220 protein-coding genes, 1 tRNA gene, 6 pseudogenes and 2 riboswitches (2 of these 229 cut by a window edge) are annotated in these 222401 nt (G+C 61.2%); of the genes and pseudogenes, 114 read left to right on the top strand and 113 right to left on the bottom strand.

Annotated elements, in window-relative coordinates; translation table 11 throughout:
- Positions 1 to 34, bottom strand: partial view of an RluA family pseudouridine synthase gene (locus ACR9ZQ_RS15555; RefSeq protein ID WP_481428238.1) — the beginning only. It extends 959 nt beyond the left edge of the window; 34 of the gene's 993 nt are visible here — the first part of the coding sequence; the start codon lies at positions 32 to 34; its stop codon lies off the left edge, out of view.
- A gap of 96 nt (positions 35 to 130) precedes the next feature.
- The gene (gene crcB, locus ACR9ZQ_RS15550) at positions 131 to 508 is read right to left on the bottom strand and encodes a fluoride efflux transporter CrcB (RefSeq protein ID WP_113325595.1); all 378 of its coding nucleotides are present in this window, start codon (positions 506 to 508) and stop codon (positions 131 to 133) included.
- Positions 509 to 629: 121 nt separating this feature from the next.
- Here crcB and ACR9ZQ_RS15545 point away from each other — a divergent pair, with 121 nt between their 5' ends.
- Positions 630 to 893, top strand: a complete 264-nt coding sequence (locus ACR9ZQ_RS15545) for a hypothetical protein (RefSeq protein WP_310388172.1) — start codon at positions 630 to 632, stop codon at positions 891 to 893.
- 64 nt (positions 894 to 957) lie between these two features.
- On the opposite strand, the pseudogene ACR9ZQ_RS15540 reads toward ACR9ZQ_RS15545, so the two are convergent.
- Positions 958 to 1434: pseudogene (locus tag ACR9ZQ_RS15540) on the bottom strand (copper chaperone PCu(A)C); the annotation flags it as partial.
- A gap of 259 nt (positions 1435 to 1693) precedes the next feature.
- A riboswitch (glycine riboswitch) is annotated at positions 1694 to 1785 on the top strand.
- A gap of 155 nt (positions 1786 to 1940) precedes the next feature.
- Here ACR9ZQ_RS15540 and gcvT point away from each other — a divergent pair.
- The 5 genes from gcvT (at position 1941) to ACR9ZQ_RS15515 (ending at position 7076) form a co-directional block, all read left to right on the top strand.
- Positions 1941 to 3077, top strand: coding sequence for a glycine cleavage system aminomethyltransferase GcvT (gene gcvT, locus ACR9ZQ_RS15535; protein WP_481428237.1), 1137 nt, complete (start codon positions 1941 to 1943; stop codon positions 3075 to 3077).
- 24 nt (positions 3078 to 3101) lie between these two features.
- Positions 3102 to 3464 (top strand): glycine cleavage system protein GcvH, encoded by a 363-nt coding sequence (gcvH, locus tag ACR9ZQ_RS15530; RefSeq protein WP_113325599.1) that lies wholly within the window; start codon positions 3102 to 3104, stop codon positions 3462 to 3464.
- Positions 3464 to 6328 carry an aminomethyl-transferring glycine dehydrogenase gene (gene gcvP / locus ACR9ZQ_RS15525; RefSeq protein WP_481428236.1) on the top strand — a complete coding sequence of 955 codons (2865 nt, stop codon included), beginning with the start codon at positions 3464 to 3466 and terminating at the stop codon, positions 6326 to 6328. Before gcvH ends, gcvP begins: the two co-directional genes overlap by 1 nt.
- A 129-nt stretch (positions 6329 to 6457) precedes the next feature.
- The gene (locus ACR9ZQ_RS15520; protein WP_442205922.1) at positions 6458 to 6703 is read left to right on the top strand and encodes a DUF982 domain-containing protein; all 246 of its coding nucleotides are present in this window, start codon (positions 6458 to 6460) and stop codon (positions 6701 to 6703) included.
- 297 nt (positions 6704 to 7000) lie between these two features.
- Positions 7001 to 7076 (top strand) — tRNA-Thr (locus tag ACR9ZQ_RS15515).
- A 52-nt stretch (positions 7077 to 7128) separates the two neighbouring features.
- Here the strand turns inward: ACR9ZQ_RS15515 and ACR9ZQ_RS15510 are convergent.
- On the bottom strand, positions 7129 to 8097 hold the full coding sequence (locus ACR9ZQ_RS15510) for an SDR family NAD(P)-dependent oxidoreductase (protein WP_481428235.1): 969 nt from the start codon (positions 8095 to 8097) through the stop codon (positions 7129 to 7131).
- A 134-nt stretch (positions 8098 to 8231) separates the two neighbouring features.
- Between ACR9ZQ_RS15510 and ACR9ZQ_RS15505 the strand changes: the two genes are divergently transcribed.
- Together ACR9ZQ_RS15505 and ACR9ZQ_RS15500 are read left to right on the top strand one after the other, a co-directional pair.
- Complete coding sequence (locus tag ACR9ZQ_RS15505; RefSeq protein ID WP_481428234.1) at positions 8232 to 8816, top strand: TetR/AcrR family transcriptional regulator; 585 nt, start codon at positions 8232 to 8234, stop codon at positions 8814 to 8816.
- Positions 8817 to 8940: 124 nt separating this feature from the next.
- Positions 8941 to 9246: a flagellar basal body protein gene (locus ACR9ZQ_RS15500; protein WP_113325603.1), complete on the top strand. Its 306-nt coding sequence runs from the start codon at positions 8941 to 8943 to the stop codon at positions 9244 to 9246.
- An 11-nt stretch (positions 9247 to 9257) separates the two neighbouring features.
- Here the strand turns inward: ACR9ZQ_RS15500 and ACR9ZQ_RS15495 are convergent, their stop codons facing one another.
- From ACR9ZQ_RS15495 to ACR9ZQ_RS15455, 9 genes are all read right to left on the bottom strand, one after another.
- Positions 9258 to 9878 carry a LysE family translocator gene (locus tag ACR9ZQ_RS15495; protein WP_113325604.1) on the bottom strand — a complete coding sequence of 207 codons (621 nt, stop codon included), beginning with the start codon at positions 9876 to 9878 and terminating at the stop codon, positions 9258 to 9260.
- A 206-nt stretch (positions 9879 to 10084) separates the two neighbouring features.
- Positions 10085 to 10480, bottom strand: coding sequence for a Fe-S cluster assembly scaffold SufA (sufA, locus tag ACR9ZQ_RS15490; RefSeq protein WP_025668889.1), 396 nt, complete (start codon positions 10478 to 10480; stop codon positions 10085 to 10087).
- Between the two features lie 90 nt (positions 10481 to 10570).
- Complete coding sequence (locus ACR9ZQ_RS15485) at positions 10571 to 10945, bottom strand: SUF system Fe-S cluster assembly protein (RefSeq protein WP_113325606.1); 375 nt, start codon at positions 10943 to 10945, stop codon at positions 10571 to 10573.
- Positions 10946 to 10955: 10 nt separating this feature from the next.
- Complete coding sequence (locus ACR9ZQ_RS15480; RefSeq protein ID WP_112968179.1) at positions 10956 to 12197, bottom strand: cysteine desulfurase; 1242 nt, start codon at positions 12195 to 12197, stop codon at positions 10956 to 10958.
- Between the two features lie 12 nt (positions 12198 to 12209).
- On the bottom strand, positions 12210 to 13484 hold the full coding sequence (gene sufD / locus ACR9ZQ_RS15475) for a Fe-S cluster assembly protein SufD (RefSeq protein ID WP_481428233.1): 1275 nt from the start codon (positions 13482 to 13484) through the stop codon (positions 12210 to 12212).
- A 23-nt stretch (positions 13485 to 13507) separates the two neighbouring features.
- Positions 13508 to 14263 carry a Fe-S cluster assembly ATPase SufC gene (gene sufC / locus ACR9ZQ_RS15470; RefSeq protein ID WP_439015074.1) on the bottom strand — a complete coding sequence of 252 codons (756 nt, stop codon included), beginning with the start codon at positions 14261 to 14263 and terminating at the stop codon, positions 13508 to 13510.
- Positions 14264 to 14342: 79 nt separating this feature from the next.
- On the bottom strand, positions 14343 to 14588 hold the full coding sequence (locus tag ACR9ZQ_RS15465) for a hypothetical protein (RefSeq protein ID WP_439015075.1): 246 nt from the start codon (positions 14586 to 14588) through the stop codon (positions 14343 to 14345).
- A gap of 1 nt (position 14589) precedes the next feature.
- Complete coding sequence (gene sufB, locus ACR9ZQ_RS15460) at positions 14590 to 16059, bottom strand: Fe-S cluster assembly protein SufB (protein WP_310388190.1); 1470 nt, start codon at positions 16057 to 16059, stop codon at positions 14590 to 14592.
- A gap of 141 nt (positions 16060 to 16200) precedes the next feature.
- Entirely contained in the window at positions 16201 to 17367 is a 1167-nt protein-coding gene (locus ACR9ZQ_RS15455) for a cysteine desulfurase family protein (RefSeq protein ID WP_310388192.1), read from the bottom strand.
- A gap of 217 nt (positions 17368 to 17584) precedes the next feature.
- On the opposite strand from ACR9ZQ_RS15455, the gene ACR9ZQ_RS15450 reads away from it, so the two are divergent.
- On the top strand, positions 17585 to 18262 hold the full coding sequence (locus tag ACR9ZQ_RS15450; protein ID WP_113325620.1) for an alpha/beta hydrolase: 678 nt from the start codon (positions 17585 to 17587) through the stop codon (positions 18260 to 18262).
- Here ACR9ZQ_RS15450 and ACR9ZQ_RS15445 read toward each other — a convergent pair.
- Positions 18255 to 18782: a GNAT family N-acetyltransferase gene (locus ACR9ZQ_RS15445; RefSeq protein ID WP_481428232.1), complete on the bottom strand. Its 528-nt coding sequence runs from the start codon at positions 18780 to 18782 to the stop codon at positions 18255 to 18257. The two genes, ACR9ZQ_RS15450 and ACR9ZQ_RS15445, sit on opposite strands and share 8 nt — an antisense overlap.
- A complete protein-coding gene (locus ACR9ZQ_RS15440) occupies positions 18779 to 19903 on the bottom strand; it encodes an anhydro-N-acetylmuramic acid kinase (RefSeq protein ID WP_481428231.1) in 1125 nt (374 codons plus the stop codon). The genes ACR9ZQ_RS15445 and ACR9ZQ_RS15440 overlap by 4 nt, the downstream gene beginning before the upstream one ends.
- Positions 19904 to 20024: 121 nt before the next feature.
- Here ACR9ZQ_RS15440 and tyrS (ACR9ZQ_RS15435) point away from each other — a divergent pair, with 121 nt between their 5' ends.
- A complete protein-coding gene (gene tyrS / locus ACR9ZQ_RS15435; RefSeq protein WP_481428230.1) occupies positions 20025 to 21281 on the top strand; it encodes a tyrosine--tRNA ligase in 1257 nt (418 codons plus the stop codon).
- 60 nt (positions 21282 to 21341) lie between these two features.
- On the opposite strand, the gene ACR9ZQ_RS15430 is transcribed toward tyrS (ACR9ZQ_RS15435), so the two are convergent.
- Entirely contained in the window at positions 21342 to 21824 is a 483-nt protein-coding gene (locus ACR9ZQ_RS15430; RefSeq protein ID WP_310388200.1) for a GNAT family N-acetyltransferase, read from the bottom strand.
- Between the two features lie 34 nt (positions 21825 to 21858).
- Positions 21859 to 25251 (bottom strand): DUF3971 domain-containing protein, encoded by a 3393-nt coding sequence (locus ACR9ZQ_RS15425; protein ID WP_310388202.1) that lies wholly within the window; start codon positions 25249 to 25251, stop codon positions 21859 to 21861.
- Between the two features lie 118 nt (positions 25252 to 25369).
- Here ACR9ZQ_RS15425 and ACR9ZQ_RS15420 point away from each other — a divergent pair, with 118 nt between their 5' ends.
- From ACR9ZQ_RS15420 to ACR9ZQ_RS15400, 5 genes are all read left to right on the top strand, one after another.
- A complete protein-coding gene (locus ACR9ZQ_RS15420) occupies positions 25370 to 25843 on the top strand; it encodes a peroxiredoxin (RefSeq protein WP_310388204.1) in 474 nt (157 codons plus the stop codon).
- Complete coding sequence (locus tag ACR9ZQ_RS15415; RefSeq protein ID WP_310388206.1) at positions 25840 to 26658, top strand: ferritin-like domain-containing protein; 819 nt, start codon at positions 25840 to 25842, stop codon at positions 26656 to 26658. Before ACR9ZQ_RS15420 ends, ACR9ZQ_RS15415 begins: the two co-directional genes overlap by 4 nt.
- A gap of 106 nt (positions 26659 to 26764) precedes the next feature.
- The gene (locus tag ACR9ZQ_RS15410) at positions 26765 to 28087 is read left to right on the top strand and encodes a peptidoglycan DD-metalloendopeptidase family protein (protein ID WP_310388208.1); all 1323 of its coding nucleotides are present in this window, start codon (positions 26765 to 26767) and stop codon (positions 28085 to 28087) included.
- A 98-nt stretch (positions 28088 to 28185) separates the two neighbouring features.
- Entirely contained in the window at positions 28186 to 29745 is a 1560-nt protein-coding gene (locus ACR9ZQ_RS15405; protein WP_310388210.1) for a DEAD/DEAH box helicase, read from the top strand.
- A gap of 7 nt (positions 29746 to 29752) precedes the next feature.
- Positions 29753 to 30175: an NUDIX domain-containing protein gene (locus ACR9ZQ_RS15400; RefSeq protein ID WP_113321787.1), complete on the top strand. Its 423-nt coding sequence runs from the start codon at positions 29753 to 29755 to the stop codon at positions 30173 to 30175.
- Here ACR9ZQ_RS15400 and ACR9ZQ_RS15395 read toward each other — a convergent pair whose 3' ends face one another.
- On the bottom strand, positions 30176 to 30493 hold the full coding sequence (locus ACR9ZQ_RS15395) for a TfoX/Sxy family protein (RefSeq protein WP_025668870.1): 318 nt from the start codon (positions 30491 to 30493) through the stop codon (positions 30176 to 30178).
- 29 nt (positions 30494 to 30522) lie between these two features.
- Positions 30523 to 31017, bottom strand: coding sequence for a flavin reductase family protein (locus ACR9ZQ_RS15390; protein ID WP_310388215.1), 495 nt, complete (start codon positions 31015 to 31017; stop codon positions 30523 to 30525).
- Between the two features lie 172 nt (positions 31018 to 31189).
- Here ACR9ZQ_RS15390 and ACR9ZQ_RS15385 point away from each other — a divergent pair, with 172 nt between their 5' ends.
- The 5 genes from ACR9ZQ_RS15385 (at position 31190) to purB (ending at position 35593) form a co-directional block, all read left to right on the top strand.
- Positions 31190 to 32272, top strand: coding sequence for an ABC transporter substrate-binding protein (locus ACR9ZQ_RS15385; protein WP_310388218.1), 1083 nt, complete (start codon positions 31190 to 31192; stop codon positions 32270 to 32272).
- A gap of 57 nt (positions 32273 to 32329) precedes the next feature.
- Positions 32330 to 33007 (top strand): ribulose-phosphate 3-epimerase, encoded by a 678-nt coding sequence (gene rpe, locus ACR9ZQ_RS15380; protein ID WP_113321791.1) that lies wholly within the window; start codon positions 32330 to 32332, stop codon positions 33005 to 33007.
- Entirely contained in the window at positions 33007 to 33735 is a 729-nt protein-coding gene (locus tag ACR9ZQ_RS15375; RefSeq protein WP_310388221.1) for a DUF2259 domain-containing protein, read from the top strand. Before rpe ends, ACR9ZQ_RS15375 begins: the two co-directional genes overlap by 1 nt.
- Before the next feature lie 2 nt (positions 33736 to 33737).
- Complete coding sequence (locus ACR9ZQ_RS15370) at positions 33738 to 34223, top strand: hypothetical protein (RefSeq protein WP_310388224.1); 486 nt, start codon at positions 33738 to 33740, stop codon at positions 34221 to 34223.
- Positions 34224 to 34285: 62 nt separating this feature from the next.
- Entirely contained in the window at positions 34286 to 35593 is a 1308-nt protein-coding gene (gene purB, locus ACR9ZQ_RS15365; RefSeq protein WP_025668863.1) for an adenylosuccinate lyase, read from the top strand.
- A gap of 45 nt (positions 35594 to 35638) precedes the next feature.
- On the opposite strand, the gene ACR9ZQ_RS15360 is transcribed toward purB, so the two are convergent.
- Both ACR9ZQ_RS15360 and ACR9ZQ_RS15355 read right to left on the bottom strand, forming a co-directional pair.
- A complete protein-coding gene (locus ACR9ZQ_RS15360; protein ID WP_113321803.1) occupies positions 35639 to 36100 on the bottom strand; it encodes a low affinity iron permease family protein in 462 nt (153 codons plus the stop codon).
- A gap of 123 nt (positions 36101 to 36223) precedes the next feature.
- Positions 36224 to 37027 (bottom strand): DUF2189 domain-containing protein, encoded by an 804-nt coding sequence (locus ACR9ZQ_RS15355; protein WP_310388226.1) that lies wholly within the window; start codon positions 37025 to 37027, stop codon positions 36224 to 36226.
- Positions 37028 to 37188: 161 nt separating this feature from the next.
- On the opposite strand from ACR9ZQ_RS15355, the gene ACR9ZQ_RS15350 reads away from it, so the two are divergent.
- The 7 genes from ACR9ZQ_RS15350 to ACR9ZQ_RS15320 all read left to right on the top strand — a co-directional run bounded on the left by ACR9ZQ_RS15350 (position 37189) and on the right by ACR9ZQ_RS15320 (position 43097).
- On the top strand, positions 37189 to 37743 hold the full coding sequence (locus tag ACR9ZQ_RS15350; RefSeq protein ID WP_007826223.1) for an RBBP9/YdeN family alpha/beta hydrolase: 555 nt from the start codon (positions 37189 to 37191) through the stop codon (positions 37741 to 37743).
- A gap of 107 nt (positions 37744 to 37850) precedes the next feature.
- The gene (locus ACR9ZQ_RS15345) at positions 37851 to 40151 is read left to right on the top strand and encodes a putative bifunctional diguanylate cyclase/phosphodiesterase (protein ID WP_481428229.1); all 2301 of its coding nucleotides are present in this window, start codon (positions 37851 to 37853) and stop codon (positions 40149 to 40151) included.
- A gap of 231 nt (positions 40152 to 40382) precedes the next feature.
- On the top strand, positions 40383 to 41147 hold the full coding sequence (purC, locus tag ACR9ZQ_RS15340; protein WP_007826228.1) for a phosphoribosylaminoimidazolesuccinocarboxamide synthase: 765 nt from the start codon (positions 40383 to 40385) through the stop codon (positions 41145 to 41147).
- Positions 41148 to 41162: 15 nt separating this feature from the next.
- Positions 41163 to 41405 (top strand): phosphoribosylformylglycinamidine synthase subunit PurS, encoded by a 243-nt coding sequence (gene purS / locus ACR9ZQ_RS15335; protein ID WP_007826230.1) that lies wholly within the window; start codon positions 41163 to 41165, stop codon positions 41403 to 41405.
- A gap of 44 nt (positions 41406 to 41449) precedes the next feature.
- Positions 41450 to 42001 carry an RNA 2'-phosphotransferase gene (locus ACR9ZQ_RS15330; protein WP_481428228.1) on the top strand — a complete coding sequence of 184 codons (552 nt, stop codon included), beginning with the start codon at positions 41450 to 41452 and terminating at the stop codon, positions 41999 to 42001.
- Positions 41998 to 42669, top strand: a complete 672-nt coding sequence (gene purQ / locus ACR9ZQ_RS15325; protein WP_310388235.1) for a phosphoribosylformylglycinamidine synthase subunit PurQ — start codon at positions 41998 to 42000, stop codon at positions 42667 to 42669. The genes ACR9ZQ_RS15330 and purQ overlap by 4 nt, the downstream gene beginning before the upstream one ends.
- Before the next feature lie 23 nt (positions 42670 to 42692).
- Positions 42693 to 43097 carry a hypothetical protein gene (locus ACR9ZQ_RS15320; protein ID WP_481428227.1) on the top strand — a complete coding sequence of 135 codons (405 nt, stop codon included), beginning with the start codon at positions 42693 to 42695 and terminating at the stop codon, positions 43095 to 43097.
- A gap of 8 nt (positions 43098 to 43105) precedes the next feature.
- Here ACR9ZQ_RS15320 and ACR9ZQ_RS15315 read toward each other — a convergent pair whose 3' ends face one another.
- Positions 43106 to 43360: a DUF1127 domain-containing protein gene (locus tag ACR9ZQ_RS15315; protein WP_439015091.1), complete on the bottom strand. Its 255-nt coding sequence runs from the start codon at positions 43358 to 43360 to the stop codon at positions 43106 to 43108.
- An 80-nt stretch (positions 43361 to 43440) separates the two neighbouring features.
- Here ACR9ZQ_RS15315 and ACR9ZQ_RS15310 point away from each other — a divergent pair, with 80 nt between their 5' ends.
- From ACR9ZQ_RS15310 to ACR9ZQ_RS15295, 4 genes are all read left to right on the top strand, one after another.
- Entirely contained in the window at positions 43441 to 44859 is a 1419-nt protein-coding gene (locus ACR9ZQ_RS15310) for an aminotransferase-like domain-containing protein (protein ID WP_481428226.1), read from the top strand.
- Positions 44860 to 44984: 125 nt separating this feature from the next.
- Entirely contained in the window at positions 44985 to 45557 is a 573-nt protein-coding gene (locus ACR9ZQ_RS15305) for an acyloxyacyl hydrolase (RefSeq protein WP_113321801.1), read from the top strand.
- A gap of 241 nt (positions 45558 to 45798) precedes the next feature.
- Positions 45799 to 48033, top strand: a complete 2235-nt coding sequence (gene purL, locus ACR9ZQ_RS15300) for a phosphoribosylformylglycinamidine synthase subunit PurL (protein WP_481428225.1) — start codon at positions 45799 to 45801, stop codon at positions 48031 to 48033.
- Between the two features lie 19 nt (positions 48034 to 48052).
- A complete protein-coding gene (locus ACR9ZQ_RS15295; protein WP_007826248.1) occupies positions 48053 to 48286 on the top strand; it encodes a BolA/IbaG family iron-sulfur metabolism protein in 234 nt (77 codons plus the stop codon).
- Between the two features lie 137 nt (positions 48287 to 48423).
- Here ACR9ZQ_RS15295 and ACR9ZQ_RS15290 read toward each other — a convergent pair whose 3' ends face one another.
- A complete protein-coding gene (locus ACR9ZQ_RS15290) occupies positions 48424 to 49569 on the bottom strand; it encodes a hypothetical protein (RefSeq protein WP_481428224.1) in 1146 nt (381 codons plus the stop codon).
- 165 nt (positions 49570 to 49734) lie between these two features.
- Between ACR9ZQ_RS15290 and ACR9ZQ_RS15285 the strand changes: the two genes are divergently transcribed.
- From ACR9ZQ_RS15285 to hisC, 6 genes and pseudogenes are all read left to right on the top strand, one after another.
- A complete protein-coding gene (locus tag ACR9ZQ_RS15285) occupies positions 49735 to 49965 on the top strand; it encodes a hypothetical protein (protein ID WP_310388248.1) in 231 nt (76 codons plus the stop codon).
- A 55-nt stretch (positions 49966 to 50020) separates the two neighbouring features.
- Positions 50021 to 50125 (top strand): annotated as a pseudogene (locus ACR9ZQ_RS15280) (c-type cytochrome); the annotation flags it as partial.
- Between the two features lie 146 nt (positions 50126 to 50271).
- Positions 50272 to 50610, top strand: coding sequence for a Grx4 family monothiol glutaredoxin (gene grxD, locus ACR9ZQ_RS15275; RefSeq protein WP_481428223.1), 339 nt, complete (start codon positions 50272 to 50274; stop codon positions 50608 to 50610).
- 137 nt (positions 50611 to 50747) lie between these two features.
- The gene (locus tag ACR9ZQ_RS15270) at positions 50748 to 51995 is read left to right on the top strand and encodes a multidrug effflux MFS transporter (protein WP_310388324.1); all 1248 of its coding nucleotides are present in this window, start codon (positions 50748 to 50750) and stop codon (positions 51993 to 51995) included.
- A 120-nt stretch (positions 51996 to 52115) separates the two neighbouring features.
- Entirely contained in the window at positions 52116 to 53396 is a 1281-nt protein-coding gene (locus ACR9ZQ_RS15265; protein WP_310388251.1) for a multidrug effflux MFS transporter, read from the top strand.
- Positions 53397 to 53428: 32 nt separating this feature from the next.
- On the top strand, positions 53429 to 54487 hold the full coding sequence (gene hisC, locus ACR9ZQ_RS15260; protein WP_310388253.1) for a histidinol-phosphate transaminase: 1059 nt from the start codon (positions 53429 to 53431) through the stop codon (positions 54485 to 54487).
- Between the two features lie 8 nt (positions 54488 to 54495).
- Here the strand turns inward: hisC and ACR9ZQ_RS15255 are convergent, their stop codons facing one another.
- The 6 genes from ACR9ZQ_RS15255 to ACR9ZQ_RS15230 all read right to left on the bottom strand — a co-directional run bounded on the left by ACR9ZQ_RS15255 (position 54496) and on the right by ACR9ZQ_RS15230 (position 59484).
- On the bottom strand, positions 54496 to 55320 hold the full coding sequence (locus ACR9ZQ_RS15255; RefSeq protein ID WP_310388255.1) for an inositol monophosphatase family protein: 825 nt from the start codon (positions 55318 to 55320) through the stop codon (positions 54496 to 54498).
- Positions 55321 to 55337: 17 nt separating this feature from the next.
- Complete coding sequence (locus ACR9ZQ_RS15250; protein ID WP_481428222.1) at positions 55338 to 56168, bottom strand: inositol monophosphatase family protein; 831 nt, start codon at positions 56166 to 56168, stop codon at positions 55338 to 55340.
- 44 nt (positions 56169 to 56212) lie between these two features.
- Positions 56213 to 57079: a tRNA 2-thiocytidine(32) synthetase TtcA gene (gene ttcA, locus ACR9ZQ_RS15245; protein ID WP_481428221.1), complete on the bottom strand. Its 867-nt coding sequence runs from the start codon at positions 57077 to 57079 to the stop codon at positions 56213 to 56215.
- Between the two features lie 59 nt (positions 57080 to 57138).
- Positions 57139 to 58068 (bottom strand): glutaminase, encoded by a 930-nt coding sequence (locus ACR9ZQ_RS15240; RefSeq protein ID WP_481429328.1) that lies wholly within the window; start codon positions 58066 to 58068, stop codon positions 57139 to 57141.
- A gap of 70 nt (positions 58069 to 58138) precedes the next feature.
- A complete protein-coding gene (rpsD, locus tag ACR9ZQ_RS15235) occupies positions 58139 to 58756 on the bottom strand; it encodes a 30S ribosomal protein S4 (RefSeq protein ID WP_113324725.1) in 618 nt (205 codons plus the stop codon).
- Positions 58757 to 58953: 197 nt separating this feature from the next.
- A complete protein-coding gene (locus ACR9ZQ_RS15230) occupies positions 58954 to 59484 on the bottom strand; it encodes a MarR family winged helix-turn-helix transcriptional regulator (RefSeq protein WP_481428220.1) in 531 nt (176 codons plus the stop codon).
- A gap of 100 nt (positions 59485 to 59584) precedes the next feature.
- Here ACR9ZQ_RS15230 and ACR9ZQ_RS15225 point away from each other — a divergent pair, with 100 nt between their 5' ends.
- Positions 59585 to 59920, top strand: a complete 336-nt coding sequence (locus tag ACR9ZQ_RS15225; protein WP_481428219.1) for a cupin domain-containing protein — start codon at positions 59585 to 59587, stop codon at positions 59918 to 59920.
- 6 nt (positions 59921 to 59926) lie between these two features.
- Here the strand turns inward: ACR9ZQ_RS15225 and ACR9ZQ_RS15220 are convergent, their stop codons facing one another.
- The 6 genes from ACR9ZQ_RS15220 to ACR9ZQ_RS15195 form a co-directional block, all read right to left on the bottom strand.
- Positions 59927 to 61441 carry an ATP-binding protein gene (locus tag ACR9ZQ_RS15220; RefSeq protein WP_310388263.1) on the bottom strand — a complete coding sequence of 505 codons (1515 nt, stop codon included), beginning with the start codon at positions 61439 to 61441 and terminating at the stop codon, positions 59927 to 59929.
- Positions 61442 to 61550: 109 nt separating this feature from the next.
- Positions 61551 to 62726: an MFS transporter gene (locus ACR9ZQ_RS15215; protein ID WP_481428218.1), complete on the bottom strand. Its 1176-nt coding sequence runs from the start codon at positions 62724 to 62726 to the stop codon at positions 61551 to 61553.
- 97 nt (positions 62727 to 62823) lie between these two features.
- The gene (gene murI, locus ACR9ZQ_RS15210; protein ID WP_113325723.1) at positions 62824 to 63624 is read right to left on the bottom strand and encodes a glutamate racemase; all 801 of its coding nucleotides are present in this window, start codon (positions 63622 to 63624) and stop codon (positions 62824 to 62826) included.
- Positions 63605 to 64435, bottom strand: a complete 831-nt coding sequence (locus ACR9ZQ_RS15205; protein WP_481428217.1) for an RNA methyltransferase — start codon at positions 64433 to 64435, stop codon at positions 63605 to 63607. Before ACR9ZQ_RS15205 ends, murI begins: the two co-directional genes overlap by 20 nt.
- Before the next feature lie 16 nt (positions 64436 to 64451).
- Complete coding sequence (locus tag ACR9ZQ_RS15200) at positions 64452 to 66488, bottom strand: FUSC family protein (protein WP_310388273.1); 2037 nt, start codon at positions 66486 to 66488, stop codon at positions 64452 to 64454.
- A 153-nt stretch (positions 66489 to 66641) separates the two neighbouring features.
- Positions 66642 to 67172: a hypothetical protein gene (locus ACR9ZQ_RS15195; RefSeq protein ID WP_481428216.1), complete on the bottom strand. Its 531-nt coding sequence runs from the start codon at positions 67170 to 67172 to the stop codon at positions 66642 to 66644.
- A gap of 189 nt (positions 67173 to 67361) precedes the next feature.
- Between ACR9ZQ_RS15195 and ACR9ZQ_RS15190 the strand changes: the two genes are divergently transcribed.
- Together ACR9ZQ_RS15190 and ACR9ZQ_RS15185 are read left to right on the top strand one after the other, a co-directional pair.
- Positions 67362 to 68573, top strand: a complete 1212-nt coding sequence (locus tag ACR9ZQ_RS15190) for an NADP-dependent isocitrate dehydrogenase (RefSeq protein WP_310388278.1) — start codon at positions 67362 to 67364, stop codon at positions 68571 to 68573.
- Between the two features lie 547 nt (positions 68574 to 69120).
- On the top strand, positions 69121 to 69750 hold the full coding sequence (locus ACR9ZQ_RS15185) for a glutathione S-transferase family protein (RefSeq protein WP_113322769.1): 630 nt from the start codon (positions 69121 to 69123) through the stop codon (positions 69748 to 69750).
- Between the two features lie 63 nt (positions 69751 to 69813).
- On the opposite strand, the gene ACR9ZQ_RS15180 is transcribed toward ACR9ZQ_RS15185, so the two are convergent.
- The 3 genes from ACR9ZQ_RS15180 to recA form a co-directional block, all read right to left on the bottom strand.
- Positions 69814 to 70665: an AraC family transcriptional regulator gene (locus ACR9ZQ_RS15180; protein WP_310388281.1), complete on the bottom strand. Its 852-nt coding sequence runs from the start codon at positions 70663 to 70665 to the stop codon at positions 69814 to 69816.
- 244 nt (positions 70666 to 70909) lie between these two features.
- The gene (gene alaS, locus ACR9ZQ_RS15175) at positions 70910 to 73564 is read right to left on the bottom strand and encodes an alanine--tRNA ligase (protein ID WP_310388283.1); all 2655 of its coding nucleotides are present in this window, start codon (positions 73562 to 73564) and stop codon (positions 70910 to 70912) included.
- A 153-nt stretch (positions 73565 to 73717) separates the two neighbouring features.
- Positions 73718 to 74809, bottom strand: coding sequence for a recombinase RecA (gene recA / locus ACR9ZQ_RS15170; RefSeq protein ID WP_007826290.1), 1092 nt, complete (start codon positions 74807 to 74809; stop codon positions 73718 to 73720).
- Positions 74810 to 75038: 229 nt separating this feature from the next.
- On the opposite strand from recA, the gene ACR9ZQ_RS15165 reads away from it, so the two are divergent.
- Complete coding sequence (locus ACR9ZQ_RS15165; RefSeq protein WP_481428215.1) at positions 75039 to 75983, top strand: carbohydrate kinase family protein; 945 nt, start codon at positions 75039 to 75041, stop codon at positions 75981 to 75983.
- Between the two features lie 30 nt (positions 75984 to 76013).
- A complete protein-coding gene (locus tag ACR9ZQ_RS15160; protein WP_481428214.1) occupies positions 76014 to 76940 on the top strand; it encodes a pseudouridine-5'-phosphate glycosidase in 927 nt (308 codons plus the stop codon).
- Between the two features lie 78 nt (positions 76941 to 77018).
- Here ACR9ZQ_RS15160 and cckA read toward each other — a convergent pair whose 3' ends face one another.
- Positions 77019 to 79622: a cell cycle histidine kinase CckA gene (gene cckA / locus ACR9ZQ_RS15155; RefSeq protein ID WP_481428213.1), complete on the bottom strand. Its 2604-nt coding sequence runs from the start codon at positions 79620 to 79622 to the stop codon at positions 77019 to 77021.
- 303 nt (positions 79623 to 79925) lie between these two features.
- On the opposite strand from cckA, the gene ACR9ZQ_RS15150 reads away from it, so the two are divergent.
- Positions 79926 to 81044, top strand: a complete 1119-nt coding sequence (locus ACR9ZQ_RS15150; protein ID WP_481428212.1) for a flagellar biosynthetic protein FliO — start codon at positions 79926 to 79928, stop codon at positions 81042 to 81044.
- 94 nt (positions 81045 to 81138) lie between these two features.
- Here ACR9ZQ_RS15150 and dksA read toward each other — a convergent pair whose 3' ends face one another.
- Positions 81139 to 81558, bottom strand: a complete 420-nt coding sequence (gene dksA, locus ACR9ZQ_RS15145) for an RNA polymerase-binding protein DksA (protein ID WP_007826301.1) — start codon at positions 81556 to 81558, stop codon at positions 81139 to 81141.
- Between the two features lie 277 nt (positions 81559 to 81835).
- Here dksA and ACR9ZQ_RS15140 point away from each other — a divergent pair, with 277 nt between their 5' ends.
- The 6 genes and pseudogenes from ACR9ZQ_RS15140 (at position 81836) to ACR9ZQ_RS15115 (ending at position 86913) form a co-directional block, all read left to right on the top strand.
- The gene (locus ACR9ZQ_RS15140) at positions 81836 to 82330 is read left to right on the top strand and encodes a SixA phosphatase family protein (RefSeq protein WP_481428211.1); all 495 of its coding nucleotides are present in this window, start codon (positions 81836 to 81838) and stop codon (positions 82328 to 82330) included.
- Between the two features lie 72 nt (positions 82331 to 82402).
- Positions 82403 to 83878 (top strand): YcjX family GTP-binding protein, encoded by a 1476-nt coding sequence (locus tag ACR9ZQ_RS15135; protein WP_481428210.1) that lies wholly within the window; start codon positions 82403 to 82405, stop codon positions 83876 to 83878.
- On the top strand, positions 83875 to 84954 hold the full coding sequence (locus ACR9ZQ_RS15130) for a YcjF family protein (protein ID WP_481428209.1): 1080 nt from the start codon (positions 83875 to 83877) through the stop codon (positions 84952 to 84954). The genes ACR9ZQ_RS15135 and ACR9ZQ_RS15130 overlap by 4 nt, the downstream gene beginning before the upstream one ends.
- Positions 84955 to 85164: 210 nt before the next feature.
- Complete coding sequence (locus ACR9ZQ_RS15125) at positions 85165 to 85716, top strand: hypothetical protein (protein WP_007826317.1); 552 nt, start codon at positions 85165 to 85167, stop codon at positions 85714 to 85716.
- A gap of 384 nt (positions 85717 to 86100) precedes the next feature.
- Positions 86101 to 86316 (top strand): annotated as a pseudogene (locus ACR9ZQ_RS15120) (hypothetical protein); the annotation flags it as partial.
- A 21-nt stretch (positions 86317 to 86337) separates the two neighbouring features.
- Positions 86338 to 86913, top strand: a complete 576-nt coding sequence (locus tag ACR9ZQ_RS15115; protein WP_481428208.1) for a cysteine hydrolase family protein — start codon at positions 86338 to 86340, stop codon at positions 86911 to 86913.
- Positions 86914 to 86929: 16 nt separating this feature from the next.
- On the opposite strand, the gene ACR9ZQ_RS15110 is transcribed toward ACR9ZQ_RS15115, so the two are convergent.
- The 5 genes from ACR9ZQ_RS15110 to folP form a co-directional block, all read right to left on the bottom strand.
- Positions 86930 to 87373, bottom strand: coding sequence for a DUF421 domain-containing protein (locus tag ACR9ZQ_RS15110; protein WP_481428207.1), 444 nt, complete (start codon positions 87371 to 87373; stop codon positions 86930 to 86932).
- Between the two features lie 7 nt (positions 87374 to 87380).
- Entirely contained in the window at positions 87381 to 87875 is a 495-nt protein-coding gene (locus ACR9ZQ_RS15105; RefSeq protein ID WP_481428206.1) for a hypothetical protein, read from the bottom strand.
- Positions 87876 to 88055: 180 nt separating this feature from the next.
- The gene (gene folK, locus ACR9ZQ_RS15100) at positions 88056 to 88583 is read right to left on the bottom strand and encodes a 2-amino-4-hydroxy-6-hydroxymethyldihydropteridine diphosphokinase (protein ID WP_481428205.1); all 528 of its coding nucleotides are present in this window, start codon (positions 88581 to 88583) and stop codon (positions 88056 to 88058) included.
- Positions 88564 to 88932, bottom strand: a complete 369-nt coding sequence (folB, locus tag ACR9ZQ_RS15095; RefSeq protein ID WP_113325672.1) for a dihydroneopterin aldolase — start codon at positions 88930 to 88932, stop codon at positions 88564 to 88566. Before folB ends, folK begins: the two co-directional genes overlap by 20 nt.
- A 138-nt stretch (positions 88933 to 89070) precedes the next feature.
- Positions 89071 to 89964, bottom strand: coding sequence for a dihydropteroate synthase (folP, locus tag ACR9ZQ_RS15090; protein WP_481428204.1), 894 nt, complete (start codon positions 89962 to 89964; stop codon positions 89071 to 89073).
- A gap of 102 nt (positions 89965 to 90066) precedes the next feature.
- Between folP and ACR9ZQ_RS15085 the strand changes: the two genes are divergently transcribed.
- The gene (locus tag ACR9ZQ_RS15085) at positions 90067 to 90696 is read left to right on the top strand and encodes a DUF922 domain-containing Zn-dependent protease (protein ID WP_481428203.1); all 630 of its coding nucleotides are present in this window, start codon (positions 90067 to 90069) and stop codon (positions 90694 to 90696) included.
- A gap of 298 nt (positions 90697 to 90994) precedes the next feature.
- Here ACR9ZQ_RS15085 and ACR9ZQ_RS15080 read toward each other — a convergent pair whose 3' ends face one another.
- Both ACR9ZQ_RS15080 and ACR9ZQ_RS15075 read right to left on the bottom strand, forming a co-directional pair.
- Positions 90995 to 91315, bottom strand: a complete 321-nt coding sequence (locus tag ACR9ZQ_RS15080) for a 2Fe-2S iron-sulfur cluster-binding protein (RefSeq protein ID WP_310388306.1) — start codon at positions 91313 to 91315, stop codon at positions 90995 to 90997.
- Between the two features lie 310 nt (positions 91316 to 91625).
- Entirely contained in the window at positions 91626 to 91997 is a 372-nt protein-coding gene (locus ACR9ZQ_RS15075) for an Hpt domain-containing protein (protein ID WP_007826831.1), read from the bottom strand.
- A gap of 463 nt (positions 91998 to 92460) precedes the next feature.
- On the opposite strand from ACR9ZQ_RS15075, the gene ACR9ZQ_RS15070 reads away from it, so the two are divergent.
- On the top strand, positions 92461 to 99558 hold the full coding sequence (locus ACR9ZQ_RS15070) for an apolipoprotein A-IV repeat region-like domain-containing protein (RefSeq protein ID WP_481428202.1): 7098 nt from the start codon (positions 92461 to 92463) through the stop codon (positions 99556 to 99558).
- 181 nt (positions 99559 to 99739) lie between these two features.
- Entirely contained in the window at positions 99740 to 100606 is an 867-nt protein-coding gene (locus ACR9ZQ_RS15065; RefSeq protein WP_310387600.1) for a D-alanyl-D-alanine carboxypeptidase family protein, read from the top strand.
- Positions 100607 to 100684: 78 nt separating this feature from the next.
- On the opposite strand, the gene ACR9ZQ_RS15060 is transcribed toward ACR9ZQ_RS15065, so the two are convergent.
- Genes ACR9ZQ_RS15060 through ACR9ZQ_RS15045 form a run of 4 tightly spaced genes read right to left on the bottom strand, consistent with a single transcriptional unit; the run spans position 100685 to position 104743 of the window.
- Complete coding sequence (locus ACR9ZQ_RS15060) at positions 100685 to 101299, bottom strand: ABC-type transport auxiliary lipoprotein family protein (protein WP_007826825.1); 615 nt, start codon at positions 101297 to 101299, stop codon at positions 100685 to 100687.
- Positions 101300 to 101322: 23 nt separating this feature from the next.
- Complete coding sequence (locus ACR9ZQ_RS15055; protein WP_481428201.1) at positions 101323 to 102693, bottom strand: MlaD family protein; 1371 nt, start codon at positions 102691 to 102693, stop codon at positions 101323 to 101325.
- 9 nt (positions 102694 to 102702) lie between these two features.
- Positions 102703 to 103572, bottom strand: coding sequence for an ABC transporter ATP-binding protein (locus tag ACR9ZQ_RS15050; protein ID WP_481428200.1), 870 nt, complete (start codon positions 103570 to 103572; stop codon positions 102703 to 102705).
- Between the two features lies 1 nt (position 103573).
- The gene (locus tag ACR9ZQ_RS15045; RefSeq protein ID WP_310387609.1) at positions 103574 to 104743 is read right to left on the bottom strand and encodes an ABC transporter permease; all 1170 of its coding nucleotides are present in this window, start codon (positions 104741 to 104743) and stop codon (positions 103574 to 103576) included.
- A 100-nt stretch (positions 104744 to 104843) separates the two neighbouring features.
- Between ACR9ZQ_RS15045 and dgcA the strand changes: the two genes are divergently transcribed.
- Positions 104844 to 105827, top strand: a complete 984-nt coding sequence (gene dgcA / locus ACR9ZQ_RS15040) for an N-acetyl-D-Glu racemase DgcA (protein WP_310387611.1) — start codon at positions 104844 to 104846, stop codon at positions 105825 to 105827.
- Here dgcA and ACR9ZQ_RS15035 read toward each other — a convergent pair.
- Complete coding sequence (locus tag ACR9ZQ_RS15035) at positions 105779 to 106999, bottom strand: MFS transporter (RefSeq protein ID WP_310387613.1); 1221 nt, start codon at positions 106997 to 106999, stop codon at positions 105779 to 105781. The two genes, dgcA and ACR9ZQ_RS15035, sit on opposite strands and share 49 nt — an antisense overlap.
- A gap of 194 nt (positions 107000 to 107193) precedes the next feature.
- A complete protein-coding gene (locus ACR9ZQ_RS15030) occupies positions 107194 to 108006 on the bottom strand; it encodes a UDP-2,3-diacylglucosamine diphosphatase (RefSeq protein ID WP_481429327.1) in 813 nt (270 codons plus the stop codon).
- 247 nt (positions 108007 to 108253) lie between these two features.
- Between ACR9ZQ_RS15030 and ACR9ZQ_RS15025 the strand changes: the two genes are divergently transcribed.
- Positions 108254 to 110566, top strand: a complete 2313-nt coding sequence (locus ACR9ZQ_RS15025) for an NADP-dependent malic enzyme (RefSeq protein WP_481428199.1) — start codon at positions 108254 to 108256, stop codon at positions 110564 to 110566.
- Positions 110567 to 110614: 48 nt separating this feature from the next.
- Here the strand turns inward: ACR9ZQ_RS15025 and ACR9ZQ_RS15020 are convergent, their stop codons facing one another.
- The gene (locus tag ACR9ZQ_RS15020; RefSeq protein ID WP_481429326.1) at positions 110615 to 111148 is read right to left on the bottom strand and encodes a ribonuclease H family protein; all 534 of its coding nucleotides are present in this window, start codon (positions 111146 to 111148) and stop codon (positions 110615 to 110617) included.
- A 197-nt stretch (positions 111149 to 111345) separates the two neighbouring features.
- Between ACR9ZQ_RS15020 and ACR9ZQ_RS15015 the strand changes: the two genes are divergently transcribed.
- Entirely contained in the window at positions 111346 to 112428 is a 1083-nt protein-coding gene (locus ACR9ZQ_RS15015) for a DUF2865 domain-containing protein (protein ID WP_481428198.1), read from the top strand.
- Positions 112429 to 112457: 29 nt separating this feature from the next.
- Here the strand turns inward: ACR9ZQ_RS15015 and ACR9ZQ_RS15010 are convergent, their stop codons facing one another.
- Positions 112458 to 113312 (bottom strand): LysR family transcriptional regulator, encoded by an 855-nt coding sequence (locus tag ACR9ZQ_RS15010; protein ID WP_113324485.1) that lies wholly within the window; start codon positions 113310 to 113312, stop codon positions 112458 to 112460.
- A gap of 134 nt (positions 113313 to 113446) precedes the next feature.
- Between ACR9ZQ_RS15010 and ACR9ZQ_RS15005 the strand changes: the two genes are divergently transcribed.
- Positions 113447 to 114991: an MFS transporter gene (locus tag ACR9ZQ_RS15005; protein WP_481428197.1), complete on the top strand. Its 1545-nt coding sequence runs from the start codon at positions 113447 to 113449 to the stop codon at positions 114989 to 114991.
- 17 nt (positions 114992 to 115008) lie between these two features.
- On the opposite strand, the gene bluB is transcribed toward ACR9ZQ_RS15005, so the two are convergent.
- Positions 115009 to 115710 (bottom strand): 5,6-dimethylbenzimidazole synthase, encoded by a 702-nt coding sequence (gene bluB, locus ACR9ZQ_RS15000; protein WP_310387624.1) that lies wholly within the window; start codon positions 115708 to 115710, stop codon positions 115009 to 115011.
- Positions 115711 to 115752: 42 nt separating this feature from the next.
- Positions 115753 to 115942, bottom strand: a riboswitch (cobalamin riboswitch).
- Positions 115943 to 116084: 142 nt separating this feature from the next.
- Here bluB and ACR9ZQ_RS14995 point away from each other — a divergent pair.
- Positions 116085 to 117521 (top strand): MFS transporter, encoded by a 1437-nt coding sequence (locus ACR9ZQ_RS14995; RefSeq protein ID WP_405049771.1) that lies wholly within the window; start codon positions 116085 to 116087, stop codon positions 117519 to 117521.
- 240 nt (positions 117522 to 117761) lie between these two features.
- Positions 117762 to 118829, top strand: coding sequence for a 3-deoxy-7-phosphoheptulonate synthase (locus tag ACR9ZQ_RS14990; protein ID WP_310387626.1), 1068 nt, complete (start codon positions 117762 to 117764; stop codon positions 118827 to 118829).
- Between the two features lie 57 nt (positions 118830 to 118886).
- Here ACR9ZQ_RS14990 and ACR9ZQ_RS14985 read toward each other — a convergent pair whose 3' ends face one another.
- From ACR9ZQ_RS14985 to ACR9ZQ_RS14975, 3 genes are read right to left on the bottom strand one after another with little or no spacing between them, the layout of a single operon-like run.
- The gene (locus ACR9ZQ_RS14985; RefSeq protein ID WP_310387628.1) at positions 118887 to 119720 is read right to left on the bottom strand and encodes a TolB family protein; all 834 of its coding nucleotides are present in this window, start codon (positions 119718 to 119720) and stop codon (positions 118887 to 118889) included.
- A gap of 24 nt (positions 119721 to 119744) precedes the next feature.
- Positions 119745 to 121424: an NAD+ synthase gene (locus ACR9ZQ_RS14980; RefSeq protein ID WP_481429325.1), complete on the bottom strand. Its 1680-nt coding sequence runs from the start codon at positions 121422 to 121424 to the stop codon at positions 119745 to 119747.
- 44 nt (positions 121425 to 121468) lie between these two features.
- A complete protein-coding gene (locus ACR9ZQ_RS14975) occupies positions 121469 to 121627 on the bottom strand; it encodes a hypothetical protein (protein WP_162748097.1) in 159 nt (52 codons plus the stop codon).
- Between ACR9ZQ_RS14975 and ACR9ZQ_RS14970 the strand changes: the two genes are divergently transcribed.
- The 9 genes from ACR9ZQ_RS14970 (at position 121626) to ACR9ZQ_RS14930 (ending at position 130856) form a co-directional block, all read left to right on the top strand.
- On the top strand, positions 121626 to 122162 hold the full coding sequence (locus ACR9ZQ_RS14970) for a DUF1003 domain-containing protein (RefSeq protein WP_481428196.1): 537 nt from the start codon (positions 121626 to 121628) through the stop codon (positions 122160 to 122162). The genes ACR9ZQ_RS14975 and ACR9ZQ_RS14970 overlap by 2 nt on opposite strands.
- Positions 122163 to 122286: 124 nt before the next feature.
- Complete coding sequence (locus ACR9ZQ_RS14965) at positions 122287 to 122703, top strand: winged helix-turn-helix domain-containing protein (protein ID WP_481428195.1); 417 nt, start codon at positions 122287 to 122289, stop codon at positions 122701 to 122703.
- Complete coding sequence (locus ACR9ZQ_RS14960) at positions 122700 to 125018, top strand: ATP-binding protein (RefSeq protein WP_481428194.1); 2319 nt, start codon at positions 122700 to 122702, stop codon at positions 125016 to 125018. The genes ACR9ZQ_RS14965 and ACR9ZQ_RS14960 overlap by 4 nt, the downstream gene beginning before the upstream one ends.
- Positions 125019 to 125100: 82 nt before the next feature.
- Positions 125101 to 125634, top strand: coding sequence for a type 1 glutamine amidotransferase family protein (locus tag ACR9ZQ_RS14955; RefSeq protein ID WP_310387635.1), 534 nt, complete (start codon positions 125101 to 125103; stop codon positions 125632 to 125634).
- A 65-nt stretch (positions 125635 to 125699) separates the two neighbouring features.
- Entirely contained in the window at positions 125700 to 126338 is a 639-nt protein-coding gene (locus ACR9ZQ_RS14950) for an ArsR/SmtB family transcription factor (protein ID WP_310387637.1), read from the top strand.
- Positions 126335 to 127573 carry an MFS transporter gene (locus ACR9ZQ_RS14945; RefSeq protein WP_310387639.1) on the top strand — a complete coding sequence of 413 codons (1239 nt, stop codon included), beginning with the start codon at positions 126335 to 126337 and terminating at the stop codon, positions 127571 to 127573. The genes ACR9ZQ_RS14950 and ACR9ZQ_RS14945 overlap by 4 nt, the downstream gene beginning before the upstream one ends.
- Before the next feature lie 84 nt (positions 127574 to 127657).
- A complete protein-coding gene (locus ACR9ZQ_RS14940; protein ID WP_310387641.1) occupies positions 127658 to 128449 on the top strand; it encodes an aminoglycoside phosphotransferase family protein in 792 nt (263 codons plus the stop codon).
- Positions 128450 to 128853: 404 nt separating this feature from the next.
- Positions 128854 to 129684: an alpha/beta fold hydrolase gene (locus ACR9ZQ_RS14935; protein ID WP_310388006.1), complete on the top strand. Its 831-nt coding sequence runs from the start codon at positions 128854 to 128856 to the stop codon at positions 129682 to 129684.
- 230 nt (positions 129685 to 129914) lie between these two features.
- The gene (locus ACR9ZQ_RS14930) at positions 129915 to 130856 is read left to right on the top strand and encodes an MBL fold metallo-hydrolase (RefSeq protein ID WP_310387643.1); all 942 of its coding nucleotides are present in this window, start codon (positions 129915 to 129917) and stop codon (positions 130854 to 130856) included.
- On the opposite strand, the gene ACR9ZQ_RS14925 is transcribed toward ACR9ZQ_RS14930, so the two are convergent.
- On the bottom strand, positions 130853 to 131248 hold the full coding sequence (locus ACR9ZQ_RS14925) for a GFA family protein (RefSeq protein WP_310387644.1): 396 nt from the start codon (positions 131246 to 131248) through the stop codon (positions 130853 to 130855). The two genes, ACR9ZQ_RS14930 and ACR9ZQ_RS14925, sit on opposite strands and share 4 nt — an antisense overlap.
- Positions 131249 to 131372: 124 nt before the next feature.
- The gene (locus ACR9ZQ_RS14920; RefSeq protein WP_310387646.1) at positions 131373 to 131747 is read right to left on the bottom strand and encodes a nuclear transport factor 2 family protein; all 375 of its coding nucleotides are present in this window, start codon (positions 131745 to 131747) and stop codon (positions 131373 to 131375) included.
- 270 nt (positions 131748 to 132017) lie between these two features.
- On the opposite strand from ACR9ZQ_RS14920, the gene ACR9ZQ_RS14915 reads away from it, so the two are divergent.
- Positions 132018 to 132767, top strand: a complete 750-nt coding sequence (locus ACR9ZQ_RS14915) for an aminoacyl--tRNA ligase-related protein (protein ID WP_310387648.1) — start codon at positions 132018 to 132020, stop codon at positions 132765 to 132767.
- 92 nt (positions 132768 to 132859) lie between these two features.
- Here ACR9ZQ_RS14915 and ACR9ZQ_RS14910 read toward each other — a convergent pair whose 3' ends face one another.
- A complete protein-coding gene (locus tag ACR9ZQ_RS14910) occupies positions 132860 to 133276 on the bottom strand; it encodes an NUDIX hydrolase (protein ID WP_310387650.1) in 417 nt (138 codons plus the stop codon).
- A gap of 128 nt (positions 133277 to 133404) precedes the next feature.
- Between ACR9ZQ_RS14910 and ACR9ZQ_RS14905 the strand changes: the two genes are divergently transcribed.
- Both ACR9ZQ_RS14905 and ACR9ZQ_RS14900 read left to right on the top strand, forming a co-directional pair.
- The gene (locus ACR9ZQ_RS14905; protein ID WP_310387652.1) at positions 133405 to 133887 is read left to right on the top strand and encodes an HIT family protein; all 483 of its coding nucleotides are present in this window, start codon (positions 133405 to 133407) and stop codon (positions 133885 to 133887) included.
- A complete protein-coding gene (locus ACR9ZQ_RS14900) occupies positions 133884 to 134642 on the top strand; it encodes an NUDIX hydrolase (RefSeq protein ID WP_310387654.1) in 759 nt (252 codons plus the stop codon). Before ACR9ZQ_RS14905 ends, ACR9ZQ_RS14900 begins: the two co-directional genes overlap by 4 nt.
- A 49-nt stretch (positions 134643 to 134691) precedes the next feature.
- Here ACR9ZQ_RS14900 and tyrS (ACR9ZQ_RS14895) read toward each other — a convergent pair whose 3' ends face one another.
- Positions 134692 to 135966 (bottom strand): tyrosine--tRNA ligase, encoded by a 1275-nt coding sequence (gene tyrS, locus ACR9ZQ_RS14895; RefSeq protein ID WP_310387656.1) that lies wholly within the window; start codon positions 135964 to 135966, stop codon positions 134692 to 134694.
- A 194-nt stretch (positions 135967 to 136160) separates the two neighbouring features.
- Positions 136161 to 136637 carry an NUDIX hydrolase gene (locus tag ACR9ZQ_RS14890; RefSeq protein WP_481428193.1) on the bottom strand — a complete coding sequence of 159 codons (477 nt, stop codon included), beginning with the start codon at positions 136635 to 136637 and terminating at the stop codon, positions 136161 to 136163.
- A 79-nt stretch (positions 136638 to 136716) separates the two neighbouring features.
- On the opposite strand from ACR9ZQ_RS14890, the gene ACR9ZQ_RS14885 reads away from it, so the two are divergent.
- Positions 136717 to 137529 carry a hypothetical protein gene (locus tag ACR9ZQ_RS14885; RefSeq protein WP_481428192.1) on the top strand — a complete coding sequence of 271 codons (813 nt, stop codon included), beginning with the start codon at positions 136717 to 136719 and terminating at the stop codon, positions 137527 to 137529.
- Between the two features lie 115 nt (positions 137530 to 137644).
- Here ACR9ZQ_RS14885 and ACR9ZQ_RS14880 read toward each other — a convergent pair whose 3' ends face one another.
- Positions 137645 to 139018: a class II 3-deoxy-7-phosphoheptulonate synthase gene (locus ACR9ZQ_RS14880; protein WP_481429324.1), complete on the bottom strand. Its 1374-nt coding sequence runs from the start codon at positions 139016 to 139018 to the stop codon at positions 137645 to 137647.
- A 255-nt stretch (positions 139019 to 139273) separates the two neighbouring features.
- On the opposite strand from ACR9ZQ_RS14880, the gene ACR9ZQ_RS14875 reads away from it, so the two are divergent.
- Positions 139274 to 140557: a TadE/TadG family type IV pilus assembly protein gene (locus tag ACR9ZQ_RS14875; protein ID WP_310387663.1), complete on the top strand. Its 1284-nt coding sequence runs from the start codon at positions 139274 to 139276 to the stop codon at positions 140555 to 140557.
- A 62-nt stretch (positions 140558 to 140619) separates the two neighbouring features.
- Here ACR9ZQ_RS14875 and gor read toward each other — a convergent pair whose 3' ends face one another.
- The 3 genes from gor to rpiA form a co-directional block, all read right to left on the bottom strand.
- A complete protein-coding gene (gor, locus tag ACR9ZQ_RS14870) occupies positions 140620 to 142005 on the bottom strand; it encodes a glutathione-disulfide reductase (RefSeq protein ID WP_310387665.1) in 1386 nt (461 codons plus the stop codon).
- Positions 142006 to 142113: 108 nt separating this feature from the next.
- On the bottom strand, positions 142114 to 142686 hold the full coding sequence (locus ACR9ZQ_RS14865) for a DUF2059 domain-containing protein (protein ID WP_481428191.1): 573 nt from the start codon (positions 142684 to 142686) through the stop codon (positions 142114 to 142116).
- A gap of 17 nt (positions 142687 to 142703) precedes the next feature.
- Positions 142704 to 143402, bottom strand: a complete 699-nt coding sequence (rpiA, locus tag ACR9ZQ_RS14860) for a ribose-5-phosphate isomerase RpiA (protein ID WP_310387669.1) — start codon at positions 143400 to 143402, stop codon at positions 142704 to 142706.
- Here rpiA and ACR9ZQ_RS14855 point away from each other — a divergent pair.
- Both ACR9ZQ_RS14855 and ACR9ZQ_RS14850 read left to right on the top strand, forming a co-directional pair.
- Entirely contained in the window at positions 143352 to 143600 is a 249-nt protein-coding gene (locus ACR9ZQ_RS14855; RefSeq protein WP_310388032.1) for a hypothetical protein, read from the top strand. The two genes, rpiA and ACR9ZQ_RS14855, sit on opposite strands and share 51 nt — an antisense overlap.
- Positions 143597 to 144334, top strand: a complete 738-nt coding sequence (locus tag ACR9ZQ_RS14850) for an HAD family hydrolase (RefSeq protein ID WP_481428190.1) — start codon at positions 143597 to 143599, stop codon at positions 144332 to 144334. The genes ACR9ZQ_RS14855 and ACR9ZQ_RS14850 overlap by 4 nt, the downstream gene beginning before the upstream one ends.
- A 129-nt stretch (positions 144335 to 144463) precedes the next feature.
- Here the strand turns inward: ACR9ZQ_RS14850 and ACR9ZQ_RS14845 are convergent, their stop codons facing one another.
- Entirely contained in the window at positions 144464 to 146353 is a 1890-nt protein-coding gene (locus ACR9ZQ_RS14845; protein WP_481428189.1) for a L,D-transpeptidase family protein, read from the bottom strand.
- 90 nt (positions 146354 to 146443) lie between these two features.
- Positions 146444 to 146722: a hypothetical protein gene (locus ACR9ZQ_RS14840; protein WP_481428188.1), complete on the bottom strand. Its 279-nt coding sequence runs from the start codon at positions 146720 to 146722 to the stop codon at positions 146444 to 146446.
- A gap of 62 nt (positions 146723 to 146784) precedes the next feature.
- Between ACR9ZQ_RS14840 and fumC the strand changes: the two genes are divergently transcribed.
- Together fumC and ACR9ZQ_RS14830 are read left to right on the top strand one after the other, a co-directional pair.
- Complete coding sequence (gene fumC / locus ACR9ZQ_RS14835) at positions 146785 to 148176, top strand: class II fumarate hydratase (RefSeq protein ID WP_310387677.1); 1392 nt, start codon at positions 146785 to 146787, stop codon at positions 148174 to 148176.
- Between the two features lie 425 nt (positions 148177 to 148601).
- Positions 148602 to 150209: a fumarate hydratase gene (locus tag ACR9ZQ_RS14830; protein ID WP_481428187.1), complete on the top strand. Its 1608-nt coding sequence runs from the start codon at positions 148602 to 148604 to the stop codon at positions 150207 to 150209.
- A gap of 15 nt (positions 150210 to 150224) precedes the next feature.
- Here ACR9ZQ_RS14830 and ACR9ZQ_RS14825 read toward each other — a convergent pair whose 3' ends face one another.
- Positions 150225 to 150503 (bottom strand): hypothetical protein, encoded by a 279-nt coding sequence (locus ACR9ZQ_RS14825; RefSeq protein ID WP_481428186.1) that lies wholly within the window; start codon positions 150501 to 150503, stop codon positions 150225 to 150227.
- A 323-nt stretch (positions 150504 to 150826) separates the two neighbouring features.
- Between ACR9ZQ_RS14825 and ACR9ZQ_RS14820 the strand changes: the two genes are divergently transcribed.
- The gene (locus tag ACR9ZQ_RS14820) at positions 150827 to 151897 is read left to right on the top strand and encodes a diguanylate cyclase domain-containing protein (RefSeq protein ID WP_481428185.1); all 1071 of its coding nucleotides are present in this window, start codon (positions 150827 to 150829) and stop codon (positions 151895 to 151897) included.
- A gap of 166 nt (positions 151898 to 152063) precedes the next feature.
- Here the strand turns inward: ACR9ZQ_RS14820 and ACR9ZQ_RS14815 are convergent, their stop codons facing one another.
- A complete protein-coding gene (locus ACR9ZQ_RS14815) occupies positions 152064 to 154487 on the bottom strand; it encodes a glucan 1,4-alpha-glucosidase (RefSeq protein ID WP_481428184.1) in 2424 nt (807 codons plus the stop codon).
- Between the two features lie 174 nt (positions 154488 to 154661).
- Between ACR9ZQ_RS14815 and ACR9ZQ_RS14810 the strand changes: the two genes are divergently transcribed.
- Both ACR9ZQ_RS14810 and ACR9ZQ_RS14805 read left to right on the top strand, forming a co-directional pair.
- Positions 154662 to 155393 carry an ROK family protein gene (locus ACR9ZQ_RS14810; protein ID WP_481428183.1) on the top strand — a complete coding sequence of 244 codons (732 nt, stop codon included), beginning with the start codon at positions 154662 to 154664 and terminating at the stop codon, positions 155391 to 155393.
- Between the two features lie 55 nt (positions 155394 to 155448).
- Positions 155449 to 156261 (top strand): class I SAM-dependent methyltransferase, encoded by an 813-nt coding sequence (locus ACR9ZQ_RS14805; protein ID WP_481428182.1) that lies wholly within the window; start codon positions 155449 to 155451, stop codon positions 156259 to 156261.
- Positions 156262 to 156309: 48 nt separating this feature from the next.
- On the opposite strand, the gene ACR9ZQ_RS14800 is transcribed toward ACR9ZQ_RS14805, so the two are convergent.
- Positions 156310 to 157089 (bottom strand): class I SAM-dependent methyltransferase, encoded by a 780-nt coding sequence (locus tag ACR9ZQ_RS14800; protein WP_481428181.1) that lies wholly within the window; start codon positions 157087 to 157089, stop codon positions 156310 to 156312.
- Positions 157090 to 157163: 74 nt separating this feature from the next.
- Here ACR9ZQ_RS14800 and ACR9ZQ_RS14795 point away from each other — a divergent pair, with 74 nt between their 5' ends.
- A complete protein-coding gene (locus ACR9ZQ_RS14795; RefSeq protein WP_481429323.1) occupies positions 157164 to 158018 on the top strand; it encodes an acyl-CoA thioester hydrolase/BAAT C-terminal domain-containing protein in 855 nt (284 codons plus the stop codon).
- A 15-nt stretch (positions 158019 to 158033) separates the two neighbouring features.
- Here the strand turns inward: ACR9ZQ_RS14795 and chrA are convergent, their stop codons facing one another.
- The 3 genes and pseudogenes from chrA to ACR9ZQ_RS14780 all read right to left on the bottom strand — a co-directional run bounded on the left by chrA (position 158034) and on the right by ACR9ZQ_RS14780 (position 161896).
- Positions 158034 to 159245, bottom strand: a complete 1212-nt coding sequence (chrA, locus tag ACR9ZQ_RS14790; protein ID WP_310387689.1) for a chromate efflux transporter — start codon at positions 159243 to 159245, stop codon at positions 158034 to 158036.
- A gap of 114 nt (positions 159246 to 159359) precedes the next feature.
- Positions 159360 to 160247 carry a DMT family transporter gene (locus ACR9ZQ_RS14785; protein ID WP_481428180.1) on the bottom strand — a complete coding sequence of 296 codons (888 nt, stop codon included), beginning with the start codon at positions 160245 to 160247 and terminating at the stop codon, positions 159360 to 159362.
- A 166-nt stretch (positions 160248 to 160413) separates the two neighbouring features.
- A pseudogene (locus ACR9ZQ_RS14780) lies at positions 160414 to 161896 on the bottom strand (DUF1254 domain-containing protein).
- Positions 161897 to 162191: 295 nt separating this feature from the next.
- Between ACR9ZQ_RS14780 and ACR9ZQ_RS14775 the strand changes: the two are divergent.
- From ACR9ZQ_RS14775 to ACR9ZQ_RS14760, 4 genes are all read left to right on the top strand, one after another.
- On the top strand, positions 162192 to 162827 hold the full coding sequence (locus ACR9ZQ_RS14775) for a LysE family translocator (protein WP_113323475.1): 636 nt from the start codon (positions 162192 to 162194) through the stop codon (positions 162825 to 162827).
- A 117-nt stretch (positions 162828 to 162944) separates the two neighbouring features.
- Positions 162945 to 163364, top strand: a complete 420-nt coding sequence (locus ACR9ZQ_RS14770; RefSeq protein WP_481428179.1) for a hypothetical protein — start codon at positions 162945 to 162947, stop codon at positions 163362 to 163364.
- Between the two features lie 10 nt (positions 163365 to 163374).
- Complete coding sequence (locus ACR9ZQ_RS14765) at positions 163375 to 163947, top strand: OmpA family protein (RefSeq protein WP_310388011.1); 573 nt, start codon at positions 163375 to 163377, stop codon at positions 163945 to 163947.
- 165 nt (positions 163948 to 164112) lie between these two features.
- A complete protein-coding gene (locus ACR9ZQ_RS14760) occupies positions 164113 to 164487 on the top strand; it encodes an HIT family protein (protein ID WP_310387699.1) in 375 nt (124 codons plus the stop codon).
- An 18-nt stretch (positions 164488 to 164505) separates the two neighbouring features.
- Here ACR9ZQ_RS14760 and ACR9ZQ_RS14755 read toward each other — a convergent pair whose 3' ends face one another.
- Together ACR9ZQ_RS14755 and ACR9ZQ_RS14750 are read right to left on the bottom strand one after the other, a co-directional pair.
- Positions 164506 to 164880: a MarR family winged helix-turn-helix transcriptional regulator gene (locus tag ACR9ZQ_RS14755; RefSeq protein ID WP_439017215.1), complete on the bottom strand. Its 375-nt coding sequence runs from the start codon at positions 164878 to 164880 to the stop codon at positions 164506 to 164508.
- Between the two features lie 94 nt (positions 164881 to 164974).
- Positions 164975 to 165421, bottom strand: coding sequence for a MarR family transcriptional regulator (locus tag ACR9ZQ_RS14750; RefSeq protein WP_481428178.1), 447 nt, complete (start codon positions 165419 to 165421; stop codon positions 164975 to 164977).
- Positions 165422 to 165506: 85 nt separating this feature from the next.
- On the opposite strand from ACR9ZQ_RS14750, the gene ACR9ZQ_RS14745 reads away from it, so the two are divergent.
- Entirely contained in the window at positions 165507 to 167339 is a 1833-nt protein-coding gene (locus ACR9ZQ_RS14745) for a chloride channel protein (protein WP_481428177.1), read from the top strand.
- A 63-nt stretch (positions 167340 to 167402) separates the two neighbouring features.
- Here the strand turns inward: ACR9ZQ_RS14745 and ACR9ZQ_RS14740 are convergent, their stop codons facing one another.
- On the bottom strand, positions 167403 to 167663 hold the full coding sequence (locus ACR9ZQ_RS14740) for a hypothetical protein (RefSeq protein ID WP_481428176.1): 261 nt from the start codon (positions 167661 to 167663) through the stop codon (positions 167403 to 167405).
- 7 nt (positions 167664 to 167670) lie between these two features.
- Positions 167671 to 167871 carry a hypothetical protein gene (locus ACR9ZQ_RS14735; protein WP_310387709.1) on the bottom strand — a complete coding sequence of 67 codons (201 nt, stop codon included), beginning with the start codon at positions 167869 to 167871 and terminating at the stop codon, positions 167671 to 167673.
- Between the two features lie 255 nt (positions 167872 to 168126).
- On the opposite strand from ACR9ZQ_RS14735, the gene ACR9ZQ_RS14730 reads away from it, so the two are divergent.
- Positions 168127 to 168291 carry a hypothetical protein gene (locus ACR9ZQ_RS14730; protein WP_310387710.1) on the top strand — a complete coding sequence of 55 codons (165 nt, stop codon included), beginning with the start codon at positions 168127 to 168129 and terminating at the stop codon, positions 168289 to 168291.
- 56 nt (positions 168292 to 168347) lie between these two features.
- On the opposite strand, the gene ACR9ZQ_RS14725 is transcribed toward ACR9ZQ_RS14730, so the two are convergent.
- Positions 168348 to 168659 (bottom strand): hypothetical protein, encoded by a 312-nt coding sequence (locus ACR9ZQ_RS14725; RefSeq protein ID WP_192733019.1) that lies wholly within the window; start codon positions 168657 to 168659, stop codon positions 168348 to 168350.
- 233 nt (positions 168660 to 168892) lie between these two features.
- Between ACR9ZQ_RS14725 and ACR9ZQ_RS14720 the strand changes: the two genes are divergently transcribed.
- The gene (locus ACR9ZQ_RS14720; RefSeq protein WP_405049773.1) at positions 168893 to 169279 is read left to right on the top strand and encodes a VOC family protein; all 387 of its coding nucleotides are present in this window, start codon (positions 168893 to 168895) and stop codon (positions 169277 to 169279) included.
- 7 nt (positions 169280 to 169286) lie between these two features.
- On the opposite strand, the gene ACR9ZQ_RS14715 is transcribed toward ACR9ZQ_RS14720, so the two are convergent.
- The gene (locus ACR9ZQ_RS14715; protein ID WP_481428175.1) at positions 169287 to 170033 is read right to left on the bottom strand and encodes a sulfite exporter TauE/SafE family protein; all 747 of its coding nucleotides are present in this window, start codon (positions 170031 to 170033) and stop codon (positions 169287 to 169289) included.
- A gap of 97 nt (positions 170034 to 170130) precedes the next feature.
- Here ACR9ZQ_RS14715 and ACR9ZQ_RS14710 point away from each other — a divergent pair, with 97 nt between their 5' ends.
- On the top strand, positions 170131 to 171060 hold the full coding sequence (locus ACR9ZQ_RS14710; protein ID WP_481429322.1) for a LysR family transcriptional regulator: 930 nt from the start codon (positions 170131 to 170133) through the stop codon (positions 171058 to 171060).
- Here ACR9ZQ_RS14710 and ACR9ZQ_RS14705 read toward each other — a convergent pair.
- Positions 170998 to 172221 (bottom strand): alpha/beta hydrolase family protein, encoded by a 1224-nt coding sequence (locus ACR9ZQ_RS14705; protein WP_481428174.1) that lies wholly within the window; start codon positions 172219 to 172221, stop codon positions 170998 to 171000. The two genes, ACR9ZQ_RS14710 and ACR9ZQ_RS14705, sit on opposite strands and share 63 nt — an antisense overlap.
- 150 nt (positions 172222 to 172371) lie before the next feature.
- Between ACR9ZQ_RS14705 and ACR9ZQ_RS14700 the strand changes: the two genes are divergently transcribed.
- The 4 genes from ACR9ZQ_RS14700 (at position 172372) to ACR9ZQ_RS14685 (ending at position 176081) form a co-directional block, all read left to right on the top strand.
- The gene (locus ACR9ZQ_RS14700; RefSeq protein WP_310387720.1) at positions 172372 to 173925 is read left to right on the top strand and encodes an acetolactate synthase large subunit; all 1554 of its coding nucleotides are present in this window, start codon (positions 172372 to 172374) and stop codon (positions 173923 to 173925) included.
- 91 nt (positions 173926 to 174016) lie between these two features.
- On the top strand, positions 174017 to 174913 hold the full coding sequence (locus ACR9ZQ_RS14695) for a helix-turn-helix domain-containing protein (protein WP_310387722.1): 897 nt from the start codon (positions 174017 to 174019) through the stop codon (positions 174911 to 174913).
- 62 nt (positions 174914 to 174975) lie between these two features.
- Complete coding sequence (locus ACR9ZQ_RS14690) at positions 174976 to 175854, top strand: NmrA family NAD(P)-binding protein (protein WP_481428173.1); 879 nt, start codon at positions 174976 to 174978, stop codon at positions 175852 to 175854.
- 77 nt (positions 175855 to 175931) lie between these two features.
- Positions 175932 to 176081 carry a hypothetical protein gene (locus tag ACR9ZQ_RS14685; RefSeq protein ID WP_113308362.1) on the top strand — a complete coding sequence of 50 codons (150 nt, stop codon included), beginning with the start codon at positions 175932 to 175934 and terminating at the stop codon, positions 176079 to 176081.
- A gap of 87 nt (positions 176082 to 176168) precedes the next feature.
- Here the strand turns inward: ACR9ZQ_RS14685 and ACR9ZQ_RS14680 are convergent, their stop codons facing one another.
- Positions 176169 to 176465: a hypothetical protein gene (locus ACR9ZQ_RS14680; RefSeq protein WP_481428172.1), complete on the bottom strand. Its 297-nt coding sequence runs from the start codon at positions 176463 to 176465 to the stop codon at positions 176169 to 176171.
- 147 nt (positions 176466 to 176612) lie between these two features.
- Between ACR9ZQ_RS14680 and ACR9ZQ_RS14675 the strand changes: the two genes are divergently transcribed.
- Positions 176613 to 177029: a YkvA family protein gene (locus ACR9ZQ_RS14675; RefSeq protein WP_405049768.1), complete on the top strand. Its 417-nt coding sequence runs from the start codon at positions 176613 to 176615 to the stop codon at positions 177027 to 177029.
- Between the two features lie 23 nt (positions 177030 to 177052).
- Here ACR9ZQ_RS14675 and ACR9ZQ_RS14670 read toward each other — a convergent pair whose 3' ends face one another.
- Entirely contained in the window at positions 177053 to 177943 is an 891-nt protein-coding gene (locus ACR9ZQ_RS14670; RefSeq protein WP_007819098.1) for a LysR substrate-binding domain-containing protein, read from the bottom strand.
- A 168-nt stretch (positions 177944 to 178111) separates the two neighbouring features.
- Here ACR9ZQ_RS14670 and ACR9ZQ_RS14665 point away from each other — a divergent pair, with 168 nt between their 5' ends.
- A complete protein-coding gene (locus tag ACR9ZQ_RS14665) occupies positions 178112 to 178273 on the top strand; it encodes a YjiS-like domain-containing protein (protein ID WP_481428171.1) in 162 nt (53 codons plus the stop codon).
- A 14-nt stretch (positions 178274 to 178287) separates the two neighbouring features.
- Here ACR9ZQ_RS14665 and ACR9ZQ_RS14660 read toward each other — a convergent pair whose 3' ends face one another.
- From ACR9ZQ_RS14660 to ACR9ZQ_RS14640, 5 genes and pseudogenes are all read right to left on the bottom strand, one after another.
- Positions 178288 to 178824 carry a 2'-5' RNA ligase family protein gene (locus ACR9ZQ_RS14660; RefSeq protein WP_481428170.1) on the bottom strand — a complete coding sequence of 179 codons (537 nt, stop codon included), beginning with the start codon at positions 178822 to 178824 and terminating at the stop codon, positions 178288 to 178290.
- A 98-nt stretch (positions 178825 to 178922) separates the two neighbouring features.
- Entirely contained in the window at positions 178923 to 179336 is a 414-nt protein-coding gene (locus ACR9ZQ_RS14655) for a GFA family protein (protein WP_481428169.1), read from the bottom strand.
- Between the two features lie 17 nt (positions 179337 to 179353).
- Entirely contained in the window at positions 179354 to 179851 is a 498-nt protein-coding gene (locus ACR9ZQ_RS14650) for an SRPBCC family protein (protein ID WP_481428168.1), read from the bottom strand.
- Positions 179848 to 180177, bottom strand: coding sequence for an ArsR/SmtB family transcription factor (locus tag ACR9ZQ_RS14645; RefSeq protein ID WP_442205772.1), 330 nt, complete (start codon positions 180175 to 180177; stop codon positions 179848 to 179850). The genes ACR9ZQ_RS14650 and ACR9ZQ_RS14645 overlap by 4 nt, the downstream gene beginning before the upstream one ends.
- A 150-nt stretch (positions 180178 to 180327) precedes the next feature.
- Positions 180328 to 180536, bottom strand: a pseudogene (locus tag ACR9ZQ_RS14640) (calcium/proton exchanger); the annotation flags it as partial.
- A gap of 143 nt (positions 180537 to 180679) precedes the next feature.
- On the opposite strand from ACR9ZQ_RS14640, the gene ACR9ZQ_RS14635 reads away from it, so the two are divergent.
- Complete coding sequence (locus ACR9ZQ_RS14635) at positions 180680 to 181600, top strand: NmrA family NAD(P)-binding protein (RefSeq protein WP_481428167.1); 921 nt, start codon at positions 180680 to 180682, stop codon at positions 181598 to 181600.
- Between the two features lie 129 nt (positions 181601 to 181729).
- Positions 181730 to 181879: pseudogene (locus ACR9ZQ_RS14630) on the top strand (cupin domain-containing protein); the annotation flags it as partial.
- Between the two features lie 41 nt (positions 181880 to 181920).
- Here the strand turns inward: ACR9ZQ_RS14630 and ACR9ZQ_RS14625 are convergent.
- The 6 genes from ACR9ZQ_RS14625 to ACR9ZQ_RS14600 all read right to left on the bottom strand — a co-directional run bounded on the left by ACR9ZQ_RS14625 (position 181921) and on the right by ACR9ZQ_RS14600 (position 187928).
- Positions 181921 to 182781: a glycerophosphodiester phosphodiesterase family protein gene (locus tag ACR9ZQ_RS14625; RefSeq protein WP_481428166.1), complete on the bottom strand. Its 861-nt coding sequence runs from the start codon at positions 182779 to 182781 to the stop codon at positions 181921 to 181923.
- A gap of 16 nt (positions 182782 to 182797) precedes the next feature.
- Entirely contained in the window at positions 182798 to 183628 is an 831-nt protein-coding gene (locus ACR9ZQ_RS14620) for a glycerophosphodiester phosphodiesterase family protein (RefSeq protein WP_481428165.1), read from the bottom strand.
- Positions 183629 to 183639: 11 nt separating this feature from the next.
- Positions 183640 to 184737 carry an ABC transporter ATP-binding protein gene (locus tag ACR9ZQ_RS14615; RefSeq protein WP_481428164.1) on the bottom strand — a complete coding sequence of 366 codons (1098 nt, stop codon included), beginning with the start codon at positions 184735 to 184737 and terminating at the stop codon, positions 183640 to 183642.
- A 1-nt stretch (position 184738) separates the two neighbouring features.
- Complete coding sequence (locus ACR9ZQ_RS14610; protein WP_439015176.1) at positions 184739 to 185656, bottom strand: carbohydrate ABC transporter permease; 918 nt, start codon at positions 185654 to 185656, stop codon at positions 184739 to 184741.
- Between the two features lie 9 nt (positions 185657 to 185665).
- Positions 185666 to 186556, bottom strand: a complete 891-nt coding sequence (locus ACR9ZQ_RS14605) for a carbohydrate ABC transporter permease (protein ID WP_439015177.1) — start codon at positions 186554 to 186556, stop codon at positions 185666 to 185668.
- Between the two features lie 61 nt (positions 186557 to 186617).
- Complete coding sequence (locus ACR9ZQ_RS14600) at positions 186618 to 187928, bottom strand: extracellular solute-binding protein (RefSeq protein ID WP_481428163.1); 1311 nt, start codon at positions 187926 to 187928, stop codon at positions 186618 to 186620.
- Positions 187929 to 188118: 190 nt separating this feature from the next.
- Between ACR9ZQ_RS14600 and ACR9ZQ_RS14595 the strand changes: the two genes are divergently transcribed.
- Positions 188119 to 189273, top strand: coding sequence for an ROK family transcriptional regulator (locus ACR9ZQ_RS14595; RefSeq protein WP_481428162.1), 1155 nt, complete (start codon positions 188119 to 188121; stop codon positions 189271 to 189273).
- Positions 189274 to 189294: 21 nt separating this feature from the next.
- Here ACR9ZQ_RS14595 and ACR9ZQ_RS14590 read toward each other — a convergent pair whose 3' ends face one another.
- A complete protein-coding gene (locus tag ACR9ZQ_RS14590; RefSeq protein ID WP_310387750.1) occupies positions 189295 to 189684 on the bottom strand; it encodes a GFA family protein in 390 nt (129 codons plus the stop codon).
- Positions 189685 to 189944: 260 nt separating this feature from the next.
- On the opposite strand from ACR9ZQ_RS14590, the gene metG reads away from it, so the two are divergent.
- Positions 189945 to 191492, top strand: a complete 1548-nt coding sequence (gene metG, locus ACR9ZQ_RS14585; protein ID WP_481428161.1) for a methionine--tRNA ligase — start codon at positions 189945 to 189947, stop codon at positions 191490 to 191492.
- A 68-nt stretch (positions 191493 to 191560) separates the two neighbouring features.
- On the opposite strand, the gene ACR9ZQ_RS14580 is transcribed toward metG, so the two are convergent.
- Complete coding sequence (locus tag ACR9ZQ_RS14580; RefSeq protein WP_481428160.1) at positions 191561 to 192172, bottom strand: pyridoxamine 5'-phosphate oxidase family protein; 612 nt, start codon at positions 192170 to 192172, stop codon at positions 191561 to 191563.
- Positions 192173 to 192220: 48 nt separating this feature from the next.
- Positions 192221 to 193171 (bottom strand): alpha/beta hydrolase, encoded by a 951-nt coding sequence (locus ACR9ZQ_RS14575; protein WP_481428159.1) that lies wholly within the window; start codon positions 193169 to 193171, stop codon positions 192221 to 192223.
- Positions 193172 to 193216: 45 nt separating this feature from the next.
- On the opposite strand from ACR9ZQ_RS14575, the gene ACR9ZQ_RS14570 reads away from it, so the two are divergent.
- Positions 193217 to 193684 (top strand): MarR family winged helix-turn-helix transcriptional regulator, encoded by a 468-nt coding sequence (locus ACR9ZQ_RS14570; protein WP_481428158.1) that lies wholly within the window; start codon positions 193217 to 193219, stop codon positions 193682 to 193684.
- A 49-nt stretch (positions 193685 to 193733) separates the two neighbouring features.
- A complete protein-coding gene (locus ACR9ZQ_RS14565) occupies positions 193734 to 194357 on the top strand; it encodes a nuclear transport factor 2 family protein (RefSeq protein ID WP_113321608.1) in 624 nt (207 codons plus the stop codon).
- Between the two features lie 21 nt (positions 194358 to 194378).
- On the opposite strand, the gene ACR9ZQ_RS14560 is transcribed toward ACR9ZQ_RS14565, so the two are convergent.
- Complete coding sequence (locus ACR9ZQ_RS14560; protein WP_310387758.1) at positions 194379 to 195566, bottom strand: low temperature requirement protein A; 1188 nt, start codon at positions 195564 to 195566, stop codon at positions 194379 to 194381.
- Positions 195567 to 195602: 36 nt separating this feature from the next.
- A complete protein-coding gene (locus tag ACR9ZQ_RS14555) occupies positions 195603 to 195977 on the bottom strand; it encodes a gamma-butyrobetaine hydroxylase family protein (protein ID WP_113321606.1) in 375 nt (124 codons plus the stop codon).
- 136 nt (positions 195978 to 196113) lie between these two features.
- Here ACR9ZQ_RS14555 and moaA point away from each other — a divergent pair, with 136 nt between their 5' ends.
- The 3 genes from moaA (at position 196114) to ACR9ZQ_RS14540 (ending at position 198725) form a co-directional block, all read left to right on the top strand.
- On the top strand, positions 196114 to 197160 hold the full coding sequence (gene moaA, locus ACR9ZQ_RS14550) for a GTP 3',8-cyclase MoaA (protein ID WP_481428157.1): 1047 nt from the start codon (positions 196114 to 196116) through the stop codon (positions 197158 to 197160).
- A gap of 152 nt (positions 197161 to 197312) precedes the next feature.
- Positions 197313 to 198095: an SDR family NAD(P)-dependent oxidoreductase gene (locus tag ACR9ZQ_RS14545; RefSeq protein WP_481428156.1), complete on the top strand. Its 783-nt coding sequence runs from the start codon at positions 197313 to 197315 to the stop codon at positions 198093 to 198095.
- Positions 198096 to 198203: 108 nt separating this feature from the next.
- A complete protein-coding gene (locus tag ACR9ZQ_RS14540) occupies positions 198204 to 198725 on the top strand; it encodes a GNAT family N-acetyltransferase (RefSeq protein WP_481428155.1) in 522 nt (173 codons plus the stop codon).
- A 30-nt stretch (positions 198726 to 198755) separates the two neighbouring features.
- On the opposite strand, the gene ACR9ZQ_RS14535 is transcribed toward ACR9ZQ_RS14540, so the two are convergent.
- The 3 genes from ACR9ZQ_RS14535 to ACR9ZQ_RS14525 all read right to left on the bottom strand — a co-directional run bounded on the left by ACR9ZQ_RS14535 (position 198756) and on the right by ACR9ZQ_RS14525 (position 202427).
- A complete protein-coding gene (locus ACR9ZQ_RS14535; protein WP_481428154.1) occupies positions 198756 to 199385 on the bottom strand; it encodes a GNAT family N-acetyltransferase in 630 nt (209 codons plus the stop codon).
- Positions 199386 to 199547: 162 nt separating this feature from the next.
- Positions 199548 to 199754, bottom strand: coding sequence for a CsbD family protein (locus tag ACR9ZQ_RS14530; protein ID WP_113321602.1), 207 nt, complete (start codon positions 199752 to 199754; stop codon positions 199548 to 199550).
- Between the two features lie 117 nt (positions 199755 to 199871).
- Entirely contained in the window at positions 199872 to 202427 is a 2556-nt protein-coding gene (locus ACR9ZQ_RS14525; protein ID WP_481428153.1) for a methyl-accepting chemotaxis protein, read from the bottom strand.
- A gap of 311 nt (positions 202428 to 202738) precedes the next feature.
- Here ACR9ZQ_RS14525 and ACR9ZQ_RS14520 point away from each other — a divergent pair, with 311 nt between their 5' ends.
- From ACR9ZQ_RS14520 to mobB, 3 genes are read left to right on the top strand one after another with little or no spacing between them, the layout of a single operon-like run.
- Positions 202739 to 203647: a DMT family transporter gene (locus ACR9ZQ_RS14520; protein ID WP_481428152.1), complete on the top strand. Its 909-nt coding sequence runs from the start codon at positions 202739 to 202741 to the stop codon at positions 203645 to 203647.
- A gap of 17 nt (positions 203648 to 203664) precedes the next feature.
- Positions 203665 to 204294 (top strand): molybdenum cofactor guanylyltransferase MobA, encoded by a 630-nt coding sequence (gene mobA / locus ACR9ZQ_RS14515; RefSeq protein WP_310387771.1) that lies wholly within the window; start codon positions 203665 to 203667, stop codon positions 204292 to 204294.
- A gap of 31 nt (positions 204295 to 204325) precedes the next feature.
- Positions 204326 to 204859 (top strand): molybdopterin-guanine dinucleotide biosynthesis protein B, encoded by a 534-nt coding sequence (gene mobB / locus ACR9ZQ_RS14510; RefSeq protein WP_310387773.1) that lies wholly within the window; start codon positions 204326 to 204328, stop codon positions 204857 to 204859.
- A 155-nt stretch (positions 204860 to 205014) separates the two neighbouring features.
- Here mobB and ACR9ZQ_RS14505 read toward each other — a convergent pair whose 3' ends face one another.
- On the bottom strand, positions 205015 to 207285 hold the full coding sequence (locus ACR9ZQ_RS14505) for an OmpA family protein (RefSeq protein ID WP_481428151.1): 2271 nt from the start codon (positions 207283 to 207285) through the stop codon (positions 205015 to 205017).
- 338 nt (positions 207286 to 207623) lie between these two features.
- On the opposite strand from ACR9ZQ_RS14505, the gene ACR9ZQ_RS14500 reads away from it, so the two are divergent.
- The 6 genes from ACR9ZQ_RS14500 to ACR9ZQ_RS14475 all read left to right on the top strand — a co-directional run bounded on the left by ACR9ZQ_RS14500 (position 207624) and on the right by ACR9ZQ_RS14475 (position 212192).
- Positions 207624 to 208397 carry a transporter substrate-binding domain-containing protein gene (locus ACR9ZQ_RS14500; protein WP_007819184.1) on the top strand — a complete coding sequence of 258 codons (774 nt, stop codon included), beginning with the start codon at positions 207624 to 207626 and terminating at the stop codon, positions 208395 to 208397.
- A gap of 113 nt (positions 208398 to 208510) precedes the next feature.
- A complete protein-coding gene (locus tag ACR9ZQ_RS14495; protein ID WP_481428150.1) occupies positions 208511 to 209317 on the top strand; it encodes an ABC transporter permease in 807 nt (268 codons plus the stop codon).
- Entirely contained in the window at positions 209314 to 210144 is an 831-nt protein-coding gene (locus ACR9ZQ_RS14490; protein WP_113321598.1) for an ABC transporter permease, read from the top strand. The genes ACR9ZQ_RS14495 and ACR9ZQ_RS14490 overlap by 4 nt, the downstream gene beginning before the upstream one ends.
- A gap of 162 nt (positions 210145 to 210306) precedes the next feature.
- Complete coding sequence (locus ACR9ZQ_RS14485) at positions 210307 to 210573, top strand: usg protein (RefSeq protein WP_007816277.1); 267 nt, start codon at positions 210307 to 210309, stop codon at positions 210571 to 210573.
- A 43-nt stretch (positions 210574 to 210616) separates the two neighbouring features.
- A complete protein-coding gene (locus ACR9ZQ_RS14480; protein WP_481428149.1) occupies positions 210617 to 211438 on the top strand; it encodes a class I SAM-dependent methyltransferase in 822 nt (273 codons plus the stop codon).
- Between the two features lie 70 nt (positions 211439 to 211508).
- Positions 211509 to 212192 (top strand): glutathione S-transferase family protein, encoded by a 684-nt coding sequence (locus ACR9ZQ_RS14475; protein WP_310387784.1) that lies wholly within the window; start codon positions 211509 to 211511, stop codon positions 212190 to 212192.
- Positions 212193 to 212207: 15 nt separating this feature from the next.
- On the opposite strand, the gene maiA is transcribed toward ACR9ZQ_RS14475, so the two are convergent.
- The 6 genes from maiA to ACR9ZQ_RS14445 all read right to left on the bottom strand — a co-directional run bounded on the left by maiA (position 212208) and on the right by ACR9ZQ_RS14445 (position 218281).
- Entirely contained in the window at positions 212208 to 212858 is a 651-nt protein-coding gene (gene maiA / locus ACR9ZQ_RS14470) for a maleylacetoacetate isomerase (RefSeq protein WP_310387786.1), read from the bottom strand.
- Positions 212859 to 213022: 164 nt separating this feature from the next.
- Entirely contained in the window at positions 213023 to 213844 is an 822-nt protein-coding gene (locus ACR9ZQ_RS14465) for an ABC transporter ATP-binding protein (RefSeq protein ID WP_310387788.1), read from the bottom strand.
- 11 nt (positions 213845 to 213855) lie between these two features.
- Entirely contained in the window at positions 213856 to 214692 is an 837-nt protein-coding gene (gene ssuC / locus ACR9ZQ_RS14460) for an aliphatic sulfonate ABC transporter permease SsuC (RefSeq protein WP_310387790.1), read from the bottom strand.
- 91 nt (positions 214693 to 214783) lie between these two features.
- The gene (gene ssuD, locus ACR9ZQ_RS14455) at positions 214784 to 215959 is read right to left on the bottom strand and encodes an FMNH2-dependent alkanesulfonate monooxygenase (protein ID WP_310387792.1); all 1176 of its coding nucleotides are present in this window, start codon (positions 215957 to 215959) and stop codon (positions 214784 to 214786) included.
- A 65-nt stretch (positions 215960 to 216024) separates the two neighbouring features.
- Positions 216025 to 216990 carry an aliphatic sulfonate ABC transporter substrate-binding protein gene (locus ACR9ZQ_RS14450; RefSeq protein ID WP_481428148.1) on the bottom strand — a complete coding sequence of 322 codons (966 nt, stop codon included), beginning with the start codon at positions 216988 to 216990 and terminating at the stop codon, positions 216025 to 216027.
- A 325-nt stretch (positions 216991 to 217315) separates the two neighbouring features.
- Positions 217316 to 218281 carry an aliphatic sulfonate ABC transporter substrate-binding protein gene (locus ACR9ZQ_RS14445; protein ID WP_481428147.1) on the bottom strand — a complete coding sequence of 322 codons (966 nt, stop codon included), beginning with the start codon at positions 218279 to 218281 and terminating at the stop codon, positions 217316 to 217318.
- Between the two features lie 266 nt (positions 218282 to 218547).
- On the opposite strand from ACR9ZQ_RS14445, the gene ACR9ZQ_RS14440 reads away from it, so the two are divergent.
- Positions 218548 to 219417, top strand: coding sequence for an NAD(P)-dependent oxidoreductase (locus tag ACR9ZQ_RS14440; RefSeq protein WP_481428146.1), 870 nt, complete (start codon positions 218548 to 218550; stop codon positions 219415 to 219417).
- A gap of 13 nt (positions 219418 to 219430) precedes the next feature.
- Positions 219431 to 220114 (top strand): DNA alkylation repair protein, encoded by a 684-nt coding sequence (locus ACR9ZQ_RS14435; RefSeq protein ID WP_310387801.1) that lies wholly within the window; start codon positions 219431 to 219433, stop codon positions 220112 to 220114.
- An 86-nt stretch (positions 220115 to 220200) separates the two neighbouring features.
- Here the strand turns inward: ACR9ZQ_RS14435 and ACR9ZQ_RS14430 are convergent, their stop codons facing one another.
- Both ACR9ZQ_RS14430 and ACR9ZQ_RS14425 read right to left on the bottom strand, forming a co-directional pair.
- A complete protein-coding gene (locus tag ACR9ZQ_RS14430) occupies positions 220201 to 221133 on the bottom strand; it encodes a LysR substrate-binding domain-containing protein (RefSeq protein WP_481428145.1) in 933 nt (310 codons plus the stop codon).
- 440 nt (positions 221134 to 221573) lie between these two features.
- A protein-coding gene (locus tag ACR9ZQ_RS14425) for a porin (RefSeq protein ID WP_310387805.1) crosses the window boundary here: on the bottom strand, positions 221574 to 222401 show its 3' portion. The gene runs 213 nt beyond the window's last position; only the last 828 of its 1041 coding nucleotides appear in the window; the start codon falls outside the window, past its right edge; its stop codon occupies positions 221574 to 221576.

Raw genomic sequence — 222401 nt, 5'->3', positions numbered from 1 at the left:
CGGGCTCCACCTTGATGTGTTCTATACCTGCCATGGAATTCTTTCGGAAAATATGGGCGCGGTCGGAGCCGGCGCCTCTCTTGCCGCTGCCTTTAGAGCATTTTTCACAAAACGGAAATCGGAATCGAAATCAGAGCAACACGCGCATCAGGCCGAGGCCAGCCATGACGGCAACCATCGAAAGCCCGACGCTTGCTGCGATATAGATGCCGCCGGCAAATACATCTCCGCGCTCGAACAATGTGATCGCATCCAGAGAGAAGGCGGAGAAGGTGGTGAAGCCGCCGAGGAAGCCAGTGATCAGCAGCAGTCGCAGCTCCACCGATGCATTGAAACGGCGCATGATCATCTCGGCAAAGACACCGATGATGAAGCAGCCGACGACATTGACGATAAGCGTGCCCCAGGGAAAGCCAGGCCCCATGAGCCGCAACGAACCCAGGCCGACATAATATCTCAGAAGCGAACCGATTGCGCCGCCGACCGCGACGAGCAGAGCCTGGAACATGCCTCCGGTTTATTGCGATTCCATGCTGATTCCAATCGCATCTGCGGAATTCTTACCATCCGGTAAAATGCGAATGATTTTCTTAAGCCGGACGCGAAGATCGTACCGGTATGACAGGCGCATGACACAGCTTGTTTCCATATCGGCAAGTACAGCTGCCCTCGCCTTCGAATCCCTGCGCATTCCTCAGCGCGTGGCGACGGGCACGGCCGCGCGGGAGGCCCGAAAGATTGCGGAACGCCAGCTCAATCAAAGCGCCGAAGATCCGGAAGAATCGACCAATATCATCCAGAATACCGAAGTTGCGCTTGATCTCATGACCAAGGGTTATCGGCAGCCACAGGCCGGCTTGCAGCAGGCCTTGCAGTCCTATGAGGATGTCTGAGATTAAACATTGCTGGGAGGAGCAAGGCCCGCGACTTTAGTCGCGGGCTTTTGTTTTTCAGCGCTTATTTGCCCTGCGCCGACAACACGTTCAGCACCAGATCGACCTTGCCGGCCTTTTCGAAAGTCAGTGTGACCGGTACTTTGTCGCCCTGTTTGAAGGGCGTCTTCACCTTCTGGAACATCAGATGCAGGTTGCCGGGCGAAAGCTCCACTGTCTGGCCTGCGGGAACCGCAATGCCATCCTTCAGTTCGCGCATCTTCATGACATTGTCCTTCATGGCCATCTCGTGAAGCTGCACCGCGCCGGCATTGGCCGAAGTGACCGACACCAGACGGTCATCGGTCGAGCCATTGTTCTTCACTGTGAAGAAGCCGCCGCCGACGGGTTGGCCGGGCAGCATCGCCTTGGCAAAACCGCCGGAGACTTCGAGATCGCCGACTTTCACCACGTCGCCGTCAGCGGCCATGCTCATGGAGCCCATGTTGCCCATGTCCATGCCCTGCATGTGCTGATGGTCCTGGCCGACAGCGGATCCGGCAAAGCCGCTAGCGCAAAGCAACACCGCAAAAGCTGATGTCCTGACAATCCTCATCGAATATCTCCTCGCTCTCAGAGCCTTTCCTGATCAGAATGTTTCAATCTGACCAGGAAAGGCTCTCGGCTGCCGATAGCCAATTTCGCCTGCGAATGCAAAAGCCCATTTGCCGCGGACCGCAACCGGCTTTTTAAAGCCGCGACAAAAATTTGTGCAGGCGCGACATTTTGCTTGCCAAGCCCTGCCACCCCCGGATAATTGCCGCAACCTTGTTGGGAGAATCCGGCACGCAATGCCGGTGCCGAAGGAGCAACCGCCCCGGAAACTCTCAGGCAAAAGGACCACAAGGGGCAGACGGAACTCTGGAGAGAGGCGTTCTCGAAACGTCCGCCGAAGGGATAACAATCTCAGGCACAGGGACAGAGGGGGCTCAAGGAGACAAGGCGTAACCGCGTCTTCAGTTTTGAGCCCGCGCCCGGAATTTCCGGCGCAAACCCCGGAGGCGTCGTTTGGACGATACTGCTGCCCTCAAGAAAACCCCGCTACACGCGTTGCACCTGTCGCTCGGTGCCCGCATGGTGCCTTTCGCAGGCTATGACATGCCGGTGCAATATCCGGCCGGTGTCATGAAGGAACACCTGCAGACCCGTACCGCCGCCGGTCTTTTCGATGTCTCCCATATGGGCCAGGTCATCATCAAGGCGAAGTCCGGCAAGTATGAGGATGCAGCGCTTGCGCTCGAAAGCCTCGTGCCCGTCGATATTCTCGGTCTTGCCGAAGGACGCCAGCGCTACGGTTTTTTCACGGATGAGAATGGCGGTATCCTCGACGACCTGATGATCGCCCATCTCGACGACCACCTCTTCGTCGTCGTCAACGCTGCCTGCAAGGAGCAAGACATCGCGCACCTGCAGAAGCATCTTTCCGACACCTGCGAGATCACCGTCCTCGACCGCGCCCTGATCGCACTGCAGGGCCCGCGCGCCGTTGAAGCGCTGGCTGAACTCTGGGCAGATGTCGCCGCCATGAAGTTCATGGACGTGCGCCACTGCCGCCTGCACGACGTTTCCTGTCTCGTCTCGCGTTCGGGCTATTCCGGCGAGGACGGCTTTGAAATCTCCATTCCCGCCGACAAGGCCGTGGATGTCACCAACCGGTTGCTCGAGCATCCAGATGTCGAGCCGATCGGCCTTGGCGCCCGCGACTCGCTGCGCCTCGAAGCCGGCCTCTGCCTCTATGGCAACGACATCGACACGACCACCTCGCCGGTCGAGGCGGCCATCGAATGGGGCATGCAGAAGGCCCGCCGCACCGGCGGTGCGCGCGCCGGCGGTTTCCCGGGTGCAGATCGCATTCTCGGCGAGCTGGAGAAGGGGGTGGCCCGCAAGCGCGTCGGCCTGAAGCCTGAGGGCAAGGCGCCGGTGCGTAGCCATGCCAAGCTCTATGCCGATGCCGCGGGCAAGACCGAGATCGGCGAAGTCACCTCGGGTGGTTTCGGCCCCTCCGTCGAAGGCCCTGTCGCCATGGGCTATGTTCCGGTCTCCCATGCCGCAGCCGGCACGCAAGTCTATGCCGAAGTGCGTGGCAAGTATCTGCCTGTCACCGTTTCCGCCCTTCCCTTCATCACGCCGACCTACAAACGCTGACTCCTATTGCGAGAGGATTTTTCCATGCTGAAATTTACTGCTGAACATGAATGGCTGAAGCTCGAAGGCGATGTCGCGACCGTCGGCATCACCACCTACGCTGTCGAGCAGCTCGGCGACCTCGTTTTCGTGGAATTGCCTGAAGTCGGCGCTACCTTCTCCAAGGATGGCAATGCTGCGACAGTCGAATCCGTCAAGGCGGCTTCGGATGTCTACTGCCCGCTCGATGGCGAGATCGTCGAGGTTAATCCGGCCATCGTTGCCGACCCGTCGCTCGTCAATTCCGATCCGCAGGGTGCTGGCTGGTTCTTCAAGCTCAAGCTCACGAACCTTGCCGATGCCGATGGCCTGCTCGATGAAGCGGCCTATAAGGAGCTGACTGCGTAATGACGACGCCTACCGAATTCCAGTTCACCGACTATCAGCCCTATGACTTCGCCAACCGTCGTCATATCGGCCCCTCGCCGTCTGAAATGTCGGATATGCTCGGCACCATCGGCTACAAGAGCCTCGATGCGCTGATCGACGCCACCGTGCCGCCATCGATCCGCCAGAAGGTGCCGCTCGTCTGGGGCGCGCCGATGACGGAGCGTGAAGCGCTCGACAAGCTGCGCGAAACCGCCAACAAGAACAAGGTTCTGACCTCGCTGATTGGTCAGGGCTATTACGGCACGATCACGCCGCCGGTCATCCAGCGCAACATCCTGGAAAACCCGGCCTGGTACACCGCCTATACGCCTTACCAGCCGGAAATCTCGCAAGGGCGCCTCGAAGCGCTCCTGAACTACCAGACGATGATCTGCGACCTGACCGGCCTCGACGTCGCCAATGCCTCGCTGCTGGATGAAGCAACGGCTGCTGCCGAAGGCATGGCCATGGCCGAGCGCGTCTCCAAGTCCAAGGCCAAGTCCTTCTTCGTCGATGCCGACTGCCATCCACAGACGATCGAACTGATCAAGACCCGTGCCGAACCGCTCGGCTGGTCTGTTATCGTCGGCAACCCCTTCACCGATCTCGACCCGGTCGATGTCTTCGGCGCGATCTTCCAGTATCCGGGCACGCACGGCCATGTGCGCGATTTCACCGGCCTGATCTCCCGCCTGCACCAGACGGGCGCCATCGCCGTCGTTGCCGCTGATATCCTGTCGCTGACGCTTCTGAAGTCGCCGGGCGAAATGGGTGCCGATATCGCGATCGGTTCCTCGCAACGCTTCGGCGTTCCCGTCGGTTACGGTGGCCCGCATGCGGCCTATATGTCGGTCAAGGATGCCATCAAGCGCTCCATGCCCGGCCGTCTCGTCGGCGTGTCCGTCGATGCCCGTGGCAACCGCGCCTATCGCCTGTCGCTGCAGACACGCGAACAGCATATCCGCCGCGAAAAGGCGACGTCGAACATCTGCACCGCGCAGGTCCTGCTCGCCGTCATGGCCTCCATGTATGCCGTCTTCCATGGTCCCAAGGGTATCAAGGCGATTGCCCAGCAGGTCCACCAAAAGGCCGTGCTGATGGCCAAGGGCCTGGAAAAGCTCGGCTACAAGGTCGAGCCGGATACCTTCTTCGACACGATCACCGTCGATGTCGGCCACATGCAGGGCCTCATCCTGCGCGCAGCCGTCGCCGAAGGCGTCAACCTTCGCAAGGTCGGCCAGACGAAGATCGGCATGTCGCTCGACGAACGCACCCGCCCGGCAACGCTGGAAGCCGTCTGGCGCGCCTTCGGCGGCAATTTCCAGATTGCCGATTTCGAGCCGTCCTATCGCCTGCCGAAGGATTTGCTGCGCACCAGCGAATACCTGACACACCCGATCTTCCACATGAACCGCGCCGAAAGCGAAATGACCCGCTACATCCGCCGGCTCTCGGACCGCGATCTGGCGCTCGACCGCTCGATGATCCCGCTCGGTTCCTGCACGATGAAGCTGAACGCCACGGCCGAAATGCTGCCGATCACCTGGCCGGAATTTTCCGACATCCATCCTTTCGTGCCGGCCGACCAGGCGCTCGGCTATCGCGAAATGATCGATGACCTGACGGAAAAGCTCTGCGCCGTCACCGGCTACGACGCCTTCTCCATGCAGCCGAATTCCGGCGCGCAGGGCGAATATGCGGGTCTTCTGACTATTCGCAATTACCACATTGCGAACGGCCAAGGTCACCGCGACGTCTGCCTGATCCCGACCTCGGCGCATGGCACCAACCCGGCTTCGGCCCAGATGGTCGGCATGAAGGTCGTGGTCGTCAAGGTCCGTGAAAACGGCGATATCGACCTCGACGATTTCCGCGCCAAGGCGGAGCAGTATGCGGATAATCTCTCCTGCTGCATGATCACCTATCCGTCGACGCATGGCGTGTTCGAGGAAACCGTCAAGGAAATCTGCGACCTCGTGCATCAGCACGGCGGTCAGGTCTATCTCGACGGCGCTAACATGAACGCCATGGTCGGTCTGTCTCGCCCTGGTGACATCGGCTCCGACGTCTCGCACCTCAACCTGCACAAGACGTTCTGCATCCCACATGGCGGCGGCGGTCCGGGCATGGGCCCAATCGGCGTCAAGTCGCATCTGGCGCCTCATCTGCCCGGCCATCCGGAAACGGACGGCCGTTCGGGTGCGGTCTCCGCAGCAGCTTTCGGCTCGGCCTCCATCCTGCCGATCTCCTGGAGCTACTGCCTGATGATGGGCGGCGAAGGCCTGACGCAGGCGACGAAGGTTGCGATCCTCAACGCCAACTATATCGCGGCTCGTCTGAAGGGCGCTTACGACGTGCTCTACAAGTCGGCTGCGGGCCGTGTGGCGCATGAATGCATCATCGACACCCGCCCGCTGGTCGACAGCTGCGGCGTGACCGTCGATGACGTCGCCAAGCGCCTGATCGACTGCGGCTTCCATGCACCGACCATGAGCTGGCCGGTTGCCGGCACGCTGATGATCGAGCCGACGGAATCCGAGACCAAGGCCGAACTCGACCGCTTCTGCGAAGCGATGCTGGCGATCCGTCAGGAAGCCCGCGACATCGAAGAGGGACGTTCGGACAAGCTGAACAACCCGTTGAAGAACGCTCCGCATACGGTCGAAGACCTTGTCGGCGAATGGGATCGCCCCTATTCGCGCGAACAGGCCTGCTTCCCGCCCGGTGCCTTCCGCGTGGACAAGTACTGGTCGCCGGTCAACCGCGTCGACAACGTCTATGGCGACCGCAACCTGATCTGCACCTGCCCGCCGGTTGAGGCCTACGCAGAGGCAGCTGAATAGCAGTCAGGCCAGACGCCCAGCGTTGAGCAATCCAAGCCCCTTCCATCATGGGAGGGGCTTTCCTAATTCTGATAGAGAATGCGCGAAGAAAGGCCACAACAAATGCCCCAGGATCAAAGCGAAGCCAGAATGCAGGCGCCATGGTCGAAGCCTGTACTCCTCGCCCTCGAAGAGCCCGACCAATACGTGACCATCGATAATACCCAGGCTGCCTCCTGGGCGATGATCGAGGACTGGCCGACGGAAGATGGCGCCGCACTCGACCAGGCGCTGCTGATCTGCGCCGACGTCATCAAGGGCAAGCGCACTGGCGAGGATGCACGCAAAGCATTCATCGCCGCCGCAGTCGAAGCGGGCCTCGATATCAAGGCCTGAACGGCGGCGATTGGCAAGGAGCTGCGGGGACGGATGATGCGCAGCTATGCATTCCTGACGATGAAGGACAGCCGCCAGACTTTTTCGGGACTTTCATCCGCACTAGTGAACCATTTTCGGTTCTCTGCGTAACTATCGTTGCTGGACGCTGTAAAACCAGCAGGGAGAAGGGTCGCCTGCCCCTGTACCGGGCACCCTTCTCCTGTATCGCCTTACGCGCCGGGTTAACCTTACTCTCTAACCGTCGATCGAAACTCCGTTCGCCTGCGAACGTAATTTCTGGCACAAAGACACTACGCCCCTCGTAGCTCAACGTAAGAGCAGCTGTCTGGTTTGCAGCCGATCCAGGTTCAATTCCTCGGCAGGGGCACCAGTTTCCCAGTCCCCCTGCTTTCTATCTGCGTCGAAGCGGGACGATTTGCGGCTTAGAAGCGCTCGCCAACCAGCTCTTCGCTCTTGGCCCACAATGCCTTGGCCGTCTCGGGATTTAGCGCGTAGGAACGCACCCCCTCGGAAATCGGGCTGATCTCGGCATCCGTCACTTCGGAGACGTGGCAATTCTCGCAATATCTGCCGCCGACCGCATCTGCCGGGGCGACGAAACCTGCCCAGACGGAGGTAGCCGCACCTTGGGGAATCGTCTTCCACTGGAAGGGCGGCTTGCCCTCTGCGGCGAGTGCTGCGTTGATCTGCGCTAACATGCCTTCGATCATGCCAGGGTCGAGGTCGCGCCCGAGCTCGGTGTTGATGCCGCCGGGATGCAGTGCCGTTGCGCGGATGCCGCGCTCCCTCAGGCGCCGGTCGAGTTCCACCGCGAACAGGATATTTGCGGTCTTCGACTGGGCATAGGCCGCCCAGGGCTCATAGGTCTTGCTCTCGAAATTCAGATCGTCGAGGCTGAAAGGTGCCATGCGATGGCCCGAGGATGCGACGATCACCACGCGGCCGCCCGATTTGACGAGTGACGCGATGCGGTTGACCAGCACGAAATGACCGAGATGGTTGGTGCCGAACTGCGTTTCGAAACCATCGGCGGTGCGTCCGAAGGGAGCGGCCATCACTCCGGCATTGGCAATGACGACATCGAAGGGGCGGCCATCCGCAATGAGCGCATCGGCGCATGCGCGCACGCTTGTCAGAGAGGCAAGATCGAGCTCGACGATATCAAGGCTGCCGCCATTGGTAGCACCGGCGCGCACGACTTCCGTTGCCGCCTTCGCCTTTGCAAGGTCACGTGCCGTGCCCACCACCTGCGCTCCGTGGGCCGCCAGTACGCGCGCGGTTTCCACGCCGAGGCCGGCCGAAACACCCGTCACCAGCACGCGCTTGCCCTTGAGATCGACGCCGGCGAGCACTTCTTCGGTGGTCGATGTCGCGCCAAAAAGTCCACTCATGATTATCTCCTTGATCATGGACGCACCTCTCCGGACTGGTGAACCATTGCCCACCGGCCTCAAATGGAATAAAAGGAGGATGCCTCCAGATAAATACGGAGGGCGCCTCCGCTTATCAACGGAACTTCTCGTAAATGGCCGAAAAAAGTGACGGGTCCACCGTCCGAAAGCCGCGTGCGGATGCCGAACGCAACCGCCTTGTGTTGATGGAAACGGCAAAGACCGTATTTGCCGAAAAGGGTTCCAGCGCCAGCCTGGAGGAAATCGCCCGCATTGCCGGCGTCGGCATCGGTACGCTCTATCGTCATTTCCCGACGCGCGATGCACTGATTTCCGCCATCTACCGCAATGAGACGGCGCAGCTTGCCGCTGCCGCCAAGAGCCTCGCTGAAACGCATCCGCCTGTCGAAGCGCTCCGCCTGTGGCTGGTCCAGTTCGTCGACTATGTGGTGACGAAACATGGCATGTCCGAAGTGCTGGATTCGCTTGTTGGCGGCACCTCCGAGCTTTATGCGGATTCTGCCGATTTGATTATCGGTGCCGTCAATCTGCTGGTGGATCGCGCAGTCGCCACCGGAGAAATCCGTCTGGCGATGGACCCTCTCGACATTTTGCGCGCGCTGGCGGGCGGCGCGAGCATCAGCTGCGGCCCGGCCTGGCGGAATGCAGCAAGGCAACTCATCGACATCCTGATTGCGGGTATGAGAGCCGGTCGCTGAGGCTGTCGTGCCATTCCGGCACAGCCGTCCCAGATCCCCTCGCCTTTCGCTAACCGAAGCCGTTCAACATTCCCTAAATCCTTGTCGGTAAAACGCTGGATGTCCGGAAATAGGGAAACGGTCGATGAGCATTTCTGCAATTACGCATACGGCTCTCTCGGGAATGCTGGCACAGTCGACGCGTGCAAGTGCGATCGCCAACAATGTCGCCAATGCGAGTACGCCGGGTTATGGCCGCCTGAACACCAGCTTCCAGTCCGTCGAACCTTCAGGCGTGCAGGCAAGCGTCACCGAGACGGATCAGGGCGTGGATTTCGCGACCGAGTTGACCGACCTCGTCGAGACCGAACAGAGCTACAAGGCAAACGCATCAGTCTTTGAGACCGGGGCCGATCTCTGGGATGTGCTGATGAGCATCAAGCGCGATTAAAGCGCCCTTCGCTATACGATCGAATAAGCCACCGAACCGAGCGCCACCGCGCCGAAGGCGATCAGCATATAGCTCGTCGCTCGGCCGACTTTCGCCGTGAAATCGGCCGAGAGCCGGTCTCTTGCAAGGCTGACCGCGCCACTGAGGCAAAACCACCAGAGGAGCGACCCCAGGAAGACGCCCGAGACGATCATCGCCGAGCTGAAGCGGCGCGTCTCTTCGGTCAGGCCGAGGCCGGCAAACAGCGCTCCGAAGGAGAGGATCGTCGCCGGATTGGAGATGGTCAGCAGGAAGGTCGAGATAGTCGTGTGCAGGAAGTCGGCCGCATCGATCTTCGCAGCCTTTATCTTTCCTTTGTTCTTCAGTCCCCGCCAGCCGAGCCAGAGCAGCATCAGCCCGCCGCCGAGTGCCAGCGGAATAGTGGCTGTCGACATGGCCTCGGAGAAAACAGCAATCCCGGTCACCGCGACCAGCGCGTAGCTCGCGTCACCCAGCGCCGTCCCCAGCCCGCCGGAAAAACCGTACCAGAACCCCTTCTCGAGGCTTCTGTTGATGCAGAGCGTTCCGATCGGCCCGAGCGGCGCGGTGATGATGACGCCCAGCAGGGCGCCCTTCAGGAACAGAAAGAGCATTGTCCGCTTCGTTTCTTCTTGGTCGCTTGTCGGTCTCGGACAGGCTCATAAAAATCAAAAGGCCGCCAATTATGGCGGCCTTCAGGCAATTTCAATGAAAAATTGCTTAGCATGTCGCGCAAAAGTGTGCAGCGGTTTCGCGATAACGATATGCGCAAAACAAAGACTTAAAGCGCGTCAAGCGATCTGAAAGATCGCGACACGCTTTAATGCTGAGCCGGAACCACGGCATCGCCGCGTGCGGCAAGCGCTGCCAGGTCGGCGGGCTTCAGCTCGACGGACTCACCGCAGCCGCAGGCCGATGTCTGGTTCGGATTGGTGAAGATGAAGCCGGAACGTAGCGTCGTCGTCTCGAAGCCGAGTTCGGTGCCGAGCAGATAAAGAACGGCCGACGGCTCGATCCAGACCTTGGCGCCGTCGCGCTCGATCAGGTCGTCCTTGGCATTGGGTTCCGTCACCAGGTTGATGGTATATTCCATCCCGGCGCAGCCACCCTTCTTGATGCCGACGCGAATGCCCTTGGCATCCGGCCCGCCATTGCCAACGATCGCCTTCACGCGCTCTGCGGCGGCTTCCGTCATGCTCATTACTGCAAAGCCCATGGGCTCAATCTCCTTCCGCAACCGGGGTCAAGATCCGGTGCTTGGTGATTCAATGTAGTCGCCGCGAGTAAACGGATCAATACCGGCCGGTCAATACCAGCCGACAGCGACCTGCGCCTCTTCGGACATGCGCTCCGGCGTCCACGGCGGATCGAAGGTCATGGCGACCTCGACGCCCGACACGCCCTCGACGGCGCCGACGGCATTTTCCACCCAGCCCGGCATTTCACCGGCAACCGGGCAACCGGGTGCGGTCAGCGTCATCATGATCTTCACCATGCGGTCGTCTTCGATGTCGATCTTGTAGATGAGGCCGAGCTCGAAGATGTCTGCTGGAATTTCCGGGTCGTAGACGGTCTTGAGAGCGCCGATCACGTCGTCGCTGAGACGCGCCAGCTCCGCTTCGGGAATGCTGGAATGCACGATGCCTTCGCGCACGTCGATCTTCTCTTCATTCAGGCTCATGGCTTCTTCCTCAAGCAAAGAACTTGCGCGCATAGTCGAGCGCATCTGCAAGCGCATCCACCTCGGCGCGGGTATTATACATGCCGAAGGATGCACGGCATGTGGAGGTCACGCCGAAGCGTTTCAAGAGCGGCATGGCACAATGCGTGCCAGCGCGAACGGCAACACCCTGGCGGTCGATCACCATCGAGACGTCATGGGCATGAATGCCCGCCAACTCGAAGGAGAAGATGGCGCCCTTGCCGGGCGCATTGCCGAAGACGCGCAGCGAATTGACCGCCTTGAGCCGCTCCTCGGCATAGGCAGTCAGATCCGCCTCGTGGGCCGCGATATTCTCGCGGCCGATCTTGTCCATATAGTCGAGCGCATAACCAAGCCCGATCGCCTGCACGATCGGCGGCGTGCCAGCCTCGAAACGGTGCGGCGGATCATTATAGGTGACGATATCCTCGCTCACCTCGAAGATCATCTCACCACCGCCCTGGAAGGGCCGCATCTCCTTCAGCCGGTCCTTCTTGCCGTAGAGCACGCCGATGCCCGACGGGCCATAGAGCTTGTGACCGGTCATGACGTACCAGTCGCAATCGATATCCTGCACGTCGACAGGCAGATGCACGGCACCCTGCGAACCGTCGATCAGCACCGGAATGCCGCGCTCATGGGCAATGCGGCAGACTTCCTTGACCGGAACGATGGTGCCGAGCGCATTCGACATATGGGTGATTGCGACGAGCTTAGTCTTGTCGGTCAAGCTCTTCTCGAAATCCTCGATATGGAAGGCGCCCTCGTCATCGACAGGCACCCAGACGAGCTTCGCGCCCTGCCGTTCGCGGATGAAATGCCAGGGCACGATGTTGGAGTGGTGCTCCATGATCGTCAGCACGATCTCATCGCCCTCGCCGATCTTGGGCATGCCCCAACCGTAGGCGACGGTGTTGATCGCCTCGGTCGAGTTCTTGGTGAAGACGATGTCATCAACCGAAGGCGCGTTCAGGAAGCGGCGAACCTTTTCGCGCGCCGCTTCATAGGCTTCAGTTGCGGCATTCGACAGGTAGTGAAGGCCGCGATGCACATTGGCGTATTCGTGGCTATAGGCATGCGAGATCGCATCGATCACCGCCTGCGGCTTCTGTGCGGAGGCGCCGTTGTCCAGATAGACCAGCGGCTTGCCATGCACCTTCTCCGCAAGGATCGGGAAATCCCTGCGGATGGCTTCGACATCATAGGCGGTTGCCGGCACGATCTTGTCCATGGCGATATCCGATCAGGCGTGCTTTTCCAGCCAGGCCGAAATGACGCCTTCCAGCGCCTCGACCAGGGCTTCGTCTTCCAATTCCTCGACGATCTCAGCAACGAAGGCGTTGACGAGCATGGCGCGCGCCTTGTTCTCCGGAATGCCGCGGGCCATCAGGTAGTAGAGATGGTTGTGGTCGATATCGGCAACCGTCGCACCATGGCCGCACTGCACGTCGTCGGCGAAGATTTCGAGCTCGGGCTTGACTGAGAATTCGGCATCGTCGGACATCAGCAGCGTGTTGCAGGCCATCTTGGCATCGGTCTTCTGGGCATCTGGCGCGACCCGGATCATGCCCTGGAAGACGCCCTTGGCGCGATCGAAGACGACGTTGCGGATCACTTCCGTCGAGCCGGTGTGCGGCACGTCGTGGCCAAGCACCATCGTTACGTCGGTGTGCGTCTCGGCGCCGAGCAGATTGATGCCGCGCAGCGTCAGATCGGCGCCCTCACCCGTCACCTTAATATTCAGCTCCTGGCGCACCAGCTTGCCGCCGGCATTGATAACGAAGAGCTTCAACTTGGCGTCAGCGCCGAGATCGACGCGGATCTGGCCGAGATGCGTATCCTCAGCCCCCTGCTGCTGGAGGATGATCCAGGTCAGTTCAGTGCCCTGCCCGACCGTGATGTCACTGACATGCGACACCAGTGCGGCATTGTCGGTCACCGATTGGTGACGCTCGATGACGACACCCTTCACATTGGCGCCGAAGGCAACCGGTAGGCGGGTATGAATGTCGCCGCCGGCATGCACGAACTGGATTTCCAGCGGCTCTTCGAACTCGGTGCCATCGGGCACGTCGATCACATAGCCATCCTTGACGAAGCTGCCGTTGATGCGGCCGACCGCATCGTCGCGGCCGAGCGCGTCGAGATTGGCGGCGGCCGAACCGTCGGTCAGCTTTTCGGAATAGACCGAAACCGAGAGATCGCCGGCAGAAGCCTTGTGATCAGGCTTGCCCTGGATCACGGCAAGAACCGGCGAACCGTCGACTAGCGGCTCCAGCGCTTCCGAGCCGGCGTCACCCGCCTGGGCCGGAATGTTGCGCAGCAGGTTCTTCAGGTCCGTATAGTGCCAGGCCTCGACGCGGCGTGTCGGCAGGCCTTCCCTCTTCAGGTCGTCGAGCAGCCGGTCGCGCAGCGCAGTGACCGCGCCATTGCCCGGCAGTTCGCCGATCTGCTGGTTGAACGCTTCGATCAGCGCCGCTTCGGCCGCGGTCAGGCGGCTCGTCGTTTGCATGTTCATGGACGTCGTCCTTTCCGCCACGCTCAGGCTGCGGCGCCGATGATGTCGGCGTAACCGTTGGCTTCCAGCTCATGGGCCAGCGTCTTGTCGCCGGATTTGATGACCTGGCCCTTGTAGAGAACGTGCACGGTATCCGGCACGATATAGTCGAGCAGGCGCTGGTAGTGGGTAATGACGATAACGGCGCGATCTGGCGAACGCAGCGCGTTGACCCCATCGGCCACGACCTTCAGGGCGTCGATGTCGAGGCCGGAGTCGGTTTCGTCGAGCACGCAAAGCTTCGGCTCAAGCAGCGCCATCTGCAGGATTTCGGCGCGCTTCTTTTCGCCGCCGGAGAAGCCGACGTTCAGCGGGCGCTTCAGCATCTCGGTGTTGATCTGCAGCTTGGCCGCAGCGTCCTTGACACGGCGCATGAAGTCCGGCGTCGTCAGCTCGTCTTCGCCGCGCGCCTTGCGCTGCTCGTTCATCGCCACCTTCAGGAACTGCATGGTGGCGACACCAGGAATTTCGACAGGATACTGGAAGGCCAGGAAGATGCCCTTGGAGGCGCGCTCGGACGGATCGAGCTCGAGGATGCTCTCGCCATTATAGAGAATGTCGCCCTCGGTGACTTCGTAATCGCTGCGGCCGGACAGCACATAGGAGAGCGTCGACTTGCCGGAGCCGTTCGGGCCCATGATGGCGGCAACTTCGCCGGCCTTCACCGTGAGGTTCAGGCCACGGATGATCTCGGTGCCATCTTCGGCGATGCGGGCATGAAGGTTCTTGATTTCAAGCATCTTTGGTTCCTGCGTTTGGTCTGCGTAGCTCATCGGAGCCTCGCGCAATTTCTAAGACATCTGCATATTGTGCTCGGCGCTACCGCCAAAAGAAACGAATGACACGGAGAAACGCGACCGTTATGAGCCAAGGCCCTTCGAGAAATTCCGGGATATCCGGAAACATCTTTGCCGATTTTTCCATGCGCTGCCGGAGAAACATATAAGGCTGCTCCGGCGGCACTGCTGTCTCGTATCTTTGCTCGCGGGGGCCTATCTTCGACAGGATCTCTCCGCGCATATTCGTCAGGCGTTCAAGAATTCGCTTCTTGTCCGCCTCGCTCATGTCAGCCGACGCTGCCTTCGAGCGAGATGCTGATCAGCTTCTGCGCCTCGACGGCGAATTCCATCGGCAGTTCCTGCAGAACTTCCTTGACGAAGCCGTTGACGATCAGCGCGATCGCAGCCTCGGTCGGAATGCCGCGCTGCAGGCAGTAGAACAGCTGGTCTTCGGAGATCTTCGAGGTGGTCGCCTCGTGCTCGAACTGCGCCGTCGAATTTTTCGCCTCGATATAGGGCACCGTATGGGCACCGCACTTGTCGCCGATCAGCAGCGAGTCGCACTGGGTGAAGTTGCGTGCGTTCGAGGCCTTGCGGTGGGCGGAGACCTGGCCGCGATAGGTGTTCTGCGAAACGCCGGCGGCGATGCCCTTGGAGACGATGCGGCTCGACGTGTTCTTGCCGAGATGGATCATCTTGGTACCGCTGTCGATCTGCTGATGGCCGTTGGACACGGCGATCGAGTAGAACTCGCCTCTGGAGTCATCGCCGCGCAGGATGCAGGACGGATACTTCCAGGTGATGGCGGAACCGGTCTCGACCTGCGTCCAGGAGATCTTCGAACGGTCGCCGCGGCAATCGCCACGCTTGGTGACGAAGTTGTAGATGCCGCCCTTGCCGTTCTTGTCGCCCGGATACCAGTTCTGGACGGTGGAATACTTGATCTCGGCATCGTCGAGCGCGATGAGCTCGACCACGGCGGCATGCAACTGGTTTTCATCGCGCTGCGGCGCGGTGCAGCCTTCGAGGTAGGAGACGTAAGCGCCTTCCTCGGCGATGATCAGCGTGCGCTCGAACTGGCCGGTGTTCTTCTCGTTGATGCGGAAGTAGGTGGAAAGCTCCATTGGGCAACGCACGCCCTTCGGCACGAAGACGAAGGAACCGTCGGTGAAGACGGCCGAGTTCAGCGTCGCATAGTAGTTATCGGTCGTCGGGACGACGGAGCCGAGGTACTTGCGCACGAGATCCGGCTGCTCGCGGATGGCTTCCGAGATCGACATGAAGATCACGCCGGCCTTCTTCAGCTCCTCCTTGAAGGTCGTTACGACCGACACGGAATCGAACACTGCATCGACTGCGATCTTCGGCTTCTGCACGCCGGCCAGGATTTCCTGTTCCTTCAGTGGAATGCCGAGCTTCTCGTAGACCTTGAGGATTTCAGGATCGACGTCTTCGATCGACTTCGGACCCGGCGTGCTCTTCGGCGCCGCGTAATAGTGGATCTCGTTGAAATCGATCTTCGGGTAGTCGACGCGCGCCCAGGTGGGCTCGTCCATCGTCAGCCAGCGCTTGTAGGCTTCAAGGCGCCATTCGAGCATCCATTCCGGCTCCTGCTTCTTGGTGGAAATCAGGCGGATGATGTCTTCGGAAAGGCCCTTGGGTGCCTTGTCCATTTCGATGACGGTTTCGAAGCCGTATTTATACTGGTCCACGTCGATTTCGCGGACGCGATCGACTGTTTCCTGGACAGCAGGCATGTCACTCTCCAATCTCGCCGGATAAAAGGTCCGGCAGCTTGTCAGTGGGGCAATTACTTACCCCTGATGTAAGTGGCCAAAAGGGACTTTTCAGCCCTGTTGGCAAGTAGAAATTTGCGTTTCCGCAAGTTTGTGAGGCGTTCAGGCCGCCTCGCCCGCCAGCTTTCGCCGGGAGGCAATCTTGGCGAAGGCTGCAATCGCCCTGTCCACGTCTTCTTTCGTCGTCGAAAAGCCGAGCGACATGCGCAGAGCCCCGAGCTTCGGATCACGGCCCATCGCCGTCAGCACATGGCTTTCGCCTACCCTGCCGGAGGAGCAGGCCGAACCCGCTGAAAGTGCCACGCCTTCAAGATCGAAGGCGATCTGACCGGTCTCCGCCTTCATGCAGGGAAGCGTGAAGAAAATGGTGTTGGCGACGCGCGGGCCGCCGGCGCCGTAAATGATGACGTCGGGTGCTGCCGCGCGCATGCCGGCTTCCAGCCGGTCGCGCAGCACGGCAATCGCAGCATTGCGCTCCTCAAGGTTCTGCAGCACGGCTTCCGCCGCAGCCCCGAAACCGATCAGCGCCAGAGAATTCTGTGTCCCTGACCGGTGACCCTTCTCCTGCCCGCCGCCGCGGATCAGCGCCTTCGGCATCAGCGCTTCGCCGCGGGTGACGAGTGCGCCGGCGCCCTTCGGGCCGCCGATCTTGTGGGAGGAAATGATCATGAAATCCGCGCCGATCTGCCCGATCTCGATCGGCAGACGGCCGGCCGCCTGCACCGCATCGACCACGAAGAGCCCGCCATGCGCGCGCACGATGCTGCCTGCCTCTTCAACCGGCTGGACGATGCCAGTCTCGTTGTTGACGAACATGATCGCCACCATGGGCAGACCCGTCGTCTTGTCGTGAGCATCGAGCAGGTCGGAAAGCGCTTTCAGATCGACGACGCCGGCATCCGTCACCGGAATCTCGGTCGTCCTGTCCTTCGGGAAACGGCCACCTTCGCGGACTGCCAAATGCTCGACGGCGGAATGATAGAGACGACCGAGCTTCAGTGGCGTGCGGCCCATGCTGAATTCTGGTGTCAGCACCATGTTGGCCGCTTCGGTCGCACCACTGGTGAAGATCACATTGGCGGGGTCGGACCCCGTCAGCAGCGCAATCTTGCGGCGCGCGCTCTCGATGGCGGCGCGGGCGGCACGGCCCTCGCCATGCACGGAATTTGGATTGCCGAACACGTCTATGGCGCGCATGATCGCGTCACGCGCTGCAGGGTGCATCGGCGATGTTGCGTTCCAATCGAGATAAAGGCGTGGCGGCGCCATTGTCTTCGGTCCTGCGCTTGACGAGCTTGCTTCGGGCGCGGCGGTGCATTTTTCTTGAAATTTCCGCCGGGCTTGCCTTATGACACGTTCCACGCTGCGTGGATCGCCATGCAAGTTTCGAATTGTTCTAAACTGCGTTTTAGAAAAGCTGACAACTGTCGTCAAGTCATGTTGTCGCCAAACGTGGCGTGAACGCGAAATAAAACCCGGAGTACCGATGCCCGAAGTTATTTTCAACGGCCCAGCCGGCCGTCTCGAAGGCCGCTACCAGCCCTCCAAGGAAAAAAGCGCACCGATCGCCGTCATTCTGCACCCGCATCCGCAGTTTGGTGGCACGATGAACAACCAGATCGTCTACCAGCTCTTCTACATGTTCCAGAAGCGCGGTTTTACGACATTGCGCTTCAATTTCCGGGGCATCGGCCGCAGCCAGGGCGAATTCGACCATGGTGCGGGCGAGCTTTCGGATGCCGCCTCCGCGCTCGACTGGGTGCAGAGCCTGCATCCCGATTCGAAGACCTGTTGGGTCGCCGGCTACTCCTTCGGCTCCTGGATCGGCATGCAGCTTCTGATGCGCCGTCCGGAAATCGAAGGTTTCATGTCGATTGCCCCGCAGCCGAATACCTATGACTTCTCGTTCCTGGCGCCCTGCCCGTCCTCCGGCCTGATCATCAATGGCGAATCGGACAAGGTAGCCCCCGAAAAGGACGTCAACGGCCTCGTCGAGAAGCTCAAGACGCAGAAGGGCATTCTCATCACCCACCGCACCGTGCCTGGCGCCAACCACTTCTTCAACGGCCAGGTCGACACGCTGATGGCCGAGTGCGAGGATTATCTTGACCGCCGCCTGAACGGCGAACTGGTGCCGGAACCGGCAGCCAAGCGCATCAGGTAACGGCCTGCCGCATGGCGGCCGTCATCGCGAATTCCACGCCCTCAACACCTTCGATAAAGATCGGCCCGCGCTCTCGCATGCCGATCTTTTTTAATACGCGCTGCGAGGTGAGATTGTCGGGGTGCGTAAAAGCGATGAAATGCGGCGCAAGATCTCTCGCGAAGAACCAGTCGGCAAGGCTTGCTGCGATTTCCGTCGCATAGCCTTTGCCCCATTCTCGGGCGTAGAAAGCATAACCCATCTCATACTCGCCGGTGTGGTAGATCGAGATCCCGGCACGTCCGATGAAGTGGCCGTCCTGTCGGCTGACGATCTTGTATTTCGTCGTGCCGTCGCGCGCCTGCTCGGCAAGATATGTTCGCAGCCGCTCCTCGCACTTTTCGCGTGACCAGGGCGCTCCGCCAGACATGTAGCGTGTCGTCTCGATTGTCGAATGCAGGTCGTGGATCAGGTCGGCATCGCCGTCTTCCCACATCCGAGCGACAAGGCGCGGCGTTTCGAAAATGACTTCCCCGCTCATCTGGCCGGCTCCGCCAGGACACCACCGCTTGCCGGCTGGTTGACGCCCGTCGTGCCGGGATAGGTGAGCGGCAGTCCCTCCAGCGAGCGCACGGCCAGATAGGCCCAGGCTTCCGCCTCCATCGCATCTCCGTCGAAACCGGCCTCTTCTGCACTGATGACACGAGAACCGGTCTTCCCGGCCATATCGGCAAACTCCGCCATGATTGTCCCATTCAGCCGTCCGCCGCCGCAGACGATGTAGACCGAAGGGCTCTCGGGCAGATAGGAGGCGCATTTGACGATCGAGGCGGCAGCTACATGCGCAAGCGTGCGTGCGCCATCCTCCAGGCTCGCCTCGCCATCTGCCAGCGGATTGAAATCGCCACGGTCGAGCGAGCGCCGGATATTGCCCAGGAAGAACGGGCTACCGAGATAACGGGCGGCAATATCGGGCACCACCTGTCCGCGCCCGGCGATCTCGCCGCCGGGATCGTAGGTCTTCCCGGTCTGCATCTCCACCCACTGGTCGATCAGCGTATTGCCGGGGCCACTGTCGAAGGCGGCGATGCGGCCTTCTGCGCCGATATAGGTGAGGTTCGAAATGCCACCGATATTGACGAAGCAGACGGTCTGCCCTTCCTTCTGAAACCTGCCGGCAAGGGCGGCGTGATAGGCCGGCACCAGCGGTGCGCCCTGCCCGCCATGCACCATGTCGTTGGCGCGCATGTCATAGACGACGGGAATGCCTGACCGTTCGGCCAGAAGCTGCCCGTCGCCGATCTGGATTGTCAGCGCATCGTCCGGCCGGTGCAGCACGGTCTGGCCGTGAAAGCCGAGCACATCGATATCACCTCTACCGAGGCCAAATTTACCGAGAAATGCCGTAACGGCATCTGCATGACGTCCGGTCAGTTCGATCTCGATTTCACGCAGTTCGTGCGGCCGCGCAGTGCGATCGGTCAGCGGCCGGGCCAAATCCAGCGCGCGCTTCAACCTTTCGCGAAAACCGCCGTCATAGGCCACCCCCAGGAACGGTCCGCGCTCGATGAAGCCTCGCCCGTCCGTCCTGAGCAACGCCACATCAATGCCATCCATCGAGGTGCCGCTCATCAAGCCGATCGCAGTCCTGACGATATCCATTGCGCCGCGAGCCTTTCATGCGATTCCCGGATGCACTTTTGGAAAAACAGTGCTAAACGCGCCGCGACGGTTCAACAAGCGTCAATCCCAAATCCCGTTCGACGTTCAAGAGACGAAGCCCATGTCCGAGTTCAAGTCCGATTTCCTCCGCACGCTGCAAGTGCGCGGCTTCATTCATCAGATTTCCGATGAAAGCGGCCTCGACGATCTCTTCGCCAAGGAAACCGTGACGGCCTATATCGGCTTCGATCCGACCGCACCCAGCCTGCACGCCGGATCGCTGATCCAGATCATGATGCTGCACTGGATGCAGAAGACCGGCCATCGCGCCATCTCGCTGATGGGCGGCGGCACCGGCATGGTCGGCGACCCCTCCTTCAAGGAGGAAGCCCGCCAGCTGATGACCGTCGATACGATCGAAGGCAACATCGCCTCCATCAAGCGCGTCTTCTCGAACTACCTGAACTACGGCGACGGTCCGAAGGACGCGCTGATGATCAACAATGCCGAATGGCTGCGCTCGCTGAACTATCTTGAGTTCCTGCGCGATGTCGGCAAGCATTTTTCGGTCAACCGCATGCTGTCCTTCGACAGCGTCAAGACGCGCCTCGACCGTGAACAGTCGCTGTCCTTCCTGGAATTCAACTACATGATCCTCCAGGCCTATGACTTCGTCGAGCTTGCCAAGCGCTACGACTGCCGCCTGCAGATGGGCGGCTCGGACCAGTGGGGCAACATCGTCAACGGCATCGACCTCGGTCACCGCATGGGGACGAAGCAGCTCTACGCGCTGACCTCGCCGCTGCTGACCACTTCCTCCGGCGCCAAGATGGGCAAGTCGGCCACGGGCGCCATCTGGCTGAATGCCGACATGCTCTCGGCCTATGATTTTTGGCAGTACTGGCGCAACACCGAGGATGCCGACGTTTCTCGCTTCCTGAAGCTCTACACCACCTTGCCGATGGACGAGATCGCCCGCCTCTCGGCACTTGGCGGTTCCGAAATCAACGAGGTCAAGAAGATCCTGGCGACCGAGGTCGCCGCGATCTTGCATGGCCGCGAAGCCGCGGAACAGGCAGCCGAGACGGCCCGCAAGACGTTTGAAGAAGGCGGTCTCTCCGACAACCTACCGTCTGTCGAGGTTCCGGCCTCCGAGCTCGACGCCGGCATCGGCCTCCTGTCGCTGATTGTCCGCGCCGGTCTTGCCGCCTCGAACGGCGAAGCCCGCCGTCACGTCCAGGGCGGCGCCGTGCGCATCAACGACCAGGCTGTCAGCGACGAGCGCAAGATGATCGGCAGCGGCGAAATCACCGCCGATGGCGTCATCAAGCTGTCGCTCGGCAAGAAGAAGCACATCCTTATCCGCCGCGCAGCGTAAACCGCGCCAGCGATGCCAAGAGAAAAGCCGGCCTTCCCGCCGGCTTTTTCTTTGCCTGTTTCAGGATAATGGCGGGGAAAACTTCTCCATCACGAAATTGTCGAGCTTCTGCCCGCGCTTTTCGACGGTCTGTCGCGTGACCACAACGAACCCCTTGCGCTCGAAGAATGGTCGCGCCGTCAGGCTCGCATGTGTGTAGATCCGCTCCATGCCTGATGCCAGCGCCTCCTGCTCGACGCGCGCCAGCAGCCGGCTCGCCACACCGAGCCTCTGAAATTCGGGATGCACGAACATCATGTCCAGGCAGCCATCGGCGACGAGATCGGAGAAGCCGACCGGCTTGCCGTCAATGTCAGCGATCCAGGCCGGGCGGCTTATCCGGCGCTCGGCCCACTTGGCGGGATCTTCCACCTGCGCCCAGGCATTAATCTGCGCAGTCGAATAATCGCGCGACGAGACTTCGCGGATGGCGCGCAGGAAGATCTCGATCGTCGCGTCGCTATCCCCGGGCGTATAAGGCCGGATCAGTATGGAGTTCTGCACCGATAACCCCCAGCGATTTACTGGAACTAGCGATTTACTGGAATTCGAAGATCTGGCGGAACACGCCGGGCGCGATCACCGAGAGCGGGTTGATCTGCAGGTTCGGCTGGTCGAACTTGCCTGTCAGCTTGAAGGTGATGCCGATTAGGCCTCGGTCTGAACCATTGCCGAGGATGACGCCGATCAGCGGCAGCTCGGCAAACAGCCGGTTGAGGCCATAGGCCGGCATGAAGGTGCCGGTCATGTCCATGTTGCCCTTCGCATTGCGCACCACACCCTGGAAAGTGGCGCCGATCTGGTCGCCGCGCAGCACGCCGTTTTCGATGGAGATTGCCCCACCGCGCGAAACGACACGGGCAAAGCCGCGCTGGAAGCGCTGCGAGGAGGTATCGATATCGCGTTTGACGGCTTCGTTCAGCGTGCGCTGGTCTGAACCGACAGGTGTGGAAACGATCGAGCGCAGGCGCTGCTCGTTGACGATCGAGAAGCGGCGCACGTCGAGCGAGCCATCCCAGCCGCCGCCCGCATTGAGACGGATAGCCAGATTGAGAAGGCCGCCCTGCATATGCTGGTAAAGATCGGCAAAGCGCGAGACGGAGCCGGCATCGCCGCTGGTAATGTTGATGACACCGCCGCCCTGCATCTGGCTGACGACCGCCTCACCGCTATCCGTGATGCCGGAGAAATTCAGCGATTGCAGCCGGCTGCCACTCATGGCGATCTGCGCCTGGAAATTACCGATCTTCTCGTCATTGAAGCCGATAATGTTCTGCAGCTTCGCCCGCACGCTCACGCTGCTGCTGTCGCTGCCGTCGCCATCGCTGTCCGAATCCGATTTCAGCCGGGCGATGATCGGTCGCGCATCGGCGCTGGCGCCGGATACGGAAATATCGAAGCCGCCCTTGCTGCGCTTCAGCGACAACCCGAAATCATCGACGGAAGACAGCTTCACGCTATCGAAATCCGCCGATATCAGGCCGCTCTTGCCGATCACGAGCGCCCCGGTCGCTCCGAAGCCATCCCCCTTCAGACGGAAATTCTTGACCTGCGTATTGTCAGGCGGGCCGGAAACCTCGAATTCGGCATTGGCGGGAATACCGCTGCCCTTCGACCAGCCGATCCAGGGGAGATCGAGCGATGCCTTACCGAGATCGAGCAGCACGTCCTGCCGGTCTTCATCGAGGCGCGTCAGTACCAGCTTGACGCTGCCGCCGAGGATGCCGGACAGGCCGGGCAGCAGCCTGTCGCGCTGATCGCCGTTTAGCGTTGCCGTGATCACGCGCTGCGGCTCGATGCCGGAAGATTTGTCGACGGGCTCCAACATATCGATATCGGCGGAGACGCCATCAATGTCGGCCTTGCCCTTGACCTTCACCTGCTGCGGATCGGCATCGAGCGTGCCGTCGAGATTGGTGATGACGCGCCCCGAGAACGGCTTGGCAAGCGCGACATCCGTGAGCTTCATCTGCGCCTCCCATTCGGGCGGCGGCGGGTTCTGCGAGGACAGAAGTCCGAAATGCGCCTGCACATGCGCGTCGATAGTGCCCTTAAGGTCGTCAGGCACAAAGCCTGCGCGCTGCAACACCTTGATCGGCTTGTAGGTCAGAAGCTCGCCCACCGCATCCGCCGAGCCTGAAACGGAAATGTCGGCATCGGCCATCAGCGGCTTGTCGTAGACTGACGGCATCACGAAGGTGCCCGGCTGCACCGCTACAGAACGCCCGGATGGGAAATAGGAGGTGCCGCTCTTGAGCGAGATCGTCGCCTTTCCGCCCGTCAGGTCGAAATGCGCCGCGGTGTCGCGGACAGGCGGGATCTCGCCGGCAACATTCAAGCGCGTTCCGTCGATGTCGAAGGCAATGCGGAGCTGGTTTTCGTCGAGCCGCAGGCCGCGTCCTCCTGCCGCCTCATCCAGACGCCCTGGCGGAATGTAGACGGAAATGGAAGCATCGGTCACCACGCCGCCAAACAGGTTTGCCAGCACCCAGACCCGCGCTTTGGACGCCATCCAGAAAGGCCAGAGCTGCTTGACCGCCGTCGTCTGCATCTGCTGCGACTGGCCGGCAAAACTGATCTCCGGTGATTTCTCGTTCAGCCGGATGTGCAGCGCCCCATAGAGGGAGCCGAGCGGCGAGGAAGCCACCATATTCGTGAACTGGAATTCGCGGCCGGCGACGAGATAGCGTCCGGTCGCCTGCAGATCGAAGGACAGCGGCTGCTCGCCGGAATTGGGTGCGGCCGTGCCGCCGCTGATCAGCGCATCGATGCCGAACCCCTTGCCCGCATTCGGATCGAGCTTGTCGAGGTCGATCAGCGCGCCGCTGATCGGCAGAATGGTCGCGCCGAGATGCAGCTGCGATTTGGCGATCTCCAGCGTCTGCTTGTCGAAGTCATAGGCCAGATTGAGTTGCCCGTCCGTCAGCTCCTGAGAATCGCCGTCGACATAGATAAGGCCTGGATCGAGTTTGAGAGCCGCATTGAGCGATGGCTTAACGCCGTCGGCAGCTCTGACCGCGGAAATGGTGAGATCGCCGAAGGTGTTGACGCCCTGGCGGATCTCGCCCTGTTCGTTGCGCTTCAGTGTAAAGGGCGTCAGGTCGGCATGTGACAATGTGGCGACGAGCCGGGATGCGTGCCCGCCCGCCTGTTCGGTGATCACATTGAGATCGGCTGCCTCGCCGTTGATGGAAATCTGGCCGCTCAGCTGCAGCGAGTTCGGCCCGGCATGTTCGAAGGCGAGACTGTCGACGACGAGCGAAACCGGCCCATTTGCCGTATCCGCGAGCTTGATATCGATGCCGGAGATGCGCACGGAGTCGGTAGCGCCGCGTTCGACGAAGCTTTCGAACAGGTCGAGATGCGAGAAGATCATCTCCATCGCCGCTGGAATGGCATCGACGCGCAGGTCGTCAAGCTTGATGGGAGCGCTTGATGGAAGCAGCGACGTGTCGAGGGCAATGTCGTCAGCTTCGACCGATGATACGGCGATGCGGCCGCGGAAGAGCTGCAGCGGATTGAGCGCCATGCGCATGGAGGATGCGGTGGAAAGATGCTGGCCGCTCTGCTGGTCGATCATGTTGACGTCGCGCGCTTCGAGCGCCAGCCGCAGGCCGGAGGTGAAGCGGATGACGGTAGAGCCGACCTCGGATCGGTAGCGCGGCCCCAGCGCGCTGTTCAGCGCCGACTGCGCCTGCTGCGACAGCGGCGCGTCGATAACCCCGCTTTCGATCGTGAAGACGATCGCCGCCAGGATGAACAGGATGACCGCGCAGAATCCGCCCGTGGCCTTCGCCGTGCCGCGCATGCGGGAACGCGGTGGCGGGCAATGCACGATAAGAGGGTCCTCCACCTGCGCTGAAGGCAGGCTGTGCAAGGCGACGATGTCCTTCTTGCGGAACGTGACCTTTTCGCCGCGGATGGCTGACATGCGCCTTGGGAAACTCCTGAATCTGATTTGAATGGCTCTGGGCGGGACGCCGTTTCATCCACTATATAACCCGTCTGATATAGTATCTCTCCTAAACCCGGCAAAAGAAAGTTTTGAGATGTCCGCACCCGGTATTGGCTCCCGTGCTCCTGATTTCAGCCTCCCGCGCGACGGTGGCGGGCGCATTTCGCTCTCTGATTATCACGGCAAGCCGGTGGTCCTGTTCTTCTATCCCAAGGATGACACGACGGGCTGCACGACCGAATCGCTGGATTTCACGGCACTTGCCGGTGAGTTTGCAGCCGCCGGTGCCGCCGTCGTCGGAATGTCGCCCGATTCGGCCACCTGCCACGACCGCTTCATCAAGAAACACAAGCTGACGGTGGCACTCGCCTCGGACGAGGAGAAGACCGTGCTGCAGGCCTATGGTGTCTGGAAGGAAAAGAAGATGTACGGCCGCACCTTCATGGGCGTCGAGCGCACCACCTTCCTGATCCGCAGGGACGGCACGATTGCCACCATCTGGCAGAAGGTGAAGGTTGCCGGCCATGCCGAAACGGTGCTGGCAGCCGTCAGGAACCTCGCTGCGTGACGACTATCACCTCGCTGCGTGGCGGCGCGATCGATGCGATCTGCTCCGCCGATCTCGACCGCAAGACGGAGCTCGCGCAGGAAAGCGCTACCAGATGGTTCGCCCGGCGCATCTCGCTGCGCTCGCCGCTGGATGCGCCCCTGCCCGAGCGTCCCGGCCGGCCGGAAAAGCCACTGCTGGTGCCGCCGACGCAGGTCGGAAAACGCTCGCTCCATACAGTGCATGGCCGCATCGCCCTGCTCCACGCGATTGCCCATATCGAGCTCAATGCCGTCGATCTGGCGCTCGACATCGTGGCGCGTTTCGCCTCGGCGCATGTACCGAATTCCTTCTTCGACGGCTGGATGCAGGTGGCTTATGAAGAGGCCAAGCACTTCCGCATGGTGCGCAAGCGGCTCAATGATCTCGGCGCCGATTATGGCGATCTGCCCGCCCATGACGGCCTCTGGCAGGCAGCGCATTCGACCCGCAACGACCTGACGGCCCGGCTTGCCGTCGTACCGCTCATTCTCGAAGCGCGCGGCCTCGATGTTACGCCTGCGCTACAGGCCAAGATGCGCGAGACCGGCGACCTCGAAAGTGCTGCCGTTCTCGACGTCATCTACAACGACGAGAAGGGCCATGTCGCCGTCGGCGCCAAGTGGTTTCGTTTCCTCTGCGCCCGCGAAAAGCGCGATCCTGCAAGGACATTCCAGGAACTGGTGCGGGCCAATTTCCGTGGTCCGCTGAAGGCGCCTTTCAACGATGTGGCCCGCGCCGAAGCCGGCCTGACCCCCTCCTTCTACCGCGCGCTCACCTCGACCAGCCAGAGTTGAGCGGCAAGCTCCAATAGGCCTGCGTAAACCGACTGTTAACCATAAAAGTATGTAATCATTTCCCAATGAGGCTGGGCGCTAAAAGCGAATCTTTGGGAGACCCTTCGTGACGAACGGACATCACAGTCGGGTCTTCGGCAAGAAGGCACAGGAACACGTCCTCATTCTTGCCAGTGGCGACAAGGTGCGTCACATGACGGTGAAGCCATGGATGGCGGCGCTGGCCTTCTGCTTCGTCGGCGTCTTTTCCATCGGCTATCTGCTCGCCACTTCCTACCTCGTGCTGCGCGACGATCTGATCGGCGCGACCATGGCCCGCCAGGCCCGCATGCAGCATGATTATGAGGATCGCATCGCCGCGCTGCGCGCCCAGGTCGACCGCATCACTTCTCGCCAGCTTCTCGATCAGCAGGTGGTCGAGGACAAGGTCGACAAGCTGATGGAACAGCAGATGGCGCTGACCTCGCGCCACGGCAAGCTCGATAACCTGCTCGATCGCGCCGAAAGCTCTGGGCTGACCGGCAAGAATGCGTCTGCCGCGGATGTGCCGGCGCAATCCTATGCGCCCGAGATCAAGGACAAACGCGCTTCGCTGACCGGCGGCGCACAGGCGATCGAAAGGATGCTGGCGGGCGACAGCAAGCCGGCCGACGCCGAGACCCCCGACAATTCCACCCTTGCCTATGTTCCATCAGAAGAAACCGTCGGCGATCGCGCCGACCGCATCTTTTCGAAGGTCACGCTCTCGCTGAAGACCGTCGAGCAGGACCAGAAGAACCGTATCGACCAGCTGACAAGCGACGCCGGCAACGCCGCCAATACGATCGAAGGCGTGCTCGACCGCTTTCATATAGCCGTTCCGGCTGAGACTATCGCCGCCAAGGAAGAAGAAGACAGTGCCGTTGGTGGTCCTTACGTCGAGCCCGAAAGCAATGACGATTTCAACAATTCTCTGGTGCAGCTCGATGGCGCGCTGACCCGTCTGGAAGCGGTGCGCAGCACCGCCGAATCCCTGCCCTTCCGCAATCCGGCCATCGGCAAGGAAGTCACTAGCCCTTTCGGCAACCGGCGCGATCCCTTCCTCGGCCGGCTTGCTCTGCATTCCGGCATCGACTTCCGTTTCTCGCCGGGTGAAAGGATCCGCGCTACCGCGCCCGGTAAGGTGATTGCAGCCGGCTGGACCGGAGGCTACGGCAACATGGTCGAGGTCGATCACGGCAACGGCATTTCGACGCGCTACGGCCATATGTCGGAAATACTGGTCAAGGTCGGCGACACGGTCGATCGCAACAATGTCATTGGCCTAGCCGGCAGCACGGGCCGCTCCACCGGTACGCACCTGCATTATGAGGTGCGTCAGGATGGACATGCCGTCGATCCGATCTATTTCATGAATGCCGGCCTTAAACTTGCCACTTATATAAAATAGCCGGATCGCAGTAACGAACGCTTCACCTCGCTCCTGGGGTGGAGCCGCTATTCCTTGACTTGCCGGCCGTTTAGGACTATGTCGCCAACCATTGCGGCATGCAATCCTGCCGACTCGCCAGAGACCGGCCGAACGGAACGGAAACAGTTTTCCCTTTGACGACATTTGCTGAACTTGGTTTGAGCCCCAAAGTGCTCTCCGCTGTTACTGATGCGGGCTACACCATCCCCACTCCCATTCAGGCCGGGGCAATTCCCTTCGCGCTTGAGCGCCGAGATATCTGCGGCATCGCACAGACCGGCACCGGCAAGACGGCATCCTTCGTTCTTCCTATGCTGTCGCTTCTGGAAAAGGGCCGCGCCCGCGCCCGCATGCCCCGCACGCTGATCCTGGAACCGACCCGCGAACTGGCCGCCCAGGTTGCCGAGAATTTTGAAAAATACGGCAAGAACCACCGCCTCAACGTCGCCCTCCTCATCGGCGGCGTTTCCTTTGAAGATCAGGATCGCAAGCTCGAGCGCGGCGCAGATGTTCTGATCTGCACCCCCGGCCGCCTTCTCGACCATTTCGAGCGCGGCAAGCTGCTGATGAGCGGCGTCGAAATCCTCGTCATCGACGAAGCCGACCGCATGCTCGACATGGGCTTCATTCCCGATATCGAGCGCATTGCCAAGCTGATCCCCTTCACCCGCCAGACGCTGTTCTTCTCGGCCACCATGCCGCCGGAAATCCAGAAGCTCGCGGATCGCTTCCTGCAGAACCCGGAGCGGATCGAAGTCTCCAAGCCGGCCTCGGCGTCGGTCACCATCACGCAGCGTTTCGTCGCCTCTCACGACAAGGATTACGAGAAGCGCGCCACATTGCGTGACCTCATCCGCGCTCAGACCGATCTGAAGAACGCGATCATCTTCTGCAACCGCAAGAAGGATGTTGCTGATCTCTTCCGTTCGCTGGAGCGTCACGGCTTCTCGGTCGGCGCCCTGCACGGCGACATGGACCAGCGCTCGCGCATGGCCATGCTTGCCAACTTCAAGGACGGCAACATCCAGTTGCTCGTCGCCTCCGACGTCGCAGCCCGCGGCCTCGATATTCCCGATGTCAGTCACGTCTTCAATTTCGACGTGCCGATCCATTCGGAAGACTACGTTCACCGTATCGGCCGCACCGGCCGCGCCGGTCGCTCCGGTGCTTCCTTCACCATCGTCACCCGCCGCGACCAGAAACATGCCGACGCGATCGAAAAGCTGATCGGCGAAAAGGTCGAATGGCAGAGCGGCGATCTCTCCTCTCTGCCCCCGGCCGAAGAAAGCCGCGACAGCGATCGCTCTCCCCGCCGCGCAAAGACTCGCGAGCGGGATAAGGATCGTGGCCGTGACCGCCGGTCTGCGAGTCATAAATCTGATATCAACGCCGAAGATAATAGCGTTGAAGTCGTGGAAGCAGCACCAGCAAGACCAGCAAGGGCCGAAACCGTGAAGAACGAGCGCAAAGCAGAACCGAAGCCACAGAATAACGCGCGCAACGGTCGGCAATATCCGGCGAATGATGACAATCGCGAGCGCCGCCGCCATCGCGACCATGACGACGGCCCGACGCCGGTCGGATTCGGTGACGATATCCCCGCTTTCATGCTGATCGCTGGCAACGCCAAGGTCTGATTGCCCGATGGGCAAGCCCGGCATCGATTTCCCAGGCTTCGGTGTAGGCCTGGTGATTTTGCGCGACGGCAAAATCCTCCTCTACAAACGCGTGCGTCCGCCTGAAGCCGGCTACTGGAATATCGTCGGCGGTAAGGTCGACCATATGGAGCCGGCTGAGGAAGCCGCGCGTCGCGAGGCGGAAGAAGAAACGGGACTGACTATCGGCCGCGTCGAGCGGATCGGCTTGACCGAACAGATCATCGAGGCCGACCGTCAGCACTGGATTTCCCTTCTCTATATCGCCCGCGACGTGGCAGGCGAGCCGCAGCTCACTGAACCCGACAAGCTCTCGGATTTCGGCTGGTTCGGCCTTGCCGACCTGCCCGAGCCGCTGTCGGCCTTCACCAGGGTCGCGATATCAGCTCTTCCAGCCGGCGAATTGCGCTGATCATTCAGCCCGCAATGCGGCTTCATAGGCAAGCCGCACCCAGCGCGCCATGATGTCGGGGTCGTCATAGGCCTCGTCGGGGATGCTCCAATAGGGCATCTTCACCGGAGTTCCCTTCTTGCCCTCGTAGAACCATTGGCTGGCGCCCGCCGCGGCAAATTCCGGTGCGCTCTCTTCATCGGCCTTCAGCAGGATTTCGTCGCGTACTTCGAGCGCCAGGATGCGGCCGAGATGGTAGATGCCCTTGCCGCCGAACATGCGCTTGATGGTGACAGGCCCGAGCGACTGAAACATTTCATCGATGCCGGCATTGTCCATGGCCTGTCCTCTTTCCTGCGCAGCCGAGCCTATATCGTGTGATAACCGCGGTTCAAATAAAGAAGCGCCGGGTGGATCTCGGTGAAGCGAACGGCAGCGACCTCGCCGAAGATGACGTTATGGGTCGGCATTTCCTTGATGTCGGTCACCCGGCAGTCGAAGACGGCAAGCGCATCGGCAAGCACGGGCGCGCCCGTTGCCAGCGTTTCGAAGCGGGCGCTCAAGAAACGATCCCCGTTTTCCAGATGCGTGCGGCCTGAAAAAGCATCGGCAACACCCTGATGGTGGGCGCCGAGCGAGTTCAGCGCGAAGATGCCGCTGCGCCAGAAGATCTCGTTCTTCGCATTGGTGTTGCTGAGGCAGACGAGAACGGAAGCCGGATTGTCGGACACCGAGCAGGCAGCCGTGATGGTGACGCCACGGCGGGCTTCACCGAGCACCGTCGTCACGAGCTGCACATGGCCGGCATAGCGGCTCATGGCATCGCGATAGAGGCCGGGATCGATATGCTGCCTGTTCAACACATGCTTCTCCACAATCAGTGTCTTGTTTTTATTATTTCACCAATATGGCGGGCATCGGTTACCTTTTCTACAATGGCACCCTCTAAAAGCTGCAGAACACGCTTGTTTTTCTTTGACGATTGCCGCCGTGCGGATAAAAGGGCATGGACAAGACGAGAGACCTGCACCTTTCATGATGACCCTGCGTGTCATAGCCGCCCTTCTGTCGCTCATGGCGTTGACGGCCGAAGGCCGCGCGGCCGGCGTGACGATCGGCGTCGTGGCGCCGCAAGAGGGCACTTTCGCCTCGCTCGGCGCACAGATTTCCGCCGGCGCGAATTTTGAGATCCAGCGGGCGGGCAATACGGTCGTTCCTGTCAATGAGACCTGCCAGGACAATAGCGGCCAGGCGATCGCCGATGCGCTGATCGCTGCAAAGGTTCAGATCGCCATCGGCTTCCTCTGCAGCGAGACGCTGGAAGGCGCCCTGCCGAAGCTGAAGGACGCCAATATTCCCGTCATCACCGTGTCGGTACGCTCGCGCATCCTGATGGAGGATTCGCTGAAGAACGGCTGGCCCCTCTTCCGCCTCGGTCCGCAGGATAGCGATGAAGCCGCCAGGATCATTCAGATCATCCTGCAGCAATGGACGGCGTCTCCGATCGCCCTCATCGAGGACGGCACGATCCATGGCCGCGAACTGACGGAAGCCGTGCGCAACGCACTGGAAGAAAATGGCCTGAAGCCTGTTTTCACCGACACCTACCGGCCGGGACAGGAACAACAGATCGGCCTCGTGCGCCGCCTGAAGCGGGCCGGCGCCACCAAGGTCTTCATCGGCGGCGACAGGAACGATGTCGCCATCATCGCCCGGGACGCCAAGGCTGAAAACATCCCGCTCGATATTCTGAGCGGCGACGCGATGCGCGCTGCAAACCAGCCGCTGGCGCTGGCTGATGGCGTACGCGCCGTTGCCATTCCCGAATATGCGCTTCTGCCTGATGCGGCTGCGACCGTCGAGGCCTTGCGCGCAGCCGGAACCGAACCGGAAGGTTATGTCCTGCCGGCAGCCGCAGCCGCGCTGATCGCCGATCAGGCCGTGCAGGCAGCGGTGGCCGAAGGCAAGCCGGTGGTCGAAAAACTGATCGGAACGCAGTTCAATACGCCGATCGGCCCGGTCATCTTCACGCCGGCCCATGAAGTGTCGCAAAATCCCTATCGTCTTCTCGAATGGCGCGGCGACACTTTCGTCCCGCCGGCCGATGGGACAGATTGACCTATTGAAATTTGCCGTGAGGCGCTCGCCGCTTCCGGTTGAGAGGAGACCGAGATCATGACGACACTGCCCATCCGCATCGCCCCATCGATCCTGGCGGCAGATTTTGCAAAACTCGGCGAGGAAGTACGCAACGTCACTGCGGCCGGCGCCGACTGGATCCATCTCGACGTCATGGACGGCCATTTCGTGCCGAACATCTCCTTCGGCCCCGATGTCATCAAGTCGTTGCGCTCCTATACGGATGCGACCTTCGATTGCCATCTGATGATCTCGCCGGCCGATCCCTATCTGGAGGCTTTCGCAAAGGCCGGCTGTGATCGCATAACCGTGCATGCAGAGGCCGGACCGCACCTGCACCGCTCGCTGCAGACGATCCGCCATCTCGGCAAGAAGGTCGGCGTCACCCTCAATCCGGCAACGCCGCTTTCGGTGGTCGAGAACGTGCTTGACGATGTCGACCTCATTCTCATTATGTCCGTCAACCCCGGTTTCGGCGGCCAGAAATTCATTCCGGCAATGGCAGACAAGATCGCAGCGGCGAAGTCACTCATCGGTGATCGCCCGATCGAGCTTGAGGTGGACGGCGGTGTGACGGTCGATACCGCGCCTGCCGTGGCAAAGGCCGGCGGCAATGTGCTCGTCGCCGGATCGGCAATTTTCAAGGGCGGCTCGGTCGAGACCTATCGCCAGGCCATTACCGCCCTTCGCAACGCGGCTGAGGGAGCTCGCTGATGACGAAGCGCATGTTCATGGGCGGGTTTTTCGCCGTCTTGCTGACCGGCATGGCGGCCACGGCCTCTGCTGGCGATATCGCCAATATGCAGCCTGTTGGCTTCTCCGCCGACGGCAAGGTCTTTGCCTTCCAGGAATTCGGTATGAAGGATGGCAAGATCCCCTATTCGGAGACCTATTTCATCAATACCGAAACGGGTGCTGATCTCGAGGGCACGCCCTTTCATCTGGAATTGACCGACAAGGATGCCGATCTGTCCAAGGCACGCCGCCAGAATCTGACGGCAGCCCGCCAGCAGATGGACAAGTACAACCTTCTGACCAATCCCGGCCTGATCGCCGCCTTCAACCCGCCGACCGAACTCGGCTCGCCGATGAAGACGATCCGTTACACGACAATCGCAAGTGACGGCCCGCCGCGGGGCGCCTATTCGCTGCTGCTCGGCGACGCCGAAGTCGCCAAGCCGGAAAGCTGCAAGGACGTCAACCGCGTCATCGGCTTCACCCTGCAGCTCATCGAGAAGGACGGTGCGCCGAACCGCCAGCTAGTGCATGAGGACAAGTCGCTGCCGGCAGATCGCGGCTGTACTGTGGAATATCGCATGGGCGGCGCCCTCGTCTATCAGCCGGAATCGGGCAAGCCTGTCCATATCGCCCTAATCCTGGCGCTGAGCGCCTCTCCTGACGGCCGCAACGGCCGCTGGATCGCCGTTCCGGTTCACCCCTGAGAATGAACCGTCTGCGGGCGGCATGGCCGTCCTTATCAGAACTTTTCATCGGCGCCCCGCTCTGGGGCGTCCAGATGCTGATCTCCGCCATGGCGGGTCTCTATCTGCGCAATGGTATGGAGACGAGCCACGTGCTCGATCTCTCCATCCTCTATTTCGGCGGCGGGCTGCTCTCCTGGCCCTTTAACTTGCTTGCCGGGCGTTATCTTGCGCTCGGCCATCAGGCGGAGGCGCGTTTTGCCGCATTCTTCCTGGTGCTGACGATGGGCACGGTCCTGATGACGGCCTTTCTCTTCGCCATGGACTACCGGATTTTCTATTCCCGCTGGCATTCGCCGTTCGGCTCGGTCATCTGGATGTTCCAGTTTGTCTTTACCGGCGCCAGCGCCGTTTATCAGTTCCTTGTCCTTGGCCTGGGGCTGTTTTTGCCCCTCGGACTGGTCTGTCTTTTTGTCACTAGCCTGGCTCTTGCCAAACGCATGCGTTGAGATTGCCGGCCGTCTTTGCTACAGGGGCCGCAGCTACTGTCACGAAATGAAGGCGCTCGTCCATGATCCCTCGTTATTCCCGGCCCGATATGGTCGCCATCTGGTCTCCCGAAACCAAGTTCCGCATCTGGTTCGAGATCGAGGCCCATGCCTGCGACGCGCTGGCAGACCTCGGAGTGATCCCGAAGTCGGCAGCCGCCACCATCTGGGAAAAGGGCGGCAAGGCGACTTTCGACGTTGCCCGCATCGATGAGATCGAGGCCGTCACCAAACATGACGTCATCGCCTTCCTGACGCATCTTGCAGAAATCGTCGGCCCCGACGCCCGCTTCGTCCATCAGGGCATGACCTCCTCCGACGTGCTCGACACCACGTTCAACATCCAGCTCGTGCGCGCTGCCGATATCCTGCTCGCCGACATGGACCGTGTTCTGACAGCGCTGAAGACGCGCGCCTTCGAACACAAGGATACGATCCGCATCGGCCGCAGCCACGGCATCCATGCCGAGCCGACGACGATGGGCCTGACCTTCGCCCGCTTCTACGCCGAGATGAGCCGCAACCGCGCCCGCCTCGTTGCCGCCCGCGCTGAAATCGCGACGGGCGCCATCTCCGGCGCTGTCGGCACCTTCGCCAATATCGACCCTGTTGTCGAAGAGCATGTCTGCGCAGCACTCGGCCTCGTTCCGGAACCCGTTTCCACGCAGGTCATCCCGCGTGACCGCCATGCCATGTTCTTCGCCACCCTCGGTGTCATCGGCTCGTCGATCGAAAACGTCGCGATCGAAATACGCCACATGCAGCGCACCGAAGTGCTGGAGGCGGAAGAATTCTTCTCGCCGGGCCAGAAGGGCTCTTCGGCCATGCCGCACAAGCGCAACCCGGTCTTGACTGAAAACCTGACCGGCCTTGCGCGTCTCGTGCGTATGTCGGTCGTACCCGCGATGGAAAACGTGGCGCTCTGGCATGAGCGCGACATCAGCCATTCGAGCGTCGAGCGCGCCATCGGCCCGGATACCACTGTTACCCTCGATTTCGCGCTGAACCGTCTCGCCGGCGTCATCGAAAAGCTCGTGGTCTATCCCGAGAACATGATGAAGAACCTCGACAAGTTCCGCGGCCTAGTCCATTCGCAGCGCGTTCTCTTGGCGCTGACGCAGGCCGGCACCTCCCGCGAGGATGCCTATCGCCTCGTGCAGCGCAACGCCATGAAGGTCTGGGAACAGGGCAAGGATTTCCTCGAAGAACTGCTGGCCGATGCCGAGGTGCGCGCTGCACTCTCCGAGGCGGATCTCCGCGAGAAATTCGATCTCGGTTATCACACCAAGCATGTCGACACGATCTTCCGCCGCGTCTTCGGCGAAGCTTGATCGGCACAAGACAGGTCATGAGACGGCGCCCGTGAGGCGCCGTTTTCATTTTCGCTTCCGGGACGTAGTCGCCGGCGCAGCGCGCTTCTTTTTCTCTGGCTTGCCGATCGATGTATCGCCCGGCTCATCCGATATCTCACAAACCTCTGTCTCACCCCGGCCCTTAGCCGCCTTGGCCACCAGCAAGTCGAGGTGCTTGAGGTCTTCTTCGTCGAGATTTTCGATGCCGATGAAGCGGTTCTCGGCATGGCTCGTCAGGATGATTTCGTTGAGCTTTGCCTGGATGGCCCGCGTATCGCGTGTCTGCGCATTCTGCAGCACGAAGACCATCAGGAAGGTGATGATCGTCGTACCGGTGTTGATCACCAGCTGCCAGGTTTCCGAGTAGTCGAAGACGGGGCCGAGAGCAGCCCAGATAATGACGGCGATAAGCGCCAGAATGAAGGTCACCGGCTTGCCCGCCCACTCCGATATCTTGGTTGCGAAGTGGGCAAACACATGGCGTATGGTCACCTTGAAATCCTCCTTCGAAGTCGGCACAAGACAAACTCCAAGCAAGGTTCCGAGGTTCCGGGCTCTGTTGAAATTCCGGGGCATCGCGCAAATTCGCGACACCCCGGGATGTTGCCATTACATGGCTTCGCGGGCGATCAGCTTCCGGTAAAGATGCCAGGTCGCATGGCCGAGGATCGGGATGACGAGTGCGAGGCCGACGAAGAGCGGGATTGTGCCGATGACGAGCGACGCGGCAACGATCAGGCCCCAGAGCAATACCGGTATCGGATTGACGAAGGTTGCCCGGATCGAGGCGACCATCGCGGCCACCGCCCCGCAGTCCCTGTCGAGCAGCATCGGGAAGGTCACGACGGTGATCGCCAGTACGACGAACGCAAAGCCGAGGCCGACTAGATTACCCCACAGGATGAGCTGCATGCCTTCCGGCGTACCGAACACTTGCTGCAGGAAGAGCGACATGGAGCGCGGGAAGACCTCGCCAAGAAGGCCTGTATAGATGGTTTGCGCCGTGACCAGCCAGACGGTGAAGATCCCGAACAGCAGGAGGCCGACGGCGATGATCGACGGCAAAGCCGGCGAATGGCGGACATCGAGTGCATGTTTCCAAGAGGAATCGAGTCCGGCCTCGCGCCGGCGGCTGATTTCGTAGAGGCCGATCGCGGCTATCGGGCCGATCAGCACAAAGCCCGACATCAGCGGAAAGATCATCGGTGCGAGATTGGCGCCCGAGCTCAGCATCGTCAGGAAGATACCGGCGATCGGATACATGAGACACAGGAAAACGTAATGCGAAGGCTTCTCGCGGAAATCCTCGAAACCCAGCCTGAGCGCGTCGAAGACGTCGGCTACGCTGATCCTGTTGACCACGGGCCGTGCGAAGCTCTCGCCAGCACCCGTCATGACATGAAATGTCGTCATGGCTTTCTCCTCCTCAGCCAAGATGAACCGGAGGCGAATGTGTCGGCAACAAGGGGCCGACACGAGAACGCAACCGGCATAAAGCCACGTTAGCAAATTTTTTGAGCTAAGTCGCTCTTTCCCTTGACATCGCGGTTAAGCTTTCTCACATCGGCGGCACCATGAAAGCTTCAGACGCAGATATCCTCATCATTCCCGGCTATACCAATTCCGGCCCCGACCATTGGCAGAGCCGCTGGGAAGCAAAACTCAGCACCGCGCGCCGAGTTGAGCAGGCGGAATGGTCCAAGCCCGTGCGCGAGGACTGGACTGCCCGCATCGCCGAAGCGGTGAATGCCTCGACACGCCCCGTGGTGCTCATCGCTCATTCCCTCGGGGTGCCATCGGTGATCCACGCAATTCCGCTGTTTCAAAAGCGCGTAGCCGGCGCCTTCTTCGTCGCGCCGCCCGATGTTGCCAATCCGGATATCCGCCCGAAGCATCTCATGACCTTCGGCCCCTACCCGCGCGATCCGTTACCTTTCCCCTCGATTACGGTCGCCAGCCGCAACGATCCCTTCGGCACCTATGAGCATGCTGACGACATCGCCAACAGCTGGGGTTCCTTCCTGGTGGATGCGGGCGAGTCCGGTCACATTAACTCGGAATCCGGCCACGGCCCCTGGCCGGAAGGTACGATGGTCTTTGCCCAGTTTCTCAGCCGCTTGCCCGGCTGAGAAAGCCAAAAAATCCGGCATTTCCAGTGAATTAAGCGATCGCTTTCTAAGCATTTCTTAATGGAAAGACCGCAGACTGCGCTGACGCCAGAAAAGCGAGAGCGCCCGTGAAGCAAACCCACCCGCCAAAAGCCGCCAATGTCAGTTGCGACGAGCCGGCGGCCGATGGGTTCGCAAGCTACACCGACGATTCCGACATTGCGGAGCGCGAAAGCCGATGGAATTATGCGCTCGTTGGCTCCGGGCTCGGTGTCTGGGACCACAATTACCGCCTCGACAAGAAATATTACTCGCAGACCTGGAAGAGCATACGCGGCATGGCGCCGGATGAGGAGGCCGACGGCGACTACGAGGCCTGGCTGCAGCTCGTTCATCCCGATGATCGCGATTTCGTCATCAACGCCATCGAGCGCCAGAATGCTGGCGACCCCGACTATCATGTCTTCCAGTATCGAGAGCGCCACAAGGACGGCCACTGGGTTTGGATCGAATGCCGCGGCGCACCCGTCGAGTGGGATGAGAACGGCGCTGCTCAGCGCGTCGTCGGCACGGACACGGACATCACCGCGCGCAAGGAAACCGAGGAGATGCTCGCGCAGCTCTCCCGCCGCCTCGACCTCGCTTTGCAGATCAGCGATATCGGCGTTTTCGAAGCCGATATCGATCACGGGACCGTCGAATGGGACGACCGCCTTATTGCCATCTACGGACTGAAGGATGCCGATCGTTTCTCCGCAGCCAATGCCTGGCTCAGCACTGTTCATCCTGATGATCGCGATCGCGTTAACGAAACCGTCGAAAGCAACGTCAACAACGAGACCGGCTTTCATCAGGAATTTCGTATCATCAGAGGCGATGGCGCCGAGCGCATCATCCGTGCCCGCTCGGCCTTCTTCGTCGACGGCAATGGCTGCCGCAAGCTGATCGGCGCCAATTGGGACGTGACGGAGGAAGTGGCGCTGCGCAACGAGTTGCGGCGCGCCAAGGATCTTGCAGAAGCACGCAACCGCGAACTCGAAGCCGCCAAGGAAAGCATCGAGCATCTGGCGTTCCATGATTATCTGACCGGCCTGCCGAACCGTCGCTATCTCGACAAGATGCTGGAGGAACTCTCCGCCCATTGTCGCGAGGAAGGTCTGGCGCTTGCCATCCTTCATATCGATCTCGACCGCTTCAAGCAGATCAACGATACGCTCGGCCACCGCGCCGGCGATTATATGCTCAAACATGCTGCCCGGGTGCTGCGCGATTCCATTCGCGGCACCGATTTCGTCGCGCGCATCGGCGGCGATGAATTCGTCGTTCTCTGCATCGTCGACACTCCCTCGAAGAAGATTGCCACCGTCGCCGAGCGCATCATCCGCGAGCTGCGCAAACCCATCAAATACGAGGGGCATGATTGCCGCTTCGGCGCCAGCATCGGCATCGCCATCGATAGCGGCCCCAAGCTCGACGAAAAGCAGCTCCTGCTCAATGCTGATATCGCGCTCTACCGGGCCAAGGGCTCCGGCCGCAACCGCCACGAATTCTTCTCCAATGCTGCACGCCGTACGATCCTGACGGCCAAGCGCCTTGCCGATGAAATCCTGATCGGCCTGGAGCGCAACGAATTCGTGCCCTTCTATCAGCCGCAGTTCGATGCCCGCACGCTCGATATCGCCGGCATCGAGACGCTGGCCCGCTGGCAGCATCCGGAACACGGACTGCTGGCGCCGGATCGCTTCCTCGACATTGCCGAGGATCTCGACGTCGTCTCGACCATCGATGCGCTGATCCTCGAACAGGCGATCGCCGACCGGAAAGCCTGGATCCGCGAAGGCTTCACCATTCCCCGCATCTCCGTCAATGTCTCCGGCCGGAGACTCTCCGATCCGCAGCTTGGCAAGAAGCTGCGCTCGCTGAAGATCGAGCCCGGCACGGTCTCATTCGAACTGCTAGAATCGATCTCGCTTGACGATTGCGACGAGGCGGTCACCGCCAATCTCAAAAAGCTGAAGAAGCTCGGCATCGACATTGAGGTCGATGATTTCGGCACCGGTCATGCCTCGATCGTCAGCTTGCTGCGGCTGAGCCCGAAAACACTGAAGATCGATCGCGAGCTGATCAGGCACCTGCCGCAATCGGCCGAGCAGCGCAAGCTCGTGCGTTCCATCATCGAGATCGGCCGCTCGCTGAATATTCTCGTCACCGCAGAAGGTGTCGAGACCGCCGATCACGTCCGCATCCTGCAGGAGCTCGGCTGCGACATGCTGCAGGGCTATGCGCTCGCCCGGCCGATGTCCGGCCTACAGTTCCCGGCTTTCATCCGTGGCGAAAGCTGGCGGCAACCGGAGGGTGAGGCTCGCGCACTGCAGAAGGATCTCCGCCATTCCGTGGGCCGGCCCACCTCCAAAACAGCCTCCGGATAAAGACCTGTATAACCCCTCCGAGATTTTGCCTTCATTCCACCGTAAAGAAAAAGGCGGTAGTCTTTCCTTGGCAAGATTTCGATTCTCATTGCGGTTTTCCCGCCCAAGGCCGGAAACCGGGGAAGGAGTGATAGGCGGATTGTGAAACTCTCTCTTTTCCTTTAAGGGGACGCCACGAGATCGATCCACGCGCGCTATCCCAAGAGCGCCAACAGCTAGAGAATAACCACAATGAACCGTCGCCGCCGTATCTACGAGGGCAAGGCAAAGATTCTGTATGAAGGGCCTGAACCGGGCACGCTGATCCAGTTCTTCAAGGACGATGCCACTGCTTTCAACAAGAAGAAACACGAAGTCATTGATGGCAAAGGCGTCCTCAACAACCGTATTTCTGAATATATCTTCAGCCATCTGAACAAGATTGGTATTCCCACCCACTTCATCCGCCGGCTCAACATGCGCGAGCAGCTGATCAAGGAAGTGGAGATGATCCCGCTTGAGATCGTCGTGCGCAACGTCGCCGCCGGCTCGCTCGCCAAGCGCCTCGGCATCGAGGAAGGCGTGGTCCTGCCGCGCTCGATCATCGAATTCTACTACAAGTCCGATGCGCTCGAAGATCCGATGGTCTCCGAAGAGCACATCACCGCCTTCGGCTGGGCCAATCCGGCTGAGCTCGACGACATCATGGCGCTTGCCATTCGCGTCAACGACTTCATGACCGGCCTCTTCCTCGGCGTCGGCATCCAGCTCGTCGATTTCAAGATCGAATGCGGCCGCCTTTTCGAAGGCGACATGATGCGCATCATTCTGGCTGACGAAATCTCGCCGGACAGCTGCCGCCTCTGGGATATCGAGACACACAAGAAGATGGACAAGGACCTCTTCCGCCGCGATATGGGCGGTCTGCTGGAAGCCTATTCCGAAGTCGCGCGCCGTCTCGGTATCATCAATGAAAACGAGCCCGTGCGCGGCACTGGCCCCGTTCTGGTCAAGTAAAAGCAGGGAAAACAAGTGATCAAGGCTCGCGTCACTGTCACGCTGAAAAACGGCGTTCTCGATCCTCAGGGCAAAGCCATCGAAGGCGCGCTCGGCGCCCTCGGCTTCGGCGGCGTCGGTCATGTCCGCCAGGGCAAGGTCTTCGACCTGGAGCTCGAAGGCACCGACAAGGCCAAGGCCGAAGCCGACCTCAAGGCCATGTGCGAGAAACTCCTCGCAAACACGGTCATCGAGAACTACGCGATCGCGATCGACTGACGATCATAGGCCCGCCACGCGGCGGGCCTTCAGGATGAAGCGTCATGGAAGCAAAGCTGGAGACGGAAGTCTCGAAATTCACGAGCTATGTTTTGCGCCATGCGCCGGAAGCCGCAGGCCTGACGCTTGATGCCGAGGGTTGGGTACCTTTCGATACATTCGAAAAGGCGGTGACGTCGAAATACGACGTCACTCGCGCCGATATTATCGGGATCATCGAGAACAGTCCGAAGAAGCGTTTTGCACTCGTCGAGAGCAGAATTCGCGCCAACCAGGGCCACAGCGTCGAAATCGATCTTGCGTTGAAGGCGGTCCAGCCGCCCGCAATTCTTTTTCACGGTACGTCACTCGTGAACTGGCCCCTGATCGAGCGCGAAGGCCTGAAAAAGATGAAACGGCACCACGTTCATCTCTCGGCGGATGTCGATACGGCCAAGATCGTCGCAACACGTCGCAAGGGTGAGTATATTATCCTGCGTGTAGACGCAGCCCGCATGTTTTCAGAGGGCCATTCTTTCTTTGTCTCGGACAATGGAGTATGGCTCGCCGAAAGCGTTCCAGTTCAATATCTTTCGCCAAACGCGGGGACCTTATGAAATCAGCCGTCGTTCAACTTCCGGGCCTCAACCGCGATCGCGACATGATCGCCGCTCTCACCAAGATCTCCGGTCACCAGCCGGTGACGATCTGGCAGACGGAAACGGAAATCCCCGATGTCGATCTGATCGTCATTCCCGGCGGTTTCTCCTATGGCGATTATCTGCGCTGTGGAGCGATCGCTGCTCGCATGCCGGTCATGCAGGCGATCATCGAGAAGGCGAACAAGGGCGTGAAGGTGCTCGGCGTCTGCAACGGCTTCCAGATCCTCGTCGAGGCTGGCCTTCTGCCGGGCGCGCTGATGCGCAACGCCTCGCTGAAATTCGTCTGCCGCGAGATCAAGCTCGAAGTCGTCAACGCCGAGACGGATTTCTCCCGCGCCTATGAAAAGGGCCAGATCATCCGCTGCCCGGTCGCCCATCATGACGGCAACTATTTTGCCGACACGGAAACGCTGGCTGCCATCGAAGGCAACGGCCAGGTCGTTTTCCGCTATGCCGAAGGCACCAACCCGAATGGTTCGGTCAACGACATTGCCGGCGTCATGAACGCCAAGGGCAATGTGCTCGGCATGATGCCGCATCCGGAAAATCTCATCGAGGCCGCTCACGGCGGTTCGGATGGCCGCGGCCTCTTCGCTTCGGCACTCGACGTCATCGCCGCCTGAATTCTGGCCGAAGAGCAAGATAGATGCACCCTCGCCTTTTCGCAGCCTTCGCTAAGGCCTCTGCCTTTGCCGGCCTTGCCGCACTCGTTGCTGCCTGCCAGTCCTCGACGCCCGTAAAAGGACCGGACCGCAGTGCGTTGTCGACGATGGAGCGTGTGGCGCTCGGCGCCAATGGCTGCTGGTTCAAGTCGGGCGATCCGGCTTTTGCCGCTTACAAGCTCGCACCGGAACTCAATTCCTTCTCCGGTCGTCCGCGCATTCTCGTCGTGCACAAGGGCAGCCCTGAAAGCCGGCCGCTGCTCGTAGTGCAGGCCGAAGGCAATCCGGCCAAGATGCAGGCGTTCGGCCCCATGATGTCCGAGCCGGTCGCCGGCCGCATCGCTGCCGATGTCACCCGCTGGTCGGGCGGCAATCGCGCCTGCAGCTAAGCTTTGGCTTAATCCCAGAAAAACGATTTGCTGACTTCGCGTGCGGCATCGGACCGCGACAGGCCGATATCCTTGAGTTGATCCGCTGTCAGTCCGCGCAACGCCAGGCGCCCCTCCCGCTTCTGTTGCCACAGAACGAAGACTGCCCACAGGCGGCCGAGCCGAGTCGTGGCTGGCGCCTGCCTCGGGAGGACAATTTCGTGTGGGCTATCGATAGAGACAATCGATACAATCTGGTTCTTCATTTGAGGTACAACGGACATCCTTGGCTCCTGTTGTTTCCGCTCTAGTGATTGTCACATAGTATTGACAGCAAGAGGGTGACAATCTATTCATTGTCACCATGACAAATTGGCTCCCAGATCTCTCGCAGGGCTCCGGCCCAGTCTATATGCGGCTTGCGGACAATATCGAATCCGCCATTGCTTCCGGCGCTTTGCCGGCGGGAGCCAAGCTGCCGCCGCAGCGAAATCTCGCTTATGACATCGGGGTGACAATCGGAACAATCGGCCGCGCCTATGCGCTGGTTCATGAGCGTGGCCTCGTCGCCGGTGAAGTCGGCCGCGGCACCTATGTACTCGATCGTGCCGATACGCCCCCGAGCGAACAGACGGATCCCCTTACCCTTTCGCTGAGCGGCACCCGCATTGCAGACGCCCCGGCAAACAAGCTCCGCTTCGACACGACCGCCGCCCCCGATCTTGGTCAGGGCAAGGTGATCGCCGGCATCATGGCCGAGATCGGCGAGCAGCATCTGGCGGAAATCTCCTCCTATTCACGCAGCTTCCCGCGGAACTGGTTCGAGGCAGGTCGTCTCTGGCTGGCGCGCAACGACTGGTCGCCGGAGGTCGAAAATGTCGTTCCGACGCTCGGCGCGCATGCGGCCGCAATTGCCGTCATCGCCGCCGTATCTGCACCCGGTGACAAGATCGTTTTCGAAAACCTCACCTATACGCAGGTCAGCCGCAGCGTCCGCCTGCTCGGGCGGCGCACGCTGACGGTCGAGTTGGATGAGAACGGCGTCATTCCCGAGGATTTCGAGCGGCTCTGCCAGCAGCAGCATCCGAAGCTGATCTTCCTGATGCCGACGGTCCACAATCCGACCCTTGCCATCATGCCCTATGAGCGGCGCGTCGCCATTGCGGATATCGCCAGACGGCATGGCGTGTGGATCATCGAGGACGATCTCTATGGCGGCATGGCGAATGACGCTACGCCGCTGCTTGCCGCAATCGCGCCCGATCGCACCTTCCTGGTCAACGGCCTGTCGAAATCGGTTGCTGCCGGCGTGCGTGGCGGCTGGGTCGCCTGCCCGCCGCATTTCGCCCAGCGCATCAAGGTCACGCACAAGATGGTCACGGGCGGACTGCCCTTCATTCTGGCCGAAACCTGTGCGCGGCTCGTCCAGAGCGGCAAGGCGCACGAGATCCGCAATGCAAGTGTCGCGGAGCTGTCGGCCCGCGTGAGCCTCGCCCGTGAGGTCATGCAGGGATTCGATTTCGAATCCCACCCGCATGCGCCTTTCCTGTGGCTGAAACTGCCGGAACCCTGGCTGTCCGGCACCTTCAAGAATGCCGCCTTCCGCGATGGCGTGCTTGTTGATGACGAGGACGAGTTCAAGGCCGCGCGTGGCGAGAAGGTCTATCACCGCGTGCGCATCGGATTCTCCTCGCCGAAGGATAGAAACGAGCTTGTGTCGGGTCTTATGATATTGAAACGCCTATTGGAAAATGGCGGGTCCGCCTATGACGGAGAGATCTGAACTGTTGCAGATTAGTGTCAGGATTGTGGAAAAAGCCACGATCCGGATGCGAGCGCTTTACCGTCGATACCTGCATGTTACCTCTTTCCCATTCCGCTGGTCGGGCGGGAATCAAGGGACAGCAGATGAAATCCGATTTCCGTTTAAGCCTGTCGAGTATCGCGTCGGTCGCAGTAATCGCCAGCAGCTTGGGAATGTCATCAGCGGCGCAAGCCGGAGACAAGATTTTCGACGAATTGCGCTTTGGCGCTTCCGCTTCCGTACAGGGCGGACATTCGCATGAAGACGGCGTTTTCCCCGAAATAACGGCCCTTTTCGATCCCTTCGGTTTTGAGCAGGCAACCGGCTGGAAGCAGCAACTCATGCATCCGCGCGTCCATGTCGGCACCTCGATCGGCACGGCGGGTGAAGCCACGCAGTTCTTCGCCGGTTTCACCTGGACGGTTGACCTCAGCGACAAGATCTTCGCTGAAGCTGGCTTCGGCGGCGTCATCCACACTGGCGAGCTTCGGGACGACGACGATCACCCCGACCTCGGCTGTCGTGTGCTGTTCCACGAATATCTCGGCGCCGGCTATCGCTTCAACAGCAACTGGAATGTCATGGCGCAACTCGCTCATTCCTCGAATGCCAATCTCTGCGACGGCCCGAACGACGGCATGACCCGCGCCGGACTGATGGTCGGCTACAAATTCTGACGAGCCTCGCCCGTTAAAGACAGCATTGTGAAGCTTTTGATGCCTACCCTCTGTTGACGGCAGGCATTTTCCTATCGCGCGCAATTCCTACTTAAGCTAAAGACACGGCAAACGCGCTAGGGCATGTCCGTTGTTCTTCGAATCTCGGTCGTGCTCTATCTCTTTGTTTCACGCAATTCCGGACGCAAAACCGCTGCGCACTTTTGCTGGATTGCTCTAAGGCAGGGACTTTCGAGAGCTCATGACCATCCCAAACACTATCAAGATCACGCCGGAACTCATCGCCTCACACGGCCTCAAGCCGGATGAATACCAGCGCATTCTGGATCTGATCGGCCGCGAACCGAGCTTCACGGAGCTCGGCATCTTTTCGGCCATGTGGAACGAGCACTGCTCCTACAAATCCTCCAAGAAGTGGCTGCGCACCTTGCCGACCAAGGGACCGCGCGTCATCCAGGGACCTGGCGAAAATGCCGGTGTGGTCGATATCGATGACGGCGACTGCGTCGTCTTCAAGATGGAGAGCCACAACCATCCGTCCTATATCGAGCCCTATCAGGGTGCGGCGACCGGTGTCGGCGGCATCCTGCGCGATGTCTTCACCATGGGAGCGCGTCCGATCGCGGCAATGAACGCGCTGCGTTTCGGCGAGCCGGATCATCCGAAGACACGCCATCTCGTTGCCGGCGTCGTGGCAGGTGTGGGCGGCTACGGCAATTCCTTCGGCGTGCCGACGGTCGGCGGCGAAGTGGAGTTCGATGCCCGCTACAACGGCAACATCCTCGTCAATGCCTTTGCAGCCGGCCTTGCCAAGTCGAACGCCATCTTCCTCTCGGAAGCCAAGGGTGTCGGCCTGCCGGTCGTTTATCTCGGCGCCAAGACCGGCCGTGACGGCGTCGGCGGTGCAACCATGGCATCGGCAGAATTCGATGAATCGATCGAAGAGAAGCGTCCGACCGTTCAGGTCGGCGACCCCTTCACCGAAAAGTGCCTGCTCGAAGCCTGCCTCGAGCTGATGAAGACCGGCGCCGTCATCGCCATCCAGGATATGGGTGCAGCCGGCCTCACCTGCTCGGCCGTCGAAATGGGCGCCAAGGGCGACCTCGGTATCCTGCTCGAACTCGACAAGGTACCGGTGCGCGAAGAGCGCATGACCGCCTACGAGATGATGCTGTCGGAAAGCCAGGAGCGCATGCTCATGGTGCTGCAGCCGGAAAAGGAAGAGGAAGCCAAGGCGATCTTCGTCAAGTGGGGCCTCGATTTCGCCATCGTCGGCAAGACCACGGACGATCTTCGCTTCCGCGTCATGCATCAGGGTGAGGAAGTCGCCAACCTGCCGATCAAGGATCTCGGCGACCAGGCTCCGGAATACGACCGCCCCTGGCGCGAATCCGGCAAGCGTGCGCCCCTGCCCGCCAACCTCGTCGCAGCACCGGAAGATTACAACGAAGCGCTGCTGAAGCTCGTCGGCTCCGCCAATCAGTCCAGCCGCCGCTGGGTCTACGAACAATATGACACGCTGATCCAGGGCAACTCCCTGCAGCTTCCGGGCGGCGACGCCGGTGTCGTGCGCGTCGAAGGCCATCCGCTGAAGGCGCTGGCCTTCTCCTCTGACGTCACCCCGCGTTATGTCGAGGCCGATCCCTTCGAGGGCGGCAAGCAGGCGGTTGCCGAATGCTGGCGCAACATCACCGCGACCGGCGCCGAGCCGCTGGCGGCCACTGACAACCTGAACTTCGGCAATCCGGAAAAGCCCGAGATCATGGGCCAGTTCGTCGAGGCCGTGAAGGGCATCGGCGAAGCCTGCCGCGCACTGGACTTCCCGATCGTCTCCGGCAACGTCTCGCTCTATAACGAAACCAATGGTGTCGCGATCCTGCCGACGCCCACCATTGCCGGCGTCGGCCTGATGCCCGACTGGCGCAAGATGGCCCGAATCGGCAGCGCTGCCGAAGGCGACAAAGTTCTGCTGATCGGCACCGACGGCAGCCATCTCGGCCAGTCTGTCTATCTGCGCGATGTCGTCGGCAGCACCGAAGGCCCGGCACCCGAGGTCGATCTCTTTGCCGAACGCCGCAACGGCGATTTCGTCCGCTCGGTTATCCGTAACGGTCAGGCGACCGCCTGCCACGACATTTCCTCCGGCGGCCTCGTTCTGGCGCTCGCTGAAATGGCGATGGCCTCAGGCAAGGGTCTCGACGTCAGCCTCAGCGAAGGCAAGGGTGCTGCCCATGCCCAGCTCTTCGGCGAGGATCAGGCGCGCTACGTTCTGACCGTTCCGAAGGATGTTGCCGATTTCATCTGCGCCAACGCAGAAGGTTCGGGCATCCCCTTCCGCCGCCTCGGTACTATCAAGGGCGATGCCCTCGTCGTCGACGATCTGATTGCGCTGCCGATTCAGCAATTGCGCGATGCCCATGAATCGTGGTTCCCTGATTTCATGGACGGCCGCGGCGAGCTTGTCGCCGCGGAATGATGCGCAAGGAGTAACGATCATGGCCATGAAACCCGGCGATATCGAAGACATGATCAAGGCCGGGATTCCCGGTGCCAAGGTAACGATCCGCGATCTGGCAGGCGACGGCGATCACTACGCCGCCGAAGTCGTCGCGGAAGCCTTCCGCGGCAAGAGCCGCGTGCAGCAGCACCAGATGGTCTATGAGGCGCTGAAGGGCAATATGGGCGGCATCCTGCACGCTCTTGCCCTGCAGACCTCGGCACCGGATTGAAATGCTGGCTTCGGCCGACTGAAGATCTGAAACGAACAGGCCCGGCTGGAAGGCTTCTTCCGCCGGGTTTTTGTTTTGAAACGGAAGCGATGGCTCGAAAGTGATCGACGCCTCCTCACCTTTTCATTGCTGAGCTCTCAGGCCGGCAGCTTGTCCTGCTCGGGATAGGCAAAGACCGAGGCCGGCATCGGGCCTGCGGTCAGCAGCGTGAAATCGAAGGCGGATTTCTTGTCCGGCCCCAGCACATATTGGCGGTGCACGCGCAGCTGATCCTTACGGATCTTCTTGTAATGTTCAGGCGTCAGCATCTGCCGCACGCGGATATGGATCATGCTCGCCTGCGGCGCATCCGGATGGCCGGAAACGCTGACGACAGGCACCTTGTAGAAGTTGATCGAGTCCGTCAGGCACTGCACATCGAGCCAGAAAATATCCGGGCAACGCGCAATCAGGCCGACGCGCGAGCGCAAGAGCGTCGCCGACGACATCAGCGCGCATTGCAGGATCGCGCAGCCGAGCGTCGCAAACACCACGCGCTTGCCCTTGAAAACGTCAGGCTCCCGCTCCAACAGAATCCCGACGACATGCGCCGCGACGCTGGAGCCCATACTGTGCGAGGAGATGACATATTCATCGGCCTCCTCGTTGAGTGCCGCGCGCATCGATGTCGCGCATTGTTCCAGCCAGTCGTTGAAAACAGGCCTGTCCATGCGTGCCAGCGCCACGGCCATTTCCCAATCCGCGAAGAGATGCAGCGTGTGGAAGCGCTCAGAGAACGGCAGGAAACCGAAGGTGAAGAAGATGGCCGCCAGCGGCGCGCTCCAGCCGACGTGCCAGCCGGGAAGTCCCAGCCAGTAATGCAGCGTCAGGATCTGCAGCGTGATGACGATTGCGAGCGCCGTCAGCAGGAAGGGAAAGAGGAAGAACAGGCCAAAGCGCCAGGCATGGCGGAAATAGCCGGCCATGCCGCCCTCGCGAACAACCTGCCAGAAGCTTGCAAAGCCCGCCGCGATCCGGCTTGCCGTATTGCCGGTGCGCAACCGCTGCACCAGCTCGTTATGGTCGAAGACATGGACGCGCGTCTGCGTCTGCCAGCTATCGGCCCCAGTGCCGACATCGAAGGAAACATAGTGCCCCTCGGCCGCGGCACCTGTCGCGACATTATAGCCCCAGACGGATGCGCTTTGCCTTGCGGTGCGCTCATACCGCGCCCGGTGCGCTGCGCCATCAAGCGGTTCGAATCCGGGGAAATGCAGTACAACCCGCTTATCGACGAGTTTCATAGTCTTTTTCTTCTTTCCGGCGGGTTGAGTGCGCCGTTACCAGGAGGACGGGTTCGCCTGAAAATACGGCGAAAAACCGGATAAAACCTTCGAGCCGTCTTGCTAAGCGAACTCTTCCGGAATTCAATAGGTAAGGTGCGTTTCGATAGGATTGAGGGGGATTTTGTGGCCAATCTCGTGAATGAACTGGTGTCAGGCGTCATCAATAGCGTGCTGAAGGAAATCCTGAAGAAGACGACGGGCCGCACCACGACCAAGCGCAAGCGCCGTAAGGCAGCGTCTGCAACGACGAGCCGCACCACCCGCAAGGCAACGCCGACGAGCCGCAAGCCCGCTCGCAAGCAGGTCAGCAAGCGCCGTACGGCGGCAGGCCGCAGCCGGCAGCGCCGCGCCTAAACCTTCTCCATCGTAAGCCGCAATGCCCGCAATTCTCCGAGGCAGGTCCATGAGCGGGCACGATCTCGGTGTCATGACCGAAGTCTCGCAGTGGAATTTCAGGCACTTCACCGATACTGAGATAGAACAGATCCAGGCTCACCTCAGCAAGGAGCCGTAACACAGCGGCAACAATGCATGCCACAGAGTGTCGCGGATTGGTCTTTTTTTGGTTTTGGCGGCTGGAATTCCAGCTTCCACATGCTATCTAAAGAAAACGATTGAAACGGCGGGCCTTTAACCCGCCTGTTGAAAGGATTAGGTCCCATGAGCGGTATCAACGAATTCATCGAAAACGAGATCAAGAGCAACGACGTCGTCCTCTTCATGAAGGGCACGCCGCAGTTTCCGCAGTGCGGTTTCTCCGGCCAGGTCGTCCAGATCCTCGATTACATCGGTGTGGACTATAAGGGCATCAACGTGCTCGCCAATTCGGAAATCCGCCAGGGCATCAAGGATTACTCCAACTGGCCGACGATCCCCCAGCTCTACGTCAAGGGCGAGTTCATCGGCGGCTGCGACATCGTCCGGGAAATGTTCCAGGCCGGTGAGCTCCAGCAGCACCTCCAGGAAAACGGCGTCACCATTAAGACCGCCGTCGCCTGATCGGTCACCGGGCGTCCGTCCGGTTTCCAAATCTGTATCTTGAGTTCGAGGCGCTGCGCCAAGCAGCGCCTTGACCTGTTTATGGGAATTTCATTGTGACAGATTCATCACAGGCCATGTCCGCGGGTCGGCTGCCCATGGGCAAGCTGGAATTTATCGCGCTTGCGGCTTTCTTGATGGCCGTCAATTCGCTGGCGATCGACATCATGCTGCCCGCACTGCAGCAGATAGGCTCCAGCCTCGGTGTCGAGAATGAAAATCATCGCCAATACGTCGTTTCCGCCTATCTTTTCGGCTTCGGCCTCGCGCAGCTTTTCTACGGTCCGCTTTCCGATCGCTTTGGTCGCCGCATTCCGCTCCTGATCGGCCTCTGCATTTACATTGTTGCCGCCTTCGGTATCGCCGTCGTCCCGACCTTTGCCGGTCTTCTGGCGCTGCGCTTCATCCAGGGTCTTGGTTCCGCCGCGACCCGCGTCATTACTATTTCCATCGTCCGCGATGTCTACGGTGGTCGGCAGATGGCGGAAGTCATGTCGCTGATCATGATGGTCTTCATGGTCGTGCCTGTTATTGCGCCCGGCAGCGGCCAGATCATCATGCTCGTCAGCACCTGGCACATGATCTTCGTCTTCATCGGCACCATGGCGACGGCCGTTGGTATCTGGATGTATCTGCGCCTGCCGGAGACGTTGGATCCGGCTAATGTTCGCCCGTTCACGGCGCGCTCGATCCTGCAGGGCTTTGCGATCTTCCTGTCGAACCGTGTCGCCCTCTGTTACACCATTGCCAGCACGATCCTGTTCGGCGCGCTGTTCGGCTTCATCAATTCCGCCCAGCAGGTCTATGTCGGCATTTACGGGCTCGGCGTTTACGCTCCGGTCGCCTTTGCCGGCGTGGCGCTGTTCATGGCCTTCTCGTCCTTCATCAATTCGCAGCTCGTCGGCCGGTTCGGCATGCGCCGCCTGTCGCATGCCTCGCTCTTAGGCTTCAGCGCGTTGAGCTTCATCTGGATGCTCGTGCAGGTCTTCGGGCCGCAGCCGATGCCGTTTCCGATCTTCATCACCTTCTTCGCGCTGGTCATGTTCCAGTTCGGCTGGATCGGCTCGAACTTCAACTCGCTCGCCATGGAGCCGCTCGGCCATCTCGCCGGCACGGCTTCTTCGGTGATCGGCTTCATGAGCACGGTCGGTGGCGCATCCATCGGCGCCATGATCGGCCAGTCCTTCAACGGGACGGCGACACCGATGATCGTGGGCTACTTCGTCGTCTCGTTGATCGGCATCGTTTTCGTGCTGATCGCCGAAAAGGGCCGGCTGTTCAGAGCGCAGCATGCGCCGCTGTCGAAGGACGCATCGCTTTCCAGCTTCACTGATATTGGACACTGATATCGGGCAACTGAAGCTTTCAGACACGTCTGGCGACGGGGCATCCTGGTAGGAACCCGTCGCATCCCGCATTCATGCGGTCGCGTTTCGGCCGTTCTTACGTCATTCAGGGGGATTCGAATGACTCCGACACATAAACCGCACACGGAAAACCAGGGCTCAGCCCGCATCGGCATGGGCTTTGTCGAGTTCGTGGTGACCATCGCCATCATGACCGCCAGCATTGCCATGGCGATCGACAGCATGCTGGCGGCGCTGCCCAGCATCGGCCATTCGCTTGGTGTGATCAACAACAATGACACGCAGCTCGTCATCGGCGTGTTCTTCTTAGGCTTCGGCGCTTCGCAGATCATCTTCGGCAGCCTGTCGGATGCTTTCGGCCGCCGCAACATCCTGCTCGGCGGTCTGGCCTGCTATATCCTCGGCATGTTTGCGGCAGCCGCCACAGGCAGCTTCGAAATGCTGCTGATCATGCGCTTCGTTCAGGGCATCGGCGGCGCGGCCGTGCGCATCACCACGATGGCAATCGTGCGTGACTGCTTCGGCGGCCGCGAGATGGCCCGCGTCATGTCCTATGTCATGATCGTCTTCATGATCGTGCCGATCGTTGCGCCCTCCGTCGGCCAGCTGATCATTACCTATGCCGAATGGCACTGGATCTTCATCCTGCTCGGCATCGTCGCCTCGATCCTCTTCGTCTGGGCGCTGCTGCGCCTCAAAGAATCCTTGCCGCCCGATGAACGCATTCCGCTGTCCTTCGCCGCTGTCGGCGACGGCTTCAAGACGGTTCTGACCAACCGTATCACCTGCGGCTACATGATCGGCTTGACCATGTTCACCGGCGTCATTAGCGCCTATGTGATCTCGGTGCAGCAGGTCTTCGGCGAGGTCTACGGCCTTGGCGACTGGCTGCCGATCGCCTTTGCGGCAACGGCGGGCGGCATTGCCGTTGCCAACTTCCTGAACGGCATGCTGGTGCGCAGCTTTGGCATGCGCCGTATCTCGCATGCCGCCATGCTGCTTTTCACCATCATCTCGGCAATCGGCTTCGTCGCGGCGCTTGGCGGCACGCCGGCCTTCTCCTTCTCCTATGCGCTCTTTTCGATCCTCCTGATGATGTTTGCCGTGATCGCTACCAATTTCACGGCCATCAGCCTGGAGCCGATGGGCAATCTCGCCGGCACGGCAACGGCCGTGACGGGCTTCGTGTCGACGACCTTCGGCGCCCTTCTCGGCGGCGGAGTCGGCCAGCTCTTCAACGGCACCGTCCAGCCGCTTTTCGGCGGCTTCGCGGTCTTCGGCGCCGTTACCGTCGTCATGGTGCTCTGGGCCGAAAAGGGCAAGCTTTTCACCCATCCCGGCGACAGCCCACAGATCGAACCCGGCGCCGTTCACATGTAATGCTGCTTGAGAGCTAAGACTGGAAGATCCCGATGAGCCGTTTCTGGAGCCCCATTGTTCAATCCCTGACGCCTTACGTGGCGGGCGAACAGCCCGTCATCGACGGCCTGGTCAAGCTGAACACCAATGAGAATCCCTACGGCCCATCGCCGCGTGCGCTGGCGGCGATCTCGGAAGCGGTCAACGACACGCTGCGCCTCTATCCCGAGCCAACCGGTTTGAAGCTGCGCCAGGCGATCGCCGCAAGCCATGATCTCGATCCCGGCGAGGTCTTCGTCGGCAACGGCTCGGATGAGGTTCTGGCGCATACCTTCCAGGCGCTGCTGAACCACGATCTGCCCCTGCTCTTCCCCGACGTCACCTACAGCTTCTACCCGACCTATTGCGGCCTCTACGGCATCGATTTCCGCGAGATCCCGCTCGACGAAAAGATGATGGTACGAACCGAGGATTACCGCCAGCCCTGCGGCGCTATCATCCTGCCGAATCCGAACGCGCCGACCGGCACCGCGCTGCCGCTCGCAGCGATCGAGGCGATGGTTGCGGAGCATCCGGATCAGGTCCTCGTCATCGATGAAGCCTATGTGGATTTCGGCGGCGAGAGCGCCATCCCGCTCGTCCGGAAATATCCGAACCTGCTCGTCATACAGACCTTCTCGAAATCACGTGGCCTTGCCGGCCTGCGCGTCGGCTTCGCCGTCGGCCAGCGGCCGTTGATCGACGCGCTGGAGAGGGTCAAGGACAGCTTCAATTCCTATCCGCTGGACAGGCTGACGCAGGCTGGTGCGGTTGCCGCCTGGGAAGATCAGGATTGGTTCAGGAAACATTGCGACCTGATTGTCGCAAGCCGCGAGCGGGTGACCGTGGGCCTTGGCGAACTCGGCTTCGAGGTCCTGCCCTCATCTGCCAATTTCGTCTTCGCCCACCACGCCGAACGCGGCGGTGCGGAGCTCGCTGCAGAATTGCGCAAGCACGCGATCCTTGTCAGGCATTTCCGCAAGGAGCGCATCCAGGATTTCCTGCGCATCACCACCGGCACCGATGCCGAATGCGACAAGCTTCTGAATGCACTGAAGCAGATCCTTGCCTGATTTCAGGCTCAGACCGTGAAGACCTCACGGCGCAGGATGTCCCAGCTTTCCCTGTCCGGCGTGATCAGCAGGCCGCCGGTGACATGGTGCGGCTGATAGGCCGAGCCGTCGAAGCGGGCGGCATAGGCACCGGCTTCCTGACTGATCAAAGTGCCAGCCAGATGATCCCAGGGCATCAGCTTATTGTACATCAGGTAATGCACATGCCCGCCGGCAAAGGTGCGGTATTCATGGGCCGCACAGCGGTAGTTGGTGAGGAAGCGCACCTTCGCGAGATTGCCGAGGATCTCTGCGCGTTTCTCCTGCGGCAGGTAGCCGGTGGAGGCCATGCCGACCATCTGGTCGAGCGCGACAGGCTCTGCGACCGTCAGCCGCTGCGCTTCGCCGTCTGGACGGCGCAGCCAGGCGCCGCCACCCTTCTCGGCCATGACCCAGTCGTCGCCCATCGGATCATAGATGATCCCGGCAACAGTCTCGCCCTTGGATACGACCGAGGCCATGACGCCGAAGGCCGGAATGCCTGACGCGAAGTTGAACGTGCCGTCGACGGGATCGACGACGATGGCGAGATCGGCACCTTCGAGTTTGTCGAGAAGTGCTGCATCGGCGGCAACCGATTCTTCGCCGATGAAGAGCGCTTCCGGCCAGAGGCGCGCGGCCTCGACCTTCATCATTCTTTCGGCCTGCTCATCGGCCTCGGTGACTAGGTCGGTCGCTTCCGTCTTGGCGCGCACGTCACTGCTGCCCAGCCGGCGAAAGCGCGGGAGGATCTCGGCTTTCGCTGCCTGCCGCAGGAGATCGGCAAGCTTCATCGTGTCTACGGCAGTCGTCATGGCACTTTCCCCTCGGTTTATCGGTGGCCGATGATATCGCTGCGGATCATCTCCCAGCTTTCCCTGTCGGGAGCCGAAATGATGCCGCCGGAAATCTCGCCCGGTCTATAAGGCGTTCCGTCGAATTTGGCCGTATGGCCGCCGGCTTCCTGATGCGTCAGCACGCCGGCAAGATGATCCCACGGCATCAGCTTCGGATGGCCGATGAAATGCAGCTTGCCGGACGAGACCATCCAATATTCATAGGCGGAGCAGTTGAAGGCGAAGGTCATGCGGATCTTCGCCATGTTGCCGGCAACGCGCGAACGGTCCGGTTCCTCCATATGGCTGCAGGCCATGGCACCGATCATGCGGTTAAGCTCGATCGGCTCCGCCACCTTCAGGCGGACAGGCTCGCAATGACGCTTCTGCTGGAAGGCGCCGGCGCCCTTGAGGGAAACGACTGTATCGCCAAGGGCCGGATCGTGAATGATGCCGGCAACCGTCTCGCCCTTGACGGTCACGGCCAGAATGGTGCCAAAGACCGGCAGGCCGGCCGCAAAATTGAAGGTGCCGTCGACCGGGTCAATCACGAAGGCAAGATCGGCATCGGCAAGCGCTGGCACGACGGAACGATCCGCCTCATAAGCTTCTTCGCCGACGATGAGGGCGCCGGGAAAGCGCTCGCGGATCGCTGCCGTCAGATAGGCCTCGGAGCGCAGGTCGGCCTGCGTGACGAGATCGACGGAAGATGTCTTTTCGGAAACATTGGCCGCAGCCGCATTGCGGAAGCGCGGCATGATCTCTTCTTCGGCGACATGCCGGAGGCAATCGCCGAGAAACTCTATATCATTGTCTGAGAAAATCATTTTGGACTCGTTGCATGGATCTGCAGAGGCTCATAGCAAGTCCATTATGACGTTTGGGTGACGGTCAGCGCAGAAAAGTCGAAAAGTTTCGGATCAAGCAGATGCGATGGGTTCACATGCGCGAGCGCGCGCAGCATCGTGTCCTTGCGGCCGGGCATGCGCCGCTCGATATCGGCAAGCATGTCCTTCATCGCATTGCGCTGCAAACCGTCCTGCGAGCCGCAGAGATCGCAGGGAATGATCGGAAACTGCATGGCAGTCGCGAATTTCGCCATATCGTCCTCGGCGCAATAGGCGAGCGGCCGCAGCACCATCAGGTTGCCTTCGTCGTTGAGCAGCTTCGCCGGCATGGCGGCAAGACGACCGCCATGGAAGAAGTTCATGAAAAAGGTTTCGAGAATGTCCTCGCGGTGATGGCCGAGCACCAGTGCATCGCAGCCTTCCTCTTTGGCAATGCGGTAGAGATTGCCGCGGCGCAGGCGCGAGCAGAGCGAACAGTAGGTAGCCCCCTCCGGCACCTTCTCCTTCACGATCGAATAGGTGTCGCGATATTCGATGCGGTGTTTGACGCCGATCTTGGAGAGGTATTCCGGTAGCACATGCTTCGGGAAGTTCGGCTGACCCTGGTCGAGATTGCAGGCGATCAGTTCCACCGGCAGCAGCCCGCGCCATTGCAGGTCGAGCAGCAGCGCCAGCAGCCCGTAGGAATCCTTGCCGCCGGAAATGCCGATCAGCCAGCGCTTCTGGTCCTTCAGCATGTCGAAGTCTTCGAAGGCCTGACGCACCTGCCGCAGCAGGCGCTTGCGCAGCTTGTTGAAGGAGACCGAAGGCGGCGCGTCGGCAAACAGCGTATGGCCGATGCCGGCTTCAGCCGTTTCCAGATCGTCGGCAATATTGGCTGCGATATTCATCTTCTTACCCGTCTGATGTGCGCGTCCTGCTTAGCAGAAAGCCGCAGGCCAACCCAGTCTCAATCGCCGAAAACCGACCAGCCGGTGCGGGCTGCCAGCATTTCCAGCGCCACGGCACCAAGCTGCGAATTGCCGACCTTGTTCAGCCCCGGCGACCACACTGCAATCGAGGCGATGCCCGGCGCCACGGCAAAGATGCCGCCGCCGACACCGCTCTTGCCCGGCAGGCCGACATGATAGGCGAAATCTCCTGAGCCATCATAGTGGCCGCAGGTCAGCATCAGCGCATTGATGCGTCGCGCCCGCTTCGGCGACACCACCGAATGGCCGGTCAGCGGATTGCTGCCGCGCGCAGCCAGGAACAGACCGGCACGGGCCAGTTGCTCGCAGGTCATCGAAAGCGCGCACTGGTGGAAATAGACGCCGAGCACATGATCGACCGGATGGTCGAGATTGCGGTAGGAGCGCATGAAGTTGGCGAGCGCGAAATTGCGATAGCCGGTCGCCGTTTCCGAACGCGCCACCTTATCGTCAATGGTGATGGATTCGTCGTCGGCGAGGTAACGTACGAAGCGCAGCAACTCGCCGATCGCCTCGCGCGGCGCATGGCCGGCCATGACGACATCACTGACGGCGATCGCGCCGGCATTGATGAAGGGATTGCGCGGGATGCCGTGCTCATGCTCAAGCTGGACGATGGAATTGAAGGCCGAGCCCGAAGGTTCGCGCCCGACCCGCTTCCACAGCCCCTCGCCCACCTTGCCGAGCGCCAGCGTCAGCATGAAGACCTTGGAAATGCTCTGGATGGAGAAGGTGACATCGGCATGGCCGACGCTGTAGACCTTGCCGTCGACGGTAATGATCGACATGCCGAACTGGTTCGGATCGATCTTAGCAAGTTCGGGAATGTAATCCGCGACCTTGCCCTCGCCGATGCGGGGCGTCAGCTCCTTGTAGATGCTGTCGAGGACTGCCTGCAAATCCATGATGGCTTCTCTCCAGAGAACAAAAAAGCCGCCTTGGAGGGCGGCTTTTCTGTATGCGAAAACGCCTCGCGTATTAACGCGAATAGAATTCGACGACCAGATGCGGTTCCATGACAACCGGGTACGGAACGTCGGCAAGCGTCGGAACGCGTGCGAAAGTGGCAACCATCTTGTTATGGTCGACTTCGACGTAATCAGGAACGTCACGCTCTGCGAGCGAAACCGATTCCAGAACCGTAACGAGTTGCTTGGAACGTTCACGAACTTCGATGACGTCGCCGGCCTTGCAACGGTAAGAACCGATGTTGACGCGCACGCCGTTGACCGTAACGTGGCCATGGTTGACGAACTGACGGGCAGCAAAGACCGTCGGAACGAACTTGGCGCGGTAGACGATCGCGTCGAGACGGGACTCCAGAAGACCGATCAGGTTTTCCGAGGTATCGCCCTTGCGGCGGTCAGCTTCAGCGAAGATCGCGCGGAACTGCTTCTCGCGCAGGTCACCGTAGTAACCCTTCAGCTTCTGCTTGGCGCGCAGCTGCACACCGAAGTCGGAAAGCTTGCCCTTGCGGCGCTGGCCGTGCTGGCCCGGGCCGTATTCGCGGCGGTTCACCGGGGACTTCGGACGGCCCCAGATGTTTTCGCCCATACGGCGGTCGATCTTGTACTTGGACGATTCGCGCTTGCTCATCGTATTTCCTTTCAAAAAGTTAGGACGGTTTGTTGCCAAACCGCGCGAAGGAAACACGCCCTCCTTTGATCTCGTTTCCGAGACCCGACAGGATCTTTCCATTCGCGAACGGACAGGATCCACGGGACATGTCAAATGAAACACCGGACATTGCTGCCCGGTGCTGGGGCGGTCTTTAGGGATAAGTCACAGGATTGTCAAACAGAATCTGCCGCAGCAAGCCCTTTCTCGCCCGCCCGTTCCAGCGAACCGGCAAGTTTGCGCAAGAGCCCGGCCAGCGCCCGACGCTCGTCCTCGTCCAGCCCTTCGAGATGGCCGAGTTCCCGCTTCATGTCTTCGCGGAAGGCGGCTTCGGCACGGCGGATGCCCTCTTCCGTCAGCGCCACCTCGAAGCTGCGCTTGTCCCCGGCAGAGCGCTCGCGCCGGATGAGCCCGGATTTCTCCAGCCTGTCCAGCCGGTGCGTCAGCCCGCCCGAGGAGATCATCAGAAGACTGTAGAGCTCCGTCGGGATCATTCTGTATGGCGGCCCAGCGCGCCGGATCGTCGCTATCACGTCAAACTCCCCGCGATCGAGATCGAATTCCGAGAATGTCGCCTCGATGGATGGCCGCACCAGATTGGAGATCCGGTAGATGCGTCCGAGAATGCTCATCGGCGTCGTATCGAGATCGGGCAGCTCTTCCGCCCAGAGAGCGCGCAGCCGGTCGACATGGTCTCGCTTTTCCATGGTCACTCCAAAACTATCTTGACGAGAAGATAAATTGGGAAGATTATCTTCTCGTGAAGATAAATATAGCGAACCTGCAGCGTGATCCAAGGAGGAAATCATGTTCCATGTCATACCGCGTGAAAGCCAGCAGCAGTTCGCCAATCGCACCATCCGTTTCGAGGGCGGCGATTACGGCGCGCCGGTCTCGATCTTCCTGATCGACAACGAGCCTGGCCAGGGGCCTGACCTGCATGTTCACCCCTACACGGAAATGTGGATCGTCCGCTCCGGCAAGGCGCGCTTCACCGTTGGCGAGGAGACGCTGGAGCCCAGCGTCGGCGATATCGTCATCGTCAATGCCGAGACGCCGCACTGCTTCAAGAATGTTGGAACAACGCGGTTGGAGCTCACCTGCATCCATGCCAGCCCCGAAATCATCCAGAGCTGGGTCTGACGCGGTTTATTCGGCAGCGCTTTTCAGAAAGTCGCTGTCCGGCGCATCGGCCGAGCCCGGCGCTGTCTCAGCCTGCAGGTCCGGAAAGGCAACGATACGCTTGCCGCTGAAATCCGTGTGCACGACGATGAGCCCCTGCTCCTCGAAATAGCCGAGCAGCCGGCGCGCGCGCCTTGCCGAATGCGTGCCGTAAGCACGGGCGATACGGGCGTCCGAAGGGCAAGCCTCGCCGCCGATCGCAGCCTTCGCCATCATCAGGAACACGCCCTGCAGATCGTCGGTGACGCCGTTCGACAGCGAAAGTGCCGTCGCCCACGCTTCGCCTGCCGCCATTTCGGGATCGACGCCAGAGCGCGAAACCGCGACGCGCCGTCGGAATTCCGGCAGCGACATCGGCGGACCGGGAACGCGGCGCATGCGCAGCCGCACCAGGAATTCCTGATAGAGTACCGCATCGGTCCGGAAGCCGGAGCCCGGATCGTCGAGGATTTCGGCGAGCACGCCGGCAAGCCGTTCCTCACGCTCTTCTGCCGAGATTTCCGGCTGGGCCACACGCGGTTCCGAAGCCTGCAAGGGGGCAGCCGATGGCGTCGAACGCGACAGTTCGGCAAGGATATCGGTGGTCGGGCGTGGTGCGGGCGGCGTACGCCGCACCATCGGCCGCTGGAATTCTTCCGGGTCGGGCGTGAAGATCAGGTCTTCGACATCCTGTGGCGCATCCGGCAGCGGCATCAGCTTCGGGCTGGAAGAGCGCGCCGAGGTCTCGACATTGCCGATCTGGATGGGCAGCGGCCGGCGCGACAATGCCGGGCCGAGCGCTACGAAATGGCCGCGCTTGAGATCTCGAAACATTTCCGCCTGGCGGCGGTCCATGCCGAGCAGGTCTGCGGCGCGCGCCATGTCGATATCGAGGAAGGTGCGGCCCATCAGGAAGTTCGAGGCTTCGGCCGCGACGTTTTTGGCAAGCTTGGCAAGACGCTGCGTGGCGATGACGCCCGCAAGCCCGCGTTTACGTCCGCGGCACATCAGGTTGGTCATGGCGCCAAGCGAGGCCTTGCGCGCATCTTCCGACACGTCGCCGCCGACAGAGGGCGCAAACATCTGCGCTTCGTCGACCACGACGAGAACAGGATACCAATATTCGCGATCGGCATCGAACATGCCGTTGAGGAAGGCGGCAGCGGCCCGCATCTGCTGCTCGATATCGAGCCCTTCCAGCGTGAGAACGCAGGATACGCGGTGCTGGCGGATACGGTTGGCAATGCCGGCAAGCTCGGCTTCGGTGCGCTCGCCATCGACGACGACATGGCCGTACCGGTCGGAGAGCGTGACGAAGTCACCTTCGGGATCGATGATGACCTGCTGCACCCATTGGGCGGATTGTTCCAGCAGACGGCGGAGGAGATGCGATTTTCCGGAGCCGGAGTTGCCCTGAACGAGCAGACGTGTCGCCAGCAGCTCCTCGATATCGAGCGTCGCCGGAGCGCCGGACGCCAGTCCCATATCGATGCCAACCTGCACGTCCAATTCCCCTTACAAATTCCCGGCCCGTCTCTAGCAGATTCGCAGGCACTGTTGTCGTCAAACCGTCAAGAACCCACAGGGAAAGTCAGCCCTGGGAAATAGGTTTTTACACCGCCTCGCGCTCGACGAGGCCGCCCGCCATCTCCTTCTGCGTCGGGATCAGCAAACGGGTGCAGAGCAGGCTGACGAAAAGCGGTACCAGCAAGACCGCAAGCCCCACACGCAAGCCCAGGAGTTCGCCGAGAAAGCCGATAATCGGCGGCCCGATGAGAAAGCCGCTCAGGGCTGCGAAGGAAAGTGTCGCAACGCTTGACGCGGGCGGGCGGTCAGTCAGCGAAGCGACGGCCGTCACCGCAAGCGGAAATCCGACGGAGACACCGACACCGACTGCGGCAAAGCCGATGAGGGCAAGCGGCGTCGCCGGCGCCAAGAGAACGACGAGCATGCCGGCAAGCGAGGCGATGCCGCAGCCGCGGGCAATGGCAACCGCGCCGAAACGGCCTTTCATGTAATCACCGCTGAAACGCCCGGCCGCAACCATGAAAGCGAAAACCGAATATCCAAGGCCGGTTTGCGCGCCCTCGGCATTCATGACATCGCGCAGGTAGACCGCAGACCAATCGGCGATCGCACCTTCGGTCATCGTCACGCCGAAGACAAAGGCGCAGATCCCGAGCAGGGCGAGACTGGGCGGCTTGAAGCCGGTCTTTGCCTGCGAATTCTCCTCTTGCTGACTTTCAGGCAATTTCGGCAGGCTCAGGCTGGCAATCAGCGCGACCGGCAGGACGATGAGCGCCGTGATCAGGATCGACCAGTGCGGCGAAAGCCCGATGGCGATGGCGCCAACGCCGATCAGGCTGCCGGCCATGATGCCGAAGCTCCAGAAGCCATGGCAGCGGCTCATGATGATCAGCCCCGTCGCCTTCTCCGTCACATCGGCCTCGACATTCATGCCGAGTTCCACCGTCGAGAGCGCGACCCCGACGATCATCAAGGCAAAGAATAGAAGCACGGCGCTGGGCGCGAAGGCTGGCAGCGAAACCACGGCAAGAAAGAAGATGAAACCATAGATGATCGCCATGCGCCCGCCGATGCGCGAGACCAGGCGGCCGGCAAACGGCAGCGTGATCAGCGTGCCGATCGGCAATCCCAGAAGGGCAACGGCGAGATCGGCAGTACCGAGTTCAAGCTTCGCCTGGATATCGGGAATGCGCGGCAGCCAGGCGCCAAAGGCTATCGGTTGCAGAAAGAAAATCAGCATGACAAGTCTTTGCAGCGGCACGGCGCATCCCTTTACATCTTGAGCGCCAAACCCGCTCGCGATTCCCCGCGGAGATCTTGCGCGATGAGACAGGTGAAATAAAGCGCGTAGTGCCTTCTCAGGCGCTCAGCCCGAAACCCTGCATCAGCCGCCGGGTCGCAAAATCGGGATTGCCTGATGTAAAGACGGCAAAGTCGAAATTATCCGGGTGAACGGCGTCCGCCACCTGCGGTACCAGCGTGCGGGCGCGCCGCGCAATGGCCTCCGCCGGGTCCAGCCAGTCCACCGGCCAAGGCGCCAGCCTGCGGAATAGATTGGCCATGAACGGATAATGCGTGCAGGCAAGCACCACGATATCTGTCTTGCGGCCGTCCTTATCGACGAAGCATTGCTCGATCTCGGCCGTCACTGCCTCATCGGAAACGGCTTCACCCCGGATATAGGCCTCCGCCATGCGGGCCAGGTTTTCGGAACCGACGAGACGCACATGGCATTGCTGCGCAAAGGACTGGATGAGATCGCGCGTGTAGGCGCGCTTGACTGTGCCAGGGGTCGCAAGCACCGAGACGAGGCCGGAGCGCGTGCGCTCGGCAGCAGGCTTGATCGCCGGCACCGTGCCGACGAAGGTCATCTGCGGAAAGGCGGCGCGCAGATCCGCACCGACCAGCGTGAAGGCCGTGTTGCAGGCGATGATGCAGACTTCCGGATCGTAGTCTTCGAGCAGCTTGGCGAAGAGGCTGATGATGCGCTCCTTCAGCGCCTGCTCTTCCCAGCCGCCATAGGGAAAGCCGGCATCGTCCGCGATATAAATGAAGCCGCGTTCTGGCACCAGCACGCGTGCCTCGCGCAGCACGGTCAGCCCGCCTATGCCTGAATCGAAGACGAGGACGGGTTTCAGCTCATTCGTCGGCGCTGTCATCGGTGGGCGCACCCTTGGCGGATCGAGTGGAACCGCCCTTGCGCGGACTGTCGCGCGAAAAGCGGTCGAGGGAGGAGATGACGCCGCGCAACACGCTGATTTCCTGTTCCGTGAACGCTCGGCGGGAGAGAACTGCGCGCAGGTTGTCGACCATTTTCGGCTTTTTCGAGGGCGGATGGAAATAGTTGCGTGAATCCAACGCCTCTTCCAGGTGGTCGAACAGCCCGAAAAGCTGCTCCTTTGTGGAAGGCCGCTGCTCGAGCGCCTGGAACGGCACCGCCTCCAGATCCTCCAGGCTCGATTTCATCCACTCATAGGACATCAACAGCACGGCCTGGGCGATGTTCAGCGAGGCAAAGGCGGGATTGACCGGGAAGGTGACGATCTCATCGGCAAGCGCCACTTCCTCGTTCGTCAGACCCCAGCGTTCGCGGCCGAACAGGATGCCGGTGGCCTCGCCTGCCCGGAACCGGCTGCGCAGGTTTGACGCGGCAAAGACCGGAGAGCGCACAGGCTTGTAATTGTCGCGGCTGCGCGCCGTCGTCGCATAGACGAAGTTGAGATCGGCAATCGCCTCTTCCAGCGTGTCGTACACCTTGGTGCCCTCGATCACGTGATCGGCCTTGGAGGCTGCGGCCTGCGCCTTCTCGTTCGGCCAGCCGTCACGCGGGTTGACGAGGCGCAGATCCACAAGGCCGAAATTCGCCATGGCGCGCGCCACCATGCCGATATTCTCGCCCATCTGCGGCTCGACCAGAATGATGACCGGCCCTTCGGCCAGAAGTTGACGCTCGCTGTTGGTGCCCGCCATGTGCCTATATGTCTTCCTATTCCTGATTTACGGGCGCAATAGCTTTGCCGGCTGCAAACGGCAAGTCCTGCGTCTCCGTTGGGTAGAGCCGCTCCAGCGTCGAGCCGATCATTTCCACCGCCAGGCGAGCGCCCTCCCGCCAGAGCGGCAGGTGCCGGCCGGTCGGCCGCATCTGCTTTCGGGTGATGAGAAAACACTCCGAGCCGCGCGGCGCAACCGCGTCCAGCATGCTGATATCGGCAGCGATCCTGCGTTTCAAATCGTCATCGACGGCATCGACCGTGTGGTTTCGTGCCAGAATGCGCGACCAGTACGTGACCGACAGGAAGATTGCCAGCGTCTGGCGGATCTGTCCCGGCCTGGTGACAATGGACCAGGTGGAGCCGAGGGGGCGTGCGGCGAGCGTAATGTCGCGGTAGCAGGCATCGACCTTCTGAGAGATGGCGATGAGTTCAGGCTGGCTCTTCTTGTCCGATACGGCCGATAGCAGCTCCTTCAGGGCCTCGAACCACTTGGCGACCGCCGTATCGAGCGCACCGCGCGTGCGCGCCGGCAGGACGAGGAAGGCGACCAGCGTTCCCGCAAACGCGCCGATGACCGTTTCCTCAAGTCGCAGCTTCAGGAGATCGAAGGTCAGGACACCCATCATGCCATAGACTAGGCAGAGCACGATCGAGATGAAGAAGGTCATCGTCGCATAGGAAATCTGCAGGAAGTAGAAAGCAAGGAAAACGCAGGCGACCGAAACCAATAGCGCGATCGCCAAATGATGGGTCAGCAATGTCGCGAGCACCAGGCCGAAGGCAATTCCGAGCAAGGTACCGATCGATCGCTGCAGCGCCTTGATGGCAGTGTCACCGCGCGAATTGGTGTTGGTGAAGACAAGGAAGGAGGCGAGCACCGCCCAGAACCAGCGCTCGCGCGACAAGGCGAGCCCGAGCGTCATGGCAATCGCCGCCGCTAGCGTGATCTGCAGGGCCGAGCGCATCAGCGGGTTTCTGAACGAAAAATCGATTGCGGCAGGTGCGCTGGACTCTTCCACCGAGGCGATCTCGGCGAAATCCGACCTGCGTCCGGCATCGATCGTTTCTGCGAGCTGCCTGCGCGCAGCTGCAAGCCAGAGGAGCGCACGTGCTGTCTCCCCCCGCGGCTGGCCCTCCATGTCGGCGACCGCCTTCTCCTCAGCCGAAAGCACCGCCTTGTCATCTTCGATCACGGCATGGACGAGTGCAAAGGGCGGCGCACTCTGATAGCTCAGCACGATGGCGCTTTCCGTCGCCAGATGCGCATCGAACAGCCGGATCGCCAGTTCCGCGGCCGGTGCGGAAGCGCCATCGAAGACGCTGCCCGGCGGACGCGGAATGAAGCTCTCGGCCATCAGCACCACTTCCTTCAGCCGGTCTTCCAGCTGGCGCAGTTCCTGCCGGTCGGCCTCATCGACCTTTCCATCTGCTGCAAGGGCGGCAAGCTTGAAGAGGATCTGGTTGATGCGGCCCCGCACGCTCTCCAGTGAGCGCAGCAGGTCGCGCCGCCAATTGTCGGGCAAAAGCACCGCCCTCACCCAATGGCTGACAAGCGCCGAGACAACAGGGCCGATCAAGACGACAGGCAATTCCCCGATCGTCGGGTGGAAGTAGGAGCCCATGAAATAGGAGGTGAAGGCGAACATGCCGATAGCAAAGCCACGCGGGCCATAAATGCGCGCCGATGAGGCCAGGAAGATCACCACGAGGAAGATGAAGTCCGAAAGGTAGCGCTGCGATTCAAGCGCGGCTGCGATGCCGACGACGACGAGGCTTGCAAGACAGCCGAGCAGCCTTGTGATGAGCTGGCGCGTCGAGCCCTTGTCGCGCACCGCGACCCCGCCTTCGATCGACAGAACGATGCCGAGACCGTAGGACGCGATCGGCAGCGGAACGATGAGCATGTGGATCAAAAGCAGGATTGCGAAGGAGAGCACGATCGACAGCGTGACACGCGTGCCCATGCGCAAGCGCGAAAGCGCCGGGTCATTGGCAAGCAGCCAGTCTCGGAACTCAAAGCCGGAAATCACCCTTGCCAGTCCTCATGCGCGCCGGATGTGGCGAACCCGAGAGCGAGATACCGCCGCCCCAGCAAAAATCAAATCACACCAACATGATGATTGCCAAGTGTCATCAGCCACCCTGGCGTTCGCCGGAGTTGCCAATCGGTGACCTCATCAGGGTCATTCGCCGTTGGCGATTTGCACCATGGCTTCCTTGAGCGAGATCGGCCCCTGCCCCTCTTCGCCCTGGATCATGATATCGTCGATGACGGGTTTGCCCGCTTCCTCGATCACCTCGAAACGCACGGTCGTGAAGGCGTCTCTGTTGGGTGCGCCTTCCATGCAGGTCGCAGCCTTGAACTTCACCGTCACCTCGGTCGTGCCATTTGTCGGCTGGCCGCTTTCGATGGAGAGGTCCTGCAGCGGGCAGGCATCCTGACCGTTGACGATTACGTCATAGTCGAAGGGCGAAATGCCATCCTCGTCGGCCGCCGGATTCTTGGCGGCGTCTTTGTATTTGTCGCCGAAGTCCTTGCTGTAGAGCCGCGCGAGCCTGCTTTCTTCGAAAATATCGATCCAGTCACTGACATCGCTCGCCCAGTTCTTCTTCGTGTCGTCAATGATTTCCTTGACCGGCGCGGTCACGTCGGCCGCAAGCGAAACGCCCGTCAGGACGGACGAGGCGGCAATGAGGCCGGCGATCTTTTTCATGGCAAAATGTCCGGGACTCGGGGGCTTATGTGGCGGAGGTTAGCCATTTTCCCGCTCTTGGCAATGGCGGCAAAAACGTCACGTCCCTGCCCGTTCTGCTTTGCGTTCCCGGCTCACAATGCTATAGCGCTCCGGACCCACATCACCCACCCGGGGCATAGTCCCTTCCTAAGCTTACGAGGCAGATACATGAAGAAGATCAAGGTCGCCAATCCCGTCGCCGATCTCGACGGCGATGAAATGACTCGCATCATTTGGCAGCTCATCAAGGACAAGCTGATCCATCCGTATCTCGACCTCGACATCGACTATTTCGACCTTTCGGTTGAAAACCGCGACGCCACCAACGACCAGGTAACGGTCGATGCCGCCAATGCCATCAAGAAGTACGGCGTCGGCATCAAGTGCGCGACCATCACCCCGGACGAAGCCCGCGTGAAGGAATTCAACCTCAAGGAAATGTGGAAGAGCCCGAACGGCACGATCCGCAACATCCTCGGCGGCGTCATCTTCCGCGAGCCGATCATTTGCCGCAACGTTCCCCGCCTCGTTCCGGGCTGGACGAAGCCGATCGTCGTCGGCCGTCACGCTTTCGGCGACCAGTACCGCGCAACCGATTTCAAGTTCCCCGGCAAGGGCAAGCTGACGATCAAGTTCGTCGGCGAAGATGGCACCGTCATCGAGAAGGAAGTCTTCAACGCGCCGGGCGCCGGCGTTGCCATGGCCATGTACAACCTCGATGAATCGATCCGCGAATTCGCCCGCGCCTCGATGATGTACGGTCTGATGCGCAAGTGGCCGGTCTACCTGTCGACCAAGAACACCATCCTCAAGGCCTATGACGGCCGCTTCAAGGATATATTCGAAGAAGTCTTCGAGACCGAATTCAAGGATCAGTTCAAGGAAGCCGGCATCACCTACGAACACCGCCTGATCGACGACATGGTCGCTTCCGCTCTCAAGTGGTCCGGCGGCTACGTCTGGGCCTGCAAGAACTACGACGGCGACGTCCAGTCCGACACGGTTGCCCAGGGCTTCGGCTCGCTCGGCCTGATGACCTCGGTTCTCTTGACGCCCGATGGCAAGACGGTTGAAGCCGAAGCCGCGCACGGCACGGTCACCCGCCACTATCGCCAGCACCAGAAGGGCCAGGAAACCTCGACGAACTCGATCGCTTCGATCTTCGCCTGGACCCGTGGTCTCGCGCACCGCGCCAAGCTCGACGACAATGCCGAACTCGCCAAGTTCGCTGCAACGCTCGAAAAGGTCTGCGTCGACACCGTCGAAGCCGGCTTCATGACCAAGGACCTGGCGCTGCTCATCGGCCCCGATCAGCCGTGGCTCTCCACCACCGCTTTCCTCGACAAGATCGACCAGAACCTGCAGGCCGCAATGGTCTGAGCCCTGCTCAGATAGAAATCGAAAAACCCGGCCTTTGTGCCGGGTTTTTGTTGTCAGGCGAAATTGCTTTCCGTCTCTAAATTAGCAGTTACTTTAAAAAGTAAGCTTCGCGTAAGTTGCAAGGCCTATTCAGCTACTCGCTACAGCATCGGCCCGAAAATCGGAATCGATTTTCGGAAAGCCTGATGCGTAGATTTAAAAAACTAGAGCGTCCTTAGTGCGTCCAAATGGACGCACGGCGCTCTAAGCATGGAGGTTCTGATGGCCAAGAAGAGTTTTGTCCCCGAATTTCTGCAGCTTGTAAGGCTCCTCGCGCGACGCGAGGGCCAGGATATGATTGTTTTTTATCTTGATCTTGCTTTGCTTGAGACCCAGACCCAGCACTACAATCAGCGCTGGCGGTGCCCTCCCGGCCGGACTGCTGGAGTTGACGCGCCGCCGGCGACAGAGGTCATCCCTCGCGCGGCCGTGAAGACGCCCCCTTCTCCGAGGGTTGAAATCTCCCGCGCCAGCGCTACGAAAAGAGCATGGGAAAGAGGAGAGCAGGATGACCGAGGAAATCACCTTCTACACGAACCCGATGTCGCGCGGCCGGATAGCGCGGTGGATGCTGGAAGAAACCGGCGTGCCATATCATACCGAAATCCTGACATTCGGCGGGACGATGAAGGGCCCGGACTATCTGTCCGTCAACCCGATGGGCAAGGTGCCGGCGATCCGTCATGGGAAGACGATCGTGACGGAATGCGCGGCAATCTGTGCGTATCTTGCGGACACGTTTCCGCAGGCAAGGCTCGGCCCGCAGCCCGATGAGCGGGCCGATTATTACCGCTGGATGTTTTTCGCCGCCGGGCCGCTGGAAGCTTCTGTCACGCTGAAGGCGCTCGGCTTCGAAATCCCGCAGGAGCGGCTGCGCATGGCCGGCTGCGGCTCCTTCGGTGACGTCATGGGCACGCTGGAAAAGGCGGTTTCGGCCGCCTCCCCCTATATTGCCGGAAGCCGCTTCACGGCGGCTGACGTCTATGTCGGCTCGCATATCGGCTGGGGTCTCGCTTTCGGCAGTATCGAAAAGCGCCAGGCCTTCGTCGATTATTTTGGCCGCCTCGCCGAACGCGATGCCTACAAGCGGGCAACGGCGTTGGATGATGAGGCGGCGAAAGCCATGCAGGCCGCCTGAAAGCAATTCCAGCAAAAGTGTACAGCGGTTTTGCGTCCGGAATTGCGTAAAGAAAAGAGCTAATCAGGCTAGAGGCATGTAGATATCCGTCCGCAGCTCGGTCGGCGCGACCTCGCGCGGATTGTTGAGATATTCCTCGAACATGACGCGATCCCGGATCTGCTGGCCGGATGCCGGCAGCCACTGGGCGTAGAGCCATTGGTAGGCCTTGTACATATCGGCATAAGGCCCCTTGTGATGCAGCACGGCATAGTCGCCGCCCTCCACCACGCGCCGCTCCAGCGGTGCGTTGGCGGTCGTCTCTTCGCCGACCGCGACACAGGCGACGGAGCGCAACTTCTCGGGCTGCACGAGATCGGGATCGTCGAGATAGACGCCGATCATTCGCATATCGGGTTTTGCCAGCCCGCGGGCATAGAGCGTACCGAACAGCGTCTCGAAGGCCTTGCCGATCTCCATATAGGAGCCGGTATGGGGAACGCCGACCAATTCGAGCGGCGGGATGGTTTTCAGGCTTACGTCAAACATGGCTTTCGCCTTTCCGGAGATTAAGGGTTCGAACTGCGTGTGGCTTCCCTCTTTCCGGTAGCGTGCCGGCGGCATTCCATAGACCGATTTGAATATGCGGTTGAAGGACTGGAGATTGGGATAGCCTGATCGCTTCGCAATCTCGGCGACCGCCAGTTCCGTGCGGACGATATCGCCCGCCGCGCGATGCAGCCGCAGCCGCTTGACGGTTGCCGCCAGCGTCTCGCCGTAAATCGCCCGATAGATCCGGTGCCAGTGATAGCTCGACAGGCAGGCGATTTCGGCCAGCCGCTCCATATCCAGATCCTCGTCCAGATGATCGTGGATATAGGCCGAGACCCGTCTCAGACGGTTCTCGTAGAGCGCCCATGCCGTTTCACCCACCATGTCAAACCTCGTGCTATTCGATCGGCTGCAGCAAACCATAGCCTGATTTGACAAATCCTGCTGACTTGCCGGGAAACGCAAGCGGCCTGCTCTTCGTCATCCTCGTGCTTGTCCCGAGGATCTACAGCGGATCACAGCAGATCCTCGGGACAAGCACGAGGATGACGTTGAGTAAAAGGCGGCGTTCGCCCAAAACAAAAGGCGGGAACATGTCCCGCCTTTGCTTTCAATCCATGTCAGAAATTCAGCCTGCAATCGCTGCTGCAACAGCCTCAAGCGCCTCATCAGCCTTGGCTCCATCAGGGCCGCCGGCCTGCGCCATATCAGGACGACCGCCGCCACCCTTGCCGCCGAGCGCTGCGGAGGCAACGCGCACCAGATCGACCGCACTGAAACGATCCACGAGATCGGGCGTCACGGCAACGACAGCACTTGCCTTGCCATCTTCGGACACGCCGATCAGCGTCACCACGCCGGAGCCGATGCTGGCTTTGCCGTCATCGGCAAGCCCCTTGAGATCCTTCGGATCAACGCCGGCCACAGCCTTGCCAAGGAACTTGACGCCGGCGACGTCGCGCACAGCATCGGCAGAGCCGCCCTGCCCGCCGCCCATGGCGAGCTTGCGCTTGGCATCGGCCAGTTCCTTTTCGAGCTTGCGGCGCTCGTCCATCAGTGCCTCGACGCGCGACAGCACTTCCGACGGCTGCACCTTCAGCGAGGCGGCAAGCGTCTTCACGCGATCGTCCTGTTCGGCGAGATATTCGCGCGCCGATTCACCGGTCACCGCTTCGATACGGCGAACGCCGGCACCGACGGCGCTTTCGCCGAGGATGCGCACGAGCCCGATCTGGCCGGTCGCCGACACATGCGTGCCGCCACAGAGCTCGACCGAATAGGGCCTGTTGGCCTTGGCACCATGCAGACCCGTACCCATCGAAACAACACGCACTTCATCGCCATACTTCTCGCCGAACAGCGCCATGGCGCCTTCCGCGATGGCATCATCGACGCTCATCAAGCGGGTCGTCACGGGCGCATTCTGCAGAATGATCTCGTTTGCCATTTCTTCGACGACCTTGAGTTCTTCCGCCGTCATCGGCTTCGGATGCGAGACGTCGAAACGCAGGCGCTCGGGAGCGACCAGCGAACCCTTCTGGGCGACGTGGGTGCCGAGCACTTCACGCAGCGCCTCATGCAGAAGATGGGTTGCCGAGTGGTTGGCGCGCAGGCGCAAGCGACGTGCATGATCGACCGTCAGCACGACCGCATCACCGGCCTTGATCACACCTTCAATGACCGTACCCAGATGCACGAACAGGCCTTCACCCCTCTTCTGCGTGTCCGAAATCTCGATCTTGCCGTGGTCGGACGAGATCACGCCCGTATCGCCCAGCTGGCCGCCGGACTCGCCGTAGAATGGCGTCTGGTTGACGACGACCTGCACCTTGTCGCCGGCCTTGGCTTCGTCGGCAACGGCGCTGTCCTTGACGATCGCCTGGACGACGCCTTCAGCCGTTTCGGTGTCGTAGCCGAGAAATTCGGTCGCGCCGTGCTTTTCCTTGAGCTCGAACCAGACGGTTTCCGTGGCCTTCTCACCGGAGCCGGCCCAGTGCGAACGTGCCTCGGCCTTCTGGCGCTCCATGGCATCGGTGAAGCCGGAGATATCGACGCCGATTTCGCGGGCGCGCAGCGCATCCTGCGTCAGGTCGAGTGGGAAGCCGTAGGTGTCGTAGAGCTTGAAGGCGGTCTCGCCATCCAGCATGTCGCCCTTGGAAAGGTCGGTGGTCGCGTCTGACAGAAGGGACAGGCCACGCTCCAGCGTCTTGCGGAAGCGGTTTTCCTCGAGCTTCAGCGTTTCGGAAATCAGCGCCTCGGCGCGCACCAGTTCCGGATAGGCGCGGCCCATCTCCTGCACCAGCGTCGGCAGCAGCTTGTACATCAGCGGTTCCTTGGCGCCGAGGAGCTGCGCATGGCGCATGGCGCGGCGCATGATACGGCGCAGCACATAGCCGCGGCCTTCATTCGATGGCAGCACGCCATCGGCGATCAGGAAAGCCGAGGAGCGCAGGTGGTCGGCAATGACGCGGTGGCTGGCGCTGCCCTCTGCCTTCGCACCCATCGTATCCTCGATGGTGCCGATCAGCGTGCGGAAGAGGTCGGTGTCGAACACGCTCTGCACGCCCTGCAGAACGGCAGCCATGCGCTCCAGACCCATGCCTGTATCAATCGACGGGCGCGGCAGCGGGTTGCGAACGCCGGGCTCGGTCTGCTCGAACTGCATGAAGACGAGGTTCCAGAATTCCAGGAACCGGTCGCCATCTTCTTCCGGCGAGCCGGGAGGGCCGCCCCAGACATTCTCGCCCTGGTCGATGAAGATTTCCGAGCACGGGCCGCAGGGGCCGGTATCGCCCATCTGCCAGAAATTGTCAGAGGTCGGGATGCGAATGATCTTGTCGTCGGAAAAACCGGCAATCTTCTTCCACAGCGTCGCGGCTTCCTCGTCCTCGGAATAGACCGTCACCAGCAGGCGGTTCTTCGGAAGGTCGAAGCCTTCGGTGACCAGCTTCCAGGCAAGCTCGATGGCGTTCTCCTTGAAATAATCGCCGAAGGAGAAGTTGCCGAGCATTTCGAAGAAGGTCAGGTGGCGCGCAGTATAGCCGACATTGTCCAGATCGTTATGCTTGCCGCCGGCGCGCACGCACTTCTGCGAGGTCGTTGCCGTCGAATAGGGACGCTTTTCCAAGCCGGTAAAAACGTTCTTGAACTGTACCATGCCGGCATTGGTGAACATCAGCGTCGGGTCATTGCGCGGCACGAGCGGGCTCGATGGAACGACCTCATGGCCGTTCTTCTTGAAGTAGTCGAGGAAGGTCGACCGGATATCGTTTACACCGCTCATTTCATGCCCTTCGATGCTGCCAGCAGGCAGGTAAAATTAAATCCATCGGCTTTTATCGTTCGACCTTGCCACTGTCCAGCAAACAAACAAAACCGGCCGCATTCTCGTGAGAGAACGCGGCCGGTACTGAATTGCCTCAGCGGTCAGGGCGAATTACATGTCGCCGGCATCACCTGCGTCGTCGCCGGCATCAGGGCCGCCGTTCTGCAGGAAGCGGTCGGCAATCAGGCCGGCGTTCTGGCGCAGCCCCGTCTCAATCTCGCGGGCGAGATCCGGATTGTCACGCAGGAAGATCTTGGCGTTTTCGCGGCCCTGGCCGAGGCGCTGGCTGTTATAGGAGAACCAGGCGCCCGACTTCTCGACGATGCCGGCCTTGACGCCGAGGTCGATGAGTTCGCCAGTCTTGGAGACACCTTCGCCATACATGATGTCGAATTCGACCTGCTTGAAGGGAGGCGCCATCTTGTTCTTGACGACCTTGACGCGCGTCTGGTTGCCGATCACCTCTTCGCGCTCCTTGACCTGGCCAATGCGGCGGATGTCGAGGCGGACGGAGGCATAGAACTTGAGCGCGTTACCACCCGTCGTCGTTTCCGGCGAACCGAACATGACGCCGATCTTCATACGGATCTGGTTGATGAAGATGACCATCGTGTTCGACTTGGAGATCGAAGCCGTCAGCTTGCGCAGCGCCTGGCTCATCAGGCGGGCCTGCAGGCCCGGCAGGCTGTCGCCCATTTCACCTTCGATTTCGGCGCGCGGCGTCAGCGCGGCGACCGAGTCGACGACGAGAACGTCAATGGCGCCGGAGCGCACCAGCGTATCGGTGATTTCAAGCGCTTGCTCGCCGGTGTCGGGCTGGGAGATCAGGAGGTTCTGCAGATCGACGCCGAGCTTGCGGGCATAGACAGGATCGAGAGCGTGTTCGGCGTCGACGAAGGCGCAGATGCCGCCCTTCTTCTGCGCTTCGGCAATGGTCTGCAGCGCGAGCGTCGTTTTACCAGAACTTTCCGGACCGTAGATTTCGATGATACGGCCCTTCGGCAGGCCGCCGATGCCGAGCGCGATATCGAGGCTGAGCGAACCCGTAGAAACCGTTTCGATCTCGACGATACTCTCGTTCGAGCCGAGTTTCATGATCGAGCCCTTGCCGAACGACCGCTCGATCTGTGAGAGTGCCGCTTCGAGCGCCTTGCTTTTGTCCACCGATTTGTCCTCTACGAGCCGCAATGAATTCTGAGACATTCGATCCACCTTTAGGTTATTGACGCTGCTCAAGCAATGTCGCCGCTGATGCGAAGTTTGTACCTGATTTGTTCTTATTTCGCAATAGGGTTGCAAATAATTGAAAGAAAAAGGTAAAACGGCCTGTGTTCTATTTTTGTTTTATCGATGCAAAGCAACGCCTTAGTGTGCCGCCTGCGCTGAACGCCGGCGTTCTTGCCGCTATTCGATTCGTCTGGGAGCAGCAGAAATGAGCGGCAAGATTCTCGTTCTCGGCGGCGCCCATATCGATCGCCGCGGCCGCATTGCCGGCGAGACGGCGCCAGGCGCCAGCAATCCAGGCACATGGTTCGAGGAACCGGGCGGCGGCGGCTTCAATGCGGCCCGCAATCTGGCGCGCCTCGGCTTCGACGTGACGATGATTTCGCCGCGCGGTGGTGACCCGATCGGCGAGATGGTGAGCGAAGCGGCCGACTTTGCGGGTATAGACGACCGCCCCTTCGTCTTCCTCGATCGCAAGACGCCGAGCTACACGGCGATCATCGAGAAGGACGGCAATCTGGTCATCGCGCTGGCGGACATGGAGCTTTACCGCTTCTTCGTGCCGCGGCGGCTGTCGATCCGCTGGGTGCGCGACGCCTTTGCCGCCACCGATTTCATTCTCTTCGACGCCAACCTGCCGGAGGAAACGGCGGCCGCGATCGTCGCAAGGGCAAAGGCGCTCGGCAAGCCGGTGGCGGCTATTGCCATTTCGCCGGCCAAGGTGGTGCGCCTCCTGCCCTGCCTCGAAGACATCGACTACCTTTTTCTCAACGAGGCCGAGGCTGCGGCGCTCATCGGTCAGCGGCCGGAAGATGCCGACGCATGGCCGTCCCTGCTCGCTGACATCGGCGTCACCGGTGCGGTCGTCACCCGTGGCAAGCGCGAGCTTGTCGCCTTCAAGGATGGCCGTGCGCTCGTCCTGCAGCCGCCGATTTCGGAGACAGTGGCCGATGTCACGGGGGCTGGAGATTCGCTGGCAGCCGGCACGCTCTCGGCCCTCATGCTCGGCCTGCCGCTGGAAGAGGCGGTTCGCCATGGCACGGCGGCAGCCGCCCTCACCGTCCAGTCGCGGCACGCCGTGAACGAAAATCTTTCACCCGAACTGCTGCGCAACATGCTTTCGCTTGTCCCGGCGGCGAGAATTCTGCAATGAAGCGGCAACACCGATAAACGGATACGGATCATGACCAAACCCTTCTCGCCCCTGCTGCCGATTTCCTACTCGAAGGAAGTGGCCGCCGCCAAGCAGCGCGGCGCCCCGATCGTGGCACTCGAATCGACCATCATCACCCATGGCATGCCCTATCCCGGCAATATCGAGATGGCGCGCAGCGTCGAATCGATCATCCGTGATCAGGGTGCGGTTCCCGCCACCATCGCCGTTATCCATGGCACGCTACATATCGGCCTCGAACCCGCCGAGCTGGAGCAGCTCGCCAAGGCAAAGGACGTCATGAAGGTATCGCGCGCCGATATTGCCTTCTCGATCGCCGAACGTCGCACGGGTGCGACGACGGTTGCGGCGACGATGATTGCGGCGGCGCGTGCCGGCATCAAGGTCTTTGCAACCGGCGGCATCGGCGGCGTCCATCGCGGCGCTGAACAAACTTTCGATATCTCCGCCGACCTTGAAGAGCTCGCCCGCACCGGCGTCATCGTCGTCTGCGCCGGCGCCAAGGCGATCCTCGATATTCCGAAGACGCTGGAAGTGCTGGAAACCCGTGGCGTGCCGGTCGTGACGTATGAAAGCGACGAATTCCCGGCCTTCTGGTCGCGCTCATCGGGCATCCGCAGCCCACTGACGTTGAACAGTCCGGCGGCGATCGCCAATTTCCAGACCACACGCGAACAGCTCGGCATAGACGGCGGCATGCTGATCGCCAACCCGGTTCCGGAAGCCGATGAAATCGCTCGCGAGGAAATGGAAATCTACATCGAGCGCGCGCTTGATAGCGCCGAGCGCGACGAAATCACCGGCAAGGCGGTAACACCTTACCTGCTGAGCACGATCTTCGACCTGACCGACGGTCGGAGCCTGAAGACGAATATTGCGCTGGTAGAGAACAATGCGCGGCTTGCCGCAGAGATTGCTGTAGCGCTCAGCGAGTAAGCCAACGTCTGGCGGGCTGGCCCCGCCAACGATCCATCGTAGCGAGACTTGAGGGGCGCACAGCGCCCCTTAATCATATCAGCTATCCAGCGTCTCTTTCACCGCCACAGCCAGCTGCTTCAGCGAGAACGGCTTCGGCAGGAAGCCAAATTTCGCTTCCGGCGGCAGGTTGCGGGCGAACGCATCCTCTGCGTAACCGGACACGAAGATGAACTTCAGATCCGGATAGTTCTTGCGCAGCTCGCGCAGCAGCGACGGCCCGTCCATTTCAGGCATCACCACGTCGGAGACGACGATGTCCACCTTGCCTTCGAGCTCCTCCATGATCTCGAGGGCCTCGACGCCGGAGCCGGCCTCGTGGACAGTATAGCCACGCGTCTCCAGCATGCGCTTGCCGCCTCGCCGCACCGCTTCTTCGTCCTCGACAAGCAGGATGACGGCTGAGCCTGTCAGGTCTTCCGGCTGTTTCGGCTGGACTAGTTCCACAATCTGCGCGCCACCGGTCGCAACGGCCTGATCGGCTGCTTCCGCTTCCGCAGCGACTGCCGGTTCGACGATATGGCGCGGCAGGAAGATGCGGAAGGTCGTGCCCTTGCCGACTTCCGATTCCGGCTGGATATAGCCGCCGGACTGTTTGACGATGCCATAGACCATGGCAAGGCCGAGACCTGTGCCCTTGCCCACGTCCTTGGTCGTGAAGAAGGGCTCGAAAATCTTGTCCATGATCTCGGGCGCAATGCCGGTGCCGGTATCGGTCACCTCGATCAGCACCATGTCTTCATGCGGCATGTAGGAATAGTTGAAGGCGGCAACTTCCGCTGCCGGCAGATTGCGGGTGCGCAGCGTCAGCGTGCCGCCATCCGGCATGGCGTCACGGGCATTGACGCAGAGATTGATCAGCACCTGCTCGAATTGCGAAAGATCGGTTTTGACAGGCCAGAGATCGCGGCCATATTCGACGTCGAGCTTGACGTTGGTACCCGAAATCAACCGGTCGACCAGCATGCGCAGGTCGCCGACGACATCGGTCAGGTTCAACACCGTCGGCCGCATCGTCTGCTTGCGCGAGAAGGCGAGAAGCTGGCGCACGAGCACCGCCGCGCGGTTGGCATTGCGCTTGATCTCTATCAGATCGGCGAAGCTCGCATCGGCAGGTCGCGCCTGTAAGAGCAGATGGTCGGAAGACAGCAGGATTGCCGTCAGCACGTTGTTGAAATCATGTGCTATGCCGCCGGCAAGCGTGCCGACCGCATTCATCTTCTGCGTCTGCGCCATCTGCGCTTCCAGCGCCTTCTGCTCGGTCACTTCCACCGCATAGACGATGGCCGCCTCCTCCGGCGCCTCGTCGCTCTGGTCGATGACTGCATTTACATAGAAGCGGAAGAAGCGTGCATCATCGGTCGGCGTGCGGGAATCGATCGGCGGGATGTCGCCCTGGCGGTCCTTGGCGGCGGCGAGTGCCGCGGCAAGCTGCGGCCGGTCGCTGTCCTGCACGATCGTTTCCATCAGCGCGCCGCGCTCCAGATCGTCACGCGAGACGATATTGGAGAAAAGCTTCAGGAATGGCGCATTGGTACGCAGGATCTTGCCATCGCCATTGACCGAAGCGATCGCCATCGGCGTGTTGTTGAAGAAGCGCGTGAAGCGCATGGCGGCAGCCGATGCCGACTGGCCGTTCTCGCTGTCCTTGTCACGCGTCAGCACGATCGTCCGGCTCTCGCCGGGCGCCCCGTCGCGCATGGAGGTGACGCGGTGGATGATCTGCACCGGCAGGCTCTGGCCGTTCGATTTGCGCAGGTCGAGGTCCAGCGTCACGGTCTTCTTCAGCCCCGGCTCGGCCTGTACCGACTGGATCAGCGCCAGCCCCTCACCCGCGACGAGATCGCCGATGTTCATCGAGCCCGGCATGAATTTGGTGAGATCGAGACCCAGCCATTCCGCAAGCGTGGCGTTCAGATAGAAGATCTCGCCCTTGCGCCCGGCGGAGAAGAAGCCTGCCGGAGCGTGGTCGAGATAATCGATCGCGTTCTGCAGCTCCTTGAAAAAGCGCTCCTGGTCCTCACGCTCGGCAGTGATATCGGTGATCTGCCAGATCTGCAGCGGCTTGCTGTCGCCCTCTTCCGGCTTCAGGAGCCGCGCTTTCAGGCGATACCAATGCGCGCCGGCGTTGCTTCCGGGGCCCACGGCCCGCAGCAAGCGGAATTCCTCACGGCCTTCGCGGCCCTCGCGCAACCCGTTCACCAGCCGGTAGAGCGCCTCGTTCGATTCGCGGTGGCGCGACAGCAGCGTTTCAAGTGTCTGCACCTCGGTCGCCTTGCGCGCGCCGGTCAATGCGCCATAGGCGGCATTGGCATAAACGATGCGGCCCTTCTCGTCAGTGATCAGCGTCCCGTCGGGATGGCCGTTCAGGAAAGCGCGCGCCAGGCTGTCTGACTGGCGCTGCGGCATGACCTCGATGAAGCCGATGACGGAGGAGACGAGAAAGAAGATGCCGACCATGGCGAGAACGCCGAGACAGCCGAGCACCAGCTCGTTGCCGAGCGAATCCTTGAAGAAGACGAAGGCCGCGGCCGCCGCAATCAGCACGATCGCCAGCAGGATGATGCGTATCGCCGTGCCAGAACGCCCCCCACGATCCACAAGCGGCGCGTTATAGTCGTCGACCTGACGCGATTTCGTCATCTATTCCTCGCATAAGCCCTTCCTGCCGCGCTCGTAACATCGCTACGAAGCAGGAATCAGGCAGTCTTTCCTTCTTATCAACTTGCTGCGCCCGCAAAAACAGCAGGTTTCGTCAGACTGCTTGAATTCACAGGCAAACGCGCCAATTTGCCCGTAATCCCGCCGGTGCCGCAGCGAGCGCCCGGCCAAATAGTTGCACAACACGAAATCGCGTTCGCCGGTGACTGGACAGACCCGCCGGCTCTTGCCTAAGGAGCGGAAAAGTCGTCTGTTGTGCCATAATGCGAAATGGAGTGAGTGCCTATGTTCGATGATGTTGTAGGGGCTTACGGCAGCCGCTTCCTGCTTGCCGCCGGTGGCGTCGGCATTGCCCTCATCCTGCTCATCGCCGTTCTGTGGTTCCTGCGCGGCCGCGCGCCCTCACCTTTCGTGCGCGGTGGTCGCAACCGCCAGCCGCGCCTTCAGGTGCTCGATGCCGCCGCCGTCGACGCCCGTCGTCGCCTGGTTCTCGTGCGCCGCGACAATGTCGAACATCTCGTCATGATCGGCGGCCCGACCGATATCGTCATCGAAAGCCGCATCCTGCCGGAAACCGAAGCCGAAACCGCTGCTGAGTTCCGCCCACAGCCGGTCGAGGAGCGTGCTGTCGCTCAGGAGCGTGCAGCCGTCCAGCCGCGCCGCGAGCCGCCGCCGAAGCCCGTCGTCGCCCCCGTCGCACCACCTGTGGCGGCAAGCGCCGAACCCGATTTCGAACCCTACAGCCCGGCACCTGCTCCGGTCATCGTCCCGGTCATTGCCCCGCCTGCCGAGCCGGTTCGCCAGCGCCCCGAACCTTCGGTCGCTCCGGCAGTCGCGCCACCCATGTCTGCCCAGCAGTTGCCTGCACAGCAGATGTCGAGCCAGCAGGCTCCAGCGCCACAGGTCTCTGCTCCGCCGCTCACAGCCGAGCGCGACGGCCCGCAGCGCATGTCGCAGCTTCAGCCGCGCCAGCCCGAACGGCCCGCTCCGCAACCCGTGCCCGATGCCGCCAACGCCGCCGATATCCTCGATGCAGCCCGCCAGCGCGTGTTGCCGCAGCAGCGCATCGAACCGGAAGTGTCCACTCCGCCGGCCCAGAGCATTCCCGCCGTTTCGCGCGGCGCTCCAGTCGCGACGGAAGATGGCGGTTTGCAATCGGCTGCCATCCGCCGCGATTTCCAACGCATCCTCGATGATGAGATATCGGCCAATCCGGCCGCCGAGCGCGTGGTTCCCGTACCCAATGCGCAGCAGGCACGGCCTGCCCCGCAGCCCGGTTCTCCTCAGCCCGGCTCAATGCCGCGCCGCGACCCCGACATGGCACCGATCACGGGTGCGGATGCCGCACTTCAAAAGGAAGTCGCCCGCATCTTCGGAGAAATGAGCGTCAATCGCGACAAGTAAAAGCCGGAGCCATATGGTCCCAGAGCAAAGGGCAGCAAAACAAAAAGCACCGCGATCGTCTCGCGGTGCTTTTTCATTGCCGGTCCGGAAGTGATTATTCGTCCCGGTAAACCTTTTCGCGGCGCTCGTGGCGTTCCTGCGCTTCGATCGAGAGCGTGGCGATCGGGCGGGCGTCGAGGCGTTTCAGGCCGATCGGCTCGCCGGTTTCCTCGCAGTAGCCATACGTGCCATCCTCGATGCGCTGCAGGGCTGCGTCGATCTTGGAGATCAGCTTTCTCTGACGGTCGCGGGCGCGAAGTTCAATCGCCCGGTCGGTTTCGGAGGATGCACGATCTGCGAGATCAGGGTGGTTTGCGCTTTCCTCAGCCAGGTGGTCGAGTGTTTCGCGCGCTTCTCTAAGGATATCGTTTTTCCAGGCAACCAGCTTGGCTCTGAAATAAGCGCGCTGGTTCGTATTCATGAACTCCTCGTCTTCCGAGGGAACATAATTGCTAAGATCGATCTTCTCACTCAACGCGATTCTCCTGAAGAACATCTCATCTGGCCGGGTGTATATCCCAAGCGCTATCCGCGATTCAAGCCAAATAAGACAGGTAAACAGATTTTTAAATCTGTCATAAATTTGAGCTAACAGTCTATTTTCGCATCATTATTCCGAATAGCGATTTTTGCTTGGCCCTCAAAACGCCGTGTCGGGATGCCCCTTTCGCGCTCTTGGAAGCCTGTGGACGGTTGACGTTGCGGGATCGCAACCGCTACTGAAAAGGCTCCGTTCGAAGCTGGATTTGCCCATGGCCGCCCTCCTGCCTCCACCCCATCGGATCTACCTCCTGCGTCATGCCGAAGCCGCCTGGGCCGAGCCCGGGCAGCGCGATTTCGACCGGCCGCTGAGCAAAAAGGGTTTCGGCGATGCCGAGATTGTCGCCGACCGCGCCGCCGACAAGGGCTACCGTCCGGACATCCTGATCAGTTCGACCGCGCTTCGTTGTCGCGACACCGCCGAGGCCGTGCACCGGGCCATGGGCGAAACGCTCGACATGCGCTTTGTAGATACGCTCTATAACGCCTCGGTCGATACCTATCTCGAAATCATCGATGCGCAGGATGTGGGGAGCGTCATGCTCGTCGGCCATAACCCGACAATGGAGCAGGCCCTATCGGCGCTGATCGGCCAAAAGGCTATGGCAGCCTCCGTGCCGAAAGGTTTCCCGACAGCCGGTCTCGCTGTCATCGACTACGTCGCTACGACTTCGGCCTGGCGTCTCACCGATTTCGTCATCAACTGAGCTTTCGCGCCGCTTCTTTTTCAGGCAGCGGCCCCTTCCTATATTGCAGGCAGTGCCATCAGGGATTCCGATTTGCCGCCACGCCTGACATCCTTTGCCGACGATGCGCTCATTGCGCTGGATAATCTTGCTGACCGCGCCAGCGGTCTCGTCAATCCGACCATCAGGCTCGGTGTCACCGGCCTTTCCCGTTCCGGCAAGACGGTCTTCATTTCCTCGCTGGTCCATAATCTTCTGCATGGCGGCCGGTTGCCGCTCTTCGAAGCGGTGCAGTCCGGTCGTGTGTCGGCAGTCCGTCTGGAGCCGCAGCCAGATGATGCCGTGCCGCGCTTCCAGTACGAGGATCATATCCGCGCACTGGTGAAGGAGCGGATCTGGCCGGATTCCACCCGTGCAATTTCAGAGCTGCGCATCACGCTCGATTATCAGAGCGCCAGTTCCTGGACGCGTATGTTCTCGCCCGGCCGCCTGTCGATCGATATCGTCGATTATCCCGGCGAATGGCTGCTCGACCTGCCGCTGCTCGGCAAGGATTTCCGCACCTTCAGCGAGGAAACCATCGCCCTTGCCGCAACCGGCATCCGCGCCGAGCTGTCGAGCGCCTGGCTGGCGCTGACGAAGGCGACGGATATCACCGCTTCCGCCGATGAAATGGTCGCCCGCGATCTCGCCACCAGCTTTGCCGACTATCTGAAGGCCTGCAAGGCTGACGAACGCTCGCTTTCCACGCTTCCGCCCGGCCGCTTCCTGCTGCCCGGCGATCTCGATGGGTCGCCTGCGCTGACTTTCGCGCCCCTTGCCCTGCCCCCGGACGGAAAGCCGGAGCGCGGCTCGCTCTGGGCGATGATGGAGCGGCGCTACGAAGCCTATAAGTCCGTCGTCGTCAAACCCTTCTTCCGCGAGCATTTTGCCAGGCTCGACCGGCAGATCGTGCTGGTCGACGCGCTGCAGGCCATGAACCGCGGCCCCGAAGCCGTGCAGGATCTGGAGCGCGCGCTGACCGATGTGCTCGCCTGCTTTCGCCCCGGCAGCAATTCAATCCTGTCGTCGCTGCTCGGCCGGCGCATCGACCGTGTTCTGGTTGCCGCCACCAAGGCGGACCATCTGCACCACGAAAGCCACGACCGGCTGGACCGGCTGACGCGCCGCCTCGTCGATCGCGCTATCGATCGTATCGGCATGGCCGGCGCCGGCATCGATGTCATGGCGCTCGCCTCCGTGCGTGCCACGCGGGAAGCCACCGTGCGCCGCGACGGCCACGACCTGCCCGTCATCGTCGGAACACCCATGGCCGGTGAAAAGATCGCCGGTGAAATCTTCGACGGCGAGCGCAAGACGGCAATCTTCCCCGGCGATTTGCCGGAAAATCCCGAATCCCTCTTCGAGCGCATCGAAGCCGGCGACGCGTCGGTCGAACTGCCCGACGTCAATGTCGTGCGCTTCCGCCCGCCGCAGCTCGAGGAAACCGGCGGCGGAATCAAACTCTCCGTGCCGCATATCCGCCTCGACCGCGCCATGCAGTTCCTGTTCGGAGACCGCCTCGCATGAGCAAGCCGCCGATCGACCAGCCCAATCCGCCGCGCCGTGCCCCCGCCGCCTTCACCTTTGAGGAGGAGAATGCGGCGCCCGAAGCCCCGCGCATAGAACGCCGCAAGCCGGCAAGCTTTTCCGGCGAGGTGGTGCTGACGCCGGATGAGGAAGATCCCTTCCTCAATCCGGAGCAGGATCCGAGCCCGTTGCCGGTCGCTACCCCGCGCAAGCACCGCACCTCCTTCGCCAGCATCGCCGCCGGCGCTTTCGGCATTCTGCTGTCGCTCGCCTTCGGCCTCTGGACCGACCGGCTGATCCGCGATCTCTTCAGCCGCGCCGACTGGCTGGGTTATGCCGCGCTTTCCGTTCTCGCGATCGGCATCCTCGCCGTCATCGCAATCGTCATCAGGGAGACGGCGGGCATGATGCGGCTTGCCGCGGTGCAGACTATCAAGGCTGAAGCCGATGCCGCGATTCTGGAAACGCGGCCCGCCAAGGCGCGCGCGGTCGTCGCCCGCCTGACAGGCCTGCTCGGCAACAAGCCGGAAACCGCCAAGGGCCGCGCCACGCTGAAAGAGACCGAAGGCGAGGTCATCGACGCTCCGCACCTGATCGCGCTTGCCGAGCGTGAGCTGCTTGCACCGCTGGATCGTCGGGCACGCGCGCTGATCGTCAATTCCTCCAAGCGCGTCTCGATCGTCACGGCCGTCAGCCCGCGCGCCATCGTCGATCTACTCTATGTGCTCTATGAGGCTACCCGCCTGATCCGCGCCATGGCCGAGCTCTATGGCGGCCGTCCTGGCACGCTCGGCATGCTGAGATTGATGCGTGACGTGCTCGCCCACCTTGCCGTGACCGGCTCGATTGCTGTCGGCGACAGCCTTGTTCAGCAGGTGCTGGGCCATGGGCTTGCTTCTAAGCTCTCGGCCCGACTCGGCGAAGGCGTCATCAACGGGCTGATGACGGCGCGGATTGGCATTGCCGCCATGGATCTCTGCCGTCCGCTGACTTTCCGGGCGCTGAAAAGGCCGGGAATCGGTGACTTTATCGGCGATTTGACGCCGTCGATGACGACGCGTAACGGTAACCCTTAAGCAAAAGCCAGATTTCGACACATTCAGGCCTTCTTATGAGGGCTGCGGAAAATTCAAGCGGATTCAATGCGCTAAAGGCGCAACCTCGGAATCCTCACCTTGCGAAAGCCCTGTATTTCCACGCATTTCAGCGCCCCGGAAAGAAAGCATTAACCATTCTCCGGCAAAACTTCAGACCAGTTCCCGAGTGGTGTTTGCCAAGGAAAATCCATGTACTCGCGCAAGTTTCTTTTTGTATGCGGCCTGGCCGCCGCGGCATTGTCTCCAGTGGCAGACGTCGCTTCCAACGCCACTGCCGCAACCCGCGACAAGGCATTCTTCGAATCCGTCGCCGGCACCTGGAAGGGGCCGGGCGAAATCGTCGCCGGCAAGTACAAGGGCACGAAATTCACCTGCAATCTCGTCGGTTCACCGGCCGATGATTCCTCCGCCGGTATCAAGCTCGACGGTACCTGCCGCGTCGGCGTCTTCAAGCAGCCGATGAGCGCTGTCATCTCGCAGTCCGGTTCCACCTACAAGGGCAAGTTCCTCGATGGCGCCGAAGGCAAGGGTCTCGATATCGTCTCCGGCGCCGTCACCGACGATACCGTCGTCGTTGGCATCAATCGCTCCAAGCTGAACGGCGCGATGATTGCCCGCGTTCGCGACGACAAGACCATGAACGTCACCGTTTCGGTTAAGGTCGAAAGCCAGATGGTCCCGGTCATTGGCCTGACGCTGACGCGCCAGGTCGACGAAATGGCTGTCGGCTCGATCCAGTAAGCTATTCGCTCGGAACGGATTTTCCTGAAGCGGCGGTTTTCCGCCGCTTTGCTTTTTGGCTGATAGCGCGCTAGAAAAAAGCCCGCAGTAGCGGGGCGTTTCTCCTATTGGTCCTGGTTGTCAGCGACTGTTCTTATTGCTCTGCTGGTCTGCCTTGATACGCTGTCCGTGTGAACCGCCTTGGTTTGCCATGATGGACTCTCTTTCTGCGATTCTTTGCGAGAGCGGCTTGACCGCCCTCGATAGGAGAACCGCTCGGGCTGCGTTCCCTATTTTAGTATTTCGTGATGGCATGGGATCATTTCCCGCCACAGGCCGTTCTTCGTAGACGGCAGGGCTTGTCCCTGCGCAGCCACGGAGGCGAAGGACATGAACGCAACCAGCACGGATACGGAAACCAGGAGCCTGAAGCTCGCCAAGGAATATCTGCGCCTCGGCGGACACCGCCGCTGCAAGATCGACGACAACATCACCACTGTACGCCAGTGGGAGGAGGATCCGCCGGAGGCCGAACGCTTCTGGCAGGAACAGGTGCAGTCGCTTTCTGCAGCTGACCGCAAGCAGGTCGAGGATTTCCTGCCCAGCATCAATTCGCCCTGAATGCTTGAAGCTGCAGGTCCGATGCCCGACAACTGGATCCATCTCTGCATCGATATGCAGAGGATGTTCGCGGAACAGACAGCATGGCATGTGCCATGGATGGCGACGGTGTCGCCGCAGATTGTTGAACTCTCGGGACGGTATGCGGAGCGAACGGTTTTCACACGCTTCGTTCCTCCGCCGACCGCTGATGCCATGCCCGGCATGTGGAGGAACTATTACGAAAAATGGCCGATGATGACCGGCGAATGCTTGCTGCCGGAGCTCATGGATATCGTTGCCGATCTGAAGTCTTTCGCACCACCTGCCCGATTCTTCAACAAGCGAACCTATTCTCCCTGGGTCGACGGGCGGCTGCATGAGACACTCACGCGGGAAAAGATCGAGGCCATCGTCATCACCGGCGGCGAAACGGATATCTGCGTGCTCGCCGCAGCACTTGGCGCAATCGATCTCGGCTATCGCGTCGTCCTGTTGAAAGATGCGGTCTGTAGCAGCGCCGACGAAACGCATGACGCTACGCTGGAATTGCTGGGCGGCCGCTTTTCGGTGCAGGTGGAGATTACCGAAACGGACGCATTCCTCTCCGGTCTCTGACCCGCCGTTTTCCCTCTCACTCCTTCGGAATGATGCTGATGTTGCCGCTCACCTCGAGAATTGCAAACCGGATATCTTTGACACTCTCGATGCCTTGCTGGGTTCTTGCGGCTTCCATCACGTCGTCTCTCTGAAGTCTCGAACCCTTCAGGGCAGTCTCATCGTAAACGCCGTTTGTAACGAGAATGGTCGGAACTCCGTCGATCAATCTGGCCGTCCGGCGCGACCAGCCCTTCAGGTAGGAAAGCGCGATGTCGGTGGTAAACAGCGTCAGGATCAGAAGGACCGAATTGGTGATCGAGAAATCGTCACCCAGCATGGCCTGCTGTGTCGTCTCAGAAATCACCAATACGATGACGAGATCGAAGGGTGTCATCTGGGCGAGCGTGCGCCTGCCGGACAGCCTGATAATCACCAGCAGGGTGAAATAGATAGCGACACCACGAATGACTGCATCCATAGGCACCTCACGGCAAGACGAGAACCGAACGTTCGATGACGTCCTGGTCGATACCGATGTGGAAGGAATGCAACCCCGGCTTCTGTGTATGAAGCCTCAGGATCACTTGGCTCGTCGCGGTGGCATCGGCAGGAAAGACATAGCCGATATGGCCATTCTGGTAATCTGCCGCTTTCTGCGGCGGGTCGATGCCTTCGATGGAGAAGATCGTGAGAAAGCCGGGATCGATAACGAGCCTGCGGTCCGAAGAAGAAGGCGAGAAAAAGACGCGCAGCTCGTCGGGCGCATTCCACCGCGTGATGATCGGAAGCTCGAGACTGCCGCCGGCAAGCTTCAATTCCTGCTGGGAGAGAGGTCCGCTGCGCCCGAGCGCTCCGAAAAGCGTGGCAATGAGAATGGCGGCAAAACCAATCCACGCCCAACGCTGCGCACGCCAGATGCGCTGCTGGAAGAGAGTATGATCTTCGATGCCTTCGGGAAGGCTGCTGCTCGTTTCCGGCATGTCAGTACCTGTACGAACAGCCTTTCCCGCCGCTGTTGAGTTGCCTCATGATACCTCCGCTCAGTCGCCCTTCTGAGGTAGCGCAGCCCGTGCAGGCGACAAGACGTTGTGAACATAAGGAAAAGCCCCGGGGGGCTTCTGGGGCTGTTCAGGTCTCGCAGTCTGCGCTTAGTGGCCCATTTAAGTCCTGCGCCACCAGTCGCGGCTCTCATCGGCAATTTCGATCCCCGCGATATCTGCGCTAACGAGCCAGTCGGCAACCGCCCTGCCCTTGACCATGAGTTCCGGCGCTATATCCGCAAGCGGCATCAGCACGAAGCCTCGCTCCGTCATGCGTGGATGCGGCAGTTCCAGCCGCGGTGCATCCTGCTCGACGCCTTCATAAGTCAGTACATCGATATCCAGCGTGCGCGGCCCCCAGCGCTCGATGCGCTCGCGCTTCATCTCCCGCTCGATCGACAGGCAGAGATCGAGAAGCGCTTCCGGGGCAAGCCGTGTTTCCACCGCCGCGCAGGAGTTGAAGAAGTGGGACTGGTCAGTCTTGCCCCAGGGCGGCGTGCGGTAAAGCCGCGAGACGGCGGCCACCCGGCAGTCCGGATGGGCGTCCAGCACCGCAAGCGCTGATGCCATGTACTTGACCGGATCGCCGATATTGCCGCCGAGGCCGAGCGTTGCGAGATGGAATGGATTATCGGGTACGATGCTCAACGGTCACCTGCACGAAATCGAGCACGCCAGGGATCGGCGCATTCGGCTTGCGCACCGTGATCTTGGCCCTGATGATCTGCGGGAATTTATTACAAAGACCCTTAGCAATATCGAACGCCAGCGCCTCGATCAGGTAACGCCGCTTGCCGACGACGATCTCTTCGATGATGGTGAAGGCGGTGCCGTAGTGGACAGTCTCATCGATGGAATCGTTTTCCAGTGCGCTGCCCGCTTCCACCTCCAGTTCGGCATCCACGAAGAAACGCTGACCGAGGAATTCCTCCTCGGCATGCACGCCGTGGCGGGCGAAGAAGGCGCAGTTCTGCATCAGGATCGTATAGGTACTCATGACGGCCTCCCCCTAAAGCATGTCGCGCAACAGTGCGTAGCGGTTTTGCGACAACGACATGCGTAAAACAAAGACTTCAAGCATGTCGCGCAACAGTGCGCTGCGGTTTTGCGATAACGACATACGAAAAACAAAGACTTAAAGCGTGGCACCCGGATCTGATGGATCGTGACACGCTTTCGAAGCGTCGTTCCGGGCGGCCAGCATAGCATCGGCTACGGCAAGCGCATCCCTGTTGATTGCGACATTGTGTACCCGGAAAACAGCCGCCCCCTGCAGCCTGAGAAGCGCGCTCGTCGCCGCCGTCGCCGCATCGCGCTCCGCCGGCTCCCGGCCGGTGACTGCGCCGAGGAAGCGCTTGCGCGACGTGCCGGCCAGAAGCGGCAGGCCGAAGCGGTGCAGCTCTTCGAAACGCGCCATCAGTTCCAGATTTTCTTTCGGCGTTTCCTTGGCAAAGCCGAAGCCAGGATCGAGCACGATGCGGTCACGCAGGACACCGGCAGCGGAAGCGATCTCCAGCGAATGCCCGAGAAAAAAGACCTGGTCATCGATGATATCGGCAAGCTTCTGCCGGTCGCGGCCCGTATGCATGATGCAGAGCCCTGCCCCGGTCTCAGCCGACAGCGTGGCGATTTCAGGCTCCTTCTGCAGGCCGAAGACGTCGTTGACGATATGGGCGCCGGCACTGATGGCGCGCCGCGCCGTTTCCGCGCGATAGGTATCGATGGAAATCAGGGCATGCGTGCGTCCGCTGAGCGCCTCGATGACGGGCAGTACGCGCGCCTGTTCCTCCGCCGGGCTGACGGAGGCCGCATCCGGCCGGGTCGACTTACCGCCGATATCGAGGATTTCAGCGCCGTCTGCTACCGCCTGCAGCGCATGTTCGACGGCACTGTCGACTGTGTCGTAACGCCCGCCGTCGGAGAAGGAATCCGGCGTCACGTTGACGATCGCCATGATCACCGAGCGCTTGTTGAGCTCGATCTCGCGGCCATGGGCCACACGCCAGAAACTGCTATCGAGCTGCTTCACCAGTCTAATCCCGTCGCTAGCCAAAAAAGCCGCTATCCGATATTGCTCTTGCGGTGGCTATGCCCCAAGCTCCGCCAAACTTCAACACAGGTTCAGTTCAGAATGCCGCTTGCGTTGCGTTATATGCGCCTTCCCATCGCCTTTTCCATGATTGCCTTTTTCCTCTGCGGCCCCGCGGCAGCCGAAGTCGTTGCAACGAAAAGCTATTCCTATTTCGATATCAAGGGAAAGACGGCCGACGAGCTGGACGATGAGTTGAGCCGCCGTGGTCCCACGGCGAACGGCTCCTCCGCTCGCCATCCCGGCGCCACCAAGATCCGTTTCGGCGGCGAGGCGACTTATATTCAGGAAAATGGCCGCTGCCGCGTCGGCAACGTCAAGGTCACCGTCCACACACAGATCATCATGCCGCGCTGGAGCAACCGTAAGGGCGCGAGCCGTGAGCTGTCGATGATCTGGGATGCGCTGTCGAGCGATATCAGGCGTCACGAGGAGCGCCACGCCGAGATCGCCCGCACTCAGGCTCGTGCTATGGAACGCGAACTTAAGGCGCTGCCTTCGCGGCGCAATTGCGAGGCCATGCAGGAGCTCGTTTCGGATGCGTCGGCTCGCGGTGTAGAGGAGCACGACAAGTTGCAGGCCCGATTCGATCGCGTCGAGGCGGTCAATTTTCAGAATCGCATGCTGAGACTGCTCAACAACAAACTCAACGGCAAGGGCGGCGAAAGATAAGCTCTTTTTGTCCTCAAGGCGAGCAGAGAACGTTAGCTGCCCAATGAAACTTGTGCGAAGCCTGTGGAACTCCCAGCCTTTTACCGGTCATTTTTCATTCTGGTGGACTCAACCGGAACGCGGTAATATGACTATATTCGAAAGTGCAGTAAGGCAGCTGGCTTTCGTGACTGTGTTCTCCTGGCGCGTTCCGAAGCCGCGGGTGTTCCTCCCTCATCCGTAGGTAATGCGCCCGCCTCGCCTCGCCCGCCTCCGGCGTGCGAGGCTCTCTTTTTGGAAAGAGCCGCGATTTTGGGAGTTAAGCCTGCCGTTCCGGCACGTGCACGGTGAGCCCGTCCAAGGCAGCCTTCATCCTGATCTGACAGGAAAGACGCGAGGTCGGGCGCACGTCGAAGGCGAAGTCCAACATATCCTCTTCCATCGCTTCCGGCTGTCCGACGATCTCAGTCCACTGCTCGTCGACATAGACGTGACAGGTCGCGCAGGCGCAGGCGCCGCCGCATTCGGCCTCAATGCCGGGCACGGAATTGCGGACCGCATTCTCCATTACGGTGGAGCCTTGATCGACGTCGAGATCGAAGCGCGTTCCGTCAAAGGCGACGATGGTAAGTTTGGGCATCAGGATTAGGTTCCGGTCTTTCGTAGTAGATGGGCGGATTTTCTTCCGACAATTTGGCGCGTCAGTCAACATTGCCTGATCGCCCCGAGATTCGCAGATCGGCCAGGGTTGCGCCATTCTCTATGCGTCACGGGGGAAGTCGCAAAAAGACCCACCGTTCCGCTATGGTACAGAAGGCCTACGGTATCGGCCCGAAAATCGGGATCGATTTTCGGAAAGCCTGATGCGTAGATTTAGAAAAAATTGAGCCTGTATGTGCGTCAAAATGGACGCACATACAGGCTCAAGGTCAGCCCAAACCTGTCCTGCCTTATCCGCGGCAGAGTTTCAGAATGAAATTCTCGGCGTCGACGACGGCTGCACCCAACGCCGCCATGGCGGTCGCGTCGCCATTGTTCTCTTCGACGGCTTCCGCCGATTGCGAAACCCGGAAGGCGCCGACTGAGCTTGCGGCTCCCTTCAGGCGGTGTGCCGCAGCACCCACCCTGGCAGACTCGCCGCTTGCAATGTCCTGCAGGCAGGCGCGCGCCTGGCGCGCAAACATCTGGAGAACTTCGATTTCCACCGTCTTGTCGCCCATCGTCTGGCGCGCAAGATGAACAAGGTCGATCGGCCGGACCTTGGAGGGCGAAGGCCCCGTGGAATTGTCCGGTGCTTCGAATGCGATACTCACTGCTGCCATTTGCCAATTCTCCCGTCTTATATCGTCCGCGCTTGCTACTGTTGTGCGGTCGGAGAATGGCGATCCCGTTAAATTCCGGCGCATTCGGGGCGAAAATCTAACCATATGGTTAACGTCCCTTAAATATCGCTAAAATATCGGCTTTTGGGCCGCTTCCAAAATTTAAAGGTGTTAACAACAGGTTAAGAGGGATGGAAACGCAAGGGTTCATTAATTGTGTAGGCAGCCCAGATGTGTCACTACGATACTGTTGAGGCGGGCTCATGCCGCGCGCCTTTGCCGACAGAGTGGATAATGGTAGTGTTTTGATACCTTTCGTTTGAAAAATCGGCTATCTACTCTGAAATGACATGCTTATCCGTCCGTCTAGGATGGAAGGCTGGCACGGCAAAGGGTCTTTCCGGGCAAAGGCGGTGGCCCGGATGCGCTGCCGGACTGGCCGGGAATTGCGAGGCATATCGGAATGGCGAATAACAAGTACAATGAATCGATCGAGGACAAGGCGTTCAAGGCACTGGACGAGGCGCTTCAGATCGATTTCGGCCAGGAGAACGTGCCGTCTCGCCGCGGCAACGCGCCCCACGCCCCGGAGGCTAATGTGACTGACCCATCCAATGCTCGTAATCAGTCCCAGGAAGAAGCACAGCGCCGCCGTGGCCGCTCTGGCCGTACAGGCGATCAGCAGGCCCCCCGGGCACCGGCCCTCGCCCCTGCCAACGATGCCAGCCGCAATTCTCCCGCTTCGCTTCTGAAGTCGCTGGAAAGCGGCTCCAGCCGCCCTGCCCTGCGCACGGCCGCTCTCGTTTCCATCCTGTGGGTCATCATCGGCCTCGGGCTGATGTTCATGCTCTATGCGCCGCAGATCTCCCAGATCCGCTCGCTGACCGATCTTGCCGCCCTGCCGGGCGTGATTGCTGGCATTGTCGGCATCATCGTGCCGGTCATGATGTTCTATGCCTTCGCCATCATGATCTCGCGCGCCCAGGACATGCGCAACGCCGCCCGCTCCATGGCTGAAGTTGCGCTGCGCCTTTCAGAGCCGGAAACCATCGCGTCTGAACGCATCATGACGGTCGGCCAGGCCGTGCGCCGCGAAGTCTCGGCGATGAATGAGGGCATCGAGCGCACCATTGCGCGCGCCTCGGAACTCGAAACGCTCGTACATTCCGAAGTGAATGCGCTGGAGCGTTCCTATGCGGATAACGAACTGCGCGTGCGCGGCCTCGTCCACGAACTCGGCTCCGAGCGCGAAGCGATCGTCAATCATGCCGACCGCATCCGCTCCTCGATCGCCGGCGTTCACGATCAGCTCAAGGAAGAACTGTCGCTCGCGACGGAAGAGATCGCTATCCGCCTTGCGACCTCGGGCGAAGCCTTCGCCTCGTTGATCGATACGCGCGCTGCGGCGATCATGGAGAAGTCGGACAGCGCCATGCAGTCGCTCGGCACGCTGCTGGCCGCCAAGACCGATACGCTGCTCCATACGCTGACTGCATCCGGCCTTGCGATCGGCAATGAATTCGACAACCGCCTCGACGCGCTGACCAACACGATCAACGAACATGGCGAGCGCCTGCTCACGCAGTTCGAGACACGCGCCTCGACGATGGATGCCAGCACCGAGCGCTTGAACGCCGCCCTTCAGGAGCGCACCCAGCAGCTCAATGAAATCCTGGTTTCCCGCACCCGCGAGATCAATCAGAGCCTGACATCAGGCGAACGCACGATCGGCGGCACGCTCGACGACGTGCTCTCCAGGCTGAATGCCGCACTCGACGAAAAGGGCGCCAGCTTCCGCCAGAGCCTGCAATCGACGGCCGACGATGCGGTCATGGATCTCGACGTGCGCTCCGGCTTCTTCGAGGAGCGCCTGCAGACGACCGTCGCCCAGCTTTCGACCGCCTTCGACGAACGCGTCGCCGAATTCACCGACGCTTTCGACAAGCGCTCCGGCTCGCTCGACACCAAGCTCATCGAAAGCCTCACCCGCATCAACGAAACGCTGTCGGGTAATGCGGATTCCATCGAGGGCATCCTCAATACCAATATCGATCGCCTCGGCGCGTCCATGAGTGAGCAGTCGCTGGCGCTGGCGACCGCCTTTGCAACCGGCCAGGAAGTGCTGGAAAGCACGCTTGCCGACCGTGCGGGGGAAATCACCTCGGCGCTGTCGACCCGTACCGGCGAACTCGGCTCGGCGCTGAGCAGCGCCACGTCGGAAATCTCGCTGGCGCTCGCAGCCGGTACCTCGGACCTGCAGAACAACCTCGCTGCCCGGGCAGCCGAATTCCGCGATACGCTGCAGACGACCACGACCGAACTCGCCACTGCCGTCGACAGCGGCACTGAAAGGGTCACGGGTGCATTCGGCGGTCGCGCCGAAGAGCTGAGCAGCGTTCTCGCCGCCCGCGCCGCTGAAATCACCGATGCGCTGAAGACTGCGCATACCGGCATCGACAGCGTGATGGCTGAACGCGGCGGAGCGCTGATCGGCGCACTTGCCGACCACCACGCCCGCTTCGACGAGGCGCTCACGAGCCGTTCCGAAGCCATCATCAATACTGTCTCGGGCACGCATGACCGTCTCGCCGAAACCCTCGACGAGAAGGCGATGGCGCTGGCGATCTCGCTGAACGAGACGCAGTCGCGCATCGAAGAGACGCTCTCGACCCATTCGGAATCGCTCATCAATGCCGTTTCCGGCACCAATGACCGCCTCTCCGAGACGTTGAAGCAAAACCAGGCCCGTATCGAGGATACGTTCGCGGCTCGGTCCGAGTCTTTCCTCAATACCATCTCCGGCACGCATGACCGCCTCTCCGATACGCTTGACGAAAAGGCGATGGCGCTTGCGATCTCGCTGAACGAAGGCCAGGCCCGTATCGAGGATACGCTTGCGACCCGCTCGGAGGCGATTATCGATGCCGTCTCCGGCACGCATGACCGCCTCTCCGATACGCTCGATGAAAAGGCGATGGCGCTTGCCATCTCGCTGAACGAAGGCCAGGCCCGCATCGACGACACGCTTGCCACTCGTTCGGAGGCACTGCTCAGCGCAGTTTCCAGCACGCATGACCGTCTCGCCGACACGCTTGATGAAAGGGCGATGGCGCTCGGCATCTCGCTGAACGAAACGCAGTCGCGCATCGAAGACACGCTCTCGACCCATTCGGAAGCGTTGATCAACGCCGTCTCCGGCACGCATGACCGTCTCGCTGAAACCCTCGACGAGAAGGCCATGGCGCTCGGCATCTCGCTGAACGAAACGCAGTCGCGCATCGAAGACACGCTCTCGACCCATTCGGAAGCGTTGATCAACGCCGTCTCCGGCACGCATGACCGTCTCGCTGAAACCCTCGACGAGAAGGCCATGGCGCTCGGCATTTCGCTGAACGAAACGCAGTCGCGCATCGAAGACACGCTCTCGACCCATTCGGAAGCGTTGATCAACGCCGTCTCCGGCACGCATGACCGCCTCTCCGAAACGCTCGACGAAAAGGCAATGGCCCTTGCCATCTCGCTGAACGAAAGCCAGAGCCGCCTGGAAGACACGCTGACGGCGGGCACTGATGCTTTCGTCCATGCTGCCACCGGCACGCATGACCGGATCGCCGCATCGCTCGGCGAAAGCCAGTTCCGCATCGAGGAAGCACTCACCAGCCGCGCCGAATCCATCGTCAATGCCGTCACGAACAGCGCCGACCGCCTGTCCGATACGCTTGACGAAAAGACCATGGCGCTCGCCATTTCGCTCGACGATGGCCAGAGCCGCTTCGAATCCGCGCTCGAAAACCGCAGCAACTCCATTATGGACACCGTTGCCAATGCCGAAGAGCGTGTTGCCGGCGCCTTTGCCGACCGCACGGAAGCGATCCGCGCCGCCTATACGGATAATCAGGCACGTCTGGAAACCGCGCTCGCCGAGCACACCTCCACTCTGTCCGAAGCCCTCGATGCCGGCAGCGCCCGCATGGAAGGCATCATCGGCAGCATGACGGGCCGCATCGAGGATGGCCTCACCGACGCCCAGCAGCGTATGGCCGCCCTCGCCAACGATGCCGCAAGCAACGTCGAAGGCGGGCTCGCCGCCGCGCATGACCGCATCCGCACCACGCTTGACGACCGCACCAATGCCATCACGCTGACGCTGACCGAGGCTCATAATCTCATCAACGACACGCTCTCCGAACAGGCGACCTCGATCGGCACGTCGGTTGCGACGAGCATCGGCATGCTCGAAATGTCGCTGGAAGATCGCGAAGCTGCGATCCGCGCTGCGATCGATAAGAGTGCACAGTCGCTTGAGGATCGCATGCGCGAAGGTGCCGGCCAGATTGCCGGCCGCTTCCAGGAAGCCGCCAACACGATCTCGCGTTCGGCCGCCGATTTCTCCGGCCATCTCGACCACTCCGTCGACAACCTCACGGGCCGCTTCACCGAGACCGGCGCCCGCGTCGAAGCCAGCCTTGCCGCCATCGAGGCCCGTATTGCCGACGGCGTCGGCGGCGTGGCCGACAAGGTCGATGCTGCAGGCAGCCATCTCTCAGGCCTTCTGGATGACGGTATCTCCCGTCTGGGTTCGATCGGCGACGACACAGCCCAGCGCATCGCGGCAACGCTCGGCAACAGCGCCGCAAACCTGACCCAGGCACTCGACAGCCGCACCGCCAGCCTGACGGAAGCTTTCGACGGCCGCGCCGCCAGCTTGACGGATGCACTGGATGCCGGCAGCGCCAACCTCACCCAGGCCCTTGACAACAGCAGCGCCAACCTCACGCATGCTCTCGAGAGCCACAGCGCCAATCTCACCCAGTCTCTGGACAGCCGCCGGGCGCATCTTGCCGAAACGCTCGACAGCGGCAGTGCGAACATGGCCCAGTCGATCGACGGCCGGACCTCGGCCTTGAGCGACATGATGGATCGCGGCACCGCGCGCATCGAAGAGCGTCTCTCCACCATGGACCGCGCTCTGACCGTCGGTCTCGATGCCGTCAACCGCACGATCGAAGGCAAGGCGGCTGGTCTTGCTGCTAGCCTGCGCAACGCCGTCGCCGAAGCTGCCGAAGGCATGGATGGCGAAGCCACCAAGTCCTCGGAACTGCTGAGCCGCACCGGCCAGCAGTTCGCCGAAGCCATGGACGAGCGTTCGTCGCAGATCGTCAACCGCGTCGCCGAGGCACAGAGCCGCCTCGCCGGCCAGGCTGCCGCCGTTGCCCAGACCTTCTCCGAGGCCGGCAACGTCATCGTCAGCAAGGTGGCGGAAGCAGAAAACATCGTCAGCAGCCAGGTCAGCGCCATCAACCATGCTCTCGCCGATGCCGGCCAGACGCTGGAAGCGCATGGCAATTCGATCCGCTCGACGCTGACGGATGCCGGCAGCCAGATCACATCCAGCATGGCCGAGGTCGACCGTGCGCTGGAGGCCCGCAGCAGCATCATCCGCTCCAGCCTGGAGCAGCGTGCCCGCGAAATCGACACCACACTCACAGATATCGACAAGGCGCTGGAAGCACGCGGCAATTCGATCCGCACGACGCTCGACGAGCGCACCCGCGACTTGAACTCCATGCTTGCCGGCCGCTCCACCGAGCTGACGCGCATCCTGGATGAGACGGCACGGCCGATCATCGATCGCTACACCGACGCCGGCCAGGAAGCTGCAGCCCGCATCACCGCGGCAGCAAGCCTCAGCGCCGAGCGCCTGCGTGCGGAAAATGAAGCGCTCACCGAGGCCGTCGCCGCCCGTGCCGAAAATGTCGCCAATGCCGTCGCCGCCATCGAGAACAGCCTGACGAACAACGTCAACGGCCTTGTCCAGCGCCTGTCGGAAAGCAGCGCCGCCATGTCCATGATGATGACGCGCGCCGCCGATCAGCTGAGCGGCGTCGACAGCCGCCTCGGCGACACCACCACGCGCTTCACGGACTCTGCTGCTAAAGCTGCCGAAATGGTCTCGGCTTCGACCCGCCTTCTCGAAGGCAAGGTCGATCGCCTGTCGGATATATCAGGCCAGACGCTCGCTCAGGTCGGCGGCATCATCGGCCGCTTCGACGACCATTCGAAGGTTCTCGGCCAGGCCTCGCAGCTTCTCGCTGCCGCCCAGTCCGGCCTTGTCTCGACCCTGGAAGAGCGTGAGACCGCCCTGCAGACGTTGGCAACCGGCCTCGTGCAGCGTTCGGCCGAGATCGAAAAGACCATGCGCGGCCTCGGCGGCATGATCGAAACGGTCTTCGAACGCGCCGAGCAGCGCTCCAACCAGGTCACCGGCACATTGCGCCAGAGCGTGCAGGCCTCGTTTGCCGATATCGGACGCGTGCTTTCGGATACCGAGAAGCGCGCCGAGGAAGCAGCGTCCAACATGCGCGAAGCGATCAACCGCGCCGGCGAGGAAGCCAATGCGACGATCGACACCAGCTTTGCCAATGTCGAGCGCCGCTCCGGCGACCTCACTAACCGCCTGCGTGGCGGCCTGACGGCTTCGCTTTCGGAAGTCGAACGCATGCTCGGTGAGGCCGGCCGTGCCTCCGACAGCGCAGCGCAGCACCTGCGCGAATCGCTCCGCGATGCGATCGACGACGCTGTCGGCCGCTTCTCGGGTGCAACGGAAGATATCCGCCGCTCCGCAACCGACATCCGCAACGAACTCGACGCCACCCGCGCCGAGCTGAAGCGCGGCGCCTTCGATCTGCCGGAAGAAGCCAAGGAAAGCGCGTCCGCCATGCGCCGCGCCGTCGCCGAGCAGATCAAGGCGTTGCAGGATATTTCGCAGATTGTTGGCCGCTCCAGCCAGCGTCTCGAAATCTCCGAGCCGGTCGCCCGCAGCCTCGCCCAGGCCGAGCCTGCGCCGCGCGTCAGCCAGCCGGTGATCCCGACGGCTCCGGCTCCGCAGCCGGCACCGACGGCACGCCAGTCGATCGAGTTCATGGGACTGCGTGGCACCATTGCCCCCGCAACAACAGCGGCACCCGCTCCCGCCCCTGCTCCGCAGCGCCCGGTCGCCCAGGCTCCCCAGCCGGCTCCCGCTCCTGCTCCGGCCCGACAGGAAGCTCCGCGCACGGAAGCCACCAGCGGCGGCTGGATCAGCGATCTCCTGCGCGGCGCCTCGCGCGAAGAGACCGAGGAAGCATCGCGTGCTGCCCCGGCCCGCCCGGCAGCGGAAGCCGCCGCTCCGGCTCCGACCCCCACGCAGCGCGCCAATGACAGCCGCAACCCGCGCCATGTCGTTGAATCGCTGAACTCGCTCTCGGTCGATATCGCCCGCGCCATCGACCATGACGCCTCGGTGGATCTGTGGCGCCGCTACCAGCGCGGTGAGCGTGACGTCTTCACCCGCCGCCTCTACACGCTGAAGGGCCAGCAGACTTTCGACGAGATCAAGCGCAAGTATGACCGCGAGCCGGAATTCCGCACCGCTGTCGACCGCTATATCGGTGATTTCGAAAAGCTGCTCGCCGATGTCGCCCGCACCGATCCGAACCGCACGGTTACGCAGTCCTACCTCACGTCGGATACTGGCAAGGTCTATACGATGCTTGCCCACGCGGCGGGCCGGTTGAACTGAGTTGTCGGATGGAAGTCTGACATGGTGAGACAAAAGGGGTCATCTGTGGATGGCCCTTTTTTATTGCCCCAGCTCCTTCATTCCGTCACAAACATCCCTGATCCGCATGCACCAACGGGGCAGTCCCCCATCAGACCATCACCAAGCCAATTGCTTGCCACGACAGAGACCGTAGACATTGATGACCAAGACGACTTCCCGGCTCATGGCCGCCGCCCTCTCGTCCGCATTTCTTCTGGGCGTGTTCATTCAGGCCGAGGCCGGCCAGGCAAGCTTCCTCGTGGACGTGCAGACCGGCCAGGTTCTGGAAGCGTCCAACCAGGATGATCTGAACTATCCGGCATCGCTGACCAAGATGATGACGCTCTATCTCACCTTCCAGGCGCTGCATGACAAACGCCTGACCTGGGACCAGAAGATCACCATGTCGGAAAATGCCGAGAGCAAGGAGCCCTTCAAGCTCGCCGTCGGCGCCGGCCGCAAGGTCACGGTCAAGGAGGCCGTCGAAGCCATCGTGGTGCTGTCGGCCAATGATGCGGCCGTGGCCCTTGCCGAACAGCTCGGGGGCTCCGAACAAGCCTTCGGTACGATTATGACGGATGAGGCCCATCAGCTCGGCATGAAGGACACCGTCTTCAAGAACCCGTCGGGCCTGCCGGATCCGGCGCAGGTCACCACGGCACGCGATATGGCCACACTCGGCGTGTCGCTGATGCGAGACTTCCCCGAAGAGTTCAAGCTCTTCTCGATGCGCGGCTTCCAGTTTCGCGGTATGAAGCTGCGCGGCCATAACAACCTCATGTACCGCTACAACGGCGTCGACGGCATCAAGACCGGCTTCACCGACGCATCGGGCTACAATGTCGTGACATCCGCAGCGAAGGACGGCCGCCGCGTCGTCGGCGTCGTCATGGGCGAAAAGACCGCCAGCCTGCGCGACGACAAGATGGCCGGCCTGCTCGACAGCTACCTGCCCTCCGCTTCGACCGCGACCGCATCGGCGACAGGCGGCAACCCGACGATGACGGATGCCCAGCCGACCAAGTAACCCGTCCAGACAAGCCAGGAACGAATAAGGCCCGAAACCGTCTGACGGTTTCGGGCCTTATCTCTATAAAGAGAAGGCTTAGATCGATGTCAGCGTCCAGCCAACAATCTGGTCGGTGACCGATGTAAAGGCACGGCCTAGCCCCTTGACGAAACTCACGTTGTCACCGCCGGCCGGAGCAGTGGCCCGGAAGACCTGCTGGGCACGCACTGTGCCGTTTCGATCGTTGAGGATCTTGGCGGAAATCTCCACCACAGCCTTGTTGCCAGACGCTGCGTCGATCTCGAAGGAGCGGATGTCGGTTACGAGCTGATAGTCTATCGCCAGTCCCTGCCCCGGCTTTCCGACGCCGCCGAGCTTTCCGGAATTCTCGAAGGCCTGGACGAGTTTCGACTGCACCATGCGCGGCAGCGTATCGCTCCACTGCGAGCGTGACAGATACTGAATTTCCGAGGGCGAAACGCGGATGACGATCTGGTCGCTGTTCAGCGCCTTCAATGCCGTCGGATCGGCAATCAGGATCTGCTTGCTCTTGGCCGAGGGACCGGTGCCATCGACCGTAGCTGCCGAGAGATCATAGGTGTCGTTCTTCGCCGTCGTTCCGCAGCCTGCAAGAAGCGCTGCCGTCAGCGGCAAAATAATCGCCGTTCCACGGATCCAGGAACGGCGCGACATCACATGCGATAGACCCATATTACGCTACCCCTGACCTCTGTTTAGCGCCGCGTGCGCCCGTCATATTGCTTGACCGTCGGCCCGCCGAAAATGATCCGCTGCGGATTCTGGTCGAAATTGCTGATGGCATTGTTGAGGTTGTTCGCCGTGCCGCGCAGCTCGTTGACCAGCGTCTGCACGTCACTCAGGCCACTGCCCGAGAACCGCTGCAGATTGTCGGCAATCGGCCCGATACGCGTATTGACGTTGTCGGCGACCTTCTTGAAGGATTCGAGCGTCGCGCGCGCCTCGGTAAACAGCGAATTCGTATTGTCGGAGCCGAGCAGCGCATCGACCTTGATGAGGATGCCGTCGACGCGCGTCGAAGCCGAGTTTAACTTGTTCGCCATCTGCTGGACGTCCTGGATCGTCTGGTCGATGTCTTTCTTGCGGTCTCTGACGGTATCGGTGACATCGCGGATCGACGCGACAGCGGCGCGTGCATCCTTGGTCGCCTGGGCGATATCGTCGACCGAACCCTTCACCTTGTTGGCGTCGATGGCGGCGACCAGCGTATCGACACGATCGAGCGTCACCTGCGCCTTCTTGCCGAATTCGTTGTAGGTCGTCACCGTCTGGTTGACTTTGGCAACCAAGCTCTTCAGATCGCCGGAGGCATCGGCCACATCGCGGCTCACCTTCTCGGCATTGCTCAGGATCGTATTGATCTTTTTGGCATCGACCGCCTTTACAAGGTCCTCGACAGCCGCAAGCGTCGAGTTCACCCGGCCCGAGACGTTGCGCACCGTATTGGAGAGATCGCCGACGCTCTGCAGGAAGCTGTCGATATTGCCGGAATTCTTGGCGAGCGCATCCGAGAAGGTTTCTGCATTCTGCAGGGTCTTGGTCAGCGGCCCGCGCGCATCGCGCACGAAGCCCTGCACGTCGCCGACGGCATCATTGGCTCGGTCGAGGATCTTGTCGGCGGTTGCGAGCAGGTTGGTGACGCTCGACTGGTCGGCGACGATGACGGCGCGTTTGCCGCTTTCCAGCGCCTGCTGGAGAATGTTCTTGTCTTCCTTGCGGCCGCCAGAAAGCTCGATATAGGCAGCACCGGTCAGGCCCTGGATTTCAAGGGCTGCCTTGGTGGACGGATAGATCGGCGCGTCCGAGCGCACTTCGGTAAAAGCCAGCGAATATTGCGGATCGTCGGCATCGATGGAGAGTGTCTGCACCGAGCCGACCTGGATGCCGTTGAATCGAACAGGCGAACCGACGCTGAGGCCGTTGGCAGAGCCCGGAATGCGCACGATCAGCTCGGCCATCGGCCCGCTGCGGCCATATTCGGCCATCCAGTAAACGAAGCCGAATGCGGCTGCGATCACCAGAACGGTGAAAAAACCGACGATCGTGTAATTGGCTTTGGTTTCCATCGTCTCCGGTCACTTCCCGCTGTCATGCTGCGCCCGGGCCGCCGGCGCGTCGTCCTGCGGCACGATCGAACGCGCGCGCTTGCCCTTGAAGTAGGCCTGAACCCACGGATCGTCGTAGGCCAGCATGTCGTCGATCGTTCCTTCCACCATTACCCGCTTCTTTCCAAGCACGGCAATACGGTCGCAGACCGAAAACAGGCTGTCGAGGTCGTGGGTCACCATATAGACGGTTAACCCCAGGCTATCGCGCAGATTGGCGATCAGCTCGTCGAATTCCGCAGCACCAATGGGATCGAGGCCCGATGTAGGCTCGTCGAGAAAGACGAGTTCGGGATCGAGCGCCAGCGCACGGGCAAGGGCCGCGCGCTTGATCATGCCGCCTGATAGCTCCGACGGATATTTGTCGGCAGCGTCGGCCGCGAGCCCCACCATGCGGATCTTCAGATGCGCCAGTTCATCCATCAGCGTAACAGGCAGATCCAGATATTCGCGCATCGGCACCTGGATATTCTCCTTTACCGTCAGCGAGGAGAAGAGCGCCCCCTGCTGGAACAGCACGCCGAGTTGCATGTCGAGTGCATTGCGTTCCTGCTCATTCAGCTCGTCGAAATCCTGGCCCAGGATCTTGATAGTGCCGGCCCGGCGCGGCAGCAGGCGCAGCACCGTGCGCATCAGCACCGATTTGCCGGTGCCCGAAGCGCCGACGAAGCCGAGGATTTCACCGCGGTAAATATCGAGATTCAGCTTGTCGAGAACCACTTTGGGACCGAAAGCCACTGTCACATCGCGCGCCGACAGCACGATGTCGCGGTCTCCGTTGCCGTTACGGTCCTCGTTCTTACCCGCCTCGATCGGTTGCTGATCCACGTCGTCCGCCATGTCAGAAATCGATCGCTGCATAGAACATCGCAAAAAGCCCGTCCATCAGGATGACGACGAAAATCGCCTTCACGACAGAGGCCGTCACATGCTGGCCGAGCGATTCGGCACTGCCGCCGACCTTCAGGCCCTCGACAGCTGCGACAATCCCAATGACGAGCGCCATGAACGGCGCCTTGATCATGCCGGCCAATATGGTCGAAAGCGTTACGGCCTCATGCAGGCGCGACAGGAAGGTTGCAAATGTAATGCCGGAATAAAGATAGGCGACGGCAGCGGCACCCGCCAGCGAAGCAAAGTTGGCAATCACGGTCAGGAGCGGCAGCGCAACGGTCAGCGCCACCAGCCGCGGGAAGATCAGCACGCCGATCGGGTTGAGGCCCATCACCTTCAGCGCGTCGACCTCTTCTCGCATCTTCATGGAGCCGATCTCGGCGGTGATCGCGCTGCCCGATCGGCCGGCGATCATGATAGCGGTCAGAAGCACGCCGATTTCACGAAGCTGGAGGATGCCGACGAGGTCGACGACGAAGATTTCCGCACCGAAATAGCGAAGCTGGAAGGCACCCTGCTGCGCGATGATCGCGCCGATCAGGAAGGACATCAGCAGGATGATCGGAACGGCGCGCACGCCCATATGGTCGATCTGGTTGACGATCGAGGCCGGCGAAACGCCGCTGCCGCGGCCGAATTTCATCTGCGCGCCGCGCACCGCCGAACCGAGGATATACATGGAGGCGGCGACATTGTCCCAGACATCGAGGGTCATCCGCCCGATCGGTGCGAGGATGCGCTCGACGATCGAGAGCTTCTCCTTCTGCTCGGGTTCCTGCTTTTCAGGCTCCTTGGAGAAGGTGGCGATCAGCTCGTCGATATGCTCGTTCGTGCCCTCGAAATGAACCGGTCGCCCCGCCTCTTCCTGCTGTTTCTTTAGTCGGCAAAGCAACCAGATGCCGGCTGTGTCGATATCGGTGACATCGGAGAGATCGAGCGTCAGGTCGCCGCTATTGTTGCGCGACAATTTCTCGAAATCCTGCAGGACGAGATGGATGTTGGCGCTCCGCCAATTGCCTTCAAGATGCACAAGCTGGCCCGAGCCCCCGGCTCGGTCGTCCACATGCAGCGAGGCGGCGTTGCGTTTCTCGGACTTCAAAATACTTGTGTCTTTCAATGCTTGCAGCGACAGTCCCGACTCGCGAACATATATTCGCCGCCCGGCGCGTTAATATACAGAAGCAACGCGCAATTTCCATGCTCGCAGGAGAGCAAATATGCCGCGCCATCTTGATATCCAGATGAATTCGTTCCCGATTGCGGGAACTTTCACCATCGCGCGCGGGGCAAAGACCTCGGCGGACGTGATCACCTGCACGCTGACGGAGGGAGGTGCCAGGGGTTTGGGCGAATGTGTGCCCTATCGCCGCTACGGCGAGACGATGGAAAGCGTCATGGCCCAGATCGAAGCGGCCCGCCCGCTGATCGAGGACGGCATTTCGCGGGCCGGGTTGCTGCAAGCCATGCCGCCGGGAGCAGCCCGCAACGCTGTCGATTGTGCGCTGTGGGATCTCGAAGCCAAGCTCACGGGCAAAAGCGTCGCTTTCCGGCTCGATCTGCGCAAGCTGAAGCCGCTGACCACGGCCTATACGATCTCGCTCGGCGAACCCGATGTCATGGCGGCCCAGGCCCGCGAGCATGCGCAGCGCCCGCTCCTGAAGGTCAAGGTCGGCACCGGCGACGACGAGAGCCGCATTCGGGCGGTGCGCGCCGCCGCGCCCGATTCCGCCATCATTCTCGATGCCAATGAAGGCTGGCCGGAAGACCGGCTGGAACATCATCTGCGCATTGCTGCCGAAGCCAATATCGCGCTGGTAGAGCAGCCGCTGCCGGCCGGACGCGACGACATGCTGGCCGAGATTGCCCGCCATGTGCTCATCTGCGCCGATGAAAGCGTCCACCACACCGGCGACCTTGCTAGCCTTGCCGATCGTTACGACGCGATCAACATCAAGCTCGATAAAACCGGTGGCCTAACGGAAGCGCTGGAAATGAAGGAAGAAGCACAACGGCTTGGCTTCTCGATCATGATCGGCTGCATGGTCGGCACATCGCTGGCGATGGCGCCTGCCGTGCTTTTGGCGCAGGATGCCGATTTCGTCGACCTCGACGGCCCGCTGCTCCTAGCCCGCGACCGCGAGCCGGGTCTCAACTATGCCGGCTCTCTCGTATTTCCGCCGGAAGCCAGCCTCTGGGGCTGAAGATAATAGGCGATGATGACGAGGGCGAGCCCGAAGGCGGCGACACAGGCCATGACATAATAGCTGTCGAGGCCGAGCGCGGAATAGATATAACCCGAGGCGATCGTCATCAGGCCCGAGGCCATGCCGATATAGAAGAAATAGGCGCCCTGGGCCGAGGCTTCCTGCGTCTCCTGAACGGTGGCTACGATGCGCCGTTGCACGCCGGTATGCACGAAGGCATAGGTGAAGCCGTGCAGGCATTGCAGCATGAAGAAACCGATAAAGCTCGTCTCCGTCGGGAAGAACACCCAGCGGCAGATGCTGACGGCACAGCCGAAGCGGATCAGCGTCCAGGCATTGAAGCGGCGGTTGAGGCGCCGCGACAGGAAGAACACCGTGACCTCAGAGGCCACACCGGCACTCCAGAGCATGCCGACTTCGGTGCCCGAAAAGCCGAGTTGATGCCAGTAGATCGAGGAAAAGGCGTTGAGGAGCGCATGACTTGACTGCTGGATCGAAACGCCGAGCAGCAAAAGCAGCAGATGCGGCTCGCGCAGCCCGCTGCCTGTGGTCGCCGGAAGATTGATCGGCTGGCCGCGCCGCCGTGTCGGCCCGATACGGGGACAGAAGACCGCCATCGTAATCGTCAGCACGAAGCCGAAGATCATCACGGGCAGCACCATGCCGCCACCCCAACGCCCGACCAGTTCGCCGCCGGTGAGCGTCGAAATAATGAAAGCGATCGAGCCCCAGACGCGCATGGAGCCGTAATCGAGCCCCCAGCGGCGCACACCCGAAATCACGATCGATTCGACGACAGGCACATAAGGGGCAAAGGTCGCGCCCTGGAGCGCAAAGACGATCAGCACCGGCCAGAAATTGCTCGTCCAGTAGAGCGCGATGGCCGTCAGCAGCGAGAGGATGCCCGACCATAGGAGCACATGCGCCCGCTCCTGCATGCGGTCGGCAAAGACCGCGACGATCGGCGCCACGAGAACGCGCACCACCATCGGCACGGCGAGGATCGTGCCGATCTGATGATCGTTGAACTGGTGAGTCGCAAGCCAGACGGGGAAGAAGGGCAGGACGATACCGTTGACCAGCAGCGGCGCGCTGTAACAAAGCGCGCTGAGCAGCCGGAAACGCGGCGGCGCTCCCTCACCCGTCGAGGGATTTTGTGCGGGAATCATAGTGGACCTGAAGGAAACTGTGCGTTGCCTAACACATCCCATCAAACACGACTATGGCGAGAAATAGCCCGATCGAAACGATACGGATATAAATCGAAACGATTTAAAAAAATAAATAGGGCCTGTCACCAGACGGCAACGGCTAAATTCATGATGCATCGGCGGAGACCGCCGATGCGGTACGCACACATTATTCAGGCAGCCTGCGGGGCAAGATCGCCCTCTTCCAGCAATTCGACCGATGTCAGTGCCGGCACGTTGCTGGTGAGCGCACGCCAGGTGATGAGTTCGAACCTGCCGTCTTCATGCTCGACGATCGCCGTGCAGCTTTCGACCCAGTCGCCGGTATTGATGTAGCGGATGCCGTCCATATCCTCGATCACGGCGTGATGGATATGGCCACAGATGACGCCGTCGGCGCCGCTCTTGCGGGCTTCCTCGGCAACCACCCGCTGGAACTCGCCGATGAAATTGACGGCGTGTTTTACCTGCAGCTTGGCCCAGGCCGAGAAGGACCAGTAGGGCATGCCAAGGCGGCGGCGGACCGCTGCGAGCACGATGTTGATGCGGATCGCCGTGTCGTAGGCCCAGTCGCCGAGATAGGCGAGCAGACGAGCGTTGCGCACGACGACGTCAAATTCGTCGCCATGCAGGATCAGGTACTTCTTACCGTCGGCGCCGTCATGGATGATGCGCTCGACGACGTCGATGCCGCCGAAATGCATGCCCGGAAAGGCGCGCAGGAATTCGTCGTGATTGCCGGGAATATAGACGACGCGCGTACCCTTGCGCGCCTTGCGCAAAAGCTTCTGGACCACGTCGTTGCAGACTTGCGGCCAGTACCAGCTGCGCTTCAGGCGCCAGCCATCGACGATATCTCCGACGAGGTAGATCGTGTCTGCCTCGTGGTATTTCAGGAAATCCAGCAGGAAATCCGCCTTGGCGGCTTTCGAGCCGAGATGCACATCGGAAATGAAGAGGGTGCGGAAGCGCCGAGGTTCCATCATGTCTGTCACAAGCCTTTCCGCTCGTGTCCCATCGTTCTTCGTCTGGTCTTCCAAAATCAAACTCGTGTATCAGGAAGATGACAAACCGCAGGAAAGGCCGGCAAGCCTTTCAATCCACCGGCCAATGTCAGCTCCCCGTTACCATCAGGTCAAAAAGTTCAGCTGCGGCTATTTCCGTACTGTTCCGACCGGTCGATTGATGTATGGAGGAGTCTTCAAAAGACTTCGAACAACGCTGGAGGCGGCGATGGATCACCAGGAAAAATCCAAATCGGAAAAGAATTTGACGGGCGGTAGCCTCGACGAGCAGGCGCTTTTCTTCCACCGCTATCCACGCCCCGGCAAGCTGGAAATCCAGGCGACCAAGCCGCTCGGCAACCAGCGCGATCTGGCGCTCGCCTATTCTCCGGGTGTCGCCGCTCCCTGCCTCGCTATCCGTGACAATCCGGAGCAGGCCGCCGACTATACGTCCCGCGCCAATCTCGTTGCCGTCATTTCCAACGGCACCGCCGTGCTCGGCCTTGGCAACATCGGCCCGCTCGCCTCCAAGCCGGTCATGGAAGGCAAGGCTGTCCTCTTCAAGAAATTTGCCGGCATCGACGTCTTCGATATCGAAGTGGATGCGCCAGATGTCGATCAGATGGTCGCTACCGTCGCTTCGCTCGAGCCGACCTTTGGCGGCATCAACCTTGAAGACATCAAGGCCCCGGAATGCTTCCGCATCGAGAAGCAGCTGCGCGAAAAGATGAAGATCCCGGTCTTCCACGATGACCAGCACGGCACCGCAATCATCGTCGCCGCCGCCATCCTCAACGGCCTGGAACTCGCCGGCAAGAAGATCGAAGAGGTCAAGATCGTTGCGTCAGGCGCCGGTGCGGCAGCGCTTGCCTGTCTCAACCTGCTGGTGACGCTCGGCGCGAAGCGCGAAAACATCTGGGTCCACGATCTCGAAGGCCTCGTCTATGAAGGCCGCGTCGAGCTGATGGACGAGTGGAAGGCGATCTACGCCCAGAAGAGCGACACGCGCACGCTTGCCGAAAATATCGGCGGCGCCGACGTCTTCCTCGGCCTGTCCGCTGCCGGCGTCCTGAAGCCGGAGCTGCTGGCGCAGATGGCCGACAAGCCGCTGATCATGGCGCTTGCCAACCCGACGCCGGAAATCATGCCTGATCTCGCCCGCGCAGCGCGTCCGGACGCGATGATCTGTACCGGCCGCTCCGACTTCCCGAACCAGGTCAACAACGTCCTCTGCTTCCCGTATATTTTCAGGGGCGCTCTGGACTGTGGCGCCGAGACGATCAACGAGGAAATGAAGATGGCGGCAGTGCGCGCCATCGCGGCCCTCGCCCGCGAAGAGCCGTCGGACGTTGCTGCCCGCGCCTATTCCGGTGAAACCCCGGTCTTCGGCCCCGACTATCTCATCCCCTCGCCCTTCGATCCGCGCCTCATTCTACGCATCGCGCCTGCTGTCGCAAAGGCTGCTGCCGAAAGCGGCGTCGCCCGCCGGCCGATCACCGATTTCGATGTCTATCTCGACCATCTGAACCGCTTCGTCTTCCGCTCCGGCTTCATCATGAAGCCGATCTTCACGGCGGCAAAGACGGCAGAGCGCAAGCGCGTCGTCTTCTCGGAAGGTGAAGACGAGCGCGTGCTGCGCGCCGCTCAGGTTCTGATCGAAGAAGGCATTGCCGAGCCGATCATCATCGGCCGCCCGCAGGTCATCGAAACGCGCCTGAAGCGCTACGGTCTGCGCATCCGCCCTCTTTCGGATTTCGAGGTCATCAACCCCGAGGACGATCCGCGCTTCCGCGAATATGTCGATCTCTATCTGCAGCTCGTCGGCCGCCGCGGCGTCATACCGGAAGCAGCGCGCACCATCGTGCGTACCAACACGACCGTCATCGGCGCGCTGGCGCTGAAACGTGGGGAAGCCGATGCCCTGATCTGCGGCCTCGAAGGGCGTTACGAGAAGCATCTGCGCGACGTGCGCCAGATCATCGGCAAGCGTCCGAACGTTCGCGATTTCTCCGCGCTCAGCCTGTTGATTTCGCAGCGCGGCGCAACCTTCTTCACCGACACCTATGTGACCTTCAATCCGACGGCTGAGGAAATCGCCGAGGCGACAGTGCTGGCAGCCGAGGAAATCAAGCGCTTCGGCATCACCCCGCGCGCCGCCCTCGTGTCGCATTCGAACTTTGGCTCGCGTGAATCCGAAAGCGCCACCAAGATGCGCAATGCGCTGCAGCTGGTGCGTGAAGCGGCTCCCGAACTCGAAGTCGACGGCGAAATGCACGGTGAAAGCGCGATCTCCGAGGAGCTGCGCCGCCGCGTCATGCCGCACACCACGCTGCATGACGAAGCCAACCTGCTGGTCTTCCCGAACCTCGATGCGGCCAACATCACGCTCGGTGTCGTCAAGTCGATGACCGACGGCCTGCATGTCGGCCCGATCCTGCTCGGTACCGCAATGCCGGCCCATATCCTGGCGCCGTCCGTCACGTCTCGCGGCGTGGTCAACATGGCAGCCCTTGCTGTTGTCGAGGCATCGCAGCCGGCGTAAGCCGCGCTGCGGCCGTCTGCGAAGCGACGGCCGTTGGCTTCCGGCATATCAGGCACGCCGTATGGATCGGCGTCCCTGATCCGACAGCTCGTCGGCGCGTTCGTTACCTTCAATGCCGGAATGGCCCTTGCACCAGGCAATCGCTATCAATGGATTCTGGGATAGCGCGATATCGACGGCTTTCCAGAGCTCCGCATCTGATATCGCCCGGTTTCTGGCCTTGCCACCTGGGTTGCTTTTCTTCCAGCCATTGTTCCTCCAGATAGGACGCCAGCTGTTGCAGCCGTCTACGGCGTAGACGGAATCGGACCAGATGACCGCTGCCACGCCCTCTGCTGTGCGGCTGATCCAAATTGCCGCCTCAAGCACGGCAGTCAGTTCCATCGCATTATTGGCGGAATCTTCTACGCCGCCGAAACCGGACGCGATTTCTACGCCATCGCGGTAGGCGACGAAGGCCCACCCGCCCTGCCGCTCACCGGGCTCATAACAGCCGTCCACGAAAACGTGAAGGCCGTGTCGGGCTTCCAGTTTTGCCGATGTCGTTGAGAGAGAACGAATCTCGTCGGAAGTTCCTGTCATATCAGCCATTTAGATATCAGTGGGCTCGCGCGTAGCTGCGGGAGAGATGGGAGTGGAAGCATAGGGCTTGCTGGATAAGATCGCAAAAATGCGCTAGGAATTACTTCGAGCCTATTAAGGGAAATACGTTAAGACAAAGCGCGGTCGGTTGAAGCCGCAATTGACCGATAGATACTTTCTCATTCCGGGACGACCTCGTGAAGCGCCGAAACCTGTATCTCGTCTTCTTTCTGGCATTCGCGGTTCCGGCAGCCGCTGAGACCAATGCGATCTGTGAGGATCTGCGCGGGCGTCTTGCCGATTTGCCGCAATCGATCGGCACGAATGGGGTCGAGATGCGCCAATATGCGGGCGCGCTTGCCGAACAGAACCTGGAATTGCGCAAGGTGCGCGGCGATCTGCGCCGCTACGGCTGCACGTCGGGCAGCATGGTCGTCGTCGGCGGCGAAAATGCCGGCTTCTGTGAGGAGCTCGAGCAGTCCGAAGCCAAGATGGTGGACAATATCCGCTACCTGCAGGACCGCCGCAACGAGTTGCGCCAGGGTGGTGCCGATCCGGCCCGCGAGGGGCTGATGGCCGCACTCGAAGACAATGGCTGCAACAGCGACAGCTTTAGCGAACCTGCGCAGGGTGATGCCTATGCTCCGGCTCCTTCCATCGAGGAGCAGGCCATGCGCGGCGACACCTTCATTCCGCTTGGCGGCGGCGAGCGTTACGGCCTGCCGCGGGCGGAAATGCTCTCGCCCGTCAGCACCATCTGCGTACGCACCTGCGACGGTGGCTTCTTCCCGATCAGCAATAATGCAACCTCGGTCGATTTCGGCCGCGATGCCGCGACCTGCGCCAAGATGTGCCCTGGTGTGGAGACGGAGCTCTATTACCGCGACATCTCCAGCGCCGAAGCCTCGAACATGATCTCGACGGCAACGGGCGCCCCCTATGGCGCGATGAAGAATGCCTTCGCCTACAAGACCCGCGCACCCGGCGAAAAATCCGCCTGCTCCTGCAATCTGACCGCCTATTACGAGGAAATGCGCAAGAGCCAGGCAGCCTATGCGCCGGCGCCTGAGCCGAAGGGTTCGATCACCACGATCCATATGGAAGCACCGAAGGCTGCGAGCGCCCCGCCCGCCCCGCAGGCGCAGGTGCCGGATCGTCCCTACGACCCCGCCAGCAACAAGGTGCGCCAGGTTGGCCCGCAATTCCTGGCCGGCGATCAGGGCAAGATCGATCTCACCAATCCGGCGACATCAGGCCCGCAGCCCCAACAACAGCAATAACCACGATATCGGCAATCAAAATCGCATCTTCAGTTTGACGAGCGGTGCTCCCGGAAGGCTGCCGCCAGTGTGCGCAGCGCCGCACGCGACTTGGCATCCGTCAGTGTCGAATGCAGCACGACCTCGGAGGATGGCAGCGCCGGCAGGCCGAAGCGCTCGCTGACCTCGATCGTGCCGACAGGCGCCAGACGATGGGAGAAGGTCGAGACGGCAAGCCCGGCTGAAACGGCTGCTGTCACAGCCGAAGAGCCTCCGCCGAGGAAGACTTCCGCCCAGGGAATGCCGGCCGCATCGAGCGCCCGGGTGCAGACATCCCGCACCTTGCAGTTGGGCGACAGTGCTGCAAGACGCAGCGGTTCGCCGCGGCGATATTCGAATTGCGGCGTTGCAAACCAGCCGAAATGCTCCGGTGCCAGAACCTCGCCGTCGCGCCGGTCCTCGTCCCGACGGACGATCGCCGCATCCAGGTCGCCGCGATCGAAGGCGGCGAGCAACTCGCAGGAATTGTCGAGCCGCACCTCGATCGTCAGCCCCGGATCATGGGCATTGAGGCGCGCAAGCAGCGTCGGCACTTCCGGGCCGGCGACATGGGCCGCAATGCCCAGCCTGAAATGACGGCGCGACGAGGAAAGTGCCGCGATCGCCCGGTCATGGGCAGCGAGGAATTCCCGTGCGGCATCAAGAAATACCGCCCCCTGTGCCGAAAGCCGCACCAGCCGCGGCGTGCGTTCGATCAGCCGATGGCCGAGCCGCTCCTCCAGCCGTTTGAGCTTGACGCTGATCGCCCCTTGCGTGCTGCCGAGCTCATTGGCGGCGCGGGTGAAGCTCTTGTTCTCGGCGATCGTCACGAAAGCCTGAACGGAATCGACATCGAGCATGGTCATTGGATCTATCCGAAATTGTTGTGTCTGAAATAGTCAATCATCCAATTCTGTAATGATCAAGCTCTGCTTATGCTGACGCAAATGGACGACAACGGATGTCACCCTTGTAAGTCTCAACGTCGAAAGGCCAAAGCATGACCTCTGCCTCCCCTCCATCCTCACGTATCAGAGGCATCGTCGCCCTGATGGCGGCCTGCCTCTCCTCACTGATGTTCGGCCTTGAAATATCGAGCGTACCGGCAATCCTGCCGACGCTGGAAAAGGTGCTGCATGCCGATTTCAGCGCGCTGCAATGGATCATGAATGCCTATACGATCGCCGTGACGACGGTGCTGATGGCAGCAGGCACATTAGCCGATCGCTACGGCCGCAAGCGCGTCTTCCTGATCGGCATTGCCGCCTTTGGCCTCACCTCGCTGATTGCCGGCCTTGCTCAGGATGTTTCGCTGCTAATCGTTGCTCGCTTTCTGCAGGGCATGAGCGGCGGCGTGATGCTGATCTGCCAGGTGGCCGTCCTCTCCCATCAATTCCCGGAGGGCAGAGCCCGCAGCATGGCCTTCGGCTGGTGGGGCATCATCTTCGGCATCGGCCTCGGCTTTGGCCCGATCATAGGCGTTGCGATCGTAGCAGCCGCCGGCTGGCAATGGGTCTTCCTCATCCATGCCGTGCTGGCTGCCGTGACGGTGGCCCTTGCCGTAACGGGTGTTGAGGAATTGCGTGACCCCGCTGCAGGACGGCTCGATATCGCCGGCATCGCCACCCTTTCGCTGGCGGTCTTCTGCCTCGCTTTCTTCATCACCCAGGGTCCGGCTCTCGGCTTTGCCAGCCCTACCGCGCTTGCCATTATCGGACTTTCCGCGGCAAGCCTCGTCGCCTTCATCTTCGCCGAGAGGCTGAACCCGCGACCGATGTTCGATGCCTCGGTCTTCGGCATCCGCGCCTTCTCGGGCGCCATCATCGGCTCGGCTGCCATGAATATCAGCTTCTGGCCCTTCATGATCTATCTGCCGATCTGGTATGAAGCCGGTCTCGGTTATGGCAGTGTGGCCGCGGGTCTGGCGCTGCTTGCCTATACGCTGCCGACGCTCGTCGTACCGCCGCTCGCCGAACGGCTCATGCTGCGCTATCGGCCGGGCATCATCATTCCCGGCGGCCTTTTCACCATCGGGCTCGGCTTCCTGCTGATGAAATCAGGCAGTGCCGCCGCCGCGCCAAGCTGGCTGACGATGCTGCCTGGCGCGCTGCTTGCCGGCATCGGGCTTGGCTTCACCAACACTCCGGTCACCAATACGACGACAGGCGCTGTCTCCAGCGATCGCGCCGGCATGGCTTCCGGCATCGACATGAGCGCCCGGATGATCTCGCTCGCCATCAACATCGCCGTCATGGGCTTCATCCTGTTCAGCGGCGTGCTCTCCCACCTCAAGAGCACCTTGCCAACCTCGACGGATGCCGGCGACCTGCGCCTGCTCGCCGAACGGATCTCCGCCGGCAACATTGCCTCCCTGCCAGACATTCCGGCCGGGACGGTGCATGATGCGCTGGTCGCAGGCTTCGGTGGCGTCATGCTCTATGGCGCGATTGGTGTCTGGCTTCTCGCCGCCGCAAGCTTCCTCGTCTTCGCCCATTGGAAGACGCCGGCCTGCGCCGAGGATTGCGGCACCCAGCCGGCAGAATGATGCACACCCGCGCCGGCTCAGACCGGCGCGGCCTCGCTTTCCACCTGCCCCCAGCCGTCATGGAAAACCAGCTCTTCCAGCGCCATCCGCTGCCGCCAGCCTTTGACCGCCAGTTCCGGCTTATCATAGAGCCGGTCGACGAAGCCGGCGCAGAGCCAGGCGACCATCTCGATGTGATCGGGAATGCCGAGGATCTCCTTCAGGTCACCCTCGCGAAAAATGCTGACCCAGCCGATGCCCACCCCTTCGGCGCGAGCAGCAAGCCACAGGTTCTGGATGGCGCAGACGGTGGAATAGCTGTCCATACGCGGATTATGCGTGCGCCCCAGCACCACGCTGCCGCTGCGGGTTGGATCGCAGGTCACGCAGATGCCGAGCGGCGCCTGGACAATGCCTTCGAGCTTCAGCGAACGGTATTGCTCCTGCCGCTCGCCGTCGAACATGCGGGCCGCTTCTTCATTCGCCCTAAGGAAGGCATCGCGTACCCGCGCCCTTACCTCGACGCTCTTCACCAGAATGAAATTCCACGGCTGCATGAAGCCGACCGAGGGCGCGTGATGCGCGGCGGTCAAAAGACGCGTCACCAGATCATCCGGCAAGGGATCGGGCAGGAACTGGCTGCGCACGTCACGCCGCGTCATGATCGCGTGATAGACGGCCTCGCGTTCGGCCGCAGAAAAGCTGGATGCCGGGCAAACGGCATCATCAATGGGTCGCATCGTCAAATCCCCAACAACGCAACCGCCCGCCGTCCGCGCGGGTTGGGTCTATCTTGCCAGGCCGGTCTTCTGACTTGGCGTCATCCGCTTGACCGCTACCTTCCCGGCCTTGCGGCCAGTGGCATTCTATGCGGCAAGCGTCGGCCTTACAGCGTTGGGCACGTTCCGGTCTTGCGCCGGATTCCCGATTCTCCCGCTTGTGAAAGCGGGCACCTGACGGGTGATCTATGGCGCGGAAACGGCATGGCGGCAAGCTGCATGCGACATTCATTTCGTGGACAGGCTGAAAATGCTGGCCTAGAACGAGACCCGACGCCGCTGGCGCCGAATCCTCTCTCATTGCCTTCCGGTTGCCCGTGTCCCGTCTAACGCCGATGATCCTTGCGGTCGCCCTGTTCATGGAACAGATGGATTCGACCGTGATCGCCACCAGCCTGCCGGCGATTGCTGCCGATATAGGCACCTCGCCGATCGCGCTGAAACTTGCGGTAACGAGCTACCTCGTGGCGCTCGCAATCTTCATCCCGATCAGCGGCTGGATGTCGGACCGCTTCGGCGCACGCAACATCTTCCGCCTGGCGATCTTCGTTTTCATGGTTGGCTCGGTCGCCTGCGCATTCTCCAATTCCATCGCCGCCTTCGTTATCTCCCGCCTCATCCAGGGTGCCGGCGGCTCGATGATGACGCCGGTCGGGCGATTGCTCTTGGTGCGTGGCACGCCACGTCACCAACTGGTGAATGCCATGGCATGGCTGACCATTCCGGCGCTGATCGGCCCGATCATGGGCCCGCCGATCGGCGGCTTCCTGACGACATATCTCAGCTGGCACTGGATCTTCTGGATCAATGTGCCGATCGGCATTATCGGCATCGTCCTCGTCACCCGTTTCCTGCCGGCCGTCGAGCCGCGCAGCCCGAAGCCGATGGATTTTCCGGGCTTCTTCCTGTCGGGTATCGGCTTTGCCGGTTTCGTATTCGGCCTCTCCGTCATCAGCCTGCCCGCCGTTCCCGTCATCTACGGCTATGTCACTGTCGCCGTCGGCGTCCTCTCCGGCATCCTCTATTTCGTGCATGCCAGGCGCACGCCGCATCCGCTGCTCGACCCCAAGATGTTTCGTTACCCGATGTTCCGGGCGGCAATCCTCGGCGCCTCGAATTTCCGCATGGGCCTGGGCGCGCTGCCCTTCCTGATGCCGCTGATGCTGCAGCTCGGCTTCGGCCTGACGCCGCTGCAGTCAGGCTCGATCACCTTCATCAGCGCTCTTGGCTCCATGGGCTCGAAATTTGCGGCCAACCGCACCTATAACGCCTTCGGCTTCCGCAACGTCATCGCGCTGACGACCTTCCTCGCGGCAATCTTCCTCGGCGTGAATGGCTTCTTCACTGCCGAAACGCCGATGTATGTCATCATGGGCTGTCTTCTTGTCGGCGGCCTCCTCCGCTCCATGGCCTTTTCGGGCGTCAATGCCATGGTCTTCGGCGATGTGGACGAGGCCGACAGCAGCCAGGCGACTGCCATCAACGCGGTGGCGCAGCGCATCTCCATGGCCATGGGCGTTGCGGTAGCCGGCACGATCCTGGAAATCTCCTCGAGCTTCCACGGCGGCAAGCTTTTGGTCTCGGATTTTCATATCGCTTTCTTCATCGTAGCGGCGATATCAGCACTTGCCTGCATCACTTTCCTGCGCCTGCCCGCCAATGCCGGCGAGGAGCTGACGACACGCCGCCACAAGAACAGACATGCCGAGGCGGCAGAACCGGAAGAGGCCCAGGGACAGGCCCACGGACAGGCAATGGCGGAGAGCCGCTGAAAACTTCACGGATCTGTCGTTTTTCCTCACAGATTCTACGTGACAATTCCGATCGGCATGGCTACATAAGCCGCATGTCGATTTCGTCCGTTTACGCATCGCGATTTTATTCGTACCGCTGCTTCCAGCGGATGCGGGTCTGTGCGTAACCGAAACTAACGCGACGACAACCCGAACAGCCGCTAGTCAACCTGGCGGCTTTTTTGTTCCGCCACGGTATGACCAACAGGAGAGCATACCGTGACTGACACTATTGATGATCTGCGCATCGTCGAGATCACCCCGCTGACCAAACCTGCCGATATCATCTCGGAAATTCCGCGTGACGCCGCTGTTACCAAGACCGTGACCAGCACGCGCGACACGATCCACAATATCCTCACCGGTCAGGACGACCGCCAGCTGGTCATCATCGGCCCCTGTTCGATCCATGATCCGGCGGCTGCCCGCGAATATGCCGGCCGTCTCGTCGAGCAGCGACGACGTCTTTCCGGCGATCTCGAAATCGTCATGCGCGTCTATTTCGAAAAGCCCCGCACCACCGTCGGCTGGAAGGGCCTGATGAACGACCCGCATCTGGATGGCAGCTACCGGATCGAGGAAGGCCTGCGCCTCGCGCGCCGCCTGCTGCTCGACATCAACGCCATGGGCCTGCCGGCCGGCTGCGAATTCCTCGATACGATCACGCCGCAATATATCGCCGATCTCGTCAGCTACGGCGCCATCGGCGCGCGCACGACCGAAAGCCAGATCCATCGCCAGCTCGCCTCGGGTCTCTCCTGCCCGATCGGCTTCAAGAATGGCACAGATGGCAGCGCGCGCATCGCGCTCGACGCGATCATGGCGGCCTCCCAGCCGCACCATTTCCCGGCGGTCACCAAGGATGGACAGGCAGCGATTGCCTCCACGCGCGGCAACGAGGACTGCCACATCATCCTGCGTGGCGGCAAACGGCCGAACTATGAGGCAGCTGACGTGCAGGCTGTCATCGCCGAAGCCGTCAAGCTCGGCGTCGACCCGCGCATGCTGATCGATGCCAGCCACGCGAACAGCAACAAGGATCCGATGAACCAGCCGAAGGTCGTCCATGATGTCGCCGGCCAGATTCTTGCCGGCAACCACCACATCAAGGGCATGATGATCGAGAGCAACCTCGTCGCCGGCCGCCAGGATCTCGTCCCCGGAAAGCCGCTCGTCTACGGCCAGTCCATCACCGACGGCTGCATCGGCTGGGATACGTCGGTCGAGGTGCTCGAGGATCTCGCCAAGGCCGTCCGCGACCGCCGCAAGGCAGCCGTCGCAGCCTGAGTGGCCGCATCAGTCGCGGCGGGCAAACCCCGCCGCGTCATCCTTCAATGATGATGATCAGGCCTTCGCCGGAAAATACCGAACATAAGCGAATTCCTCGCCATCCGGTGACCAATTCGGCACGTTGATCGTGCCCTGCCCGCCGAAGAGCTCGAACAGCTCCGTCAGGTTGCCGCCGTCCATGTCCATCATCCTGAGCCTGACACTAAGATCACGCGGATGGTCGAAGACATCGGGGTCGTAGGAGAGAATCAGCACCTTGTCGTTGTTGGGTGACGGATGGGCGAACCAGTTGCCGTAATTGTCTGATGTCACCTGCTGGAGACCCGTACCATCGGGGTGGATGCGCCAGATCTGCATCAGCCCGGTGCGGCTGGAGTTGAAATAGATCCACTGCCCGTCGGCCGACCAGTCCGGCCCATCATTGCGGCCTTCTCCATGCGTCAGCCGCTTCTCCTCGCCGCCTTTGACCGAGATCGTGTAGATATCGAAGAGGTCGTTGCGGATGCCGCAATAGGCAAGTTCGCGTCCGTCGGGCGACCAGCCATGCCAGTAGGACGGCAGGTTCTTGGTGATCAGCCGCGGCTTGCCGCCCTCGATCGGCAGGATGTAGATCGCCGACTTGCCGAACTCGGTCTTGTCGGAAATGACGATTTCCTCGCCATCGGGCGAAATGCCGTGGTCATTGTTGCAGTGGACTGCAAAGCCGGTATCGACCTTCTCAACGAGATCGCTGCCGTCGAGCCGCAGGCGGTAGAGCAGCCCGTCGCCATTGATCAGCAGATAGGCGCCGTCGCCTGAGAAATTCGGCGCCTCCACCAGCGCCTCCGTCTGCCAGACGACGCGGCTTTCGCCTCTCCTGACGTTGTAGATTTCGACAGAGCTGCGCATCTCGTCCTCTCCCAGATGAGTTTTCTATCGATCCCGGAACCGGTTGGTGATCGGGTAGCGCCGGTCGCGGCCGAAATTCTTTTTCGTGATCTTCACGCCCGGCGCCGACTGACGGCGCTTGTATTCGGCGAGGTAGAGCAGATGCTCGATACGGTGGACCGTCTCGACATCATGGCCGCGCGCCACGATCTCCTCGACCCCCATTTCCCGCTCGACCAGGCATTCGAGTATGTCGTCGAGCACGGGATAGGGCGGCAGCGAATCCTGGTCCTTCTGGTCGGGACGAAGCTCGGCGGACGGTGCCTTGTCGATGATGTTTTGCGGAATGACCACGCCTGAAGGGCCGAGCGCGTCCGGCGGCACATTCTCATTGCGCCAGCGGGCCAGCGCATAGACCTGCATCTTGTAGAGATCCTTGATCGGGTTGAAGCCGCCGTTCATGTCCCCGTAGAGCGTCGCATAACCGACCGACATTTCCGACTTGTTGCCCGTGGTGACCACCATCGAGCCGAACTTGTTGGAGATCGCCATCAGGATCGTGCCGCGTGCACGGCTCTGCAGGTTCTCCTCGGTGATACCGCTGTTCGTGCCCTCGAAGAGGCTCGACAGCGCCGAGGAAAAGCCCGTCACGGGTCCCTCGATCGGCACGATATCGTAGCGGCAGCCGAGCGCCTTGGCGCAATCGGCCGCATCCTTCAACGAGTCTTCGGACGTATAGTGATAGGGCAGCATGACCGTGCGCACCCGTTCCTCGCCGAGCGCATCGACGGCGATTGCCGCGCAGATCGCCGAATTGATGCCGCCCGAGAGACCGAGCACGACATTCTTGAAGCCGTTCTTGTTCACATAGTCGCGGAAACCGAGCAGGCAGGCGCGGTAATCGGCCTCCTCGCTCTCGGGTATGCGCGCCATCGGCCCTTCCGAGCAACGCCAGCCGTTTTCTGTCCGCTTCCAGGTCGTCACCGCAAGGGCCGTTTCGAACTGGCTGAGCTGGAAGGCGAGCGACTTATCGGCATTGAAGGCAAAGCTTGCGCCGTCGAAGACGAGTTCGTCCTGGCCGCCGAGCTGGGCGGCATAGACCATCGGCAGGCCTGTCTCGATCACCTGCTTCAGCACCACCTGATGGCGGATATCGACCTTGCCGCGATAATAGGGCGAGCCATTTGGCACGAGCAGGATTTCCGCGCCGCTTTCGGCGAGCGTCTCGCATACACCCAGATCGCCCCAGATATCTTCGCAGATCGGAACGCCGATGCGCACGCCGCGGAAATTCACGGGTCCGGGCATCGCGCCCTGGTCGAAGACGCGCTTCTCATCGAACTCGCCGTAATTCGGCAGGTCGATCTTGTCGCGCACCGCAATCACCTTGCCGCCGTCGAGCACGGCGATGGAATTGTAGCGGCCCGTCTCGTCCTGGCGCGGAAATCCGATGACGATGCCCGGTCCGCCATCGGCGGTGTCTGCCGCGAGGCTTTCGACCGCCGTCCAGCAAGCGCGGATGAAGGCCGGCTTCAGAACCAGATCTTCCGGTGGGTAACCGGAGATGAAAAGCTCGGTCATCATCAAGAGATGCGCGCCCTGCCGCGCCGCATCGGCGCGCGCCTCACGCACCTTGGCAAGGTTTCCGGCGACATCGCCCACCGTGGGGTTCAGTTGGGCGATGGCGATGTTGAAGGTCTGGGAGAGAGCGTTTTCCTGTGTCATGTCATTCATTTAATCCGCCCCTTCGTGCACCGCAATAAGCCGCTTCAAAAGCCGTAGCGATCTGCGGCGAAAATTTGATGAAGGGTGGCCCCATCGCTCTGCCTATCCCTCTGTTTGTCTTGCGCGACGCCGATACGCATTGCAATTTGCGGCGACGGCGGAATACTGCGCGCCAATTCGATCCACTCCCGGGACAATGCCATGTATAATCTTCCGAATTTCGTCCACCTGCATTTCGGCAAGCCGGCCGAAGAACTGGGTGACATCGAAAAGCGCGTGCTGGCCAAGGCACATGAGCGCAAGATCATCTCCACAGACGTCAACGCCGCCATTGCCGCCAAATCCTCCTTCGGCGAGCGGTTGGCCGATGGCATCGCCCGTGTCGGCGGCTCATGGTCCTTCATTCTGGCATTTCTGGCCTTTCTCGTCGTCTGGACCATCATCAACACGGTCATCCTTTTTTCCCGCGCCTTCGACCCCTATCCCTTCGTCTTCCTGAACCTCATCCTTTCCATGCTTGCGGCTATCCAGGCGCCGATCATCATGATGTCGCAGAACCGGCAGGCCGAACGCGATCGTTTCGAGGCCGCCAAGGATTATGAGGTGAATCTGAAGGCCGAGCTTGAGGTTCTGTCGCTGCATCAGAAGATCGATATGCGTGTGCTGACGGAACTGACTGCGCTGCGAGAGGATGTCTCCCGCCTGAACGCCATCCTTGCTGAGCGCGGGCAAGCTTGAGCCCGCTAAAATAGCACGGCCTTAAACGTCTGAAATCTCGTCGCAATTCCAGCCCTGTCACCGCGTTTCATTTGACAGGGAGCAGGCATTTAGCCAACCTGCGGCCATCACGCAGGGAGCATGCTTGGAAGAAGAGCTTCAGTTCGGTGCATTTTCGATAGTGCCCGCCAGGCGCAGCCTGTTGCGAGAAGGGTCTGCCGTGCCTCTCGGCAGCCGCGCCGTCGATATCCTGCTGTTTTTGCTCAACCATCCGGGCGAGCTGAAGACCAATGCGGAGATCGTCAGGCAGGTCTGGCCGGATACGTTCGTGGACGAGGCCAATCTGCGCGTCCACGTCTCGGCCCTGCGCAAGGCGCTGGGCGACATCAAGCGCGAACCGCAATTCATCACCAACGTGCCCGGCCGCGGCTATACCTTCATCGCGCCCGTCAACCGCCGGAACAATGGCGCAGTGCCTGTCGCTCGGCCGACACTCCCGAGATTCCGCCCGAACGCCTGCCCGCCCGCATCTTCGGCCGCGAACAGACGATCGCGGCGGTGACCAGACAGCTCACCAAGGGCCGTCTCGTGACCATCGCCGGCCCTGGCGGCATCGGCAAATCCACCGTTGCCCGCGCCGTGATTGCGCGCGGCAGCTTCGATGGCGAGATCGTCTGGATCGACCTGTCGGAAGTCGCGACCGGAAATCTCGTGCCGACGGTCGTGGCGTCTGCACTCGGCATCCTCTCGCGCAGCGACGATATCGCAGTGGAGATCGCCGCCCATTTGCAGCCGCGCAATGTCCTGCTCGTGCTCGACAGCTGCGAGCATGTGGTGGGCGATATCGCCAAGCTCACCGAAGACCTGCTGGCGGAAGCGCCCGATCTGCATATCCTCGCCACCAGCCGCGAGCCGCTGCGCGCTGAAGGCGAACGTGTCCACCGTCTGCTGCCGCTCGACCTGCCCTTGTCTGCCGTGACAGCAGAGGCTGCCCTGGCCTCGCCCGCCGTCCAGCTTTTCGTCGAACGCGCCGATGCCTGCCTCGGCGGTTACGAGCTGACGGACGGGGACGCCGCCGATGTCGTCGATATCTGCACGAGGCTCGATGGCATTGCGCTGGCAATCGAGCTTGCCGCTGGCCGGCTGGAGGCGATGGGCATCGCCGCCCTCTCCCGCTCGCTCTCCGACTGCTTCCGGGTATTGACGCGCGGCCGGCGCACGGCGCTGCCCCGCCACCAGACACTGCGCGCCACGCTCGACTGGAGCTACCTCATCCTGTCGCCGGAGGAGCAGCAGGCGCTGCGCGAACTCTCCGTCTTCCGCGGCCGCTTCAGCAGCGGGGCCGCAGCCGCGGTCCTCTCCGGCACCGAACCCGGGGATTTGCTGGCCGCCCTCGTCGCCAAATCGCTGGTCGTGGTCGAGACCGCGACCGACGAAACGCTCTACCGCCTGCTCGATACGACCCGCCTCTATGCCGGCGAAAAGCTTGCGGCCTCGGGCGAACTGCCCGATGTCATGGCCCGCTTCTCCGCCTGTCTCTCTAGCGCGCTCGAAAGCGCCGAACAGGATCTCTATGCCGCCTCACCGGAGGAATGGCCTGACGATTTCGCCCAGCAGGTGCCGGGCCTGCGCGCAGCCCTGGACTGGGCCTTCGGTCCATCAGGCGGCGATGCGCTGCTCGGCGTACGCCTGACGGTCGCCGCCCTGCCGCTTTTCTTTCGCCTGTCATTGCTTGACGAGTGCCTGGCGGCCCTCACCCATGCAATAACCTTCCTCGATGCCCGCCCCGGCCTTGACGAGAAAAGCCGCATGAAACTCTATGCCGCGCTCGGCTGGCCGCAGCTTCGTGCCACCAATGCACCCGAAGACGGCGTTGCCGCCTGGACGACGGCCTGGCGGATCGCCGAGGAACTCGGCGATGTCGATCATCAACTTCGCGCCATTTGGGCGCTTTGGGTCGATGTGCTGAACCGCGCCGAGCCTCGCCAGGGACTGGAGCTGGCGGAACGCTTCGCAGCCCTTGCTCCGTCCTCCGCCGATCCGACCGATGTCGTCATCGGCAGGCGCATGAAGGCTGCTACGCTCCACTGGCTCGGCCGCCACGGCGAGGCCCGCCAGGAGCTTTTGGCGATGCTTGCCGACTACGAGCATGTGCCGCAGGCCCGCCATTCCGTCCGCTTTCAGTTCGACCAGCGCGTGACGGCGCGTATCATCATCGCCCGCTGCCTCTGGATATTGGGCGACGAGAAGGCCGCGCTGAAGGAGGTCGAAGAGACAATGCGCTACGCCCGCGATATCGGCCATAACCATTCGATCAGCAATCTTCTCGCCGAAGCCGTCTGCCCGCTGGCGCTTCTCTCCGGCAACGACGGCGAAGCGGCTGCCGCGATCCGGCTTCTGCGTGACCATACCAAGGCCCTGTCGCTCGACGTTTGGCACACCTATGCCGACGGCTTCGAGGCGGAGCTACGTCTGCGGGACGGCGAATACCGGCTCTGCCTCGCAAAGCTGCGCCCGGCAATGGACATCCTCGATCTTGCCGGCTTCAACCTTTTCCGCACTTACTTCCAGTCCATCGAGGCGCAGGCCCTGTCCGGCCTCGGTCAACATGCGGAAGCCCATGCGGTGATCGATAGCGCCTTGGAGCATGGCGATGTCTCGGGCGAACGCTGGTGCCTGCCCGAACTCCTGCGGGTGAAGGCAATGGTCACCGCAAAGGGGCAGAGCCCGGAAGGGCTGGACGCCGCTTCAGCCATCCTCGAGGCGGCACGCGTCGCTGCAAGGCAGGATGGCGCGATCGGCTGGGAACGCCGCATCAACGTCGATCTCGAAGCCCTCGGCCATGAACCGGCGCAGCTTTCGGGCGCGGCCGGCTAAACCCGTTTACACCGATTTACAACGATCAACTCGTCCGCTTCTCGTTGTCCGTGCATCATTGCTCCCCAAGAGGAGCATGCCCATGGACGTCCAAATACCCATCCGTTTTCTGATCATTCTCGCTGCGGATGGAGATAACAGCGAGGTCAGGATCGCCCGCCTCGCACCCGCCTATTACCTTTTCAGGGATGCACCGGCAGAAATCGTCCTCGCGACACCATCAGGCGGCTTCCCCGATCTGACAAGCGAGTTGCGTCAGAGCGTCCATAAGGAGCCTACTGTCGGACGTTTCCTCACCGACCGCGCCGCACGCGACGATCTCGCCGATACTCTGCGCCTCGACCAGATCGTGACAGAGGATTTCGACGCCGCCTTCTGCATCGGTCTTTCCGGCCCGCTCTGGTCCGCCGAGGGCGTCGCAGCCACGATCCGCGCCTTTCTGACATCGGGCAAACCGGTCGCCGTCATTCCCGGCCGGCGTCTGGACATAACACCCGAAGGTGCCGCCGCCGGCCTGCTGATCCTCGGCGACTGCGAAGCGTCCCCGCTGCTGTCAGCCCATGCACTTCTCAAGGTCGTGCTGGAAGGCCGCAAGACAGTGACGTCGGCGGGTTGACGGTCTACTGTCACATCTGCAAAGAAATCTTTGCAAAGATTCATTTGCGATACTAAGCTGCCGCCATGAAAACACCCGTTCCTACACCAGCGTCATCTACATCCCGCGACGTCAGCCGGGTCGTCCCCGACGTCACGGCGCTGAAGGCGCTCGCCCATCCGGTGCGCCTGCGCATGCTCGGCATGCTCCGCATCGATGGTCCCGCAACAGCAACGCAGCTCGCGACACGGCTCGGGCTCAACAGCGGCGCGACGAGCTATCACCTGCGCCAGCTTGCCCAGTATGGTTTCATCGAGGATGCGCCGGGGCCATCCCGTCGTGACCGCTGGTGGAGGGCATGCCACGAGATCACCTCGGTGCCGCCGGCGGAAACCGAAGGCGAGGCTTTCGATATGGACGTCGCCTTCACGCAGGCGATCCTCTCCCTGCAGGTCGATCAGATGCAGAAGGCAGTCGAGGAATATGCCGAGCTGCCGCTCGCATGGCGGAAGGCCAGCACCGCAAGCGACATCATCATTCCGCTGACTTCTGAAAAGGCCGAAGCCCTGACGAAGCGGCTGAACGACCTCCTCATGGAAGCGATGTGCGAGGCCCCGCCCCTCGGCGAGCCACTGCCATCAGGCACGGTGCCTTTCACTGTCATGCTGCACGCCTTTCCCTATCCGGGCCGCCTGCCGCATGGCGAGGAAGAGAGCGAGCCATGAGCCACCGCAGTCCCTTCATCGCGCTCGCGGTCGCCGAAACGCTTTCCATTTCAGGCACGCGGCTCTCCAGCGTCGCCGTCCCCTGGCTGGTGCTGAGCACGACCGGCAGCCCCGTGCTGACCGGCCTCGTCGCCATGATGGAGATGCTGCCCTATGTCGTCGCCAAGGCGCTCGGCGGCCCCCTGATCGACCGCGTCGGCCCGAAGCGCATCGCTGTCATCTGCGACAGCGCCTCGGTGATCGCCGTCGGCCTCGTGCCCGTGCTGCATCTTCTCGACCTGCTCACCATGCCGATCCTGCTGCCGATCGTCTTCGCCATGGGCGTTCTGCGCGGCCCCTCGGATGCCGCCAAGCAATCCATGGTCCCCGACATTGCGGAACTCGCCTCCGTGCCGCTGGAACGCGTGACCGGAGTCGCTGGCGCCATCGAGCGCCTGGCATCCGCTGCAGGCGCGGCTGGCGCCGGCGCGCTGATCGCCCTTGTCGGAGCAAGCCAGGCGCTAGCCGTCAACGCCCTCACCTTCGCCGCTGCCGCCGTGATCGTCGCAGCCGGCATCCCCCAATTGCGGCGCGCTCCGAAGCCCGAAGCAACCGGGATCGCCGCCTATGGCCGTGAACTCGCGGAAGGCTGGCGCTTCCTGCGCCGCGATGCGGTGCTGGTCGCAATCGTGCTGATGGTGGCAACCACCAATTTGCTCGATCAGGCCCTCGGCGCCGTCTTGTTGCCGGTCTGGACGCAGACCTCGGGCCATGGCCCGGCCCTGCTCGGAACCATGTTTGCCGTTTTCTCCGGCGCCTCGATTATCGGCGCCGTGATTGCCGCCATGATCGGCGAGCGCCTGCCGCGCCTTGCCGTTTACACGGTCGCCTTCCTGCTGACCGGCTTTCCGCGCTTTCTGGTCTTTGCGGTGGAAACGCCGCCTGCGATCATTTTTACGACGCTCGCCATTGGCGGCTTTGCCTCGGGCTTCCTCAATCCCATCCTCTCGGCCGTGCTCTTCGAGCGCACGCCGAAGCCTTTGATAGGCCGCGTCACATCGCTGAATGCCGCGCTCTGCTGGGCGCTCCTCCCCTTCGGCGGGCTTGTCGGCGGCGCATTGGTGGATGCCTGGGGCCTTTCAACCGCATTGCTTCTGACAGGCTTAGCCTATCTCGCCGCCACGCTCGCGCCACTGGCGCACAGCAGTTTCCGTGGCTTCGACAAGCGGCGGATCGCCGACGCCAGCCCCTCCTAAGCAGACTGCCGAACTGTTCGTGGGCAACCCTGTCTATTTCCGCTATCTGGTTGCAAGTGCGATCATGGCTCTGGGGGAGCAAGGATGCCGACATCAGATGACGAAACGCCACTCGCAGGTGGTAATATCAATGCCGGCGTCGTCAGGGTCGCCGATACGGTACGCCGTTCAATGAGCCCGAATAGCGGGAACGTGCACAGGCTGCTGAAGCAACTGGAACGGTGGGGTTTGGCCTATGCGCCTCGTTTCCTAGGTATCGATGACAGCGGAAGAGAAATCCTCTCTTACATGGCAGGCACGGCGATGATCCCGGAGACGCTCTGGGAGAATACCGCTGCCCTCACCGAATCCGCCACAATGTTACGGAAGCTGCACGATGCGACCCGAAGCCTGGACTTCGTCCCCGACGGCAATTGGGCCTATACCTACCCTCTTGCCGAACGCAATGACGTGATTTGTCACAATGATTTTGCGCCCTACAACATGATCTTTCGGGATGGCCTCCCGGTCGCGATCATCGATTTCGACCTCGCAGGTCCGGGGCCGCATCTGCGAGACCTCGCTTACCTCGCCTATTGGTTCGCACCGCTTTCTTTTTCCTCCGAAGACCTAGCCGAACCCTCGGCCCGCGACCTTGCCAATGGCAGCAGCCGACTGAAGCTGCTCTGTTCAGCCTATGGCACCAGCGACTATGTCGGCCTGCTCGATATGGTCCTAGAGGTGCTGAACCACATGGGGGACGAGACGGCGGTTGCGAAGATGGTCGGTCGGGACGCGGCAACCAGGCTGCAAGAGCGCGGACACTTCAATCATTGGAAGAAGGAGGCCAGATCTTTCAACGAGAACCGGCCGGTCATCTGGCGCAATCTGCAATGATCGCTTCGGGCAATCCAGTTTGCTGATCTTCTGAAGGCGGTAATCCCGCTAGCGCCGGCAGCTTCGAGAATAAAAAGCTTGCGGATAACATACTGTCTTCATGAGGTAATACGTCTAATGGCGCATTGCCGTCATTTTTGCTTTGCATCAATTTACGACGGTTAACTCGTATCGCTGCCGGAAGTGAGTCAGCTTGTTCTCGTCGAAGAGGCGCGGAGAAGCCCGCAAGGAGGCAACCATGCCACACGGAGGCGATCATGAGTGAACGCAGCATTGCACTGACGGCGGATGCCACACGGCGGGACGTTCTTCTGGCAGGAGGCGCCGCCATTGCGGCCATCGCCCTGCCGAAAGCCGCGCTTGCCGCAACCAGTCCAACATCACCAGAAAATTGGAGCCAGACCATGCCTTTCATCAAGACCAAGGACGGAACTGAAATCTTCTACAAGGATTGGGGTTCGAAGGATGCCCAGCCGATCGTCTTCCATCACGGCTGGCCGCTCAGCGCCGACGACTGGGACGCGCAGATGATGTTCTTCCTCGAAAAGGGTTTCCGCGTCATCGCCCATGACCGCCGTGGCCACGGCCGCTCGACCCAGACCTTCGAAGGCAACGAGATGGATACCTATGCGGCCGACGTTGCCGCACTGACCGATCACCTCGATCTCAAGAATGCCGTCCATATCGGCCACTCGACCGGCGGCGGCGAAGTCGTCCACTATGTCGCCCGTGCCAAGGAAGGTCGTGTCGCCAAGGCCGTGATCATCGGCGCCGTGCCGCCCATCATGGTCAAGTCGGACAAGAACCCCGGCGGCCTGCCGCTCGAAGTCTTCGATGGTTTCCGCGCAGCCCTCGTCGCCAACCGCGCCCAGTTCTTCCTCGATATCCCGACCGGCCCCTTCTATGGCTTCAACCGTCCGGGCGCCAAAGTCAGCCAGGGCGTGATCGAAAACTGGTGGCGTCAGGGCATGATGGGCGGCGCCAAGGCGCACTACGATTGCATCAAGGCCTTCTCCGAAACCGACTTCACCGAAGATCTGCAGAAGATCACCGTGCCCGTTCTCGTCATGCACGGCGATGACGACCAGATCGTCCCCTATGCCGATTCGGCGCCGCTGTCGGCCAAGCTGCTGAAGAACGGCACGCTGAAGACTTATCCCGGCTTCCCGCACGGCATGTGCACCACGCATCCTGAAGTCATCAACCCGGACCTGCTGGCCTTCATCAAGGCTTAAGTTTTTCTCTCGAAGACATGCGAAGGCGCGCCCTTGCGGCGCGCCTTTTTAATCCTGATATGCGGTCGTCACCGTCGTCAGGGAATGGTTGTCCGGTATAGTGTCCTGGCATCGGCCGTAAAGAACTGAAAAGCAATGTAAATCATTGATAATGTTGAATTTTATAGGCGAAATCCTATCGCCGTGCTGCTATTGTCTCCTCATGGTGATATCTCAGAGGAGACGAGCAGATGAACAATCCGGACAATCTCGGCCTATCGGCCACGCGCCGTCAGCTTCTGGCCGGCGCCCTCTCGGGCGCGGCGGCCCTTGCCCTGACGCGCGGCACCTATGCGGCGCAGTTTCATCGCTTTACGCACGGCGCCTTCGATATCACTGTCATCAGCGACGGCTTCATCACTCTGCCCGCCGAAGTCCTGCTTCCCGATGCGACGCCGGAAGAGCGCCGACCGATCCTGGCGCGGCTCGGCGGAGATGCGGCCGGCGCGCCGGTTCAGGCCAATATCCCGCTCATCCGCCACGGCAGCGACCTGATCCTCATCGATAACGGCTCCGGCAGCCACTTCCAGGCTAGTGCCGGCAAACTCGCCGCCAACCTGAAGGCAGCAGGCATCGAGCCGGAAGCCATCACCAAGGTGATCTTCACTCACGCCCATCCCGATCATTCGGGTGCCACGACCGTGGCCGAAGGTAAGCTGCTCTATCCGAATGCCGACTATTTCGTCAGCGAGACCGAATGGAATTTCTGGACCGACAAGGACTATGAGACCCATATGCCATCAGCGCTGCACGATTTTGCCCGCGGCGCACAACGCGATCTCTTCGCGGTCAAAGACAGGCTCACCCTCGTCAAGCCGGGACAGGAAATCCTGCCCGGAATGCAGGTGATCGAAACATCAGGCCATACGCCGGGCCACATTTCCTTCGAGCTTGCCGGCGACGGCAATCTCCTCATCACGGGTGACGCCAGCACCAATGACGTGATCTTCTTCGAACATCCCGCCTGGCATTTCGGCTTCGACACCGATCCCGAAACCGCCCTGAAAAACCGCCGCATGCTGCTCGACCGCGCCGCCTCCGAAAAGATCAAGCTGCTCGGCTATCACTGGTCCTATCCCGGCGTCGGTTATGCCGAGCGCAAGGACAGCGCCTACCGCTTCGTGAAGGTTTAAGGTCGTACTGCATATTGCGGAACGCCATCGGGAATCTCATAGAAATCGGCCTTGTCGGCACAGAAGATATGATAGCCGAAGTGGAGCCCGCTTGGCTCGTCGAAAGCGCCGGCCAGGATGGACATGGCCGGCCCGCCGAGCCTCTGCCAGAACAGCGCCGAGCCGCACTGCAAGCAGAAGCCGCGCCTGGCCTCATCGCTCGACTGATACCAGCGCAGGTTTTCCTCGCCGGTAATAGTCAGCGCCGAAACCGGCACGTCGGCCGAAGCATAATAAAGCCCCGTCTGCCGCCGGCATTGCGAGCAATGGCAGCCGACCACGACATCGGGATTCTCCCGCGTTTCGAACCGCACCGCGCCGCACAGGCACCCGCCTGCATGATGTTCGCTCATTTCCGTTCTCCCCGAAGCAACTGGGAGAGTGACGTCGGTACAACCGCCAGTCAAATCCAAAGCGCTGATCAAAGGCTTCAGCAAAACTGATGCTTTGGAAGAGGCAGAGCATCATCTCGTCGGCTCAGCCCGCCGGCGTGCCTTGATGGAAGACGATCTTCCAGCCTTCGTCTGTCCGGCGCCAGATGGTCGAATGGCGCGTTACGCGCTGCGGCTCTTCGAGTATGTAGGACAGAAGGAACAGCCCATCCGCCAGCACCGTGATGGTAAAATCCCGGCAGGGCCAATCATGCGGTTCTGGCCCGTTCGCGTAGCGCGCAAGCGATGTTTCGATCGCATAACTGCGCTGATAAACTCTCCCGCTCGCACCGATTTCCCAGAAATTGCTATCGGTCATCCGCTCGAGATCGGCCCGCGACGTGCCGAATTCCCGCCTGTGGAAGATCGGCTCACGGGCAGCAAGTTCTCTAAGAATATGGTCCAGATCCAGATCGCTCATGCCGCCAGAATGCATAAATGGCCCGGGTGCCGCAATGCGAAAAGCCGGTTTGACAAGCCCCCGCCCCGCAAGTACGAAGCTTACCATGAGTTCCAACAGCGCGCCCCTCTCCCGTCTTGACCGCACCTGCCTGCAGGTTGCCGTTCTGCGCGCTTTTGGCGGACGAGGTCTCCGCGTCCAGTCGTGACGTCCGGATGCCCCAGGCGTCCGGCGAACTGCTGGACGTAAAGCCCCCATCATTCTGTTAGGGCTGCCAGGGAGACAGGCACCGTGCTCAATCTTTTCAATGTCAATTCGCTCGTCCACTGGGAGGAGCGTGAAATCAACATGCGCGACCATATGGTCCGCTTCTTCTCCGAGGAAGTGCGAACCTTCCTCCGGTCAGTTAACCCGGCCTGGGATGTCAGACGGGTCGAGGCGCCGGCGCTGACGCCGCGCGCCCTCATCTCGGATGCCTATAGCAATGCCGATATCTGGGTGCAGGAACAGCTTTCCGAAACCGATCCACCGCTCGTACTGCGGCCGGAAACGACGCCCTCTAGCTACGTCTACATGCAGCACATTCTCGGCAATCATTCCAGAACGCGTCTGCCTCTCTGCGTCTGGCAGGCAGGTCGATCCTACCGGCGCGAGCAGGAGCAGCCGACCAAGCACATGCGCCTGAAGGAATTCTGGCAGCTGGAATTCCAATGCGCCTACACCGCCGATAGCGGCAACGATTACCACGCCGCTTCGCTGGAGCCCGTGCGCCGCATGATTGCCTCGCTCATTCCACTGCCGACCCGCATCGTGCCCTCCGACCGCTTGCCTGCCTACTCGCAGACGACAGTCGATGTGGAAGTGGATAACGGCGACAAGTGGATGGAAGTCTGCTCGATCTCCCGCCGCACGGATTTTCCCGAACGCTACAGGACGCAGCCGAAAAAGGGTCCGGCCGTCGAGCACGACGTTCTCGTCCTCGAAATCGCCATCGGCCTTGATCGCTGTGTCTACAACTGGAACTTGGCAACGAGTTTGTAAGCGAATGCGGGCCGGGTCCATTAGGGCATCCGGCTCGCATTTTAAATATAGTTTTATTTATATGTGTTGCCGTGCCTGAACGACGGCCTCGGCTATCGACCCATGTTGCAAGCCAGAGACTGTGCGTGAAGCTCGCGGAAGATCGAACACCATTGCGGGTGCCCCATATCGTGAAGGACCTCGGCCTCACCAGGCGTGACCCATTGCATCGCCGTATGTTCATCACCAAGCAATACAGGCTCTTCGCCCTGCCATTCGCTCACCAGAAAGAGATGGTAGGCGGTAGCTTGTTCGAGGTGCTCGGCGACCTTTCGGAACCGCAACGGGGTCAGGCCGACCTCCTCTTTTGCCTCGCGCACCATTGCCGCCTCGGGGCTTTCGCCGGTTTCAACATGGCCGCCGACCAGATCCCAGCAATCCGGAAAGCGCTCTTTGTGCCTTGCTCGCCGGACCAGCAGAACCCGGCCTTCCCGCCAGAAGATGGCGCATGCAATATCAGTCAAAAACATTTCCCTTCGATGCGTCCCCAATCTGCCTCGACAACAGGCGAAAGTCACTTCCCCTTGCCTTGCCGAAGCTTGTCATCGTCGGCCACAGTGCGAATCCACGCAGGCCCCACGCGATGGAGAAACAGTCCTTGGAAATTCCCGAACAGTTTTATGTATCCGAAACATCAGGCTGGCTGGTGAACCATCGCATCAATTCCGCCCTGCCCGGCTATCTCATGGTCAGTTCGCGAAGCTTTACCAACGAACTCTCGGAACTCTCGCCCGAAGCCCTCGCCGAACTCGGCCCATTACTGGCAGGGGCGCAGACGGCCCTTGGCACGGTGCTCGGCGCAAAACGCGTCTACATCGGCCGCTATGGCCACGCGCCGGGTTACCCTATCCATTTCCACATCATCCCGATCTACGACTGGGTGGAAGATCTCTTCTGGCAGGATGAGCGTTACCGCCTGCTCCAGACCTTCGCCTATGGTCCCGGCGAAACCCCGACTGATGGCGCAGAGCTGACCTTCTTCGTCTGGCGGGAATTCTGCGAGCGGGCCGATCCGCCGCCGATAAAGGGACCATCCGTGACAGAGGCCATCGAATTGCTGAGAAAGATATTGCGCACATGACATTTGCCGACCAGGCATTCACGATACCAGTCGATCATATCCATTGCCGCCTTGCCGGAAGCTTCCACCTCTCCGATCCGGTCGAGGCGCTGCGGAAGGCTGGCTGGGATCGCTTCCTCGCCAGACACCCCGCCGCCTTCGACGGACAGCTTTTGCGCATGGCCGCGCAGCGCATCGAAGACAACAGGCTGACCATCACGGCGCAGAGCACATGCTTTTCCGCCTATGTGGCGACCCGCCATGCCGGCTTTGCCGAGGAGCACCCGCAGGCCGAGCGCGCCGACCCGCTCGGGCTTTCCGTCGTTCTTGTCACCGCAGACCAGCAGGTGATCGTCACCAGGCGAAGCCTCACTGCCGAGCAAAATCCCGGCGCTCTCTATCTGATCGGCGGCTACGCGGAGCCAGCGAAAGGTGAAGAGATCGATCTCTTCGACGAGGCGGCCCGTGAGCTTGCCGAGGAGGTTGCCGTTACCGATATCGCGCGCTCCTCAGCCTTCGCCATCGGTTTCGCCTACGATCCGGTCTACTGCCATCCGGAGCTTTTCCTGATGGCATCAAGCCGCTCTACCGCCGCCGAAATCCTCGACGGCGCCCGCCATGCGCCCGACCGTAACGAGGCAGCCGAACTCTTCGCATCACCGCTGAGTGACATCCTGAACAACGAGGATTTCATGCCCGGCTCCGCCAAAACGTGGAGCTTCCTCAAGGCCCAGGCTTTCCTGCAGCGCCATTTCCGCGCGCGCAATGCCCTGTAACATCGGGGAGCGGTCGCCTACGTGACATAGGCGCCCGCCCCCGATCGCATCACGGTTTCGGCCGCAACAGCACGTGCTTCTTCCGACCGACCGATAGGCGGATGACGCCACCCTCCATATCCGCATAACCGAGCCGCATGGTTTCATCGTCAACGCCGCGGCTGTTGACCCGAACCCCGCCACCAAGGATCAGTCGGCGCGCCTCGCTTTTCGACTTAACAAGCCCGGCGGTCACAAGCGCGTCCGGCAGTGGCAGGCCTTCACGAAGCCCTTCGCCGGTCACCATGACGGTAGGCAGCCCCGCGGCAGCTTCGCCGTCTTCGAACATGCGGCGAGACGTTTCGGAGGCCTCTGCCGCGGCATCTACGCCATGGCAGAGCTGTGTCACCTCATCCGCCAGCACCTTCTTCGCCACGTTGATTTCGGAGCCGCTCGGCATTTCCAGCCGGGCGATCTCGTCAAGCGGCAAGTCGGTGAAGAGCCGCATGAAGCGGCCGACATCAGCATCCTCGGTATTGCGCCAGAATTGCCAGAACTCATAAGGCGAAAGCCGGTCGGCATTCAGCCACACCGCGCCCGCAGCACTCTTGCCCATTTTCGCGCCCGAGGCCGTCGTCAGGAGCGGCGCCGTCAGTCCGAACAGCGTTCGTCCGCCGGCGCGCCGGCCGAATTCCACGCCGCTGAGGATATTGCCCCATTGGTCCGAACCGCCGAGCTGCAGCAGGCAGGCATGCGTTTCGGCAAGCACATGAAAGTCATAGCCCTGCATGACCATGTAGTTGAATTCGAGCAGCGAGAGCGACTGCTCCCGCTCCAGCCGCTGGCGCACGCTTTCGGATGTCAGCATGCGGTTGACGGAAAAATGCGGGCCGACATCGCGCAGGAAATCCAGGTATTTCAGATTGCCCAGCCAATCGGCATTGTTGACCATGAGCGCATCGGTCGGCCCGTCGCCGAAGGTGAGGAACCGTTCGAAGATGCGTCGGATGCCGGCGAGATTGCCGGCGATCTGCTCTTCGCTGAGCAAGGGGCGCGACGTATCGCGAAAGCTCGGATCGCCGAGCCGGGTCGTCGCCCCGCCCATCAGTGCGATCGGCCTGTTACCGGTCTTCTGAAACCAGCGCAGCATCATGATGGGGATGAGATGGCCGACATGCAGGCTGTCGGCCGTCAGATCGAAGCCGTTATAGGCTGTACCGCTCCCGGCACCGAGCCAGCTATCGAGCGCCTCGAGGTCGGTGCATTGCTGGATGAATCCGCGCTCCGAGAGAACACGCAGGAACTCCGACCGGGGTCTGGTGGATGGTTGGAAATTGAGGGTCACAAGGGTCTCCATGGGGGCCAATCAGGCCGGAGACCTTCTGCTGAAACACACGCCGCCGACCGTGCGGCGTTTCGGGTGTCGTAGATGACCGTCGCCGCTCTATGGGAGCAGCGCGTAATACAGGCCGGAAAGGGTCGGTACACGGGTCATGCAGCCTGCATACAGGGCCTGTGACCCGACCACAAGAGGGCTGATCAACGACGCACGGCACTAGGCAAGGCCGGCTGCGCGGCGGCGGCCTCCATCAGATCGAGGATTCCGTCGGGAAAAATGATCTCGGTACTGCCGACCAGTTCCGCGGCCGACCACCAGTGATGATCGGCCATGACTTCCCGCTCCAAATCCGTCCAACCGCTGTCGGAGATCGCGCCGCGTTCGGCGCGCACGGCAAAGAACTGCTCCTCGGCCCACACCGTCTCGCCATCGGGTAGCCGCAGATCGAAGGACCGGCTGCCGATCGATGTTCCCACCTGCTCCGCATGAAGGCCCGTCTCTTCCCGCAGTTCGCGTAGAGCCGCCTCCTCAAACGTTTCCCCGTCCTCGAGCCCGCCGCCCGGTGTCGCCCAATATTGGCTGCCCGCAAGGGCGCCAGAGCTGAAGACGAACTTGAACAGCAGGACGCAGTCGAACTGGTCGAGCAGAAGCAGCCGCGCAGACGGACGTGTTCGCATCAAACTTACCCTCTTGTGTCATCACTCATCAGAATGGCAATGGAAGATAATCGCAACTCACGTTGCAAAAAAACATCAGATGCTTCGTTTCGCCTTCCGCTTCGCAATCGTCGTCTTTTTGACCCTGCTCACCCAGATCGGCGGTATCGCTTATCTTGCGGGCCTTGTGGTTGCACGCCTCTGTGGCGTGGGCAGATTTGTGCCGAGGCTTGCAATCTTTCTACTCGTCTATACCAGCCTGATATTCGCCACCAGCATCGTTGCGCCGATCTTCGGGCGTGTTCCCCTGTCGTGTCTGGCAAATGCTTCGGAAAAGCTCGTCATCCGCTCACCGATCTACTGCGCCCTCGGTCGCAACTATGTGACGCCACGCCTGCGCGATCTGGCCCATGCCCTGGCCGATCATATGGAAAAGGAATTTCCCGGCACCACGACCATCGCGCTGGATGCCAACTTCCCGTTCCTGACGGGCTTTCCCCTGCTGCCGCACCTGTCGCATACCGATGGCAGGAAGCTCGACTTCGCCTATTACTACAAAGATGCCAGCGGCAACGTCCTCGATGGCATCACTCGCTCGCCGATCGGCTATTTCGCCTTCGAGCAGCCCGCCGATGGCGAGGAGCAGCCATGCAAAGGATGGAATGACTGGCTGACCGGGCGATGGGATCTGGATGTGCTGCAGCCGTTGTTTCCGGACTATCGGCTTGAGGAGCAGCGGATGGTTGCCGCGATCAATTCGCTGACCACTGAGGGCGTGAGCCGGTTCGGAGTGGAGAAGGTATTTCTTGAACCGCATATGAAGAATGCGCTCGGTATTGTCGACGATCATGTGCGTTTTCAGGGATGCCGGGCGGCGCGCCACGACGACCATCTTGATGTTCAGGTGCGGTGATGCCCTCTCCTCCCTCATCCGTGAGCACTGATATGAGGGAGTATGAGGTGTGCCGATCCACAAACAAAAAAGCCCGGCGCAAGGCCGGGCTTTCAAACTCTATCGGCTACTCGCCTTAAGCGTTGGCAGCCATCCGCTTCTCATCCCGGCCGCCCTTCATGCGCTCGGCCAGCAGGAATGCCAGCTCCAGTGCCTGGTCGGCGTTGAGGCGCGGGTCGCAATGGGTGTGGTAGCGGTCCTGCAGGTCCTCGGCCGTCACGGCGCGGGCGCCGCCGGTGCATTCGGTCACGTCCTTGCCGGTCATCTCGATGTGGATGCCGCCCGGATGCGTGCCTTCGGCGCGGTGGATCTGGAAGAAGCTTTCGACTTCCGAGAGGATCCGCTCGAAGGGGCGCGTCTTGTAGCTGTTGAGCGTGATCGTGTTGCCGTGCATCGGGTCGCAGGACCAGACGACCTTCTTGCCCTCACGTTCGACGGCACGAATGAGCTTCGGCAGGCTGTCGGCCACCTTGTCGTGGCCGAAGCGGCAGATCAGCGTCAGGCGTCCGGCTTCGTTGGCAGGGTTCAGCGCATCGATCAGTTCGATCAGGTTGTCAGGCTGCAGCGACGGGCCGCACTTGAGACCGATTGGGTTCTTGATGCCGCGGAAATATTCCACATGCGCATGGTCGAGCTGGCGTGTGCGGTCGCCGATCCAGATCATATGGCCTGACGTCGCGTACCAGTCGCCGGAGGTGGAGTTGACGCGGGTCAGCGCTTCTTCATAGCCAAGCAGCAGCGCTTCGTGGCTGGTGAAGAAATCCGTCTCGCGCAGGCTCGGATTATTGTCCGGGGTGATGCCGATCGCCTTCATGAAATCCATGGTTTCGCTGATGCGGTCGGCAAGCTTGCGGTAGCGCTCGCCCTGCGGGCTATCCTTGACGAAGCCGAGCATCCACTTGTGCACGTTGTCGAGATTGGCATAGCCGCCCATCGCGAAGGCGCGCAGCAGGTTCAGCGTCGCGGCCGACTGGCGGTAGGCGTCGAGCTGGCGCTCCGGGCTCGGGATACGAGCTTCCGGCGTGAATTCGATGCCGTTGACGATATCGCCGCGATAGCTCGGCAGCGAGACACCATCCTGCGTTTCCATCGGCGCCGAACGCGGCTTGGCGAACTGGCCGGCGATACGGCCGACCTTGACCACCGGCAGCTGGGCGCCAAAAGTCAGTACGACGGCCATCTGCAGGAAGGCGCGGAAGAAGTCGCGGATATTGTCGGCGCCATGCTCCAGGAAACTCTCGGCGCAATCTCCGCCCTGCAGCAGGAAGGCATTGCCTTCGGCCACATTGGCAAGCGCGCTCTTCAGGCGGCGGGCTTCCCCGGCAAAAACGAGCGGCGGATAGGTGGAAAGCACGGCTTCCGTCGCGGCCAGCGCAGCCGCGTCAGGATATTCCGGAACCTGCTGGATTGGCTTGCTCCGCCAGCTGCTCGGGGTCCAATTCTGTGCCATGTCACTCATCTGCTTCCCCATCCAGTTTGCCCCGGATGCCTGCCCGTTAAAGAATGCGGCGGCTTATAAACCTTTCGGCTCCCCTTGCCTAGCGCATTCGGCGCCCCGGGAGAGTTTCGATCGGCGGCTCGCAGCGTCACTCTGGCTGCGCCAATATGACGGTGAAACTGGCGTTAAGGCTATATATACCATGCTATTTTCCGGCTAATTTAGATTTCGAATGTACAGAATACCCTAATAAAATAGGGGTTCAGCATGGGTATCCTTTCGTCCGGTTTCCTTTCGGACCGGTCCGGCAATTTCGGCATCATGACGGCACTGCTGATGGTGCCGCTGGTCGGCTCTGCCGGTCTGGCGCTGGACTATGCCCATGCGCTTAGCCTGCGCACCCAGCTCTATGCCGCCGCTGATGCCGCAGCCGTCGGCGCCGTTTCCGAAAAATCGGATGCGGTGGCAGCCGCCATGACCATGAAGGGCAACGGCACCATCTCCGTTGCCAAGACGGATGCCCGCAGCATCTTCTTTTCACAGATGTCCGGTGAACTGACCTCGGTGCCTGTAGAGCTCAGCATCGATGTCACCAAGACGGCAAACAAGATCAATTCGTTCGTCTCCTTCAGCGCCTCCGTGCCCACCACCTTCATGCATGTCCTCGGCCAGGACTCGATCACCATATCGGGCACGGCGACGGCGGAATATCAGACCGCCTCCTTCATGGATTTCTACATCCTGCTCGATAATACGCCTTCCATGGGCGTCGCCGCGACCCCGACCGATGTTTCCAAGCTGGAGGCCAAGACCGGCTGCGCCTTTGCCTGCCACCAGATGGACAAGAGCGTCAACAATTATACGATTGCCAAGGACCTCGGCGTCGCCATGCGCATCGACGTAGTGCGCAAGGCAACCCAGGCGCTGACCGATACGGCCAAGACCGAGCGCGTCAGCGCCGACCAGTTCCGCATGGGCGTCTACACGTTCGGCACCAAGGCCGAGGATGCCAAGCTGACGACGATATCGAGCCTCACCTCGGACCTGACGGCGGTAAAGAACTATACCAACGCCGTCGATCTGATGACCATTCCCAAGCAGAACTACAATCAGGACCAGCTCACCAGCTTCGACAGCGCCATGACGCAGATGAACACGATCATCGACCCGGCCGGCGACGGAACGTCGAACGTCAACCCGGAAAAGATCCTGTTCTTCGTGTCGGATGGCGTCGGCGACAGCTACAAGCCCTCGACATGCACCAAGAAGACGACCGGCGGCCGCTGCCAGGAACCGATCGATACGTCTTTCTGCAAGCCGCTGAAGGATCGCGGCGTCAAGATCGCCGTGCTCTACACCACCTACCTGCCGCTGCCGAGCAACAACTGGTACAATGACTGGATCAGGCCTTTCCAGAGCGAGATCCCCTCGCGCATGGCCGCCTGCGCCTCACCCGGCCTTTATTTCGAGGTGTCGCCGACCGAAGGCATTGCCGATGCAATGAAGGCGCTGTTCCTGAAGGTCATCCGCGCGCCGCGGCTAACCAGCTAACCACTCTCGCCTGCCGCTCGTGCGGCAGGCATCATTTCATGAGAACAGATCAGACACCCAGATTAAACGCGCTGTCCGTCACGGATGCGGTAGCTCGGCGCATACATGGTCACCAGCTCTTCGGCGGCCGTCGGATGCAGCGCCATGGTGCGATCGAAATCGTCCTTGGTGCAGCCGGCCTTCAGCGTGATGCCGAGAAGCTGCGCCATCTCGCCGGCGTCATGACCGAGGATATGGGCGCCGATGACCTTGCGGCTTGCGGCATCGACGATCAGCTTCATGATCATCTTTTCGGCCCGGCCGGAGAGTGTGGCCTTCAGCGGCCGGAACTGGGCGCGGTAGACCTCCAGCTCCTTGTAGCGCTTGCCCGCCTCTTCCTCGGAAAGGCCGACCGTGCCGATCTCCGGCTGCGAGAAGACGGCGGTCGGGATCAGGTCGTAATCCGGCTTAGTCGGGTTGTTCTTGTATTCCGTCTCGATAAAGCACATGGCCTCATGGATCGCCACCGGAGTCAACTGTACCCGGTCAGTGACATCGCCGAGCGCATAGATGTTCTCGACATTGGTACGCGAATAATCGTCGACGATGATGGCGCCGCGCTCGTTCAGCGCAACACCCGCCTTTTCGAGTCCGAGCCCTTTGGTATTCGGATCGCGGCCGAGCGCCAGCATGACGACACCGGCATTGAGCGTGCCGTTCTTCAGCGTCTCGATGACGAGGCCGTCTTCGCCCTTCGTCACCTTCTGCATCACGTCCTGGCAGAGGATGCGGATGCCCTTGGCAACCATCGCCTCATGCAGTCCGCGGCGCAGGTCCTCATCGAAGCGCGAGAGGATCTCGGTGCCGCGATAGATCAGCGTCGTCTCGACGCCGAGCCCGTGGAAGATATTCGCAAATTCGACAGCGATGTAGCCGCCGCCGGCAATCAGAATCGATTTCGGCAGCTCTTCCAGATGGAAAGCCTCGTTGGAGGAAACGCAGAGCTCGTGGCCGGGCAGCGCCTCATGCGGGTTCGGCCTGCCGCCGGTTGCAATCACGATGGTCTTGGCGGTGACCGTTTCGCCGGTCTTCAGAAGCCTGATCGTGTGCGCATCGACGAGTTCGGCGCGCGTCTCCAGGATCTCGGCATTGGCGCCGGCAAGTCCCTTCTTGTAGAGCCCTTCCAGTCGCGCGATCTCGCCATCCTTGGCGGCAATCAGCTTCTTCCAGTCGAACGAGCTTTCGCCGACCGTCCAGCCGAAGCCGGCAGCATCCTCGAAATGCTCGTGGAACTGCGAGGCGTAAACGAAGAGCTTCTTCGGCACGCAGCCGCGGATCACGCAGGTGCCGCCATAGCGGTATTCCTCGGCGATCGCCACCTTCTTGCCGAGCGAGGCCGTGACGCGCGCGCTGCGCACGCCACCAGAACCGCCGCCGATGACGAAGAGGTCGTAGTCGAAGGAAGGCATGATGATCTCCGGAGGGAATTGCTGGATGGGTGGTTCACATATAGGAGGGAGGATTAGAAAAACAAAAGCCCGGACGATGCCGGGCTTTTGCGAAAGGTGAAGGCGGCCTTACGGCTTGGCCGGTGCCGGTGCTGCGGCCGGAGCCGGCGTCGCCGGGCTGTCGGTCGCCGGCGGCGGAGCCTTGATGACCTTGGAGAGCTGGACATTGCTCTGCTTTTCGAGGTCGCGGGAAATGCCCTGCGCCCAGATGTCGGCAGCCTTGGCGGTTTCGCGCGAGGCAACCGGGCCGTCGCGCAGCAGCTTCTTGCCGACGTCGGAATTGTAGAAGTCGGCGATCGCCTTCAGCTCTTCGACCGAGAAGGCCTTTGCATAGGTCAGAGCCGCTTCCTTTTCGAGGTCGGCACGGCGCGGTGCCAGAGCCAGCGCCTGCGCATCGACGGTCGCGGAGATGACATCCTGATAGTTCGGCAAATCCTGGATGAGGCCGGCCTTCAGACGCTCGGCCAGACCCGGCAGGATGTTGTCATACTGGGTGGTTGCGCCGATGGCGTCCATGGCTGCGCGGGCAGCCTTCAGCTGCTCTTCGGACACTTCCTGCGCTCTTGCGGCAGAGCCGAAGGCAAGCCCGGAAAGAACGATGGTCGCAGCGGCAAGACGGCCAAGACCTGCAATGTTCATCATGAGTTTCTATGCTCCTGTTATCTGTTTGCCTGCAGCGTGCGGGCGCCTGCAGGACCGGCAATGATCGCAAGCGCCGCCATGTTGATGAAAAGCCCGTGCTCCACGACACCGGGTATGGAATTCAGTTCCCTCGAAAGCGCCTCTGCATCAGGAATGCGGCCAAAAGATGCATCGATGATGTGATGTCCGCCATCAGTGGTAAACTCTCCGTCACCGGACTGACGCAACGTCAGTTCGCCGGAGAGACCAAGGCGCGAGGCGGTCCTTTCGATCGCGATGCGCGTCGAAACGAGACCGAATGGATTGACTTCGATCGGCAGCGCGAAGGCGCCGAGCGTCTGCACCAGCTTGCTTTCGTCGGCAATGACGATCATCCGAGTCGAGGCTGCAGCGACGATCTTTTCGCGCAACAGCGCACCGCCGCCACCCTTGATGAGCCGCAAGCCCGCATCGACTTCGTCGGCGCCGTCGATGGTGAGATCGAGCTGTGGCAGCTCATCCAGCGATTTCAGGGGAACGCCGAGTTCGACGCAGAGCCGCGCGGTGCGCTCGGACGTCGGAACGCCCTCCACCTTGAAACCGGCTGCAACCCTTTCGGCGAGCAGACGGACGAATTCTTCCGCCGTGCTTCCCGTCCCGATTCCGAGGCGCATGCCGTACTCAACATGGACAAGCGCGGCCTCAGCGGCCTTGATCTTCATTTCGCGGGCATCCATGCGCCGCCAGCTCCTGATATTGCGTTGGATGTGCTGTTTACACGGCTCGTATTGCAAACGAAAGCCAAAATCATCGTCCTGCGATTGAAAGCCACGCGTTTCGGCTGCGACTTTTCTATCAGCCGTCCTGGCGTTGCTTTTCGCCTGTTCATCGCCTACTCCCGGATGATCCTACCCCGCAAAGAGGCATCACTTTGACCCCCGCTCCCGAAAATGCCCGCCAAGCTCTTCCCCAGAATAGGGCCCTTGTTGTCTTCGATCTCGACGGTACGCTGCTCGACACCCATGTCGATCTGGTCGAAAGCCTGAACTACACGATCGCAGCGCTCAATCTTAAGCCCGTCACCTATGACGACCTGACGCACCTGGTCGGCCAGGGCGCCCGTGTGATGATCGAGCGCGCCTGCAAGCTGCAGGGCCACCCGATCTCGCAGGAAGAGCTGCCGGCACTGGTGGAGCGTTTCGTGGCCCATTATAGCGCAAACATGCCGGGCCATACCGAGCCCTACCCCGGTCTCGTCGCCGCGATGGATAGCCTGAAGGCATCGGGCTATGCGCTCGCCGTCTGCACCAACAAGATGGAAGGGCTCGCGACCGTACTCCTGGAGAAGCTCGGGCTGACGCATTATTTCGACGCGATCACCGGCGGTGATACGTTCGAATACCGCAAGCCCGACGCGCGGCATCTGACCGGCACGATTGAACGCGCCGGCGGCGATGTTGCCCGCGCCGTGATGATCGGTGACAGTGTCAATGATATTGCGGTGGCGAAGAATGCCGGTGTGCCGGCGATCGCCGTACCCTTCGGCTATTCGGATGTGCCGGTGTCAACTCTCGATCCTGACATGATCATCACGCATTTCGATGAACTGACGCCGGAACTGGTGGAGAGTCTGCTGAACGGTTCTGCGGCGAAGATTGCTATTATCTGAGGGTTGGTGATCGGGTTGATGCATCTGCAGTTGCGACCCCCTCTCCTCATATTTCCCGTAGGCAAACACCCAAAAACAAAACGGGCGGCCCAAAGACCGCCCGTTCAAATTACCATCAAACGCTTGGCGTCAGATCTGCGCCTCACGCGACTTCGTCGTCACATCGAACGCCTTGTCGACATAGGCATCGCGGCCATAGACGTCGTCGAAATACTCGATCACGCCATCCTTGTTCGGCCATGCCGTGAAATAGGACACATAGACCGGGATCTTCTGCGGCACCTTCACCGCATGGTTCTGGCCTGTCGCAATTTGCTTCGCCACATCATCCACCGTCGTGCCGAGGACGGCGGCCGCCATGGCGCGCGGGTCTGCCAGGCGCACACAGCCGTGGCTCAGCGCACGCATGTCACGCTTGAAGAAGCTCTTCGAGGGCGTGTCATGCATGTAGATGGCATGGCTGTTCGGGAACAGGATCTTCAGTTCACCCAGCGCATTGTCGCTGCTCGGCGGCTGGCGGACCGAAATGTTCTGCGTCGAACCATACCAGTCGACGCTGGAAGACGGAACGGCACGGCCGCCGACTTCGACCTCGTAGCCCATCTGGTCCAGATAGTTCGGGTCGGAGCGCAGCTTCGGCAGCATCTCGTTGATGATGATCGACTGCGGCACACCCCAGAACGGGTTGAACTCGACCGTCTCGATCTCGTCGTCGAAGAAATAGGTCTGGTTGTTCTTGCCGCCAACGACGGTGCGCATAGCAAGCTGCTGCTTGGAGTCGTTATAGTAATAAGCCATGAAGGCCGGCTGGTTGATCATCACGTAGCGCGGGCCAAGATCATCAGGCAACCAGCGCGCCTGCTCCATGGCAACGACGAGCTTGTCGATTTTGGAGCCGTTGCTGTCGCCGCCGGTCATGGTGCGCACGGTCGCCTGGCCGATGACGCCATCGGGCTTCAGGCCATGTTCCTTCTGGAAGTCCTCGACCAGTGACACGATCTCGGGCGAATAGTCGCTGCTGCCAGTATAGGCCGAAAAGGTGGCCGCATGTGCTGTCCTCAGCTCTTCCGAACCATTTTTCTGGATCGCCTTGACGATGTTGGCGACTTCCGGCGAGCTGTCGCCCGGGCGCAGCAGGGAAGTGAGCGAAATGGTAATCGGCGCTTCATTGCCGCCGTCGGCGGCGCGCAGCTTGGCGAGCTCGGCCTTCAGCGCCAGGAACTGCGTGCTGTCGGGGTTGCGGCTGTTGAGATAGGCAGCGACGTCAGGGCTCATGCGGGAGAGCTTCAGCACCGGATCGAGCTTGACGACCTTGCGCTGAAAATCATGATAACCGGAGAGCTTGTTGGGGTCGACGCGGCCGCGCGTGGTGTCCTGCACATAGGCGAGAACCTTGGAGGAAAGCGCCAGTTCGAACTGCGTCAGCGCCCGGTCGCGGACATCGGGATCCGGATTGGCCGGATCGATGGTCGGTTCGGACACGGCATAATCGGCCGGATCGAGGCCGACGCTTGCAGCATCGGCGAGCACGCTAAGGGCCGCCTTGCCGTGATCATTAATGCCATCGCTGGAAACCCAGACCAGCGGGTTCTTGCCGTCACCGTAATAGGCCTGCAGGGCTTTGGCGATATCGGCATTGGCGCGAACCTTGGCTTCCGTCAGGAAGTGGCGCTGTGGAGCACCGTCGGTCGTGGCCGAGCCGGAGACGTCGGCGACTGCGCCGGTGACGACAGGATCGGCAAACTTCGTCGTATCGACGAGCTGCAGCGTTTCAGCCTTGTAGGTGTAGTAGCGCGGGCTGGAAACCTTCGGCATCGCGGCTTCCGGATCGATATCGCCGCCAAGGCCGTTACGATTGCCGCGAACCGGAGCCGAAGGATCCATGATGATCGTGCTCTGGCCGCTTCTTGCCCGGTCGCCGCGCAGCATGTCCATCAGCGTATAGGCATGCGCAGGAACCGCGCCCATCACACAGGAAAGTGCCAATGCGGAAACCGCGCTTTTCAAAACGAATTTCATCTTGTTTTCCAGTCCCAGTACCATGCTGTTGTCGAGCAAAAAGGCTCTGATCAATTCTTCCAGAAATTCCCGGCAGCTGCGGCCCATTCATCAGAAATCGGACTGCGCCGCCAGCGCTTTCAGGCTCAACTTTGTGTGACGGGGTCGAACGCAAGCGCCGTGCAGCAGTTCACACAAAATTATGAAATTATTAGTTAATTTTTTACCGAATTTTCCACCAGGAGAAAGGGCGCTTTCTGCCACTCTTTGCATTAATTTCCCGGCGTGGCCGAAAAAACACGGCCTTACAGCGCCTGAATGGCGATGCAAAACTTGAGATCCGTCTTCAATATTTCGCATAACCTCCGGTTTTCTTGGAAAGCTTTCCACCCTATAAGTTCCTCATCTTCAAAGACTGCTCTTAACAGCATGTGACAGGAAGGCACGAAGCCATGAGTTCCACCCGCACCGAAACCGATACATTTGGCCCGATCGAAGTCGCCAGCGACCGTTACTGGGGCGCGCAGGCGCAGCGTTCTCTCGGCAATTTCAAGATCGGTTGGGAAAAGCAGCCGCTCTCGATCGTGCGTGCGCTCGGCATCGTCAAGCAGGCGGCGGCGCGTGCCAACATGGCGCTCGGCCAGCTCGATTCCAACATCGGCAAGTCCATCGTGGATGCCGCCCAGGAAGTGATCGACGGCAAGCTGAACGACCATTTCCCGCTGGTCGTCTGGCAGACCGGTTCCGGCACACAGTCCAACATGAACGCCAATGAGGTGATCTCCAATCGTGCCATAGAAATGCTCGGCGGTGTCATGGGTTCCAAGAAGCCGGTGCACCCGAACGATCACGTTAATATGAGCCAGTCGTCGAACGATACCTACCCAACGGCCATGCACATCGCCTGCGCCGAACAGGTCGCCCATCACCTACTGCCTTCGCTGAAGCACCTGCATGCCGCCCTCGACATGAAGGTCACCGAGTTCAGCCACATCATCAAGATCGGCCGTACGCACACGCAGGATGCGACGCCGCTGACGCTCGGCCAGGAGTTTTCCGGCTACGCCGCGCAGGTGGGCTCCGCCATCAAGCGTATCGAAATGACCCTGCCCGGCCTCTGCGAACTCGCCCAGGGCGGCACCGCCGTCGGCACCGGCCTGAATGCGCCGGTCGGGTTCGCTGAGAAGGTTGCCGAAGAGATCGCCGAAATCACCCACATGCCTTTCGTGACCGCGCCGAACAAGTTCGAGGCGCTCGCCTCGCATGATTCGATGGTCTTCGCCCATGGCGCGATCAATGCGGCGGCGGCCGCTCTCTTCAAGATCGCCAACGACATCCGCCTTCTCGGCTCCGGCCCGCGCGCCGGCCTCGGCGAACTGGCGCTGCCTGAAAACGAGCCCGGCTCCTCGATCATGCCCGGCAAGGTGAATCCCACCCAGTGCGAGGCGCTCACACAAGTCTGCATCCATGTCTTCGGCAACCACGCGGCCCTCACCTTTGCCGACAGCCAGGGCCATTTCGAGCTCAACGTCTACAATCCGATGATGGCCTATAACTTCCTGCAGTCGGTGCAGCTTCTCGGCGATGCAGCCGTCTCCTTCACCGACAATTGCGTCGTCGGCATCGAGGCCCGCGAAGACAATATCAAGGCCGGCCTCGAACGTTCGCTGATGCTGGTGACCGCCCTTGCGCCGAAGATCGGCTACGATGCGGCCGCCAAGATCGCCAAGACGGCACACAAGAATGGTACGACGCTGAAGGAAGAGGCGCTGGCGAGTGGGCTGGTGACATCGGAAGAGTATGACGCGATCGTGCGGCCGGAGACGATGATCAGCCCGAAGTGATTGGGTTGGTTTGAAGCATGAAATGGCCGGCTTAGCCGGCCTTTTCTATTTGGGGAACGCGGCAAAGACACTTGCCTTATCTGCTGCCGTAGAGGCTCGGCGTCTCACCTCTCCTCCCTCATCCCTGTGCTTGTCACAGGGATCCAGCCGGCTTGCGTCTGCAAGCCGAAAAGACTCTTAAACAACAGAACCGGCACAATCCGGGTCTCAACGATGCGCTATATTTCGGCATAACTTGAGGTGCCGTAGGGCTAGGAGTCCCGCGCCGCGTGGACACGCGGCTGCTGGATCCCTGTGACAAGCACAGGGATGAGGGGGGAGGAGACGCGTCATTTTTGCCGCTAATCCCCCGCCCTCGCCAATTGATTTTGCCATCCACCAGTTTTAGACCGGTTCCAAACTATCCCACCAGAAAGGTCACTTCGATGGCTGACGATCTCTTCCCCCTCGGCGCCGACACCACCCCTTACCGCAAGATCAGCAGCGACTATGTCTCGGTCGACAGCTTCAAGGGTCAGGAGATTCTGACGGTCGACCCTGAGGGCATCCGCCTGCTCGCCGAAACCGCCTTCGCCGACATCAACCATCTGCTGCGCCCCGGCCATCTGAAGCAGCTCGCCTCGATCCTCGACGATCCGGAAGCGACCGACAATGACCGTTTCGTGGCCTATGAGCTCGTGAAGAATGCCAATATCGCCGCCGGCGGCGTGCTGCCCATGTGCCAGGATACGGGCACGGCGATCATCATGGGCAAGAAGGGTCGCCGTGTGTGGACCGAAGGCGGCGATACGGCGGCGCTCTCGAAGGGCGTGCTCGACGCTTATGAAAAGAAGAACCTGCGCTATTCGCAGCTCGCCCCCATCAAGATGTTCGAGGAGAAGAACACCAAGAACAATCTGCCGGCGCAGATCGATATCTATGAGGAAGGCACCGATAGCTACGACTTCCTCTTCGTCGCCAAGGGCGGCGGCTCGGCCAACAAGACCTTTCTCTTCCAGGGCACGCCCTCGCTCCTGTCGCATGACCGCATGCTGGACTTCCTCAAGGAGAAGATCCTCACGTTAGGTACGGCAGCCTGTCCCCCCTACCATCTGGCGATCGTCATCGGCGGCACCTCGGCCGAGATGAACCTGAAGACCGTCAAGCTCGCCTCCACCCGCTACCTCGACGAACTGCCGACCGAAGGCTCCGAAAACGGCCATGCCTTCCGCGACATCGAGATGGAAAAGGAGATCCACAAGCTGACGCAGAGCCTCGGTGTCGGCGCCCAGTTCGGCGGCAAGTATTTCTGTCATGACGTGCGCGTCATCCGCCTGCCCCGCCACGGCGCCTCGCTGCCGATCGGCCTCGGCGTTTCCTGTTCCGCCGATCGCCAGGCCAAGGGCAAGATCACCCGCGACGGCATCTTCATCGAGCAGCTGGAAACCGATCCGTCCAAGTACATGCCCGATATCGACGAGGCGAAGCTCTCCGAATCCGTCGTGCGTGTCGATCTGAACCAGCCGATGGCCGATATTCTCGCCGAACTTTCCAAGCATCCGGTCAAGACGCGCCTGTCGCTATCGGGCACGATCATCGTCGCCCGCGATCTCGCCCATGCAAAGATCCGCGAACGGCTCGAAAAGGGCGAAGGCATGCCGGACTATATGAAGAATCACCCGGTCTATTATGCCGGCCCGGCCAAGACGCCCGCCGGTTACGCGTCCGGCTCCTTCGGCCCGACCACCGCCGGCCGCATGGATTCCTATGTCGACCAGTTCCAGTCCTTCGGCGGCTCGATGGTGATGCTCGCCAAGGGCAACCGTTCGCGCGCCGTGCGCGAAGCCTGCAAGAAGCATCAGGGCTTCTATCTCGGTTCCATCGGCGGCCCGGCCGCCCGCCTGGCGCAGGACTGCATCCGCAAGGTCGATGTGCTGGAATATCCCGAACTCGGCATGGAATCCGTCTGGAAGATAGAGGTGGAAGACTTCCCGGCCTTCATCGTCATCGACGACAAGGGCAACGACTTCTTCCAGGAGCTGAACCTCGGCTGAGACTAAGGCTGCTAGCTATCGCACAGAGGCCGTCTCGGCCGGATCGATATGGGCCGCCGTCATGGGCTGGATTACGGGTCTTTCCATGGCGGCGATATCGGATACGCTGAGAATATCCTCCGCCTTTACGCTGGCGAGGATATCCGTGCTGAAGATGCCGTTGAAGAAGCCAGTCTGCTGTAAAAGAAAAGCGCAGCCGGCAATGATGGCGAGCGCAAGTATGGAGGGTGACGTGTGGCGAGGCGATTCCATGATCTTCATGCCTTCGACAGGGGACCGCGATCCGATCCCCATAAATCCGGTCTCTTGAGACAGAATCTGTCGCCTCGCCCTGCCCGCCAGTAGACCAGACCAAAGATACCGACCGTCAACAAAACGAAAACAGTCCCTGAAAAGAGAAAACGATTGAACTTTTTTGGAGCACCTCGCGTATAAGAGGTGTCTCCGTTACAGTCGAACTTACAAATATTTGAGAAAAATCATAGGGCTGATCGTAGTATTGATGCCCATCAAACTTATCGTATGTAATCTTTGGTATATGTCGCTTTAATCATTTCCCAAGAAATCTAAGATAACAAATAGAAGATTGCTTAAGAATTGGATGAGGAGTTGCCGGAATGAATACGGCCGTTGCGCCCAAGGTGCAGGTTCCCGATGTGGCGGGTCAGATCACCTATGCCATGCGCTCCATGGGCGTTGCACCAATTCCCCGCAACTACGAACTCTTCTACGAGGCCTATATTGGCTCCAACCCGGCGCTCACCCGTGACCTTGCTGCGCTCGGTAGCCAGGCGACGCAGGCCGAGCTCGACGCTCTCGGCACCCAGCATTGCTCCCACACTGCACCAGCCAAGATCTTCGATGATGCCCACAGCCGCATTGCCGGCGAGCTGGAAGGCCTGCTGCGCGTGCTGCGCCAGGAGCAGACCTCGCTCGAAAGCTATAACCGGCTGCTGAACGAAACCTGCAAGCGCATCAGCTCCAAGAGCACGATGAGCGCCGATCTCATCGAAAACGCCATTGACCTGCTCACCCAGGCAACCGGCGATACGATCACCCACGGCGAAAAGACCGTCGAAGACATGGTCCAGCGCTCGCAGGAGATGGATCAGGTCCGCAAGGAACTCGACGAATACAAGCGCATCGCCAATACCAACTCGCTGACGCGCCTGTCCAACCGCCGCGCCTTCGACGACCGGCTGGCCGCCGTCTTCAATAATCCGGCGTTGCGCCCGGTGACCGCCTTGCTCTTGGCCGACATCGACAATTTCAAGAAGATCAACGATACCTACGGCCATCCGGTCGGCGACAAGGTTCTGGCGACGGTGGCCTCCGTCATCCGCACCAATGTCCGGCGCGATGTTTTCGTCGCCCGCACCGGCGGCGAGGAATTCGCGCTCATCATCGACGGCAACACGCTGGACGAAGTGACGGCGGTCGCCGAGCGCATTCGCCGGACGCTGGAATCCACCCCCTTCAAGAATTCCCGTACCCGCGTCAATTATGGCCCGGTCACTGTCTCCATCGGCATCTGCATGGCCTCGCACGCCGACGATGCCGGCGAACTCTACTCCAAGAGCGATATCGCGCTTTACAGCGCCAAAAACGCCGGCCGCAACTGCACCGTCGTCTATGAGGACGGAATGCAGAAAGAATTCACCAAGAGCTGGCTGATCTACAAGTCCTGATCCCCTGGGTCTGGACTTTAGTCCTGATCCCCTGGGGCTGGCCTCTGACCGGATCCCAAGTTTTCCGGAAATACAGAGAAATTGGAACAAATCCCTTTAGCGGCCGGAAACGGCCGCTTTTCTTATTGGCTGGAATTCCGCGAGACTGGCGGAAATGGGTCCCGCCTCAAACCACCTCAATTTGAAAATCCACACCCTCCCAGCGCTGCGCATCCTTCCAGAAGATCGTGAAGTCGATCATGCCGGGGCCGAGCGCCTGCGTCGGCAGGTCGAAGACATGAGTGCCGAAGCCGGTGTCGTGGCATGGGCTGTCGGCGGCGCTTGCCCAGCCGTCGGTGGACCAGCGTACCAGAGCAGGCTCGGGCAGTTCGATGCGGAGCCGCCGGCCCGCCTGCATCTGGTCGCGTCGGGCCGTCAGCCGCCAGGAGAACGGTGCCGGCGCCGGCTTTGCTGCGACATAGCGGGCAAAGGTCTGGGGCGGCATGTCGAAGATCACGCCGTCGCGCAGCGAGCGCAGCAGCTTGATATGTTCGGCATGCGCCCAGACGAGCGGCATGGCGCTGCCCGAGGGTCGGCCGAGGAAAAGCTCGCGCTGCGGCACGTCTTCGCTGTCCCAGATCTGTTCAGGCAAGAGCCCACCTTCGCTTGCCGAAGCTTCCAGCGCAGCAAGCATCCGCTGCGCTTCGTCCGCTCGCCCGGCGGCGAGTTCATAATGAGCGCGCTCGCCGGTCAAGAGCGGCCAGAGCCTGCCGACACCGCTGCCGGCAAAGGGCGCACCGCCGATGCGCTCGCCATAGCCGTCGTCATTGTAGCGATACCAGTAGGGACCGGCCGGAAGGTCGCGGCGCAACTCCGCATCGATTGCCGCGACTGTGCCGAGCATGCGCGGGTCGTCGGCGGCGCGGAGGCCGAAGCGCACCAGCGCCAGCGCATCCGGGCTTATCAGCAGGTCCGCTTCAAGCACCTCGCCGAGATCGTCCCGATTGCGGATCGGAATGAAGTCACGCCGCAGTGACAGGCTGCCATCGGTCGCCGAGGCGATGCGCACATAATAGCCTTCGACGCCGAGACGGCGCGACAGTTCGGTATCGGTGGCGTAGGTCCATTCCTCGATGCGCTCGTTCCAGCCGTCGGCGACCTCGCGCAGATAGTGCGCCGCATCCAGCCGCCCCGCCGCTTCCACGGCATCGGCCGCTGCAAGCAGGCCGGCGATCTCCACAGCGAGCGTAAACGGCGAGTAGCCGGCATCCTCCTCCCAGCGATCCTCCTGGGTGGCGGGGCCGTTTCTGACGATATAGCCCGCAGCCGCCTCGACCATGGGCAGATAGCGTCCCCTCTCCGAGGCATCGATCGCGCCTGAGCGCAGCAGCATGTCATAGAGCAGGATGGGAAAGGCCGTCTCATCCATCTGGATGCCGTACCAGTAGGGCCTTCCGTCGAGCCAGGCATTCTGCACCCAATGGCCGTCCGCTTCCTGGATGACAGCGAGATAGTCGAGCACGGAGCGTGCATCCGCTGTGGCCCCGGCCGCAAGCAGACCGCCCGCCGTTTCCACCAGATCGCGCGTCCACACCAGATGATAACCGCCAAGGTCGTCATCGCCTTTGCTGGAGCCCCAGGGGATGGAAAGGCTGGCGATGATGGCGCCGGACGCATCATCGCGGTGCGTGGCAAGCACGCCGGTGCTGACGCGGTAACGGTTGAGCTTGTCAGGATCATGTGGTTTGTCGAGCGCAAGCAGGCCGGCCTGCCATTCCCGCCAGCCGCTGCGATAATGTTTCAGCGCCGGTTCCGTGCCCTGCTGAAGGCTGAGCAGCGTGCGCAGGGCAGCCTCCTCCGGCTGCGTGCCGAAGCCGATGGCGATCAGCGCCCTTCCCTGGTCAGCTTGGCCCTTGCCCGCCTGCATATCCAGTGTCCCTGACAGCGCGACATTGCCTGATGTGGCGCAGTTGTACTCCTCATTCAGCCCCTCGCCGCGCGACAGCGTCTGCCAGCCGTCGGAGATGCCGACATAGCCAACTGACCGCGCAAGCCAGGGCACCGAAGCGGCAATGGCGAGTGACCGTCCGGAACCCTCGGCAAACAGCATCTGCCTGCCCTTGAAATCATCGTACCAGCCGTTGTTGTCGGCGCCGCCGTTGACGAGATGCGGGGCAACAAGCGCATGCAGCCGGTAGTCTGAGAGATTGCCTATCAGTGCCTCGAAGCAGATGTCCTGCAGCACCACCTCGCGCTCAGGGTCTGAAAAGATGGTCTTGGTGATGCGATAGCGCCCGTCGCGGGCGGTATTGACGAGGCGGAAGGCCGGAACGCCGTCCTCGATCGCCTGTACGCTGTGATCGGCGTCGCGCTTCTCCTCGGAGAAATAGCCCGGAGCCGTGACGATGAAACCGAAATCCCGCACGCAGGCCATATCGAGCCGTGGCGCGTAGATCTCGTTGAGGATGCCGTGGCTTGCCGTGAACCAGACGCAGCTCGCCGAACTGACGGCGGTACCAACAGCACTCTTGTCGCTGGACGTCCATCGGGGCTCGATGCCCGGCGCACCTGGCGGCTCGACGGAACCGGGTGGTCGTGTCGGAAAGGCCAAGTGCTGTTCCTCCGCTCTATTTGCTCGTCTTCCCTGCCATCCTGAGATGAAATTAAGCGATCCGCAATATACCGGCTTGACAGCCGGCTACGATCTTGCGCCCGATAGAATAGCGCGGGCTCTATAGAATAGTGCGGGAAGGAATGAGGGTACAGCCGGATAGGAGCGCCAGCCATGGCTGACACAATGGAAGAAAAGCAGACGCGTGAGCGAGCCAAGCCGAAGGTTGCGGCGCCGGCCGGCCGCATCGTGCTCGCCGTCGATATCGGCGGCTCGCACGTGAAGGCGGAACTCAGCAGCGGCAGCGAGAGACGTGCGGTCGTATCGGGGCGCGCGATGACGGCGGCGAAGATGGTGACAGCCCTCACCGATCTGACCGCCGACTGGCACTATGATGTCGTCGCCATGGGTTATCCCGGCCCCGTCGCTGCCCACCGCCCCGCGGCCGATCCGTTCAACCTCGGCCCGGGATGGAAGGGCTTCGATTTCGAAAACGCCCTCGGCAAACCCGTGCGCATGGTCAACGACGCGCTGATGCAGGCGATCGGCAGCTACGAGGCCGGCCGTATGCTCTTCCTTGGCCTCGGCACGGGCCTCGGCTCGGCGATGATCGCCGAGAACGTCTGCATGCCGCTCGAACTGGCGCACATGCCCTACAAGAAGGCGACATTCGAGGACTATGTCGGCGAACGCGGCCTGGAAGGTCGCGGTAAGGGCAGATGGCGAAAATCGGTCTTCGACGTCGCCGACCGCCTGGCTGCCGCCCTGCTGCCTGACTATATCGTCATCGGTGGCGGCAACGTCGAAAAGCTGAAGGATCTGCCGCCCAAATGCCGGCGTGGCAGCAACGACAACGCCTTCCGCGGCGGCTTCCGGGTTTGGCTGGACGAAAGCCTGCGGCTGTGAGCGGGAGTGAAACTGATGTGCTTAAAGCCCTATTGGGCGGCGGAAGGTGACGACAATGCTGGAAAAGGACAAGCTGTTCGTCGGCTCGATCCCGGAAAACTACGACCACTATATGGTGCCGCTGATTTTCGAGCCCTTCGCCTTGGATCTTGCCCGGAGAGCGGCTTCCCTGTCTCCCGGCGTCGTTCTGGAAACCGCAGCAGGCACCGGGGTCGTCACCCGCGCACTGGCGCCGAAACTGTCGTCGGGCGCACGCTATATCATCAGCGATCTCAACCAGCCGATGCTCGACTATGCCGCTTCGCAGCAAGGCTTCGATAGTCGCCTGGAATGGCGCCAGGCGGATGCTCTGGCGCTGCCCTTTGAAAATGCCGCCTTCGATCTCGTCTGCTGTCAGTTCGGCGCGATGTTCTTCCCGAACCGCATATCCGGCTACCGAGAAGCAAAGCGTGTCTTGAAGCCCGGCGGACATTTCCTGTTCAACGTATGGGACCGCATCGAGGAGAATGTTTTTGCCGACGACGTGACGAATGCCCTTGCGAGGATGTTTCCGGACGATCCGCCACGCTTCCTGGCCCGCACGCCGCACGGCTATCATGACAAGGCGTTGATCCGCGCCGAGCTGGAAGAGGCGGGTTTCTCCCATGTGGTGATCGAAACGAAAGCCGAACACAGCCGCGCATCCTCGCCCCGGATTCCTGCCCTCGCCTATTGCCACGGGACAGTCCTTCGGAGCGAAATCGAAGCCAGAGCCCCGGGAAAACTGGACGTTGCGACCGATTGTGCCGCATCCGCGATTGCCGACCGGCATGGCGACGGTGAGATTGCCGCCAAAATTCAGGCCCACGTCATCATGGCAGTGGTCTAGAGGTTCAACATCTTGACCGGCCGGATTGCGGTTTTGGGCACAGGCAGATCACAAGCTGATCGAGCCCCAGACCAGTTTCGTCCGGACGATGAAACTCAGTTTTCGTTCGCGAGCATAGGGAGCCAGCATCTCGCCGAGCTCTCCGTCGAACTCGTTCATCCTGCCGGCCAGACGGGACGGCGCGAACGTATCGCGCGAATGCTGGCAGCGAATGAAGTCTTCGACGCTTTGCTCGAATGAAGCGGAGTGGAAATGCTCGGAGCCTTCGATGTCGAGGAACGCCTTATAGGCCGACCAGTCCTCTCGCTTGCCAATGGGATCGAACGCCTCGCCCGTTATGGCAGGAACCCATCTGGTGAGAAAAGACTGCCAGTCCGCCTCCCAGGCCGGTTGGAAAGGCGCATCTCCTGATACGACGGCCACCCGGTGATCGGCGGCGGCGTAGGTTTTCAGCCGTGCGAAAAGGCGCTTGTGATCCATCCAGTGGATGCTGGCAGCAGCAACGATGAGATCGGGACGATCGGGAATATCGACATCTTCGGCGAAACCGACGATCCAGTGAAGGTTGCGTGCGCGCCCCTCCTCCAGGCTCTGACCGAGCTCGATCATGTGGCGGGAGGGATCGACGGCTATGATCTTTTCGAAATGCCGCGAGAGCGGCCGTGAAATCTTGCCGGGGCCGCAGCCTATATCCAGCAGACAGCTGCGCTTAGGCGCGATGGCAAGCAACTTCCCGTAGATCGCCTCGGGATATGGCGGACGGTAAGGATAGTTGCTGACGACATCGGCATCCTCGAAAGAGGCCCCTGCACGCGCATGCTCGACCATGATAGGCTCCGTCCTCAGTGACAGTCGAGAACCATCCGATAATTCAACAAGATGTCAGCATGGTAACAAGCGCGATGGACAGCTGCAAAATCGAACGGCTCGAAGGCCGGGTAAACGGCGCATTCGTCTCCCGGCCCGATGCGAATGAGACCGGTGTCGTCGTGCTCAGCGGTTCCAGCGGCAGGGTCGATATCGATCGTGCGAGATTGTTTGCCGGGGCCGGCGCGAAAGCACTGGCGCTGCAATGGTTCGGCGCAACGGGGCAATCGCCCGGCATCTGCGAAATCCCGCTGGAAACCTTCTGTGACGCCACGGACTACCTGATTTCGCGGGGATGCCGGCGCATCGTCTTCGTCGGGACATCGAAAGGCGCGGAAGCGGCCTTGCTTGTCGCCACCCGGGACGCGCGCGTGAACTCTGTTATAGCGATCAGCCCGAGCTCGGTTGTCTGGGGCAATATCGGGCCTGGCAAGGACGGCAGAGAATGGCCCGAACGTTCATCCTGGACCTGGAAGGGAGAGCCACTGGAATTCGTCCCCGCCGATCCCGCGTGGCAACGGGACTATCGCGATGGGCTGGTGTCCTATCGCTCCTTCTTCGAAAGCTGCCTGGATACGGACGAGCAAACCTTGTGGCGAGCGCGCATTCCCGTCGAGAGGGCCACCGCAGATCTCGTCCTCGTGGCTGGCGGAGACGATGCACTCTGGCCCTCGGAGAGGTCTGCGCGTGAGCTTGCCAGCCGGCGTGAAAAAGGCCGCAGGCCGGTGTCACTGGTCGTTGACCCTGAGGCGGGCCATCGGGTGCTGCTTCCAGGCGAGACGACGCCCCGCTCCAGCCTTCACGCCCATGGCGGCAACGATGCGGCGGATGCTAGGCTTGGCCTGATGGCATGGGCGGCGATAGAAGCCGCCTTGTCGCCAAAGGATTGACTGGCCCGATACGGTTCAGGCGGAAAGCTGCAGCAGGATCGCACTTGCTGCCATCAGCACCACGACGATCCATGGCGGCGCCTTCCAGACCACCAGCAGAAGGAAGCCCGACAGGGCAAGAGCAAAATCAGCCGATGTAAGGACCGCGCTTGTCCATACCGGATTGTAGAGTGCGGCACCCAGCACGCCAACCACGGCGGCATTTGCGCCCCGCATGGCCGCCTGCGCCAGCGGATAAGTGCTGAGCCTGTCCCAGAAAGGCAGGGTGCCGACGAGTAGCAGAAAGCCCGGCAGAAAGATGGCGGCCAGAGCGATGGCTGCGCCCGCGATACCGTTGGGAGCCGGCCCCATCACCGCCCCGAGATAGGCCGAAAACGTGAAAAGCGGACCAGGCACGGCCTGTGCGACACCGTAACCGGCGAGAAAGGCGTTTTCCGAAACCCAGCCCGGCCTCACGACCTCCGCCTCGAGCAGCGGCAGGACAACATGGCCGCCGCCAAACACCAGCGCGCCTGAGCGATAAAAGGCATCGAAGAGGCGCAGCCCCTGCCAATCCATGATGGAAACGATAAGCGGCAGTCCGAACAGAAGGAGCAGGAACGCCAGCAGGCAGGTGACGCCTGATGATCGCGATATACCGAACGAAAAACTTGCCTTGTGCTCGATGGCGGCCTCGCGACAAAGCACGAGCCCGGAAACCGCACCCAGCACGATGGCTGCGAGCTGGCCGAACGCTCCCCCCAATGTCACGATGAAAACCGCGGCCAGCGCGATGCCTGCGCGCGGCTTGTCGGGCGTCAACGATCGTGCCATGCCCCAGACGGCTTGTGCTACGACAGCGACGGCGACGAGCTTCAATCCGTGCAGCAGGCCCTGTCCGAGAGGATTGTCTAGCGCGGTGGCGGCAGTTGCGAATATGATGAGGATCAGCGCGGACGGAAGCGTGAATGCGCTCCACGCCGCAAGCGCCCCCAGCGGCCCTCCGCGCAGCAGGCCCATGGCGAAGCCGACCTGGCTCGATGCGGGACCGGGAAGAAACTGACAGAGCGCGACGAGATCGGCATAACCCTTCTCGTCGATCCATTTGCGACGCGTCACGAGCTCGTTGCGGAAATAGCCGAGATGCGCGATCGGTCCGCCGAACGAGGTGAGGCCAAGCTTCAGGAAGGCGCCGAACACTTCCGCAGGTGTACCTGCCGGTGGAGCCGCCGTCTTCTCATCGGTCATTTCTTTTGCATCCACGCCAATATTCCCCCACTGCGCCGACCCGTATCCTCATCATTAATGACAGCGCGATGACAACAGGCGATTTTCGATTTTTGTCGAACAAGCGATTGCGGATTAGACCGCCTGGCGGACCCGCGCTCGGGTGGGCAGCGTCATTGCAATGACACCGGCCATGACGCAGGCAAGCCCAAGGCCTGCCGTGGAGGACAGCGTTTCGCCGAGGAAGACGACACCGATTGCAACGCCGATCGGTACCCTCAGATAGGCCTGAGCCGTGGCGCCGACCGAACCGAGCGTCTGCACGAGGCGGAAATAGATCACAAAGGCAAGCGCCGTCGAAAAGACAGAGAGGGCAAGGAGAGCGAGGACGGAATGCAGGCTCGGCTGCAACGTCCAGGGACGATCGGCGATGACGCTGACCGGGATCAGGATTACCGCCCCCGATATCAGCGAGCCGGCAGCCGGCATCATAGGATCGAGCCCCCTGAAATTCCGGCCGAAGACCGCGGCGCCTGCATAGCAGATCGTGGCGGTCACGATCGCGAGCTGCGCCCAGAGCGCATATCCGATGCTGTCAAGCGCTCCGATACCGATGATCAGCGCGGTTCCGATCAATCCCGCCGATACACCGAACAGCTTGCGGCTTGTGAGGACCTCGTGCCGTGTGATCAGCGCCGTGATCAGAAAGGCAAAGATCGGCGTCGTGGAATTCAGGATTGCTGCAAGGCCGGCATTGGTCGTCCGCTCGGCCCAGGCGATCAGCGTAAAAGGCAGCACACTGTTCAGGCAGGCCTGGACCAGAAAGTAGACCCACGTCTGCCGGTCGCGCGGCATCTTGAGGCCGCGCCAGCGGATGATAGCGAGAAGCAGCAGGCCGGCGACAAGCGTCCGTGCTGCCACCAGCGTCACAGGCGGGATGGTTTCGACGCCGATCTTGATGAAGGTGTAGGAGGCTCCCCAGAGCGTCGAAAGCGCCAGCAGCAGCGCCAGCTCTGTTGTCATCGTCGCCGTCTCTTCCATCGCAGTACCGTTCCTCAGCGTACAAAACCGACCGCCTGTTTAACGGCTGCGGGCGTGAAATGCTTCGATGCGGGCCGAACTGTCGATGGAAAAGAAAGGCTTGGCGGGGCGCGCTTGGATCATGGCACGCCCGACACACTTAGCTTTGTCACTGAGCCGCGAGCGGAGCTGCTGGCGCCGCACGCGTCACCGGCGGCGGGTTCCACTTGCCGATCAGCGCGCTGCCCTTCGGCGCATAGAGCCTCATCGTCAGATTGTAGGGGCCGTTCGGCGCCGGCAGCCAGTTCCATTCCTTGTCCTTGCCGGGACTTTCCGTCTGGAAATAGAGGTCGAGCGAGCCGTCGGCGTTGAACTGGAACGGCATCCAGCTGCTGACAGCGAACCGATTGAGCGGATTGGCGACCTGGAACCCATCATTGTCATAGAGAGTGACCGACCAGAAGGCGTTGACCTGCGGAATATTCTCCTTTTCGAAATGGAGCGTGTAATTGCTTTGTCCATTGAGCGCGTTGCCGCTTTCATCCGCAAGGTTCAGCGGATAGATGGCGTCCTCAGGCAGATTGGCGCCAAGCCCCTGTTGCGCCACGATCGCCCGTTTCAGGTAGTAATTGCCGTAGACGCCCATCGTGTCGGTATTCATCGACCAGCCATTGCACCCGTGCCAATGTCTTCAGCTTCCAACCCATGAGCGCCTGCGCATCCTGCGGCGCTGTCTTCAGCGCTTTCTGGACGACGGGATCGGCCTTGGACAGGTCAAAGCTCTTGCCGGGCTCGATGCCGATCTGCTTCATGCGGGCAATGATCGGCTGATCGGTGCTGTGCGGCGGATGAAGTTTCAAGAGTTCGGCAGCGTAAGCAAAATAATCTTCCGCCGAAGCTGTATCGGCCTGCGTCTTCGGTGGCGTCTTCATGTCGATGGAAGGGTTTTTTTTGACCTCGGCCTGCTTGGCGCCTTTGCCCCATTGCGACAGCGGCGTGATCTTGTAACCGTCCTGGATCTTGTGAACGGCATTGTAGTCATCAGGGCCATCGGTTTTGGTGCGGCCGATGATCCAGACATAAGGCGTCGGAGCGTCGATCCGTTCAGTTCCCTCCGGCAGCTTGAATTCGCCGAACGTGTCGCGAAGCTCGGGCCTCCAGCCGGGCGACGCGATCAGGAAGTTTCCGACTGATGTTCCGGTCGTTCGCCAGCCCGGCGCGGCAAACACATCCGTCCACATATCCAGCATCGGCAGGAGGTAATAGCGGCCTCCGGTATCCGGCGCGGTAACCACCACCGGTTCCTTGGTGAGATCAAGCCAGCCGCTCGAATAGAGCGTGTCGAAATTCGGCCGGACCACGGCCTTCATGTCTGCAGCCGGAAATTCGCGGACATTGGCGAACCGGTTGGCCGGACCGCCGATCGACCCCTCCTTCGGTTCCATATTGGTCAGCTGCTTGCGCGTGATGTCCATCGTTATCAGCGGATAAAAATAGACATAGGCTTCGATGCCGATTTCACGTGCCTCCTCTTCCGTCAGGGAAGCGGCCCTGGCCTCCGGTGCGGCCGGAATGGCCATCGAAGCTATTGCCAGCAAAACGAACGACATAGGCGTTCGCAACAGGCGTCTGATTCCAAACTGAATTGTCATGTGCGGTTTCCCCCCGGAATGAAATGAAGAACCCAGCCGGACCCGATTGACGCCGGCGCATCTTTAGCAAGACCAAGATGGCCAAGATACTGGCGACCTGCTGAGCGACCTTTCATGCAAAGCGAAACATACCGGGCGTATATCCGGAAGTACGTTACAGTAAACGGCGCCGTAAATGGTCCGGATACATAGGTCTGTGTTTTGATCCGGAGCAGGATATTGGCTTTGATCAAAGGCCCTTCCGTAAATATCCGCTGAATGCCATAACTCGATTCCGACGACGGTGGAGGACGAGATGACTGAAATGACGGTTCTTGCATTTGCGCTCGTGGCATTCATCGGCATCGCCACACCCGGCCCGACGGTGCTTCTCGCCCTGACCAACGGTTCCAAATTCGGGGTGCGCCGGGCGATATCAGGCATGATCGGCGCGGTCATGTCCGACTTCGTGCTGATCGGCGCCGTTGCCCTCGGCCTCGGTGCGCTGCTGGCTGCCTCGGAATTCTGGTTCACTGTCGTCAAATGGGTCGGCGTCTGCTACCTCGCCTTCCTCGGCGTCATGCTGCTGCGTTCGAAGGGAATGCTGGATGTATCGCTGCGCTCTGAAAGCGGGAATGCATCCGCTTCATCAGTGACGATCTTCCTGAAGAGCTTTCTCGTCGCCGTCACCAATCCCAAGGGCTACCTCTTCTTCTCGGCCTTCCTGCCGCAATTCATCGATCCCGCCAGCCCGCAGGTCGAGCAATATGCCGTGCTCGCCCTCGTCTTTGCCGCCATCGATTTCGTGGTCATGTTCGGCTACGCGTTGCTCGGCTCTCAGGCCGTCCGGCTGTTGCGGAAATCGGGCGCGCTGTGGCTCGACCGGATCTGCGGCGGCGCCTTGCTGACGCTAGCCGGCTCTCTCGCGCTTTATCGGCGGGCGAGCGCATAGCTGCCCTCCGATTTACAACCCGATTTACCGTAACGTACTTATCCGAGCACTCCCGATCTGCGTTCAATAGCTCCCGAGGGGACGCCATTCCGGCGGCCGTAGCAGGAGGGTTCACGCATGCCGAGAGGATGGAGACTGATTGGCGCGGCGGCGATCGTCATCGCCTGGACTTGTGCCGCCAAGGCCGACACGATCAGCTATGCCGATGCGGTGACCGTGCTCGCAAAGGATTGCGGCGCCGATATCAAGAAACTCTGCAAGGGGCTGAACCTCGGCAATAACAGGATTGCCGATTGCCTTGCACAGAACGCGGGCAAGGTCTCGCCGACCTGCACGTCTACGCTTGCGAGCGTCGCAGCATCCATTCAGAAACGGGAACAGGCGCAGGCCTCCTACAGCAAAGTCTGCGCCGGTGACATGGCGCGGCGCTGCAATGGCGTCAAAGGCGACGGCTATATTCTTGCCTGTCTGATCAAGACGACGAAACATGTTGGCGCCCAATGCAATCAGGCAATATCAGATGCAGGCTGGAGATAAGGCTATGAGGATGAGAAAAACCGCCCTCGCCGTCTTTGTTGCAACATTGGCGATCCCTGCCCTTGCCCCTGCGCAGCAGATCTCCGAACAGCGCATCATCAACGGGCTTGGCAAGCTGCAGGGCGCCGCCCCGATCGTCGATGTCGAACTGCTGCGGCAGGAGGCCATGAACGGATCGGGCAAGCAGATGTCCGGCCTGCCGAACTGGAGCAAGGTTGCGCGCCTGCCGCAGATGGTGGTCGAAATCGCCTTCGCGAACGACTCCGTCGCCATCGAGCCGGAATCCTACCGCACGCTCGGCATGATCGCCGATGCCCTGCACCACCCGAACCTCTGGGCCTACAAATTCCTCGTCGTTGGCCATACCAGCTCGACTGGCAGCGACGAGCACAATCTCGACCTCAGCCAACAGCGGGCCGAGGCGATCAAGGAGATCCTGTCGACCACCTTCGCCGTCGATGCCAGCCGTCTCTATGCCGTCGGTGTCGGCGAATATTTCCCGATCGAGGGCTCGAAATCGGAGGCGGCCAATAACCGGCGCGTCCAGCTCTACAATCTCGGCGTCTTCACGAAGCAGCCATGAGGAAGAGACCCAGCGTGCTGTCGGCTCTAACAGCCGGCAGCACGGCTATTTCTGGACAGCCCTGCCGGCTTCCGTGCTCGGATATCAGCCTGTCACATATACGTCGCCGCCGCGCGCTATTGCCCTGCTCGACGCAATGACTGAAATTGGTCAGGAATGATGCCTATGTGCCCCTTCTGTGCCGCAAACCGTGCGGAAAAAGCCCCGCCGCTTTTTTCCAACAACAGCTGCTATTTCCTGGAAACCAACGATCCGGTGCTGCAATGCTCCGGCATCATCGTACCCTTCCGGCATGTGGAAACGCCGTTCGAGCTCACATCAGAGGAATGGTTTGACACTTTCGACCTTCTGGAGAACGCTCGCACCCATCTCGATCGTGCCGAGCCGCACGGCTATAATATCGGCTGGAATGTCGGCGAGGTCGTGGGGCAGACTGTCCAGCACGCCCATCTCCATGTCATCGGTCGTTTTGCCGACGAGCCGCTTGCCGGTCACGGCATTCGCCATCACCTGAAGCAGGCGAACAACCGGCGGGCCTGACTGCCCGATGACCTCACGCTAGCTCGGCCAGGGATCGGACTTGAGTTCGCCACCCGCCTGCAGGCTCTGCAGCATATCGATGAGTTTCGGCGCCATTTCCCTGATTTCGGTCAGATGAATGGCCGTCAGCCGCCTCAGCACGGCATCCGCCTTTTCGGTCAGCTCCAGCGTCTGGCGACGTTTGTCGGCCGGGTCCGTTTGGCGCAAGACATAGCCTGCGGTAACCAGCCTGCCGACGAGTTCGGTTGCCGAATGCGGCGCGATCAGCAGACGTTCGGCCAGAATGCCGATCGTCATGGCGTCTTCACTGCGATGACCGCGGATCGCCAGCAGCGCCTGATGCTGCTGCGTCGGCAGGCCCTCTTCCTGGGCGGCCGAGGCGCTGAAATCCATGAAGCGGCGCAGCGTATAGCGCAGGTTGGAGAGCGCCTCGTAATCGGCATCCGTCAGATCGTTTTTTGGCGTCTTCACCTTGCGTCCCCTGCGATCATTGCATCCATGCGGCCATCTCCATCTGCCGGTGATCCTGCAGCATGCGCAGCGCCTGCATGAGTTCTGGCGCCATCTCGCGGATCTCATAGAGATGAGCGGGCGTTAGACGACGCAATAGCTCTTCTGCCTGTGCTGTCAACATAACTGCCGGCCGGCGCTTCTGTTTCGCGTCGATCGTGACATGGCCGGCCTCCTGCAGCGAAGCTGCAAGTTCTGCGGCCTCGGCCGGCGAAAGTAAGAGCTTCTCCGCAAGACCGGACAGGCTCATGCGGCCGCCGACGCCGAGCCCCTTGATCGCGAGCAGCGCCTGATGCTGCTGCCGCGTCAGGCCGAGTTTTTCGGCCGCCTTCCCGCTGAACTGGCGAAACTTGCGGATCCTGTATCTCAGATTGGCGAGCGCCTCATATTCGATTTCCGATAGAGCGCGGTCTACGTTCCTCATGGTTCCAACTCCTGATTTTGGCTGTTGATTTATATCGTGCTACGATATATTTGCCGCAAGAACGAAGCCGTCAACAGGACCTGCAATGCCTCCCCAGAAAACCCCACATCGTCCCCATGATTTCATGGGTGGCCTCTCCCGGCGCGAGGCCGGGGATTTCACCACGGACAAACGTGTCTTGGCCCTCGTCGGCATGGCGCTGATCGTCGGCACCGGCGGCGCTTTTGCCGCCTGGGTTCTGGTCAGTCTCATCTCGCTGGTGACAAACCTCGTCTGGTTCCACCGCTTCAGCATTGCGGCCGTCTCGATGGCGCAGGCGCCACGCTCCGTCTGGATGGTTATCATTCCCGTCATCGGCGGCCTCGTCATCGGGCTGATGGCCCGCTTCGGCTCCGAAAAGATCCGCGGCCACGGCATTCCCGAGGCGATCGAGGCGATCCTGATCGGCGGCAGCCGCATGTCGCCGAAAGTGGCGATCCTGAAGCCGCTCTCCTCGGCGATCTCGATCGGCACCGGCGGCCCCTTCGGCGCGGAGGGCCCGATCATCATGACGGGCGGCGCGATCGGCTCGCTCTTTGCCCAGTGCTTTCATCTGAGTTCGGCCGAGCGCAAGACGCTGCTGGTCGCCGGTGCCGCCGCCGGCATGACGGCAATCTTCGGCTCGCCGATCGCCGCCATCATGCTCGCTGTCGAACTGCTGCTGTTCGAATGGAAGCCGCGCAGCTTCATCCCGGTCGCGGTCGCGGCCTGCGTGTCGATCTGCTGGCGCCCCTTCCTGTTTCAGGCCGGGCCGCTCTTCCCGAAACAGTTCCACATGGACCTGCCGTGGTGGGGCATCCTGCTCTGCGCCGCTGTCGGTATCGTCGCCGGACTGCAATCCGGCATCCTGACGACGCTGCTCTACAAGATCGAGGATCTGTTCGAGGCGCTGCCGATCCACTGGATGTGGTGCCCGGCGCTCGGTGGCGTCGTCATCGGCCTCGGCGGCCTTATCGAGCCGCGGGTGCTTGGTGTCGGCTACGATATCATCGACGGCCTGCTGAACGGCAGCATCCTGCCGGCCGCTGTGCTGACGATCCTCTTGGTGAAAGCCGCGATCTGGCTGGTTGCCCTGTCATCGGGCACTTCGGGCGGTGTGCTGGCGCCGCTGCTCATCTTCGGCGGCGCACTCGGCTGGCTGCTCGGCCTCTTCCTTCCCGGCGATCCCGGCTTCTGGGCCCTGCTCGGCATGGCCGCCATGATGGGCGGCACGATGCGCGCGCCGCTGACGGGCACCTTCTTCGCCGTAGAACTGACAGGCGACGTCTCGGCGCTGCTGCCGCTGCTGGCGGCGACCGTTGCTGCCTATGCGGTCACGGTCCTGCTGCTGCGCCGTTCGATCCTGACGGAGAAGATCGCCCGCCGCGGCCAGCACATCACCCGCGAATACGGCATCGATCCCTTCGAGTTCTCCCGCGCCCGCGACATCATGATCAAGGAGGTCGATACTTTCCCGGCGGATATGACGGTCGCTGACGTGACCCATTTCTTCATGGCGACGCCGAAGACCCACCGCGTCTATCCTGTCGTCGATGGCAAAGGCATCGTGAAAGGCCTGGTCTCGCGCGGCGATGCGCTCCGCTGGCAGCAAGATGGCACGCTTGCCGACCAGACGCTCGGCGATCTCGTCTCCGACAGCTCGCTGCCAACAGCCCATTCCGACGATACGGTCGGTTATGTCGCCGACCTGATGCTGGCGACCGATGCCGGCCGCATTCCGATCGTCGATGCAGAAAACGGAGAGTTGCGCGGCCTCGTCGCCCGCAAGGATCTGCTGCGGCTGCGCCATTCGCTCAGGGCAAGCGAGACGGAGCGCCAGCCCTATTTCGGATCGCGCCGGCAGATGGGCGAAGGGCACCTCGGGGAAGGACGCATGTGATGCTGGAGCTTCGGATATTCGTCGAGGTCGCCCGCCGTCAGCATGTGGCGGCGGAGAGCCGGCTCATTGCAGCAGATGCAGGCCAGCCGCGACGAAGGCAAGCCAGAGCGCTTTACTCCAATGGTTGAAGCTGCCGGCGTAATAGCGCTGGCGCTTGAAGGACGCGACCATCATCATCAGGGCCGCATAGAGGAGCAGGCATTTCGATGCCGTCTCCAGAGTGTTGGACCGCGCAAAGAGGGCGATGGCCAGAGCTATATAACACTTCCAGACGAAGCGCCCGACCGTCGCCTTCGATATATCGTCCAGCTCGATTGACTTCATCGTGCCCTCAGCCCGCGACCCAGAGGATGCAGGCAAGGCCAGCAAAGAAGACGGCGAGAACCAGCGCGAGCCTCAGAAATATCCAGAGATCGTCCGCATGATCGAACGTCACCTCGGTTCTGCGCTGCTGCGCGTTCAAGGACGGATGAGACTGAGCCACATGGCGCATGCGCGCCTGCATGTAATAAGCCCACCAACGACCATACATCGCTTCGTTCCTTTCGCATTGTCAGCGCGGACGAAGACCGTCCGCGTCAGGCAAAGCTACTGGTTCGGGCATATGTTTTCGATTGGGACGGAAGGGCGCCGGCATAGGCTTCCCATAAAGACAAACGGGATCGTCATCGGCCTGCACGCCTTAATGCAATTCCTATATTCCCTGCCCCGCAGCAATATCGATTTCCTATGGGCTTTTCGGCAAACTCGCTCTTGTATCCTGTCGATGACCTCAAGGAAGAAACCCATGTTCGGCCGCAGCGGCGTAACTTACCTGGCGCGTGAACGCGAGATCATTGCCGGCCGCGCTCGAACCGGAAAGACCTATCGGCACTTTCTGACGAGCCTGATGACCACAGGCATCCTCGTCGTCTTGCTGGCTGGCGCCATCGTCATCCGTCTGGCTGCTTGAGATGTTGCTTTTGCCGGCAGCAGGCCATCATGCGCGAGCATGATGGCCGTAAGGCATTAGCGGCCGAGCCAGCGATATTCCTCGATCGACGCCTTGCCGGTCTTCTTGTCGTAGAGGCAGATCAGGTTGACGTTCTTGACCTTGCTCTTGCCCTTACCCATCGAGCCGCGCAGCAGCACGGCGACTTTGCCTGTCGCATCGTCGAAGACGACAGGAGCGGTCGCCTCTGGTGTATCCATGCCCGACTGGCCGATGCAGGTGCCGTTCACCTTGGCGAAGAGCGCATTCCACGCAGCATCGCTGGAGGCGCCGGCATAGTGAGCCGAAACCAGCATGGCGGTTGCCGCAATCGTCATTGTCTTGATCATTCTCAAACCCTCGTTGAACGGAAAGGAATCGCGCATCGCGTGGGGCCAGTTTAGTGATGAGCGAGCGGGGCCAAAAGAAGGCGGTGGATGCATCGCGTGGAGATGGTGTGCCGGGGCACAATGCCTTCACCTATCTCCCAAGGCTCCTTGTTCGTGATAACTTTTCACGTTGCCCGCCACCCGCCACCCTCTATTTCCAGGGGCACGGCGGGACATGCCGTAACGGCCAGGAGATGCTCGTGTTCCAGAAAATCGACTGCGTCATCCTCAGGGTCTCCGACTTGGACGAAGGCCTGGCCTTTTATTCCCACACCCTCGGCCACAAACTGCTCTGGCGCACACCCGATGCCGCAGGCCTTGCCATGGCGGATACGGACGCCGAACTCGTGCTGCACACCAAAACCGGCCCGGAGGTGGATCTTCTGGTGCCCGAGCTTGCCCCTGCCCTCGCGCGTTTCGAGGCGGCCGGCGGAGAGCGGGTCTGCGAGCCGTTCGAACTGCCGATCGGCATGGCGGCTGTCGTGCGCGATCCCTTCGGCAACGTGCTGACCATGCTCGACCAGAGCAAGGGCACGTTCATGACCGACGCCGAGGGCAATGTGACGGGTGTGGAGCTTTAGCCAAGGCTCAATGCGGCCCGAGGCACATTTCCGCGCCGAGCAGCAGAAGACAGATGAGAAACCAGCGTCGGAAGGTTGCCGGCGCGATCCGACTGCGCAGCACCTGTCCCGCCCACATGCCCGCGAGCGCAGGCAAGATCGCAAGCACCGAAAGCGCAAGATTGCCGTTGTCGAAGGCGCCGCGTACGCCGAGGGACGCTGCAAGCGCAATGGTGGAAACCGTGAAGGACAGGCCGAGCGCCTGCACGAGATCATCCTTCGCAAGCCCCAGCGCCTGCAGATAGGGCACGGCCGGAATGACAAAGACGCCTGTGCTGCCCGTCACCAGTCCCGTCGCCGCACCGATGACGGGCGAAAGCCATGGCTCCATCGCCTCCGGCACCCGGAGCCGACGCGCAAACAGCGCATAGACCGCGTAGAGCACAAGCGTTGCGCCGAGCCCCCTCGTCGTGAGGCTGGTATCGCTGGCCGCAAGCCATGACGAACCAAGCATCGTTCCCGCAATAATGGCTGTCATCATCGGCCAGAACCGCCGCAGAAGCGGACCGAAACCCGGTCCTGCGAACAACTGCCAGACATTGGTGACGAAGGACGGCGCGATGAGAAGGCTTGCTGCGGTCAGCGGTGAGGTCAAAACCCCCAATACGCCCATGGCGACCGTCGGAAGTCCCATGCCGGTGACACCTTTGACGATGCCGGCGGCAAAGAAGGTGGCGGTGACGGCTGACATGAAAATGATGGAAAGATCGGACATGACGCATCGCTAGCAGCTTCCGATATCGGCACAATGCGGAAGTTCCCGAGCCTGCCTTCGGCTGGCCCGAAGGCACGAAATGGCCTATCGTGGCGAAATGCGTTTTGATCTCACCGACCTTCGCCTGTTCCTGGCCGTCGTCGATGCCGGCAGCATTACCCATGGGGCGGCAGATGTGGGGCTTTCGCTGGCCGCTGCAAGCGAGCGCCTGCGCGACATGGAGGCGCTCGGTGAAGTCACCCTGCTGGAACGCGGCCGGCGTGGCGTCTCTCCGACAGAGGCCGGAGAAGCGCTGGCTCACCATGCCCGCGTGATCCTCGGCCAGATCAGGCAGATGCATGGCGAGCTCGGCGAATATGCGCGGGGCTTGCGCTCGACGATCAGCATCCTCGCCAACACGGCCGCCATATCGGAACACCTGTCTGAAAAGCTGGCGGACTGGATGGCCACCAACCCGCAGGTAGATCTGCAATTGAAAGAACGGCAGAGCGTCGAGATTGCCCGAAGCGTGGCGGCTGGCCATGCCGAGATCGGTATCCTCTCTGCCGCGGCTGACATGGCCGGGCTGACGGTGCGACCTTTCGCGACCGACCGGCTCGTCGTCGTTGCAAGCAACAGCCATCCTCTGGCCCTGGAGAGCAGCATCCGCTTCGCCGATCTCGTCGATGAGCATTTCATCGGCCTCGCCGGCGGCGCCCTGCAGGATCATATCGATGCGCAGGCAGGCCGCATCGGCATTCGGCTGAAGATCCGCGTGCGGCTGCGCGATTTCGAGGCCATCTGCCGGCTGGCCGGTGCTGGCGTCGGTATCGGCATCGTGCCTGATACGGCGGTCCGCCGCCAAAAACGATCGTCCGGGATTGCCATCATCCGCCTGTCGGACGATTGGGCGACACGGCAACTGGTCGTCTGCACGGAGCAAGGGGCGGAACTGCCCGTCCATGCCCGCAGACTTCTGGACCATCTAGCTGCTGCCCGGCCCGAATTGCGCGTCGAGCCAGTCCAGAACCCGCCTGTTGAGCAGTGACCGGTTCTTCATCTCGCAATGGCCATCCGCGCCCTCTGCGGCAGTGAACCGCATCAGCGTCTTGGGGCAGCGCAGCGTATCGAAGAAAAAGCCGGCATCGGCGGCGAGCCCGTCATTCTCCGCCTGGGTGATCAATGTGGCGCATTGAATGCGTTCCGCATGTCCCCGCATGGTGAAGAGCTCGGCCGAGGCGAGGAAGGCGCTCAGACTATCCACCCCATGCACCCAGAAACCCCGCTGCACCACCTTCCAGTTCAGCACTGGATTGCTACGGATGAAGGCATCCATCGTATCGATCAGTTTCTGGTCGAGAGCACCGAGATCAGCCACCGCTTCCGCAGGCACGCCGAATTTTTGGATGATGACGCTGCGAAAGCCATCGGCAATGCTCCAGGTGCCGGGATCGGCAATCAGCGCGGCAATGCGCGGCTCGTCCGCCGCCCCGCGCGGCGCCAGAAGCCCGCCGAGGCTCCAGCCGCTGAGCGCGATACGATCGGCGTCGACGAGCGGATAGTTCACCGCAAAATCCACCACCGCCCTGATGACCACGTCCCAGTCCGGCCGCAGCGGGATGCCGTGCTCGTAGAGCATGGAGCCCTGGCCGGGGCCGTCGAAGAGCAGGCTGTGATAGCCGCGCCGCGAGGCTGCGACCGCGCAGGCGAAATAGGTGTCCGTGATGGTGCAGTCATAGCCGTTGTTGAAGATGATGAGCGGCCGCATCTCATGCTCGAGACCCTGCGCCGGAATGAAATATCCAGGCATCGGCGTCTCATCGAGCGGAATGGAAAGCCGCTCGATCGTCGGTGCCGAGAGCCCTAGCCCCATCTCCAGCGCATCTGTCTGCTTGCGGAAGGCGGTAAGCAGACGCGGGTCGACAGGCGCGCCGTAGAGCGGATGATAGGAGGCGGAGTAGAAGACGCTTGCCCGCAAATAAAGCTCGCGCGCGCTGACCTTATGCCCCGCCGAAAGCGCAGCTTCGGCTTCGCCTTTCAGCCGGTCGCCAGCCGAAACCCACGCCTCGTAGAAAGCACCGTGATCGCCGTCGCCGACAGCTTCCGCCACGGCCCGGATCTCGCCGAAATCCGCCCCGCCATAGGGAATATAGGCGATCGGCCAGTTGCCGAAATCCTCATGCAACTCGTTCCTGAACAGCATGCTCATCGCCAACTTCCCCAATGGCTGCCGCGGCCGCGATGATTATAAAGGCGGCTTGAAGCCCCATCACAAAAGCTCACGCCGGCCGGATGCAATATTCAAGGTTGTTCTTATACTCTTCCCGTGCAAGGCTGTTGTAAACAGGAGGAAACGGCCATGAATGGTGCAGACAGCCTGTGTGATACGCTGCTGGCAAACGATGTCAGGGTGTGCTTTGCCAATCCCGGCACATCGGAAATGCATTTTGTGGCAGCGCTCGACCGCAAGCCCCAGATGCGCTGCGTGCTCGGCCTCTCCGAGGGCGTTGTCACTGGAGCGGCCGATGGTTATGCGCGCATGACCGACCGACCGGCAGCGACCTTGCTCCACACCGGACCAGGGCTGGCGAACGGCCTTGCCAATCTCCACAATGCGCGCCGGGCAAGGGTTCCCGTCATCAACATCGTTGGCGATCACGCCTCCTATCATCTTGCCCTTGATGCGCCGCTGACATCTGATATCGAAAGCCTCGCTGCGCCGATGTCAAACTGGGTGCGTCGCATCAGCGGCCCCGAGGATGTGGCAGACGCGACGGAGGCTGCCTTCCGTGCCTCATTGTCACCCCCTGGTGTGGCAACGCTCATCCTGCCGGCAGATGCCGCTTGGGGCCATGTCGAAACGGATCAGCCGGTCAGGCTGTCCCGGCCGGTGCCATCGGCCGTGAACATGGACGTCGTGCGCGAGGTTGCCGCCGCTATCAGAGATACGCCCGGCGAGGCCGGAATCCTCGTCAGCGGTGCGGCTGCCCGTGCCGACTGCCTGGAGATTGCGGGTGCAATTGCGGCCGCCAAGGATGTGCGTCTCTTCAGCGAGATGCAATTGCCGAGGGTCGAGCGCGGCCGCGGCCGTGTCGCTCTGACCCGCATCCCCTATCCGATCGACGCCGCCCTTGATCTGCTGGCCGATATTGATGTGCTCGTATTGGCAGGCGCGCCAGAGCCCGTCGCCTTCTTTGCCTATCCGGGCAAGCCTGGACGGCTGGTGCGCAAAGGCTGCAAGGTTCTGACCCTTGCAAGGCATGGCGAAGATCTGAAAGGCGCGCTGGAAGCACTCAGGGACGAACTCGGCGTCAGGCAGTCACTACCTCCGTCGCGATCATCGGGCCTTTCCGACGATATCGTTCCGTTCGGGCATCTGACCGAGGATGCGATCGCAGTGATGGTGGCGGCAAGACTTCCCGACAATGCCATTATCTGCGACGAGGGGGTCACCTCGGCCCGCCGCTTCTTCGAACTTTCGGCCGGCTCGGCGCCACACGACTACCTGATGAACACCGGCGGCTCGATCGGCTGCGGTATCCCGCTTGCGACGGGTGCGGCGGTCGCCTGCCCCGACCGCAAGGTCATCAATCTGCAGGCGGATGGCAGCGGCATGTATACGGTGCAGGGCCTGTGGACGCAGGCGCGGGAAAATCTCGACGTGATCACGATCATCTTCGCCAACCGCGCCTATGCCGTGCTGCATGCCGAGATGCGCAATGTCGGCGTCGACGGCATCGGCGAGAACGCGCGGCGGATGATGAACCTCGATCACCCGGCCTGGGACTGGGTGTTGGTCGCCAAGGGCATGGGCGTCGATGCCGCGGGTGCGCATAGCTGCGAGCAATTTGCCGATCTCTTCGAAAGCGCGCTCAGGCGCCGCGGACCATTTCTCATCGAGGCGATCATCTGAGCTTTCAGGCATGGCCGGTTGGCAAGGCGGCGATTGAGACGTAGCATCCGGCCTTAAGCCGAAAGCCCCAAGCTAAAAGCAAAGACAGATCATGACAGCTTCATCCCTGCAGACCTCACCGCAGATCCTGCTGACCAGCGCCGGACGGGCGTGGAGTGGGCTCGCGGCCGACTTCCTGCATATTCCGCGCGGCATCTCTCGTGTGCCGGGTGGTGACATGCATCGTCTGGGCATCCACTTCGGCCCGCCCGTCAATGCCGATTGCCACTGCGGCGGCCGGCGCATGCGCCGCGTGCAGAAGCCCGGCGATATCGATGTCATCCCGGCCGGCCTCGACGGATCCTGGGAGGATGATGCCGATTGCCGGATCCTGCGCGTGAGTCTCGATCCCTCGCGGCTGGAACAGGTCGCGGAAGATCTCGGACGGGATGCCGGCAAGATCGAGCTGCAGCCGCGATTTCAGCTGCGTGACGCCGGCATCGAGGCGATCTGCCGGGCGATCAAGGCGGATCTGGAAGCCGATACGCCCTCCGACCCGCTCTACATCGATCTTCTCGCCAACGCGCTCGCCATCCGGCTGATCGAGACGTCGAGCGCCGCCGCGCCGCGGCCCGAGATCAACGGCGAACCGAAACTCTCGGCCCGGCAATTGCGGATGCTGACGGAATTCATCGAGACCCATCTGGACCGGAAGCTGCATCTGGCCGACCTTGCGGTCGTTGCCGGTGTCAGCATCACACGGCTGAAGAGCCTGTTTCGCAAGAGCACCGGCGTTTCCGTGCACCAATATGTCATCCGCCGGCGCGTCGAATATGCCCGCGCCCTGATGACGACGACGGATATGGCCGCAAGCGAGATCGCGCTTGCCGCGGGCTTTGCCCATCAGAGCCATATGGCAACGACCATGCGCCGGCTCACGGGCCAGACACCCGGCGAGATCCTGCGCGAAGTCGGCGAATTCCGCCCGAAACTGCAAAGACCGGCCTGAATTTGTGCGACGCCTTCGGGCTCGCCCTTTAGTCCTTGCGCGTCATCAGCAAGGAGAAACACATGATTGCAATCCTCGGAGCCGCCGGAAAAATCGGCTATTCGACCGCCAAGGCACTGCGCGAGGCAGGTGTGCCCGTGCGCGCTATCCTGCGCGATCCGGCAAAGGCTGACCGCCTGACCGCCATCGGCTGCGATGTCGCATTTGCCGATCTGCAGGACGCCAAGGCGCTTGCCGGAGCGATATCAGGTGCGGACAGCGTTCAGGTCATCCTGCCGGCCGACCCGCGGGCCGAAGACATAAAAGGCGATATGCGCCGCTCGATGGAAAGCATTGCCGAGGCATTGGAAGAGGCGCGCCCCGCCCTCGTGCTTGCCATTTCCGACTATGGCGCCCATCTCGGCGAGGGTTTCGCCATGCCGAGCATGTTCCACATATTCGAACAGCGCCTTCGCCAACTGGATATGCGCCGGATATTCCTGCGGTCGGCCGAGCATATGGAAGGCTGGGGTCGCGTTGCGCCGGCAGCGATCGCAACCGGCATTCTGCCGAGCTTTCATGACCCGGTCGAAAAGCCGATCCCCAACGTCTCGGCGCAGGATGTCGGCCGGATTGCCGCCGGTCTCCTACTTCGGCCCGACATCGAAACGCGCGAGCAGATCGTTCACGCAGAAGGCCCGCGCCGCTATAGCGCGAGCGACGTGGCTGCAGCGCTGAGCCAGTTGCTGGGCCGCACGATTACTGCTCAAGCCCTGCCCCGCTCGCAATGGCGGGAAAGTCTGGGCCGGGTGATGAGCGCCAGCGCTGCCGATCTTCTAACCGAGCTCTACGACGTGCATAGCAGGGGCGGCCTCATCGACGTCGAGCCGAATGCACGCGATGTCCGCAAAGGCCCCACCGAGTTGATCGACGCGCTCAGGCCTATTGTCGCTGCACGGTGACTTTGAGAGAGATTGTTCTCGCAAGCGGGAACCGGATGAGGCTGAGGGGGATTTACCCCTCAGCACAGGAGGTTCCGATGATCCGCAAACTGAAGTCAGGTGAATATCGTCTCTATTCCCGCAAACCCGATGCGAAGACGCACAAACGCAAGAACCTGGGCACTTTCAAGACCCGGGAAGCGGCTGAGAAGCATGAGCGCGAGGTGCAGTACTTCAAGCATCACTAGCGCAATTCCAGCAAGTGTGCAGGCAACAATAGTGCCGTCGTTGTCACCCAACTGCGCAGAGTGTGCTGCGGGAAGATCAGCCTCGCCTCAGTGGCCAACCATGCCTTTCGGATTGTCCCGATAAGGGTCGCTGCGGTTGGGGTCGCTGTAATATGTCCGGTAGCCGCCGCTCGAATAGGTTTCTCGATAGGTGCCATTGAGCTGCTGATGCGTCTGTGAATAGAGATCTCCGTTTCGATACGTATTGTAACCGCCGCCGAGATTCTGCTCTCTGATATAGGTATTACCTGAACTGTCGGTAGAACACGGAGCCGAGACCAGATCGCAGGAAGCAGACGCTTCCCCCGCGGTCAGTAAGAAAATCCCAAACAAAACCGCCTTCATGCAAGCTCCCTTTTCGCGAAATCGGCGTCGCTTACGAGTGCAATCTAACTGAAAGGCGAAAAAGAACAAACAGAAAACATCTGGGCTCGGCTCCGTTCCCACTCAATAGATCAAATGTTAAACCACGCCTGCAATGATCCGGCCCGAATGCTCGAACAGACAGGCAGCGCAACAATGGGCGAATGGTTGAAGGCGGCAAAACAATGGGCGCGGAGCGTGAAACGCGATGTCGTGGCGCTCTGGATTGCCGCGCATGACGTTCGCACGCCTGTGGTGGCCAAGATCGTCGCTGGCGCGATTGCTGCCTATGCGCTTTCGCCGGTCGATCTCATCCCGGACTTCGTGCCGGTGCTCGGCTATCTCGATGATCTCATCATCGTCCCGATCGGCATCCTTATCGCCATCCGCCTCATTCCCGCGCCTCTGATGTCGGAATTCAGGGACATGGCCATCGAGCGGGTGCAACGCCCGGTCAGCCGTGCCGGCCTTGTGGCGGTCGTGATCATCTGGCTGCTCGCGGCTGCCCTCTGCATCTGGCTTGCGCGGGATCTGCTTCTTCGCTGAAGCGGAAGCGAGCTTTCGCCGGCCTATTCCCGCACGAAGGCGCCGCGCAGCCAGTCGAGGAAATGGCTTGCAGCCGGCGAGAGCGCCCGGCCCGGTTTCATGATCGCCACAAAGCCGTCCTCGTAGGTCAGGAATTCCGACCGCTCCACGAGCCTCCCGCTCTTCAGCTCCTTCAGCGCAAAGCGCCGCTCGACCAGCGCTACCCCAAGCCCGGTGACGGCAGCGCTCACGCAGAGATGCATATGCGGAAAATAAAGCTCCGACTGTGCCGAGATCCTATGCCCGGTAGCCGCCTGCCAGCTCGTCCACTGCTCACTCAGATGGTCAGGCGAGATGCGCGTCGGGAAGCTGAAGTCATCGCCGTCCGTATTGAACGAATAATCCGGCGCGGAGACCAGGCCGAAGGAGACGGAAGCGAGCGGCACGAACTCGTCCTTCACCTGCGGCCGCGACAGGCGGTCCCAGCTCAGTGTGAAATCCACGCCATCCCTCGCCCGGTTCGTACCGCCGTCGCGCGCGCTTGATGACAAGGAAAGCTGCACGCGGCAGTTCGGATAGAGACTGTAGAATTCCGCCAGACGCGGCACGAGCCAAACCATGGCGAAGGTGGCGCTGCAGGCGATATGCACGCTCGCCTCGTTCCGGCTCGCCTTCAGTTCTTGATAGCGCTCCTCCAGAAGATCGAAGGCCCGCGACACGGTGGCGAAGAAGGCCGCTCCCTCCTCGTTGAGCCGAAGCCCGGTCCCCGATTTTTCGAAAACCGGAATGCCAAGCTGCTCCTGCAGAAGCTGCAACTGCTTGGAAACGGCGCCGTGCGTGCGCCCCAACTCGTCGGCCGCCCGTGTCACCGAGCCGAGACGCGCCGTGGCCTCGAAGGCCCTGAGATAGGACAGTGGTGGCAAATTGCGGGCCATGGCTTCCCTATAGGTGAGTTTTTCTAACAGATGTCGTCAAGATAATGCGCTTTTCCGAGCTCGAATACTGCCATAAAAGCATGACATAAAAGCAAGATGAGCGGAAAAATACGCTCAAATTCCCGCTAACAATAGGTGAGTTTTGCCAACAGAGAAAGGAAATTTATCATGCACATGACAGAGACGCTCCGCCTGTGGCGTGAACGCTGGACCGAACGCCGCCTCTTTGCCCGCGAACTCGATACCCTGCCTGACGAAACGCTCCGGGATTTCGGCATGACGCGCGAAATCGCCTACCAGCAGAGCCATCGGCCCTTCTGGCGCGCATAAGCGACCGAATAGGTTCAGCCCGGCAATTGCCGGTGCCACAACAGCTCGACCGGATGGAAGCGCACGAGTGAAATCCGCTGCAGGCTTGCGGCCACCGGTTGCCAGAGGCCCGTCGCGCCACTGATTGCCGGCCCGGCCTCTTCGGGGCTCAGTTGCTCAGCGAGCGTGACATGCGGCACCCAGTTTCCCGGCAGATAATGCGGCCAGCACGCCACCCCTGCCGAGGCGGCCGCGGTATGAAAGTCCCGATGAAGGGCGAGCAATTCTGCGGAAACGACAGGCGCGGCGAACAGAACCGAAGCCGGGCCGGGAAAAAGACCGATGCTCGAAAGTTTGACGCTGGGAGTGCTGATATCCGCGCTGAAGCGGTCGAGCGCCTTTGCGATAGGCTCGGGGTCCAGCCCGTCATAGACGGCGAGCGTTATGTGCGGCTCCATGTTCAAACGGCCTGGGGTCACGGCATTGGGCGAAACACGCTCCACATGCTCGACGATCGGCTGAAGCTCTGCGGCGCCGTACGGGTCCAGCTCCATGTAGACGGCAAAAGGCAAGACATCACCTGCTGTGTTTGCAGCACTATGTCAGGCGAAGCCGAGAGCAACAATCCCTGTACCGGCGCATCCTCGACGCGAAGTCAGGACGCCCGCTTTCACGCCGGCGGCATCCTCTCGAATTTCGGCACGGCCGGGTCGAGGTGATCCCAAGCAAAGCCGGCTGCGGTCCAGGACACCAGTTGCGGCTGATAGCAGCTTGGGTCGTCGAGGCTTGCCGGCGTGACGATGAAGACCTCGGGCATGTCGGGAAACGTCATGTAGACGGCTGAACCGCATGTCGGGCAGAAGCCGCGCTGCTTGACGGTCCCTCCTTCGCCGACCGTCTGCCACAGGGATGCCTCTCCCTCGACTTTCACCTCCACTGCGACGAAAGTCAGATGCGATTGATGTCCAGTGCCACTGGAACGCTGACATTGCCGGCACTGGCAATCGACCATGACGGCCGGTTCGCCTGATATCTCGTAGCGGATCGCGCCACAGGCGCAGCTACCGGTATAGGACTTGGTCATTTCGCTCTCCTCTTGATTCAATGCCGTGTCTGCGTAGACGCCTCTTCGGCGACGACAGCATCGAGCCGCTCGATGACCTTCTTCCACCCCTCGCCCATGTTGCGATAGGCGGTGTCGTTCTTCGGAAGCACGAAGCCGGAATGGACGAGGCGCAGGCGTGTGCCTGTATTGGTCCTGGCGAGGGTGAAGGTGACGACCGTCTCCAGTTTCGAGCCATAACCGTCAGCATTGCTCTCATGGCCGCCCTTCCACGCATAGGACAGCCGCTCGTTCGGCACGACCTCGAGCACCTCGCAATGGATGGTGCCATCCCATTCGCCGGCCGGTTTGGTCTGAAAGGTGAAACACCTGCCGGCCACAGGCGCAAATCCATCAGGCGGCATCAGCCAGCGACCGATCAGCGCACCGCTGGTCAGCGCCTTCCAGATGATATCAGGCGCATGCGGGAAGACTTCATCGACCACGATGGCCTGCGTGTCGGAGGCGTGCCTCTCGCGATTCATAGCTTGGTTCATGGGTCGATTTCCTTCAAGAGCTTTCTGAGATCGGTGAAGCGTTCACGCCAGAAGGTGCCGTAATGGCCCATCCAATCGGCCAGCGGCTCCAGACCGCTTGGCTCGGCGCGGTAATAGACATTGCGCCCCTCCGGGCGCTCGCTGACGAGGCCGGCCTGTTTCAGAGACTTGAGATGCTGGGAGATGGCGCCCTGCGTGACATTGCTGCCGCGGGTCAACTCGACCACGGTGATCTCTTTGGAATTGACGATGCGCTCGAACACGGCCCGCCGCGTGGGATCGGCAAGGGCACGCATGACAGTGGTTATGGTTTCGGCTTCGATCATGGAAAATCAAATAGCCAACACTAATCAATAAGTCAACACTATTGTATTTGATCGCGCATCGAAAACGGTTGATGCAACCCGCGTGACGCCTTACGATCTGGTATCGGTGAGATCATCCTGCTCGGTTCGGGCGCGGCCCGCCGCATCAAGCGCCTGCACATTGGCGGCAGCAAAAATCTCACTCAACAGCGCGACCAGCAGCGTAACGATGACCAGCGCGCCGATGCTCAAAGCAAGCGGCGAGGGTTTTCTTCCTCGGCAGCATGGCTGACGCTGGCAAAAAGCTCCCGGTGCGGGCGCAGCGAAAACAACATGCCGAGCGCATGGACGGCGATCAGAAGGATCGCCAGGCCGAGGCTGCGGAAAGCGACGGGACGCCCGAAGGCGTTTCTCCAAGATTGCCCATGCTCCCTCTCCTCTTAGGAGCTAACCGCCGCGGATTTTACCACCTTTCATGACTGCAGTCGCGGCGCGCCCTCACCCGTGTTGCTCGGCGGTGTCCGTGACGGAACCTCAGGCCGGTGTGCGCAGTTATGCATGTGAGCGTCTGCGAGGTTTCACCATGTATGTCGTGCTCGGCGCATCCGGACACATAGGCTCAGTCGTCATCGACGCCTTGCAGGCGTCGGGCGAGAAGGTCATCGCCGTCGTTCACAGCGCGCAAAAAGCTGCCGCCATAAAGCATGACGGCGTTCAACCCGTCGTTGCCGATGTGGCCGACACCGGGCACATTCGTTCCATCTTGCAAAAGGGGCGCCGCGCCTTTCTGCTGAACCCGCCGGCCGATATCAAAGGCGACACGAACGCCGAGGAACTGAAGACCGCCAGGAGCATTGCCGCGGCACTGGAAGGATCCGGGCTCGAGAAGCTGGTCGTGGCGTCGACCTACGGAGCGCTTGATGGCGCTGGCATCGGCGATCTCTCGGTGCTGTACGAATTCGAACGCCTCGTGAAGGCAAGCGGTATTCCAGCCGCCATCAACCGCGGCGCATATTATTTCACCAATCTCGACATGCTTCTGCAGCCTGCGAAAGAGACCGGACGTCTGCTCACGCCCTTCCCCGAGGACATGAAGATGCCGATGGTTTCGCCAAGGGATCTCGGAGAAGCCGCTGCCGCACGCCTCAAGAGCCCGATCGACGACGTCGGGATAGACCATGTCGAAGGTCCGGAGCGCTATTCCTTCGCCGACGTCGCCAAGGCGTTTTCATCGCTTCTCGGCCGCCCGGTCACGACCGAGACGATCCCCCGCGAAAAATTCGAGGAATATTATCTCGGACTTGGCTTCTCTTGGGCGGCCGCCCGTTGCTACGCGAAGATGACCGAAGTCACAATCGACACCGGCTTTGAAATGCCCGCCCGTCGCCATTGGGGCAGGATAGCGCTCGATGAGCATCTTGAAGCAGTGCAGGCAAGGCCTTGACGGAGCGCCCCGCAGATACACGGCGATACAAAAAGCCCCCTCTGCTGAAACATTTCCAATTCATCCCTCTGTTCAGATAGCCCCGTCGCCCGATTGCGGGTTTCAACCATCTGACGGAAGGATAGACAGATGAGAACCATCATGATCATGGCAGCAGGCGCTCTCGTCATCGCCGGCGCAATGCAGTTGACCAAGGCCAATGCGGAAGAGCCGATCCAGCGCACAGATCTCGTAAAAAACGACATCGATGTACCCGGCCACGAGGCCGTCCAGGTGCGGGCCACCACGTCTCGGCGGGTGGCCGGCAGATTGGCAGAGGCTCAACCCGCGATGCGGGTTCCCGCTGGATTCAGCGCCGCTTTCCGCGCCTCGATATAGGCCCGCAGAGCGGCCGGCTCATCGGTCTGGATGGTGCTGACGCCGGCATCCATCAGGCGGCCCCAGATTGCGTTGGGCTCGACGAGTGCGCTCGTGTCGATCCATTCGCCGCTCGCGGCCATATCCAGCGTGTTGAACCAGATTGCCATATTGGCATCCCTGAAGAGCTGCTGGTTATCTGCGATCGTGTCGAGATGATCGAAGCGCAGCTCGCACATGAAGGGCTTGATCTCGGAGAGCAGCGCCAGCGTTTCATGGATGTCGCCGGCGGTGAAATGCGCCATCGCCATGAAGGGCACCCCCTCGATATTCTGCGCACGCACCCAGTCGAGTTCTTCCCGGGTCATGAGACGGGTCTTGAGATCGACAGAGGATACGACGCCCATTTCGCGGGCGCAGGCTGCGACTTCCGAAAACAGGCCGCGATCCTTCAGGTCGAGATCGGCGAAGATGCGGCCGCGGATGGTCTCGAAGGCCTGTTTCAGGGTCGGAATGCGCTGGTCGGTGGTGGTGCGGCCCTCGCCGCCATTGTCTTCGCGCAGCGCGATCGCTTGCAGTTCCGCGATGGTGAAGGTCTCGGCGTCGCGGTCGATGCCGGCCATGCGCAGGAGCGTATCGTCATGCATCAGGAAAAGCTCGCCATCGGCGCTCTTGCGCACGTCGATCTCGACGATATCGGCGCCGACGGCGATGGCCTTTTCGATGGAGGCCAGGCTGTTCTCCGGCGCGCCATGCCAGGCGCCGCGATGGGCGACGATGGCGCAGCTGCGGTTCGGGTCGGCGATGAAGTCTTTGTAGCTCATGGTCTTTCCTTATGTGTCAGCCGCGGCGGCTGGCGAGATATGATTTCAGTGCGACCGGTTCATCGGTCTGGATCAGGGAGATGCCGGCTTCGATGAGCCGGCCCCAGATGGCATCGGGATTCTGCATGGCAGCCGTATCGGTGAAGCCGGCAAAGGCGACGGAATTGAGCGTGTTCGCCCAGAGAGCCATGCCCGCATGACGGGCGCGGGGGTGGAGAGCGGCGATATCATCGATGTGGTCGAAGCAGACTTCACAGACATCAGGCGCAAGCTGGAACAGGAGACCCAGATCGGCTTCAGGATGCGTAGCGCCGATCCGTGACTTCGCGATGAACAGCACGCCGTGCGGGCTGACCGTCTCGCGTACCCAGGCAAGATCGTCGGTCGAGCGGAGGTTGCCCCAGAAATCCACTTGGCCCGCCACATCAAGGTCGCGGGCGCAGGCGATCACCTGAGGAATGATGGCCCGGTCCTTCACGTCGAGATGCACGAAAATGCGATCCCGTGTCAGGTCGAAGAGTTGCTGCAGGCTCGGCAGTCTTTCGGCCGTCATCTCATTGCTCTCGCCGCCGTCGCGGTTTCTGAGCGTGAGGCTGGCGAGCCGCGCCGAACTCAGAGCCTCCGGCGCCTCGTCAATGCCGGCCATGCGTTGCAGCGTCTTGTCATGCAGCAGGAAGAGGCCGCCATCCGCACTGCGGCGCACGTCGATCTCGACGACATCGCAGCCAGCGTGGATCGCAGCCTCGATGGCAACGAGGCTGTTTTCGGGCGCATCGCGCCATATGCCGCGATGCGCCACGACTGCGCAGGTCCTGCCCGAGTCCCGCACATAGTCAGTGTAATTCATGGAGAGGTCTTTCAATGGTCGGCGAATGCGTCCGCAATGGCGCGACCTGTCTCGCCGTCAAACAGGTGCAACCGGGATCGTGGGAAGGAGAAGGAAAGCTCTGTGGCGGGATCGATATCGGCGCCGAAGGGTGTGGCGACACGGATGGAAGTGCCGGCGAGATCGACGGCAAGTACTGCATGCGAGCCGAGATCTTCGAAATGCCGCAGCCGTCCTTTGATCACGCCATCCGCTGCGACAGCGATATCTTCGGGGCGGATGCCAAGTTGGAAATTACCGGCCTCGTGGTATCCGCCAACCGCCTGCCCGTCCGCCAGACGCAGCACGGAGCCGTCTGATGTCACCGGCAGGATATTCATGGGCGGTGCGCCGATGAATTTTGCGACGAAGACCGAGGCCGGGCGATGATAGATCGCCTTCGGCGTATCGAACTGCTCGACGCTGCCCTTGTTGAGGATCAGGATCCTGTCGGCAAGTGTCATGGCCTCGACCTGGTCATGGGTAACGAAGACGGTCGTGGCACCGATGCGCCGGTGCAGATCGGCAAGCTCGACGCGCATGTCGTGGCGCAACTGCGCATCGAGGTTCGAGAGCGGCTCGTCGAAGAGAAGCACGCCGGGTTCACGCACGATTGCCCGGCCGATCGCCACGCGCTGGCGCTGCCCGCCCGAGAGCTGCCCCGGCTTGCGATCGAGATAGGCGGCAAGCCCGAGCATCTCGGCAACGGCACCGACGCGCTCCTGGCGCTCGGCCTTGGGAAGGCCGGCGACCCTCAGACTATAGGCCATGTTCTGGAACACGGTCATATGCGGATAGAGCGCATAATTCTGGAAAACCATGGCGCAGCCGCGCTGCTTCGGCTCCAGGCCCTGTACCTCGCGATTGCCGAACAGGATCTTGCCGCCGCTGACGGCTTCGAGCCCCGCAATCATCTGCAGCAGCGTGGATTTCCCGCAGCCTGACGGGCCGAGAACGACGGTGAATTCGCCGGCGCGAAGCTCGACATCGAGCGGCGGAATGACGACAGCCTTTGTGTCATAGGCCTTGGTGACGCCTGCAAGCGTGATGTTGGTGGCCGCGGTGCGGATGGCGGTATCGATGGCGTTCACGTCATTTCTCCGAAAGAACAAGGCCTTGCACTAGGTAACGCTGCAGCAGCGCAATCATCGCAAGGGGAATGACCGAGACGACCACGACACCAGCCATGATCATCGGAAAATCAGGGATTTCGCCTTCCATGTCGGGTGCGAGCCGCGCCAGACCGACGACTGCCGTTGTCATCTCGGGCTTGGAGGCGGCAACGAGCGGCCAGAGATATTGTGTCCAGCCGCTGAGGAAGGTCAGCACGAACAGCGCTGCAAAGCTGCTGAGCGAGATCGGCAGCAGGATATGGAAGAGGAAGCGGATCGGCCCTGCCCCATCCATGCGCGCCGCCTTGAAGAGATCGGCTGGCAGCGTGCGGAAGAACTGCCGGAACAGGAAGGTGCCGGTTCCATGTGCAACCAGTGGTGCCACGAGCCCGAAATGCGTGTCGAGCACGCTGAGTTCGAGATGAACAGGTGCGCCGAACAGGCTTTCGATCAGCGCATTGGCGCCGGTGAGATCGAGCAGCGCATTCAGTGGCGAGAAGATGTTCGCCGCCACCTGATAGGTGGTGATGACGCGGATATCGATCGGCAGCATGATCGTCGCGAGGATCACCGCGAAGGCGATACCTGCCCAGCGGATGCGGAAATAGACGAGCGCATAGGCAGCGAGAAAGGAAAGCGCGCAGGTAAAGAAGGCATCGTAAAAGGCCACCAGCATGCTGTTCAGCATCTGGATCGGGATGCGGGTCTCGGTGAAGACGCGCATCACATTGGCGATGAACTGGTCGCCCGGATACCAGGCAAGCCCGTTGCGCAGCAGGAATTCATAAGGTTGCGATGCATTGGCGAGCGTCAGGTAGAGCGGCCCGAGAATGAAGATGATACCGACAGCCAGGATGGCGCTGGCGGCGAAATTGAGCGAGCGAGCGTTTTCGATCATGGCTGGCCCTTACCGTTCGTAATTGATGCTGCGGCCGAGAAGCAGGAACTGCGCGGCGGTGAGGATGACGACGAAGACCATCAGGATGGCCGTCTGGGTGGACGCGCCGGAGAGATCGTAACCGCTGAAGCCGTCGGTATAGATCTTGTAGACGAGCAGATTGGTGGAGCCGCCCGGTCCGCCCTTGGTAATCGTGTCGATCAGCGCGAAGGCCGAGGTGACGCTCTCTGTGAATTCCAGCACCAGCGTCAGAAAGAGCTGCGGCATGATCAGCGGCAGCTGCACATCGAAGATGCGCCGCCATGGCCCAGCGCCATCCATGGCGGCTGCCTGAAACATGGTGCGCGGAATGGATTGCAGCCCGGCGAGCAGGATGACGAAATTAAAGGGAATGCCGCCCCACACGTGGGCGACGATCAGCGTGATGAAAGCATCGGTGCCATTGAGGCCCGGCGCCCAGGCGCCCGGAAAGAAATGGTTGATCGGCGCCAGAATGCCGACGAAGGGATTGAAGATGAAGGCGAAGACGACGCCGATCGAGGCGCCCGCCACACCCTTCGGCCAGACCAGCACGTTGCGGGCCGTCAGCGACAGGCGGATTTTCCGGTCGGCCGCCACCGCCAGGATCAGTGGCAGAGCGACCGCCAGCGACGAGGCGAAGACCATGAAGAGGATCGTGCGCCAGCCGGCATCCCAGAATTCCGGATCGGCAAGCACGCGGCGGAAATTATCCCAGCCGACGAACTCCGACCCGCCGCCGAACGGCCTTTCCAGGAAGAAGGACCAGTAGAAGGCCTGGATGATCGGCGCGTAGAAGAAGATGAGGATCAGCAGCAGCAAGGGTGCGGCAAGCAGCAGCGGCAGCCAGCGATGGCTGAAAAGCGAGGATTCCGACGACATCACGCATGTCCATTTCGAGAAAAGCCGGTGCGGCGACGGGGGGCGCCGCACCGGAGATGGATCAGGGCAGCTTTGCCGTCTTGTAGGTCTGCTCGAAGCGGCGCAGCAGCTCGTCGCCACGCTTCTTGGCACTGTCGAGCGATGCCTGTGCGGTCTGCGTGCCGGCAAACGCCTTCTGCGTTTCTTCGATTAGGATCGAGCGGAACTGCACGTAGAAGCCGAGGCGGATGCCGCGGGTGTCGGGGGTGCCGGGCTCGTTCATGGATTCGATGCCGACGCCCGCCGTCGCATATTTGGTGGTGCCGGCATCAGGGCTCTTGGCGATGGCATCGAGCACGTCGTTGGTGACCGGTACGTAGCCGGTCGAAGCCGTCATGAACATCTGCTGTTCGGGCTTGCGCAGGAAATCGAGGAAGGCCTTGGCGCCATCGATCTCGGCCTGGTCATGGCCCTTCATGATGTAGATGGAGGCGCCGCCGACGAAGGTGTTGTGGCGCTCGTAACCCTTGTACATCGGCGTCAGGCTGACGGAGAGTTCATATTTGCCGGCAAAGGCCTTGGACGAGTCCGTGTAGGAGCCGGAGGAATTTTCCATCATGGCGCATTCGCCGGAATTGAAGGCGGCGGTGTAATTGCCGGCCTTGGTATCGCTGGCGATCTTCACCAGGCCTTCCTTGCGCCAGTCGATCAGGTTCTGCAGGTGCTTGGCAAAGAAAGTGGTGTTGAAGACATATTCGGCATCGAGACCGTCATAGCCATTGTGTTTGGAAGCGATCGGCAGGCCGTGACGGGCGGAGAACTGCTCGAACATCGACCACGGCTCGCCATTGGTGACATAGGGGCACTCGTTGCCGGCAGCTTTCAGCTTGCGGGCAGCCTCGATAATGTCCTCCCAGGTCTTCGGCATCTCGGTGACGCCGGCTTTTTCGAGCTCCGTCTTGTTGACGTAGAAGAGCAGCGTCGAGGAATTGTAGGGCTGCGAATAGAGCTTGCCACCTGACGTTTCGTAATAGGAGCGCGCGCCCTTAATGTAATTGTTCCAGTCGACATCGGGCAGCACGTCCTGAACCGGAACGACGGCGTCCGACAGCAGCAGGTCGAGCGTGCCGGCATCGAAGAACTGGATCAGCAGCGGATGCTTGTTGGAACGGTAGGCGGCAATCGCCTTCTGCATGGAGACTTCATAGCTTCCCTGCCCGACGCAGGTGACGTGATTGGCCGACTGCGATGAATTGAAGGCGTCGCATTGCGCCAGGATCGCCTTTTCGACGCTCCCCGTATTGCCGTACCAGAATTCGAAATTGGCAGCCTGCGCAGAAGAACACGCAGCCGTCATCAGGGCGGCCGCAGCCACCAGAATGGAAATCTTCATTTTGCCCTCGCCTGAATTTGAGACCCGCCGGATCAGCGTCCGGATCGTGAACGGCCGGCTTAATACACTTTGTGTGTAACAAATCGATGACGTGGTCCGACTTGATTGAGGGCGAGAAGCCCTTTATGCAGGCACCTGCGGTTACCATCTGCGTTACAGTTACACTTTTATGGTATATTCGAGGTGCGTCATGCCTTATTTTCCAGAACCGTTGATTGCATCCCGATTCCGGCGTCCGGGAGAGGAAATTGTCGTTTCCGCGAATGAACGCAGCCTGCTGAAGCTCATCTGGCGCAATCCCGGCCTGTCACGATCCGAGATCACAAGTCATGCGGATCTGACCCAGCAATCGGTCCATCGCATCATCGACCAGCTCGTCGAGCGCGGCATCGTTTCTCTGGGGTCCCCGAAGCCCGGCCTCGGCCGCGGCCAGCCGAGCCCGATGCTCAGGCTCAACGGCCGCCACGCCTATTCGATCGGCATTTCCGTCAATTCCGACGTGGTCGACATCTGCCTGGTGGATTTGTCAGGCAATGTGCTCGGCGAAAGCGACATCTCGCTGAGGGAGCGGGGCATGAACCAGGCGCTGGATCGCGTGTGCGAACGCATTGCCGAATTGCAGCAGCTGAACGGCCTCGATGACGAGACCTTCTTCGGCATCGGCTTCGGCATTGCCGGCGCTCTGATCTCCGGGACAAAATACAATGCCTCGATGCCGCTGCATGAATGGTCGCTGATCGAGCTTGGGCCGCTTCTGAGCGATCTGTTCAAAAAGCCCGTCTGGCTCCTGAACGGCGGCAGCGCCGGCGCCGTCGCCGAGGCGATGTTCGGCGCCGGCCGCTTCATCAAGCACTTCGCCTATCTCAGCTTCAATTACGGCTTCGGCGGCGGCCTGATCAACGACGGCGAGCTCCTGGCCGGCGGCAATGGCAATGCCGGCGAATTCTCGGGCATGTATGACGACGAGGAGATGGTCCGACGCCCTGCCCTGCAGCTGCTCCTGGAGAAGCTCAAGCGCCACAATGTCGACGTGCCGTCGATCCCTTACCTGCGCAGGAATTTCGATCCGAAATGGCCGGGCGTGGCAGAATGGGTCGAGGAGATCACACCCGCCTATAACCGTCTCATCAACGCCATCTGGGCGATCTACGACCCGCAGGCGATCGTCTTCGGCGGCCAGGTGCCGCCGGGACTGGCGCAGATGTTGAGCGAACGCACCGAACTTTTCGGCCGCCCGCGCTACGGCGTCGCCCGCCCACACCCCAAGCTCATCGTCTCCGACATATCGGGCGACGCCGCCGCCATGGGCTCGGCGATCGTTCCCTTCAAATCGACGTTTTACTGATGATGCGGGCGCCTGCCGATTTTACGGTGCGTGTTCGTTTTCGTCGTAAAGCCTGACATCCGGAACCCGTGGCAGCCAGGGTTCGCGGCGGATGGTCCAGACCTCGACCATGGGGTGGATGTCGTTCGGTGCCTGATCTAGGGTGCCGATGAAGACTTCCACAGCGTCATCAAGCACGAAGAACAGCCGCGAGCCGCAGATTGGGCAGAACGACCGTTTGTCGTAGGTACTGATCTCGCCATCCATCTTGAACTTCGAGCGACGCCAGTTCGCCGTTGCCGAAAAGATGGAACCGGTCAGCTTCCGGCATTTGGTGCAGTGGCAGAGCCCGGATTGATACGGCTCGCCTTCGACTTCGTACCTGACTGCGCCGCACGCGCAGCCACCGGTTCTCACGCTTTCCATCGCCATCGCGTCCTCCATGCAATCGCATCACGATACCGCAGGATAGCTGACAACACGGCGAAAGCAGCCCGCTTGCCCAAAGCCGCCCCAGATGTTACCACATCCCGCATGGACAGAACCGCAATCAGCACCTTTGTGATGATGATGCCGCGCTCATAGCGTGGCGGGTTTCGTGCGTCCATAATGCACCAGCGACCGCCCTCGAGGCGGTCTTTTCGTAAGTCGATCCGTCTCGCGGGGCAACTAGCCCTCGAAAGGATCAACCGATGAATAAGACCTATATCACCACCTCGATCCCCTATGTGAACGCCGCCCCGCATGTGGGCTTCGCGCTCGAACTCGTGCAGGCCGATGCCTATGCCCGCCACTTCCGCCTGCTCGGCCGCAATGTGCGCTTTCAGTGCGGCACCGATGACAACAGCCTCAAGAATGTCCGCTCGGCCGAAGCCGCCGGTCTGCCCGTGGCGGATTTCGTCAATGCCAATGCCGACAGGTTCGAGCGGCTCGGCACACGGCTCGATATTTCCAACGACGAGTTCGTGCGTACCTCACGTGACCCGCGGCACGTCACCTGCGTGCACGCTTTGTGGAACGCCTGCGCCGACAATGGCGACCTCTATCGCAAGGCCTATGAAGGCCTTTATTGCGTCGGCTGCGAGCAGTTCTACGAGCCCTCGGACCTCGTTGACGGCCGCTGCCCTGAGCACGGCGTCCCTCTTGAACTCGTCCGGGAAGAGAACTGGTTCTTCCGCCTCTCGCGCTATGGCGACCGCATCCTGCAACTGATCGAGACCGGTGAACTCTCCATCGTTCCGACCCACCGGCGCAACGAGGTGCTGGCGCTGCTGCGTCGGGGCCTTGACGACATCAGCGTCTCGCGCAGCGCCGAGCGGGCGCGCGGTTGGGGCGTTCCCGTGCCTGATAGCGATGAAGTCGTCTATGTCTGGTTCGATGCGCTGGCCAACTACCTGACGGGGCTCGGCTACGGCACCTATGAGGAGCTCTTCAATCGCTATTGGACCGCCAGCGGTGAGCGCATCCACGTCGTCGGCAAGGGTATCTCGAAATTCCATACCATCTACTGGCCGGCCATCCTGCTCTCGGCAGGCCTGCAGCCGCCGTCGTCGATCCTGGTGCATGGCTATGTGACGGTTGACGGCAGAAAGATTGGCAAATCCGCCGGCAATGGCATCGACCCCAACAGCGTCATCGATGCTTATGGCACGCCGGATGCGCTGCGCTACTACCTGCTCCGGCATATTCGCTCGGGCGATGATGGCGACTTCTCGGCTGAGCGTCTGGAAGCCGCCTGGACAGGAGAGCTCGGCGGCCAGCTCGGCAATCTCGCCAACCGGGTGCTGGCGCTTGTCTCATCTGCCTTCGGTGGGGTCGTTCCTCCGCTGCAGGAGAGCGATTTTACACAGGAGGCGGCGCGGCTTCCAGCGAAGGTGGCTGCGGCTTTCGATACCTATGAGCTGCATGTCGGTCTTGCTGATATCTTCGCTTTTGTCGGCGAGGCGAACCGCCGTTTTGCGAAGCGTGCCCCATGGGCGGATGCGAAGGCGCTACTTGGTGACATCACGCCCGAAGAACGGCAGGCGACAGTTGATCGTCTTGGTGGTTGCCTCGCGGAGCAGGTTTATGGGTTGGCAGTCGTTGCGCGCTGCCTCCTGCCGTTTCTGCCGTGCTCGGCGGAGGCACTGCATTCAAGGCTTGGGATTGAGGTGCCTGATGTCTATGGGACGCCGCTTGTCGTCGATGGGGTCAGGACGGCGCCGGACGCTGTGCTCTTTCCGAGGAGAGTGGCGGCTTAGAGGCTGCCCAATTTGGTGCTATCGCTTGGCCGGTTCGGACCCTCTAAAAACCCCGCCTTACCCTCACCTCACCACATCGTCTTGGCAGCCCGCACCGGCCATTCCCGATCATAAGTCTCATGATCGAAATCCCCCACCGCATCCTTCAGCATCTGCCCAGGCGTCGGTAAATTCGCGGGGTCGACGAAGTGCTCCGCATTCCACAGCTCGGCGCGCATCACTGCACGCGCGCATTGGAAATAGACCTCGACGATGCTGACGACGATGACCGTGCGCGGATGTTTGCCATCCATCTCGAAACTCGAAAGCAGCGCCTCGTCGTTGGAGACCACGCCGCGGCCGTTGATGCGCATCACCGTATTCGAGCCGGGAATGAGGAACATCAGCGACATGCGCGGGTCGCGCACGATGTTGGAAAGCGAATCGACGCGGTTGTTGCCGCGCCAGTCGGGAAGATGCAGCACGGTGTCGTCGACGATGCGCACCACGCCGCCGAGATCGCCGCGCGGCGAACAGTCGAGCCCTTCCGGGCCGACGGTCGCAAGCGCCACGAAGGGCGAAATCTCGATCATTCCGCGATAGAGGGGTGTCAGCCGTTTCGTCACCTTGTCGACGGATGCCTGCGACAGGCCCGCGCCATAGATCTCGTTGAGCTCTTCGATACTGCTGATGATCTTCATTGCTGCCCAGTCCTATTGCCGACCGCCTGACCTGCGGCCGGCCGGACGCTACACCGATGCGCGGCGCGCCGGAAGCTCAAAAATCGGAATGATCTCAGCAGCTTTCTTGATGTCTTCCTCAGCCAGAAACGCTGCGACCTCGTCAAGAACTGGGGCGGCCGAGATGATGCGCCGGTGGCCAAAACCGTTCGCCCAGGACAGCCGCACCTGCCCGCCTGAGGCCGCATAACGCCGCGCATGGGCGGCACTGACTTCCTTGTCGTCCTCGGCATGGATGACCAGCACGGGCTTGCCGATGCTTGCGGCCGTTTTTCCCGCGTCGAAATCCTCAAGTCTGCGACCGGTGACACGCTGCACGACATCCTCGAGCGCGGCCTGTGCGGCAGGCTTCAGCCGCAGCATCCGGCCGAAATCGGTAAACAGCCACCGCATTTCGCTGGGGGAGCCGATCAGCACCATGCGTTCGGCCGAGACTGGATTTACATCCGGCAGCATGGAGGAAGCCGACACCATCAGCGCCGCGCCGCCGAAGGAATGGCCGACGACGGCATCGAAGCGGCCGAAACGCGCTTCCGCAGCCGCAATCGCCTTGACCGCCAGCCCCATATGCAGGAAGCGTCCGCCAGCGCGACCGTGGCCGGGAAAATCGAGCGCGATCACTTCCGCGCCGGTATCCGCCAGCATCGTTACCAGATCGGCCATATAGGCCATGCCGGAGCCCCAGCCATGGGTGACGAGGTAACGCTTGCGCCGCCCGAGCGCCCCGCCGTTCAGCCGGTAGGCATGGGCGCGCTTACCCTCGACCGGCAGCAGGAAGCGTTCCGCGCCCGCAAGCCTGGCAACACCTGCCGCATGCGCCGCCTTCGCCTTCTCGCCTTTCGGCTTGACGGATGGCGTTCGGCAGAACAGCCGGAAGGCCGCTTCGCCGGCAAGACGCGGGGAAACGGATTGCATGAGCGAAAATCCGAGGCGGGTGACCTCAAGCGCAAATTTTGCCATGATGGGATTCCGATAATGTTCAACACTGAACAATAAAGTACAACGATGAACAAAAATCAATCCCTTCCCTGGGATCATCCGCGTTTTCGCAGCTGGATCGCGGTGGCTCGCGCCTGCCAGCTCATGCAACAATCCCTGGCGCGCTTGTTATCGGATCTCGATATCAAGCCGCCGCATCTCGATATTCTCGTCAATCTCTACCGCTTCGAAGGCATTTCGCAGCAGGAGCTGGCCCGTAAGCTGCTGGTCGGCCGCTCCAATATGAGCATGCTCCTGCCACAGATGGAAAAGCGCGGCCTGATCCTTCGCCGCGACGACGAGCGCGACAAGCGCGTGCTGCGCCTCTACCTGACGCCGGAGGGGCGAAAGCTGAGCGAGGAAGCCATGGCCATCCAGACCAGCCTCATCGACCGTGTGCTCTCGGACGAGCCGATCGAGCAATGCATGGCGACCGCCAACTCGATGGAGCGCATCATCTCCGTGCTGCTGCAGGATCTGCGTGACGAGGATTGAGCCCGGAGCTATCTTCGAGGCTTGCAGCACACAAGCGGGGGTAGTGACGATGCCGGCATGGGATGACAAGCTTGCAATAAACGAGCTTCTTCAGAACTGGGCGATCTGGCGGGATGCCGGTCATTGGGAGCGTTTCCAGACCGTATGGCACGACGACGCCTGGATGATGGCGACTTGGTTCCAAGGGCCTGCAACGGAGTTTATCCGTGTCAGCCGGGATGGCTGGAACAAAGGCGTAAGCATCCTCCATTTTCTCGGCGGCAGTTCGATCGACATCAGAGCGCATCGGGCGATAGCTCAGACCAAGATGACGATCTCCCAGCGGGCATCGGTTCACGGTTGCCCTTGCGACGTGGTTTGCACCGGGCGCTTCTACGACTTCCTCGAAAAGAGAAATGACCGCTGGGCAATCGTCATCCGGCAGCCGATCTATGAGAAAGACAGGATCGATCCTCTTTCGCCCGCCGATATACTCGGGATCGACCGAGAGGTGCTGCAGGCATTTCCGGAAGGATATCGGCATCTCGCCTATATACAGGAGCAGATCGGATATCGTGTAAAGCGCGACATGCCGGGCCTGAAGGGCAAACAGGTGGAAGCTCTATACGAGCGCGGCAATCGCTGGCTGGAAGGGCTTGCCGTTACACCGCAGGAGTTTCTGCGTGATGCATGACCTTTTGCGATGCCGGACTCTCTAATGCAACGCCGGCCCGGCCGGCGCCCGCGTCAGCGACTTGTACTCCCAGGCCGCCACGATAATCAGCACCAGCGCCGCCAGAATGCCCATTACATAGACCTGTATGAACGGCGCAAAGAAGGCGCAGAGGATCAGGATGACGATGCCGGCGAGATGGGAGAGCGGCAGACGGCCGCTGGTGGCGCCCTTGAACCAGAGATTGCCGATCAGGAAGAGGCCGGAGCCGCCGAGCACGGAAGCGGCAATGGCGAGGCTGCCCGTCTCATGTGGATGTTCGAACATGAATTCCACCGCCACGGCGTGCACGATGATGCCTGCGAGAACAGGAATATGCGCATAGGTGAAGGCCTGCCGTGCGATACTGCCAGGCGTATCCGTGTGCTCGATGCGGTGTGCCGCGCGCTCATGGCCGAAGCGGAAATAGAGCCACCACATGGCGACCGTGCCGATGAAACCGATCAGAAAGACCACGCCGGTCATGGCGGAGAATTCCATTTCGGAGAAGGTGCGGCCGGATACGAGGATCGCTTCGCCAAGGCAGATGATGATGAAAAGCGCGCAACGCTCCGCCATATGCGCGCCGGAAACATCCCACTCCGCCGCATTCGATCTGCCGAGGCCAGGCACGACAAAGGAGAGCGCCGGCCCGCAATATTCGATGGCGAGCGCGATGACCCAGCAGATCAGCCGTGCTTCATGCTCCAGCAGCCCGCCAGCGATCCAGAATATGCCGGCGACGACAAAATAGGCGGTAATGCGCACGAAGTTGAGCGTGGCCGAACGGCCTGCAGCCCGCATCGCATAGGCAGTGAAGGCCGAGCGGCCGACCTGCATCAGTACGTAGGCTGAGGCGAAGAGCAGGCCCTTTTCGCCGAATGCTTCGGGAATGGAGGCCGAAAGAATGAGGCCGAGCATCATCATCACGATCAGCAAGGATCGCACCGGCATGCGCTCGGGGTCGAGCCAGTTCGTCGCCCAGGCGGTGAAGATCCACACCCACCAGACGGCGAACATCATCAGTGCGGCTTCGGCGGCGCCAAACAGCGTGTAATGCGCAAAGAGCGCATGCGACAGCTGTGAAATGGAAAAGACGAAAACGAGATCGAAGAAGAGTTCCAGGAATGTGACCCTGCTGCCGGTATGCCCGTGGGCTCGCAGCCAGCTCTTTTTATGCGTTTCCGTCATGTGCCCCCTCGTCGCCCCTTCGCCTGATATTGAAGATTATCTTGGTTTTTCCGCCACGTCGCGGCTCATTCCCTTTTCCTTCAGCTCTTCCTCATAGGCGGAGAAAAGCTCGAAGCCTCGCTCACCGAGTTCGCGCAGATAGGTCCAGGTATATATGCCGGTATCGTGCATGTCGTCGAAGCCGATGCGCACGGCATAATTGCCTGTCGGGATCATTGAGATGATGGCGACATTGCGCTTGCCCGGCACCGTGACCTTCTGCCCCGGCCCATGCCCCTGAACCTCGGCCGAGGGCGACAACACGCGCAGAAGCTCGGCCGAGAGATCGAAGCTCTGCCCGTCATTGAAGCTTACCACCAGCCTCTGGCGGTCTTTCGAAACCCGGAGTTCGGTGGGCCAGATATCGCTCATCGTTATGTCCTTTTCTTCTGCGAGGAGTAGGCGCTGATCTTTTTCGGCGCAAGCGTAATTTACCGTGGCGCCGAAAGCTGTTTCCCTTGACGCCACAATAGCATATGCCCACATTAAGGAGAGTACGGAGATTGAAGTGAACACCATAGTAGGAACGATAGGCAATGCCTCGCCGCTGGTAGCGGATGCAGCGCCGATGATCGACCCCTTCGGGCGTGCCGTCACCTATCTACGCGTTTCCGTCACCGACCGCTGCGACTTCCGCTGCACCTATTGCATGGCGGAAAACATGACCTTCCTGCCGAAGAAGGATCTCTTGACGCTGGAAGAGCTCGACCGGCTCTGTTCCGCCTTCATCGCCAAGGGCGTGCGCAAGATTCGCCTGACCGGTGGCGAGCCGCTGGTGCGCAAGAACATCATGTACCTGGTACGCCAGCTTGGCCGCCAAGTCGGCTCCGGTCTCGACGAGTTGACGATCACCACCAACGGCTCGCAGCTCGCCCGCCACGCCGAGGAGCTCTATGACTGCGGCGTGCGCCGCATCAATGTTTCCCTCGATACGCTCGATCCGGAGAAATTCCGCAAGATCACCCGCTGGGGCGATTTCGCCAAGGTCATGGAAGGCATCGACGCCGCCCAGAAGGCCGGGCTGAAGATCAAGCTCAATGCCGTGGCGCTGAAGGATTTCAACGAAGCGGAAATGCCCGACATGCTGCGCTTCGCACATGGCCACGGCATGGATCTGACCGTCATCGAAACCATGCCGATGGGCGAGATCGAAGAAGATCGCACCGACCAGTACCTGCCGCTCTCAAAACTGCGTGCCGATCTGGAACGGCAATTCACGCTCACCGATATCGGTTACCAGACCGGCGGCCCTGCCCGCTATGTCCAGGTTGCAGAAACCGGCGGCCGCCTCGGCTTCATCACGCCGCTCACCCATAATTTCTGCGAGAGCTGCAACCGCGTGCGCCTCACCTGCACCGGCACGCTCTATATGTGCCTCGGCCAGAACGACGCCGCCGACCTCCGCGCCGCCCTGCGCGCCACCGAAGACGACGGCCTGCTCCATGCGGCCATCGACGAGGCCATCACCCGCAAGCCCAAGGGCCACGATTTCATCATCGACCGCACCCACAAGCGCCCGGCCGTTGCCCGGCATATGAGTGTCACCGGGGGCTGAGATGTGGTCCCGCGAAGCGGGAGCAATCGATTGCAGCGTTGAACGCCCTGAGCCATGCATGGCGCCCTCCCTTCAGCCATCGAGCGCCTGATCTTGCAGTGAGCCGCAAGGCACGCTCATATGGCATGACTGTGTGAACCTGGAATCGCCGAATGCCCGCTGACGCCAGCCCAAAACGTTATCCCGAAATGCAGGGCAAGATAGCCCTCGTCACCGGCGGATCGTCCGGCATCGGCCTTGCGACCGCACAGGCTTTCGCGCGCGAGGGTGCCACCGTCATCATCTCCAGCCGCAACGAGAAACGGGCAAAACAGGCGCTTGCCAGCCTGGCGGATGGCAGCGCCAGTTGGGTCGAATGCGACGTGGCCAATGGCAAGTCTGTGGAAAGACTGATCTCCGGCATCGTCAAGCAATATGGTCGGATCGACTACGCCTTCAACAATGGCGGCAGCGGCGGACGCGGCGCACCGGTTGGAAGCCTCGGCGAGGATGCCTGGCGCAAGACCATCGACGGCTACCTGACCTCGGTCTTCCTCTGCATGCGCTATCAGATCCCGGCCATGCAGAAGAACGGCGGCGGTGTCATCATCAACAACTCCTCCGTTGACGGCCTGCGCGGCTATCCCTTTCCGGGCGGTGCGGCCTATGCGGCCGCAAAACACGGCGTCATCGGGCTGACGAAGAGTGCCGCACTCGAATATGCCCGCGAGGGTATCCGCATTACCGCGATCTGCCCCGGCTGGGTCGGCACCCCGCCCGTCGAATCCTCTATGAAAAAGAGCGCCGATATTGCGGCCGCCATCATCGCCCAGACGCCAATCGGCCGCATCGCCACACCGCAGGAGATTGCAGAAGGCGTGCTGTGGCTCTGCTCGGATGCCTCGTCCTTCATGCTTGGAAGTCCGCTGGTGCTGGATGGCGGCTACATGAGTTGAGAGACTATGTTTCGCCGCACGAGAGAACAGGAAGAGGCTATCTGGTGGCGGGACATCGTTATCGCTATTCCCTGTCCCCGCGCCTTTCCTTTGCCAAGCGGAGCATGAATGACTGACGGCAATGATATTCCAATGAATGAGACGCGCCGCACCGACAGGCTGCTGCTGCGCCCACCGACGATGGAGGATCTTCATTTTCTGATGGAGCTGTTCGCAAAGCCTGAACTGGTCGCGCACAGGCCCGTGCCTCAGCCGGACAGCCCTGAAGAAAGCGCCGCGCGGCTGGCGAAGGACATGGCGCATTGGGAACAACACAGCTTCGGCCGCTTTGCAGTCATCGCCAATGGTGAGCTGATCGGCTTTGGCGGTGTCACCGTGTCGAACGAGTTCGAGGGGCTCAATCTCTCCTATCATCTCGATCCCCGAAGCTGGGGGCACGGTTACGCAACCGAGCTCGTTCGCGGCATACTGGCCTTTGCCGTCGAAGAGCTGGGTGCCCGCCGGATTATCGGGCTGGTGCGCCCGGCCAATCCCGCATCTCGCCGCGTTCTCGAGAAATGCGGCTTCGGCTTCGAAGGCCAGGTCATGCTCCACGGCGCGCCGACGAACCTTTACAGCCTTCTATCCTGAACTTTCGAAGAGCCCCTGCCTGGCATTGCCTTACTCGAGGATGGGCACATGCGGCGCCGCCGACCGCGGCAAGACTCCGGTCAGCCGCGGATCATCCGTGACCTCGACCATGAAAGCATAGGGCCTGAAGCCGGACCGCTGATAAAACGGGAGCGCGTTCGGGTGGTCGAAATGGCAGGTGTGGACCCAGAGCCGCTCGATCGGATGCGCCCACGCGATGGACAAAGCATGATTCATGAGATAGCGCCCCGCCCCTGTTCCGATGGCGCTTTTTCCGACCCCGAAGAAGACCAGTTCACATTGGCCGGGCTGCCGGAAATCAAGTTCCAGCATTCCGGCTTGCCGGCCGTCCGAGAGCAGCACGTAGATTTCCACCAACGGGTCGCCGATGATGGCTTTCAGCGCCTGATCGGCCATGACAAGCCGGGAAACCCACAGCCAGTCCTCACCGATCGCCCGGAAGAGCTGCCGATAAATCTGTGGATCGGGCGACAGCATCCTCTCCAGGGAAAGCCCTGCAGTGTTGCCGGTCTCCCTCCGCAGCGGCTTCTCGGTCATTTCCAGACAGGTGACGGCGTTTGCAAGCTTGCCCCTGGGAACCGGAGAATATCCCATGGGCAGTTCGGGGTTCGAGTGGTCCGATTTTTCCGCGGTACTCATGTCTCGTCTATCCGTTGTGCGCCGTTTCAAGATGTCCAATGGAGATCAGGATTCGGCTATCAACTCAACCCGCTTTGCCGCGGCTGATAACCAGCACGAAAAAAGCCCCGCATCAGCGGGGCCAAGTCTTTCTGAGTGGAATACTCTGATGTCGGATTGTTATCAGTGCCAGGTCTGGCCGTTGTACCAGGTATCGACGTCGCTGCGGATGCGGTCCTTGGCGAGGCCGTAGCGTTCCTGCAGCTTGCCTTCAAGCTGTTCGCGGCGGCCGTTGATCTGGTCGAGGTCGTCGTCGGTGAGCTTGCCCCACTGTTCCTTGACCTTGCCCTTCACCTGCTTCCAGTTGCCTTCAACACGGTTCCAATCCATCACGGTTCTCCTTTGTTGGACATGGTTGGAAAACGACGCAGGCGCCAAATTGTTCAAAAGAAAAACCCGCGGTTGGAAAACCGCGGGCCCTTTCTGATCTCAAGCCGATGCATTGACTTATGCAGCACGGCCCGTCCAGCGACCCTCGGCGCGGCCATATCCATGCACCTCGCCTTCGTCACCGGTGCGGAAGCGGTTGACCTTGTCCGAGAGCATGTCGACGCGCTGGCGCAGGCCCTGGATTTCGGCATTGTTCTCTTCCACCATCGCCGCATTCTGCTGGGTAATGAGCTCCACGTCATGCACCGCCTTGCTGACCTCGTGGAGGCCTGTCGACTGTTCGCCTGTCGCAGCCGAAATCTCGGCGACGAGGCGCTGCACGCCGCCGATATGGGCGATGATTTCGGCGAGCGCCTGGCCGGTTTCCTCGACAAGCTCTACGCCGCTCTGCACCTGGCCGGAGCTCGCCGAGATCAGCTCCTTGATCTCGCGGGCGGCCTTGGCGCAGCGCTGGGCAAGTTCGCGCACTTCCTGCGCCACGACCGCAAAGCCGCGGCCCGCCTCGCCTGCTCGTGCTGCTTCGACGCCCGCATTCAGCGCCAGGAGGTTGGTCTGGAAGGCGATCTCGTCGATCACGCCGATGATGGTGGCGATCCTCTCGGACGACCGGTTGATTTCGCCCATCGCATCGACGGCCTTGGCGACGACCTCCCCGGAACGGGTCGCGAAAACCTGTGTCTCGTTGACGGATTGCGCCGTCTGCTTGGCGCGGTCGGCGGTGGAGCGCACGACATCGCTCAAGTGCCGCAGCGCCCGCGAGCTCTCCTCGAGTGCGGCCGCCTGCTGTTCGGTGCGGCGCGCAAGATCGTCGGCCGAGGACGCCAGGTTGCCCGTGCCGCCCTTGATCTCGACGGTGGCGCCGCGCACATCGGCCAACGTCTGGCGGAGTGCCTCGACGGCATGATTGTAGGTATCGGCCATATCGACGAAATCGCTGGCGAGATCGCGACGCATGCCGATTTCCAGATTGCCTTGTGCCAGCTGCTGCAGCACGTCGGAGAGAGCATTCAGCGCCTGCTTCTGTTCGGCCTCGATGCGGCCGCGCTCGGCGGTGCGGCGGCTCGCCTCGTCGGCTGAGAGCACCCGCGCGCTTTCGGCCTCCTTCTCGAGCCGGACGTTTTCGACAGCCGCATCACGGAAGACAGCGACCGAGCGAACCATGTCGCCAATCTCGTCGCCGCGGTTACGGCCTTCGATGGCAACTTCGAGATCGCCATTGGCAAGCCGGGTCATCACGTCTGAAACGCGCTTCAGCGGGCCGCGCAGGGTTTCGACCAGCATCAGCCCGCCGATGATCGCCAGCAGCGTCCCGAGGATCATCGCAAAGACAGAAACATTGGCCGAACGCTCGCTGTCTTCCTTGCCGAGTTCCTGAGCCTGGCTGACGAACTGGCGAAGCGAGGCCATTGCGCCGGAGAGGATTTCGGATGACTGCTGGCGTGCCGCCTTCCAATCTGCAGCCGCCTTCAGCATGTCTGCAGAAGCAGCGGTCAGCGAAACGGCAGCCGGGGCGACCTTGTCCGCGAACGCCTTCATGACGGCATCATTGGCGCCGAGTACGGAGATCTTCTTGGCGGTTTCGGTGAGCGCCTTGAGATCTGCGAGTACCACGTCCCGTGCGGCGCCATCACGTGTGCTCAGCATCTGGCTGACATGCACCTGCAACCGGTCGGCGTTGTCGCGCACCTGGTCGACCGAGGTCAAAAGCTCGCGCTGTTCGGCAATGCTCTTGTCGAGGCTGACGAAGCGGGCAGACGCCGTGTCGCTGTTCTTGGCCGACTGCAGCGTCATCTGGCCCTCGGTATTGACGAAGCCGGTCAAGAGCGGCGCCATGCCGGAGGCTTTCTCATCCGGTGTGCCGCTGCCCTTCAAGAGCGCATCGAGCTTGCCGGCTGTCTCGGCGACCTGTCCGATCAATGGCTGGCCATCCTGGGAGACCATGGCCTTGGCGACATCGAGTTGCTTCAGGATCTCGGCAATATGCTGCTGGGCGGCCTCGATCTGCTCCTCGGGCGTAAAGCCCATCTGGATGTCGACGCGCATCGCGCCCATGATATCGGTCAGCGACTTGAAGGCAGCGGAATTGTAGAGCAGTGCCTTGGCGAAGACTTCCTTGTCGGTGAAATCCTTGCGCACGAGATCGGTCTGGCCACCGGCTTCCTCTGCGGCAGCCGAAATCGCCTGCACCGTCCTGGTAATGGCTGCAACGCTCGCATCTTCCGTCTGGCGCAGGCCCAACAGCGTCTCCTGCTGTCTGCGCATGGCTGACGCCAGGGCGCTGACTTCGGTCAGCTGGCTGCGCTGGTCGTCGGTCTTCAGCAAGCCGTTCAGTCGCACGACGCCACTTTCCTGGGCATCGATCGCCTTGCCGAAACCGGCCCTGCTCGCATCCGACGGATCGGAGATGAACTCCTGAAGTGCCGCCTGAAGGTTCTCGAAATCGGAGATATTTTCGATCGTCGCGCGCGTCACCGTCATGTGGCCGTTCAGGATATTGGCCGTGTGGTAACCGAGGATGCCGACACCGGCGATCAGCACGACGAGCGGGATGACGAACAGCAGGACCTTGGTGACGATACGACGGCTTTGCAGAAGTCGGTCGATGAAGTGCATGGACGCGGCGCCTTGAAACTGATGGTACCGTCCACTCCGCAATCATTCCGGATGGTTCGGCGGCCTCCTCCATCATGAAGAGTGGTCGCATATTTTGCTGAATCGGTTGATACAACCTTAATCCGCAACCGGAAGATTTTGGAATTATCCTTATATTTCTAATATTTGCCGCAACTGCACAAGGATTTGCGTTCCCTTACACTAGGTTGCGCTGCGCTGCAGCATCGAATTATTGCAGGTGTGGCATTCCTCCGATTCCCTTGCTGTCCGTTCCCTTCTAAAAGGGCTTGTAAGGTAAGGGAATCTCCAGCATGCCGCGATCACGCAATACCGAAGGCGCCATCTATATGAGCATGGCGATGGCGGGCTTTTCCTCAAGCGACGCACTCTCCAAATCGGTCATTTCCTACATGAATGCCGGCGAGATCATGTTCCTGCGTGGCCTCTTCACCAGCATCCTCGTCTATCTGATCGCCTGGAGGCTGGGCGCATTGAGGCCCTGGCGGGTCATGCTCAAACCCGTCATCGCTCTGCGCATTGCCTGTGAGATCATCGCCGCCGTCACCTACATTACCGCTCTCGGCATGATGCCGATCGCCAATGCCTCGGCGATCCTGCAGTCTCTGCCGCTCGTCGTCACCTTCGGCGCGGCACTCTTCTTCAAGGAGCCGGTCGGCTGGCGGCGCTGGATGGCGATCCTTGTCGGCCTCATCGGCGTGATGATCATCATCCGCCCCGGTCCGGAAGGCTTTACCGCCGCCGCCCTCCTCTGCGTCGGCAGCGTCGCCTCCACCGCAGGGCGCGATCTCGCCACCCGCAGCATCAGCAAGGATATTCCCTCGCTGATGATCACGACGGTCACGGCGGTCTCGGTCGCAATCTTCGGCGCGCTTATGATCCCCTTCCTCGGCGGCTGGGAACCGGTCAGCGTTACCTCGCTCACGCATCTGTTGCTTGCCTCCGTGCTGGTGCTCGTCGGCTACCAGTCGGTCATCCTCGCCATGCGTACCGGCGAGATCTCCTTCGTGGCACCCTTCCGTTATACGAGCCTGATCTTCTCTTCTTTGCTCGGTTTCTTCTTCTTTGCCGAACTGCCTGATTTCTGGACGCTGGTGGGCGCTGCCATCGTTATCGCCTCCGGCCTCTATACGTTCTATCGTGAGGCCAAGCGCCACGTGCCGCCGGTCGCGCAGGAATCGGCGCCCCGCTCGCCCGTGTGATAGTCCGAGGTATCGCCATGACTGACTTCGTGCTCGACCAATCGACCATTCCCGGCGTCGTGCTGGCCGGCGGGCGCTCATCGCGCATGGGCCGCGACAAGGCGGGCGTCACGCTCGGCGGCCGCAGCCTGCTCTCCCATGTTCTGGCCCGCCTCTCGCCGCAGACGGCACAGATCGCCGTCAATGCCGATGCGGCCGACGGACACGACCTGCCCGTTGTTTCCGACCGTATTCCCGGCAAGGCGGGGCCGATGGCCGGGATTCATGCGGCGATGATGTATGGCGCCGGCCTGCCCGCCACCCATGTCGTCACCGTTTCCGTCGATTGCCCCTTCTTCCCGGCCGATCTCGTTAGCCGGCTTGCGGGTGCGGTAAGCCATCCCGAACAGATCGCCATTGCTGCCTCGGAAGGCCGCAGCCATCCGGTCTTCGGCCTTTGGCCGACGGCGCTCGCGGGCGATCTGGAAGAATGGGTCAGGATGGACGAGAAGCGCCGTGTTCGCGACTTCCTCTTGCGTCATGACGTAACGGAAGTCTCCTTCCCGCTGCATCCGACCCGCGCCAGCGTTCTCGATCCCTTCTTTAACATCAACACGCCGGATGATTTAATGGAGGCCGAACGCTGGCTGAAGGCACTTCGTGCATGAAAAAGATGGGCACATGAAAGAAGATGGGCGGATGACACAGAAAATCTTCGGCATCGCCGGCTGGAAGAATTCCGGCAAGACGGGCCTTGCGGTGCGCCTCGTCGAGGAATTCACCCGCCGCGGCTATCGCATCTCCACCATCAAACACGCCCACCACGATTTCGACATCGACAAGGTCGGCGCCGACAGCTACCGCCACCGCCAGGCCGGCGCACATGAGGTGACGATCGTCTCGGGCACCCGCTACGCCATCATGCACGAGTTGCGCGGCGCCCCGGAGCCGAGCTTCGAGGAGATATTGGCGCGGCTTGCGCCCTGCGATCTGGTGCTGATCGAGGGCTACAAGCGCGAGCCGATCCCGAAGATCGAGGCGCGGCGGCTGGAGGCTGCGAGGCGCGATCCGCTGGCGCCCGAGGATCGGCATATCGTGGCGATTGCGGCGGATCACGAGGTCGAGGATGCTGCAGGGCTCGCCTTGTTTGATCTCAATGACACGATCGCGATTGCGGATTTTGTTGCGCGCACGGTTGATCTTGGGGCTCCTCCGTCTCCCCAACCGGCGTGAGCGAACGTCTGAGCGGATAGTGAAGACCGCATTTGTTTTACCTGCGACCCCTCATCCGACCCTTCGGGCCACCTCCTCCCATCATCGCCATCACAAAATAAAAAGGGCGAGGCCCTCACGGACCCCGCCCTCCTCATAAAATTCCAGGTACTGGCTTACCTGTTCTGTGCCACAGGCCGCACCAGCGGCGTCACTCGGCGAATGGTCACGCGCCGGTTCTCCTGGTTCGGTCCTGCTGTATTCACCTTCAGATAGCGCTCGCCATAACCCTGAGTCGCAAGGTTCTCCGGCGGGATGCCATAGACATCCGTCAGTACGTTGGCGACCGATTCCGCGCGCTGGTCAGACAGAATCAGGTTGCTCTGGTCAGAACCCACCGCATCCGTGTGGCCTTCAATCAGGAAGGTCTCGCTCTTGTTCTTGTCGAGCACTTCGTTGATCGCATCGGCCACCTTGCGCAGCGTGCGGGCCTGGGTCATCGGGATTTCCGCACTGCCGGTCGCAAAGGTCACCGTATCCAGGTCGATGCGGCGCACCTTGTCGCGGATACGGGCGGAATATTTCACCTCGTTCAGCGAATATACGCGTTCGACCGGTTCGACGGGCGGCTCGCTCAGGAACTCGTAATAGTCACGGTCCGGATCGGTGCTGGTGTCGATGATATAGTCGTTTAGCGGCACGCGCAGGCGCATCGGCGGCAGGTCGGCACCCGGATCCTCGAAGTAATCACGGTCCGGATCCTCGTAGAGCTCGGGCGAATAATAGAGCACCTCTTCCCGGCCGCGGGCATCGACGCGCGAGCGCTGGATGATGTCGCCGTAGCGGTTGCGGATCGTCACGATGCGATAGCCTTCGGGCCGCATGATCGTTTCGCGGTAGCGGTCGCCCGAAAGCTCCTCATAGCTCGGCCGTTCGCCATCGCGCAGGAAGCGGCGGTCGTCGTCGCTGCGAACAATGGTGCGGTCGCCGAACTGGATGATGACGCGGCTGTCGTCCGTGCGTTCGCCGTAACGCACGCCATCAGGCTGGGCGAACTGGGGACGGCGGTCGATGCGCCGACCTTCTTCACGCGTGATGGCCTCGATCTGCACCGGCGCACGCTGTTGGGTGGCGCTCAGCGACTGAGCCTCGGCATCCGAGGTCGGCAGCTTGAAATCCTGGCTGTCGGCGCGCTGGCGGTCTCGGTCGCGACGGCCCTGCCGGCCCTGGCTGCGGTCCGCATCCTTGTCGCTGTCCAGAACAGCGGCACCATTCTCAACCGGCAGGACGATGGTCTCGCTACTCTTGGCAGGATCCTGGGCGATCTCCTTGCGGCGCTCCAGCTCCTGCGGCGTGACCTTTTCAGGCGCGGGAATGGACTGTTCGGCCTGCTGCGGCGCTACGGCTGCCGGCTGTTCGCCAGGCTGCGGCACGATGGCGGCAGGCTGTTCAGGCTGCTGGCCGGGTACGGGCTGGACAGCCTGCTGACCATTGGCGGGCGGTTCGCCAGCGGCAGGCTTTTCAGCGGTTGCCGGCGTTTCAGTTGCAGCGGGCTTTTCGGCTGTCGCAGGCTTTTCCGCCGGGACGGGCTTCTCGCCTGTCGGCTGTTCGGCCGTTGCGGGCTTTCCGGCTGGGACGGGTGCCTCACCGGAAGGTGCTGCCTGCTGCTCGGTTGCCGCGGGACGCTTGCCGCCGGCTGGCCGCTTGCCGCCCTGCTGCTCCGCCGGCTGTTCCGTGCTCTGCTCCGCGGGCTGCTCTGTCGTTTCCGTCTTCTGGCGCTGCGGGCGCTGGCGCGGTTTTTCAGCAGGCTGATTCGCCTCGCCGGCGGCCGGCGCTTCGACAGCCGGCTGCTGCGAGTCAGGAGCGGCCTGCTCGGCATTCTGCTTGCGATCGCGCTGGCGCTTCGGCTGCTCTGCCGGGGGCTGCTCCGCCTGCGGCTGCTGAGCTTGCGGCTCGGCCTGCTGTTCCGGCTGTGCCTGCTTCTGGCGGCGCGGCCGCTGCGGTTCCTCGGCGGCAGGAGCCTGCTGGTCGGGTGCTGCCTGTTCGGGCTGGGCTTCGCGCTGGCGGCGTGGACGTGCGGGCTCCTCGGCCGCGGGTGCCTGGGCTTGCGGCTCTGCCTGCGGTTCGGGCTCGCGCTGGCGCTTGGGCTTCTGTTCCGGTTCCGGAGCGCTTTCGGCGGGCGCTTCGCGCTTCTGCGGCTTCTCGGCTGGCGCCTCCTGCTGCTGTTGCTGCTCTTCTGCCTGCTTCTTCTTTTTCAGGAGCTCCTCTTCGGAAGGTGCGTCCTGCGCTACCTCGTAGCTGCCCCCAACGGCGGTATTGGCAACAGTGCCGGCAGCGCCATGCTGAACCCCGCCGACTGCGGCGTAAGCGCCTACCGGCGGCACTACGAAGGCAAGGGAAAGCAGCGGAAAGGCCGCGCTCGCAAACAGTCTGGATTTCATGCCCATATGGGGTTTCCTCGTCCTTGTTTTGACTTCGACCGGGGCTCACTGCCCCGCAATCACGGCTTTTTGTGCACCACGCGAAACTCAAAGCGCTAAAATGCCGATTTGTTCCGGAAGCTAGGAAGGCACGCATTAACCTCGCCTGAACGTGGCGGTCGGTCCTCGTTCATGTCGGCTCGCACGCTGGCTGCCGGTTGCAGCGCACAATTGCGGCGGGATTCCTGTTGCAATTTTGTGAGAAAAGGTTTGATTATCGCCGCAAGACGGTGGTGGCACCGTCGAAGTGTGCGGCCTCCGGCGAACAACAAAAAGGCCCGGAGCCACCAACAGAGAGGATCCTCATGCGCATTTCCACCAAGCTCCTTGCTGCTGCCTCGATGGCGGCAATGTCTCTCTTCGCCGGCGCGGCGCTTGCCGACGGCGAAAAATATGTGATCGGCACGGACTCGACCTATCCGCCTTTCGAATTCGTCGACGCCAGTGGCACCATTCAGGGCTTCGACATCGATGTCGCCAAGGCACTCTGCGCCCAGATGAAGGCCGAATGCTCCTTCGTGTCCACTGACTGGGACGGCATCATCCCGGCTCTGAACGCCAAGAAGTTCGACATGATCGTCTCTTCCATGTCGATCACGCCTGAGCGCCTCAAGCTCGTCGACTTCTCCAACAAGTATTACAACACCCCGCCGGCAATCGCCGTGCCGAAGGACTCCACGATCACCGATGTTGCCGGCCTCAAGGGCAAGGTGATCGGCGCGCAGACCTCCACGACCCATGCCAACTACGCCGAGAAGCATCTCGCCGACACCGAACTGAAGCTCTACCCGACGGCTGACGAGTACAAGCTCGACGTTTCCAGCGGCCGCGTCGATGCCGTCATCGACGACGTCGTCGTTCTCTCCGAATGGGTCAAGTCGGATGCCGGCTCCTGCTGCAAGATCCTGACGACCCTGCCGGTCGACAAGGAAATCAACGGCAACGGCGCAGGTATCGCCATCCGCAAGGGCGATCCGCTGAAGGAAAAGCTGAACACCGCAATCGCCGCGATCCGCGCCAGCGGTGAGTACAAGAAGATCCAGGAAAAGTACTTCGATTTCGACGTTTACGGCGAATGATAAATTCGCTATCTGGCCGATGAAGATGATGGCGGAAGGCTTGCTCTTCCGCCATTTTTGTTTGACAAAGGTGGCAATATCAAAACGGCAAAAGCCGTGAGGGGAATTCTGGCATGGGCGGATTATTTTCCGCGCTTGGCTCCTTCTGGAGCCTGATTGTGCACATCGTCGATCCACTGTGCGGGCCCGTTGGCATCTTCACCTGGTTAGCGCCGTCGACAATTCTTGCCTGTGGCGATACCGGCTGGGGCGACGAGATCGCACTCGGCCTGCAGGTCACCGTTTCGGTGGCGGTCGTCACCTTGCCGATCGGTCTCGTCATCGGTTTTCTGGTCGCGCTCGGCCAGCAATCGGAAGAGAAATCGCTGCGGCTGGCGGCCGGCGTCTACACCACGATCTTCCGCGGCCTGCCGGAGCTTCTGACGCTCTTCATCATCTATTACGGCATGCAGATCCTCATCCAGTATCTGCTGGATCTCGCCGGCTATAGCGGCCCGCCGGTCGAAATCAACGCCTTCTTTGCTGGCGTCATCGCGCTGTCGGTCGTCTTTTCCGCCTATTGCTCGGAAGTGCTGCTCTCGGCCTTCCGCGCCATTCCCAAGGGGCAGTATGAAGCGGGAGACGCGCTCGGCCTGCATCGCGGCCGCACGCTGCGCCTCATCGTCTTGCCGCAGCTCGTTCGCATCGCCCTGCCCGGCCTCACGAATCTCTGGATGGTGCTGCTGAAGGACACGTCCTATGTGTCGATCATCAGCCTTGCCGATATCCTGCGCCAGACGAGTGTCGCCGTGCGCGTGACCAAGGAGCCCTTCTTCTTCTATGGCCTGGCCTGCTGTCTCTATCTGGCGCTGGCCATCCTTTCCTCCTTCCTGCTCGTCTATGTCGACCGCTGGGCCAAGCGCTCGGAGGTCCGTCGATGAGCTACGCTGAAACATTGATCCCCCCGCAGCCGGCACCCCGCGCCGTGGCAAAGCCGATGACGGCCTCACGCCTCGCCGGCAATATATTCGTGGCCTTCTGGGCGCTGCTTGCCGCACTCCTGATCTACACCGTCATCAATGGCTGGGATCCGGAGAAGTTCACCCGCTACGGGCCGCGTTATCTGCACGGCCTGTGGATGACGCTCAGCATTGTGGGCATTTCGGTCGTCTGCGGCGCCGTGCTGTCTCTGCCGCTCGCCATGGCGCGCATGTCAAAAAATCGCGTGCTGAACTGGCTCGCCTACGGCTACATCTATTTCTTCCGCGGCACGCCGCTGCTGGCCCAGCTATTCCTGGTCTATTACGGCCTCGGTGCGTTCCGGCCGCAGCTGGAAGCGGTCGGTCTCTGGTGGTTCTTCCGCGATGCCTGGTTTTGCGGCGTCTTCGCTATGACCATCAATACCGCGGCCTATCAGGCGGAAATCCTGCGCGGCGCCATTGAAAGCGTGCCATATGGCCAGCGCGAGGCGGCCGATGCACTCGGCATCCACCGCATCATCGCTTTCCGCAAGATCATCCTGCCGCAGGCCTTCATCGTGGCGCTGCGCCCCTATGGCAACGAGATCATCCTGCTGATCAAGGGCTCGGCGGTCGTTGCCATCATCACCGTGCTCGACCTGATGGGCGAGACGCGTTATGCCTTCTCGCGTACCTTCGACTACCAGACCTATCTGTGGGCGGCGATCTTCTATCTCACGATCGTGGAAGCCTTGCGCCACCTCTGGGGCTGGATCGAGCGCCGCCTGACGCGCCACCTGAAGCGCTGAAGAGACTTGGCAGCACTCTCCTATCGCTGCTGCCAAGTTATTGAAATCAAAAACAAATAGCGCTTTTATGCGATATCTGTCAAGCTTCCGTTAACCACGACATGATCTCATATCATGCAGCGCTAATAAGCGCAGAGTGGGAACAAGAAGAAGTGAGACAATATGCACAAGGACATGGAAAAGCAGCTTAAGGGTTACGGGCTGACGACGGCCCAGATCCTCTACCGCATGCCGGATCATCCGGCCTTTCTTCAGACCTATATCTGGCAGGACTACGACCTCGCACCGGACTTTCCGGAAATGCATGGTTTCCTGAAGTTCTGGCAGGAGAAACTGGATGGGCCGCTGCATTCGGTGCGTTACATTCACCGCAGGCTCATTTCGGCAACGGAGTGGCGCTCCCTTAAGGGCGAATTCATATTGCACTGAAATTGCAGTTGCGATGGTAAGCTGTGGGCTCTAAAACGCCCGCATGAACAAAAAGAAGATCGACGAAGAGGCTCTCGCGGAAGCCTATAACCGCGCTCTTGCGCTTGAAAAAGCCGGTGACATCGATGCGGCCGTGGAAGCCTATCAGGAAGTCCTGGCCATCGATCCCGACGATCACGGCGGCGCGGCTGTGCGCATTGCCTCCATGGGCCGCGGCGAAACGCCTGTTCGAGCGCCGGACGCCTATGTCGAAACTCTCTTCGATCAGCATGCCGAAGTCTTCGAGGATGTGCTGGTGGAACAGCTCGGCTACCATGTGCCGATGCTCGTGCGCCAGCGCCTGCAGGACCTGAAGCTCGGCCCCTTCAAGCGCATGCTTGATCTTGGTTGCGGCACGGGCCTGACCGGCAGCGCGCTGAATGACCTCTGCGAGGAGATGATCGGCATCGATATCTCCGAGAATATGGTCGTCATCGCCGATGAGAAGGAAGTCTATGAGACGCTCTTCGTTGCCGAGGTCGAGGATTTCCTCGACGACAATGAAGAGGATCCTTTCGATCTGATCACCGCGACTGACGTGCTGCCCTATCTCGGCGCGCTGGAGCCGTTGTTCTTCGGCGCTGCAGAGAACATGAATGCCGGCGGCATCTTCATCTTCTCCTCGGAAACCCTGCCCGAAAGGCTGGCAGACGGTCGCGCCTATATGGTCGGCCCGCACCAGCGCTTCATCCACACCGAGACCTATATCCGCGAGCGCCTGGCCGCCACAGGCTTCGAGCTCATCGAGATGATGGAGATCAACGTGCGCATGCAGGAGGGGCGGCCGAGCCCCGGCCATCTGGTGACGGCGCGTCATAACGGCTGAACGTGCCATCTGGCATTTTACGGGCGCCTTGCTAATTTCTTGACCTGATCTCTTCAGGAAAGGTCAATGCATGGCGCTCGTTCTCTACCAGCATCCGCTTGCCTCCTTCTGCCACAAGGTGCTGATCGCTCTCTACGAAAATGGGACGCCCTTCGAAAACCGCTTCGTCGATCTCGCCGACGAGCAATCGAGCGCCGACCTTCTGCGTTTCTGGCCCGTCGGCAAGATCCCCATCCTGCGCGACGAGACGCGCGACAGCACGATTCCCGAAACCAGCATCATCATCGAATATCTGGACCGGCACTATCCCGGCCCTGTTTCACTCGTGCCGGAGGAAACCAATGCCGGCCTGCAGGTCCGCCTCTGGGACCGCTTCTTCGATCTCTATGTGCAGGTGCCGATGCAGAAGATCGTCATAGACCGGATACGCCCGGAAGGCTCGGCCGATCCGCACGGCGTCAATGAAGCGCGCGCCATGCTGTCTCTCGCCTATGATATGGTGGAAAAGCAGATCGACGGCAAAGCCTGGATCACCGGCGACGCCTTCACCATGGCCGACTGCGCCGCGGCACCCGCCCTCTTCTACGCCCGCACGCTGGTGCCCTTCACCGAGAAGCGCCCGGGCATCGAAGCCTATTACCGCCGTCTGCTGGAGCGCCCCTCCTTCGCCCGCGGACTGAAAGAGGCGCTGCCCTATTTCAAGTTCTACCCCTACAAGGAAAACCTGCCGGACGAGTTCCGGCCGCAGGAATAGCGGGCGCCCGCCTTGCTAATGAGCGTTCGAGTAGCCGGCCTGCCGAGAAGGATGGGCCTGCGCAAATTCCGGAAGGTCGAAACAGCGCGTCCCGAGAGCCGCCAGGGACGGAAAGGCCGATAGGTCGATCTTATTGAGATCGGCCATGACGATCTGGCCGGCGATGCAGATATCGGCAATGCCGGGGGCCTCTCCGAGCGCAAACGGTGCCGGCGGGCGCCGGGTGAGCAGGCGCTCGTAGGTCGCAAGTCCCTCCGTCGTCCAATGCCGGCACCATGTCTCGATCGCGGATGCATCTGCGCCGAATGCCTGGCCGAGATGTTTGCGCACGCGCGGCACGATCAGCGGGTGGGCATCGGCGACGGCGACCAGCGCCAGCGACCGAGCATAGGCTTTCTCCCTGGCATCCTCGGGCATCAAGCGCGGCTGCGGATGGATATCGTCGAGATATTCCATGATCGCCAGCGATTGAAAGACGCGATGGCCATCGTGAACCAGGGTGGGCACGACATGTTCGGCGTTCACTTCGGCATAAGCAGCATCGAACTGACGCCCGGAGAGAATATCGATTTCGATTTCCTCGAAAGGCAGTTTCTTCAGGGCAAGCGCGACGCGGACACGAAAAGCCGCGTTTGAGCGCCAGAAGCCATAGAGTTGAATGGTCATGGGAGTGATCCGCTCTGATTGAATGCCAGGTATCGCGATGATGCGAACCTGCTCTTATCTAGCGGATGATCCGCCCTCGCGTCTCGCCTCGCGCCATCGCAGCGACGCAATGTCACTTGCCGGCATTCAGGTGGCTGCCTTCCGGAAGGCGACGAATGGCGAGCCTAATGCCCGCCATCGCTACCGAGGATCGCCGACAGCAGCCGCCCTTCGAGCTCCGCCAACGCCGGATTGCCGTGGCGGCGCGGGTGCGGATAGGGAATGGCGAGATCAAGCGCGATGCGGCCCTCTTCCAGTACGATCACCCGGTCGGCGAGATGCACGGCTTCGCTGACATCATGGGTGACGAGCACAGTGGTGCATCCGAGTTCGCGCCAGACGCGGTTCAGCAATTGCTGCATGCTGATGCGAGTGAGCGCATCCAGCGCGCCGAGCGGTTCATCGAGCGCCAGAATGCCCGGCTTGCTGACGAGCGCGCGGGCGAGCGCCACACGCTGACGCTGGCCGCCGGAGAGGCGTGCCGGCCATTCGCCTGCCTTTTCGGCAAGCTGCACTTCATCAAGCACAGCCTGGGCTTCCTCACGCGCACGCTTCTTCTCGACGCCTTCGCCGAGACCGACGACGACATTGTCGGCGACGCTGAGCCAGGGCAAGAGGCGCGGTTCCTGGAAGACAATGCGAGCATTCGGATGCGTCTCGCTGCCATCAGCACCTTCGAAGTGTAGATCGCCCGACGTAGGTTCATCGAGGCCCATCAGGATGCGCAGCAGCGTGCTCTTGCCACAGCCGCTCTTGCCGATAACGGCGACGAACTGGCCGGCCGGAATATGCAGATTGATGCCGCGCAGCACCCGGTTGGCGCCAAAGCTCTTTTCGAGACCGGAAAGTGTGATGGCAGCAGCGCCTTCACCGGCGGCAACCGGCTGGTTCTCGGAGAATTCTACAGCTTCGGCGGCATGAAAACGTTCGTGCGTGACAACGGTCATGGCTTCAACTCCTACTTGGCGTAAGCCGGGTTCCACTTGAGCGTCTGACGCTCCAGCGCGCGGGCGACGACATCGGCGAGCTTGCCGAGCACGGCATAGATGACGAGCGCCAGCACCACGACATCGGTCATCATGAATTCGCGGGCATTGTTGGCCATGTGGCCGATGCCCGAGGATGCGGCAATCGATTCCGAGACGATCAGCGTCAGCCACATGATGCCGAGCGCATAACGCAGCCCGACGAAGATCGACGGCAGCGCGCCGGGGAAGATCACCTTGCGGAACAGCGTCCAGCCGCTCATGCCATAGACCTTGCCCATCTCGATCAGGTCGCGATCGACATTGCGCACGCCATGATAGGTGTTGAGATAGACGGGAAAGAGCACGCCGAGCGAGGTGAGGAACAGCTTCGATTCCTCACCGATGCCGAACCAGAGGATGACGAGCGGGATCATCGCCAGATGCGGAATGGTGCGTAGCATCTGCAGCGTCGTATCCGTCAGCTGCTCCGAGAGTTTCGACACGCCATTGGCAATGCCGAGCAGGAAGCCGATCGAGCCGCCGACCAGAAGGCCGGCAAAGGCCCGCGCCGCGCTGACCATAACGTCCTCAGGCAATTGCCCCGAGATCGTCGTCGTCCAGAAGGCAGAGGCGACATCGGCCGGAGACGGCATGATGCGCGAGGAAATCCAGCCGACAGAACAGCCAAGCTGCCAGAGTGCGACGATCGCAACCGGCACCAGATAGGGCAGCAGCTTGTCGCGGCCGGGCAGCGGCAGGCGGAAACCCGCCCTACCCTTGCGCGTCTCGGCGGCAGCCCGCGCAAACGGCGTATCGAAAGTCGACATGGATATCTTCCTCGCGCTTCGGTTCTGAACAATTCCGGCAAAGCTGTGCGGGGCTTCGTGTCCGGAACTGCGTTGGGAAAAGCGGCCCCTATCAGGAGCCGGAAACGACCTTCAGGTTGCCGCCATGGCTACCGCCGGCAAAAACCTTCTTGCGGCCGAACTCGTTGTTGAAGCTCAAGCGCTGTTCGTCCCTGCTGATGCCGAGTTCCGGGAAGAGCAGTTCGGCGACGCGATAGGCCTCTTCCAGGTGCGGATAGCCGGAGCCGATGACCGTATCGATGCCAACGTCCTGATATTCCCTGAGACGAGCAGCCACCGTTTTCGGTGAGCCGACGAGCGCAGTACCCGCACCGGCGCGCACCAGGCCGATACCGGCCCAGAGGTTCGGTGACACTTCAAGCTTGTCGCGGCGCCCGCCATGGAGGGCTGCCATGCGCTTCTGGCCGACGGAGTCGGATTCCTTGACGAAACGCTCCTGCGCTTCGGCGATCGTCTCGTCATCGAGATGGCGGATCAGGCGGTCAGCGGCTTCCCATGCCTCTTCGTCCGTCTCGCGAACGATGAAGTGCAGGCGGATGCCGAAGGAGACGTCGCGGCCCTTGCCGGCAGCGGCAGCGCGCACTTTCTGAACCTTTTCGGCAACCTGTGCCGGCGGTTCACCCCAGGTCAGGTACTTGTCGACGCGGCCGACGGCGAAATCGATGCCGGCATCCGAAGAACCGCCGAAATAGAGCGGCGGGCGCGGCGACTGCACCGAGGGGAAGCCGAGGCGGGCATCGGTCGCCTTGATGTACTTGCCGTCATAGCTGGCGACACCCTTTTCGAGCAGTTCTTCGAAGACATGAAAGAACTCGTCGGCATGGGCGTAGCGCTCGTCGTGCTCCAGATGGATGCCGTCGCCGGCAAGCTCGGCGGGGCTGCCACCAACGACGATATTGAGCAGCAGGCGGCCGTTGGAGATGCGGTCGAGCGTGGTGGCAAGGCGGGCATAATAGGCGGGTGACGCAGTACCCGGGCGGATCGCCACCAGGAACTGCAGCTTCTCGGTCCGCGCTGCCAGCGCCGAGGCCATGACGAAGGATTCCTCGCAGGCGACACCGGTCGGCAGCAGCACGCCGGAATAGCCGAGACGGTCGACCGCCTGGGCGATTTGCGTCAGATAGCCGATCTCCGGTGCGCGGTTGAGATCGGTGGAACCGAGATAGGTGCCGTCACCTGAAGTCGGGATGAACCAGAGGAAATTGATCGGGTCGGATGAAGCGGTCATGAGCGCATTCCTTTCTTATAACTGTCTGAAATCGGCGGTGCGGCTGTCAGCTCGCCCGGCGGCTGTCAGCTCGCCTTCGGGTGCCAGACGATATCGCTGACCTTGAGCTGCTTCGGCACGATCTTGAGCTTGTAGAAATCATCGGCGAGCGCCTGCTGATAGGTGAGCGCGGCATCCGGCACGAGAGAGATCTTGCCGAGGTCGGCCTGGCTGCGGGTGAGCGTGACTCGGGTGATATCGGCGGGTACGCCGGTGATCTGGGCCAGCGCCTTCACCGTGTCGTCAAGATTGGCCTGGGCGGCCGCGCCGACCTTGGCGAGCTCGTCGATCACATCGACGATCACTTCGGGATTGGCGCCGGTAAAGGTACCGTTGCCGAGGAAATAGCCCCAGTTGTCGAGCAGGCCTTCGGAGGTCGTCAGCACCCGCGTCTGCGGATCGGCTTCGGCCACCGCAAAGAACGGGTCCCAGATCGCCCAGGCATCGATGCTGCCGGTCTTGAAGGCCGCTCCCGCATCCGGCGGCGGCAGATCGACTTCGGTAATATCGGCAAGCGAAAGCCGGGCCTTGGCGAGCACCTTGAGCGCAAAATTATGAGCGCTGGAGCCACGCTTATAGGCAATTTTCTTACCCTTCAGATCCTCGAGTTTCTGGATCGGCGAATCCTTCTGGACGAGAAGCCCGTGGAAGGCGGCAGGTCCCCGATAGGCGCCGACATAGAGAAGATCGCCACCGGCCGCCTGAGCAAAGAGCGGCGGCACATCGCCAGAGACGCCGAAATCCAGTGCGCCGGCGCCGACAGCCTCGAGCAGCGGCGGGCCTGACGTGAACTCATTCCACTCGACGCTGACGCCCTTGGCCTCAAGCCGCTTTTCCAGCGCGCCCGAGGCCTTGGCGAGTGGCAGCACGCCGAACTTCTGCCAGCCGATGCGAAGCGTCGTGGCCGCAGCCTTTGCGGAGCGAACCTGCGGCAGGATGGTGGCGGCGGCCGCAGCGCCGAAAAGGCCGAGCGTCTGTCTGCGAGTGAACATGAAATCTCTTCTCCGTTCTGGTGGCTTTCGGCCGTTCCCTGCTGCGAACCAATGTCGCGAACCGGTCGCGCCTGATCATGCGGAGATACTGACATAGACGACCAATTAGATCGACAATATCAATTTGCTATTCTAACTCGGTCAGGAGAATAATTTTCCCCGGTTCCGCGGCATGGGTACGCTCCCATGCCGCGGTCGTAGGACCCTGCCCCAGCGCCCACCCCAAGCTGCAGGAGAGATCCTCCGTCCGGCGGCTATCAGATGCCCGGGTGCTGACGAAGTCAGCTACCTCGGCGGCTGCCTTGGTCAGCTCGCCCGGCGGCTATCAGCTTGCCTTCGGGCGCCAGACGATATCGCCGGTGGTCAGCTTCTTCGGCACGATACCGAGATTGTAGAACTCGTCGGCCAGCGCCTGCTGATAGGAGGCTGCCGCATCGCTCACCGTCGTCACGCTGCCGAGATCGGCGCCGGGGCGCTGCAGCGTCATCCGCGTTACTTCGGCGGGAACACCTGTTATTTCCGAGAGCTCCTTGATCGTCGCATCGAGATTGTCCTGCGCCGAGCGGCCGACCTTGGCGAGCTCGTCCAGCACGTTGACGATGACCGTGCCGTTCTCGTCTGTGAAATCCTTGTTGGCGAGGAAGAAGCTGTAGGAATCGACGATACCTTCCGCCGTCGTCAGGATGCGCGTATCGGGATCGGCTTCCGCGATGGCGAGATAGGGATCCCAGATCGACCAGGCATCGATGCTGCCATTCTTGAAGGCAGCTGCCGCATCCGGCGGCGCGAGATCGATCTGCTGCACATCTTGCGGCGCCAGCCCCGCCTTACGCAAGACTTTGACCGTTACGTTATGAGCGCTTGAACCGCGCTTGAAGGCAACCTTCCTGCCCTTTAGGTCTTCCAGCGTCTTGATCGGCGAATCCTTGCGAACGAGGATGGCCGAGCCCGCCGGGCTGCCGCGATAGATGCCGACATAATAGAGCGCACCGCCTGCCGCCTGAGCAAAGAGCGGCGGCACGTCACCCGTCGCGCCAAAATCGAGTGCGCCGGCGCCGAGCGCTTCGAGCAGCGGCGGGCCGGAGGTGAATTCCGACCAGCTCACAGTGATGCCCTGATCGGCAAGCCGCTTTTCCAAGGCGCCGCGACGCTTGGCGAGTGCCAGCACGCCGTTCTTCTGCCAGCCGATGCGAAATTCCGTTGCTGCGGCACGGGCCGGCTTGACGGACGGCAGAATGGCCGTGGCGGCTGCGGCTCCGAAAAGCCCGAGCGTCTGTCGACGTGTGATCATCGCTATCCCCTATTTCTGGCAGGCCCGCGCTCCTGCTGCGCTGGCCGGTCCGTTTCGATAGATTGATGATGATTTAGTCTATAAATTAGATCGACAAAGAAATTTATCATATTCGTGATATCTGAAACTTTCCCGACCCCGTTTTGTCAGGCTCGGAGAAATTTTGTTCCAAGGTAGGCCTTCTAACCCGTCCTCTTGGCTTTCCGCCGCCCCCCGTTTCCGCTAATTCTCGAAACCAGTTTGCAAGCGGTCATGGAGAACAGCATATGGCGAAAGTCGCTTTCATCGGTCTCGGCGTCATGGGTTTCCCGATGGCGGGACATCTGAAGACAAAGGGCGGCCACGATGTCACCGTCTATAACCGCACGGCCGAAAAAGCCGCCGCCTGGGCGGAAAAGTTCTCGGGAAAGTCCGCCCCTACCCCTGCGGAAGCCGCCGACGGCTGCGATTTCGTCTTCGTCTGCGTCGGCAATGACGACGATCTCCGCCAGGTGACTACAGGTGAAAACGGCGTGCTGAAGACCATGAAGCGCGGCGCGGTGCTGATCGACAACACCACGGCCAGCGCCGAAGTCGCCCGCGAACTCTACGAAGCCGCCAAGGCAAAGGGCGTCGACTTCATCGACGCTCCCGTCTCCGGCGGTCAGGCTGGTGCTGAAAACGGCGCGTTGACCGTCATGTGCGGCGGCGATGAGGCTGTCTTCGAAAAGGCAAAACCTGTTATCGACGCCTATGCCCGCATGGTCGGACTCATGGGGCCAGCCGGCTCCGGCCAACTGACCAAGATGATGAACCAGATCTGCATCGCCGGCATCGTCCAGGGCCTTGCCGAAGCCGTGCATTTCGGCAAGCGCGCGGGGCTCGATATCGAAAAGGTGGTCGACGTCATCTCCAAGGGGGCGGCCGGCTCCTGGCAGATGGAAAACCGTCACAAGACCATGAACCAGGGCAAATACGATTTCGGCTTTGCCGTCGACTGGATGCGCAAGGATCTCGGCATTGTGCTGACCGAAGCTCGCAACAATGGCGCCAAGCTGCCGCTGACGGCCCTCGTCGACCAGTTCTACGGCGATGTCCAGGCGCTCGGCGGTAACAGGTGGGATACGTCTTCTCTGCTCGCCCGCCTCGAAAAATGACCACGCCCTGTCAATGATCTCCCCATCTTCGAGTGCAGCAGAACTGATCGCGCATCTTCAGACGCTGCGCTCTGAAGACAATATCGCCGGCATGGCGCGTTTCGGCATCGTTACCGAGACGGCCATCGGCATTTCCAATCCTGATCTGCAGAGGATCGCCCGGCTCGCAAAGAAGGATCACACCAGAGCGAAAGCGCTCTGGGCAAGCGGCATCCGCGAAGCGCGTTTGCTGGCGCTCTACACGTTCGATCCGAAAAGTCTTACGGAAGCCGAGGCCTGCATACTTGCCGCCGACTTCAACTCCTGGGAAATCGTCGATTGCGCCGCCGACCTCTTCATCGAGGCGAAACTCGACGCACTGATCCCGGACTTTGCCGCCGATGAGCGTGAATTCGTCAGGCGAACCGCCTTCGCCATGATCGCCGGTGCGGCCGTACACCGGAAGAAGGACCCGGATGAAAGCCTGCTTGCCTACCTGCCGCTGATCGAAGCACATTCCACCGATAACAGAAACTTCGTCCGCAAAGCCGCCAACTGGGCACTCCGCAACATCGGCAAGCGCAACCGCGCCTGCCATGGTCAGGCGCTCGCCCTCGCCGAACGCCTCGCCGCAAGCATGGACAAGACGGCGCGATGGATCGGCAAGGATGCGGTCAGGGAACTAACGAGCGAAAAGCTGCTGGCCCGGCTCGGCTAAGCGCCCGGCATTGCGCGAAAACAAAGCGAATAATTCCAGCAAAACTCTGCCGCGGTTTCGCGATAACACTTGCATGGAACAGAGCTTTACTGTGCTGCGATCGCAGCCCCTGTCGTAACGATCTGATGCTGCTTGGATTTCTCGACGAGGAAATCGATCAGCGCCCGCACCGCCGGCGGCATGCCCTTGGTTGTGGTGAAGACCAGATAGAACTGGCTCTCCACCGTCTGCCACTCCGGCAGCACGCGAACCAGCCGGCCGGACTGGAGATCCGACGCGCAGGCATTTTCCAGGATGAGACCGTAGCCCACACCTGCCCGAGCAGCATCGAGGATAGCCGTCATGCTGCGGCAGGTGAGCCGCGGTTGATGGCGTACGACCTTCTTCTCGCCATCAGGCCCAACCAGCTCCCAGGTGTGGAAGGACATCCAGGTGGTCATGGCAAGCGTCGGCGCATTGCCGAGGTCGTCAACGCTGCCGAGTTCGCCCATGCGCTCGACGAGCGAGGGGCTGGCGACCAGGATGCGCCGTGCCCGGTCGAGCTTGCGCATCATCAGGCTCGTCTGTGTTTCCGGCTCGCTCGCCGCGCGGACTTCGACGTCGATGCGCTCGTTGATGAGGTCCGTGCGCCGGTCGGAACCGATGATCTGCAGCTTGATCTTGGGGTAGCGCTCCAGGAATTCCGGCAGCACGGCTCCGAGCGAAATATCGATCAGTCCGAGCGGGCAGCCCATGCGCACGATCCCTTGCGGATCGGACTGGGCCTCCGTGACGATCGACTTCGCACGATCGGCCTCTCTCAGAATCGTCTGGCATTGCTCATAGAAAGCCTGCCCGATCTCCGTCACCCGGAAGTGACGTGTGGAGCGCTCGATCAGCCTGGCGCCGAGGCAATCCTCCAGACGGCTGACGCGCCTGCTCAACTTGGAGCGGGGTATTTTCAATGTTCGACTTGCGGATGCAAAACCACCGCTGGAGACGACGGCAGCAAAATAGAAGTAGTCGTTAAGATCGTCCATTATCGAAACCTACCCGAGAGTAGTAGTGAATGCCAGCCTCTGAAATGCTTATAGCGCCTCACCTGTCACGTTACAGTCACATTATTGGCATCGATTCCCGAGGAATAGAACCTGTCCAGACGCGTAGTTCATCGGATGAATTTTTTCAACCAAAAGGTGTATATCGCGCAAAAAAATGGCGCGATTGATCAAGGGCAGCGAATACACTGATAGTTTTTAAATGTGCTCGACGTCGGGAAAAATCCGGAGGAAAGCCTTCCGGCAAGATGAAACAGGTAAGCGTGGCGGCGCTCCTGGCTTCATAACGACTTTAACTGCAAAGGACTGGCCCAGCAGGGAAAACCGGACCAGTCCCTCGTTACTGATCGGAGGTCATTCTGATCAGAAACTCGTGGGGTTAGGAGACCCCCGGCGCAAGGCCGGGGGTTCCGTCGCTCAGATTAGAACGAGCGCTGCAGACGGAAGTAGCCGGTCGTGACGTCGTCGCCATCTTCCGGATCCAGGTACTGGACGGAAGCCTTGGCGTAGAAGTTGTCAACGATCTGGTAGTCAACCGTCAGACCGACCTTCCAGGCATCGCCGAGACCGTCGAAGTCATCCGGAACATCCGAAGAGCCGCCGAAGTAGTTGCCGTAGTACTGAACGCCGGGGGTGATCTTCAGCTTGTCCGTTGCCTTGATGGCGTATTCGGCAGCAACTGCCCATTCAGCGATCGAGTAGTAGGAGTTCGGGCCGCTGGAGTAGACAGCTGCGAGGCCGAGCGTGCCCGGGCCGAGTTCAGCCGTACCCATAGCGCGGATTGCGCCATCTTCGTTGTCGAAGTCGTAGCCGCCGGTGACCTGGTAGCTGAACGCACCTGCCGTGCCGCCGATGCCGAAGGCAACGCCGACGTTGTTCGGCTCTTCGCCATCCTTGAAGACGCCGTCTTCCAGTTCGTCGACGCTGAGGCCAGCGTAGAAGGAACCGGTTTCGTACTGATAACGGAGCGAGTTATGCAGCGTTACGTTGGAGCCGATGTCGTCCGTTTCGCCGGAGAGACCATCGTCCCACCAGGAGTAGAAGAGACCAGCGCGGAAGCCAGCGACGTCAAGGTAAGCGGAGTCGAGGATCGTCGACTGGTCAGACGCGTTGTCGGCGTTTGCCTGAAGAACGATAACGCCGGTGAGCGGACCGTATTCGGTGTCGCTCTTGGCCGTGAACTGAACCTGACCACGGGTTACAGCATCCCAGCTAGAGTCGTTCGGGCGAGCGTCGGTTTCGCCAACGCT

The organism is Rhizobium sp. KNZ14-9A, from assembly GCF_056755015.1.
This window is presented reverse-complemented; position numbering and strand designations above follow the sequence as displayed.

Bases quoted from the DNA above. Each gene is read 5' to 3' on its own strand.
- crcB (WP_113325595.1), bottom strand. From the start codon at position 508: ATGTTCCAGGCTCTGCTCGTCGCGGTCGGCGGCGCAATCGGTTCGCTT.
- ACR9ZQ_RS15545 (WP_310388172.1), top strand. From the start codon at position 630: ATGACACAGCTTGTTTCCATATCGGCAAGTACAGCTGCCCTCGCCTTC.
- gcvH (WP_113325599.1), top strand. From the start codon at position 3,102: ATGCTGAAATTTACTGCTGAACATGAATGGCTGAAGCTCGAAGGCGAT.
- gcvP (WP_481428236.1), top strand. From the start codon at position 3,464: ATGACGACGCCTACCGAATTCCAGTTCACCGACTATCAGCCCTATGAC.
- ACR9ZQ_RS15520 (WP_442205922.1), top strand. From the start codon at position 6,458: ATGCAGGCGCCATGGTCGAAGCCTGTACTCCTCGCCCTCGAAGAGCCC.
- ACR9ZQ_RS15510 (WP_481428235.1), bottom strand. From the start codon at position 8,097: ATGAGTGGACTTTTTGGCGCGACATCGACCACCGAAGAAGTGCTCGCC.
- ACR9ZQ_RS15505 (WP_481428234.1), top strand. From the start codon at position 8,232: ATGGCCGAAAAAAGTGACGGGTCCACCGTCCGAAAGCCGCGTGCGGAT.
- ACR9ZQ_RS15500 (WP_113325603.1), top strand. From the start codon at position 8,941: ATGAGCATTTCTGCAATTACGCATACGGCTCTCTCGGGAATGCTGGCA.
- ACR9ZQ_RS15495 (WP_113325604.1), bottom strand. From the start codon at position 9,878: ATGCTCTTTCTGTTCCTGAAGGGCGCCCTGCTGGGCGTCATCATCACC.
- sufA (WP_025668889.1), bottom strand. From the start codon at position 10,480: ATGGGCTTTGCAGTAATGAGCATGACGGAAGCCGCCGCAGAGCGCGTG.
- ACR9ZQ_RS15485 (WP_113325606.1), bottom strand. From the start codon at position 10,945: ATGAGCCTGAATGAAGAGAAGATCGACGTGCGCGAAGGCATCGTGCAT.
- ACR9ZQ_RS15480 (WP_112968179.1), bottom strand. From the start codon at position 12,197: ATGGACAAGATCGTGCCGGCAACCGCCTATGATGTCGAAGCCATCCGC.
- sufD (WP_481428233.1), bottom strand. From the start codon at position 13,484: ATGAACATGCAAACGACGAGCCGCCTGACCGCGGCCGAAGCGGCGCTG.
- sufC (WP_439015074.1), bottom strand. From the start codon at position 14,263: ATGCTTGAAATCAAGAACCTTCATGCCCGCATCGCCGAAGATGGCACC.
- ACR9ZQ_RS15465 (WP_439015075.1), bottom strand. From the start codon at position 14,588: ATGAGCGAGGCGGACAAGAAGCGAATTCTTGAACGCCTGACGAATATG.
- sufB (WP_310388190.1), bottom strand. From the start codon at position 16,059: ATGCCTGCTGTCCAGGAAACAGTCGATCGCGTCCGCGAAATCGACGTG.
- ACR9ZQ_RS15455 (WP_310388192.1), bottom strand. From the start codon at position 17,367: ATGGCGCCGCCACGCCTTTATCTCGATTGGAACGCAACATCGCCGATG.
- ACR9ZQ_RS15450 (WP_113325620.1), top strand. From the start codon at position 17,585: ATGCCCGAAGTTATTTTCAACGGCCCAGCCGGCCGTCTCGAAGGCCGC.
- ACR9ZQ_RS15445 (WP_481428232.1), bottom strand. From the start codon at position 18,782: ATGAGCGGGGAAGTCATTTTCGAAACGCCGCGCCTTGTCGCTCGGATG.
- ACR9ZQ_RS15440 (WP_481428231.1), bottom strand. From the start codon at position 19,903: ATGGATATCGTCAGGACTGCGATCGGCTTGATGAGCGGCACCTCGATG.
- tyrS (WP_481428230.1), top strand. From the start codon at position 20,025: ATGTCCGAGTTCAAGTCCGATTTCCTCCGCACGCTGCAAGTGCGCGGC.
- ACR9ZQ_RS15425 (WP_310388202.1), bottom strand. From the start codon at position 25,251: ATGTCAGCCATCCGCGGCGAAAAGGTCACGTTCCGCAAGAAGGACATC.
- ACR9ZQ_RS15420 (WP_310388204.1), top strand. From the start codon at position 25,370: ATGTCCGCACCCGGTATTGGCTCCCGTGCTCCTGATTTCAGCCTCCCG.
- ACR9ZQ_RS15405 (WP_310388210.1), top strand. From the start codon at position 28,186: ATGCAATCCTGCCGACTCGCCAGAGACCGGCCGAACGGAACGGAAACA.
- ACR9ZQ_RS15400 (WP_113321787.1), top strand. From the start codon at position 29,753: ATGGGCAAGCCCGGCATCGATTTCCCAGGCTTCGGTGTAGGCCTGGTG.
- ACR9ZQ_RS15395 (WP_025668870.1), bottom strand. From the start codon at position 30,493: ATGGACAATGCCGGCATCGATGAAATGTTTCAGTCGCTCGGGCCTGTC.
- ACR9ZQ_RS15385 (WP_310388218.1), top strand. From the start codon at position 31,190: ATGATGACCCTGCGTGTCATAGCCGCCCTTCTGTCGCTCATGGCGTTG.
- rpe (WP_113321791.1), top strand. From the start codon at position 32,330: ATGACGACACTGCCCATCCGCATCGCCCCATCGATCCTGGCGGCAGAT.
- ACR9ZQ_RS15375 (WP_310388221.1), top strand. From the start codon at position 33,007: ATGACGAAGCGCATGTTCATGGGCGGGTTTTTCGCCGTCTTGCTGACC.
- ACR9ZQ_RS15370 (WP_310388224.1), top strand. From the start codon at position 33,738: ATGAACCGTCTGCGGGCGGCATGGCCGTCCTTATCAGAACTTTTCATC.
- purB (WP_025668863.1), top strand. From the start codon at position 34,286: ATGATCCCTCGTTATTCCCGGCCCGATATGGTCGCCATCTGGTCTCCC.
- ACR9ZQ_RS15355 (WP_310388226.1), bottom strand. From the start codon at position 37,027: ATGACGACATTTCATGTCATGACGGGTGCTGGCGAGAGCTTCGCACGG.
- ACR9ZQ_RS15350 (WP_007826223.1), top strand. From the start codon at position 37,189: ATGAAAGCTTCAGACGCAGATATCCTCATCATTCCCGGCTATACCAAT.
- purC (WP_007826228.1), top strand. From the start codon at position 40,383: ATGAACCGTCGCCGCCGTATCTACGAGGGCAAGGCAAAGATTCTGTAT.
- ACR9ZQ_RS15330 (WP_481428228.1), top strand. From the start codon at position 41,450: ATGGAAGCAAAGCTGGAGACGGAAGTCTCGAAATTCACGAGCTATGTT.
- purQ (WP_310388235.1), top strand. From the start codon at position 41,998: ATGAAATCAGCCGTCGTTCAACTTCCGGGCCTCAACCGCGATCGCGAC.
- ACR9ZQ_RS15320 (WP_481428227.1), top strand. From the start codon at position 42,693: ATGCACCCTCGCCTTTTCGCAGCCTTCGCTAAGGCCTCTGCCTTTGCC.
- ACR9ZQ_RS15315 (WP_439015091.1), bottom strand. From the start codon at position 43,360: ATGTCCGTTGTACCTCAAATGAAGAACCAGATTGTATCGATTGTCTCT.
- ACR9ZQ_RS15310 (WP_481428226.1), top strand. From the start codon at position 43,441: ATGACAAATTGGCTCCCAGATCTCTCGCAGGGCTCCGGCCCAGTCTAT.
- ACR9ZQ_RS15305 (WP_113321801.1), top strand. From the start codon at position 44,985: ATGAAATCCGATTTCCGTTTAAGCCTGTCGAGTATCGCGTCGGTCGCA.
- purL (WP_481428225.1), top strand. From the start codon at position 45,799: ATGACCATCCCAAACACTATCAAGATCACGCCGGAACTCATCGCCTCA.
- ACR9ZQ_RS15295 (WP_007826248.1), top strand. From the start codon at position 48,053: ATGGCCATGAAACCCGGCGATATCGAAGACATGATCAAGGCCGGGATT.
- ACR9ZQ_RS15290 (WP_481428224.1), bottom strand. From the start codon at position 49,569: ATGAAACTCGTCGATAAGCGGGTTGTACTGCATTTCCCCGGATTCGAA.
- grxD (WP_481428223.1), top strand. From the start codon at position 50,272: ATGAGCGGTATCAACGAATTCATCGAAAACGAGATCAAGAGCAACGAC.
- ACR9ZQ_RS15270 (WP_310388324.1), top strand. From the start codon at position 50,748: ATGGGCAAGCTGGAATTTATCGCGCTTGCGGCTTTCTTGATGGCCGTC.
- ACR9ZQ_RS15265 (WP_310388251.1), top strand. From the start codon at position 52,116: ATGACTCCGACACATAAACCGCACACGGAAAACCAGGGCTCAGCCCGC.
- hisC (WP_310388253.1), top strand. From the start codon at position 53,429: ATGAGCCGTTTCTGGAGCCCCATTGTTCAATCCCTGACGCCTTACGTG.
- ACR9ZQ_RS15255 (WP_310388255.1), bottom strand. From the start codon at position 55,320: ATGACGACTGCCGTAGACACGATGAAGCTTGCCGATCTCCTGCGGCAG.
- ACR9ZQ_RS15250 (WP_481428222.1), bottom strand. From the start codon at position 56,168: ATGATTTTCTCAGACAATGATATAGAGTTTCTCGGCGATTGCCTCCGG.
- ttcA (WP_481428221.1), bottom strand. From the start codon at position 57,079: ATGAATATCGCAGCCAATATTGCCGACGATCTGGAAACGGCTGAAGCC.
- rpsD (WP_113324725.1), bottom strand. From the start codon at position 58,756: ATGAGCAAGCGCGAATCGTCCAAGTACAAGATCGACCGCCGTATGGGC.
- ACR9ZQ_RS15230 (WP_481428220.1), bottom strand. From the start codon at position 59,484: ATGGAAAAGCGAGACCATGTCGACCGGCTGCGCGCTCTCTGGGCGGAA.
- ACR9ZQ_RS15225 (WP_481428219.1), top strand. From the start codon at position 59,585: ATGTTCCATGTCATACCGCGTGAAAGCCAGCAGCAGTTCGCCAATCGC.
- murI (WP_113325723.1), bottom strand. From the start codon at position 63,624: ATGACAGCGCCGACGAATGAGCTGAAACCCGTCCTCGTCTTCGATTCA.
- ACR9ZQ_RS15205 (WP_481428217.1), bottom strand. From the start codon at position 64,435: ATGGCGGGCACCAACAGCGAGCGTCAACTTCTGGCCGAAGGGCCGGTC.
- ACR9ZQ_RS15195 (WP_481428216.1), bottom strand. From the start codon at position 67,172: ATGAAAAAGATCGCCGGCCTCATTGCCGCCTCGTCCGTCCTGACGGGC.
- ACR9ZQ_RS15190 (WP_310388278.1), top strand. From the start codon at position 67,362: ATGAAGAAGATCAAGGTCGCCAATCCCGTCGCCGATCTCGACGGCGAT.
- ACR9ZQ_RS15185 (WP_113322769.1), top strand. From the start codon at position 69,121: ATGACCGAGGAAATCACCTTCTACACGAACCCGATGTCGCGCGGCCGG.
- ACR9ZQ_RS15180 (WP_310388281.1), bottom strand. From the start codon at position 70,665: ATGGTGGGTGAAACGGCATGGGCGCTCTACGAGAACCGTCTGAGACGG.
- alaS (WP_310388283.1), bottom strand. From the start codon at position 73,564: ATGAGCGGTGTAAACGATATCCGGTCGACCTTCCTCGACTACTTCAAG.
- recA (WP_007826290.1), bottom strand. From the start codon at position 74,809: ATGTCTCAGAATTCATTGCGGCTCGTAGAGGACAAATCGGTGGACAAA.
- ACR9ZQ_RS15165 (WP_481428215.1), top strand. From the start codon at position 75,039: ATGAGCGGCAAGATTCTCGTTCTCGGCGGCGCCCATATCGATCGCCGC.
- ACR9ZQ_RS15160 (WP_481428214.1), top strand. From the start codon at position 76,014: ATGACCAAACCCTTCTCGCCCCTGCTGCCGATTTCCTACTCGAAGGAA.
- cckA (WP_481428213.1), bottom strand. From the start codon at position 79,622: ATGACGAAATCGCGTCAGGTCGACGACTATAACGCGCCGCTTGTGGAT.
- ACR9ZQ_RS15150 (WP_481428212.1), top strand. From the start codon at position 79,926: ATGTTCGATGATGTTGTAGGGGCTTACGGCAGCCGCTTCCTGCTTGCC.
- ACR9ZQ_RS15140 (WP_481428211.1), top strand. From the start codon at position 81,836: ATGGCCGCCCTCCTGCCTCCACCCCATCGGATCTACCTCCTGCGTCAT.
- ACR9ZQ_RS15130 (WP_481428209.1), top strand. From the start codon at position 83,875: ATGAGCAAGCCGCCGATCGACCAGCCCAATCCGCCGCGCCGTGCCCCC.
- ACR9ZQ_RS15125 (WP_007826317.1), top strand. From the start codon at position 85,165: ATGTACTCGCGCAAGTTTCTTTTTGTATGCGGCCTGGCCGCCGCGGCA.
- ACR9ZQ_RS15115 (WP_481428208.1), top strand. From the start codon at position 86,338: ATGCCCGACAACTGGATCCATCTCTGCATCGATATGCAGAGGATGTTC.
- ACR9ZQ_RS15110 (WP_481428207.1), bottom strand. From the start codon at position 87,373: ATGGATGCAGTCATTCGTGGTGTCGCTATCTATTTCACCCTGCTGGTG.
- ACR9ZQ_RS15105 (WP_481428206.1), bottom strand. From the start codon at position 87,875: ATGCCGGAAACGAGCAGCAGCCTTCCCGAAGGCATCGAAGATCATACT.
- folB (WP_113325672.1), bottom strand. From the start codon at position 88,932: ATGAGTACCTATACGATCCTGATGCAGAACTGCGCCTTCTTCGCCCGC.
- ACR9ZQ_RS15085 (WP_481428203.1), top strand. From the start codon at position 90,067: ATGCCGCTTGCGTTGCGTTATATGCGCCTTCCCATCGCCTTTTCCATG.
- ACR9ZQ_RS15080 (WP_310388306.1), bottom strand. From the start codon at position 91,315: ATGCCCAAACTTACCATCGTCGCCTTTGACGGAACGCGCTTCGATCTC.
- ACR9ZQ_RS15075 (WP_007826831.1), bottom strand. From the start codon at position 91,997: ATGGCAGCAGTGAGTATCGCATTCGAAGCACCGGACAATTCCACGGGG.
- ACR9ZQ_RS15070 (WP_481428202.1), top strand. From the start codon at position 92,461: ATGGCGAATAACAAGTACAATGAATCGATCGAGGACAAGGCGTTCAAG.
- ACR9ZQ_RS15065 (WP_310387600.1), top strand. From the start codon at position 99,740: ATGACCAAGACGACTTCCCGGCTCATGGCCGCCGCCCTCTCGTCCGCA.
- ACR9ZQ_RS15060 (WP_007826825.1), bottom strand. From the start codon at position 101,299: ATGGGTCTATCGCATGTGATGTCGCGCCGTTCCTGGATCCGTGGAACG.
- ACR9ZQ_RS15055 (WP_481428201.1), bottom strand. From the start codon at position 102,693: ATGGAAACCAAAGCCAATTACACGATCGTCGGTTTTTTCACCGTTCTG.
- ACR9ZQ_RS15050 (WP_481428200.1), bottom strand. From the start codon at position 103,572: ATGGCGGACGACGTGGATCAGCAACCGATCGAGGCGGGTAAGAACGAG.
- dgcA (WP_310387611.1), top strand. From the start codon at position 104,844: ATGCCGCGCCATCTTGATATCCAGATGAATTCGTTCCCGATTGCGGGA.
- ACR9ZQ_RS15035 (WP_310387613.1), bottom strand. From the start codon at position 106,999: ATGATTCCCGCACAAAATCCCTCGACGGGTGAGGGAGCGCCGCCGCGT.
- ACR9ZQ_RS15030 (WP_481429327.1), bottom strand. From the start codon at position 108,006: ATGATGGAACCTCGGCGCTTCCGCACCCTCTTCATTTCCGATGTGCAT.
- ACR9ZQ_RS15025 (WP_481428199.1), top strand. From the start codon at position 108,254: ATGGATCACCAGGAAAAATCCAAATCGGAAAAGAATTTGACGGGCGGT.
- ACR9ZQ_RS15020 (WP_481429326.1), bottom strand. From the start codon at position 111,148: ATGACAGGAACTTCCGACGAGATTCGTTCTCTCTCAACGACATCGGCA.
- ACR9ZQ_RS15010 (WP_113324485.1), bottom strand. From the start codon at position 113,312: ATGACCATGCTCGATGTCGATTCCGTTCAGGCTTTCGTGACGATCGCC.
- ACR9ZQ_RS15005 (WP_481428197.1), top strand. From the start codon at position 113,447: ATGACCTCTGCCTCCCCTCCATCCTCACGTATCAGAGGCATCGTCGCC.
- bluB (WP_310387624.1), bottom strand. From the start codon at position 115,710: ATGCGACCCATTGATGATGCCGTTTGCCCGGCATCCAGCTTTTCTGCG.
- ACR9ZQ_RS14995 (WP_405049771.1), top strand. From the start codon at position 116,085: ATGATCCTTGCGGTCGCCCTGTTCATGGAACAGATGGATTCGACCGTG.
- ACR9ZQ_RS14985 (WP_310387628.1), bottom strand. From the start codon at position 119,720: ATGCGCAGCTCTGTCGAAATCTACAACGTCAGGAGAGGCGAAAGCCGC.
- ACR9ZQ_RS14980 (WP_481429325.1), bottom strand. From the start codon at position 121,424: ATGACACAGGAAAACGCTCTCTCCCAGACCTTCAACATCGCCATCGCC.
- ACR9ZQ_RS14970 (WP_481428196.1), top strand. From the start codon at position 121,626: ATGTATAATCTTCCGAATTTCGTCCACCTGCATTTCGGCAAGCCGGCC.
- ACR9ZQ_RS14975 (WP_162748097.1), bottom strand. From the start codon at position 121,627: ATGGCATTGTCCCGGGAGTGGATCGAATTGGCGCGCAGTATTCCGCCG.
- ACR9ZQ_RS14955 (WP_310387635.1), top strand. From the start codon at position 125,101: ATGGACGTCCAAATACCCATCCGTTTTCTGATCATTCTCGCTGCGGAT.
- ACR9ZQ_RS14950 (WP_310387637.1), top strand. From the start codon at position 125,700: ATGAAAACACCCGTTCCTACACCAGCGTCATCTACATCCCGCGACGTC.
- ACR9ZQ_RS14945 (WP_310387639.1), top strand. From the start codon at position 126,335: ATGAGCCACCGCAGTCCCTTCATCGCGCTCGCGGTCGCCGAAACGCTT.
- ACR9ZQ_RS14940 (WP_310387641.1), top strand. From the start codon at position 127,658: ATGCCGACATCAGATGACGAAACGCCACTCGCAGGTGGTAATATCAAT.
- ACR9ZQ_RS14935 (WP_310388006.1), top strand. From the start codon at position 128,854: ATGCCTTTCATCAAGACCAAGGACGGAACTGAAATCTTCTACAAGGAT.
- ACR9ZQ_RS14930 (WP_310387643.1), top strand. From the start codon at position 129,915: ATGAACAATCCGGACAATCTCGGCCTATCGGCCACGCGCCGTCAGCTT.
- ACR9ZQ_RS14925 (WP_310387644.1), bottom strand. From the start codon at position 131,248: ATGAGCGAACATCATGCAGGCGGGTGCCTGTGCGGCGCGGTGCGGTTC.
- ACR9ZQ_RS14920 (WP_310387646.1), bottom strand. From the start codon at position 131,747: ATGAGCGATCTGGATCTGGACCATATTCTTAGAGAACTTGCTGCCCGT.
- ACR9ZQ_RS14910 (WP_310387650.1), bottom strand. From the start codon at position 133,276: ATGTTTTTGACTGATATTGCATGCGCCATCTTCTGGCGGGAAGGCCGG.
- ACR9ZQ_RS14900 (WP_310387654.1), top strand. From the start codon at position 133,884: ATGACATTTGCCGACCAGGCATTCACGATACCAGTCGATCATATCCAT.
- ACR9ZQ_RS14890 (WP_481428193.1), bottom strand. From the start codon at position 136,637: ATGCGAACACGTCCGTCTGCGCGGCTGCTTCTGCTCGACCAGTTCGAC.
- ACR9ZQ_RS14885 (WP_481428192.1), top strand. From the start codon at position 136,717: ATGCTTCGTTTCGCCTTCCGCTTCGCAATCGTCGTCTTTTTGACCCTG.
- ACR9ZQ_RS14880 (WP_481429324.1), bottom strand. From the start codon at position 139,018: ATGGCACAGAATTGGACCCCGAGCAGCTGGCGGAGCAAGCCAATCCAG.
- ACR9ZQ_RS14875 (WP_310387663.1), top strand. From the start codon at position 139,274: ATGGGTATCCTTTCGTCCGGTTTCCTTTCGGACCGGTCCGGCAATTTC.
- gor (WP_310387665.1), bottom strand. From the start codon at position 142,005: ATGCCTTCCTTCGACTACGACCTCTTCGTCATCGGCGGCGGTTCTGGT.
- ACR9ZQ_RS14865 (WP_481428191.1), bottom strand. From the start codon at position 142,686: ATGATGAACATTGCAGGTCTTGGCCGTCTTGCCGCTGCGACCATCGTT.
- ACR9ZQ_RS14855 (WP_310388032.1), top strand. From the start codon at position 143,352: ATGGACAAGCGCGGCCTCAGCGGCCTTGATCTTCATTTCGCGGGCATC.
- rpiA (WP_310387669.1), bottom strand. From the start codon at position 143,402: ATGGATGCCCGCGAAATGAAGATCAAGGCCGCTGAGGCCGCGCTTGTC.
- ACR9ZQ_RS14845 (WP_481428189.1), bottom strand. From the start codon at position 146,353: ATGAAATTCGTTTTGAAAAGCGCGGTTTCCGCATTGGCACTTTCCTGT.
- fumC (WP_310387677.1), top strand. From the start codon at position 146,785: ATGAGTTCCACCCGCACCGAAACCGATACATTTGGCCCGATCGAAGTC.
- ACR9ZQ_RS14830 (WP_481428187.1), top strand. From the start codon at position 148,602: ATGGCTGACGATCTCTTCCCCCTCGGCGCCGACACCACCCCTTACCGC.
- ACR9ZQ_RS14825 (WP_481428186.1), bottom strand. From the start codon at position 150,503: ATGGGGATCGGATCGCGGTCCCCTGTCGAAGGCATGAAGATCATGGAA.
- ACR9ZQ_RS14820 (WP_481428185.1), top strand. From the start codon at position 150,827: ATGAATACGGCCGTTGCGCCCAAGGTGCAGGTTCCCGATGTGGCGGGT.
- ACR9ZQ_RS14810 (WP_481428183.1), top strand. From the start codon at position 154,662: ATGGCTGACACAATGGAAGAAAAGCAGACGCGTGAGCGAGCCAAGCCG.
- ACR9ZQ_RS14805 (WP_481428182.1), top strand. From the start codon at position 155,449: ATGCTGGAAAAGGACAAGCTGTTCGTCGGCTCGATCCCGGAAAACTAC.
- ACR9ZQ_RS14800 (WP_481428181.1), bottom strand. From the start codon at position 157,089: ATGGTCGAGCATGCGCGTGCAGGGGCCTCTTTCGAGGATGCCGATGTC.
- ACR9ZQ_RS14795 (WP_481429323.1), top strand. From the start codon at position 157,164: ATGGACAGCTGCAAAATCGAACGGCTCGAAGGCCGGGTAAACGGCGCA.
- chrA (WP_310387689.1), bottom strand. From the start codon at position 159,245: ATGACCGATGAGAAGACGGCGGCTCCACCGGCAGGTACACCTGCGGAA.
- ACR9ZQ_RS14785 (WP_481428180.1), bottom strand. From the start codon at position 160,247: ATGACAACAGAGCTGGCGCTGCTGCTGGCGCTTTCGACGCTCTGGGGA.
- ACR9ZQ_RS14775 (WP_113323475.1), top strand. From the start codon at position 162,192: ATGACTGAAATGACGGTTCTTGCATTTGCGCTCGTGGCATTCATCGGC.
- ACR9ZQ_RS14770 (WP_481428179.1), top strand. From the start codon at position 162,945: ATGCCGAGAGGATGGAGACTGATTGGCGCGGCGGCGATCGTCATCGCC.
- ACR9ZQ_RS14765 (WP_310388011.1), top strand. From the start codon at position 163,375: ATGAGAAAAACCGCCCTCGCCGTCTTTGTTGCAACATTGGCGATCCCT.
- ACR9ZQ_RS14760 (WP_310387699.1), top strand. From the start codon at position 164,113: ATGTGCCCCTTCTGTGCCGCAAACCGTGCGGAAAAAGCCCCGCCGCTT.
- ACR9ZQ_RS14755 (WP_439017215.1), bottom strand. From the start codon at position 164,880: ATGGATTTCAGCGCCTCGGCCGCCCAGGAAGAGGGCCTGCCGACGCAG.
- ACR9ZQ_RS14750 (WP_481428178.1), bottom strand. From the start codon at position 165,421: ATGAGGAACGTAGACCGCGCTCTATCGGAAATCGAATATGAGGCGCTC.
- ACR9ZQ_RS14745 (WP_481428177.1), top strand. From the start codon at position 165,507: ATGCCTCCCCAGAAAACCCCACATCGTCCCCATGATTTCATGGGTGGC.
- ACR9ZQ_RS14740 (WP_481428176.1), bottom strand. From the start codon at position 167,663: ATGAAGTCAATCGAGCTGGACGATATATCGAAGGCGACGGTCGGGCGC.
- ACR9ZQ_RS14735 (WP_310387709.1), bottom strand. From the start codon at position 167,871: ATGTATGGTCGTTGGTGGGCTTATTACATGCAGGCGCGCATGCGCCAT.
- ACR9ZQ_RS14730 (WP_310387710.1), top strand. From the start codon at position 168,127: ATGTTCGGCCGCAGCGGCGTAACTTACCTGGCGCGTGAACGCGAGATC.
- ACR9ZQ_RS14725 (WP_192733019.1), bottom strand. From the start codon at position 168,659: ATGATCAAGACAATGACGATTGCGGCAACCGCCATGCTGGTTTCGGCT.
- ACR9ZQ_RS14720 (WP_405049773.1), top strand. From the start codon at position 168,893: ATGCTCGTGTTCCAGAAAATCGACTGCGTCATCCTCAGGGTCTCCGAC.
- ACR9ZQ_RS14715 (WP_481428175.1), bottom strand. From the start codon at position 170,033: ATGTCCGATCTTTCCATCATTTTCATGTCAGCCGTCACCGCCACCTTC.
- ACR9ZQ_RS14710 (WP_481429322.1), top strand. From the start codon at position 170,131: ATGCGTTTTGATCTCACCGACCTTCGCCTGTTCCTGGCCGTCGTCGAT.
- ACR9ZQ_RS14705 (WP_481428174.1), bottom strand. From the start codon at position 172,221: ATGAGCATGCTGTTCAGGAACGAGTTGCATGAGGATTTCGGCAACTGG.
- ACR9ZQ_RS14700 (WP_310387720.1), top strand. From the start codon at position 172,372: ATGAATGGTGCAGACAGCCTGTGTGATACGCTGCTGGCAAACGATGTC.
- ACR9ZQ_RS14695 (WP_310387722.1), top strand. From the start codon at position 174,017: ATGACAGCTTCATCCCTGCAGACCTCACCGCAGATCCTGCTGACCAGC.
- ACR9ZQ_RS14690 (WP_481428173.1), top strand. From the start codon at position 174,976: ATGATTGCAATCCTCGGAGCCGCCGGAAAAATCGGCTATTCGACCGCC.
- ACR9ZQ_RS14685 (WP_113308362.1), top strand. From the start codon at position 175,932: ATGATCCGCAAACTGAAGTCAGGTGAATATCGTCTCTATTCCCGCAAA.
- ACR9ZQ_RS14680 (WP_481428172.1), bottom strand. From the start codon at position 176,465: ATGAAGGCGGTTTTGTTTGGGATTTTCTTACTGACCGCGGGGGAAGCG.
- ACR9ZQ_RS14675 (WP_405049768.1), top strand. From the start codon at position 176,613: ATGCTCGAACAGACAGGCAGCGCAACAATGGGCGAATGGTTGAAGGCG.
- ACR9ZQ_RS14670 (WP_007819098.1), bottom strand. From the start codon at position 177,943: ATGGCCCGCAATTTGCCACCACTGTCCTATCTCAGGGCCTTCGAGGCC.
- ACR9ZQ_RS14665 (WP_481428171.1), top strand. From the start codon at position 178,112: ATGCACATGACAGAGACGCTCCGCCTGTGGCGTGAACGCTGGACCGAA.
- ACR9ZQ_RS14655 (WP_481428169.1), bottom strand. From the start codon at position 179,336: ATGACCAAGTCCTATACCGGTAGCTGCGCCTGTGGCGCGATCCGCTAC.
- ACR9ZQ_RS14650 (WP_481428168.1), bottom strand. From the start codon at position 179,851: ATGAACCAAGCTATGAATCGCGAGAGGCACGCCTCCGACACGCAGGCC.
- ACR9ZQ_RS14645 (WP_442205772.1), bottom strand. From the start codon at position 180,177: ATGATCGAAGCCGAAACCATAACCACTGTCATGCGTGCCCTTGCCGAT.
- ACR9ZQ_RS14625 (WP_481428166.1), bottom strand. From the start codon at position 182,781: ATGAGCTACAAAGACTTCATCGCCGACCCGAACCGCAGCTGCGCCATC.
- ACR9ZQ_RS14620 (WP_481428165.1), bottom strand. From the start codon at position 183,628: ATGAATTACACTGACTATGTGCGGGACTCGGGCAGGACCTGCGCAGTC.
- ACR9ZQ_RS14610 (WP_439015176.1), bottom strand. From the start codon at position 185,656: ATGATCGAAAACGCTCGCTCGCTCAATTTCGCCGCCAGCGCCATCCTG.
- ACR9ZQ_RS14605 (WP_439015177.1), bottom strand. From the start codon at position 186,556: ATGTCGTCGGAATCCTCGCTTTTCAGCCATCGCTGGCTGCCGCTGCTG.
- ACR9ZQ_RS14600 (WP_481428163.1), bottom strand. From the start codon at position 187,928: ATGAAGATTTCCATTCTGGTGGCTGCGGCCGCCCTGATGACGGCTGCG.
- ACR9ZQ_RS14595 (WP_481428162.1), top strand. From the start codon at position 188,119: ATGCCTTATTTTCCAGAACCGTTGATTGCATCCCGATTCCGGCGTCCG.
- ACR9ZQ_RS14590 (WP_310387750.1), bottom strand. From the start codon at position 189,684: ATGGCGATGGAAAGCGTGAGAACCGGTGGCTGCGCGTGCGGCGCAGTC.
- metG (WP_481428161.1), top strand. From the start codon at position 189,945: ATGAATAAGACCTATATCACCACCTCGATCCCCTATGTGAACGCCGCC.
- ACR9ZQ_RS14580 (WP_481428160.1), bottom strand. From the start codon at position 192,172: ATGAAGATCATCAGCAGTATCGAAGAGCTCAACGAGATCTATGGCGCG.
- ACR9ZQ_RS14575 (WP_481428159.1), bottom strand. From the start codon at position 193,171: ATGGCAAAATTTGCGCTTGAGGTCACCCGCCTCGGATTTTCGCTCATG.
- ACR9ZQ_RS14570 (WP_481428158.1), top strand. From the start codon at position 193,217: ATGAACAAAAATCAATCCCTTCCCTGGGATCATCCGCGTTTTCGCAGC.
- ACR9ZQ_RS14565 (WP_113321608.1), top strand. From the start codon at position 193,734: ATGCCGGCATGGGATGACAAGCTTGCAATAAACGAGCTTCTTCAGAAC.
- ACR9ZQ_RS14560 (WP_310387758.1), bottom strand. From the start codon at position 195,566: ATGACGGAAACGCATAAAAAGAGCTGGCTGCGAGCCCACGGGCATACC.
- ACR9ZQ_RS14555 (WP_113321606.1), bottom strand. From the start codon at position 195,977: ATGAGCGATATCTGGCCCACCGAACTCCGGGTTTCGAAAGACCGCCAG.
- ACR9ZQ_RS14545 (WP_481428156.1), top strand. From the start codon at position 197,313: ATGCCCGCTGACGCCAGCCCAAAACGTTATCCCGAAATGCAGGGCAAG.
- ACR9ZQ_RS14540 (WP_481428155.1), top strand. From the start codon at position 198,204: ATGACTGACGGCAATGATATTCCAATGAATGAGACGCGCCGCACCGAC.
- ACR9ZQ_RS14535 (WP_481428154.1), bottom strand. From the start codon at position 199,385: ATGAGTACCGCGGAAAAATCGGACCACTCGAACCCCGAACTGCCCATG.
- ACR9ZQ_RS14530 (WP_113321602.1), bottom strand. From the start codon at position 199,754: ATGGATTGGAACCGTGTTGAAGGCAACTGGAAGCAGGTGAAGGGCAAG.
- ACR9ZQ_RS14525 (WP_481428153.1), bottom strand. From the start codon at position 202,427: ATGCACTTCATCGACCGACTTCTGCAAAGCCGTCGTATCGTCACCAAG.
- ACR9ZQ_RS14520 (WP_481428152.1), top strand. From the start codon at position 202,739: ATGCCGCGATCACGCAATACCGAAGGCGCCATCTATATGAGCATGGCG.
- mobA (WP_310387771.1), top strand. From the start codon at position 203,665: ATGACTGACTTCGTGCTCGACCAATCGACCATTCCCGGCGTCGTGCTG.
- mobB (WP_310387773.1), top strand. From the start codon at position 204,326: ATGACACAGAAAATCTTCGGCATCGCCGGCTGGAAGAATTCCGGCAAG.
- ACR9ZQ_RS14505 (WP_481428151.1), bottom strand. From the start codon at position 207,285: ATGGGCATGAAATCCAGACTGTTTGCGAGCGCGGCCTTTCCGCTGCTT.
- ACR9ZQ_RS14500 (WP_007819184.1), top strand. From the start codon at position 207,624: ATGCGCATTTCCACCAAGCTCCTTGCTGCTGCCTCGATGGCGGCAATG.
- ACR9ZQ_RS14495 (WP_481428150.1), top strand. From the start codon at position 208,511: ATGGGCGGATTATTTTCCGCGCTTGGCTCCTTCTGGAGCCTGATTGTG.
- ACR9ZQ_RS14490 (WP_113321598.1), top strand. From the start codon at position 209,314: ATGAGCTACGCTGAAACATTGATCCCCCCGCAGCCGGCACCCCGCGCC.
- ACR9ZQ_RS14485 (WP_007816277.1), top strand. From the start codon at position 210,307: ATGCACAAGGACATGGAAAAGCAGCTTAAGGGTTACGGGCTGACGACG.
- ACR9ZQ_RS14480 (WP_481428149.1), top strand. From the start codon at position 210,617: ATGAACAAAAAGAAGATCGACGAAGAGGCTCTCGCGGAAGCCTATAAC.
- ACR9ZQ_RS14475 (WP_310387784.1), top strand. From the start codon at position 211,509: ATGGCGCTCGTTCTCTACCAGCATCCGCTTGCCTCCTTCTGCCACAAG.
- maiA (WP_310387786.1), bottom strand. From the start codon at position 212,858: ATGACCATTCAACTCTATGGCTTCTGGCGCTCAAACGCGGCTTTTCGT.
- ACR9ZQ_RS14465 (WP_310387788.1), bottom strand. From the start codon at position 213,844: ATGACCGTTGTCACGCACGAACGTTTTCATGCCGCCGAAGCTGTAGAA.
- ssuC (WP_310387790.1), bottom strand. From the start codon at position 214,692: ATGTCGACTTTCGATACGCCGTTTGCGCGGGCTGCCGCCGAGACGCGC.
- ssuD (WP_310387792.1), bottom strand. From the start codon at position 215,959: ATGACCGCTTCATCCGACCCGATCAATTTCCTCTGGTTCATCCCGACT.
- ACR9ZQ_RS14450 (WP_481428148.1), bottom strand. From the start codon at position 216,990: ATGTTCACTCGCAGACAGACGCTCGGCCTTTTCGGCGCTGCGGCCGCC.
- ACR9ZQ_RS14445 (WP_481428147.1), bottom strand. From the start codon at position 218,281: ATGATCACACGTCGACAGACGCTCGGGCTTTTCGGAGCCGCAGCCGCC.
- ACR9ZQ_RS14440 (WP_481428146.1), top strand. From the start codon at position 218,548: ATGGCGAAAGTCGCTTTCATCGGTCTCGGCGTCATGGGTTTCCCGATG.
- ACR9ZQ_RS14435 (WP_310387801.1), top strand. From the start codon at position 219,431: ATGATCTCCCCATCTTCGAGTGCAGCAGAACTGATCGCGCATCTTCAG.
- ACR9ZQ_RS14430 (WP_481428145.1), bottom strand. From the start codon at position 221,133: ATGGACGATCTTAACGACTACTTCTATTTTGCTGCCGTCGTCTCCAGC.